Origin of the sequence: Caballeronia sp. LZ003 (genome assembly GCF_031451465.1) — a bacterium.
GTDB lineage: Bacteria > Pseudomonadota > Gammaproteobacteria > Burkholderiales > Burkholderiaceae > Caballeronia.
This window is the reverse complement of the sequence record NZ_JARUXJ010000003.1, coordinates 112,531-317,622: the sequence shown is the minus strand read 5'-3', so window position 1 is coordinate 317,622 and position 205,092 is coordinate 112,531. Positions and strand designations below refer to the sequence as shown.

The 205,092-nt window shown below is 62.3% G+C and carries 175 protein-coding genes and 1 riboswitch (1 of these 176 only partly in view); of the genes, 84 read left to right on the top strand and 91 right to left on the bottom strand.

Annotated elements, in window-relative coordinates; genetic code table 11:
- Positions 1-250 precede the first annotated feature (250 nt).
- From QCE79_RS19460 to QCE79_RS19440, 5 genes are all read right to left on the bottom strand, one after another.
- Complete coding sequence (locus QCE79_RS19460) at positions 251-799, bottom strand: hypothetical protein (protein WP_309847038.1); 549 nt, start codon at positions 797-799, stop codon at positions 251-253.
- Complete coding sequence (locus QCE79_RS19455; protein WP_309847035.1) at positions 778-1,683, bottom strand: AAA family ATPase; 906 nt, start codon at positions 1,681-1,683, stop codon at positions 778-780. Before QCE79_RS19455 ends, QCE79_RS19460 begins: the two co-directional genes overlap by 22 nt.
- Before the next feature lie 69 nt (positions 1,684-1,752).
- Positions 1,753-3,867: an EAL domain-containing protein gene (locus tag QCE79_RS19450; RefSeq protein WP_309847032.1), complete on the bottom strand. Its 2,115-nt coding sequence runs from the start codon at positions 3,865-3,867 to the stop codon at positions 1,753-1,755.
- A 118-nt stretch (positions 3,868-3,985) separates the two neighbouring features.
- Complete coding sequence (gene cls / locus QCE79_RS19445) at positions 3,986-5,266, bottom strand: cardiolipin synthase (RefSeq protein WP_244830842.1); 1,281 nt, start codon at positions 5,264-5,266, stop codon at positions 3,986-3,988.
- Positions 5,267-5,323: 57 nt separating this feature from the next.
- Positions 5,324-6,076 carry a DUF4410 domain-containing protein gene (locus QCE79_RS19440; RefSeq protein WP_309847029.1) on the bottom strand — a complete coding sequence of 251 codons (753 nt, stop codon included), beginning with the start codon at positions 6,074-6,076 and terminating at the stop codon, positions 5,324-5,326.
- A gap of 324 nt (positions 6,077-6,400) precedes the next feature.
- On the opposite strand from QCE79_RS19440, the gene QCE79_RS19435 reads away from it, so the two are divergent.
- Positions 6,401-7,189: an SDR family NAD(P)-dependent oxidoreductase gene (locus tag QCE79_RS19435; RefSeq protein WP_250469309.1), complete on the top strand. Its 789-nt coding sequence runs from the start codon at positions 6,401-6,403 to the stop codon at positions 7,187-7,189.
- Here QCE79_RS19435 and QCE79_RS19430 read toward each other — a convergent pair.
- The 3 genes from QCE79_RS19430 to QCE79_RS19420 all read right to left on the bottom strand — a co-directional run bounded on the left by QCE79_RS19430 (position 7,186) and on the right by QCE79_RS19420 (position 10,275).
- Positions 7,186-8,619, bottom strand: a complete 1,434-nt coding sequence (locus tag QCE79_RS19430) for a UdgX family uracil-DNA binding protein (RefSeq protein ID WP_309847025.1) — start codon at positions 8,617-8,619, stop codon at positions 7,186-7,188. The two genes, QCE79_RS19435 and QCE79_RS19430, sit on opposite strands and share 4 nt — an antisense overlap.
- A 7-nt stretch (positions 8,620-8,626) precedes the next feature.
- Complete coding sequence (locus QCE79_RS19425; RefSeq protein ID WP_244830846.1) at positions 8,627-9,838, bottom strand: putative DNA modification/repair radical SAM protein; 1,212 nt, start codon at positions 9,836-9,838, stop codon at positions 8,627-8,629.
- A gap of 77 nt (positions 9,839-9,915) precedes the next feature.
- Positions 9,916-10,275, bottom strand: a complete 360-nt coding sequence (locus QCE79_RS19420; RefSeq protein WP_250469307.1) for a DUF3140 domain-containing protein — start codon at positions 10,273-10,275, stop codon at positions 9,916-9,918.
- Between QCE79_RS19420 and QCE79_RS19415 the strand changes: the two genes are divergently transcribed.
- The gene (locus QCE79_RS19415; RefSeq protein ID WP_404989388.1) at positions 10,274-10,600 is read left to right on the top strand and encodes a hypothetical protein; all 327 of its coding nucleotides are present in this window, start codon (positions 10,274-10,276) and stop codon (positions 10,598-10,600) included. The genes QCE79_RS19420 and QCE79_RS19415 overlap by 2 nt on opposite strands.
- A 144-nt stretch (positions 10,601-10,744) precedes the next feature.
- A complete protein-coding gene (locus tag QCE79_RS19410) occupies positions 10,745-11,047 on the top strand; it encodes a hypothetical protein (protein WP_309847023.1) in 303 nt (100 codons plus the stop codon).
- Between the two features lie 70 nt (positions 11,048-11,117).
- Here the strand turns inward: QCE79_RS19410 and QCE79_RS19405 are convergent, their stop codons facing one another.
- The gene (locus QCE79_RS19405) at positions 11,118-12,068 is read right to left on the bottom strand and encodes an aldose 1-epimerase (protein ID WP_309847021.1); all 951 of its coding nucleotides are present in this window, start codon (positions 12,066-12,068) and stop codon (positions 11,118-11,120) included.
- Positions 12,065-12,850, bottom strand: coding sequence for a phytanoyl-CoA dioxygenase family protein (locus QCE79_RS19400; RefSeq protein WP_309847018.1), 786 nt, complete (start codon positions 12,848-12,850; stop codon positions 12,065-12,067). The genes QCE79_RS19405 and QCE79_RS19400 overlap by 4 nt, the downstream gene beginning before the upstream one ends.
- Positions 12,851-13,040: 190 nt before the next feature.
- Here QCE79_RS19400 and QCE79_RS19395 point away from each other — a divergent pair, with 190 nt between their 5' ends.
- The 5 genes from QCE79_RS19395 (at position 13,041) to QCE79_RS19375 (ending at position 18,825) form a co-directional block, all read left to right on the top strand.
- Complete coding sequence (locus QCE79_RS19395; RefSeq protein ID WP_244830852.1) at positions 13,041-14,141, top strand: LacI family DNA-binding transcriptional regulator; 1,101 nt, start codon at positions 13,041-13,043, stop codon at positions 14,139-14,141.
- Positions 14,142-14,246: 105 nt separating this feature from the next.
- Positions 14,247-15,254 carry an ABC transporter substrate-binding protein gene (locus QCE79_RS19390; protein ID WP_244830853.1) on the top strand — a complete coding sequence of 336 codons (1,008 nt, stop codon included), beginning with the start codon at positions 14,247-14,249 and terminating at the stop codon, positions 15,252-15,254.
- A 70-nt stretch (positions 15,255-15,324) separates the two neighbouring features.
- Positions 15,325-16,881 (top strand): sugar ABC transporter ATP-binding protein, encoded by a 1,557-nt coding sequence (locus QCE79_RS19385; RefSeq protein ID WP_309847014.1) that lies wholly within the window; start codon positions 15,325-15,327, stop codon positions 16,879-16,881.
- A gap of 62 nt (positions 16,882-16,943) precedes the next feature.
- Entirely contained in the window at positions 16,944-17,861 is a 918-nt protein-coding gene (locus tag QCE79_RS19380; RefSeq protein ID WP_244831005.1) for an ABC transporter permease, read from the top strand.
- A 7-nt stretch (positions 17,862-17,868) separates the two neighbouring features.
- On the top strand, positions 17,869-18,825 hold the full coding sequence (locus QCE79_RS19375; protein ID WP_250469299.1) for an ABC transporter permease: 957 nt from the start codon (positions 17,869-17,871) through the stop codon (positions 18,823-18,825).
- 252 nt (positions 18,826-19,077) lie between these two features.
- Here the strand turns inward: QCE79_RS19375 and QCE79_RS19370 are convergent, their stop codons facing one another.
- Entirely contained in the window at positions 19,078-20,022 is a 945-nt protein-coding gene (locus tag QCE79_RS19370) for a tetratricopeptide repeat protein (RefSeq protein ID WP_309847013.1), read from the bottom strand.
- A gap of 224 nt (positions 20,023-20,246) precedes the next feature.
- Here QCE79_RS19370 and QCE79_RS19365 point away from each other — a divergent pair, with 224 nt between their 5' ends.
- On the top strand, positions 20,247-21,035 hold the full coding sequence (locus QCE79_RS19365; RefSeq protein WP_309847011.1) for a substrate-binding domain-containing protein: 789 nt from the start codon (positions 20,247-20,249) through the stop codon (positions 21,033-21,035).
- A gap of 224 nt (positions 21,036-21,259) precedes the next feature.
- The gene (locus QCE79_RS19360) at positions 21,260-26,137 is read left to right on the top strand and encodes a response regulator (protein ID WP_309847010.1); all 4,878 of its coding nucleotides are present in this window, start codon (positions 21,260-21,262) and stop codon (positions 26,135-26,137) included.
- Between the two features lie 44 nt (positions 26,138-26,181).
- Here QCE79_RS19360 and QCE79_RS19355 read toward each other — a convergent pair whose 3' ends face one another.
- Positions 26,182-27,300 (bottom strand): 3-deoxy-7-phosphoheptulonate synthase, encoded by a 1,119-nt coding sequence (locus QCE79_RS19355; protein WP_305038186.1) that lies wholly within the window; start codon positions 27,298-27,300, stop codon positions 26,182-26,184.
- 203 nt (positions 27,301-27,503) lie between these two features.
- Between QCE79_RS19355 and QCE79_RS19350 the strand changes: the two genes are divergently transcribed.
- A complete protein-coding gene (locus tag QCE79_RS19350) occupies positions 27,504-28,178 on the top strand; it encodes an HAD family hydrolase (protein ID WP_250511007.1) in 675 nt (224 codons plus the stop codon).
- 6 nt (positions 28,179-28,184) lie between these two features.
- On the opposite strand, the gene QCE79_RS19345 is transcribed toward QCE79_RS19350, so the two are convergent.
- Positions 28,185-29,354: a porin gene (locus QCE79_RS19345; protein WP_250469292.1), complete on the bottom strand. Its 1,170-nt coding sequence runs from the start codon at positions 29,352-29,354 to the stop codon at positions 28,185-28,187.
- 195 nt (positions 29,355-29,549) lie between these two features.
- Here QCE79_RS19345 and QCE79_RS19340 point away from each other — a divergent pair, with 195 nt between their 5' ends.
- Together QCE79_RS19340 and QCE79_RS19335 are read left to right on the top strand one after the other, a co-directional pair.
- A complete protein-coding gene (locus tag QCE79_RS19340; protein WP_309847007.1) occupies positions 29,550-30,359 on the top strand; it encodes a class II aldolase/adducin family protein in 810 nt (269 codons plus the stop codon).
- 71 nt (positions 30,360-30,430) lie between these two features.
- Positions 30,431-31,732, top strand: coding sequence for an MFS transporter (locus QCE79_RS19335; protein ID WP_250469289.1), 1,302 nt, complete (start codon positions 30,431-30,433; stop codon positions 31,730-31,732).
- Between the two features lie 9 nt (positions 31,733-31,741).
- Here QCE79_RS19335 and QCE79_RS19330 read toward each other — a convergent pair whose 3' ends face one another.
- The 7 genes from QCE79_RS19330 to QCE79_RS19300 form a co-directional block, all read right to left on the bottom strand.
- Entirely contained in the window at positions 31,742-32,653 is a 912-nt protein-coding gene (locus tag QCE79_RS19330; RefSeq protein WP_309847004.1) for a LysR family transcriptional regulator, read from the bottom strand.
- 98 nt (positions 32,654-32,751) lie between these two features.
- The gene (locus QCE79_RS19325) at positions 32,752-34,056 is read right to left on the bottom strand and encodes an MFS transporter (protein ID WP_244830861.1); all 1,305 of its coding nucleotides are present in this window, start codon (positions 34,054-34,056) and stop codon (positions 32,752-32,754) included.
- Positions 34,057-34,088: 32 nt separating this feature from the next.
- Positions 34,089-35,009, bottom strand: a complete 921-nt coding sequence (locus QCE79_RS19320; protein WP_309847000.1) for an amidohydrolase family protein — start codon at positions 35,007-35,009, stop codon at positions 34,089-34,091.
- Positions 35,006-35,944: an amidohydrolase family protein gene (locus QCE79_RS19315; RefSeq protein WP_309846998.1), complete on the bottom strand. Its 939-nt coding sequence runs from the start codon at positions 35,942-35,944 to the stop codon at positions 35,006-35,008. Before QCE79_RS19315 ends, QCE79_RS19320 begins: the two co-directional genes overlap by 4 nt.
- The gene (locus QCE79_RS19310; RefSeq protein ID WP_309846996.1) at positions 35,941-37,242 is read right to left on the bottom strand and encodes an MFS transporter; all 1,302 of its coding nucleotides are present in this window, start codon (positions 37,240-37,242) and stop codon (positions 35,941-35,943) included. Before QCE79_RS19310 ends, QCE79_RS19315 begins: the two co-directional genes overlap by 4 nt.
- A 46-nt stretch (positions 37,243-37,288) precedes the next feature.
- Positions 37,289-38,656: an NAD(P)H-dependent oxidoreductase gene (locus QCE79_RS19305; protein ID WP_250469280.1), complete on the bottom strand. Its 1,368-nt coding sequence runs from the start codon at positions 38,654-38,656 to the stop codon at positions 37,289-37,291.
- A 52-nt stretch (positions 38,657-38,708) separates the two neighbouring features.
- Positions 38,709-40,061, bottom strand: a complete 1,353-nt coding sequence (locus QCE79_RS19300; RefSeq protein WP_250494526.1) for a gluconate:H+ symporter — start codon at positions 40,059-40,061, stop codon at positions 38,709-38,711.
- 401 nt (positions 40,062-40,462) lie between these two features.
- Between QCE79_RS19300 and QCE79_RS19295 the strand changes: the two genes are divergently transcribed.
- Together QCE79_RS19295 and QCE79_RS19290 are read left to right on the top strand one after the other, a co-directional pair.
- A complete protein-coding gene (locus QCE79_RS19295; protein WP_244830867.1) occupies positions 40,463-41,179 on the top strand; it encodes a GntR family transcriptional regulator in 717 nt (238 codons plus the stop codon).
- Between the two features lie 30 nt (positions 41,180-41,209).
- Positions 41,210-42,817 (top strand): acyl-CoA synthetase, encoded by a 1,608-nt coding sequence (locus QCE79_RS19290; protein ID WP_309846992.1) that lies wholly within the window; start codon positions 41,210-41,212, stop codon positions 42,815-42,817.
- A gap of 10 nt (positions 42,818-42,827) precedes the next feature.
- Here the strand turns inward: QCE79_RS19290 and QCE79_RS19285 are convergent, their stop codons facing one another.
- The gene (locus QCE79_RS19285; RefSeq protein ID WP_309846989.1) at positions 42,828-43,724 is read right to left on the bottom strand and encodes a LysR family transcriptional regulator; all 897 of its coding nucleotides are present in this window, start codon (positions 43,722-43,724) and stop codon (positions 42,828-42,830) included.
- An 88-nt stretch (positions 43,725-43,812) separates the two neighbouring features.
- Between QCE79_RS19285 and QCE79_RS19280 the strand changes: the two genes are divergently transcribed.
- The gene (locus QCE79_RS19280; RefSeq protein ID WP_309846986.1) at positions 43,813-44,589 is read left to right on the top strand and encodes an NAD(P)H-dependent oxidoreductase; all 777 of its coding nucleotides are present in this window, start codon (positions 43,813-43,815) and stop codon (positions 44,587-44,589) included.
- Between the two features lie 51 nt (positions 44,590-44,640).
- On the opposite strand, the gene QCE79_RS19275 is transcribed toward QCE79_RS19280, so the two are convergent.
- Positions 44,641-46,794: a hypothetical protein gene (locus tag QCE79_RS19275; protein WP_309846983.1), complete on the bottom strand. Its 2,154-nt coding sequence runs from the start codon at positions 46,792-46,794 to the stop codon at positions 44,641-44,643.
- 541 nt (positions 46,795-47,335) lie between these two features.
- Positions 47,336-47,866 carry a hypothetical protein gene (locus tag QCE79_RS19270; protein WP_309846979.1) on the bottom strand — a complete coding sequence of 177 codons (531 nt, stop codon included), beginning with the start codon at positions 47,864-47,866 and terminating at the stop codon, positions 47,336-47,338.
- Positions 47,867-48,321: 455 nt separating this feature from the next.
- Here QCE79_RS19270 and QCE79_RS19265 point away from each other — a divergent pair, with 455 nt between their 5' ends.
- Positions 48,322-50,178, top strand: a complete 1,857-nt coding sequence (locus tag QCE79_RS19265) for a tannase/feruloyl esterase family alpha/beta hydrolase (protein WP_404989387.1) — start codon at positions 48,322-48,324, stop codon at positions 50,176-50,178.
- Between the two features lie 45 nt (positions 50,179-50,223).
- Here QCE79_RS19265 and QCE79_RS19260 read toward each other — a convergent pair whose 3' ends face one another.
- The 4 genes from QCE79_RS19260 to QCE79_RS19245 are packed head-to-tail and all read right to left on the bottom strand — an operon-like array spanning position 50,224 to position 54,507.
- Positions 50,224-51,129 carry an ABC transporter permease gene (locus QCE79_RS19260; protein ID WP_284503468.1) on the bottom strand — a complete coding sequence of 302 codons (906 nt, stop codon included), beginning with the start codon at positions 51,127-51,129 and terminating at the stop codon, positions 50,224-50,226.
- Between the two features lies 1 nt (position 51,130).
- Positions 51,131-52,045, bottom strand: a complete 915-nt coding sequence (locus tag QCE79_RS19255) for an ABC transporter permease (protein WP_244830873.1) — start codon at positions 52,043-52,045, stop codon at positions 51,131-51,133.
- A 44-nt stretch (positions 52,046-52,089) separates the two neighbouring features.
- Entirely contained in the window at positions 52,090-53,403 is a 1,314-nt protein-coding gene (locus QCE79_RS19250) for a PotD/PotF family extracellular solute-binding protein (RefSeq protein WP_244830874.1), read from the bottom strand.
- A 48-nt stretch (positions 53,404-53,451) separates the two neighbouring features.
- Positions 53,452-54,507, bottom strand: a complete 1,056-nt coding sequence (locus tag QCE79_RS19245; RefSeq protein ID WP_244830875.1) for an ABC transporter ATP-binding protein — start codon at positions 54,505-54,507, stop codon at positions 53,452-53,454.
- A gap of 251 nt (positions 54,508-54,758) precedes the next feature.
- On the opposite strand from QCE79_RS19245, the gene QCE79_RS19240 reads away from it, so the two are divergent.
- From QCE79_RS19240 to QCE79_RS19215, 6 genes are all read left to right on the top strand, one after another.
- On the top strand, positions 54,759-55,697 hold the full coding sequence (locus tag QCE79_RS19240) for a polysaccharide deacetylase family protein (RefSeq protein ID WP_250469268.1): 939 nt from the start codon (positions 54,759-54,761) through the stop codon (positions 55,695-55,697).
- Positions 55,698-55,708: 11 nt separating this feature from the next.
- Positions 55,709-56,398: a GntR family transcriptional regulator gene (locus QCE79_RS19235; protein WP_309846968.1), complete on the top strand. Its 690-nt coding sequence runs from the start codon at positions 55,709-55,711 to the stop codon at positions 56,396-56,398.
- A 1-nt stretch (position 56,399) separates the two neighbouring features.
- A complete protein-coding gene (locus tag QCE79_RS19230; RefSeq protein WP_244830878.1) occupies positions 56,400-56,987 on the top strand; it encodes a flavin reductase family protein in 588 nt (195 codons plus the stop codon).
- Positions 56,988-57,019: 32 nt separating this feature from the next.
- Positions 57,020-57,412: a hypothetical protein gene (locus tag QCE79_RS19225; RefSeq protein ID WP_309846963.1), complete on the top strand. Its 393-nt coding sequence runs from the start codon at positions 57,020-57,022 to the stop codon at positions 57,410-57,412.
- Between the two features lie 105 nt (positions 57,413-57,517).
- Positions 57,518-59,227 (top strand): ATP-binding protein, encoded by a 1,710-nt coding sequence (locus QCE79_RS19220; RefSeq protein ID WP_309846961.1) that lies wholly within the window; start codon positions 57,518-57,520, stop codon positions 59,225-59,227.
- A gap of 384 nt (positions 59,228-59,611) precedes the next feature.
- A complete protein-coding gene (locus QCE79_RS19215; protein WP_250469264.1) occupies positions 59,612-59,779 on the top strand; it encodes a hypothetical protein in 168 nt (55 codons plus the stop codon).
- A 60-nt stretch (positions 59,780-59,839) separates the two neighbouring features.
- Here QCE79_RS19215 and QCE79_RS19210 read toward each other — a convergent pair whose 3' ends face one another.
- Positions 59,840-60,457: a hypothetical protein gene (locus QCE79_RS19210; protein ID WP_309846959.1), complete on the bottom strand. Its 618-nt coding sequence runs from the start codon at positions 60,455-60,457 to the stop codon at positions 59,840-59,842.
- 137 nt (positions 60,458-60,594) lie between these two features.
- Positions 60,595-61,731, bottom strand: a complete 1,137-nt coding sequence (locus QCE79_RS19205) for a porin (RefSeq protein ID WP_244830882.1) — start codon at positions 61,729-61,731, stop codon at positions 60,595-60,597.
- A 371-nt stretch (positions 61,732-62,102) separates the two neighbouring features.
- On the opposite strand from QCE79_RS19205, the gene QCE79_RS19200 reads away from it, so the two are divergent.
- Positions 62,103-64,121, top strand: coding sequence for a TonB-dependent receptor domain-containing protein (locus QCE79_RS19200; RefSeq protein ID WP_309848248.1), 2,019 nt, complete (start codon positions 62,103-62,105; stop codon positions 64,119-64,121).
- Between the two features lie 28 nt (positions 64,122-64,149).
- Here the strand turns inward: QCE79_RS19200 and QCE79_RS19195 are convergent, their stop codons facing one another.
- Genes QCE79_RS19195 through QCE79_RS19185 form a run of 3 tightly spaced genes read right to left on the bottom strand, consistent with a single transcriptional unit; the run spans position 64,150 to position 66,325 of the window.
- Positions 64,150-64,434 carry a DUF3325 domain-containing protein gene (locus tag QCE79_RS19195; protein WP_309846956.1) on the bottom strand — a complete coding sequence of 95 codons (285 nt, stop codon included), beginning with the start codon at positions 64,432-64,434 and terminating at the stop codon, positions 64,150-64,152.
- Complete coding sequence (locus QCE79_RS19190; RefSeq protein WP_309846954.1) at positions 64,431-66,047, bottom strand: PepSY-associated TM helix domain-containing protein; 1,617 nt, start codon at positions 66,045-66,047, stop codon at positions 64,431-64,433. Before QCE79_RS19190 ends, QCE79_RS19195 begins: the two co-directional genes overlap by 4 nt.
- The gene (locus QCE79_RS19185) at positions 66,044-66,325 is read right to left on the bottom strand and encodes a DUF3649 domain-containing protein (protein WP_250510991.1); all 282 of its coding nucleotides are present in this window, start codon (positions 66,323-66,325) and stop codon (positions 66,044-66,046) included. The genes QCE79_RS19190 and QCE79_RS19185 overlap by 4 nt, the downstream gene beginning before the upstream one ends.
- Before the next feature lie 307 nt (positions 66,326-66,632).
- On the opposite strand from QCE79_RS19185, the gene QCE79_RS19180 reads away from it, so the two are divergent.
- The gene (locus QCE79_RS19180; protein WP_309846951.1) at positions 66,633-68,117 is read left to right on the top strand and encodes an MmgE/PrpD family protein; all 1,485 of its coding nucleotides are present in this window, start codon (positions 66,633-66,635) and stop codon (positions 68,115-68,117) included.
- Positions 68,118-68,477: 360 nt separating this feature from the next.
- On the opposite strand, the gene QCE79_RS19175 is transcribed toward QCE79_RS19180, so the two are convergent.
- The gene (locus QCE79_RS19175; protein ID WP_309846949.1) at positions 68,478-69,674 is read right to left on the bottom strand and encodes an L-dopachrome tautomerase-related protein; all 1,197 of its coding nucleotides are present in this window, start codon (positions 69,672-69,674) and stop codon (positions 68,478-68,480) included.
- Between the two features lie 213 nt (positions 69,675-69,887).
- Here QCE79_RS19175 and QCE79_RS19170 point away from each other — a divergent pair, with 213 nt between their 5' ends.
- Complete coding sequence (locus QCE79_RS19170) at positions 69,888-70,361, top strand: hypothetical protein (RefSeq protein ID WP_244830887.1); 474 nt, start codon at positions 69,888-69,890, stop codon at positions 70,359-70,361.
- Between the two features lie 17 nt (positions 70,362-70,378).
- On the opposite strand, the gene QCE79_RS19165 is transcribed toward QCE79_RS19170, so the two are convergent.
- Positions 70,379-71,023, bottom strand: a complete 645-nt coding sequence (locus QCE79_RS19165) for a DsbA family oxidoreductase (protein ID WP_309846945.1) — start codon at positions 71,021-71,023, stop codon at positions 70,379-70,381.
- A gap of 85 nt (positions 71,024-71,108) precedes the next feature.
- Positions 71,109-71,771: a TetR/AcrR family transcriptional regulator gene (locus QCE79_RS19160; protein ID WP_250469255.1), complete on the bottom strand. Its 663-nt coding sequence runs from the start codon at positions 71,769-71,771 to the stop codon at positions 71,109-71,111.
- A 90-nt stretch (positions 71,772-71,861) separates the two neighbouring features.
- On the opposite strand from QCE79_RS19160, the gene QCE79_RS19155 reads away from it, so the two are divergent.
- From QCE79_RS19155 to QCE79_RS19145, 3 genes are all read left to right on the top strand, one after another.
- Positions 71,862-72,737, top strand: a complete 876-nt coding sequence (locus tag QCE79_RS19155) for an aldo/keto reductase family oxidoreductase (RefSeq protein ID WP_309846941.1) — start codon at positions 71,862-71,864, stop codon at positions 72,735-72,737.
- 173 nt (positions 72,738-72,910) lie between these two features.
- Positions 72,911-74,593 (top strand): alkaline phosphatase family protein, encoded by a 1,683-nt coding sequence (locus QCE79_RS19150; RefSeq protein ID WP_309846940.1) that lies wholly within the window; start codon positions 72,911-72,913, stop codon positions 74,591-74,593.
- Between the two features lie 97 nt (positions 74,594-74,690).
- Positions 74,691-76,103, top strand: coding sequence for a cytochrome-c peroxidase (locus QCE79_RS19145; RefSeq protein WP_404989405.1), 1,413 nt, complete (start codon positions 74,691-74,693; stop codon positions 76,101-76,103).
- A 153-nt stretch (positions 76,104-76,256) separates the two neighbouring features.
- On the opposite strand, the gene QCE79_RS19140 is transcribed toward QCE79_RS19145, so the two are convergent.
- Genes QCE79_RS19140 through QCE79_RS19120 form a run of 5 tightly spaced genes read right to left on the bottom strand, consistent with a single transcriptional unit; the run spans position 76,257 to position 82,785 of the window.
- Complete coding sequence (locus QCE79_RS19140; RefSeq protein ID WP_250469250.1) at positions 76,257-77,456, bottom strand: acyl-CoA dehydrogenase family protein; 1,200 nt, start codon at positions 77,454-77,456, stop codon at positions 76,257-76,259.
- A 29-nt stretch (positions 77,457-77,485) separates the two neighbouring features.
- Positions 77,486-79,174 (bottom strand): ABC transporter ATP-binding protein, encoded by a 1,689-nt coding sequence (locus QCE79_RS19135; protein WP_309846936.1) that lies wholly within the window; start codon positions 79,172-79,174, stop codon positions 77,486-77,488.
- 11 nt (positions 79,175-79,185) lie between these two features.
- A complete protein-coding gene (locus QCE79_RS19130; protein ID WP_309846934.1) occupies positions 79,186-80,136 on the bottom strand; it encodes an ABC transporter permease in 951 nt (316 codons plus the stop codon).
- A 53-nt stretch (positions 80,137-80,189) separates the two neighbouring features.
- Positions 80,190-81,170 (bottom strand): ABC transporter permease, encoded by a 981-nt coding sequence (locus tag QCE79_RS19125; RefSeq protein WP_244830895.1) that lies wholly within the window; start codon positions 81,168-81,170, stop codon positions 80,190-80,192.
- 10 nt (positions 81,171-81,180) lie between these two features.
- Positions 81,181-82,785, bottom strand: a complete 1,605-nt coding sequence (locus tag QCE79_RS19120) for an ABC transporter substrate-binding protein (RefSeq protein ID WP_244830896.1) — start codon at positions 82,783-82,785, stop codon at positions 81,181-81,183.
- 470 nt (positions 82,786-83,255) lie between these two features.
- On the opposite strand from QCE79_RS19120, the gene QCE79_RS19115 reads away from it, so the two are divergent.
- From QCE79_RS19115 to QCE79_RS19100, 4 genes are all read left to right on the top strand, one after another.
- Positions 83,256-85,517, top strand: coding sequence for a multicopper oxidase domain-containing protein (locus tag QCE79_RS19115; protein ID WP_309846930.1), 2,262 nt, complete (start codon positions 83,256-83,258; stop codon positions 85,515-85,517).
- A 36-nt stretch (positions 85,518-85,553) separates the two neighbouring features.
- Positions 85,554-86,756 (top strand): 2-methylaconitate cis-trans isomerase PrpF, encoded by a 1,203-nt coding sequence (prpF, locus tag QCE79_RS19110; RefSeq protein WP_404989386.1) that lies wholly within the window; start codon positions 85,554-85,556, stop codon positions 86,754-86,756.
- 62 nt (positions 86,757-86,818) lie between these two features.
- Positions 86,819-88,009 (top strand): AAA family ATPase, encoded by a 1,191-nt coding sequence (locus QCE79_RS19105; protein WP_309846925.1) that lies wholly within the window; start codon positions 86,819-86,821, stop codon positions 88,007-88,009.
- Positions 88,006-89,679 (top strand): cobaltochelatase CobT-related protein, encoded by a 1,674-nt coding sequence (locus QCE79_RS19100; protein ID WP_309846923.1) that lies wholly within the window; start codon positions 88,006-88,008, stop codon positions 89,677-89,679. Before QCE79_RS19105 ends, QCE79_RS19100 begins: the two co-directional genes overlap by 4 nt.
- Here QCE79_RS19100 and QCE79_RS19095 read toward each other — a convergent pair.
- Entirely contained in the window at positions 89,676-90,458 is a 783-nt protein-coding gene (locus QCE79_RS19095) for a helix-turn-helix domain-containing protein (RefSeq protein ID WP_250510978.1), read from the bottom strand. The genes QCE79_RS19100 and QCE79_RS19095 overlap by 4 nt on opposite strands.
- An 87-nt stretch (positions 90,459-90,545) precedes the next feature.
- Here QCE79_RS19095 and QCE79_RS19090 point away from each other — a divergent pair, with 87 nt between their 5' ends.
- A complete protein-coding gene (locus QCE79_RS19090) occupies positions 90,546-91,502 on the top strand; it encodes a zinc-binding alcohol dehydrogenase family protein (protein WP_250527608.1) in 957 nt (318 codons plus the stop codon).
- A gap of 25 nt (positions 91,503-91,527) precedes the next feature.
- Here the strand turns inward: QCE79_RS19090 and QCE79_RS19085 are convergent, their stop codons facing one another.
- On the bottom strand, positions 91,528-92,493 hold the full coding sequence (locus QCE79_RS19085; RefSeq protein WP_309846919.1) for a helix-turn-helix domain-containing protein: 966 nt from the start codon (positions 92,491-92,493) through the stop codon (positions 91,528-91,530).
- 109 nt (positions 92,494-92,602) lie between these two features.
- Here QCE79_RS19085 and QCE79_RS19080 point away from each other — a divergent pair, with 109 nt between their 5' ends.
- Positions 92,603-92,896: a hypothetical protein gene (locus QCE79_RS19080; RefSeq protein WP_250469237.1), complete on the top strand. Its 294-nt coding sequence runs from the start codon at positions 92,603-92,605 to the stop codon at positions 92,894-92,896.
- Between the two features lie 70 nt (positions 92,897-92,966).
- Here QCE79_RS19080 and QCE79_RS19075 read toward each other — a convergent pair whose 3' ends face one another.
- From QCE79_RS19075 to QCE79_RS19035, 9 genes are all read right to left on the bottom strand, one after another.
- The gene (locus tag QCE79_RS19075) at positions 92,967-93,989 is read right to left on the bottom strand and encodes an ABC transporter substrate-binding protein (RefSeq protein ID WP_250469236.1); all 1,023 of its coding nucleotides are present in this window, start codon (positions 93,987-93,989) and stop codon (positions 92,967-92,969) included.
- A gap of 26 nt (positions 93,990-94,015) precedes the next feature.
- Positions 94,016-94,924 carry an SMP-30/gluconolactonase/LRE family protein gene (locus tag QCE79_RS19070; RefSeq protein WP_309846916.1) on the bottom strand — a complete coding sequence of 303 codons (909 nt, stop codon included), beginning with the start codon at positions 94,922-94,924 and terminating at the stop codon, positions 94,016-94,018.
- 26 nt (positions 94,925-94,950) lie between these two features.
- A complete protein-coding gene (locus QCE79_RS19065; protein ID WP_250469234.1) occupies positions 94,951-95,922 on the bottom strand; it encodes an ABC transporter permease in 972 nt (323 codons plus the stop codon).
- Positions 95,919-96,881: an ABC transporter permease gene (locus QCE79_RS19060; protein WP_250469233.1), complete on the bottom strand. Its 963-nt coding sequence runs from the start codon at positions 96,879-96,881 to the stop codon at positions 95,919-95,921. Before QCE79_RS19060 ends, QCE79_RS19065 begins: the two co-directional genes overlap by 4 nt.
- Positions 96,878-98,374, bottom strand: a complete 1,497-nt coding sequence (locus QCE79_RS19055) for a sugar ABC transporter ATP-binding protein (protein WP_309846912.1) — start codon at positions 98,372-98,374, stop codon at positions 96,878-96,880. Before QCE79_RS19055 ends, QCE79_RS19060 begins: the two co-directional genes overlap by 4 nt.
- A 61-nt stretch (positions 98,375-98,435) precedes the next feature.
- On the bottom strand, positions 98,436-99,464 hold the full coding sequence (locus QCE79_RS19050; RefSeq protein ID WP_244830909.1) for an ABC transporter substrate-binding protein: 1,029 nt from the start codon (positions 99,462-99,464) through the stop codon (positions 98,436-98,438).
- A gap of 416 nt (positions 99,465-99,880) precedes the next feature.
- Positions 99,881-100,648, bottom strand: a complete 768-nt coding sequence (locus tag QCE79_RS19045) for an amino acid ABC transporter permease (RefSeq protein WP_309846909.1) — start codon at positions 100,646-100,648, stop codon at positions 99,881-99,883.
- Complete coding sequence (locus tag QCE79_RS19040; protein ID WP_404989385.1) at positions 100,635-101,408, bottom strand: ABC transporter permease subunit; 774 nt, start codon at positions 101,406-101,408, stop codon at positions 100,635-100,637. The genes QCE79_RS19045 and QCE79_RS19040 overlap by 14 nt, the downstream gene beginning before the upstream one ends.
- Positions 101,378-102,238 (bottom strand): transporter substrate-binding domain-containing protein, encoded by an 861-nt coding sequence (locus tag QCE79_RS19035; protein ID WP_309846906.1) that lies wholly within the window; start codon positions 102,236-102,238, stop codon positions 101,378-101,380. Before QCE79_RS19035 ends, QCE79_RS19040 begins: the two co-directional genes overlap by 31 nt.
- A gap of 234 nt (positions 102,239-102,472) precedes the next feature.
- On the opposite strand from QCE79_RS19035, the gene QCE79_RS19030 reads away from it, so the two are divergent.
- Genes QCE79_RS19030 through QCE79_RS19015 form a run of 4 tightly spaced genes read left to right on the top strand, consistent with a single transcriptional unit; the run spans position 102,473 to position 106,751 of the window.
- Complete coding sequence (locus tag QCE79_RS19030; protein ID WP_284509448.1) at positions 102,473-103,318, top strand: amino acid ABC transporter ATP-binding protein; 846 nt, start codon at positions 102,473-102,475, stop codon at positions 103,316-103,318.
- Positions 103,312-103,923, top strand: coding sequence for a cysteine dioxygenase (locus QCE79_RS19025; RefSeq protein ID WP_404989404.1), 612 nt, complete (start codon positions 103,312-103,314; stop codon positions 103,921-103,923). The genes QCE79_RS19030 and QCE79_RS19025 overlap by 7 nt, the downstream gene beginning before the upstream one ends.
- Entirely contained in the window at positions 103,923-105,113 is a 1,191-nt protein-coding gene (gene metC / locus QCE79_RS19020) for a cystathionine beta-lyase (RefSeq protein WP_309846902.1), read from the top strand. The genes QCE79_RS19025 and metC overlap by 1 nt, the downstream gene beginning before the upstream one ends.
- Positions 105,114-105,119: 6 nt before the next feature.
- On the top strand, positions 105,120-106,751 hold the full coding sequence (locus tag QCE79_RS19015; protein WP_309846899.1) for a rhodanese-like domain-containing protein: 1,632 nt from the start codon (positions 105,120-105,122) through the stop codon (positions 106,749-106,751).
- A gap of 38 nt (positions 106,752-106,789) precedes the next feature.
- Here the strand turns inward: QCE79_RS19015 and QCE79_RS19010 are convergent, their stop codons facing one another.
- Positions 106,790-108,235 (bottom strand): NAD(P)/FAD-dependent oxidoreductase, encoded by a 1,446-nt coding sequence (locus QCE79_RS19010; protein WP_309846897.1) that lies wholly within the window; start codon positions 108,233-108,235, stop codon positions 106,790-106,792.
- Between the two features lie 194 nt (positions 108,236-108,429).
- Between QCE79_RS19010 and QCE79_RS19005 the strand changes: the two genes are divergently transcribed.
- Positions 108,430-110,037, top strand: a complete 1,608-nt coding sequence (locus QCE79_RS19005; protein ID WP_309846896.1) for a rhodanese-like domain-containing protein — start codon at positions 108,430-108,432, stop codon at positions 110,035-110,037.
- Between the two features lie 217 nt (positions 110,038-110,254).
- On the opposite strand, the gene QCE79_RS19000 is transcribed toward QCE79_RS19005, so the two are convergent.
- The 6 genes from QCE79_RS19000 to QCE79_RS18975 all read right to left on the bottom strand — a co-directional run bounded on the left by QCE79_RS19000 (position 110,255) and on the right by QCE79_RS18975 (position 116,059).
- Positions 110,255-111,052, bottom strand: coding sequence for an ATP-binding cassette domain-containing protein (locus QCE79_RS19000; protein WP_309846894.1), 798 nt, complete (start codon positions 111,050-111,052; stop codon positions 110,255-110,257).
- Positions 111,049-111,852 carry an aliphatic sulfonate ABC transporter permease SsuC gene (gene ssuC / locus QCE79_RS18995; protein WP_250469224.1) on the bottom strand — a complete coding sequence of 268 codons (804 nt, stop codon included), beginning with the start codon at positions 111,850-111,852 and terminating at the stop codon, positions 111,049-111,051. Before ssuC ends, QCE79_RS19000 begins: the two co-directional genes overlap by 4 nt.
- Before the next feature lie 8 nt (positions 111,853-111,860).
- Positions 111,861-113,009: an FMNH2-dependent alkanesulfonate monooxygenase gene (gene ssuD, locus QCE79_RS18990; RefSeq protein WP_309846891.1), complete on the bottom strand. Its 1,149-nt coding sequence runs from the start codon at positions 113,007-113,009 to the stop codon at positions 111,861-111,863.
- Positions 113,010-113,170: 161 nt separating this feature from the next.
- Entirely contained in the window at positions 113,171-114,139 is a 969-nt protein-coding gene (locus tag QCE79_RS18985; protein ID WP_250494491.1) for a sulfonate ABC transporter substrate-binding protein, read from the bottom strand.
- Positions 114,140-114,345: 206 nt separating this feature from the next.
- Positions 114,346-115,683, bottom strand: coding sequence for an LLM class flavin-dependent oxidoreductase (locus tag QCE79_RS18980; protein WP_250510966.1), 1,338 nt, complete (start codon positions 115,681-115,683; stop codon positions 114,346-114,348).
- Positions 115,684-115,798: 115 nt separating this feature from the next.
- Complete coding sequence (locus QCE79_RS18975; RefSeq protein ID WP_244830921.1) at positions 115,799-116,059, bottom strand: hypothetical protein; 261 nt, start codon at positions 116,057-116,059, stop codon at positions 115,799-115,801.
- Positions 116,060-116,286: 227 nt separating this feature from the next.
- Between QCE79_RS18975 and QCE79_RS18970 the strand changes: the two genes are divergently transcribed.
- Entirely contained in the window at positions 116,287-117,114 is an 828-nt protein-coding gene (locus tag QCE79_RS18970; protein ID WP_250494489.1) for a MetQ/NlpA family lipoprotein, read from the top strand.
- Between the two features lie 70 nt (positions 117,115-117,184).
- Here the strand turns inward: QCE79_RS18970 and QCE79_RS18965 are convergent, their stop codons facing one another.
- The gene (locus tag QCE79_RS18965; RefSeq protein WP_309846886.1) at positions 117,185-118,525 is read right to left on the bottom strand and encodes an LLM class flavin-dependent oxidoreductase; all 1,341 of its coding nucleotides are present in this window, start codon (positions 118,523-118,525) and stop codon (positions 117,185-117,187) included.
- Positions 118,526-118,638: 113 nt separating this feature from the next.
- The gene (locus QCE79_RS18960; RefSeq protein ID WP_309846884.1) at positions 118,639-119,997 is read right to left on the bottom strand and encodes an LLM class flavin-dependent oxidoreductase; all 1,359 of its coding nucleotides are present in this window, start codon (positions 119,995-119,997) and stop codon (positions 118,639-118,641) included.
- Between the two features lie 429 nt (positions 119,998-120,426).
- On the opposite strand from QCE79_RS18960, the gene QCE79_RS18955 reads away from it, so the two are divergent.
- The 6 genes from QCE79_RS18955 (at position 120,427) to QCE79_RS18930 (ending at position 125,530) form a co-directional block, all read left to right on the top strand.
- Positions 120,427-121,818: a cytochrome ubiquinol oxidase subunit I gene (locus tag QCE79_RS18955; RefSeq protein ID WP_309846881.1), complete on the top strand. Its 1,392-nt coding sequence runs from the start codon at positions 120,427-120,429 to the stop codon at positions 121,816-121,818.
- A gap of 34 nt (positions 121,819-121,852) precedes the next feature.
- Positions 121,853-122,851: a cytochrome d ubiquinol oxidase subunit II gene (cydB, locus tag QCE79_RS18950; RefSeq protein WP_309846879.1), complete on the top strand. Its 999-nt coding sequence runs from the start codon at positions 121,853-121,855 to the stop codon at positions 122,849-122,851.
- A 22-nt stretch (positions 122,852-122,873) separates the two neighbouring features.
- Positions 122,874-122,999 carry a hypothetical protein gene (locus QCE79_RS18945; RefSeq protein WP_255784860.1) on the top strand — a complete coding sequence of 42 codons (126 nt, stop codon included), beginning with the start codon at positions 122,874-122,876 and terminating at the stop codon, positions 122,997-122,999.
- A gap of 152 nt (positions 123,000-123,151) precedes the next feature.
- Complete coding sequence (locus QCE79_RS18940; protein WP_309846875.1) at positions 123,152-124,687, top strand: cryptochrome/photolyase family protein; 1,536 nt, start codon at positions 123,152-123,154, stop codon at positions 124,685-124,687.
- 67 nt (positions 124,688-124,754) lie between these two features.
- On the top strand, positions 124,755-125,060 hold the full coding sequence (locus tag QCE79_RS18935) for a DUF4148 domain-containing protein (protein ID WP_244830928.1): 306 nt from the start codon (positions 124,755-124,757) through the stop codon (positions 125,058-125,060).
- A 71-nt stretch (positions 125,061-125,131) separates the two neighbouring features.
- Positions 125,132-125,530, top strand: a complete 399-nt coding sequence (locus QCE79_RS18930; RefSeq protein WP_309846871.1) for an FKBP-type peptidyl-prolyl cis-trans isomerase — start codon at positions 125,132-125,134, stop codon at positions 125,528-125,530.
- Between the two features lie 89 nt (positions 125,531-125,619).
- Here QCE79_RS18930 and QCE79_RS18925 read toward each other — a convergent pair whose 3' ends face one another.
- Positions 125,620-126,162: a carbonic anhydrase gene (locus QCE79_RS18925; RefSeq protein WP_309846868.1), complete on the bottom strand. Its 543-nt coding sequence runs from the start codon at positions 126,160-126,162 to the stop codon at positions 125,620-125,622.
- Positions 126,163-126,430: 268 nt separating this feature from the next.
- On the opposite strand from QCE79_RS18925, the gene QCE79_RS18920 reads away from it, so the two are divergent.
- The 6 genes from QCE79_RS18920 (at position 126,431) to QCE79_RS18895 (ending at position 133,945) form a co-directional block, all read left to right on the top strand.
- The gene (locus QCE79_RS18920) at positions 126,431-127,378 is read left to right on the top strand and encodes a GlxA family transcriptional regulator (protein WP_250527587.1); all 948 of its coding nucleotides are present in this window, start codon (positions 126,431-126,433) and stop codon (positions 127,376-127,378) included.
- Positions 127,379-127,612: 234 nt separating this feature from the next.
- Complete coding sequence (locus QCE79_RS18915) at positions 127,613-128,104, top strand: polyhydroxyalkanoate granule-associated phasin (protein ID WP_250469213.1); 492 nt, start codon at positions 127,613-127,615, stop codon at positions 128,102-128,104.
- The gene (locus QCE79_RS18910; protein WP_309846862.1) at positions 128,101-128,982 is read left to right on the top strand and encodes a class I SAM-dependent methyltransferase; all 882 of its coding nucleotides are present in this window, start codon (positions 128,101-128,103) and stop codon (positions 128,980-128,982) included. Before QCE79_RS18915 ends, QCE79_RS18910 begins: the two co-directional genes overlap by 4 nt.
- Before the next feature lie 482 nt (positions 128,983-129,464).
- Positions 129,465-129,656: a hypothetical protein gene (locus tag QCE79_RS18905; protein ID WP_244830934.1), complete on the top strand. Its 192-nt coding sequence runs from the start codon at positions 129,465-129,467 to the stop codon at positions 129,654-129,656.
- A gap of 282 nt (positions 129,657-129,938) precedes the next feature.
- Positions 129,939-131,540 carry a histidine kinase famiy protein gene (locus tag QCE79_RS18900; RefSeq protein ID WP_250494479.1) on the top strand — a complete coding sequence of 534 codons (1,602 nt, stop codon included), beginning with the start codon at positions 129,939-129,941 and terminating at the stop codon, positions 131,538-131,540.
- 107 nt (positions 131,541-131,647) lie between these two features.
- Positions 131,648-133,945 (top strand): FdhF/YdeP family oxidoreductase, encoded by a 2,298-nt coding sequence (locus tag QCE79_RS18895; protein ID WP_309846859.1) that lies wholly within the window; start codon positions 131,648-131,650, stop codon positions 133,943-133,945.
- Here the strand turns inward: QCE79_RS18895 and recD are convergent.
- From recD to recC, 3 genes are read right to left on the bottom strand one after another with little or no spacing between them, the layout of a single operon-like run.
- On the bottom strand, positions 133,942-136,059 hold the full coding sequence (recD, locus tag QCE79_RS18890; protein WP_309846857.1) for an exodeoxyribonuclease V subunit alpha: 2,118 nt from the start codon (positions 136,057-136,059) through the stop codon (positions 133,942-133,944). The genes QCE79_RS18895 and recD overlap by 4 nt on opposite strands.
- Positions 136,056-139,778 (bottom strand): exodeoxyribonuclease V subunit beta, encoded by a 3,723-nt coding sequence (gene recB, locus QCE79_RS18885; RefSeq protein ID WP_309846854.1) that lies wholly within the window; start codon positions 139,776-139,778, stop codon positions 136,056-136,058. Before recB ends, recD begins: the two co-directional genes overlap by 4 nt.
- Positions 139,775-143,335: an exodeoxyribonuclease V subunit gamma gene (gene recC / locus QCE79_RS18880; RefSeq protein WP_309846852.1), complete on the bottom strand. Its 3,561-nt coding sequence runs from the start codon at positions 143,333-143,335 to the stop codon at positions 139,775-139,777. The genes recB and recC overlap by 4 nt, the downstream gene beginning before the upstream one ends.
- Positions 143,336-143,518: 183 nt before the next feature.
- Between recC and QCE79_RS18875 the strand changes: the two genes are divergently transcribed.
- The 4 genes from QCE79_RS18875 (at position 143,519) to QCE79_RS18860 (ending at position 147,315) form a co-directional block, all read left to right on the top strand.
- On the top strand, positions 143,519-144,145 hold the full coding sequence (locus QCE79_RS18875) for a glutathione S-transferase family protein (protein ID WP_309846850.1): 627 nt from the start codon (positions 143,519-143,521) through the stop codon (positions 144,143-144,145).
- 27 nt (positions 144,146-144,172) lie between these two features.
- Positions 144,173-144,805, top strand: coding sequence for a glutathione S-transferase family protein (locus QCE79_RS18870; RefSeq protein WP_250469204.1), 633 nt, complete (start codon positions 144,173-144,175; stop codon positions 144,803-144,805).
- A 64-nt stretch (positions 144,806-144,869) separates the two neighbouring features.
- Complete coding sequence (locus tag QCE79_RS18865) at positions 144,870-146,513, top strand: acyl-CoA synthetase (RefSeq protein WP_309846846.1); 1,644 nt, start codon at positions 144,870-144,872, stop codon at positions 146,511-146,513.
- 13 nt (positions 146,514-146,526) lie between these two features.
- Positions 146,527-147,315 carry an enoyl-CoA hydratase gene (locus QCE79_RS18860; RefSeq protein ID WP_309846843.1) on the top strand — a complete coding sequence of 263 codons (789 nt, stop codon included), beginning with the start codon at positions 146,527-146,529 and terminating at the stop codon, positions 147,313-147,315.
- A gap of 3 nt (positions 147,316-147,318) precedes the next feature.
- Here QCE79_RS18860 and QCE79_RS18855 read toward each other — a convergent pair whose 3' ends face one another.
- Positions 147,319-147,708: a DUF779 domain-containing protein gene (locus tag QCE79_RS18855; RefSeq protein WP_244830944.1), complete on the bottom strand. Its 390-nt coding sequence runs from the start codon at positions 147,706-147,708 to the stop codon at positions 147,319-147,321.
- 68 nt (positions 147,709-147,776) lie between these two features.
- Positions 147,777-149,297, bottom strand: coding sequence for an aldehyde dehydrogenase (gene adh / locus QCE79_RS18850; RefSeq protein WP_244830945.1), 1,521 nt, complete (start codon positions 149,295-149,297; stop codon positions 147,777-147,779).
- A gap of 383 nt (positions 149,298-149,680) precedes the next feature.
- On the opposite strand from adh, the gene QCE79_RS18845 reads away from it, so the two are divergent.
- From QCE79_RS18845 to QCE79_RS18835, 3 genes are all read left to right on the top strand, one after another.
- Positions 149,681-151,069 (top strand): OFA family MFS transporter, encoded by a 1,389-nt coding sequence (locus tag QCE79_RS18845; RefSeq protein WP_309846837.1) that lies wholly within the window; start codon positions 149,681-149,683, stop codon positions 151,067-151,069.
- Positions 151,070-151,082: 13 nt separating this feature from the next.
- Entirely contained in the window at positions 151,083-151,211 is a 129-nt protein-coding gene (locus tag QCE79_RS18840; protein WP_244830947.1) for an oxalate:formate antiporter, read from the top strand.
- Positions 151,212-151,673: 462 nt separating this feature from the next.
- Positions 151,674-151,979 (top strand): high-potential iron-sulfur protein, encoded by a 306-nt coding sequence (locus QCE79_RS18835; protein WP_250510949.1) that lies wholly within the window; start codon positions 151,674-151,676, stop codon positions 151,977-151,979.
- A 13-nt stretch (positions 151,980-151,992) separates the two neighbouring features.
- Here QCE79_RS18835 and QCE79_RS18830 read toward each other — a convergent pair whose 3' ends face one another.
- The gene (locus tag QCE79_RS18830) at positions 151,993-152,493 is read right to left on the bottom strand and encodes a DUF4019 domain-containing protein (protein ID WP_309846833.1); all 501 of its coding nucleotides are present in this window, start codon (positions 152,491-152,493) and stop codon (positions 151,993-151,995) included.
- A 154-nt stretch (positions 152,494-152,647) separates the two neighbouring features.
- Complete coding sequence (locus QCE79_RS18825) at positions 152,648-153,271, bottom strand: hypothetical protein (RefSeq protein ID WP_309846831.1); 624 nt, start codon at positions 153,269-153,271, stop codon at positions 152,648-152,650.
- A gap of 400 nt (positions 153,272-153,671) precedes the next feature.
- Here QCE79_RS18825 and QCE79_RS18820 point away from each other — a divergent pair, with 400 nt between their 5' ends.
- The 7 genes from QCE79_RS18820 (at position 153,672) to QCE79_RS18790 (ending at position 163,296) form a co-directional block, all read left to right on the top strand.
- Positions 153,672-154,988 carry an MFS transporter gene (locus tag QCE79_RS18820; protein WP_244830951.1) on the top strand — a complete coding sequence of 439 codons (1,317 nt, stop codon included), beginning with the start codon at positions 153,672-153,674 and terminating at the stop codon, positions 154,986-154,988.
- A 785-nt stretch (positions 154,989-155,773) separates the two neighbouring features.
- Positions 155,774-156,403 (top strand): (2Fe-2S)-binding protein, encoded by a 630-nt coding sequence (locus QCE79_RS18815; protein WP_404989384.1) that lies wholly within the window; start codon positions 155,774-155,776, stop codon positions 156,401-156,403.
- Positions 156,404-156,413: 10 nt separating this feature from the next.
- A complete protein-coding gene (locus QCE79_RS18810) occupies positions 156,414-157,418 on the top strand; it encodes a xanthine dehydrogenase family protein subunit M (RefSeq protein WP_284507852.1) in 1,005 nt (334 codons plus the stop codon).
- A gap of 21 nt (positions 157,419-157,439) precedes the next feature.
- Positions 157,440-159,674 carry a xanthine dehydrogenase family protein molybdopterin-binding subunit gene (locus tag QCE79_RS18805; protein ID WP_309846826.1) on the top strand — a complete coding sequence of 745 codons (2,235 nt, stop codon included), beginning with the start codon at positions 157,440-157,442 and terminating at the stop codon, positions 159,672-159,674.
- Between the two features lie 132 nt (positions 159,675-159,806).
- Complete coding sequence (locus tag QCE79_RS18800) at positions 159,807-160,517, top strand: UPF0149 family protein (RefSeq protein WP_309846822.1); 711 nt, start codon at positions 159,807-159,809, stop codon at positions 160,515-160,517.
- 171 nt (positions 160,518-160,688) lie between these two features.
- Entirely contained in the window at positions 160,689-162,863 is a 2,175-nt protein-coding gene (locus tag QCE79_RS18795) for a malate synthase G (protein WP_309846819.1), read from the top strand.
- 184 nt (positions 162,864-163,047) lie between these two features.
- Positions 163,048-163,296, top strand: a complete 249-nt coding sequence (locus tag QCE79_RS18790; RefSeq protein ID WP_309846816.1) for a hypothetical protein — start codon at positions 163,048-163,050, stop codon at positions 163,294-163,296.
- Positions 163,297-163,392: 96 nt separating this feature from the next.
- Here the strand turns inward: QCE79_RS18790 and QCE79_RS18785 are convergent, their stop codons facing one another.
- From QCE79_RS18785 to QCE79_RS18765, 5 genes are all read right to left on the bottom strand, one after another.
- Complete coding sequence (locus tag QCE79_RS18785) at positions 163,393-163,578, bottom strand: 4-oxalocrotonate tautomerase (protein WP_016347879.1); 186 nt, start codon at positions 163,576-163,578, stop codon at positions 163,393-163,395.
- A gap of 27 nt (positions 163,579-163,605) precedes the next feature.
- Positions 163,606-164,382 (bottom strand): class II aldolase/adducin family protein, encoded by a 777-nt coding sequence (locus QCE79_RS18780; protein ID WP_250469192.1) that lies wholly within the window; start codon positions 164,380-164,382, stop codon positions 163,606-163,608.
- Positions 164,360-165,310: an urea transporter gene (locus QCE79_RS18775; protein WP_309846813.1), complete on the bottom strand. Its 951-nt coding sequence runs from the start codon at positions 165,308-165,310 to the stop codon at positions 164,360-164,362. Before QCE79_RS18775 ends, QCE79_RS18780 begins: the two co-directional genes overlap by 23 nt.
- Positions 165,311-165,437: 127 nt before the next feature.
- Positions 165,438-165,641: a hypothetical protein gene (locus QCE79_RS18770; RefSeq protein ID WP_244830959.1), complete on the bottom strand. Its 204-nt coding sequence runs from the start codon at positions 165,639-165,641 to the stop codon at positions 165,438-165,440.
- A gap of 115 nt (positions 165,642-165,756) precedes the next feature.
- Positions 165,757-166,896, bottom strand: a complete 1,140-nt coding sequence (locus QCE79_RS18765) for an iron-containing alcohol dehydrogenase (protein ID WP_309846810.1) — start codon at positions 166,894-166,896, stop codon at positions 165,757-165,759.
- 126 nt (positions 166,897-167,022) lie between these two features.
- On the opposite strand from QCE79_RS18765, the gene QCE79_RS18760 reads away from it, so the two are divergent.
- Positions 167,023-167,952: a LysR family transcriptional regulator gene (locus QCE79_RS18760; protein WP_244830961.1), complete on the top strand. Its 930-nt coding sequence runs from the start codon at positions 167,023-167,025 to the stop codon at positions 167,950-167,952.
- Positions 167,953-167,959: 7 nt separating this feature from the next.
- Here the strand turns inward: QCE79_RS18760 and QCE79_RS18755 are convergent, their stop codons facing one another.
- Genes QCE79_RS18755 through QCE79_RS18730 form a run of 6 tightly spaced genes read right to left on the bottom strand, consistent with a single transcriptional unit; the run spans position 167,960 to position 174,489 of the window.
- Complete coding sequence (locus QCE79_RS18755) at positions 167,960-168,979, bottom strand: GntR family transcriptional regulator (protein ID WP_244830962.1); 1,020 nt, start codon at positions 168,977-168,979, stop codon at positions 167,960-167,962.
- A gap of 56 nt (positions 168,980-169,035) precedes the next feature.
- Entirely contained in the window at positions 169,036-170,031 is a 996-nt protein-coding gene (locus QCE79_RS18750) for an alpha/beta fold hydrolase (protein WP_309846808.1), read from the bottom strand.
- 9 nt (positions 170,032-170,040) lie between these two features.
- Complete coding sequence (locus QCE79_RS18745; RefSeq protein WP_309846805.1) at positions 170,041-171,150, bottom strand: Zn-dependent alcohol dehydrogenase; 1,110 nt, start codon at positions 171,148-171,150, stop codon at positions 170,041-170,043.
- Between the two features lie 4 nt (positions 171,151-171,154).
- Positions 171,155-171,991, bottom strand: a complete 837-nt coding sequence (locus tag QCE79_RS18740; RefSeq protein WP_244830965.1) for a phytanoyl-CoA dioxygenase family protein — start codon at positions 171,989-171,991, stop codon at positions 171,155-171,157.
- 26 nt (positions 171,992-172,017) lie between these two features.
- Positions 172,018-173,211: an alpha-hydroxy acid oxidase gene (locus tag QCE79_RS18735; protein ID WP_250494459.1), complete on the bottom strand. Its 1,194-nt coding sequence runs from the start codon at positions 173,209-173,211 to the stop codon at positions 172,018-172,020.
- Between the two features lie 12 nt (positions 173,212-173,223).
- Entirely contained in the window at positions 173,224-174,489 is a 1,266-nt protein-coding gene (locus QCE79_RS18730) for an MFS transporter (RefSeq protein WP_250494458.1), read from the bottom strand.
- A gap of 263 nt (positions 174,490-174,752) precedes the next feature.
- Between QCE79_RS18730 and QCE79_RS18725 the strand changes: the two genes are divergently transcribed.
- From QCE79_RS18725 to QCE79_RS18715, 3 genes are all read left to right on the top strand, one after another.
- Positions 174,753-175,943: a GGDEF domain-containing protein gene (locus QCE79_RS18725; RefSeq protein ID WP_244830968.1), complete on the top strand. Its 1,191-nt coding sequence runs from the start codon at positions 174,753-174,755 to the stop codon at positions 175,941-175,943.
- Between the two features lie 414 nt (positions 175,944-176,357).
- A complete protein-coding gene (locus QCE79_RS18720; RefSeq protein WP_309846800.1) occupies positions 176,358-178,817 on the top strand; it encodes a PAS domain S-box protein in 2,460 nt (819 codons plus the stop codon).
- 197 nt (positions 178,818-179,014) lie between these two features.
- Positions 179,015-180,391: a CoA transferase gene (locus tag QCE79_RS18715; protein ID WP_309846797.1), complete on the top strand. Its 1,377-nt coding sequence runs from the start codon at positions 179,015-179,017 to the stop codon at positions 180,389-180,391.
- A gap of 48 nt (positions 180,392-180,439) precedes the next feature.
- Here QCE79_RS18715 and mntP read toward each other — a convergent pair whose 3' ends face one another.
- On the bottom strand, positions 180,440-181,009 hold the full coding sequence (gene mntP, locus QCE79_RS18710; protein WP_250528103.1) for a manganese efflux pump MntP: 570 nt from the start codon (positions 181,007-181,009) through the stop codon (positions 180,440-180,442).
- 15 nt (positions 181,010-181,024) lie between these two features.
- A riboswitch (yybP-ykoY riboswitch) is annotated at positions 181,025-181,191 on the bottom strand.
- A gap of 85 nt (positions 181,192-181,276) precedes the next feature.
- Here mntP and QCE79_RS18705 point away from each other — a divergent pair.
- The gene (locus QCE79_RS18705) at positions 181,277-181,723 is read left to right on the top strand and encodes an ester cyclase (RefSeq protein ID WP_250469180.1); all 447 of its coding nucleotides are present in this window, start codon (positions 181,277-181,279) and stop codon (positions 181,721-181,723) included.
- A gap of 355 nt (positions 181,724-182,078) precedes the next feature.
- The gene (locus tag QCE79_RS18700) at positions 182,079-183,287 is read left to right on the top strand and encodes a lipopolysaccharide biosynthesis protein (protein WP_309846796.1); all 1,209 of its coding nucleotides are present in this window, start codon (positions 182,079-182,081) and stop codon (positions 183,285-183,287) included.
- 6 nt (positions 183,288-183,293) lie between these two features.
- On the opposite strand, the gene QCE79_RS18695 is transcribed toward QCE79_RS18700, so the two are convergent.
- The gene (locus QCE79_RS18695) at positions 183,294-185,039 is read right to left on the bottom strand and encodes a PQQ-binding-like beta-propeller repeat protein (RefSeq protein WP_309846794.1); all 1,746 of its coding nucleotides are present in this window, start codon (positions 185,037-185,039) and stop codon (positions 183,294-183,296) included.
- A gap of 284 nt (positions 185,040-185,323) precedes the next feature.
- Between QCE79_RS18695 and QCE79_RS18690 the strand changes: the two genes are divergently transcribed.
- A complete protein-coding gene (locus QCE79_RS18690; protein ID WP_244830975.1) occupies positions 185,324-185,461 on the top strand; it encodes a hypothetical protein in 138 nt (45 codons plus the stop codon).
- Positions 185,462-185,558: 97 nt separating this feature from the next.
- On the opposite strand, the gene QCE79_RS18685 is transcribed toward QCE79_RS18690, so the two are convergent.
- From QCE79_RS18685 to QCE79_RS18675, 3 genes are all read right to left on the bottom strand, one after another.
- Entirely contained in the window at positions 185,559-188,141 is a 2,583-nt protein-coding gene (locus tag QCE79_RS18685) for a glucose/quinate/shikimate family membrane-bound PQQ-dependent dehydrogenase (protein WP_309846792.1), read from the bottom strand.
- A 117-nt stretch (positions 188,142-188,258) separates the two neighbouring features.
- Positions 188,259-188,585, bottom strand: a complete 327-nt coding sequence (locus QCE79_RS18680) for a hypothetical protein (protein WP_244830977.1) — start codon at positions 188,583-188,585, stop codon at positions 188,259-188,261.
- 50 nt (positions 188,586-188,635) lie between these two features.
- Entirely contained in the window at positions 188,636-188,884 is a 249-nt protein-coding gene (locus QCE79_RS18675; RefSeq protein ID WP_244830978.1) for a hypothetical protein, read from the bottom strand.
- A 156-nt stretch (positions 188,885-189,040) separates the two neighbouring features.
- On the opposite strand from QCE79_RS18675, the gene QCE79_RS18670 reads away from it, so the two are divergent.
- The gene (locus QCE79_RS18670) at positions 189,041-189,370 is read left to right on the top strand and encodes a hypothetical protein (RefSeq protein WP_309846790.1); all 330 of its coding nucleotides are present in this window, start codon (positions 189,041-189,043) and stop codon (positions 189,368-189,370) included.
- Here the strand turns inward: QCE79_RS18670 and QCE79_RS18665 are convergent, their stop codons facing one another.
- Both QCE79_RS18665 and QCE79_RS18660 read right to left on the bottom strand, forming a co-directional pair.
- The gene (locus tag QCE79_RS18665) at positions 189,371-190,567 is read right to left on the bottom strand and encodes an amino acid aminotransferase (RefSeq protein ID WP_309846789.1); all 1,197 of its coding nucleotides are present in this window, start codon (positions 190,565-190,567) and stop codon (positions 189,371-189,373) included.
- A gap of 31 nt (positions 190,568-190,598) precedes the next feature.
- Complete coding sequence (locus tag QCE79_RS18660; RefSeq protein ID WP_250469169.1) at positions 190,599-192,011, bottom strand: amino acid permease; 1,413 nt, start codon at positions 192,009-192,011, stop codon at positions 190,599-190,601.
- 308 nt (positions 192,012-192,319) lie between these two features.
- Here QCE79_RS18660 and QCE79_RS18655 point away from each other — a divergent pair, with 308 nt between their 5' ends.
- Positions 192,320-192,559 (top strand): hypothetical protein, encoded by a 240-nt coding sequence (locus tag QCE79_RS18655; RefSeq protein ID WP_309846787.1) that lies wholly within the window; start codon positions 192,320-192,322, stop codon positions 192,557-192,559.
- A 28-nt stretch (positions 192,560-192,587) separates the two neighbouring features.
- Positions 192,588-192,809, top strand: coding sequence for a hypothetical protein (locus tag QCE79_RS18650; protein ID WP_250494446.1), 222 nt, complete (start codon positions 192,588-192,590; stop codon positions 192,807-192,809).
- A gap of 75 nt (positions 192,810-192,884) precedes the next feature.
- Here QCE79_RS18650 and aroQ read toward each other — a convergent pair whose 3' ends face one another.
- Positions 192,885-193,322 carry a type II 3-dehydroquinate dehydratase gene (gene aroQ, locus QCE79_RS18645; protein WP_244830984.1) on the bottom strand — a complete coding sequence of 146 codons (438 nt, stop codon included), beginning with the start codon at positions 193,320-193,322 and terminating at the stop codon, positions 192,885-192,887.
- Positions 193,323-193,538: 216 nt separating this feature from the next.
- Here aroQ and QCE79_RS18640 point away from each other — a divergent pair, with 216 nt between their 5' ends.
- Both QCE79_RS18640 and QCE79_RS18635 read left to right on the top strand, forming a co-directional pair.
- Complete coding sequence (locus QCE79_RS18640) at positions 193,539-195,098, top strand: diguanylate cyclase domain-containing protein (protein ID WP_309846786.1); 1,560 nt, start codon at positions 193,539-193,541, stop codon at positions 195,096-195,098.
- Between the two features lie 93 nt (positions 195,099-195,191).
- Complete coding sequence (locus tag QCE79_RS18635) at positions 195,192-196,406, top strand: MFS transporter (protein ID WP_244830986.1); 1,215 nt, start codon at positions 195,192-195,194, stop codon at positions 196,404-196,406.
- A 14-nt stretch (positions 196,407-196,420) separates the two neighbouring features.
- Here QCE79_RS18635 and pssA read toward each other — a convergent pair whose 3' ends face one another.
- The gene (pssA, locus tag QCE79_RS18630) at positions 196,421-197,050 is read right to left on the bottom strand and encodes a CDP-diacylglycerol--serine O-phosphatidyltransferase (RefSeq protein ID WP_244830987.1); all 630 of its coding nucleotides are present in this window, start codon (positions 197,048-197,050) and stop codon (positions 196,421-196,423) included.
- A gap of 278 nt (positions 197,051-197,328) precedes the next feature.
- Between pssA and QCE79_RS18625 the strand changes: the two genes are divergently transcribed.
- Both QCE79_RS18625 and QCE79_RS18620 read left to right on the top strand, forming a co-directional pair.
- Positions 197,329-197,844: a MerR family transcriptional regulator gene (locus tag QCE79_RS18625; protein ID WP_250469153.1), complete on the top strand. Its 516-nt coding sequence runs from the start codon at positions 197,329-197,331 to the stop codon at positions 197,842-197,844.
- Positions 197,841-199,406 carry an MFS transporter gene (locus tag QCE79_RS18620; protein ID WP_404989383.1) on the top strand — a complete coding sequence of 522 codons (1,566 nt, stop codon included), beginning with the start codon at positions 197,841-197,843 and terminating at the stop codon, positions 199,404-199,406. Before QCE79_RS18625 ends, QCE79_RS18620 begins: the two co-directional genes overlap by 4 nt.
- A gap of 40 nt (positions 199,407-199,446) precedes the next feature.
- Here QCE79_RS18620 and QCE79_RS18615 read toward each other — a convergent pair whose 3' ends face one another.
- The 3 genes from QCE79_RS18615 to QCE79_RS18605 all read right to left on the bottom strand — a co-directional run bounded on the left by QCE79_RS18615 (position 199,447) and on the right by QCE79_RS18605 (position 202,431).
- Positions 199,447-200,544 carry a catalase family protein gene (locus QCE79_RS18615; protein ID WP_309846778.1) on the bottom strand — a complete coding sequence of 366 codons (1,098 nt, stop codon included), beginning with the start codon at positions 200,542-200,544 and terminating at the stop codon, positions 199,447-199,449.
- 63 nt (positions 200,545-200,607) lie between these two features.
- Positions 200,608-201,051, bottom strand: a complete 444-nt coding sequence (locus tag QCE79_RS18610) for a type II 3-dehydroquinate dehydratase (RefSeq protein ID WP_309846775.1) — start codon at positions 201,049-201,051, stop codon at positions 200,608-200,610.
- 12 nt (positions 201,052-201,063) lie between these two features.
- A complete protein-coding gene (locus QCE79_RS18605; protein WP_309846773.1) occupies positions 201,064-202,431 on the bottom strand; it encodes an MFS transporter in 1,368 nt (455 codons plus the stop codon).
- A 184-nt stretch (positions 202,432-202,615) separates the two neighbouring features.
- Between QCE79_RS18605 and QCE79_RS18600 the strand changes: the two genes are divergently transcribed.
- The 3 genes from QCE79_RS18600 to QCE79_RS18590 all read left to right on the top strand — a co-directional run.
- On the top strand, positions 202,616-203,398 hold the full coding sequence (locus QCE79_RS18600; RefSeq protein ID WP_250510930.1) for an IclR family transcriptional regulator: 783 nt from the start codon (positions 202,616-202,618) through the stop codon (positions 203,396-203,398).
- Positions 203,399-203,501: 103 nt separating this feature from the next.
- Positions 203,502-204,206, top strand: coding sequence for a GntR family transcriptional regulator (locus QCE79_RS18595; RefSeq protein WP_309846769.1), 705 nt, complete (start codon positions 203,502-203,504; stop codon positions 204,204-204,206).
- A gap of 63 nt (positions 204,207-204,269) precedes the next feature.
- Positions 204,270-205,092: the 5' portion of an MFS transporter gene (locus tag QCE79_RS18590; RefSeq protein ID WP_250494440.1), read on the top strand. It continues 569 nt past the right edge of the window; the window shows 823 of its 1,392 coding nt (coding positions 1-823); it begins with the start codon at positions 204,270-204,272; its stop codon lies beyond the right edge, outside the window.

Below are 205,092 nucleotides of genomic sequence, written 5' to 3'. Positions count from 1 at the left end.
ATCCAGCAGACCTTCCGGAAGGGCAGGCAGCGGCCCTCGGGCCGCTGCCTGAGAAGCGACGGTGCGTTTCTTCTTCATCGGCATATCCATGACTTTTACCTCTCATAATATGCCTCGCCCACAGAATTACGGATAGGTCCATTGCCACCGCTGCCCTAATTGTGCGAGCGATAGGCGGGCCGCTACAAATGGCCCCTCATCGTTCTGAAGGACTACCGCTTTCTATTTTCCCAGAACCCACGCGTCGGCGTCAGACATCCATACCATCTAACGATCCGCTAACGCCCCGCGGCTCACGCCCGATAAACGCCGCGCCTCGATTCCTCCTGACCTCCAGCGCATCGGCGATAAACTCTGCCAGCCTTCCGACATCTTTCCATCTCGAAGCCCTTCGCGCCGCATCCATATCTTCGCGCCGAATGATCGCCCTAAGCGTATCCACCGCGAGTGAACGCAGCCATATGCGCAAGCCTTCATCGCCGAGCTTGGCAAACTCCTTATGCACATCGGGCAAGGGGGTTTTCGGCGAGCGCGCACGCAAAGTCGGAACCGCATCCGCATCCGCAGCCGCAGCATAGGCAGGAACCGCAGACGCAACCTCGGCTGCAACCTGAATCGGACTTGGAACCGCCGCAGGAACCTGCACTGCAGTCGGAGCCGCAGCCGCCTCCACCTCCTGCCCTACCGAAACCAACACCGCCCCTAGTCTCACCGCAAACCCAGGATAAACCGCCTCCTCCTCCACCACCACCCGGGCAAGCCGCATCAACAACTTCCTCAATGGCATCGTGCTTCGCATAGCGCCCATATCTCCAAGGTAAGCTCGTGCAAAGCCTCATAGGCTTCGATGCCATACTTGCTTTTCAGCGTGCGCAGCCCCGCGTCCGCATCACCGCCTCGCGCGACGTCTACCGCCAGCGGAATTCTGCTCTTGAAAAAGCGCGGCTGCGGCACGCCCTCTTCCGAGAACTTGCCCAGTCGTCCATGGAACAAGTCCTCCATCACGCGCGCGTGCAGGTTGTTCCTCTGCACCTTGGTCGCGACGATCCCAAGCGGCTCGAGCACGCGCCCAAAGCGCGCACCAAAGCTCCGTACGTTTTGCACGATCTGGTAAATGCCCCAAGTCGAAACGATGTCCGGTATCGTCGGAATCAAATAGCCCGTGGAAATGCGCAAGCCGTTCTTCGTGACGGAACCAAGACTCGGCGGACAATCGATAATCACATACTCGTAACGCTCAAGCACCGGCTCCAGCGCCTGACGCAAGACATCGAGCGGACTAATCAGAAAACCGGGGTTGTGCGAGATCATCGCAATGCGCTCTTCGAAGTCGATCAACCGGATGCTCGAAGGCAAGAGATCGAGCCGCGCAATGCCGCCATCGACCGTGGAAACGCCGCGCACGATCGCCTTCTCTATATCGAACTTCGGCTTCCGATGCAGGTTGATCTTGTCCTCGAACAACTGCGCGATGGTTTGCCCTTCGCGATCGAGTTCGTCCCAACGCTTTTCGGAGATGAGATTGATGGTTGCGTTCGTCTGCGGATCGAGGTCGATCAGCAACACGCGCTTGCGCAACTCGTGCGCAAGCATTTCGGCGACGGCCACCGCCGTCGTGGTCTTTCCCACGCCGCCCTTGAGATTGATAAAGTTCAATACATGCGGCAAGTTACTTCTGTACATCGACATCTCGCTCCAGCACTAGCTTCGTCGGAGAGAGATGTATGGATCGCTATGAAACGCCCGGCGCGCTTATCCCGTAATTAAGCCAGACGCCGATGCGCCATTTACCGCATCATCGGTCCTCGCGTTCGAGGGAGCCAGCAACTCGCCAAACGCATCCGCCGAAAGCGGTCGCGCCAGCAAGAAGCCTTGCATTTCATCGCACATCAAGTCTTGCAGGCGATTCAATTGCGATCCCGTCTCGACGCCTTCCGCGACCACATCCATGTCCAGCGAATGCGCGAGCGCAATGATCGCCGATACGATCGCGCGCCCTTCGTGGCCATTCTCGTCCAGCCCGTTGGTAAAGAACCGGTCGATCTTCAATTGCTTCGCACGAAACCGCTGCAGATACGCGAGACTCGAATAACCCGTGCCGAAATCGTCGATGGCGATTTCGAAACCATTGTCCTGAAACGCGCGAATCATCTCGATGGTGCGCGGCGCGTCCTGCATGGCGACGGTCTCGGTGATCTCGAACATGATCTGGTCGCTCGGCACGCTCTCTTCACGCACGATTCGCATCACGTTCGCCACGAGGTCCACTTCGTTCATCTGACGCGGCGACAAGTTGATGGCCACCTTCACCGCCGGCCGCCCCTCGGCACGCCAGCGCGCGATATGTCGGCAAGTCTCGCGCACGACCCAGTAGCCGATCTGCACGATCTGCCCCGAGCGCTCCGCAATCGGAATGAATTCGAGCGGCGTCAGTACGCCGATCACGGGATGATCCAGCCGGATGAGCGCTTCCGCGCCCGCCAGCGTACCGTTGGCGCCGCGAAACTTCGGCTGGAACAGCAAATAAAAGTGTCCCGCGTTCAATGCCTCGTGCAACGCCTGCTGAATCTGCAAGGTCCGGACGGCGGCTTCGTTCATGCTCGCCTCGAAGAAGCGATAGGTGCTGCGCCCGCCGCGTTTCGCTTCGTACATGGCGATATCCGCGTGCTTGAGCAAGGCATCGACCGTGTCGCCGTCCTGCGGATAAAGCGCAATGCCGATGCTCGGCATTACCTGCAAGGTATGTTTCGCGACCATCAGCCCCTGACGCATGGATTCGAGCACGCGCTCGGCCATCTTTTCGGCATCGGCGGGCTCGGGAAGGTTTTCCAGCATCACGACGAATTCGTCGCCGCCGATGCGCGCCACCGTATCGCCACCACGCACGCATTGTTGCAGACGCCGGCCGAAAGCCTTCAGCACTTCATCGCCGATGGAGTGGCCGAGCGAATCGTTGATCGTCTTGAAGCCGTCGAGGTCCATGAAGAGAATGGCGAAGCCGTTGCCGCCCGACTGCGCGCTCTTGATTGCGCGCTCGATGCGCTCGGTGATCGTGCTGCGATTCGGCAAATCGGTCAGCGTGTCGAAGGTCGCCATGCGCACGATCTGTCCGTTCAGCCGCGAGACGGAGCCGGCGAGGAACGCGGTGCGCGCATCGAGGCGCGACAACACCAGCGTGATGATCAGAATGGTGAGCGTAAAGAGCACGACGGTAGTCGCGAGCCAGTGTGTATCGACATCGTTGGCCGCGCCGCAGATCGAACCCGGCGCGAACTCGGCCGCCGCATTGCCGGTGTAATGCATGCCCGTGATGGCGATACCCATCACCAGCGCCGCCGCCGCGCGCTTGGTCAGCACGTGCGACTTGTTCGCGTCAGACAAGGTCCGCGCAATCCACAACGCCGCGCCCGAAGCCACGATGGCGATCACGATCGACGCCGCGAACAGCGTCGGGTCGTAGACGATCGCGGGCAGCATGCGCATGGCGGCATCGCCCGTATAGTGCATGGCCGCGATGCCCGCGCCCATCATCACGCTGCTGACCACGAGCCGTCGCGCCGTGAGCTTTGCGCCGGTGATCACGTAGAGCGCGAAGAAAGATGTCAGGACGGCGATGACCAGCGATCCCGTGGTGATCCAGAAGTCGTAGCCGAGCGGAATCGGCAACTGGAACGCCAGCACGCCGATGAAATGCATCGACCAGATGCCGAGGCCCATGGACGCCGCGCCGCCTGCGAGCCAGACGTGGCGCAGGCGCGACTGCCCAAGCATGGCGAGGCGGCCCGAAATGTCGAGCGCGGTGAAGGAGGCAAGCGTCGCGACGATCAAGGATGCCGCGACCAGCCATAAGTTATAGGTGCCGTGCATGTCCGGGCCGATGTCGAAGACTCAATAGTGTGAGCGTCTTATCGGCGCGGTATCGCGCTTCTTTAGTGTGCGGCTGCAATTAGTTCCGCACGCAACTTTTGTCCAGGTAAGAAGCGCTTCAAAGTTGCGAATCGAGAAGCGCGGCCACGCGTTCGAGCACGCGTTCACGCAAGGACCGATGTTGCCAGTCTTCCAGCGTGATGCGTTTGGCTCGGGTCACGTCGTCGTCGAAGATAGCGGTCTGCTGGGCCGCGAAGTCGCGGTCGTAGATGTTGAGATTGGCTTCGTCGTTGAGCTTGAAAGACCGGCTGTCGAAGTTGGTCGACCCGACCGACACGAGATATTCGTCGACCACGATCAGCTTGCAGTGGAACATGGTCGGCTGATATTCGTACATCTCCACGCCCGCCGCGAGCAGGTCGCCCCAGCAGGCGCGCGAGGCTTCGCGCACCGTGTGTGTATCGATCCGCTTGCCCGGCGTGATGATACGCACGCGCACGCCGCGCTTCGCCGCTTCCACGATGGCGTTGATCGTCAGCTTGTCCGGCACGAAATACGCACTCGACAGATGGATCGACGTCGTGGCGGCGGTGATCGCCATGAGATACATGAGTTGCATGTCGTCGCTGCCGCCCGAGGGCGATGAGCTGAACATGTGCGCGAGGCCGTCGCCCGCGGGCGCGATCTCGGGAAAGTAGTCGCCGCCGTGCAGCACGTTGCCCGTGGCCTTGACCCAATTGTCCATGAAGACCGCCTGCATCTGTCCCACCGCCGGGCCGGTTATCCTGAAGTGCGTGTCGCGCCAATGCTTCTCGTCCTGAGCGTGTCCGGTCCATTCCTCGGCAATGCCGACGCCGCCCGTGTAGCCCGTATGACCGTCGATCACGAGCAACTTGCGGTGCGTACGGTCGTTCATGCGGCCAAGACCGGTCCAGTGCGGCTTGTGATACTGAATGACCTCCGCGCCCGCGTCCTTGAGCATCTGCAAGTAGCGCTTGTCCATCTTCGAGGAGCCGACCCAGTCGAGCAGCACGTGTACCGCGACGCCGGAGCGCGCTTTCTCCGCGAGCGCGGCGGCCACCTCTTCGCCTATCTTGCCCGACCAGTAGATGAACGTTTCGAAGGTAATGGTTTTCTTCGCCCCGCGAATGCCCGCGAGCATAGACGGGAAAATCTGATCGCCGTTGACGAGCATCTCGAAGCAGTTGCCATCCACGACGGGCGGGCCGAGCAACAGTCCCATCGAGCGGAGGAATTGCGGGTCGTCGCTCGCGTAGAGCCGCTCGATCTTGTGTTCGATCTTCTTTTCGCCGCTCGTCAGATTCGCGATCAGCAGCACGATGACCACGGTCACGACGACGGTCAGGACAATCACAGCAATCAGGGCAAGCGCCGGCATGCGGGGGTCTCGGTGAAGGAACTGGCGTCCGGGACCCACAGTGTATTGGGTTTTTGTTCAACCGCTAAATGCCGTCCAGCCTGCTTCCCGGCTCACCTTGGCGATTTCCTTGGCGATGGCGTCGCCCAGGCGCTTTTCATCGGACGATACATCCGCGTGCTTCGTCTCCGATACCGCGTGCATGCCGCCCGATACCGCGAGCGAACTCGCCACATGGCCCGCCGCCGCGCCGACGCCCGCCATTTCCGCGACGCCCGGTGCGTGGCCGCTGTCGCCCTTGGCATCGAACTGTTCGATGACTTGCGGCGCGCCGTGCGCCGGCTTGAAGACGAGTTGCACGTTCGCGCCCACCTGGCTTTCGCCCGCGCCGAGTCCGATCAGGACGCGCCGGCGGCGATTGCCCGCATCGATCGTGCTGAAGTCGCCGACCACGGCGAGCACGTTTTGATCGTCCGGCGGCGCGACGTCGGCGCGAATGGCGCGCAGACCCTGCGCTTGCAGCTTCGCGACGATTTCGTTGGCCACTTCCTCACGCGCGGCCGTGGCGTCCTGCGCTTGCTGTGCGGCGGAAGTGTCGCCCGAGAACGCGCTAGAGAGCTTCGACGCGAGACCATGTTGATCGAGCTTGACTTGGGACGCGTCGCTATGGAAAGCGTAGACGTAGATCACGTCGGGGCGTGCGACGGTCTGCGCGTTTGCGTTCGCACAACCGGCCATTAGCGCCGCTCCGGCAAACAGGCTTGCCACCGTCACGCGGCGAGCCAGCTTCAGCAGCGAGTGGAGCGAAGGGGTCTTGATCGAGTCGAACATGATGTGCACCTTTTATGCCGGCCGCGCCGGAAAGCAAAAATTCGGGGATATCGGACCGTATAACCGCGATCCTGGCTGTGCGTGATACGGCGCTTGGGTTCACTCGTTACCGCGATGTCTGCGTCACGCTGGTCGCCACTATGGACGATGCCCGCCGCGTGCGCCATCGAGCATTTATGTCGCGAGGTTTCACGTCTTTCGCGGCCTTCGCGGCCCGCGCCGGCGCACCGCTTGTGCAGAGGTGCACCACTTCTGGTTACCATGACCGCCAGGCGTCGCGCGAGGTGGCGCGCCGCATCCACGAATCGTTTTCAAGGAGCGCATATGGACCTCAAGATCGCCGGCAAGCTGGCATTCGTATCCGGATCGACCAAGGGCATCGGGCACGCCATCGCGGTGGGACTCGCGCGCGAAGGCGTGCAGGTGATCCTCAATGGCCGCTCGCAGGCTTCCGTCGATGCCGCCCTCGCCAAGCTCAAGGAGCAGGCGCCGGGCGCACAGGCCGAGGGTTTCGCGGGCGACGTATCGGATGCCGCTCAGGTCGCGGAACTCGTGAAGCGCTTCCCGAGTGTCGATATTCTCGTGAACAACATGGGCATCTTCGATCCCAAACCCTTCGAAGAAATTTCCGATGAAGAATGGCTGCGCTTCTTCAACGCCAACGTGATGTCGGGCGTGCGGCTTTCGCGCGCCTATCTGCCGAAGATGAAGGAGAAAAACTGGGGCCGCGTGGTGTTCATCAGCAGCGAGAGCGGTATTCAGATTCCCGTCGAGATGATTCACTACGGGTTGACCAAGACCGCGCAGTTGGCGCTGTCACGCGGTCTCGCCGAGACGTGTTCGGGCACGAACGTGACGGTCAATTCGGTCTTGCCCGGTCCGACGAGTTCGGAAGGCGTCACGGAATTCGCGGAGAAGCTCTCGGGCGGAAAGAGCCTGAAGGACTTCGAAAAGCAGTTCTTCGAAGAAGCCCGGCCGACCTCGATTCTCAAGCGCTTCATCACGCCCGAGGAGATTGCGAACACGGTCGTGTATGTGTGCTCGGAACTGTCTTCGGCGACCAACGGAGCGGCGGTTCGCGCGGATGGCGGCGTCGTGAAGTCGGCGTTTTAGCGCGACGCGTTCACTTCGGCGGCCTTTTCGAGCGCACTGACGATAGCCGCAACGGTTTTCTCGCGCGCGGCTTCGTCGTTCTGCCGCAGCGCATACGAAGGGTGATACGTGGCGACGATGAACTTGTCGCCATACGGCACCACGCGGCCGATATGCGCCTGCAAGGTCGCCCGCTTGCCGAGCAAGGCAGTCAGCGCCGTGGCCCCGAGCGTGACGATCACGCGCGCGCCGGTCTCCTGAAGCTCCTTGTCGAGCCAGTACGAACACGCTTCGATTTCCTGCTGCCCGGGCGTCTTGTGCAAGCGCCGCTTGCCGCGCGGCTCCCATTTGAAATGCTTGACCGCATTCGTGAGATAGACCTGCTCGCGCGGAAGCTGCGCGCGGCGCATGGCGTCGTCGAGTAACTGCCCTGCCGGGCCGACGAACGGTTCGCCCTTCAAATCTTCCTGATCGCCCGGTTGCTCGCCGAGCAGCATGATGCGCGCGTCGGCCGGGCCGCTGCCGGGTACGGCTTGGGTCGCGTGCTTCCACAGCGAACAGCGGCGGCATTCATCGAGCGATGTAGGCGCGTCGCGTTCGGGTTGCGCGGCGTCGGCTTCGACCTGCACCGCCTTGCCGCCGAGTGCGCCGACGCTGCGCGCCTGGCCGACACGCCGCGCGCCGCCGCGCGCATCGCTCACGAGCTTGGGAATGAGCGCGCCTTCGGGCAAACCTTTCCAGAACCGCACCGGCATATGCTGTTCGAGCGCGTTCTCGTTCAGCCGCGCCGGGTTGAAGATGCTGCGGTAGTAGGTCATCCAGAGCGCCTCGGCGGCGTCGGCTGCGTCGTTCGCGTGATCGGCGGCGAGCGCGCGGCGGCGCTCCAGTTGCAGGCGCTCGCCGTTGAAGAGCGCGGCGCCATCGGGCGTGGTGATGAGCCACGACGAGCGTCCCATGCGCGCCGCGAAGTGTTCGGCGGCCCAAGCGAGCACGTCGTGATCCGGCTCGTACCATGCGACGTACTCGGGCGCGCCGAGCGCCTCGTCGCGCTGCCGGAAACGCACGTAGGCGATCATGTCGTGCTGCGCGCGCCGCACGGCCTTGGCCATCTTGTAAAGCCGCGCGCCGTCTTCATCCGCGGGCGATGCCACCGAACGGTCGCCATGCGTCCAGCGCCATAGCACGAGATAGAGGAAGCTCCAGCGGCGTTCGTCGCGAAAGCAGGCTGCGTCTTTGAGCAACGCCGCCAGTTCCTTCGAAACGCGGATCTGTGCGGGCTTCACCTCGAAAGCGGCGGCGTCTTCAACGACGTCGCCGAACAGCGCAGGCGCTTGCGCCGCGCCTTCGGCCGTGCGCCATTCGATCGATTCGGGCGCGCGCTCTTTTGCCAGCGCGATGAGCGCCGCGCTCCGCCAGGAGTCGAAGTCGTCGTCTATCTCGATGACGTGCATGATCCGCTCAGATGAGCGACAACTGCACGGGCTCGGTCGCGAGCGAACGCCGCAACTGCTCCGTCGACGCTTCGCGCAACGGCGGCCGATAATCGTCCGTCACGATGAACGGTTTCACCTTGTCCATTGCGCAACGCAGCCGCGCGACATCGTGATACCGCACGCGCCGCGAACGGCGCAACTCGACGATACGCTTGGCATTACGCATGCCGATGCCCGGCACTCGCGAGATCATGCGCACGGGCGCGGCGTTCAGATCCACCGGAAAGCGTTCGCGATGCGACAGCGCCCAGGCGAGCTTAGGATCGATATCGAGCGAGAGGTTACCGGCCGTTCCGAGCAATTCCTGCGCTTCGAAGCCGTAGCCGCGCATCAGAAAATCCGCCTGATACAGCCGATGCTCGCGCAACAATGGCGGCGCCTGCGACGGCACACCCGACGGGCTGTCGGGGATAGGGCTAAAGGCCGAGTAATAGACGCGCTTGAGTTGATAAGAACCGTACAGCGTTTCCGCCGTGCCGAGGATGGTGCGGTCATCGGTCTCGTCCGCGCCAACGATCATCTGCGTGCTCTGCCCGGCGGGCGCGAAACGCGGCGCGCGCGGCTCCGCTTCCGACTCTTCGCGCGCCACGCGAATGTTGCCCATCGCGAGTTTGATGGTGCGGCCGCTCTTCTCCGGCGCAAGACGTTCGAGGCTGATTTCGGTCGGCAGCTCGATGTTGACGCTCAAGCGGTCCGCATAACGCCCCGCCAGTTCGATGAGTTCCGGGTCGGCATCCGGTATGGTCTTTAGATGGATATAACCGCGAAAGCGATGCTTTTCACGCAGCGATCGCGCTACTTGCACGAGCTGATCCATCGTGTAGTTCGACGAACGGATCACACCCGAACTGAGAAACAAGCCGTCGATGTAATTGCGGCGATAAAAGTCCAGCGTGAGCTTGACGACTTCGTCCGGCGTGAAGCGGGCGCGCGGCACGTTACTCGACCGGCGGTTGATGCAGTAGCGGCAATCGTAGAGACAAAAGTTGGTCAGCAAAATCTTGAGCAGCGACACACAGCGGCCGTCCGGCGTGAAGCTATGGCAAATGCCCGAGCCCGTGCTCGCGCCGAGCCCGTCGATGCCGCGCGATTCCCGTTTCGGCGCGCCGCCGCTGGCGCACGACGCGTCGTACTTAGCGGCGTCAGCAAGAATTTCGAGCTTTTCGGACAGATCCATCTTGGCTTTTATACTGTATATACGTACAGTATTCTATGTGTGTAGGTAGCGGAAAGCAATCGACCGTTTCGGCAGGCTTATTTGAGAGGATCATGGCCCCAGTTCATCAGCGAATAGCGCCAGTGCGAGTGCTCGACATCATTCGGTCGTTGCGCGAGGTGTCGCTTGATATAGCCGACCACTTTGCGCATATGCGCGTAGTCGTCATCGCTCAGGTCGGCTTTCTTCTTGCCAAGTATGTCGATAATGTGCCGCCCCGACTTGTGTCCCACGGACTCGCTGTTGCCATCTTTCTGGCCAACTTCGCGGGATTGATCCGTCGCGAGCCACTTTTCTATCTGGTGCGGCGTCATGTTCACGAGGTCCTTGAAAGCCCCGTAGATTTGGGCTTCATCTTCGTCCGCAGGGTGTCCATGCTGCGCGTGTCGAGTGGTCATGAGCGTTCATCCGTTAAGTTCCTCGTCACGAAAGAGCAAGCCATGCACCCGGCAAGACGCCGCAAGCGTGCTAGCCTTTGTCTACTCACCTACGGAGAAATCAATGCGCTTTGATTACCGGTCCTTTCACATCGACTGCACCGCGCCACACGACGAAGACGGGAATTACCAGGCTCACGCGCGAATTACGCGCGCCTCTGAAGACGACACCGCGCATGTGGAAGTTTTCGATTCAGGCGATCTCGACTCCTTCCAGAGCCAGGCGGATGCGCTGCATTGCGCGCGCTCGTGGGCTATCGAGTGGTGTGACGAAGTGCTTGCCTAACCGCTAACCCGGTGTTCTTTCTTTCAGATGTCGACGGCTGAAAGCTGCTCGCTCGCAACGCGGCACGCCGATTGCGGTATGTAAGCAGCGACGTCGCTCCGGACACGAGGCGGCGCGCATCGAAATTCCACTCGGGAGGACATCATGAAGATTGCACAAAAAAGCTTGCTGGTATCGGCGCTGGTTCTGAGCTTGTCGGGCGCGGCATTCGCGCAGGGCGCGGGCGGCGGAGCAGGCGGCGGTGGCGGCACGGCAGGCGGTAACGGCGCGGGTCAAGGTGGCACGGGCATGAGCACACCGAACGCAAACGGCACGACGGGTTCGACCTCGGGCGCCACCGGTGGCGACACTTCCGGTTCGAACAGCAGCGGCTCGCACAAGATGGGCAAGATGAAGAAGGGCAGCTCGGGCATGTCGAACAACAGCACTGGCGGCCAGTCCAATTAAGTCGTCAACAGTTGAAAGCGCCCGGGCCTTGGTCCGGGCGCTTTCGTTTGTTCTTCATCGAATCGATGAATCAGCGCACGTCGGTCGTGAGCGAAAACGATGCCGTGATCGACTCGCCCGCTTGCAGCACGCCTCCTCCCTTCAGCGCCGGCTCGACATTCAAATTGACCCAGTCCGCGACATTGCTCACCGGCTCCACGCAAAGCAGTGAAGGAAACACGGCCGGCGCGTAGATCACCATGAAGTCCAGCGGTGCATCGGCGTGCAGCGTGACCGAGCGGCCTTCGTTCGGCCAGTCGATTGTCGCCGTGTGCTTCCAACCCGTGAAGTGGTTATCCAGATCGAAGCCGTTTGCAGACATACCTTGCGTCGAAGTCAGTGCATCGACGCTAGCATGCGGACCGGCGTGCAGCGGCAGCGGATCGGGACTTGCATGCCACATCGAGTCGACATTTGCGTGAACGAAAGTCGCTTCGGTGCGCGGAAAGTACGGGTGATGTCCCATGCCGAAGGGCATCGCTCTTGGCGAGAGATTGCGCATCTTGATCGTCACATTGAGCGCATGTGCGTCGAGCGTGATGCGCTGTTCGGCTTCGTAAGCGAACGGCCAGTGATGCGCGGCTTCTTGCGAAGGCTCGTGCCGCAAACTCAACGTCGCCTGCGCCTCCGATAACGCGCTCACTTGCCAGGGCAGCCGCCACGCATTGCCATGCAGCGCGTGCGCAAAACCGTTGCCGTCGCCGGACAGATCGATCTCCACGCCATCGAAGGCAAAGCGCGCATCGCGAATGCGGTTGCAATACGGCAGCAACGGAAAACTGCCCATGCCGAGCGGATTCCTTGAAGCGAGCGCATCCGGCGTAGCGGGCCGCAGCCAGTGAACGACGCCGTCATCGCGCGTTTCGAAGAACGCAGCTATCGCGCCGCCGATATGCGGAGCGAGTACAACACGCCGCGCGCCATGACGCAGTTCGACGAGCGCTTCACTTCCGCGGGCGTTGGAGTCTAGAGCGGCGTTCAATATGCAAACTGCCGGTAGCTTTCGTCGAAGGTGCGCGCCGTGCTTTCGACTTGCGGGTTGTAACGCAGCAAACGCTTTGCGCGAGCGGGCAAGCTGGCGAAGACATCGCGCGGCACATCGATCCGCACTTCAGGCCGGAAATACCACGCCCGGCTGTAGCCGACCACGACCATAGGCCGGGGCGCACCGGAAAGATTCGGTGTGCCGCGATGCAAGCCGCGTACATCGCGAATCATCACGTCGCCAATTCGCATTGGCACGCGTTCGGCGGGGAAGCGGCCATCGGCGAGACCGGCGAGCGCTTCTTCGCGCGACATGCGATGCGTGCCGCGCGTGGTTTCGAGCGGACCGTTGCTGTCGTCGACATCGACGAGCGGGAAGTTCACCGCTAGCTGGAACGAAGGCGTTTCCGGCGCGTCGTCGAAGAGCGCGGGCGTATCGCGATGCCAGTCCTGAAAGTCCGAACCGCGCACGGGCGTATCAGTTGCGAGCTGGCACATGACCGGATCGGCGCCGGCTACGCGCTCGACGATGGCCACGATGTCCTCATCGCAAAAAATCGATGGATCGGCAAATGCGCCTTCGAAAGGCAAGGTCACGTAATAGCGGCCTGGCCCGCGATTGCCGTCCGCTGCTTCTCTATGCGGCGCGAGCAAAGGCATGAACGCATCGCGCCAGGCTTCGATGGTTGCGCGTGGAAAGTGTTCCCGCAACAAAACGAAGCCATCGCGCTCGAAGTCCTGCGCGAGCGCATCTCTTGCGCTCTCGTCGTATCGGCCCATGCGTGTCGTCTCCTTGTTTTATGTTTGCCGAAGTAAAACCAAGAATGGCATGGGCGTAATCCGTCCGTCAATATTATTAGTAATTTTCCACGCAAAACCAGTGAAAACCCCGAGCGGCATTTCGCGGAATCATCATTAATATTAGCGGCACGCTCACGGATGAATCGCCGCCGTTACGACGGCGCGCCAGATGAAGAAAACCACCCAACGCCGCCCGACGATGACCGACATCGCGAAACTCACCGGAGTCTCGCAATCGACGGTATCGCTCGTGCTGAACAACGCGTCCGGCGCGAAGTTTTCCGACGCCACGCGCGACAAGGTGCTGCGCGCCGCGCACGAACTCGGCTATCGCATGACACAGCGCGAGCCGCTTTCGTTCGCGCCGCTGGATACGGCGGAGCGCAATTTGATCGTCTATCTGGCCGATGAAATCTCGACCAGTCCGCATCCGGTGGTGAGCATCGACGGCGCGCGCGATGCCGCCTTCGCCCACGGCCGCATGCTCGCGGTTTATTCGACGCACGGCAACGCGGAAATCGAGGCGCGCGTGCTCGACGCGACGCTCGGCAATCCGGACGTGCTCGGCGTGATCTACGCGACGGTCTACACGCGCCGCGTCACCGTGCCCGCCGCGCTCGAACAGGTGCCGACCGTGCTGCTCAACTGCTATGCGAGCGAAGCGAACGTGTCTTCGGTCGTGCCGGCGGAGGTCGCGGGCGGTCACACGGCGACGGATCATTTGCTGGCGGCGGGGCATCGGCGAATTGGTTATATCAACGGCGAACCGTGGCAAGACGCGGCGCGCGACCGGCTCAAGGGTTATCGCACGGCATTGGCGACGGCGGACCTGCCGTTTGCGCCGGAACTGGTCCGCGAAGGCGACTGGGGACCGGCCACTGGATTCGAGCAGACGCTTTCATTGATGCGCGAGGCGAATCCGCCGACGGCCATCTTCTGCGCCAACGACCTGATGGCGCTCGGTGCAATCGAAGCGCTCAAGCAACTCGGACTGCGCGTGCCCGACGATGTCTCCGTGCTCGGCTACGACGATCAGGAGATCGCGCGCCATACGCATCCGCCGCTGTCGAGCGTGGTCTTGCCCAACTACGACCTGGGTCGCTGGGCCGTGGAAACGCTACTGCAGGAAGAACACAATCGCGCGGCCGGCGCACCGGTGCGACGCCGCACCGTGAAGCTGGACGGCCCGCTCATCGAACGCGGTTCCGTCAGGGAAATTACCGAAGCAAAGCAACTAGCAATTAATAATATTAGCGATGACGAGTCATAAACCGACTACGCTCTCGCCGGAAATCAACTCTCGCAGCAGCAGACCGGGCAACACATAAGCATCGGCATCAATAGAAGAAGGCACCCATCCCTATCGGAGGAAGACATGCTGTCGCTAGAAAAGAACACTCGCCTGGGCTTGCGCCCGCTCGCCGCCACGCTTGCCGCCCTGACGCTCGCCATGGGTTTCAGCGCGGCCCATGCCGCCGACGACGGCTTGCCGAAGATCGCCAACAAGAAGCCGCTCAAGGTCGGCTTTGCGCAGACCGAGAGCAACAATCCGTGGCGGCTCGCGGAAACCAAGAGCTTCAAGGATGTCGCCGCGAAATGCGGCTGGCAGGTAGTCATGACCGACGCGAACAGTTCGGCCGCGAAGCAGGTATCGGACATTCAAAGCATGATCGCGCAGCACGTCGATCTGCTCGTGTTCCCGCCGCGCGAAGAGAAGCCGCTCGTGCCGGTCATCCTGCAGGCCAAGAAAGCCGGCATTCCGGTGATACTCGTCGATCGTAACGTCGATCAATCGACGGTGAAGGCCGGCCGCGACTACATCACGTTCATCGGTTCGGACTTCATCGATCAGGGTCAGCGCGCCGCCGACTGGCTCGTTAAGGCGACCAACGGCAAGGCGACGATCATCGAACTGGAAGGCTCGACCGGCGCCTCCGCGGCAAACGACCGCAAGAAAGGTTTCGACGATGTCATCGCGAAGAACTCAGGCATGAAGATCGTCGCGTCGCAAAGCGGCGATTTCGCGCGCGACAAGGGTCGTCAGGTCATGGAAACGCTGTTGCAGGCGCATCCGGACGTGACCGCCGTCTACGCGCATAACGACGAAATGGCGCTCGGCGCAATCGCGGCGATCAAGGCGGCCGGCAAGCAGCCGGGCAAGGACATCGTGCTCGTGACCATCGACGGCACCAAGGGCGGACTCGAAGCCATTCAGGCGGGCGAACTGGGCGCAAGCGTGCAGTCGAGTCCGTTCTTCGGCCCGCTCGCGTGCGACGTCGCGCAGAAGTTCGCGAAGGGCGAAACCATCCCGCCGTGGGTCAAGGTCTCGGACCGCTTCTACGACAAGAGCAACGTCAAGGAAAGCATGCAGTACGGGTATTGAGCGCAGTTGGCTGGTTCGCGGGCGTCTATTCACGGACGCCCGCTCTTTTCTCCGGACGAACACCGACGCCATGCCCAACGCTCCCCTCCTCGACATGCAGGACATCGACATCGCTTTCGGCGGTGTGCCCGCATTGAAGCGCGCCCGCCTCACCGTGGCGGCGGGCGAAGTGCACGCGCTCATCGGCCAGAATGGCGCAGGCAAGTCCACGCTCATCAAGATTCTCACGGGCGCGTATAGAAAGACCGCGGGCACGATTCGCTTCGATGGCCGCGAAACCGATTTCCGCACGCCCAAGGAAGCGCGTGAAGCGGGCATCAGTACGATCTATCAGGAGATCAACCTGGTGCCGTTCCGGTCCGTGGCCGAGAACATCTTTCTCGGACGCGAACCGCGCCGCTTCGGACTCATCGACTGGAAAACCGTGCAGCGGCGCGCGCATGAATTGCTCGAATCGTTCGGCCTTCACATCGACGTCAAAAAGCCCGTGCGCGAATATTCCACCGCCATTCAGCAGATGGTCGCGCTGGCGCGCGCGGTATCGTCGGATGCGAAGATGGTGATCATGGACGAATCGACTTCCTCGCTCGACGAGCGTGAAGTCGAATTGCTGTTCACGGTCGTGCGCCGCTTGCGTGACGACGGCCGCGCGGTCATCTTCGTGTCGCACCGGCTGGATGAACTCTATGCACTGTGCGACCGCGTCACGGTGATGCGCGACGGCCAGACCGTCGCCGAAAGCAGCATGCAGGAGATGGACAAGCTCAAGCTCGTCACGACCATGCTCGGCCGCACGCTTGCCGCCGTCGTGCACGAAGACGATGCCGTGAAGGAAGCGAATCTCGCCAAGCGCGGCGCGGTGGCGTTGCGCGCGCAGGGTCTCTCGGCGGGCGCGAAAGTCACCGACGTCACGCTCGATGTCCACGCGGGCGAAGCCGTCGGACTCGCCGGATTGCTCGGCTCGGGCCGCACGGAAACCATGCGCCTGTTGTTTGGCGCGGACCGTCCGTCCAACGGCACGCTCGCGGTCGACGGCGCGGAGATCGCATTCAAGTCGCCGAAAGACGCCATCGCGCGCGGCATCGCTTATCTCACCGAGGATCGCAAAGCCGAAGGCATCGTGCCGGAGCTTTCCGTGCGCGACAACCTCACGCTCGTGTGCCTGCCGGCGCTGACCAGACGCGGCGTGATCGACGTGGCCAAACAGCGCGAAATCGTCGATGGCTTCATCACCTCGCTCGGCATCAAGCTGCGCTCGCCGGATCAGCCGATCCGCGAGCTATCGGGCGGCAATCAGCAGAAGGTGCTGCTCGCGCGCTGGCTCGCGACCAACCCGCGTCTCTTGCTGCTCGACGAACCCACGCGCGGTATCGACGTCGGCGCGAAAGCCGATGTCGCGAAAATCGTGCGCGAGTTACGCGATGCGGGGCTTGCGGTGCTGCTGTCGGCATCGGAACTGGAAGAGTTGACGGCGGTGGCCGATCGCGCGGTCGTGATCCGCGACGGCGAAACGGTCGCGCAACTGGACGGCGCGCAGATGACCGGGACCTCGATCATGGATGCGATCGCTTACGGCACGGGCGAGGAATCGACATTGGCTTCGGCCGCTCAAGGAACCGAGTCGTGATAGAGAAAACCGGCGCACCTATCGTCGCGGATACCGCGCCCGCGCGGAAGAAAAAACGCGGCATGGCGATTCAACGCGAGATCGTCGTGCTCGTCGCGATGATCCTCTTCAACCTGCTCTTTACCGATCACTTCTGGTCGCTGCAGACCTTCAACGTGAACCTTACGCAGGTGGTGACGATCGTGATCGTCGGCATCGGCATGACGCTCGTGGTGGCGACAGGCGGCATCGACCTGTCCGTGGGCGCTTCGATGGCCATCTCCGGTGCGCTCGCGCCGATGCTCTTCATGAACATCGACGGGCCGGGCGGCTTGCTGCTCGCATTCACCTTGCCGATCGTGGCGGCGGCACTATGCGGCGTCTTCAACGGCTTTCTCGTGACTCGGCTGAATGTGCAGCCTATCGTCGCGACGCTCGTGCTGTTCATCGCGGGACGCGGCATTGCGCAGGTCGTCACCGATGGCAGCCTGCAGGCCTTCAACAATCCCGCGTTTCAGTGGATTGCGCTGGGCCGCGTGGCGGGCGTGCCGTTTCAGATCCTGCTCATGCTCGCGCTCGTCGCCATCTTTACGTGGATCGTGCGTAAGACGCTCTTCGGCAAATATCTGCTCGTGACGGGCGGCAACGAGGAAGCGGCGTATCTTTCCGGCATTCCTACCGCGCGCGTGAAGATGATCGCGTACACGGCGTGCGCGGCGCTCGCGGGTCTGGCCGGACTGATTTCGATCTCGGTGAATTCGTCGTCGGATGCGAACGTGGTCGGCCTCGGCGTGGAACTCGATGCCATCGCGGCCGTGGCCGTCGGCGGCACCGCGCTCACGGGCGGCAAGGCGTATATCACGGGCACGCTGATCGGCGCGCTCATCATCCAGTTGCTGCGTTATACGCTGCTTGCACACGGCATTCCGGATGCCGCCGCGCTGGTGCTGAAAGCTGCGATCATCATCGCCGCTGTGTACGTGCAGAGAAAGCGAGGCTGACGACGACATGAAGAAGAACCTCCCGATTCTCATCGCGCTCGCGGCGCTGCTCGTGCTTGGCGTCGTGCGGTACGAGCACTTTGCATCCGAATACAACGTGACGTCGTTCTGGCGCTACAACTCCATGTTCGCGCTGATTTCCATCGGCATGGCGTTCGTCATCATCACGGGCGGCATCGATCTGTCGGTGGGCGCGGTGGCCGCGCTCGCAAGCGTGGTCGCGGCGCTCGCGAGTCCGCATGGCGGCGTGGCGGCGGTGCTCGCGGGCTCGGCTGCCGGTCTCGCGGTGGGCCTGCTCAACGGGCTCGTGATCACGCATCTGCGGATACTGCCTTTCATCGTTACGCTGGCGACGAGTCTCGGCGCGCATGGCCTCGCGCTTCTGCTCGGCCATAACGATGCCGTCGCCATCTCGTCGGACACCAGCTTCGCCAACTTCGGCCAAGGCGATCTCTTCGGCTTGCCGATTCCGGGGCTCGTCGCGGCCGCGGCGGCGATTGTCGGCTGGATCGCGCTGCGCAGCTCGCGCTTCGGGCGGCATGCGCTGGCTATCGGCGGGAGCGAGGAAGCATCGCGTCTGATGGGACTGAATGTGGATCGCACACTCGTCGCCGTGTATGCCGTGAGCGGCCTGCTCGCGGGCATCGCCGGCGCGATTCTCGCGGCGCAATTCGGCGCGGGACAGCCGAACGAAGGCATCGGCTGGGAACTGTTCGCGATCTCGGCGGTGGTGCTCGGCGGCACGCGTCTGACAGGCGGCGACGGCTCTATCGCGATGACCATTGCGGGCGTCGCGCTGCTCGGCCTCGTCTTCAATCTGCTCAACTTCGAGAACGGCCTGGGCTATATCTCGTTATCGGCTTACTGGCAGTCGGTGATTCGCGGGTTGTTCCTGCTGCTCGTGATCGTGCTGCAGGCGCGGGTGCTGAACAGGAAAGCGATGGTGGCCAAGGTGGCGCGGTAGAGTTTGGATGTTGCACGAGCGTTGAAGCTTGATGAAGTCTATCGCGACGAAACGCCGCTTTAGCAAGCAGCGCCGCGCTTTGCGATCGATGCAAACGGCAAAGTGCGGACCCTTCCCCGCGAACGCGTGAAGGGTCCGGTCATGCCTGGGGCACTCTGCTCGCTGCATCGCCATGGAAAGTGGCACGGAGCAGCGAGAGGTGTTGTGGTCGGCATGCTCCTCGCAGGAACAATCGCCCGGCTTACCCAAGCGTTAGGGCGACGTCTTTTGGTTCGGCGGAGTTGCAAACACCGTTCCCGGCACAAGCGGGGCCGGTTTGAGTTGACGCGTAAGAACGAAGTCGAGCGCATCCTTCGCGCGCATGTCGTCGGGGCGAATGGCCAGCGCCTGACGCAGCGCACCTTCCGCCTCGGCGAATCGGCCGAGATTGAGCATGGCCATGCCTAAACCGATGCTCGCCTCGAAAAACGGCTGACGCCGTGCCAAAGCTTCCTTGAAGTGCGCCTCGGCCTCGGCCGGATTGAAGCGTCGTTCCGACACATTGCCCAGACCGCAACAGGCTTCCGCGGATTTGGGATCGATGTCCAGCGCACGATGAAATGCAGTGTCGGCTTCGGTTAGACGAACGGCGGCGCAAAGGACATCACCGAGCGCAAGATAGCCGGAGACCGACTGCGGCTGCGCTTCGATGGCAGCATGCGCTGCAACCTCGGCTTCCGGCAGACGCTGCCGACGGCGCAGCAGATCAGACAGCGCACAATGCGCCTGAACCATGTCCGGCTGATGATGGATAGCCTGACGAAAAGCGTCCTCGGCTTCCGACTCGCGCTTTTCGTCGCTGAGGATGCAGCCGAGCATCCAGTGCGCGAGTGAGGAATCCGGCCTGATAGCCAGCGCTTCACGGCAAAAGGATGCGGCGTCGGCGAAACGCTTTTGATCTGCCATGACAAGCGCCAGATTGACGACAATCTCGGCGGACGTGGGCTGCAAAGTCCGCGCCTCGTTCAACAACGTCTCTGCTTCGGCGAAGCGGCCAAGCTGGCGCAACACCAGCGCAAGATTGTTTTTTGCTGCAACCGAGGAAGGATTGGCCTCGATGTCTTGACGAAACTTCGCTTCGGCTTCAGCAAATGTCATCGTTACGTTTCGATCATTGTCTTCAAGCATGGTGATTATTTCTCTTGCGTAGGAAACCAAACTAATTCGATCTCAGGTAGATCTCTGTTATTTCGTCTTGCGGACGGGAGATGAGGCGTTCGCTTGATCCCTCTTCGCGAATCAAGTCGCGGCGTTGTTTCCACATTCGTACCGGTGCCCGCAAAAACGAAGGCCGAACGATAACGCATCGATTTCAGTATAGTGCAAAAAGTTATGACCAAATCCAACCTGGCCCAGCCATTGAACCACCAAACAAGCCGCCTATGAAACCACTCTCCTCAAGACTCGCCGCATTCGTTTTTATCGCTTTCGGCGCCATTGCCGCGCCTGTTTCCTCGCAAGCCGAGGAGCTTCATGTCATGAGTTCAGGAGGCTTCACCGCCGCCTATAACATCCTCGGCCCGAAGTTCACGGCCGCAACCAGCAATACGCTCGATACCCAACTCGGCCCGTCGATGGGCAAGGCGCCCGAAGCCATCCCCAATCGACTCGCGCGCGGCGAACCCGCCGATGTCGTCATCATGGTGGGCTACGCGCTCGACGATCTCATCAAGGAAGGCAAGGTCATGCCGGACTCGCGTGTCGAACTCGCCGATTCGCGCATCGGCGTATCGGTGAAAGCGGGTGCGCCGAAACCCGACATCGGCAATGTCGATGCGTTGAAGGAAACGCTGCTGCACGCAACATCGATCGCTTATTCGGACAGCGCGAGCGGCGTCTATATCCAGAACGAGATGTTCAAGAAACTCGGCATCGAAGATCAGGTGAAACCCAAGGCGAAGATGATCCCGAAGATTCCCGTGGCCTCGGTCGTCGCGGACGGTCAGTACGAACTCGGCTTCCAGCAAGTGAGCGAGCTGTTACCGGTACAAGGCGCGGATTTCGTCGGCAGGATTCCGGAGTCCGTGCAGTCCGTCACGCGTTTCGCAGCGGGCATTCCGGTTGGCTCGAAGCACCCGGAGGAGGCGCGCGCCTTGCTTCGCTACCTCGCTTCGCCGCAGGCACAAGACACCGTGCGCGCCACCGGACTCGACCCGATCGCCGCGCATTGAAGCGCAGGCAGGTGCCACGCGCCGGTTCACCTTGCGTTTGATGCGTATTTGCGAAGCAAAAACGGCGTTCCGTGCGAAAATCGAGATGCTCGCGCGAGCGCCTCCACAGGCAGGATTGGTCCGCTCAATAGTTGAAAAGCCGTTCGCTGGGCCAAGCCGGGTTGAGCCAATCCACACGCGAAACGACATGCAAAAAAGACATGCAGCGAGGAGAACCTGCGTCAATGGAAGCTGACAAGCTGATACCGGACACGCGCACCAACGCGCCCGAGCCGAGCTTTCTGCTCGGCGGCGGCGAAATGGGCGCGCTCATCCGCGCTTTCGACTGGACGCAAACCTCGCTCGGCTCGCCCGAACAATGGCCGCAGAGTCTCAAGACGGCCGTGCGCATCATGCTCACCTCGCGGCAGCCGATCTGGGTCGGCTGGGGTCCCGACCTCCTGTTCTTCTACAACGATCCTTACAAGTCGATCATCGGCGGCAAGCATCCGCAAGCGCTCGGTCAGCCGACGTCGGTGGTGTGGCGCGAAATCTGGAACGAGATCGGCCCGCTGCTCGACACCGCGCTTGCCGGCATCGAAGGAACCTTCGTCGAGCAGAAGCTGCTCATCATGGAACGCAACGGCTTCCCGGAGGAAACGTACTACACGTTCTCCTATAGCCCGATTCCGGACGATCGCGGCGGCGCGGGCGGCATCATCTGCGCCAATAGCGACGATACCCAACGCGTGCTTGGCGAACGCCAGTTGCTCGTACTGCGCGAACTGGCTGCGTCGGCCGCGAACGCGCGTTCGTGGCGCGAGGCCTGCGAACGTTCGATGAACGTGCTCGCGAACGCCGCGCGCGACATGCCTTTCGCGTTGCTCTATACAGCCGAGCCCGGCGACGAAAGCGCCACGCTCACCGGCGCATGCGGCATCGCGCCGGGCAGTGCGGCCGCGCTGGAAGTGCTGCACGCGGCGCATGCGGGCGCGTGGCCCGTTCACGAAGTGCTGCGCGACAACCAAGCGCGGCTCGTGACCAATCTGAAGGGTTTCATCGACGGACCGCTGCCCACCGGCTCGTGGAACGCCGCGCCGACGCACGCGGTGCTGCTGCCTATCGCGCCGTCGGGCGAGACCGGGCGCGCGGGCGTGCTGATCGCCGCGCTCAATCCATACCGTCTCTTCGACGAAGGCTATCGCGCGTTCCTGAACCTCGTGGGCGGCCAGATTGGCGCGGCCATCGGCGCCGCGCATGCCTATGAAGAAGAACGCCGCCGCGCCGAGGCGCTCGCCGAAATCGACCGCGCCAAGACCACCTTCTTCTCGAATATCAGCCACGAGTTCAGAACCCCGCTCACGCTGATGCTCGGCCCGCTCGAAGACCTGCTGACGAAGCCGGAGCGCGCGGGCGACGAAGTGCGTCTGCTCGAAATCACGCATCGCAATGGCTTGCGCCTGCTCAAGCTCGTCAACGCGCTGCTCGACTTTTCGCGCATCGAGGCCGGGCGTATCGAGATTCATCGGCAGACCACCGACATCGGCGCGTTCACGGCGGAGCTGGCTTCGTTGTTTCGCTCGGCCATCGAATCGGCGGGGCTGCGCTTTTACATCGACATTCCCTCGACGCCGGTGCTCGCCGACATCGATCGCGACATGTGGGAAAAAGTCGTGATGAACCTGCTGTCGAACGCGTTCAAGTTCACGTTTCGCGGCACGATCGAAGTGACGCTGCGCACGACCGCCGCGCAGCGCGTGGAGATGAGCGTGCGCGATACCGGCATCGGCATCGCGGAGGCGGAACTGGCGCGCGTGTTCGAGCGCTTTCATCGCGTGGCGGGCGCGACCGGGCGCTCGGTGGAAGGCAGCGGTATCGGCCTTGCAATGGTTCAGGAGCTCGTCAAGCTGCATGACGGCGCCATCAGCGTGCAAAGCAGTCCCGGCGAGGGCACGTGCTTTACCGTGACGCTGCCCGCCGCGCATGAACGAGTCGACGCGCAACATGCCGATACGCCGCGCGCGCAAGCCAGCAGCGGCGCGCGCAGTTATGTCGATGCCGCCTTGCGCTGGATTCCCGACGCAGGCGAACCGGCGCTCGCCCTCGACGACGAAACGCCGCTCGGCGCGGGCGCGAACGCCAGCGCATCCGCCGATGAAATCCGCGGCCGCGTGCTGGTGGTCGACGACAATGCCGACCTGCGCGAATACATGCGTCGCATGCTGGTCGCGGCGGGCCACGAAGTGAGCGTCGCGGCCGACGGCGAGAGCGCGCTCGAAGCGGCGCGCACCGGGCATCCCGAAGTGATCGTGTCGGACGTGATGATGCCGCGCCTCGACGGCTTCGGCCTCTTGAACGCGGTGCGCGCCGACGAAGCGCTGCGCGAGACACCGGTCGTGCTGCTGTCCGCGCGCGCGGGCGAGGAAGCGCGCCTGGGCGGTCTCGAGGCTGGCGCGCACGACTATCTGACTAAGCCCTTCGCCGCGCGAGAATTGCTTGCGCGAGTCGCGAGCAATCTGCGCATCGCGCGGCTGCGGCGCGCGTCCGAGGAGAACCTGCGCGAAGAGTCGCGCATGCTGGAGATTCTGAACGACGTCGGCACCACGGTCGCGGGCGAGCTCGATCTGTCGCGCGCCGTGCAGGTCGTCGTGGATGCCGCCACCGAGCTCACCGGCGCGGCCTTCGGCTCGTTCTTCTACAACCTGCTCGACGACAAGGGCGAGAGCTACACGCTCTATTCCATTTCCGGCGTGCCGAAAGACGCGTTTTCGCGCTTCCCCATGCCGCGCAACACCGCGCTCTTCGGCCCGACTTTCGCGGGCGAAGGCGTGGTGCGTTCCGACGACATCACCAAAGACCCGCGCTACGGCCAGAGCGCGCCGCATTACGGCATGCCGGAAGGTCATCTCAGCGTATGCAGCTATCTCGCCGCGCCCGTCATCTCGCGCACGGGCGAAGTGCTGGGCGGGCTGTTCTTCGGTCATCCCGAACCGGCGATGTTCAACCTGCGCGCGGAGCGGATCGTCGTGGGTATCGCCGCGCAGGCGGCTATCGCCATCGACAACGCGCGGCTCTTCCAGGCGGCGCAGGACGAGATCGCCGAGCGCACCAAGGCGCAGGCCGCGCTGCACGATCTCAACGATACGCTCGAACGCCGCGTCGCCGACGCCATCGCGGACCGCGACCGGCTGTGGGAACTGACCGAAGACCTGTTCGTCGTGACGAGCTTCGAAGGCGCGCTGTTGCGCGTGAGCCCGTCGTGGTCGACCGTGCTCGGCGTCGATCTGCAGCGCGTGCATGCGCGAACCATGCTCGACCTCGTCCATCCCGACGACGTCGAAGCGGTCGCGAGCGCGATGGAAAGTCTGCGCCAAAGCGGCGCGTCCGTGCGTTACGAGTGCCGGCACGGCTTCGTGGAAGGCGGCTGGCGCTGGATCGCGTGGACCTTGTCGATCGACCCGGCCACGCGCCGCATCCACGGCGTGGGGCGCGACGTCACCGCGGACCGCGAAACCGCCGACGCGCTGCGGCACGCCGAGGAAGCGCTGCGCATGGCGCAGAAGATGGAAGCCATCGGCAAGTTGACGGGCGGCGTCGCGCACGACTTCAACAATCTGCTGCAGGTGATCGGCGGGAATCTGCAATTGCTGGCAAAGGACGTCGCGGGCCAGGAACGCCCCGAGCAGCGCGTGAAGAGCGCGCTCGCGGGCGTGGCGCGCGGCGCGAACCTCGCCTCGCAGCTGCTTGCATTCGGCAGACGCCAGCCGCTCGCGCCGAAGGTCGTCAATCTGGGCCGCTTCGTGCGCGGTCTCGACGACATGTTCCGCCGCGCGCTAGGCGACGGCATCGAGATCGAGACGATCGTATCGGGCGGCTTGTGGAACACGCTCGTCGATCCGTTCCAGGTCGAAAACGCGCTGCTCAATCTGGCGATCAACGCGCGCGACGCGATGAACGCGCACGGCAAGCTGACCATCGAAGCGGGCAATGCATCGCTCGATGAAAACTACGCCAAGCGCCACGCCGACCTGTTGCCCGGCCAATACGTCATGGTCGCTGTTACCGATACCGGCTCGGGCATGTCGCCCGAAGTGCAGGAACGCGCGTTCGAACCGTTCTTCACCACCAAGCGCGAGGGCCAGGGCACGGGTCTCGGACTCTCGATGGTGTACGGGTTCGTGAAGCAGTCCGGCGGCCACGTGAAGGTGTACAGCGAGGAAGGACACGGCACGACGATACGCATTTATCTTCCGCGCGCGCGCCAGGAAGAAGACCTCGAAACCACGATCGACGCCGGCCCCGCGCACGGCGGCGACGAAACCATTCTCGTGGTCGAGGACGACGAAGAAGTGCGCGCAACCGTCGTCGCCATGCTTGGCGACCTCGGTTATCGCGTGCTTCGTGCAAAGGATGCGCAAAGCGCGCTGGCTATCGTCGAGAGCGGCGTGCCCGTGGACCTGCTCTTCACCGATGTCGTGATGCCCGGTCCGCTACGCAGCCCCGAACTGGCGCGAAAGGCGCGCGAACGCGTGCCGGGTATCGCGGTGCTGTTCACGTCGGGCTACACGGACAACGCCATCGTGCATGCGGGACGGCTCGATGAAGGAATCGATCTGCTGAGCAAGCCCTATATGCATGAGGCGCTCGCCCGCAAGGTGCGTCAGGTGCTCGCGGCTAGCGGCAAGGGCGCGAGTTCCAGCGCACCGCCCGCGACGGTCACCGGCAACACGGTTTCCGATGCCGCGCCCGCCGACGCCCTTTCGCACATGCGCGTGCTGTTCGTCGAAGACAACGAACTCGTGCGCGTAAGCAGCGCCGAGTTGCTACGCACGTTCGGGCTCGATCTCGTGGAAGCCGGCAGCGTCGCCGAGGCGCTCGCCCTGCTGCGCGAAGAGCGCTTCGAACTCTTGCTGACCGATGTGGATCTGGCGGGCGAATCGGGCATCGAGCTGGCCCTTGCGGCTAGCCGTGAGGCGCCCGGAATCGGCGTGGTGTTCGTCACCGGATACGACCTCGTCCTGAGCGCCGACGAACGCAAGGCCTTGCCGCGCGCGACGCAGTTGCGCAAGCCTTACGACCCGCTGGCGTTGATCGAAGCGCTGAACGCAGCGGTGATGCGTTGATCCGCTAGCCGTCTCCGAACGCGGAGACGGCTAGGTACGCACGCCTAGCCGCGACGGCGCTGTCTCACCGCATCGGCAAGCAGGTCGAGCACCGGCTCGGTCTGGCTCCAGCCGAGACACGCATCCGTGATCGAGACGCCGTGCTTGAGCGGCACGCCCGGCTTGAGGTCCTGCCGCCCTTCGTCCAAATGACTTTCGATCATCACGCCGGTGATGCGGCTTTCGCCCGCGATCAGTTGCCGCGCGATGTCTTCGGCCACATCCACCTGCCGCAGATGCGACTTGTTCGAGTTGGCATGCGAGCAATCGATCATCACCTGCTCGCGCTGTCCGAGCGCCGCCAACGCCGCGCAACTCGCCGCGACGCTGGCCGCATCGTAATTCGGTGCTTTTTTGCCGCCGCGCAGGATAACGTGGCAGTCGTCGTTGCCGCGCGTTTCGAAGATGGCGGCAAGGCCCATCTTCGTCATGCCCATGAAGGCATGGCTCGCGCGCGCCGCGACGATCGCGTCCGCCGCGACTTGCACGCCGCCGTCCGTGCCGTTCTTGAAGCCGATCGGACAACTCAGCCCCGATGCCAGTTGCCGATGGCTCTGACTCTCCGTCGTGCGTGCGCCGATTGCGCCCCACGCGATCAGGTCCGCGATGTACTGCGGACTCAGCAGGTCGAGAAACTCGGTGCCCGTTGGCAGACCAAGCTCGCTGATTTCCAGCAGAAGCTCACGCGCGCGGCGCAGACCTTCGTTGATACGGAAACTGCCGTCCAGACGCGGGTCGTTGATATAGCCCTTCCAGCCGACCGTCGTGCGCGGCTTTTCGAAGTACACGCGCATGACGATCAGCAAATCGTCGCCGAGACGATCCGCGACGGTCTTCAGATGGTGCGCGTATTCGATCGCTTGGTCGTGATCGTGAATGGAACACGGTCCGACCACGACCACGAGGCGGTCATCGCGGCCATGCAGAACGTCCGCGATGCGCGCGCGGCTCGTTTCCACGAGCGCCTGCACGCCGGGCGTGACCGGCAGTTCGTCGAGCAAAAGCGCTGGCGAGATCAGCGGGCGCACCGCGCCGATGCGCGTATCGTCGATACGGGTCGTGTCTTGCGTGGAGTCGGCCACGCCGGCCTCCTGATCGCGGGAGGGGTTGTCGATGCGGCTCAAGGTCAGCTCCGTCGGGCGTAATGAATGCGTAACGAATGCATGTTGCGGTCATTCGATGCGAGAAAACCGCGCACTTCCGGCCGCGCGGTGCAAACATCGATTATCGCATTTGAAGCGCATGCGTCGCGCATTTCCGAAAGCGGACGAGGATCGTGCGTATCATGAAAGGAACCGGAACACGCCATTCATCAAGGGAGCAGACCATGCGAATCGAAACATCCTTTCTTTTCGATCTCGACGGAACGCTGGTCGACAGCGTCTATCAGCACGTGCTCGCGTGGAAAGAAGCGCTGGACAGCGAGGGCATCGAACTGTCGGTGTGGCGCATTCATCGCAAAATCGGCATGAGCGGCGGCCTCTTCACCGATCAATTGCTGCGCGAAACGCATGGGGAGATCAACGCGGATCGCGTGGAACGTCTGCGGCGCCTTCATGCCGACGCTTATCAAAGTCTGCGCGCACAGGTCTGCCCATTGCCGGGCGCGCGCGAATTGCTCGACGCGCTGACCCAGGCGGGCACGCGCTGGGCGATCGCCACGAGCGGCCGCATGGAAACGGCGGCGTTCAATCTCGAAGCATTGGGCGTGGACCCAGGCAAGCAAGTGGTCGTCACGCGCGATCAGGTGAAATACGCCAAGCCCGATCCCGACTTGTTCCTTGCGGCGGCCGCGCGTCTGAACGTGCCGATCGAGCATACCGTGGTGGTTGGCGACAGCATCTGGGACATGCTCGCGGCGCGTCGCTGTCGATCGCTCGGCGTCGGCCTGCTGTCGGGCGGTTATGGCAGCGACGAACTGGAACGCTCGGGCGCGCTGCGCGTCTACGAAGACCCCGCCGACCTGCTGTTCCATCTCGACGAAGTGGCCGCGCGCCCTTGAATCATGCTAGAACGCGTGCCGCAAGCCGACAGTGACGCCGACTTGCGTACCTGTCGATGACGGCGACAACGTATTGAGCATCGCCTGCCCGAGCACGGAATCGGGCGGCGCCCCCTTTACGTGCTGATAGACGCCTTCGAGATAGACATCCGTGCGTTTCGAGAGCGAATAGTCGGTCTGCAACATGACCGTATGCCACGACGGATAAGCGATGGATGCAGCGTTGCCATAAGCGCCGTCCGTGAACGTGTAAGCCGCCGATACGCTCAACACGGGCGTGAGCGCGTAATGCACGTTCGCTTCGTAATTGTCGAGACGCAGGGTGCCATCGAGCGGAATATAGTTGCCGAGCCCGATGGAAAGCACGCTGTTCATGTTGTCGAGTTGCGTGTGCGACCAGACGAGACCGACCGTCGCCGGCCCGAAGGTGGCGTTGGCGCCCGCGCCCCAGATGCGCTGCCGTTGCGCGACGAAGTTCGCGCTGCCATCCCCTTGCGACACCGCGCCATTCAAATTCGTCCCCGCAATGCCGCCGCCCGCGTTGTTCAATTGCAGATAGCCGCCCGCGACCGTGAACGGCCCTTGCGCGTACGATGCCGAAAAGCCATACGCGCGGTTATCCGCGAAGTTTCCGGCGCTATTGCCGAAGGAATACATGCTCTCGACCGTCACGCCGCGATAAGTGGGGCTGACGTATTTGACGGTGTTGTTGATGACGACCGAGTTTGCCGCCAGATTATCGTTTTCGAACGGATGCGCCGAGATGCTGCCGCCCCACGTATTGAATTCGGCGGTGAGCGGACCGAGCAGATCGTTGAGCACATCGTATTGACGCCCGGCCGTGAGCGTGCCGTAGTCGTCGTGTTGCAGGCCGACCCATGCTTGCGAGCCGAAGCCATCGCCCGCGAATGCATTGGTGCCGTTATTCAGATTGAAGCCTTGCTCCAGCTTGAAGATGGCCTTAAGGCCGCCGCCGAGATCCTCACTGCCTTTCAGGCCGAAGACCGTGTTCTGCGTGACGCTGCTGAGCATCTGCCAGTTGCTGTGGCCGGTCTGATTGTTGGTATAGACGATACCCGTGTCGATCAGGCCATATAGCGTGACACTGCTTTGCGCATGCACCGAAGCTGCGCATAAAGCGGCGGGCAGCGCGACCATCAACATTGACCTTTTCATTGCTGAAAGCTCCATGAACGATTGAAAGCGACGGCCTGCCCGGAGAGCGGCGACTGGCAATTGATCGTACGACGCCAAAATTGTGCGGGCGCAATATCGGCATGGCGTTGCATAAATGCTATTCCGGCGCGGTACTGAATTCTTGCGGAAGGCTTTCCTATACTGGGGTCTCACATTTCGAACAAGGGGACACCGATGTTGATGGAAGCAAAGGAATCGATCTACAGCCCGACGCAGGACGGGCTGATTTTCCCCGAAGAGCCCACGTTTTCCTCCTCGGCGGAAGCACGGCGCTATCGCAAAGAGCATCTCGCCGCCGCATGCCGGATCTTCGCGCGGCACGGATTCAGCTTCGGCTTCGGCGGCCATCTGACCGTGCGCGACCCGGAACATCCCGAACTCTTCTGGACCAATCCGATGTGCGTGCCATGGTCACGCGTGAAGACCTCGCAACTCGTGCTCGTCGATCATTCGGGCACAGTGGTCGAAGGAAAGTACGCGGTGAACCGCGCAGGCTACGTGCTGCATTCCGCGATCCACGCTGACAATCCCGACATCATCGGGTCGTGTCACGCGCATACCGTTCATGGCGATGCGTGGGCCGCAATGGGCAAGCCGCTCGACTATGTGACGCAGGACGCCTGCATGTTTTATGGCTCGCATATGGTCGTGCGCGACGGCGCGGGCAAGGTGCCGGTCGCGGATGCATCGGGTAATCCGATTGCACGCGCCTTCAACGAACACAAGGCCGTAATCCATCAGAACCATGGGCTTCTTACGGCGAGCCGCCATAGCATCGATGATGCAGTATGGACGTTCATCGCCCTCGATCACTGTTGCAAGATGCAGCTGCTCATGGACGCGACCGAATCGCGCCCGTTGCAGATCGACCCGGAGCATGCCGAGTATTCGCATCGTCATCTGGGCAACTCGTTCATCAGCTGGCTGCATTTCCAGACCATGCTGTATGAGATCGCCGAAGAGGAGCCGGAATATCTCGACTGAGCAATGACCCAGCGGCATGCGTGCCATACGAGCATGCCGTGATAAAGCGCTAAAAAATACAGGAGACAAGCATGGAAGCGCTATACGGAGATCAGGCCGTCAAGGAAACGGATGCTGGCCGCATCTATGGCAGGGCTTACTGGCGGCTCTTGCCGTTGCTCTTGATCTGCTATCTCGTGGCATATCTGGACCGTGTGAACGTTGGCTTCGCGAAGTTGCAGATGCTCGATGCACTCGGCTTCGACGACGCCATCTATGGCCTCGGCTCGGGCATCTTCTTCGCCGGCTACTTCTTCTTCGAGGTTCCGAGCAATCTCGTGATGCGCAAGGTCGGCGCGCGCCGCTGGATTGCGCGCATCATGCTCACGTGGGGTGTCATTTCTGCGGCGATGGTCCTCGTCAAGACGCCGACCATGTTCTACATTGCGCGCTTCATGCTTGGTGCCGCCGAAGCAGGCTTCGCACCGGCGATCATGTATCTGCTCACGCTGTGGTTTCCCGCGCGCTACCGCGGTCGCGCAATGTCCATCTATGTGATGGGCGCGCCGCTCGCGTTCGTCGTCGGCGGGCCGATTTCCGGCTATATCCTGCACGCGTTTTCAGGTAACGACCAGCTAGCCCCGTGGCAATGGCTTTTTCTGATCGAAGCGCTGCCCGCCATCGTGCTCGCCTTCGTCGTGTTGCGCTTTCTTGACGACGATCCCGCCAAGGCGCGCTGGCTTTCGGACGACGAACGCAATCTCGTGCTCGCCGACATTCGCGCGGAAAACGCCAGCAAGATCGACTATACGAGCGTGCGCGGCTTTCTCGGCAACAAGAAATTGTGGGCGTTCTGCGCGATCTACTTCTGCCTCATCATGGGTCTTTATGCGCTCGGTTTCTGGATGCCCTCGCTCGTCAAGCGCAGCGGTGTCGCCGACCCGTTCGCCATCGGACTCTATACGGCCGTGCCGAACATCTTTGCGGCGATAGCGCTTTATTTGTCGAACCGCAGCGCCGATCGCACCGGCGGCAGGCGCATCCACTTCGCGGCGTTTATGGTGATCGGCGCGGTTGGACTTGCCGTAAGCATGTGGTTGTCGGCGGGGCCGCTCGTGACGGTAGCTTGCCTGTCGGTCGCCGCAGCGGGTGTCTATTCGTGCATCGCGCTGTTCTGGGCCTTGCCGACAAGTCTCTTCGTGGGAGCATCGGTGGCGGCAGCGTTGGCGTTCATCAATTCAGTGGGCAATATCGCGGGCTTCATGTCGCCGTATCTCGTAGGCTTGCTCAACGTGTGGCTTGGACACGCGGAAGTCGGCATGTATGTGATCTCCGCATTCCTCGTGCTCGGCGCCTGCATGACAATGCGCTTGCCTCGAACGTTGGACAAATGACGCGTTGCTTCAGGCGGCCCACGGCGGCCGCCGGAGCTTATCCGCCACGTAATCAATAAACGCACGCACGCGCGGATGCAAAGTCGAATCGCGCGGATACAGCACATAGATCGCGGTTTCGTCGCTCGATTGAAAGTCGGTGAGCAAAGGCACGAGCATGTTGCTGCGAATGGAAGGCAACACCATGTGTTCAGCCATCCGCGTAATGCCCACGCCTGCAAGACACATATAAACGGAACTCACGCCGCTGCTCGTCTGAAAGTTGCCGTTGATGAGCATGGACGTGCGCTCGCCGCCGACCATGAAAGGCCAATGGTTGAGATGGTCCATCGGCGGTTCCCACATCAGGCAGTTGTGTCGGGTGAGTTCCGCGGGTGTCGAGGGTACCCCATGTCTGGCGATATACGCAGGCGACGCCGTGACCACTCGCTGCAGATGACATAGCTTGCGGCTCACGAGATTCGAGTCCTGCAAATTGCCCATGCGGATGGCGACATCGAACCCTTCTCCGATGATATCGGCGAGCGTATCCGAAAGAGAAAGCCGCACGCGCAGGCCCGGATAACGTTCGAGAAATGCCGGAATGAGCGGCACGATCTGATCCATGCCGAACGACGTAGCCACGGTCACGCGAATATCGCCGGACATGTGCTGGCCCGCGCGCGAGAGTTGTGCTTCGCCGCTTTCGAGTTCTTCGAGAATGCGCTTGCAGAGCGCGAGATACTGCGTGCCCTCCTGCGTCATCTGAAGGCGACGCGTGGAGCGCCTCAAAAGCGATACGCCGAGCCGCTTCTCCAGCGCGGATACAGTGCGGCTGACGTAAGGCTGCTGCAAATCGAGCGCGAGCGCCGCAGCCGTGAAACCGCCCGTCTCGGCGACGGCCCTGAAGATCCTCATCTCGGTGAGGCGTTCGTCCTTCATGCTGTCACGATGCCTGGGGAAACAGGCATCGTAGCGTGCCTCGCTGGCAGGGCCTATCGGGGAAGGCACGGACATCCGGTCTGTGCCTTCCGGCTGCCTCAACTCCTTACCCCCACCCCCGCCGCCCCAACTCCACTACGCCCACGCAACACACACCCCACCGCCACCGCGCCGACCAACAAACCCGCCGCCACGACGATCAACGCCACATCCGTGCGTCCCGTCACGTCCTTGAGATAGCCGATCATATAGGGCGACACGAAGCCCGCGAGATTGCCGATGGAGTTGATCATCGCAATGCCCGCTGCCGCCGTCACGCCGGTGAGAAACGCCGTCGGCAAGCTCCAGAACAACGCGGGAATCGACAGCACGCCCATGTTGGCGATGCACAGCGCGATCACGCCCAATACCGGCTGGTTCTGCCACACGACGCACAACGCAAAGCCAAGCGCGGCCATCGAGAACGCGGCAATCAGATGCCACTTGCGTTCCTTGCGACGATCCGCCGAGAATCCGAACGCCAGCATGCTGATGATCGCGCACACGCCCGGCAACGCCGTGAGAAGCCCGATGGTGAACGGATCGGCCACGCCCATTTTCTGCACGAGCGTCGGCATCCAGAAGCTGATCGCGTACAGCCCCATGTTGTAGACGAAATAGATCAGCACCAGCGCCCAGATGCGTCCATGACCCAGCAGGCTCATGAAGCCATGCGCGATCTTGTCGCGATTCTCCGCCGCAAGCACCGTGCTCAGATGCGTCTTCTCGCCATCGGTCAGCCACGTGACGCGGCGAATATCCTCGCTCATGCGGAAGTAGATATAGATGCCGAGGAGTATCGTCGGAATGCCTTCGCACAAGATCAGCCACTGCCAGCCGCGCATGCCGCCGACGCCCGACAGAAAGCCGAGAATCGAGCCAGACACGAGTCCGCCGATTACGCCCGACGATGCCAGCGCGATATAAAACACGCCCCATGCGCGTCCGCGTCGCGCCGCCGGATACCACTGGCTCATGTAATAGATCGCGCCCGGAATGAAGCCCGCTTCGGCAAGACCCAGCAGAAAGCGCATGACATAAAACTGCGTCGGCGTGCGGATGAAAATGGTCGCGCACGAAAGCAGGCCCCACGTCACCATGATTCGCGCAATCCAGCGTCGCGCACCCACGCGATGCAAGATTACGTTGCTCGGCACTTCGAGCAGAAAGTAACCGAGAAAAAAGATGCCCGCGCCGAAGCCATACACGGCATCGCTGAAATGGAGGTCGCTCGACATCTGCAGCTTGGCGAACCCCACGTTCACGCGGTTCAAATAGGAAAAGAAAAATCCGAGCATCAGCACGGGCAGAATGCGCAGGGATATCTTTCTGAAAAGCCTGTTTTCGTCGATGGCGGGCGTCATGTCAGTCTCCTTGATTTCGTGCGGTCATGTTTTTATTCGACGCGATAGAAACGTCGCGCGGTCCCTTCGAACAACGCGCGTAAATCGGTTTCGGTGGCTTGCGGCAAGGCGCCGAGCACATCGGCGACGATCTCCGTGAAGCTCGCCGACAAGTTACCCACCGGCAGATTGCTCGCGAACATCGAACGCTCGTAGCCGAATAGATCGACGGCTTCGCGAATCACGCGGCGATTGCTCGCGCTGTCCCACGTGCCGTTCGGCAAGCCGAGTTCCGATACCTTCAGATAGACGTTCGGACACGCCGCGAGCTTCTCCATGCCACGGTGCCAGATCGCGACGCCTTCGTCCGATCGATCGAGCGGCAAGCCGAGATGGTTCGTGACGATAGGCGTCTTCGGGAATGCACGCGCCACTTCCGCCGCTTCTTCCAAGTGCCAATACGGCACGCGCAAGTCCCACGAGAAGCCGTACTTATCGAGTAAAGCAAGACCCGCAAGCCATGCTTCGTCTTGCATCGTGCCCGGTTGGCCCGCAACGGATTCATGCGGACCGCTGGAGATTTCAGGCTTCGAGCGCACGCCGCGCGCGAGCGGGCTGTTTGCATGGCCTGCGAGAATCGCATCGCAGTCGGGCTGCACGAAGAACACATGGCCGACGATCGCGCTGGGTAATCCCGTTTTCGCGTTGAGCGCGGTGAGCCAGTCGGTTTCGCGCACTTGTTGCTTGCGCGAACGCTCCGCTTCCACATGCACGGTGCCGATCACGTTGAAGCCGGCCGTCGCCTGGCGATACTGCGGCGGCAAAAAGTCCTGACACATTCGGCGATAGTCGCCGAGGAAGAAGGCGTCGTCATACTCGTTCGTGAGCCAGGGAAAGTCGCCGTCCGACAAGTCCCAGAAGTGATGATGCGCATCCAGTATCGGCAAGTCGAAGCCGAGCGTGTTGGTGGTCATCGCGATGTCCTTGCGTGAGTGCCGCGTGCGTTGTCGTCGAGCCCTTCCGGGCGATAGATGCGCACGGCCGTATCGTGAAAGAAAGCCTCTTGATCCGCGCGCGGCCAGGCGCGCGCCAGTTCGGCAAAGCCGCCTAGCAGACCGTCGAGCGAGATGAACATGCCATCCACGGGGAAGTTGCTGCCGAACATGAGACGCCCGGCGCCGAAGACTTGATGAAGCGTATCGAGCACTGGCTGGTTTGCGGCCACGCTCCACGGCTTGCCCGCCTCGCACAGCCCCGACACCTTCACGGCCACGTTCGGCAGACGCGCGAGTTCTTCCAGCGCCAGGCGCCAACCCGTAAGCGTCGCGTTCGATCTATCGCCGGGCACGCCCGCATGATTGACGATGAGCGTGGTGTGTGGAAAATCGCGGGCGAGCTGTGCCGCTTCGGACAGTTGCCGCCACGACGCCTGCAAGTCGAAGTGCAGGCCGTATCGTTCGAGCAAGGCATAGCCGCGCCGCCAGCGTTCGTCGGACATGAGCGTGCGGCCATCCTTGTCCGGTGCGCCCGGCTTGTGACGCACGCTGCGAACGCGAGCCACGCGGGCTTGCGCGGACAACACGTCGTCCACGTCGGCGCGGTCGAGCCACGCTTGCGCCACGATCGCGTTGGGGCGACCCGTCTCTTCGGCAAGCTCGCGGACATAGCGCGTTTCGCCAAGCGGATCATCCGGGTTCCACTCGGCCTCGACATACACGCTGCCGATCACGCGATGCCCCGCCGCATCGCGCAGATAGTCCGATGGCAGGTACGTCTCTTTGATCGGCGTGTAGTCGCCGTAACGATGTTCGATCAGCACGCCCGGCATGAGCCACGGATAGCGATTCGCTTCGAGGTCCCAGAAGTGCTGATGCGCGTCGATGATCGGCCCTTCGTACAACTCGTTCATGCGCGCGCTCCCGGATCGTTACGGCCGAAATCGATAAAGAGCGAGCCGACGAGATAAGCGAACGCCGCCGCCGCGAAGAACAGGATGACCGCCGTGAAGCCGCCTGTCATATCGACGATCACGCCCACGACGATAGGCACGATGATCGCGCCGCCCGTGCCCGCGAAGTTCATCACGCCGCCGACGAGGCCGACTTGCTCGCGCGGTGCGAGCATCGCGGGAATGAGCCAGTACAGGCCGCCCCACAAGTGAAAGAACACGCCGAGCGACAACACGGCGACCGCGAACCGGATATCCGCCACGAACGGCAAAGCCAGCAGACAAAGAAGCGACATGCCGCCCGACACGCCGAAGAGGATCTTGAACGCCGTCTTGCGTGCGAAATGCCGTTGCAACCAGTCGGCTGTCACGCCCGACAGAATCTCGCCGACCGCGCCCGCGAGAAAAATGATGAAGGTCGCGAAGCCCATGCCGCGGATATCGAGCCCGCGTCCCACCGACAAATAGTTCGGTCCCCAGGTCACGAGGCCGAAGAACACCATCGCCCAACCGACACGGCCCACCACCATCGCCGAAATGATGCCGCGTGACAGCGGCGCCATCTTCGCGCTAGGGGTTTCGCCAGCAACGAGCTTCTGCTCGCGGATATACGCGACTTCCGCCTGGTCGATACCCGCGTGCCGCTCGGGCGTCTCGCGCAGCATGCGATAGACGACGAGACCGAAGACGATCGTCACCGCTCCCACGATCAGGAACGCCGAACGCCACGATCCCGAGAAGCCGATCAGCGCGCTGATGAGCAGGCCACCGAGCGCCGAGCCGAGCGGCGCGCCGCTATCGATGAGTGTCACGCCGCGCGCCCGTTCCGCGGGCGGCAGCCACGCCGCCGTGAGCTTCGTCGCGGCGGGCATGTAAGGCGCTTCGAACACGCCGAGACCGATACGCGTAAGCAACAGCGTCACGCCGTTCATGGCGAACGCGGCAAGACACTGGAAGCCGCCCCACAGCACCGCCGACATGCCGATCATGCGGCGTGCGCCGAAGCGGTCGGCGGCCCAGCCAGCGGGAATCTGGAACGTGCTGTACGTCCAGAAGAACGCAGAGAGGATCAACCCCTGCATCGTCGCGGCGAGATGAAACTCGCGCACGATGGTTGGCATTGCAATGGACAGCGACATGCGGTCGATGCAGTTGATCGTATAAAGCACGAAGAGCAGCAGCACCATGCGCCAGCGGGTGGTGCAAAGAAGCGTGCGCAGCGAACTGCCCGAGGCGCTCGCGGATAAATTGGTTTGCATGTCTCCTCCTGTATGGGTCGAAAGCCCTCGTCGTATCGCAGGCCGTTTATAGCGACGGATTGCGCTTCCACGCTTCGTAAAGCGCCGAGCCTTGCAAGTCGAGCGCATCGAGCGGAACGAGGTCGCCCTGCTTTACATCGGCGAGAAGACGCTTGTTGGCCGCGAGATAGAACGGCGCCGCGACACCCGCCTTCGCGCGTTCGATGAGCAACGGCGTCGCGCCCTGAATGGTGTGATGATGGCCGCCCATGGCAAGCGTCTCGCCCGCCTTGAAGTCGCGTTCGGCACGCGCCACCATTTGCGCGTGCGGCAACTGCTCCGCGCTGCCAGTCGGCTGATTGAGCAGCACCGCCGAAAAAATGCTCATCGGCGTTTCGAGACCCATCAGGTGATACGGCAAGTAGATGCATGCATAGCGGCCGTTCTTGCCGACCACATGGCCCTTTTGCTTGAGCAACTCCCAGGTTTCCTCGTCCTTGCAGCGCACGATGACGAACACGCCGCCACCGAAGCTCAGATCGTCCGGACGACGCAGGCAGTTGAAGACATCGACCACGCCGGTACGCTCCAGAATGCCGCCGTCTTCCTTCGGCACGAAGATATCGGCGAGTTCATTCAAGCGCGCGAGCGGATAGTTGAGCGCATCGGCAGCCGGCACGAAGCCGGTCGAATTGGCGACGACGTTCATCTCGCAGTAATCGGGCGTCGCGCTTTGCGGCAGCATCGAGAGCGCCTTGCTACGGGCGGCGAGCGTCGCGGCGATATCGTCGCCTGGCGTCCAGCACGCATCGAGCGAGACTTCGTGGCGTTGATCGAGATAGTCGATGGTATGCGCGTCCGGATCGTAGATGAAGTCGTACTCGCTCGACTTGCCAGCCACGATCACTTCGAAACCGAGCACGCGCGCCCACGTCACGAGGCCGATCAGATTGCTCGGCTGATCGCCGTCGGGCGTGGTGTACGTCACGCCGTTTTCGAGCGCGAGCCGGTTCAGATACGGGCCCACGACCGAATCGGTTTCCTTGGTCGCCATCGCCACGTGCACGCCGCGCTTCAATGCGTTCTCGGCGATCTGCACGCTCACTTCAGGATGCCCCGTCGCTTCCACGACGATATCGAGCTCCACGTTCTTCAACAGCAGATGGTCGCCCACCAGCGCGATACGGCCATCGGCGCGAGCGGCGCGCACGTCGTCGGCGTTGTTGCAGACGCGCGCTGTATCGTTCGCGAAGCCGAGCGATGCCAGGGCGGCGAGCGTGCCTTCGATATCGATATCGCACAGCGCGGCGATCTCGAGGCCCGGCAACGCGCGGCATTGCACGAGCAGCGAGCGGCCGAAGCCGCCTTTCGGACCGACGAGCGCCATGCGGATCGTGCGGCTGCCGAGCGACTTGAAGAGATGTTCGTAGTTCATGGCGATGTCTGTCCTTTAAGGCCTGATCTTGTGGGGAACGTGAACGGCACGTTTAGCCGATCACCGAGTTGATGAGGAGAATCACGCCGAGCGCGACGAGCGATTGAAACGAGACGAGCAGCGTCCAGGTCTTGAGCGTATCGGCGACCGAGAGGCGGAAATATTCCTTGAAAAGCCAGAAGCCCGAGTCGTTCAGATGCGAGAGCATCAGTCCGCCCGAGCTCACGGCGAGCACCAGCAGTTCGAGATTGACGCCGGGCGTGGCCGCCGCGATCGGCGCGACGATGCCCGCCGCCGTCACGGTTGCGACTGTCGCCGAGCCGATCGCGATACGGATCAGCGCCGCGACCGCCCAGCCGAGCACGAGCGGCGAGATCGACCAATGCGTGGCCCAATGCGCGATGGCGTCGCCGATATGCGTGGCGAGCAGCATCTCTTTCAGGCCGCCACCCGCGCCGAGGATCAGGATCACGGCGGCAGCGGGCGCCACGCTCTTGCCGAGGAGCTTTTGAATCTGCGGCAACGTGAGGCCGCTCTTGACGCCGAGCGACCAGATTGCGAACAGCACGGCAATCAGCAACGAGACGATAGGGTCGCCCACGGTTTCGAGCAGTTCGCGCATCGGCGTGCCGGTCGGCGCGTAGTTGCGGCCGAACGTGCGGATCATCATCAGGACCGGTGGCAACAGGACCGTGATGAGCACGAGCGCGAGCGGCGGCGTGGCGCGGCCGGCTTTCTTCTCGTCGGCGGCAGCGGGCGAATAAAGACCCTCGCCTGGCGTAACCGGCAGAAAGCGCATGACGAAGGCCGTGAAGAGCGGGCCGGAGAGAATGGCCATCGGAACGGCGACGATCAGGCCGAAAAAGATCGTGCGGCCCGCGTCCGCATGTAACGCGGCAAGCGCGAGCGTCGGCGACGGATGCGGCGGCAAGAGACCGTGCGAGACGTAGAGGCCGGCGGCCATCGGAATGCCGACGGCCATCAGCGGACTTTTCGTGCGATGCGCGATAGCGTAGACGAGCGGGACGAGCATCACGAAGCTCACATCGAACAGATGCGGCAAGCCGATGAGCAGCGACGCCGCGCAAATGGCCGCCGGAATCCAGCGCTTAGAACCGAGTCCGATGAATGCGTTGGCGATGCGATCCGCGCCGCCCGATTCGAGCAGCAAGCCGCCGAGCATGGTGCCGAGTCCGACCACGAGCCCCACGGAACTGAGAATGCCGCCAAAGCCTTTTTCAAAGCTCTTGATGACGGCGGTAGGCGCGAGTCCGGCCGCGCAGCCGAGAAAGCCGGCCGTGAGAATGAGCGCGAGAAACGGGTGAAGCTTGACCTTCGTGATCAGCAGTACCAGCAGAAGGATCGCGATAACGGGCGCGATCAACGTATAGAGCGAAGGCGACATGAAGTAGTGCGGCTCGAAAAGCGTGGCGCCCCGTCGGTGTCGACGAGGTTTTCATTGCGGTATACCGGACGGATGCGGCGCCCGGACGATGGAGTTATTGCCGAAAACACGGACGAACTACGCGGGCATCGGCAAGAAACCCGTATTCAACGGTGTTTTCGGTCGATTGGCATGCAGGTCTCCAAGTCGCGTTCTTATGAATTTCGCAGGCGCCGGGCGACGTTCTGCGCTCTGTTTAATTCTGGTATACCGAAATTTAGTTCTATCGTCGTGTACCGTCAAGTGCGGGATCGCACCTAGGCGGGGCGATTGTCGGCCGCAAATCGCAGGTGACGCGTTCGCTGGTAAAGTGGCATACCAGAGCGGCCGAGGATTTCACACCGCGACGAGGGAACAAGCAAATGAAGGATTTAGACGACGAGCAGGAAGGCTTCGACGGTGCCGACGAGCCGGATTCGCTGCTCTCCATGCAGATTGCGCAACGCTTGCGCACGATGATCGCGACCGACGAACTCAAGCCCGGCGAGCGCCTGCGCGAGCGCACGCTCGCCGAACGGCTGACGGTCTCGCGCACGCCATTGCGCGAGGCGCTCAAGGAACTGGCGGGCGACGGCCTCGTCGTCGTGCTGCCTAAGCGCGGCGCGGTCGTGGCGGACCTGAGCGCGGCGGAAATCCGCGAGAAGCTCGACGTGTTGGGCGCAATCGAGGCGTTTGGCGGCGAACAGGCGTGTCGTTTAGCGACGGATGCGGAGATTGCCGAGATTCGCGCGCTCCATCACGAGATGCACGCGGCTTACGAGCGGCGCGACCGCATGAATTATTTCCGGCTCAATCAGGCGATCCACGCGAACATCATCGTGGCGGCCAAGAACGCCACGCTCACGCAAGTGCACGAGCGGCTCAACCGGCAGCTTTATCGCTATCGCTTTCAGGGCAGCGTGACGTCAGAGACGTGGCATACCGCTATAGATGAACACGAGATCATCGTGCAATTGCTCAACGCGCGCGATGGCGCGCGGCTGGGGGAATTCCTGAGGCGGCATGTGCATAGCACCTGGGAGCAGATTACGCCCGAGCGCGACCACGAAGTGAAGGAGCAGACGCTGCAACGCGTATGATCGAGGAACCCTCACCCACCACAAAAAACCATGCTGCCGTCAGGAGACACCTACGAAGCAGTCGATGCCGCCTTCACCTGGCGCATCCCCGCGCGCTATAACATTGCGCAAGACGTGTGCGACAAATGGGCGGACGGCTCGAACCGGCTCGCGCTGATCGTCGAATCGAACGATCTCTCGCAGCAACGCTATACCTTCGACGACCTGCAACGCCTCTCCAACCGCTTCGCCAATGCGCTTGCCGAACGCGGCGTGCAGCGCGGCGAGCGCGTGGCCATCTTCGTGCGGCAATCGGTCGAAGCGGCGATCGCGCATCTCGCGGCCTATCGCATGGGATGCATTGCCGTGCCGCTCTTCGCGCTCTTCGGTATCGATGCAATCGAGTTCCGGCTCGCGCATTCCGGGGCCGCCGCCGTCGTGACGGACGCCGAAGGCGCGGCGAAGATCGCGTCGATTCGCGCATCGCTGCCGGAGTTGCGCCACGTCTTCGCGACCGATGGCAGCGACGCTACGTTCTGGCCCGCGCTCGAAGCGGCATCGGAAGAAGACGCCCTCGTCGATACTTCCGCGGACGATCCCGCCGTCATCATCTATACGTCTGGCACCACGGGCAAACCGAAAGGCGCATTGCACGGACATCGCGTGCTGCTCGGGCATCTGCCGGGCGTGGAGATGTCGCAGCAGTGCTTCCCGCTCGACGCGACGCTCATGTGGACACCCGCGGACTGGGCGTGGATCGGTGGCCTCTTCGATGTGCTCTTGCCTTCGTGGCATCACGGCGTGCCGGTACTCGCGCGGCGCTTCGACAAGTTCGATGGCCACGCCGCGTTCGATCTGCTCGAACGGCATGGCGTGAGCCACACGTTCCTGCCGCCGACCGCGCTCAAGATGATGCGCGCGACGCCGCAAGCGAAAGCGCCGGCGCTCGCGTTGCGTTCGGTGGCGAGCGGCGGTGAATCGCTCGGCGAGGAGTTGCTGTCGTGGGGCCGCGCAACGCTTGGCGTCACCATCAACGAGTTCTACGGGCAGACCGAATGCAACGTGGTGCTCTCCTCGTGCGCCATATGGTTCGAACCGCGCAACGGCGTGATCGGGCGCGCGGTGCCGGGGCACCGCGTGGCTGTCGTCGACGATTCGGGTAGGCCGCAGCCTTTGGGCACGCCCGGCAATATCGCCATTGCCGCGCCCGATCCCGTGATGTTTCTCGGCTACTGGCGCGACGAGGCCGCGACCGCGCAGAAGTTTCGCGGCGACTATCTGTTGACGGGCGACCTCGGCATGCTCGACGCGGAGGGCTTCTTTCGCTTCATCGGTCGCGACGACGATGTCATCACGAGCGCGGGTTATCGCATCGGGCCGGGACCGATCGAGGACTGTCTTTTGAGGCATCCCGCCGTGCGCTTCGCGGCGGTCATCGGCGTGGCGGATGAACGGCGCACGGAGATCGTCTGCGCGGTCGTCGTGCTCAACGACGGCTTCAAACCGGGCGATGCCCTCGTGCTCGAACTGCAGCAGCACGTCCGCACGCGGCTTGCGGCACATGAATATCCGCGCGAGGTGCGCTTCGTCTCCGAATTGCCGATGACGGCGACTGGCAAGATCATCCGCAAGTCGCTGCGCTCGCAGTTCACGTCTTAGCAATCGCGCGTCATACCGATCCGGCGATGAAGTCTCGCAACCACCGATGCGCCGGATCGCGATGCACGCGCTCGTGCCAGAACATCGACATTTCATAGCCGGACACTTCGATTGGCGCGTCCACCACGTGCAGCGCCGCATCGTGCTCGACTAGCCGCAATGGCAGCATGCCCACGAGATCGGTCGATGCAATCAGCGAGCGCACGAAGAGAAAATGCGGCGCGGACAGCACGACGCAACGCGCGACGCCGAGTGCCGCGAGCGCTTCGTCGGTCGGACCGAAGAAGCCTCCGCCGTCCGGCGACACGATCACATGTTCGAGCGCACAAAACTGCTTGAGGCTGGGTTTGCGCTTGAGACGCGGATGCCCCTTCTTCGCCACAAGCACATAGCGTTCGGTAAAAAGCGCCTGCCGATGCAGACCCGGTGGCGCGCCTTCGGTGATATGAAACGCAAGATCGATCTCGCCGCGTTCGGCTTGTCGCGCGAGACGCGGCGGCGTGGCTTCGAGCACGGCAATGCGCGTCCGCGGTGCGGCCAGCCGCAAGCCGTTTATCGCCGGCATGAGCACGGTGGACTCGCTGTAATCGGTTGCGGCTATACGCCACGTAAGCTCCGCGCTCGCCGGCTCGAACGCCTGCTCCGGCGACACCGCGCGCGCAAGTGCTGCAAGCGCTTCGCGCAATGGCTCGCGCAAACCCTCGGCGCGCGCAGTCGGACGCATGCCGCGCGGGCCGGGCAGCAATAGCGGATCGTCGAAGATATCGCGCAGTTTCGCCAGATGCACGCTCACCGAAGGCTGCGAGAAGTTCAGCCGTTCGGCCGCGCGCGTGACGTTGTGTTCGGCGAGCAGCGCGTCGAGTGTCACGAGCAGATTGAGATCGAGCCTGCGGAGGATATTATTCATCGTAATGCCTGGCATATTGACTATTCATTTCCAATATACCTTCATCCGCACTAGTCTGGCGTTCATACGAACCAGGAGAGTTGCAGCCATGAATGTGCTGATCGTCTATGCCCACCCCGAACGCCGCTCGCTGAACGGCGCGCTCAACGACTTTGCCGTGCAGCGCCTGCGCGATAACGGCCACACGGTGCAGGTGTCGAACCTGTATGAGATGAACTGGAAAACGACGCTCGACGCGAACGACGTGCGCGAGCGCAACACCGACGCGCCGTTTCATCCCAGTCTCGATTCGAAACACGCGTTCGCAAACGGCCTGCAAAGCCGCGACATCGAAATCGAACAGGACAAGCTGCGCCGGGCCGACGCATTGATCCTGCAATTCCCGATGTGGTGGTTCTCCATGCCCGCCATCATGAAAGGCTGGTTCGAGCGCGTCTATGCCTATGGCTTCGCTTACGGCGTGGGCGAACACTCGGACACGCACTGGGGCGATCGTTATGGCGAAGGCATGATGTCGGGCAAACGCGCGATGATCATCGTGACGACCGGCGGTTGGGAATCGCATTACGACGCGCGCGGCATCAACGGCCCGATGGACGATATCCTCTTCCCGATCCAGCACGGCATGCTGTTCTATCCGGGCTTCGACGTCGTGCCACCGTTCGTGGTGTATCGCACGAGCAAGATGGATGAAACGCGTTTCGAGGCCACGCGCGATGCGCTCGGAGAACGGCTAGACACCCTCTGGGACAACGCGCCGATTGCTTATAGACGGCAGAATCATGGCGACTACCGCATTCCGCAGTTGACCTTGCGAGACGAGCATGCTGCGGGACAGACCGGATTTGCCGCGCACGTCGAATAAAAAGAAGCGGGCTCCTTTTGCAAGAGGAGCCCGCTTTGCCTTGCACGAGGATCAGTTCGGGTCCGCGTACTTCAAGGTCCAGCTAAAGTTGCGTTGCGCGCCACCCGCAAGAGAGAACGCATTCGTCTTGCATGCGAAGTTCGAGTGCAACTGGCCGACAGGCGTAGTCGACAGCGGATTGGTGACACCGTTCGCGACATCGAAATTCGACAGCGCGCAAGCATCGAAGCCGCTCGTGGCATAGCTCGTCGCGGCGCTATTGGCGTAGGTGACCGAGTTACCGTTCGCGCCCGCCGCCGTGCTTTGAAAGTCCGCGAACGAGGTAAAGTCCGTTTCCACCGCGAGCGGCGCCGCAAGGGTGGCCGAACTCAATGTGTCCGTACGCGTGATCGTGCCATGCGCGAAAGTCAGCACCGTATGCGCTTGCAGGTCGATATCGGTCGTGTACGCCGCGTTCTTGGTCGCTTGACGGAATTTCGTCGTATCGAAGGAAACGGTCACCTGACCGTTGCTCTCCTGCACGCTCAGATTCTTGTAGTACGTCACCGGAATGTATGTCTTGCCGTTGTACGTCACTTGCGGAATCAGCAAGGCGTAACCCAGGTCGGTCGTGCCGTAGATGAGCTTGTCGGAGAACGGCACCGGATAGTACGGTGAATACGAGTTGTAGTCCGGCGCCTGACTCAGATTCAGGTTGATCACACGCTCGCCATCACGCACCGTCAGCAACGCCGCGTTATACGGATGCGCGCTGTCGCTCGGCAAGTTGTAATAGGTCAGCGTGTAATGAGGCAATGCATCGCGCCATGATTTGAAATCGCTGTCGCTCATGGGGGCTTGGCCGCCGAAGCCGAGCTTGCTCCACCACGCGTTGACGTACATGTACTGATGCAGCAGGCTGAAGTTTTCGCCCATCACGCGAGGCTTGCCGCGATATGTGTCCGTGCCGCGCCCCTTCACCCACATGTTCACGGACGGCGTCGGCAGGTTCGGGTCGTACCAAAAGGTGTCGAAGCGCAGCGCTGCCTTGTAGATGAACGTGTAGGCGACCTGCATCTCCTTGGCACTCAGCACGCCCGCGTTGGCTGCGGCCGTGAGAATCTCCATGAAAGCGGAATCGCCGTAAGGTCCGATCGAGCGGCCGTAGTTGAAGCCCTGCCCGTCCGGATTGATCTGCGGCAGAATCAGATCGATCGACTTGCGCAAATAGCCCTTCAATTCCGGCGTCAAATTCGCTTCGTTGCCCATCTCGAGACTACGCTCGACCGTCTCCGCGATAAGCAGCGTGCTGTAGCGGTCGAAGCGCGCTTGATCGTAGTAGGTCGTATGCGTGTTCGATGCCTCATCCGAGAAGCCGCCCGACGAATCATTGCGGATATGCTTGGTTAACGTGTAGAGCAGCGCATCGCGCGCGCCCATGGTCGCAACCGCCGGGTCCGAAGTGGAGACGAAGCCCGGATTACTCCAGCCGAGCTTCTGTCTCAGCCCGGCAATGCCATATGACACCGCGTAGTAATTCTGCGCCGTGTTGAGCGAAGCCACGTCGATAGACGCGCCGCCAGCCGGGCACGTATTGTCCTTGCCGCTTGCATCGGGGCCGAACATGTCGCAGAACGTGAGGCGGCCTTGCAACGTGTTGAGCATGGCATCGCTAAAGACTTCGTTCAGCATGCCGTTCGCCTTCAAATTGTTGAGGGCGACGAGATAGTAATACTCGCCCCAGGACGTGTTCGCGTAGACGTAGTCGCCGCTCGCGGACTGCGCCATCATCGCCGTGGTTATTTTCTGATAGGTTGCGAGATAGTCGGCGTACTTGGGGTCGCCCTTCTTCTTCATGTCGATGAGGATGTAAGACAGACCAAGCGCCAGCTTGCCCGGCAAGAACTTGTCGCCCGTGTTGGTATCGAGTACGTGCACGGGGCTGCCATCGCCCACATCCATCACGACCTGAGTGAAATCCGGCGACTTGCGGATGAGGTCGAAGAGCGCGCGCATCTGGCCCATCATCGTGATGGGGACGCCGGCGCCGGCGGGCACGCTCGTGTCGTTCGCGCCGTAGACCACGGCTTGAAGCGAATTAGCCGCCACAGCGGCGGGCGGCGGCGTGGAACCATCCGATGAGTCATGGCCACCGCATGCAGCGAGGACGAGCGCCGAGAGCGTGCCGAGCGCGAACGCACGCGTGATTTGCCTGTTTCGATTCATGTTGTCTCCGTCTTTAGTTATGAATGTGGGTAGTGCGGGGGGTTTCTTTTGCGCGTCCTTTGAGCGCTTGATCGACACCGGACGTTATTTGGCCTTCCGAAATTTTTCATCGGAATCGGTGAAGATTAAAAATAATTTGAATGAAGCCCCGAGCTTGAGTCAGCGAACTTCATCGGAAAACGTTTTCCAAATTTAGGCTTTGTAAGCCGATGCTGTCAAACGTTTTATCCAACGACCTGATAGGGGATTACCCGGCACGATCAGGGCATGGTTTTGCATGGAATCGGAGTTTCCGAAACAAAAAGGAAACCGTTTACTCATTTCTCGGCTGCGAACCAAATGTGAGCTTTCGCCGCGAAGTGACGAGAAAGTCGACTTCTGCGCGAGATTGAAGAAACGCGGCATGCGTCTTCTGCCATGCCGTCTGCTTTCGCGCTGCAATAAGGGAATTTGAAACAGGTAACAGCGAGACTCAATCCGCGAACGGCTCATGCGCCTCGAACGAGGCAAGCCGCTGCGGACCGATCGATAGGCTAAACGCCTAACGCACTTCCATCTTGCGCTTTACGATTAGCGCGAGCGGCACCGTGAAGAAGATATGCGACATGAATCCGCCGATGACGACAGCCGGATCATAGTAATTCGGATGATTGTCCGAAGCGATCATGATGGCGACATGCATCACTATCCACGCGAGCACGGCATAGAACAATGCGATGAACGTCGCCTCGTAGCCGCGTCGGCGAAAGTACGGCCAGACGAGTGCGAAGAGAATGCCCCAAGCAATGGCGAACACGAAGTGAATACCCGTGCCAATCACATACGCCCAAATGCCGCTCGCTTCCTGAAACGCTTTTCCGAAGACCAGCCCGGTCGCGTTACGCGGAATGCCCGCGAGGGGCATCAGATGCTGTACGCCTACCCAGATCAATGCTTCGTAGATCCAGATGACGACGGCGCCCGCGAGACCACCGACTACACCGGCGCGTATGGCCGACGACACGCTCGTGGGCCTGGGCGTTGCAATGCCGTTCGGAAACTGACTGCCGCTCGGATGCAGGTTGCTACTCATGGACGCTTCTCCGGAATGGTTATCAGGTGATGACGCAAGCTAGTCCCTGTGTTTGATAACGCAAAGGATGGGTTAACCATGCCCATGGGCCGGAAAATGCACGTCAGCGTGATTTGGCGCGGCGTCGCGCAGCAAGACCATGCGGTGCCCGATAAACAGATTCGATGCCTTCGAAGCGTTTTCGCATGAGTGAGGCGAAGCGTCTCGGTGAAGCCGCGTACGGCATGAAGGACGCTTTCCTTGCGTATCATTTGCCTGGCTATCTGTTTTGTTTATCGGCCACCGGAAGCGCGGTGTGTCCGCTTCGCCTTGGTGCAGCATGCGGGCGCCGCAAACGTTGACGCTTTGGAGCGCCGACGAAGCAGGATTGCCGGGTATACGCCCTCTCCCTATCGCGAAACTCTTTCGTCATCCTCCGTACTCGCTGGAAAGTGACCCGACGACCTCAGGAGACGATGATGCGATTACTCTGCAGCAACCCCGCCCTACTCAGACGATGCATCCGCACGCTATATGCGTGGCTTGCTCTTTTGACGACATGCGTAATCATGGCGCCTCAAGCAATGGCGGCCAATTCAAGCGGTCTAGCCGACCTTCCCTCGATCCTTCCCGCGATGAACTGCGCGGCAGTCGCCACGCTCGATCTAAGCGGCGTCACCGATGGCACCGTCACCATCACCTCGGCAACGGTCCTTGCAAAAGGAACGGTCATCAGCAACCCCGGCATGCCTCCAGGCGCGACGGCTGGACCCGGACTGCCTTCCGAAGTGTGCGATATCAAGGGAACCATAGGCCCTGGCGCATCGCTCTTTGAATTGCGCTTGCCGACGCAAGGCTGGACGCAGCGCTATCTGCAAACGGGATGCGGCGGTCTGTGCGGCAATCTCTCGATCAGCGCGCCGATGGCATCGACCTGCGTGCCGGTCACGAACGGCCAGATCGCCATCTCCGCCACCGACATGGGCCACGAAGGCGGCAACGATGGCGCATGGGCGCTGGATCCGAAAGCCAAGATCGATTTTGCTTATCGCGCGGAGCACGCCATGGCACAGGTATCCAAGGCGATTATCAACAAGTTTTATGCGCGCGCTCCGAAGTACTCGTATTTCGACGGCTGCTCAGACGGCGGACGCGAAGCGCTGATGGAAGCGCAACGCTATCCCGACGACTTCGACGGCATCGTCGCGGGCGCGCCGGCCAACGATCTGATCGTGCAGAACACGTTTCACCACGGCTGGGCGGCGGCGGTCAACATCGACCAGAAGACGGGCAAGTACATTCTGCTCGCCGACAAGTTGCCGATGATCCACGCCGCCGTGCTGAAGTCGTGCGACGGTCAGGACGGCGTGACGGACGGCATCATCGACAATCCGCAGGCTTGTCATTTCGATCCCGCGAGTCTCGTGTGTGCGAAGGGGCAGCCCGACGCCACGTGTCTCACGCCCGCGCAAGCCGCGGTGGTGCGCAAGATCCACGATGGCGCGACGGATCAGTATGGCCGTCATCTCGAACAGCCGATCGCGCGTGAATGGGGTTCGGAATTGCAATGGTCGCTCTTCGTGCCCGCGACGGACGCCGGACCTAGCGGCAGCATCAACTTCGTGATGCCGTTCCTGGCATACCTCGACTACTTCAACGACTCGCGCCCGAACGCCGCGTTCAGCGATCTGAAGTTCACTGTCGAATCGTTCTGGAAGACCGTGCAGACGTCGAACTATCTCGCTGCAACCGATCCCGATCTGAGTGACTTTCATCGACGCGGCGGCAAGCTGATTCTCTGGCACGGCCTGGAAGACCAGCACATCTCGCCGCAATCGACGCTGCAGTACTACGCGAAGATGAAGGAATACATGGGCGACGAGCGCGTCGAGAAGTTCGCGAAGCTGTATCTGTTCCCGGGCGTTGCGCACTGCGGCGGCGGCGACGGTCCCAGCACCTTCGACATGCTGACGCCCGCCATGGCGTGGGTTGAAACGGGCGCGAAGCCGGGCAAGATCGTGGCATCGCTCGTCGATACGACCGGGCAGACCACGCGCACGCGTCCGGTGTTTCCGTATCCGCTGGCAGCGCGCTACACGGGCTCGGGCAGCACGGACGACGCAGCGAACTTCGTCGCGTACAACCCCGGCAACACCAACGTGAATCCGCATTGGGTCGGCGAGTTTCTCTATTCGCCGGGCTATGAAGCGTCATGCAGCGCGAACGGATCGCAACTCGTGTGCAAGGGCGGCAACCACTGGCGCGCCGCTCATACCGGTCATGACGACGACAACGGCTGGAACGACGGCCGCTGGGGGCACGATCATAGGTGATCGCACTTGATTGCATTTGATCGCACGTGAGGAAAGCGCTGGCGCCTACTTCGAAGTCCGGCGCCTGGTCACCGCCCTCACGATCAACAAGCCGCCGACCATGACCGCCAGCGACATCAGCGTGGTCATGGTCCCGAGCGCATAGATGACCGGCGTGGTCACCGATGTCGTCAGTCCCTGCAATTCGAGCGGCAACGTATTCTGCTCGCCGATAGCCTGGGACGTCCGCGCGATTTCATCCCATGACAGCGTGAAGCCGAACATTCCCACGCCAATGACAGATGGCCCGATGATCGGCAACACCACATTCCTGAAGCTCTGCCACGGCGATGCACCCAGATCGCGCGCCGCTTCCTCGTAAGCCGGATTGAAGCGGTTGAAGACAGCGAACATCACGAGCAAACCAAACGGCAGCGTCCACGTCAGATGGGCGCCGAGCGCGGAGGTGAAGAGGCCCATCGACGTGGTCCACGAATCCGCGAAGGAAGTAAAGCCCCACTCGTTCGCCAGATACTTGATCACGTTGTCGAGCAGACGAAACGTGAGACCGATACCGAGCGACACGATGATCGACGGCATGATGAGACTCGCCACCGACACATAGAACACGGCCGTATCGCCACGAAAACGCCTTCTGAAGGCGAGACCCGCCGTGACCGAGAACAGCACGGTCAGCACCGTGACCGCGAGCGCGAGCTTCACGGAGCGGCCGAACGAAGCCCAGATATCGATATCGCCCACACCCTGACGCAACTGCTCGAACCAGTGCAGCGAGACGCCGCGCATGGGAAAGGTCAGACCGCCTTCGGGACCTTGAAACGAGAGAATGAAAATGGTGATGACCGGTCCATACAGGAATAGCACGAACAAGCCGAACAGCAACGCGAGCCAGTAAAAGCTGGCGGGCCGGTGCTCCCGATGTTTCTTCAATCCCGCAATGCCGCTGGCCATGTCAAAGCTCCTTCCTGATATCGACCACACGCGTGAGCGCCCACACGATCATCAGCACGACGGCCAGCAAAATGATCGCGTTGGCCGCCGCGGCGGGAAATTGCAGATAGCCCGTCTGCACCTGAATGATCTTGCCCACCGACGCAATCTGCTGTCCACCCATTACGCCCACTGTGAGAAAGTCGCCCATCACGATGGTGATGACGAAGATCGAGCCAATGACGATTCCGGTCTTCGAGAGCGGCAACACGACATCGCGGATCACCTGCCAGCCGCTCGCCCCGCCATCGCGCGCGGCTTCCAAGAGCGACTTGTCGATACGCATCATCGCGTTGAAGATCGGCACGATCATGAAGAACGTGAACAGATGCACGAACGCGAGCACCACCGAAAAGTTCGAATACAGCAGCCATTCCAGCGGTTGATCGATGAGATGCGCGTTGATCAGCGCCTGATTCACGAGCCCGTTACGGCCGAGCAGCGGAATCCACGAGATCATGCGGATGACGTTGGACGTCCAGAACGGAATCGTGCAGAGCAAAAAGAGAATGGTCTGCATGGCCGTGGTGCGCACGTGAAACGCGAGGAAGTACGCAATGGAGAAACCGAGCACGAGCGTCACGGCCCATACCATTGCGCAGAACTTGAGCGTCGACCAATATGTCTTGAAGGTCACGCAGACATCGGTGAAGGAACTGCAACCGTCGAAGATCGCCACATAGTTCTTGAGCGTGAACGCCGGGATGATCTGATATTCGTTGAAATCCCAGAAGCTCACGATCAACGTGATCACGAGCGGCACGATGAAGAACAGCACGAAGGTGAGCGTCAGCGGCGTGGCCTGCAACCATGCGCTCACGCGCCGATGACGCTTCGGCGCTTCCTTCGCTTGCGACAGATACTCGACGGATGCCATCAGCAAATGCTCCTTGTGTGCATCATGTGAACCTCACGTGAACATCAGGCGGCGATGAACTCGTTCCACTTCTGCACCATGTAGATGTTCTCGTCCATCACCGCGTTCCAGCATGCAATGGCGCCCATGCGCTGCGTGTACGAGCCACCGTCGCGCACCGCGCCGGTCTTTTCGAGCAACTGGCCATCGGGTGCCTTGATGTCCTGCGTCGCGGGCTTGCCTTCCATCCAGTAGTCCCACTCGTAAGCCTGCATGTGCGTCTTGGCCGTCTCCGTCACGCCGGGGTAATAACCCTGGCGCATTAGATAGGCGCCCGCCCAGCCGTCCTGGAACCAGTTGACGAACTCATAGGCCGCATCGAGTTTCTTGCCTTGCAGCGAACGCGGAAAGCCGAAGCCCGACGCCCACGAGCGATAACCTTCCTTCAGCGGCTGAAACGTGCAGGCGATACCCATGGTGCGCACCTTCGTGACCGCGGGCGACCACATCGACTGAATGACCACTTCGCCCGATGCCATGAGGTTCACGCTTTCGTTGAAGTCGCGCCAGAAGGCGCGGAACTGACCTGCGCGCTTCGCTTCAATCAGCACCTTGATGGTCTGATCGATCTCGGCCTTGGTCATGTTGCCTTTGTCGCCGTACTTGACCTGACCCATTGCTTCGATGGCCATTGCCGCATCCATGATGCCGATAGCCGGAATGTTGAGCAGCGCCGCCTTGCCCTTGAATTGCGGATTCAACAAGTCGGCCCACGTGTTGACGGGACGCTTGATGAGGTCCGGGCGAATGCCGAGCGTATCCGCGTTATACGTCGTGGGAATGAGCGTCATCCATTCGGTAGGCGTCGCGGAGAACTCCGTCGAGCGCGCGCCCTTCAAGAACATCACTTTCTTCGGGGCCGTGCCCTGATCGCCAATCTTCTTGCCGTTCACTTCGCCCTTCGTGAGCACCGGCGTGATCTTGTCCGCGAGCTTGATGCGCTTCGCATCCATGCCGGCCAGCGTGCCCGCCGGAATCAGCTTCTTGAGGGAAAAGTATTCGGTATCGACGATATCGAACGAGTTGGGCTGCGTAATGATGCGCTTGGTGACGTCATCGGTCGTCACCGGAATGTATTGAATCTCGATGCCCGTGTCTTCCTTGAACTTCTTCGCAATGTCCGCGCTCTGGTTGACCGCCGTGCCGAGATAGCGCAAGGTGATCTTCTCTTGTGCATGCACGTAAGGGAACCCGGCAATGCCCGCCGCCGCCACGGCGCCCTTGATGAAAGTGCGGCGCGTGCGGCCGCGGCTTTCCAGTTCCTCTTTGGTCTCTTTGATTTCCTGAGTCGCTTGCGGACGTGCGTTGTCATTGCTCATAGCCTTCCTCCTCGTTTCGGGTTTTGATGTGTTTGGCTCAAGCGCGCATCACGCCGCGAGCGGATGCGCGTTGCGTTGATCCCACCAGACAGTCACGCGCGCATCGGGGCCGAGGCGCTCGGCGTCGTAGTCGGCATCGCTGACGATAGAAACGAGTTCCGGGGAACCGTCGAGCGGCACGAGCGTCATGCGCACATGCGTGCCTTGATACTCGGCCTCGCGCACCGTGCATGCGAGTCCGCCGATGCGGCTCAGTCCTCCCTCGCCCGCGCTCGTGCCGGGCGTCGTGCCCTGCGGCGCGATCCGCAGATGATCCGCACGCACCGTGAACAGCCCGCCCTTCGAACCGAGCACGTTATGGCCGCCGAGAAAGCGCGCGACGAATTCGGTGCGCGGCCGGTTGAAGACTTCAAACGGCGTGCCGCTTTGTTCGATATGACCGTGACTCATCACGACGACGAGATCGGCGAGCGCCATTGCTTCTTCCTGCGAGTGCGTGACGTGCACGAAAGTGATGCCCAGTTCTTTCTGCCAGCGCTTGAGTTCGGCGCGCATCTGCACGCGCAGGAAAGGATCGAGCGCGGAGAGCGGTTCGTCGAGCAAAAGACAGCGTGGTTCATTGAGCAAGGCGCGCGCGAGTGCCACACGCTGCTGCTGCCCGCCGGAAAGCTGCGCCGGCTTGCGGTTCGCGTAGGGCGACATGGCGACGAGTTCGAGCAGTTCGCCCGCGCGCTTTCTGCGTGCTTCCTTCGCGACGCCGCGCATCTTGAGGCTGAAGGCGACGTTATCGAGCGCGGACAGATGCGGAAAGAGCGCGTAGCTTTGAAAGACCATCGCGGTGCCGCGTGCGGCCGGCTGTTCGCGCGTGACGTTGCGCCCGCCGATCAGCACATCGCCTTCGGAAATCCACTCGTGCCCCGCGATCATGCGCAAAGTCGATGTCTTGCCGCAGCCCGAAGGACCGAGCAGGCAACAGTACGCGCCGCCGGGAATGCGCAGGTCGATCGCATCGACGGCGACGGAATCCGCATAGCGCTTCGTCACGTGAACGAGTTCGATATCGGCGGCTGTCGCGTGAACCACGGTTGATGCCGGCTGAACCATGAAGGCTTGTCCTTATGAACGCGCTGACGGGAAATGGCTTGCAGCGCGAAGCCATTGCAAGACATATGCCATTTGCTGTCGTGGTTCGGCTTCATCGCATGCAACGCGTAGCGCAGCATGCGTGTCGACACGTTGGCTCGCATATTGCACACGATCGCAAGCCTCGATCGTCGGCACGTCGCGACGCGAGGCGTGTACGTTCGCGGTGCGCAACAGGTCCGCCTTGGGGCACGACGTAACCAAACCGGTTCATGCATTCATCGACAATGAGCGACTTCAATCCCGATGTACTCCGATCGCACGGCCGTTTCGACTATCAAGCGATTCATCATGGCGAGCCGTATTGCTGGCCGAACGGCGCGCGTCTCGCGGTTTATCTCGGCTTCAACCTCGAACACTTTGCGTTCGGCGAAGGACTGGGGGCCGCGCTCGGACCACTATCGCCGCAACCGGATGTTCTCAACCATAGTTGGCGCGAGTACGGGAATCGCGTGGGCGCGTGGCGTTGCATTGAATTGTTCGATGCGCTCGACATGCCCGCGGGCACGCTCATCAACACGTCGCTTTACGATCATTGCCCCGAGCTGATCGAAGCATGTGTGGCGCGGGGCGATGAACTCATCGCGCACGGTCACACGAACGCCGAGCGTCAGAGCGATTTCGACGAAGCCGGCGAGCGCGCACTGCTCGCGCACTGTCGCGAACGCATCCTTGCGGAGTCGGGCGTGATGCCGCAAGGATGGCTATCGCCGTGGATCTCGGAGACGCATCACACGCCGGACCTCCTTGCCGAAACGGGTTACGGCTACACGCTCAACTGGTGTCACGACGACCGGCCCGTGCGCATGAAAACACGTCACGGCGCGCTGTGGTCCGTGCCTTATCCGCAAGAGCTGAACGATCTGCCGATGATCATGGCGCGGCATCTCGACATGTGCGCGTTCACCGACATGATCGTCGACCAGTTCGATGAAATGGTCGAACAGACGCAACGCGCGAGCACGCCGCAGGGCCTCGTCATGGGAATTGCGCTGCATCCGTATATCGTCGGGCAACCGTATCGCTTGCGTCATTTACGGCGCGCGCTCGCGCATATCGCGGCGGCGCGCAACGACATCTGGCTCACCACGCCCGGCGCAATCGCGCGGCACATGGAACAGGCGGCGAGCACGGCCGCGCGCGCCGCATGAGCTCGCCGCGCATGCGTGATCAAGCCGATGCCGCCGATATGCGCATCTATCGAAGCATCTTCGACGGTGTGCTGAGCCGGCGTCTCGCGCCCGGCACCAAGCTGCCCGAGCCGGAACTGTGCGAGCTCTTCGGCGTGGGCCGCGCAGTGGTCCGGCGCGCGCTCGAAAAGCTCGCGTACGACGGCATCGTGGTGTTGCGGCCCAACAAGGGCGCGGTGATCGCACAACCGACGCGCGAGGAAACGCGCGAGGTGTTCGAAGCACGCCGCTCGGTGGAACGCGCGCTCGTCGAACTCGCGGCGGAGCGCGCGAGCAGCGCGGATATTGCCGCCTTGCGCGAGCAACTCAACCAGGAACACGAAGCGATGCACCGCTTCGATCAACCGTCATGGGCGCGCCTCGCGAGCGAGTTTCATCTGCGCATCGCGGCGCTCGCGGGCAATGCCATCCTGCTGCAGTATCTGAACGAACTCGTCTCGCGCTGCTCGCTTATCGTTGGCGTCTATGAACCGGCGGGCAACGCGCCATGCGAGCACGACGAGCACACCGCCATTCTCGATTGCCTCGAACGACGCGACTCAAAAGGCGCGGCGGCGCATATGAGCGCGCATCTGCAGGGACTCGAAGCGCGTATAGAAACCACACGGATGCCGGGCACCAAGAGCCTTGCGCATCTGCTCGGCATTGAAAAGGTGCAATGACATGGAAATCGACTTCGAGGCCATCACCGAATACCAGCGCTACAAGCTGATGGCAAGCCTCATCGTGCCACGGCCCATTGCGCTCGTGACCACGCTCGGTGCGGATGGCACCGTGAATGCCGCGCCTTTCTCGATGTTCAACATGCTCGGCGAAGAACCGCCCATCGTGATGATCAGCATCAACCGGCTCGCGGATGGCACGTTGAAAGACACAGCCGCGAACGTGCCGCGCGAGAAGGAATTCGTCGTCCATCTCGCCGATGAAGCAATCGCCGAGCAGATGCATCGCTGCGGCGAACGCTTCGCCGCCGATGTCAGCGAACTCGACGCGGTTGGTTTCACCGCGCTGCCGTCGCTGCGCGTGAAGCCGCCGCGCATCGCCGAGGCGCCCGTCGCGTTCGAATGCGTGTTGTGGGAAACGCTGGAAACCGCGAGCCGGCACATCTTCATCGGCAAGGTATTGATGCTGCACGCACGCGACGAACTCATCGACCTCGACACCTGGCGCGTGCGCTTACAGCATTACTTTCCGGTCGGGCGCTTCGGCGCAAGCGATTACGTGACGACCCGCGACCGCTTCGAGTTGTAACATGGAGACCGTCAAGGCTCGCGACCGCCATCATGCCCTCCACCGTCCGCAATTCGCTGCTATGGGTTTTCGAGCCGCTCGAGAGCGATGACACGTTCATTCAAAAGCGCATGTTCGGTTCCGACGCCGCGTATATCGATGGACTGATGTGTCTCGTGGCCGCCGACCGCGACAAGCCCTGGAATGGCGTGCTCGTATGCACCTCGCAAGAGCATCATGCAGCGCTCATCGAAGACATTCCGGCTTTGCAGCCACATCCCGTGCTCGGAAAATGGCTTTACGTGCCGCAGGAAGATCCGGCGTTCGAAGACACGGCGCGTCGGCTCGCGGAACTCGTACTCGCTCGCGATCCGCGCATCGGCGTCGTGCCGGGTGCGCGCAAACGGCGCAAACCAGCGAAGCGCAGCGCGCTTGCACGGACTTGAGCCTGTCCGATAACGCACGGCGAACCAGCGTACACTGAGCGACTGCGCACGATCAGGTTCCATGATCGGTCAGCGCCTTTCGCTACCCGTTCTGCCCTCGTACTCATGCCCAAATCAACGCACAGTGGCGCGGCCGTGCCCGCCACCGAAGCGGAACGTCTCTATACGCTGCGAAGCTTCGACGTACTCGATTCGTTGCCCGAACCCGCTTTCGACGACATCGCCACGCTGGCCGCGACGATCTGCCAGTCGCCTATCGCGCTCGTTTCGCTGATCGACCGCGACCGGCAATGGTTCAAGGCGTGTATCGGTCTCGGCGCACGCGAGACGCCACGCGATCAGGCATTCTGCGCGCATGCCATTCTGGAACCGACCTCGCTGCTGGTGATCGAGGACGCGACGCTCGATCCGCGTTTCAGGGACAACCCGCTCGTGCTCGGCGAGCCGCATATCCGCTTTTATGCGGGCGCGCCTATCGTCACGGACGACGGTCACGCGCTCGGCACCGTCTGCGTGATCGACCGCGAGCCGCGTGCCTTGAGCCAGGAACAATGCACGGCGCTCGAATCGCTCGCGCGTCAGGCTGCCATCATGCTGAAGCTGCGGCGCATGGGCATTCAGCGCGGCGAGGAGAAACGCGAGCTGCAGCGCAAGATCACCGACGCACTCGCCGATGATGACGCCGCGCACGAAACGTTCAAGCAGAATCAGCGCGTGGGTTCGGTCGGGCAGTTGACGGGCGGCATCGCGCACGACTTCAACAATCTCCTGCAGACCATCAGCACGTGTCTGCAACTCGTCGAGCATCGCGCGCACGATGCGGATCAGGTGCGCCGTTGGAGCGCCAACGGTCTGCAGGCGGTCACGCATGGCGCGGCGCTCATTAGGCAATTGCTGACGTTTTCCCGGCAGGAATCGGTCGAACAGGAGTCGCTGTGCGTCACGCGTTCGGTGCACGGCATGAAGGAACTGCTGGCGCGCGTGCTCGGGCCCGAAACCCAGCTCGCGTTTCAGCTTCGCTCCGAAGGCGTTCGCGTGCTGACCAACGCGACGCAACTCGAAGCGGCGCTGCTCAATCTCGTCATCAACGCACGGGACGCAATGCAAGGACGCGGGAGAATAGAAGTCGCCACACGTGTTTTCGAAGCCGAGGGCGACCCCGATCTCGCGAATGGCAATTACGTGGAGCTGCGCGTGTCGGATACCGGCCCCGGCATGCCGCCCGAAGTCGCCCGGCGCGCGTTCGAGCCTTTCTTCTCGACCAAGCCCGAAGGCAAGGGCACGGGGCTCGGGCTTTCGCAGGTGTATGGCGTGGCGCTCAAGGCGGGCGGGATCGCGCGGATTGGCACGGAACCGGGCGCGGGCACGACCGTTTCGCTGTATCTGCGAACGGCCGTTCAGGAAGCGGGCGATGCTGACGGCGAATGCGAATCGGCGAGCCCGGTCGCGCTGCGAAAGCGCGTGCGCATCATTCTGGTCGATGACGAAGCCAACGTGCGCGAAGCGTTATCTGAACTGCTGCGCGACGCGAACTACGATGTCGAAGCGGTGAGCGGCGGCATTGCGGCGCTGCAGGCGATCGATCGTTCGCCGCCCGATGTCGTTGTGACCGATCAGGCCATGCAGGGCTTGAACGGCGGCTTGCTCGCGCGCATTCTCGCGGAAACGCATCCGCGTCTGCCGGTGATGTTCATGACCGGCTACGACGATATCGATGCCGTCAAGGCGACGCTGCCCGAGGACGCCATCGTATTGCGCAAGCCCGTCTTACTCGATGAATTCGCGCAGGGCGTGCAGACGTTGCTGGGCGACTAGCGCTGTGGCTCGTTGCGCGGCCAGCTGCAAGAAAACGACTGAGCGTTTCCGCAGTGCAGGGAAACAAGGTAAGGACTGATGGAGGGATAGTTCGCCGGTTTCCCAGTTGCTCGTCTATGGATTTTCCTGACGGTATCGATTGCAATCCACAGGTGGCCGCGCGCGCGAGCTTTCGTCGAGTTTAACGAAATACCGCTAAACGTGCGCCGGGAGCGTGCAAATTCCGTGGCAGTCCCGCAAAAAACAACGCCATTGTTGTTTTAACGAGCGCTGATGTTTTCCCCAAGTTACACTCCGCTTCGCAGTCTCTACAGTGCTCACCGCGCATGCGGCGAAGGCCTCGCCGCCGCGCATTTCCAAGCCTTTCTTCTCTGCGAGTTCCTGATGAAAATGTCTCTCAAGAAAGCTGTTGCCCTGTTGGCGGTCGCCGCTATCTTCGCACCGAGCGTGTCGTTCGCCGAAGCGCAATATCCGAACAACAAGCCGCGGCCTGCTTACAAGAAGCACAGCCACAAGCATCACGCAAAGAAGGCCGCCGCGGCATCGCAGTAAGCAGGATCATGAATGCCGGGCGCGGCATTCAGCGGGCTTCATGCTCGCCGATTGCCGCGCTCAACCTGCATCGCCTGAGCTGATCACCGTCTGCATGCTCTTCAGAAGCGTGCGCAGATATCGCAGTAACCCCACCGTATCGCCAAATTCCATGAAGCCGGGCTTTTCTCCGTCGCTGAAAAGCCGTGCGCCGTCGAGCGCTTCGTCGATGATGATTCCGCCATACGCCGCGTGCGGACGATAAACGCCCGTCTCGACATGCAAGGTATTGGCATTGACGGCGGCATCGCGGATACGCATCAGAAACTGCACTTCGGGCGTGCGCGAACCGGACAGGCGATGCGCATCGAAGAAATCGGCGACGGCGAGAATCGCGTTCGTCGACGGCACGCGAAGCGCGAAAGCCATGCGATCGGCGGGTTCGTCGAGTGACGGAAGCGACGGCGGCGGATCGTCCGGCGCGCGCTTGGCAGGCATGCCGTCTTCGCTATGCGTGTGCGCTTCGGGATGCGCGTGGCGCATCGTCAGGAGCCGCTCCACGCCGCTGAAATCGGGTGGAGGACCGCCATTCTCGATCCATCCGCTCAATAGCGCCGCGTGGATATAGAGCGATTGCAACTGGGCGTCGATAAACGCGACACCCATGCGGCAGACATCGGGGGACTGATTCTCGGGCATGTCGTCTCCTGTGAGGCGGAGTCAGCGCAAGCGCGCTGACTCCGGTCCTTCTTCGAATAGCACGAAAGATCGCAATATTCGCACCAGCAAGAGGCGACATCGACGGCGCGGTGCGAACGCGCCGTCATCGATAGCACTTAGAAAATGTTGCGCAGCCCGATGGAAACGCCCGTTTGATTCGAGCGTCCCGGCAGTTCCACGAAGCCCGCGCCCGTTACCTTGTTGAAGTCCACCGTGCCGTAGACTTCGGTGCGCTTGGACAACGCATATTCCGCGACCGCCACGCCCGTATAGCGATTGCCGCTGCCGACTTCTCCACCGCCGATCGCCGCATTCTTCATGTGGTCGTAGTAGAACGCGCCGGTGAGCAAGAGCGCGGGCGTCACTTGATAGGTGATGCCGGCGAAGGGCCCATCGTCGCGACGACCCGAGCCTTTGAGGATATCCACGCCCGACACGAGATCGCGTTGCGACAGCGTGCTATCGACGAAACCGGTGTCATCCGTCGAATGCAGATAGCCGACGTAGAGCTTTGCCTGACCGATGGTATAGACCGCGTTGGCGTTCCAGATCTTCTGCTTGTTGCTGGCGTTGTCGCTGTTTTGCTGGTAGCCGCCGCCGATGGCAAGCGGCCCCACGGCATACGAAGCCGTGAAGCCGTACATGTTGCCCGCGCCCATGTGACCCGGCACCTGGCCCGAGAAGCCGCCCGCGCCCGTCGACGTGTAGTTGGTGCCGAACGAGTACATCGCCGCGACCGTCAGGCCCGCGAACGTGCCGTTGTACTTCACCGCGTTATCCGCATAGAGACCGGCGCCGAGCGCGACCGGCAACCACGCATTCTCGAAGTAGTTACCGACCGTGAGCGGGTCGTAGGTATCGCCCAGCATGTCGAAAAGCGGCGTCTTCTGGCGGCCGAGCGTGAGCGTGCCGTACTGGTTCGACAGACCGACATACGCCGCGCGATTGAACTCGCGCTGGCTATCCGAGTACTGGCCGTTCTGCAATTCCACGCCGCTTTCCAAACGGAAAATCGCCTTGAGACCGCCGCCGAGATCTTCAGTGCCTTTCAAGCCGATCCGGCTATTGGTGATTGCGCCGTTGGTCATGAACACCTTGCCGTCGTTGTTGGCATTGGCGTTGGTGAGATAGCGCACGCCGACGTCGGCGACGCCGTACAGCGTGACCGAGCTTTGCGCGAATGCGGTGTGACAGGCGAGTGCAATGGCCGTGATGCCAAGGGCGGATACGGCACGCGATGTGATCGTCTTCATGGATGTCGTGAGCTGGATGCTTTGATCGATGTTGTATGTCGCGCTTTGCCGATGGCTCTCGTGAAGCCGATCGAAAAAAGCACGCGGACTTTTATCACATCGAATATCGCAGCGGACACGATGGGGCAAGTCATCGCAAAAAGGTGTGGTGTTTTGCGCAACTGACGCGCGTTGTTTAGTCAATCACGTGACACTGGCGTTTTTGTAAAGATACGTTATATCATCTCACCGCCTGCGGTGGATGCCGTTCCTTACGCCTCCGTACGCTCATCGGATGCAACGTTATATCATTTCGACAGGAGTAGTGAATCTTGCACCACACGCCTTTCGCTCATCCAGCGCCGCGCAGAAAGCGCCTCTTGCCACTCGGCATGCTGCTGGTCACCGCCGTGGCACGCGGCCAGACGGCCGCCGGCAACGTAACGGACACCGCGCTCACGCCGGTATTCGTCACGGCGAATCCGCTTGGATCGAACCAGTTGATGTCGCCATCCAGCGCGCTCGACGGCGACGCCCTCGCTCTGCGACGCGGCGATTCGCTCGGCGAGACGCTCAACGGTCTGCCGGGCGTCTCCACGACGACTTACGGTCCGATGGTCGGCCGGCCGATCATCCGTGGCATGGACGGCGACCGCATCCGCATATTGCAAAACGGCGTCGCGGCCTTCGATGCATCGTCGCTCTCGTACGATCACGCCGTCCCGCAAGATCCGCTTTCAGTGGAGCGCGTCGAGATCGTGCGCGGACCGGCGGCGCTGCTATACGGCGGCAACGCGATAGGCGGCGTGGTGAACACCATCGACAACCGCATTCCGCGCGAGCCGATCAAAGGCGTCTCCGGTCAGGCCGATGCCAGCTATGGCGGCGCCAACGATGCGCGCGCGGGCGCGGCGCTCGTGGAAGGCGGCAACGGGCAGTTCGCGTTTCACGTCGATGCCTTCGACCGCGAAACCAGCAAGGAGCGCGTCCCCGGCTTTACGCACTCGGATCGCCAGCGCGCGCTCGACGGACCGGACGCGCAAGAGGCCTACGGCAGCATCCCGAATAGCGACGGGCGCTGGAACGGCGGCGCGATCGGCACGTCCTACACCTGGGCCGACGGATATGCGGGTGTGAGCTACAACGGCTACGAAGCGAACTACGGATCGGTCGCCGAAGACGATGTGCGTCTGCGCATGCATCAGGATCACGTGACGGCGGCATCGGAGATACGCAATCTGCAAGGACCGTTCAGCCAGCTCAAGTTCAACTTCGGCTATACCGATTACGAACACAAGGAGATCGACGACGGCGAAACTGGCACGACCTTTCGTAACCACGGCTACGAGGCGCGCATCGAGGCGCGTCACAAGAAGATCGGTCCGTTCGATGGCGCCATCGGCGTGCAGTTGAGTCAAAACACATTTTCCGCGCTCGGCGACGAAGCGCTCGTGCCGACATCGCAGACGACGAGCGCCGCGCTCTTCGGACTCGAGGAATGGGCCGTCAACGACGCGCTCATGCTCAGCGTCGGGGCACGCTACGAGCATGTGAAGATCGACCCGACGGCGGGCGGCAACGAGAAATTCGCATCGGCGATGTCGCGTGATTTCAACGCGGGAAGCGTGTCCGCGGGCGCGTTGTTCAAGCTGAATCCGATCTGGTCCGTGGTCGGCAATCTCGCCTACACCGAGCGCGCGCCGACTTACTACGAACTCTTTGCCAACGGTCCGCACGATGCCACCGGTCAGTACCTGATCGGCAATCAGGACGCGCAGAAGGAAAAGGCCGTGTCCACCGACTTGTCCTTGCGCTTCGCGAGCGGCCCCAACAAAGGCAGCGCGGGCGTGTTCTACAGCCGCTTTCGCAACTATCTGACCGAGTTCAACACGGGCCGTCTCGTCAACGACGACGACACGCCCGTGGCGCCAGGCACCGACGACGCGCTCGACGAAGCGGTTTATCGCGGCGTGCGCGCGGAGTTTTACGGCATCGAAGTGGATGGCAAATGGCGCGTGCTCGATCAAGGCGCGCATCGGCTCGATGTGGAAGTCGTCGCCGATTACACGCATGCCCGTAATTTCGATACCGGCGAAGCCTTGCCGCGCATCTCGCCGTTGCGCACGACGCTCGCGCTCGACTACGGCTACGGTCCTTACGGCGCGCGCGCGGAAATGGTTCACGCGTGGGCGCAGCATCGCGTGCCGGAGAACGATCTGCCGACGGGAAGCTACACGACGCTCGGGCTCACGCTCACGTACAAGTTCCGCGTCGGACCAACGGACTGGCTCGCTTACGTGCGCGGACAGAACCTGACGAATCAGGAAGTGCGTTACGCGAGTTCGGTCGTAAGGGACATCGCGCCTGAAGGCGGTCGTAGCGTGATGATCGGATTACGCACGGCGTTTTGATGGATGCGAGGCGTGGGCGATGCTTCATTCATCCACGAACCTCGCGTCGCTCAAGCAAGATGAGCGCGCCATATACGATGCCTGCGGCAAGGCTCGTGCATCCGCTAAAGCTCACGAGTCCGAGCGCCCAGCCTTCGCCGCCGACGAGGTATCGAAGCGCGAGCACGAGGCCGCACCATCCGGCGGTGCGAAACGCGCGCGACTGACCGCGTGACAGCTCGCGTCCGAAGAGGGTCTCTTGATGCCGCTCCATTGCCGGCGCAAGAAACGCGAATGACACGACGCAGACCAGCAAGGCGATTCCCTGCGTCACGTGCTTTCCTCCTCGGTTTCCTTCATCGTCACCTTGCGCTCGTCGACGGTTCTCGCGGGCTTCACGCGCGGCGTGTGACGTGCTGTGCGTATCGCCAATGCGGCATGCAACGCGGCGAACGCCCACATCATCAGATCGAATCCGGCGAACACCCAATCGCCTTCCGGGACACTTCGCCAGAACGGCCTTTGCGTCGTGAAGGCATTGAGCACCGGCAAGAGCGCGAGCACGGCAGCCGCAAGCCAAAGCAGTTCTATCCACGCGCGCTTCGCGGGCCGCGCGAACACCCACGGCAACGTTGCCGCCCAGATGGCGAAGAACAGGTTGATCTCCGCTTCGGCGCGGTCGTGCATCGACACGGGCAATAGTCGATTCGCCCACAGATATCCGGTCATGGCGATGGAAAGTCCCGCAATGCTCGCGATATTCAGCCGCTCGACGAGCCAGAAGCCGAAGTATGGCCGCGTCGGATCGAGCAGCTTTTGACGGCGTTTGACCGTCCACATGACGAGGCCGGTGCCGACCATCGCCGTGCCCGCGAGACTGACGATGAAATACAGCCAGCGCAGTTGCAGACCGCTGAAGCGCCCGAGATGCAACGCATAGAGCACACCGCGCGTTTCGGCGGCTGCGCCCACGCTGTCTTTCACGTCGATGAGTTTGCCCGTCACGCCATCGAAGAGAAGATACTGCGGACTCATCGATACACGCACCGCATCGCCACGCGATACGGCCACGCGTGCCGCGCCGTCGCCCGGATTCGTGATCGTCACTCGTCCCGCATTTTCCCGGCCCCAGCGCGCTTCGGCTTCGCGCACCATCGGAGCGATGGGCGCGAGCGGAACCTTCGTTCCATCGGGCTTGCCCGGTTGAATGAATGCGCTCAGTTGCGCCGTCATCTGCTGGCGTTCCGCGGGCGTCTTGAATGCGGCCGATGCGCCGAACGGCATGTACATCGCCATCAACGTAACGAGACCGGTGTAGGTGATCATCAAGTGGAACGGCAGGCCGAACACCGACAGCGCATTGTGCGCGTCGAGCCATGAGCGTTGTCCCTTGCCCCATCGAAACGTAAAGAAGTCGATGAAAATCTTTTTGTGCGTGATGACGCCGCTTACGATTGCGACCAGCATGAACATCGCGCAGAAGCCTGCAATCGAGCGTCCCCACAGCGCGGGCATGTAGTAAAACTGGAAATGAAAGCGGTAGAAGAAGTCACCGCCGAGCGTCTCGCGCGTAGTCACTTTCTGGCCGGTTGCAGGATCGAAGCTCGCTTCCGAAAACGTGCGCCGGCCCTGCGCCGCGCCCGGCGTGCGCCAGAACGATCCCATCACGCTGCTGCGATCGTTCGGCAAGTCGAAGCTCCACTGCGAGCTTCCCGCAGCGATGGTGCCGAGCGTCGCGGCGACGCGTTCGGCAGCGGATGCCGCGTCGGGCAAGACCTTTTGATGCGCGACTTCCGGGCGCATCCACTGCGAGATCTCGTCCTTGAAGTAGCTGACCGTGCCGGTGAGAAACATGGCATAGAGAATCCACCCGACGAGCAGACCGGCCCATGTATGCAGGTCCGACATGCTCTGGCGGATGCCGCGCGGTTTGACGTCTGCCTTCATACCGACCACGCCGCGATCAGGAGCGGTATCGATAAGATAAGGCATCCGAACCATGCGCGCGTTGCGCTCCGCACCGCGAAGACCCAGATCACCGCGCATACGTAGACGACGAAACTTGCCAGCATGCCGGTGAGCACCGCTTGTGGCTTGCTCATCGGCAGCGCGAGCGCGGCGACGCTCGTCAGGGCGGCAAGCGTGTAACCGCCGAGCATCGCGCAGACGATGCGCGATACGAGCGGCCCCACGCGGGCAATTCGGTTCGTAATCAAACCAGTCATTGGCTGGCGAATCCTTTAGTTCATGAGTGCGCTGTGTCCCGTCGCGGACACGCGCCGTGTGACCGACGCCGATGGCATCGAAACAGATGGCCGACAGAAGTTGCAAGCGCGATGGTCACGCAAGCCAGCGGCATGATCGATTCAGGCTAAATGATAACCATTATTAATAACAGTTGCTGAGCGAGGCTGTCAAGGAAAGGTCCTATCACGCTGGAGGACCGTGAGTCTGATCTCTTCGGGAGCGAAACCTGCTCGCCGCGATACCATGTCATCTATCACGGCATGAGTACTCAAGGAGACAAAGAAAATGTCCGCATTCGACCGTCGTAATTTTCTCAAGACCAGCGCAGCGAGTGCCTTGGCATCGGCTACCGTCAGTCCGGCCGCGTTCGCTCAATCTAACGCGGCTAAGGCTTCTTCACCTGCACCCGCAAGCGCACCCAACGCCCGCCCGCCGAAAGTCACACGCATACTTGCGGAGTTCATCTGCAAGACGAGCTATCAAGATTTGCCCGCGCCAGCACGCAAGGAAGGCGTGCGCACGCTCATGAACTGGGTCGGCGTCGCGGTGGGCGGCTCGCACGATGAAACCGTCAGTCGCGCCGTCGCCGCGCTCACGCCATTCTCGGGTCCACCACAGGCCAATCTGCTGGGCCGCGCCGAGCGCTTCGACATCATGAACGCGGCGTTTATCAATGGCGTCAGCAGTCATATCTTCGACTACGACGACACGCATCTCAAGACGATCATTCACCCAGCGGGTCCCGTGGCATCCGCGATCCTCGCGTTCTCGCAATACCAGCCTGTGTCGGGCAAGGACTTCCTCAACGCACTCGTGCTGGGTGTCGAAACCGAATTGCGCATTGGCAATGCCGTGTATCCCAATCACTACGATGTCGGCTGGCACATCACCGGAACATGCGGCGTATTCGGTTCGGCCGTCGCGACCGGCAAGCTCATGGGACTGAGCGTTCAGCAAATGGTATGGGCGCTGGGACTTGCAGCGTCGCAACCGGTAGGACTGCGCGAGTCATTCGGCTCGATGAACAAGAGCTTCAATCCGGGGCGCGCCGCCGCGAACGGCATCTTCGCGGCCTTGCTGGCGGCAAGGGATTACACGAGTTCTGACGGCATGATCGAAGCCAAGCGCGGATGGGCGAGCACCATCAGCACGAAGCAGGATTACCGCGAGATTACCGAAGGTCTGGGATCGCATTACGAATCGACCTTGAATACGTACAAGCCGTTTGCATGCGGCATCGTCATTCATCCGGCAATAGACGCTGCAATTCAGCTTCGCAACGAAAACAAGCTGCAAGCGGATCAAATAGAACGTATCGATCTTCGCGTGCATCCTCTCGTCATTGAGTTGACGGGGAAGAAGACGCCGCAGATCGGGCTCGAAGGCAAATTCAGCATCTATCATGCGGTAGCGATTGCGATAATCGACGGCGCGGCCGGTGAGAAGCAGTTCAGCGATGCGAAGGTGCGCGACCCGAACACCATCGCGTTGCGCGACAAGGTGAATGCGATCATCGATCCCGCGATAAAACCGGAACAGGTCGACATGACGATCGTGCTGAAGGACGGCCGCAAGCTGCACAAGTATATTCAGCACGCTATCGGCAGTACCGAAGTGCCGATGACCGATCAGCAATTGGAGAAGAAGTTCTCCGATCTCGCCGATGGGATTCTCTCGCCCGAGCAAACTCGCGCGTTGATGGATAACTGCTGGCAGGTCGAGCAATTAGGGAACGCCGGAGATATTGCGTTGGCGGCGCTTCCACGTTGAATCGTGCATACCGACTCAGCCAAGCAAATTCTCCATACCGATACCTCATTAACCGACCCGACGGACTGCCCTTCAGTGCACGCAGTTTCGAACTCTGTGCGTCGCATTGTCCCCGGATGGTTGCTGGCAATAGCGGCACCGCTTAACGAAGGCAAGGTGGTGCCAGCACGGAGTCGTCATGTAGCGACGGGCTGTCACTGTGTGCTCGAACATCGCTCGTCGAATCCTCCGGAGCCTGCGCGGCAGATCGCGCAATGGCTCATCGACGAAATGCGAAGCGAACTGGCAAGTGCGTGGCCCTTGCTTGACTCGCTAGAGGCAATCCGTCGATGAGCCGCAGCATCAACCGCCAGGCTAAACTCAACCCGCCAACCCATGCGCCGGCTGCTTCGGCAAGCGCACGCGAAAGATCGCGAACTTGCCTTCGCGCGGGTAAGGATTGGAGAAGTTGTTCAACTCATGCAAATGCGAATCCGCGATATACAAGTAGCCGTTTTGAATAGCAAAGCCATCTGCCCATGAAAGCTGCGGATGCTTGCCTACCAGCGTCTTCTGCACGAGCCCGGGCTTGCCATGCTTCTCGACGACATCGAAGCCCACCACGGTCCTGTTCTCCAGATCGCCACCGTATAGCACGCCAGCTGGACTCATGATGAGACCGCCGGTCAACGCGCCGTCGCCGAGAAACTGCACCTTCTTCGATAGGGCGTCAGCAGAAAGCGACGTATCGATAAGCGCCTTGGTCGGTACTCGCCAATAGTGGTGATCCGTGAGCGGCCGGTAATAAAGCCATTCGCGATCGGGCGAAAGCGCAATGCCATCGGTCTGTAAGACGAGGACGCTGCCATCGCCCTTGCGCGCAATCTGATCGCGGAACATGAGATGCTGCTGCGGGTCCGACACGCTCGACTTGTCGCCCGCGAGCACGAGACGCGACTCGCCAGTTGCAAGGTTCGTCACTGCCACGCCGCCCTGATTTGCAGCATTGCTCAAATACACGTAGCCGTGTTTCAGATCGACGCGAATGTCGTTGAGCGAGTCCTTCGGCGTCACCACACTGCCATAGTCGAACCGACGCACGATCTTCTTCGTAGCCAGATCGAACTCGATCAGCTTCGGTGGCTGACGTGTCTGATCGACCGATGTCAGCGACGAGTCGAGCGCCCACAGATGGTCCTGTTCATCGACCCATAGCGCCTGCACCGAGATCCACTGATGCGAACCATCTTCATCCGGTTTGAAAACATTCCAGCGTTCGTCGGGAAACGGCGTGAGCGCGCCGGTCTTCGTATCGACTTCGACCATGCTGTAACGCGATCGCTTCGCCGAAGCCGGCGCCGTGGCGAACACACGCCCCTCCTTCGATACGCCGATTCCCACGAGACGAAAATCATCGTCGAAAGTTGCCACGGTTTCCAGACGAGGCGCGTTTTTTGCACCTGCAGCAAATGCCGTCTGCGTCGCTGCACCCACACTCATCGTGCCGAGCAAACCCGCGCCGATGGAAGCAAGCACGCGTCGCCGCATGTTCGATTGTCGTGATTCATCGTTGTGCATCAAGTCTCCTTCGCATGGCTTGGACTGTTTCCGTGGCGCGTTGAAAGCGAGTAACCCGTGTTCAACACATACACCGATGCCGCAAGTTTGGAACCAGCCCGCAGCAACGGTGTCGCACCAGTATTCAAGCGGTTCGCGTCGTTCGGCAATCCTGCACCATTCGAGGGACGCGCGCCGTTTCATCAATCGATACGCTCATCGAAAGGAGCCCGCATGTCACGTTTGACGATCGCTTTCGCTTTTCTTTTCACGTTGCTGACAGGATGTAGCGCCATTCGAACGCATGAAGCCCGCAACACTGACGGCGCGCTCATCGGCTCCAATGTGCTCGATCTGGTGCAGTCCGTCGGCATTCCCGACAAGACCATGAAGCTCGTGGATCGCAATAGCCCAAGCGACCGTATGGAAGTGCAGTGGAATTTTTCCAACTCCGATGCGGCGCTCGACTTGAACGCGCTCGTGCTGGATTTGAAGGTGGGTGGCGCTGGCAAGTGCAGCATGACCGCGACCGTCAATCGTTGGGGCGGTCAGGTCACGGGCGTGAACTTCCCGCAAGCGCATAGCGACAGTGTCGGTTCGGATTACGGCGCATGCGAACCGCTCGTGGCTGAAGCGCTCACGCACAATCCGCACACGCCTATCGATCCGACCTGGGACGCTTTCTCGCTCGTCGGCGCAGCCAAGTAAGCGCGCCCTTCGTTTCCTTACTGCGCCTCGGCGACGATCTTGCGGATGGCCTCCTCGAACGCTTCCACGGGCTGGCCACCGCTCACGAGATATTGTCGATCGAAGATGATCGCGGGCACTGAACTGATGCCGAGTTGCTGGAACTCGCGTTCCTCGTCTCGGACTTCGTTCGCATACGCACCGCTCGTCAACACTTCACGCGCGGCGTCGCCGTCGAGTCCAACGGCCTTGGCGGCTTCGATCAATACATCTCGATTGCTCGGGTCTTTACCATCGGAATGATACGCACGCAGGAGTTCGAGCTTGAGCGGCACTTGCTTGCCTTCGATACGCGCCCAATGCAGCAACCGATGCGCATCGAATGTGTTGTACACCCAATCGCGCTGACCAAAGGTAAAGCCGGCGCTCGCGCCACGCTCGCGGATCATCGCTTGCGCTTCCTTTATTTGCTCGGGCGTGCGGCCGTACTTTCTGCCCAGGTAATCGACAATACGCTCGCCTTCCGGACCCATGTCCGGGTTCAGTTCGAACGGATGCAGCGTGATGGTTGCATCGACGGTATCGCCTAGGCGTTCTAGCGCGCGTTGCAATGATGAAAGACCAACGGCGCACCACGGGCACGCGATGTCGGAAACGAAGTCGATTTGCAGGGGACGAGACATGATTTTGCAGCCATGAGTTGAGTCGAGACATCAAGCCTAGCTCAAAACTCGAAGGCTGGCTAACTCCGCCCCATGCACGCCGTACTCACGAAGCGCCGGTGCGCTTCAACCGCGCGCGCGGCCTTGCCTCTCGCTCCAGATAACCCAGACATAGCGACTCGAGTTGACGCGGCAGGGCCCGCAACATGGCGCGCGGTGCTCCGCCTTCGACCATCAAGCGCGTGGGTCCAACCATCGCCGCCGCGAGCATGAAGGCAGTGGTATTGAGATCGTCGAAGATGGCGTCCGACGCTGTCGCAAGCATGGCAACGAGCGTAGCGCGGCTTCGGCGTTCCGCGCCTTGCGCAAGCTCCCGCACATCGAGTTCGGCCGCGACCGCATACAGCGCGCGCGCTTCATCTATACGTGCGGTCTTTGCTCGTACGAATGCCTCCACGACTGTAGACACCATGGTCGCCAGCGACTCGCCATGCACCGACTCCGCCGCCTGCTGGAGCACGTCGCCTACTCTGCCGAGATGCCGCTCCAGCACCGCGAACAACAACGCCTGCTTGTGCGGAAAGTATTGATACAAGGTGCCGATGGACACACCGGCCCTCTCGGCCACGCGAATGGTGGTGAGCCGCTGCAAACCATCGGCCAGCAAAACCTGAATAGTGGCGTCGAAGATTGCATCGACGGTGGCCTGCGAACGCGCCTGGCGCGGCAGCTTGCGGGGCTTCAACGCGGTCTTGTTGTCGCTCGACATATGCGAATGCACAATCTGAAGGATTATTCGTATTATAGACGAGCAGTTTCAAGAATCCATTTCGCATCGACGGATGCAAGGAGCATTGCAATGACCGACGCAAACCGCGCTGGCCTCTATCAACTCGGCGAATCGTCCGTGACGCGCATGGGTTACGGCGCCATGCAACTCGCAGGGCCGCATGTGTTCGGCCCGCCCAAGGACCACGACGAAGCCATCGCCGTGCTGCGTGAAGCGATCGACAGCGGCATCACGCATCTCGACACGAGCGACTTTTACGGCCCGCACGTGACCAATCGACTGATTCGTGAAGCGCTCTTTCCGTATCGCGACGATCTCGTGATCGTCACCAAGGTTGGGGCCAAACGCGGCGACGACGCATCGTGGAATCTCGCGCGGTCTCCCGCCGAACTCGAATCTGCCGTGCACGACAATCTGCGCAATCTCGGCCTCGACGTGCTGGACGTCGTGAACATGCGTGTCATGTTCGACATAGCCGGTCCCGCTGAAGGCGATATCGAGGAACAGGTTACGACGCTTGCGGAATTGCAGCGCAAGGGCCTCATCCGGCATATCGGCCTGAGCAACGTCACGGCGAAGCAACTCGCGCAAGGACAGAGCATCACGCCCATTGTCTGCGTGCAGAATCAGTACAACCTCGCGCATCGCGGCGACGACGCCATGATCGATCATCTTGCGCAGCAAGGCATAGCGTATGTGCCGTTTTTTCCGCTCGGCGGCTTCTCGCCCTTGCAATCCGACATTTTGAATCGCGTCGCGCAACAAGTGAACGCCACCACCATGCAAGTAGCGCTTGCATGGCTTCTGCAACGCTCGCAAAACATCCTGCTCATTCCGGGTACGTCATCACGCGCGCATTTGCGGCAGAACATCGAAAGTGCGGGCCTCGAATTGTCGCCGGAAGTGATCGAGGAACTGAACGGCATCGGGGCTGCCGCGAAATAAGCCTTACGGAGTCGGATCAGGAACACGCCGGAATACGCCGAATCGTCAATGTGAAGTAAGAGGTGCGAAAGCGCTTCGACTTCGACGCGCAACACGCGAGTGTTGTAATCCGCGTCGAGGAGAAGCCTTTGCGCCTCATCAAACAAAATCACATCGACCCCCGGAGTTCCTTCATGTTTCGTCGAGCCATCATGGTCGCAACATCGGCCGCGATCGCCGCCTTCGGCCTCTACGCCTGCGGCAGCGACCACGACAACAACGCTCAACAGAGCGCGCAAAACAAGCTCGTCACCGCCACGCCCATCAAGCACGTAGTCGTGATCTTCAACGAGAACGTCTCGTTCGATCACTACTTCGCAACCTACCCGAACGCCGCCAACCCCGCAGGCGAGCCCGCCTTCACGGCGGCCGCCGGCACGCCGACGGTCAATGGCCTCACTGGCACGCTGCTCACGGCCAACCCGAACTTCGTCAACACGCTGAACGGCGCGGCTGCCGCCAACCCGTTCCGCCTCGATCGCACGCAAGCCGCGACCGCCGACCAGAACCACGCTTACACCGCGGAACAACAAGCCTATAACAACGGTGCAGCCGATCTCTTCCCGAAATACACGGGTAAGGGTTCGAGCGGCGGCGCGGGTGCATTCGGCACGGCAGGCCAGGTCATGGGCTATTACGACGGCAACACGGTCGCCGCGTTGTGGAACTACGCGCAAAACTTCGCGATGAGCGACAACGCGTACACCGACACCTACGGCCCGTCCACGCCCGGCGCGCTCGAAGTCGTCTCCGGCCAGAACAACGGCATGCAGATCGTGAAGACGAGCAAGCCCGTGTTCAACCTGACGACGGCATCGGGCTCGTACTATGTCGCCGACGGTCAAGGCGGCTTCTCGATGATCAACGACGTCGATCCCGCCAACGACGTCTGTTCGAGCACGACGGATCAGGCGTTGATGACCTCGAAGAACATCGGCGACTTGCTCAATGCGAAGAGCATCACGTGGGGCGGCTTCATGGGCGGTTTCAATCTCGCCACCGTGAACAGCGACGGCTCGACCGGTTGCAAGCGCGCGACCTTCTCGAACGTGGTCAATGCATCCACGGCCGACTACGTTGCACATCACAACTGGTTCCAGTACTACGCGTCGACGGCGAATCCGCAGCATTTGCGTCCGAGTTCGACGGCGGCCATCGGTTCGTCGCTGGAGGCGGATGGCAAGACCGCCGAGCCCGCGAATCACGAATACGATAGCGACGACTTCTTCGCTGCGGTGAAGGCCGGCAACTACCCTTCGGTGAGCTTCATCAAGGCGCCCGCGTTACAGGACGGCCATGCGGGCTATTCCGATCCGCTCGACGAGCAGGCTTTCACGTCGAAGATCGTGAACTTCCTGCAGCAACAGCCGGACTGGAACACGACGGCCGTGATCGTTGCATGGGATGACTCGGATGGCTGGTACGACCACGCTTATGCGGTACCGACTTCATCGTCGTTCGATCCGCAAGCCGACCAGTTGAACGGTGCGGGCAAATGCGGCTCGGGCGCGGCGCCTGTCGGCGTGAACGGCGGCGCGGTGAATGGCCGCTGCGGTCCGGGCACGCGCATTCCGTTTCTCGTAATCTCGCCTTGGGCGAAGGTGAATTACGTCGATCACACGGCGATCTCGCAGGCTTCGGTGGTGCGCTTCATCGAAGACAACTGGCTTGGTTCGACGCGTCTCGGCAGCGGTTCGTTCGACGCCACGGCCGGCAGCATCATGGGCATGTTCGACTTCTCGGGCAAGGGCAACAACCCGAAGGTCTTCGTCGATCAGTCGCTCGGTTCGCCGGTCGCATCGGTGCCCGCAATCTGAAGGTGGCGCATGGCGTGCGCGTTCAATGCGCGCCATCGCCACTCGTATCGTGTCGCCGCTCGCCGGCGACATCGCGTTTTTCCGAACTCATCCGCACATGTCCGCTACTGTCGAACCCCCCTTCGGTCGTTCCCTTCACAAGCCGCCGCTCAGGCGTCATGCGTTACGCGGCGTTGCTGCCCTCGTGATCGCCGCAGGCGCGTTCGGTGCGTTTGCGTTGATGTATCCATCACATGTGCCTGCGGCCGTCGGCGAGATCGTGGAAAACCTGACCGGCGCGAATCCCGCGCCGGTTGTCTTGCAGCGTCCGCCGGCCGTGCAACTGAGTGCGGTCGCGCAACTCGGCAAGAACATCTTCTTCGACAAGACGCTTTCCGCATCCGGCAAGCAGTCGTGCGCGTCATGCCATGACCCGGCCCATTCGTTCGGGCCATCCAATGATCTGTCCGTGCAGGAAGGCGGACCGCATTTGAGCTTGCAGGGTTATCGGCCGCCGCCTTCGCTCATGTATCTGTATCGGCAACCGAACTTCAGCATTGGTCCCGATGCAGGCGATGCCGACGCCCCGCCCGATCTCGCGCAACTCGCCGATCAGGCCAAAAGCACGCAACGCGCCACGAAGAACGCAGGCGTGGCGCCCGCCGCACCCGCGCTGGTTCCACAAGGCGGCCTCTTCTGGGACGGCCGCGCGGATACCTTGCAGGCACAGGCATCCGGTCCCATGCTGAACCCGGTCGAGATGGCGAACACGAGTCTCGACGAAGTGTCCGGCAAGCTCGCGCATACGGCCTACAAGGGCGAATTCGAAAAGCTCTTCGGCCCGCGCATCTTCGATACGCGCGGCCTGGCCGTGTCGGAAGCCATGTTCGCGGTGGCGCGTTATCAGGTTGAGGAACAGGCGTTTCATCCTTATACGAGCAAGTACGACTACTGGCTCGAAGGCAAGACGCGCCTCACGCAAGCGGAGTTGCACGGCCTGCACCTCTTCAACGATCCCGCCAAGGCCAATTGCGCGGGATGCCATTTGTCGAAGCCTGGCGGCGATGGCCTGCCGCCCATGTTCACGGATTATCAGTACGAGTCGCTTGGCGTGCCGCGCAACGACAAGCTCGCGACCAATCACGATCCGAAGTTCTTCGACATGGGCGTATGCGGACCTTTCCGTGACGATCTGCGCGACCAGACGCAGTATTGCGGCATGTTCCTCACGCCAACGCTGCGCAACGTCGCTACGCGCCACGCGTTCTTTCACAACGGCATCTATCATTCGCTCGACGACGTGATGGCCTTCTACAACGAGCGCAATACCGCGCCGCAAAAGTTCTATTCGAAAGACGCGAAGGGCGCGGTGCGTAAGTACGACGATCTGCCGCCGCGGTATCACGCGAATATCGATGACAAGGACGCGCCGTTCGACCGCAAGTTCGGCGACAAGCCCGCGATGACGGACGCGGATATTCGCGACATCGTCGCGTTCCTGCAGACGTTGAACGACGGCTACAAGCCCTGAGCTTTGCGATGGCTTCATCGCCTCGTGATGAAGGCGATGAAGCGCGACTCGGGCTGCCGCGCCCAGAAGTTCGCGGATCACCTTTGCGCTGAAAACCCACGCGAGCGCAGGACACTTCGCCGTGCCTCGTCCGGTGAACGGCTTCAATGCAGCTTAGAAAACCTTCCCTTCGGTCAAATGGGTGGTCACGCCGTTCAATTCGTAGTCACCGATCACGCGTGCCTTGTGCAGCAGCGGATTGTGGCTGAAGATGGTCCGCAGATTGCGCCAGTGCCGGTCGAAGTTATGCGCCCGGGAAGTCGCCGATGCACCGCCCGCCTCGAACATCCGCTCGCCTGCAAACAGCGCGAGCTTGCTGACCACGATCTGCGTGCGTGCCGTCGCAAGCGCGCCTTCCAGCACGAGCGCCTCGGCATTCGCAACGCCATTGCGAATGGCTTGCGCGGAACGCTCCAGCTCGCGCGCGTTTTCGCGCACCAGTGCATCGATGCTGTGACTATGCGCACTCAGTTCGCCGATCACCTGCTGAATGAACGCATCCTCGCGCGCGGTGGGCGCGGTGCTGTGCATCACCGGCCGGCCATGCTTCAGCACATAACGCTTTGCATCCGCGACGATATTGCGCACGATGCCCGCCGCCACCGTCACGAGATGCAACTGACGCAACGCGCCGCCATGACGTCCCGTGAGCGTCGATTGCACGCGCGGCGTGACTTCATCGGCATGCACGAGCAGATTGTCGAACTCGAGACTGCCGCTTGCCGTCATGCGCTGGCCCATGCCGTCCCAGTCGTCGATCACGCGAAAACCCTCACGTTGCACGGGTACGATGGCAACGGCCGCATCGCCGTTTTCGTCCTGCACGTTGAGGCGCGCGTAGTCCGAGAACGCCGTGCCCGTCGAGTAATATTTGCGGCCGCTCAGGCGAAAGTGTTCCCCGTCGCGCTGCAAACGGGTCGTGATCTCGCCGGGACGCGACGTGCCCGCTTCGGTCGAAGCTCCGCCGAAGATCGCGCCATCCACCACGCGCCTGATCTGCAATTCGTTGAACGGCGTGCGGGGCGAGAGCAACAGCGCTTCGGTCTGATCGAAGTGAATACGCAGCGCATGCGCGACATTGCTTTCATGCGCGGCAAGCGTGGCGATCACATGAAACACGTCTTCGAGCGACCCGCCGAGACCGCCCCATTCCACGGGCAAGCGCAGCTTGCCAAGACCCGACTGACGAAACAATGCGAAGCCCTCGAAGGGCAACTCGCGGCGCACCTCGCGTGCGGCCGCATCTTCGCCGATCGCCTCGGCGAGCGCGGGCAGCGCATCGAGCGCGGCCTGGCGCGGGTCCTGTTGTGACATACCTTCTTCCTTGTTTGAATGGTTCTGTGTCATGCGGCTTCCGCATCGAATTGCTTCACCGGAATGGCTTCGAGCAGCGTGCGCGTATAAGCATGCCGCGGCGCTCGCCATATCTCGCGATGATGTCCACTCTCCACGATGCGTCCGCCCTGCATCACATGCACGCGGTCCGCGATATAGCGCACCACCGAAAGATCGTGCGAGATGAAGAGATACGCAAGCCCGAGATCGCGCTTGAGTTCGACCAGCAGATTGAGAATCTGCGCCTGTATGGATACGTCGAGCGCGGACACGGGTTCATCGCAGATGAGAAGCGCGGGTTCGAGAATCAGCGCACGCGCAATGCCTATGCGCTGACGCTGACCGCCCGAAAATTCATGCGGATAGCGCCCGAGCGCGGCACTGGGCAAACCGACGCGATCGAGAATGGCCGCAGCGCGTGCACGCCGTGTCTTCCCATCGCCGATGCCATTTACTTCGAGCACCGCTTCGAGTATTTCACCCACGCTACGGCGCGGATTGAGCGACGCATACGGGTCCTGGAACACCATCTGCACCTGACGGCGCAGCGGGCGCAAGGCACGTTCGGAAAGCGGTGCGAGGTCGGTGCCGCGCAGTTGGATCGCGCCGGCAGCGGACGGCACGAGCCGCATGATCGCCTTCGATAGCGTGGACTTTCCGCAACCCGATTCGCCAACGAGACCGACCGTCTCACCGCGTGCGATGTCGAACGACACGCCATCGACCGCACGCAGCAAGTCCTTGCCATGACGATGCGCGTAATGCACCGATAAATCCCGCACTGAAAGCAAGGGCACATCGTCCGCCTGTGCGGTCGGCACGATCCGATGCGGCGCAAGCGGCGTAACGTCGAAGACGGGCTTACCGTCTTCGGTGACGGTGTGCCTTATCTCCGGCAGCTTCCACTCGCGATAATGCAACTCGCCGGACAGATTCAACGACGCCCCGAGCAATCCCCGAGTATAGGCATGGCTGGGCGCGGTAAAAAGCTGCTCCACGCTTGCTTCCTCGACCTTCTCGCCCGCAAGCATCACCGCCACACGGTCCGCATGGTTCGCGACGACGCCGAGGTCGTGCGTGATGAGCAACAACGACATCGAGAGTTCGCGCCGCAGCTCCGCGAGCAATTCGAGGATGCGCGCCTGAATGGTCACATCGAGCGCGGTGGTGGGTTCATCGGCGATGAGAAGACGCGGCCTGCACGCCACCGCCATGGCGATCATCACGCGCTGACGTTGCCCGCCCGAAAGCTCATGCGGATAGTCGGACACGCGCCGCTGCGGCTCGGGAATATGCACGAGGTCGAGCAATTCGATGGCACGTTTATGCGCGGCTTCCTTCGAGAGCGCCTCATGCTGCCGCAAGGTCTCGACGATCTGCGCGCCGATCGACAGCACCGGATTAAGCGATGTCATCGGCTCCTGGAAGATCATCGATATCTGTCGGCCGCGCATCGCACGCATTTCACGTGGCGCCAGCGCAAGCAGATCGCGTCCGTCGAAACGCACGCTGCCCGTCACGCGGCCGGGCTCCGGCACGAGACGCATGAGCGAAAGCGCGGTCGCGGACTTGCCGCAGCCCGATTCGCCGACGAGCGCCAGCGTCTCGCCTTCCGCGATATTGAGGTCGATGCCGCGCACCGCGTGTTGCGCGCCGAAGCTCACGCGCAGGTCGCGCACTTCAAGTAGATTGGCCACGTCGCGCCTCGTCATGGTCGTTCGCGCATGCGCGGGTTGAGTGCGTCGTTGAGACCGTCGCCGAGCAGGTTCAATGCGAACACGGCGAGCACGATGGCCGCGCCCGGTATCGCCGTCAGATACCACGCGGTACGCAGCGAATCGCGTCCCGCGCCGATCATGCCGCCCCACGTGACGACGTTCGGGTCGCCCATGCCGAGAAACGAAAGCGACGATTCGATCAGGATGGCGCTCGCCACCATCACGGATGCAGTGACGATCACCGGCGGCAACGCGTTCGGCAGAATCTCGCCGAAGATGATGCGCGCGTTGCTGAAGCCCTGGCTGCGCGCCGCAAGCACGAAGTCCGACTGACGCAAGGTGCGGAACTCGGCACGCACGATTCGCGCGACCGTGGGCCACGAAGCAATGCCGATGGCAAGCGCAATGATCGTCACGCTGGGCCGTCCTATAGCGACGACCACGATCACGAGCAGGAACGACGGCACTGTCTGAAAGAGTTCGGTGATACGCACGAGCAGATCATCGACGAGACCGCCGAAGAAGCCGCCGATAGCGCCCACGAGCGTGCCGATCAACAAGCCGATCGCAGCCGCCGATGCGCCGATCAGTAGCGACACGCGCGTGCCGTGGGCTACGCCCGCGGCGACATCTCGGCCAAGCGAATCGGTGCCGAGGCGATACATCGGATCGGCGCCAGGCCATTCGAATGGAAGCGCAACCATGTCGAGCGGATCGCCCGGAAAGAAGTGCGGCGCGCTCAACGCAAGCACGATGAACGCCGCGAGCAAAACGAGTCCCGCAAGCGCCGAAGGGTTGCGCAATAACGCGTGCCATGCGCCACGCCGCGCGCGGGCCGTGGGTGCGCCTTCACCACGGCGGGTGCCGAACAACGCGCCCGCGAGCTGACGCCGCCAGGGCGAGGCATGGGATGAAAGGAGTTCGGGGGAATCGGAAGCCATGCGTCCTCGAATGAATGTCAGGCGTGTCGGGCGTGTCGGGCGTGCCGGGCGTATCAGGCTATACGCGGATCGAGCCATGCCTGCAACAGATCGACCACCACGTTCGCCACGATCACGAGCAGCGACGAAAGCAGCAGCACGCCGAGCAGAACGCTAAAGTCGCGCGCCATGACGGCATCGAGCGCGAGGCGGCCAAGCCCTGGCCAACTGAACACCGTCTCGGTCACGGCCGCGCCGCCGAGCAAGGTACCGAAGTGAATGCCGACCATCGTCGTGAGCGGCATCAGCGCATTGCGCAGCACATGCCGCACGGTGACGCGCAACGGATGCAATCCTTTTGCATGCGCCGTGCGCACGAAGTCCTGCCGCTGCACTTCGAGCATGGCGGCGCGCGTGAGACGCGCGTAGATCGCGACGAAGAACGTGGCGAGCGTGACCGCGGGCAACAGCACGTGCTTGCCGATATCGGCCAGATAAGCGAAGCCATGCAGGTTCGCGCCAACCGTCACGTCGCCGCCGCTCGGCAGCCAGCCGAGATGCACCGAGAACAGCACGATGGCGAGAAGCCCGATCCAGAAGCCCGGCGTCGAATAGAGCAACAACGCAAGCACGGACAGCACACGGTCCGGCCACTTGCCGGCCCAATGCGCCATGACCGCGCCGAGTACGATGCCCGCCACGATTGCAATGCCAAGTGCCGCGCCCATCAGAATGAGTGTATTGGGCAACCGCGAAAGGATCAGCTGCATGACGGGCGCGTCGTAACGCGGCGAGAAACCAAGACTGCCGTGCGCGAGATGCGAGAGATACGACCACAACTGATGGAGCACCGTCTGATCGAGACCGAACTTCGCGCGCAATGCTTGCAAGCTCTCCGTCGTGGCCGAGCCGGACTCTCCCGCGATGACATCGGCGGCATCGCCCGGCATGAGCTTCAGCAGGAAGAAGTTGAGGATCACGATGGCAAGCATCGTCGGCACGGCTTGCCAGGCCGTGCGGCGAACGATGGCGGCGAGGCGCGTGCGTCGGCTCATGTGGATGCCTTCACGCGCTCAGCCAGACATCGGCGAGATTGCCTTCCAGACCTTGCGCCGACACCGTGTGGTTATGCACGCGCTTGTTGGCGACCGTGATCATGCGCGGCGCGATGAGGTTCAGAACAGGCAAGTCGCGATTCACGATCTGCTGGAACTGCTGATAAAGCGCGACCCGTTTGCCTTCATCCGTTTCCACGGATGCCGATTCGAGCAGCGTATCGACTTCCGCATTGCTGTAGTGCGGCGCATTGGAAAACGGCACGCCCGGACGAATATTCTTCGACCAATAAAGACGCTGCACGCCCACGCTCGGATCGAACAGCGTATTCACGCCTATGCTGGTGAAGTCGAACTGGCGGTCCGCATACACGCGCTTCAGGAACGAAGGCAAGTCCTGCGAGCGCACTGTCACGTCGATCCCCACGCGCGAGAGCGCCGACTTCACATAGTCCGCCTGACGCCGATGCATATCGCCATAAGGCAGGAAGTCATGCGTGAGACTGAAACGCGGCCCGCCGTTCTTGCGCGGATAACCCGCCGCATCGAGCAGCTTCTCGGCGCTCGCCGTATCGAACGCATAGGGCGTGATCTTGGCGTCGTGATAGGGCGATGCAGGCGTGATCGGTGTCGGCGAAATATCGGCGTAACCGTATGCAATCGTGCGCTGCACGATCTGCGGATTGATGGCGTGCGCAATGGCCTGACGCACGCGCAGATCCTTCAGGATCGGATGATCGAGATTGAAGTCGATCTCCGATTGCGGCTGAAGAAAACGATACCCGCGCGTTTCCGTGGCAAGCTGCGGCAGTTGCCCAAGACGCGGCAAGTCCGTGAGCGGCACCGGATTCTCGCCGCCGAGATCGAGCGCGCCGGTTTCGAACGCAGCGGAACGCGCCGCCGCATCGGGAATGACCTTGAACACGAGCGAATCGATATACGGCTTGCCCGCATCCCAGTAGTCCGGGTTGCGCTCATAGACGATATTCGCGCCGCGTGTCCACGACTTGAAGCGGAACGGTCCCGTGCCGACGGGTGCGTTGTTGTGCGGATTCGAGAGCGGGTCGCCCGTGGCGTAGAGATGCTTCGGGACCATCGGCGATTCGCCCGCCGACAACGCCTTCAACAGATACGGCGCGGGCTTCGACAATTCGATCACGGCGGTGCGCGCATCGGGAGTCGAGACCTTCACCACGTTGGCAAACGTGCTACGTCCGCGAGGATGGATCGACTTGAGCAAATCGATGGAAAACGCGACGTCGGCCGAGCTGAACGGCTGGCCGTCGTGCCATTTGACGTTCTCGCGCAGCGTGAACGTGTACTTGAGACCGTCCGGGCTTACGTTCCATGCGGTCGCCAATTGCGCTTTCGGTTTCAGATCGAAGTCGTAGGCGAGCAAGCCTTCCAGCACTTTCGAGCTGGCGACGAGCGCGGGCCCCGTCGTCTGAAAGATGGATACGAGCACGGGCGGCTCGGGATTGATCAGCATGTTGAGCGTGCCGCCGCGCTTCGGACTTCCGGCGTCGCCCTGAGCGAACGCCAGTGAGGACAGGCTTGCGGACGCGAGCGCCGCGCCCGATGAAATGAGAAATCCCCGTCGATCGATGCCTGCCATGTAATGCCGTTCCTTTGTTTCGTCTGTCGTCGATGATCTTGGCGGCGTTGCTGGGCTGCTGCCGCAGCGCACACGTTAAAACGCCGTCACGCGGACGCGAACGAATCGATTTGCATATGCAAAAGCACGAACGGGTGGAAAGCTTATGACGGGATTGGGAGTGCAAGGACGACTTCGCCTAATCGTCAGACCTGACCATGGTATTGATGCGATGAATTTCGTCGCATCTGAAGATTGTTTCGGGTTCCGATCTAATTCCATGCAAGCGATGACGCCGAGGCATTGCCCTTCGGTTTCCTTTCATATTCCCCTCTCACGGATTTCAACGCCAACCGGCTTTTACCGTCTCGCTCGGGTCATCGTGTGGTGAAGCGAACAGATCGAAAAAGATTAGGGATACGACATTCTTCCAATCACCTAATGTCCTCTTGCAGCGAGCCAACCGTGTTCGTCCATGCAAGGAGCGGATCATGAAATCCCTCGTTCGTCGTTTCAAAAGCGCTCTGCCGATCGTGCTTCTTGCTTGTGCATTCGCGCCCGCTATGAGCTTCGCGCAGAGCACGTCGAGCACGCTGACCACACGTTCGTTCGACGATCTCAGCGACGACTCCGACACCACGGCGGACAACACAGCGGTCGCAACGCCGGGCGGGCTTGCTTCGATACTCGCGCGGCTTCAGTGCTTGCAAGGGCTGAATCCATCGGGTAATTCGGCCTCGGTCACGCTGTCGGTGCAAAAGGGCAGCTACCGCATCTACAACCCCTCCACCAACGCCTTTGATACCGTGTCGATGCGTTCGTACAATGGCTGCCCATCCGGGCCGACCATCAGCATCAAGCCGGGCGCCACGCTCAGGCTGAAGCTCAACAACAGGTTGCAGGTGAACGATCCCGTGGACGACTGCCCGGACAATCCGGATCACTCCACGCCGCATTGCTTCAATCACACGAACATCCATACGCACGGTCTGCATGTCTCGCCTTCCGGCAAGTCGGACAACGTGCTGCTGACGGTGCTGCCTCAGCAGTCGCAGCAATACGTCTATAACATTCCGTCGACGCATCCCTCCGGCACGTTCTGGTATCACGCGCATCTGCACGGCTCGACTGCCATCGATGTCGCGAGCGGCATGGCCGGCGTGCTGATCGTGCGCGGTTCACGTCAGGCGCGCCGTGGCGTCGTCGATGGCAGCGCCGATATCGACACCATCCTGCATCGCCGCTTCCTGCTGTTGCCCTTGCCGATGCGCGAACACGTCATGCTGTTTCAGCAGATCGAATACGGCTGCTTCAGCGACGCGCAATCCACCGTGCCATTGGCCGACCCGACCACCTTCGAATGGATCTGCCCATCTGGAAAGATCGGCGAGATCCGCGGCTATACGAACCAGCTTTCCTTCGTTCAGGACCCGCGGCCCGGTCACACGGGGCAGTTCAATTCGACGTGGCAAATATCCGGCCGTTATACGCAGATCAACGGCGTGGTTCAGCCAGTCTTTCCGAGCGCCACGACCTTCGTACCCGCAGGCGAAGTGCGCCGTCTTCGCATGGTGCATGGCGGCAATCGCGACACCATCAATGTGAAGATCGTGCGTGCAAATCTCTCGGCCGTTGGCGTGGCGGATTCGCAGTCCTTGAGCGCGGCGCAGGTCAACACGGCGACGAGCGCGGCAGCCTCGGCGCTCGCGAAGGACAACACCAAGACGTCGCAGTCCCTGACGCTCGATCAACTCTGCAGCGGTGAAACCGTCAAGCAACTCGAGTTCGCCGAAGACGGCATCACCATGAACGCGATGGTCGAAAAGGACGTCAATTCGATGAACCCCGGCTACCGCAGCGACGTGCTCGTGGCCTTTCCATCGCCGGGTGTGTATTGCATACTCGACGAAGCCGCCTCGGCTTCCGCGACCATCAACTTCAGAACCAATTCATCGAAGGCGAAGGACCGGCGTCTGTTGTCGCTCGCGCGTGTCGGTCCCGGCGTCAACATTCCGAACACCACGGTCGGCAATCACTCGCGCTACTGGCAATACATTCGCAATCAACTGGTCGCGGCCAATCCCACGCTCGCGGAACCCGCGAAGACGGATCTCGCATCGCTTACGTTGCGAGCGTTCGCGCCCAGTGTGCCGGTGGATGGCAAGGTGGTCAACGTCGTGCCTGCCGTGTTCGACATCAAGCCGCCCGCATTCACCATCAACGGCAAGAGCTACGATCCGAGCGTCACTGCTTATACCGGCGTGCTCGGCAACATCGATCAATGGAACGTCTCCGCCACGGCCTTCGCCACACACGTGTTTCACATTCACACGAATCCGTTCAGGATCATCGACATCAAGAACGCAGCCGGCAACTCCATTTTCAATGGCTCGGGGGGTTGCACCGACGAAGAGCTTCAAACCGGCGACACGGAGTACTGCAACCTGCAAGGCGTGGAGCGCGATACGCTTTTCATCAAGGCCGGGTATCAGCTTTCCATGCGCACGATCTATCAGGACTTCACGGGCGAATTCGTCATGCATTGCCATATCCTCGATCACGAAGATCGCGGCATGATGGAGAACGTCAGTATCGTCTCGCCGATGACAGCCTATCTGCAACGCGTGACCGCGCCGTTCGCTACTGCATCGGCAAACGCGGGCAAGTGGCTCGCGCGTCTGCGCGGCGAGGATGAAACGCAAGTCGCGCTGGCAGCCTCGCTGTGTTCGGCGAAAGACTATGCCAGGCGTTGAGATGGTTTTGTAAGTTATCCGGGTCGGGACGTTTTGATGTTTAATGAAGACATCGAATGCGTGCACACCCGGAGAATCATCTTGGCTCAGTCGAAGTTTCAGGCCGTCTACATGCGCGGCGGCACAAGCAAGGGCGTATTTTTCCGCGACGACTGGCTACCCGCCGACGCTGCCGTGCGCGACGCCGTCCTGCTGCGCGTGATCGGCAGCCCCGACCCTTATGGCCAGCATATCGACGGCTTGGGCGGCGCGACCTCCAGCACGAGCAAGGTCGTGATCATCGGTCCTTCCTCGCGTGAAGATTGCGACGTGGACTATCGCTTCGGTCAGGTCGCCATCGACCGGCCGGTGGTCGACTGGTCAGGCAATTGCGGCAACCTGACTGCGGCGGTCGGTCCGTTCGCCATCGCGCAGGGTCTCGTCGATGCCCCGCGTAACGGCACGGCCACCGTGCGCATCTGGCAGGCGAATATCGGCGCGAAGATCACCGCGCATGTGCCGATGAAAGACGGCGAAGTGGTCGAAGAAGGCGACTTCGAACTCGACGGCGTGACCTTCCCCGCAGCCGAGATCAAGATCGAATTCCTCGATCCGGCCGGCGATGCAAACGAGAGCATGTTTCCGACCGGCAACGCTATCGACGTGCTCGACGTGCCCGGCGTCGGCCCGGTCGAAATGACCATGATCAACGCGGGAAACCCGGCCATTTTCGTGGATGCGGCATCGCTCGACTTGAAAGGCAGCGAGTTGCAGCGCGACGTGAACGGCGACAGCGCCTTGCTGCAACGAGCCGAAGCCATTCGCGCTCACGCCGCGGTGCGCATGGGTCTCGCCGCGTCAGCCGACGAAGCCACGCAATCGCGCCCGCATACCCCGAAGCTCGCCTTCGTCGCGAAGCCCGCGAGCTATGTCGCATCGAGCGGCAAGCATGTCGATGCGAGCGCGCTCGACATCAACGCGCGTATCTTTTCCATGGGCAAGCTGCATCACGCGATGACGGGCACGGGCGCCGTGGCTATCGCCGTCGCGGCGGCCATTCCGGGGACGGTCGTCAACCGGCTCGTCGCGAATGCGCACGCACCGGTGCGCTTCGGGCATCCTTCCGGCAGTCTCGAAGTGGGCGCGAAAGCCGAGCAACGCGACGGAAGCTGGACCGTGACGAAAGCCATCATGAGCCGCAGCGCGCGGCGTCTGATGGAAGGTTTCGTCTTCGTGCCGTCGTCGGTCACGACGAAGTAAGCTGGACGTGGCGTGACTTTTGATGCACCCTCGCACAGGTCATCGCCCGTGCCTCGCCTTTCATGAACGCCTCTTTCGAATCTTCCACGCGCGACGCGTCTCACGTCGGCGTCTATGTTCATCCCGCCGATGCAAACGCCGGCCAATGGACCGTCAGTCACGCGGACCGGCCGCATCTGTATCGCATCCTGCATCGTCTGAATGCGGGCGAAGTCCGTGTCGATACAGTGGTCGACCTCGACAATCTCGAAGCCAAGCTGCAAAAGTGGCGGCGTGAAGGCTTCGTGAAGCATCGGGAAAATCAGGCGTCGTCTCCAAACCGTCATGCGTTCATGCAGGACTTGAAGCGTGCGGCCGTTGCAAGCGTGGGCGTCGTGAGCATGGTGGGCAGCACGGTCATCGACTCCGTGCCCATGCCGACGGGTGCGGGCGGACCCTTCGTTCCCGCACGGAACCCGGCCTATCTCTTCGCGGCACGCTCACGCGACATCCTCTTGGACATCGTCGAGAACCGGCGCCTCTTGCTGATCGGGCATACGGGAACGGGCAAGACGAGCCTCATCGAACAAGTCGCCGCGCATACGAATCAGGGCGTGCTGCGCTCGAACATGAACGGCCAGACGACAGTCGGCGACTTCGTCGGCTTCTGGACCGTCAAGGGCGGCGAGACCATCTGGATCGACGGCGTGTTGCCCACCGCCATGCGCGAAGGTCTCTGGCTGATCGTCGACGAAGTGGACTTCGCCGAACCCGCGATACTCGCCGTCCTCACCGCCGTACTGGAACCCGGCGGACGTCTCCTGCTCAAGGAGAGGGGCAACGAGATCGTGACGCCGCATCCCTCGTTTAGATTGTTTGCGACAGCCAATGCAGTCGGCGCGATGAGTCAATATCGGCACTTGTATCAGGGCGCCAACGTGATGAACGAAGCGTTCCTCGACCGCTGGCGCGTGTATCAATTCGACTACCTTTCTCCCGCCGATGAAGCCGAGGTGCTCGTGCGTACCTTCGGCGAAGGCGTGAGCGCATCCATGGCGACGACGCTTGCCTCCATCGCGGCGGACTGTCGCGCTGCCTTCGCGCGCGAAGATCTGTCGAGCGCGTTCTCCACGCGCAGGCTGCTCGACTGGACCGCGCTCATGCTGAGAAGCGGCGACCCGGAAGCCGCCGCGGGTCCGACGATCTACGCCAAGGTCAGCGCCGAGGACGCCGCGTTGATCCGCGATATCGTGCAGCATTACATCGCGAGATGAACGCATCGACGCCGATGGATGACGACAATCTCGCGAAGCTCGCGCGCACGCTGGCTCGTCGTGACGATCTGGAAATCGGCTTCTCACCGGACGGGCCTGTCGTGCGCGGCAAGCTGCTTTTGCTGCCGGATACGCTCGACCCGACGACGCAAAACGACACGGTTAATGGCTATCTCGACTTGCTCGTCGCGCGGCATTGTCATTGCGATTCAGACGCACTCGACAAGACGGCAGCAGGTGCACGCGGTATCGCTCGCGCACTCGACGACAGACGCGCGTGCGCCCTTCTGCTCGATGCTTACCCCGGTGCCGAAGCGTTATTGCGTTCGTACCGCGAGCATCGGCAGGAACTCGTTCTTGGCGGCTGGCAGAAGCTCAGTTGGCGCGAGCAATTTGCTTGGCGCGTCGAACGCGCGCTCTGGAACGAGCAAGCGACGGCCGTGGAGGACACGCCATCGTTGGGCACGGCGCTTCATGTGATGGAAGATATCCTGCGCGAAGGGCGTGCGAGCGTATCGACGGAACAAAGCGTGCGTCTTGCAATGCGCGCGCTCGAACGCATTGCAGCGCTATCGGCGGGCGACATCAACAACATGATGTTCACCGTGGACCACGAGTCGGCATCCGAGCCCGAATACGACGCAAGCAGCGAAGAGTCGACGCCCGCGCATTCCAGCGCGGCGCCACTCGACGATTCCTCGCCCGATTCTCAAGGCGATGCCATCGCGCCCGAAAGCAATGCATCGCCGATCGAACGACCGACACGCTCCGTTCCCCTCACCACGGAATTCGATCGCGTGACCGATCTCACCGGCATGGGCGACCCCACCGCATGGCGCAAGCTGCGCACGCTGGCGCGCGCACAAACAGGGCCGTTGAAGGCACGTCTTGAACGCGCATTGAAGGCCGACGAACAAACGCACTGGCAGCGCGAACAGGAACGCGGCGAACTCGACCGGCCGTCGCTCGTGCGTCTTGCAACATCGCCTGGCTATCGCACGCCGTTTCGTGCGGCACGCGCGCGTCCCGGCCGCGATGCCGCCGTCACGCTGCTGATCGATCGAAGCGGCTCCATGGCTGGACGCAAGATCGAACTTGCACGGCTATGCGCGACCGCGCTGTGCGACGCGCTCGAACAACTCGGCTTCGCATGCGAAGTGCTGGGCTATAGCTCGATAGAAGACGCGGACATGCGCGCTTATTACGAGCGCTGGCTCTCTAGTGGACACACGCCGCCCGAAGGCTTCAATCGCTTTGTCGAAAGACTCGATTTGCAAGTCTATAAGCGCTTCGATTCGGCCAATCTCAGCGGGCTTGCGCGCATAGCATGCGGCCACGAAAATCCCGATGGCGAAGCGCTGACCTGGGCCGCCGAACGATTGCTCGCGAGACGTGCGCGCCGTCGCATACTGATGGTTTTGTCGGACGGTTATCCGGCGACGGGAGAAGGTCATCCCGCGCTTTTGCGTAGCGATCTGCGCGAGCGTGTGCGCGACGTGCTCGCGCGTAAGGTGGAACTCATCGGTATCGGCATACTCGATGACGCGGTCGAAGAGTTCTATCCCGTATGCAGCGTCGTGGAAGAGCTTCAGCAGTTGCCCGCGGCGGCGTTCGAAGTGCTGGGGCAGACACTGCTCGGGCATCGGGAATGGATGCTGGAACACATCTAAACGCGCTTCCTCGCCATATAGCGGCCGGGCGTCGTGCCGAAGGTGCGGCGAAACACATCGATGAATGCGCTGATGTTTTCATAGCCGAGTTCCAGCGCGATGGTCGTCACCGGCGCGCCATCCGCCACGCGTTCCAGCGAACGCAACATGCGTGCTTGCTGACGCCACTGCGCGAAGGTCAACCCCGTATCCGCGATGAAGCGACGGCTCAACGTCCGAGCCGACACGCCTGCCCACGCGGCCCATTCTTCCAGACGGCGATTGTCCGCGAGATCGCGGCCGAGCGCATCCGTTATCTTGACGAGCGCGGCATCGGCGGGACGCGGCAGATGAAGCGGCTCTTCGTGCGCAGCCGCGAGTTCGTCGATGATGACATCCGCGATACGCGCCTGCGATGCATCGAGCGGTTCGCCCGGCCATGTCGCCGCGCGATGCACGGCCTCGCGCATGAGCGCGCTTGCGCGGATGGCTCGCGGTTCCTTCGGCAAGGCCTCGCAGCGCGCTTCGGCAATGAACACGCTCCATCCCGCGAACGGCCCGAAAGACCGCACCGAATGCGCGCGATGCGGCGGAATCCAGATCGCATGAATGGCGGGCACGACCCAGCGGTGAGATTCGAGACCTATCGACATGAGGCCGCTCAACGCGCCCATCAACTGTCCGCGCGCGTGACTGTGCAGGGACATTTCGCGCGGCGCGGCTTGCGTGAGTTCGGCGGCAGCGAGGAAAGGCCCGTCTGGCGAAGTGACGAGGTCGGGGCGAATGAGCGGGGTAGTCATGGCCGGTTTGCCGTATCGATTGGCTTTTATACCGGAGATTGGCCGCGCTCGCATGGCTAGACTGGATGCATTCGTCACGGAGGCACTATGAAAGCCGCAATCGTCAACGCAGCAGGACAACAACCGTTCTACGGCGACTTCGCCGAACCCGTCGCAACGCCGGAACACCACATCGTTCAGGTCAGTGCCGCCGCGCTCAGTCAGCTCGCCCGCGCCAAGGCGTTGGGACAGCATTACTCGTCGGGCAAGCTGTATCCGTTCGTCGCGGGCGTGGACGGCGTCGGGCGTCTGGATGACGGCACGCGCGTCTATTTCTTCAATCCGTCTGCGCCCTTCGGCGCGATGGCCGAACGCACGCTCGTGCCGCAACCACGCTGCGCGCCGCTGCCCAATGCAATCGATGATGTGACCGCCGCTGCCATCGCCATTCCCGGCATGTCGTCGTGGGCCGCGCTTACCGAGCGTGCACGCTTCGTCGCGGGCGAGACCGTGTGGATCAACGGTGCGACGGGCACGTCCGGACAACTCGCGGTGCAGATAGCGAAGCATCTCGGTGCGGGCAAGATCATCGCGACAGGACGCAACGCGGCGGTGCTCGACGCGCTGCGCGAAGCCGGCGCCGATGTCACGATCGCCCTTGATGAAAACGAGGATGCGATGTCGCGTGCTTTCGAAGCGCAGTTCGCGGAAGGCGTCGATATCGTGCTCGACTATCTCTGGGGTCCTGGTGCGCGTGCCTTGTTGATCGCCGCCGCGAAAGCATTGGACGATGGCCGTGTCTTGCGCTTCATACAGATCGGCTCGATTGGCGGCGCCGAGATCGGCTTGCCGGGCGCCGTGCTGCGTTCCACTGCAATCACGTTGATGGGCAGCGGGATCGGCAGCGTTGCACTGCCGCGCTTGCTCGAATGCGTGAAGGCGGTACTGAACGCGGCTGCATCGGGAGCATTACGTGTCGATGCAAAAGCGGTGCCGCTCTCGCAGTTGAGCGAGCACTGGGACGGCAACGACAACAAACAGCGCACGGTGTTCGCCATGCGTTGAAGTTTAAAGTCCCGGCGCACCGCTCTCAGCGCAAGTCCGCGCGAAGGTCTCGCACACCGCGTCCCAGGCGTTGACGCAAGAGCGTGCGCAGGGTTGCGCCATCGACATAACCGACTTCGGCCGCGATAGCTTCGAGGTCGAGACCGCTGCCATGCAAAAGCGCCTGCGCGCGTTCCACCCGCAGATCCTGAAAGTACGCGAGCGGAGACTTGCCGAGCACGTCCTGACACCGGCGTTGCAGCGAACGCGTGCTCGTCGCGAGCGCGCTGGCGGCCTCCTGAAGCGAGAAGCCTGACTTGAGGTGCTCTCGCGACCATCGCTCGAAACGCAGAATGAGCGGATCGGCTTGCGCCAGATGATTGGGGATCATGTAAGGCGCTTGGGAGGAGCGAAGGTCCGCAAGCAGATAACGCGACACCAGATTCGAGAGTTCCGGGCTTGCCTTGCGGATCAGCCACAACGCCAGATCGAGATGTCCCAGTGCCGCGCCGGCCGTCACGCCCACATCGGTCGGCACGAGCATGCGCGATTCGTCGAGCAGCACATGCGGATAGCGCTGCCGGAAAAACGGACCGAGCCACCAGGTCGTCGTCGCTTCGCGATGATCGAGCAGCCCGGTTTCCGCCAGCAGAAACGTGCCGATGCACGACGCTGCGATAAGCGCGCCCTCGTCGTGCCATTGCAGCAGTTGCGCTTTGGCCTTTCTCACATCCGGCCGTTCGAGCGCGGGAACGAGCAACTCGGGCGTGCCGGTGCTCAATGCCGGCACGATCACCCAATCGGGCTTCAGGTCGGCTGCAACCGGCCGAACCGGAATGCCGAATCCCTGCGCCGAGCGGAACTTCTTGCGCACGCCGACCAGCGAAACATCGAACCGAGGCGCACCGCCCGTGGCCTGAGCGGAGAACTTGTTGGCGAGCGTGAACGCATCGAGCAGGACCGTGAGCCCGGTATCGAACAGGCCTTCCAAAGCGACGATTGAAATTCGCATGGCGTAAACGCCCTCAAAGTTGGCATTTGCGACGATACCGGTTTTTGCGCCCTAAGACTACAGTGAGCTCCGTTGTACATCGCAACGCAGTCAAGGAAGGAGTTCACCCATGAAGGTATTCGCAGTTGGATCCATCACCAATCCGCCCACACCGGAGCAGCAGCAACGGATCATGCCGAAGGAGGTTCCGCATACGCTGCAACTTTATCTCGATGGCAAGATCGAGCAATTCTGGTTCCGTCAGGACCGTCCGGGCGTGATGTTTCTGATGGACGTCGAATCGGTCGACGCGGCCCGAGCGGAAGTCGGCGCGCTGCCGCTGACCGAAGGCGGTTTCATGACTTTCGACCTGATTCCCGTGGGTCCGCTCGCGCCGCTTGGGCGGTTGATTCAGAAGGGCTGATCAGGCGCGTCATGAAAGTCGAAGGGCGGCCATTCATCGGCCGCCCTTCGACACGCTACTTCGCAAACGTCTACTTCTTTCCGTCGATCACCGCGACAACCTCATCCCGCGTGTATTCCTTGTTAGCCAGCGCGCCCGTTGGCGTCTTGGCCAACACCGCGTCCAGTTCTTCAGGCTTCACTTCGAGCACCGGCATGCGGATATCGTGCGGAATCTTCTTCCCGGCCAGCACCTGCTGCGTGACCCAGAACGCAAACGACGAAGCCCCCGGCGGAATGGTCACCGACATGGTCTCGTAGCCGGTCTTCTTCTGCTCCGCCCACCACGCCAGTTCTTCCTGCCGGTTGCCGAGGATGATGATAGGCGTCGGCCGGCCCGCTGCCTTGATGGCCTGCGCCGTACCGAAGCCATCGCCGCCTTGCGTGACCACGCCATCGATCTGCGGCAGGGTCGGCAAGATACCCGCAACCTGCTTCTGCGCCACGGTTTGCGTCCAGTCGCCATGCACCGAACCGACGATCTTCAGGCCCGGATACTTCTTGAGCTGATCGACGATACCCTGATGAATCTCGTCATCCACGGAAACGCCCGCGAGCCCGCGAATTTCCAGCAAGTTGCCCTTGCCGTTCAGACGCTTCGCCAGATAATCCACCTGCATGCGCCCCATGCCCTGAAAATCCACGGCGATGCGATACGCGCACGGTTCGGTCGCGATGCCGTCGAACGACACGACCGTCACGCCCGCGCCGCACGCCTGCTTGATGACGCCATTGAGCGCGGAGGGCGAGACGGCATCGACGGCAATGGCCTTGAAGCCCTGCAATATGAGATTCTGAATCTGCTGGACCTGTTCGGTCGCCTGACTCTCGGCGGTCGTAAAGGTGGGTGCGGCCGCGACGACCTTTTGCTTTACAGCCGGGTCCGCCACGTTCGACCAGCTCTTCAACATCTGCTGACGCCAGCTATTGCCCGCGTAGTTGTTCGAAAGCGCGATCTTGAGCGACGAAGTATCGCCCGTCGCAACTTGCGCCGATGCGCTTGCCGACAACGCCACGAAGCAGGCGCCGGCAAGAAACGACAATACTGTTTTCACGTTGTTGTCTCCTTGTAGATGTGTCTTTATCGTCCGACGCCACGCACGCTCACGGCCACGGAATAGAGTGAAGAAGTCGCCGCGATGAACAAGCGATCGCGATTCAACCCGCCGAAGGTCAGGTTCGCCACCACTTCGGGAATGAGTATCTTGCCGAGCAACGTGCCGTCCGGCGCATAACAGTGCACGCCGTCTTCCGCGCTCGTCCAGACATTGCCATGTTCGTCCAGACGCAAGCCATCCGGCACGCCGCTTGGCATGTCCACGAACACGCGGCTATTGCGCAGCGCGCCGTCCTTCGCGACATCGAACACGCGGATTTGACGCGGCGCGGTGTCGTCGTGCGATGCCGCCGAATCGGCGATGTACAGCAATGACTCGTCCGGCGAGAACGCAAGACCGTTCGGCTTGACGAAGTCATCGCAAACCAGGCGCACGTGCGTGTCGTCGGGGGAGACGCAATACACGTTGCATCGGCCGATCTCGCTTGGCGCACGATGCCCTTCGTAATCGCTCATGATCCCGTAATCGGGGTCCGTGAACCAGATCGCGCCGTGTGAATCGACCACGACGTCGTTCGGTGAATTGAGCCGCTTGCCTTCGTATTCCGATGCAATCACGACGATGCTGCCATCGTGCTCCGTGCGCGTCACGCGGCGCGCGCCATGCTCGCAACTCACGAGCCGCCCTTCGCGGTCGCGCGTATTGCCGTTGCTGTAATTCGACGGCGCGCGATACACGCCCACGCCCATGCCCGGCGCCCAGCGCAACATGCGGTTGTTGGGAATGTCGCTCCAGATGAGCATGTCCGCCGCCGGAAAATACACCGGACCCTCGGCCCACAGACAATCGCCCGTGATCTTCTGCAGTGGCGCATTGCCCTGCATCAGCCACTTGAAACGCGCGTCGTGAATCTCGAACTCTCCTGACTTCATGTGTCTCCTCCTTTTTTGAATCCGTTTCAGCGCACCACCTTGCCGCCCGCGGCCACCGTCACCGCGATGATGAGCACGCCATACACGATGGAGCGCACGCCCGCATCCGCACCTACCGCGTTGAGCACGGCATTCGTGAGAAAGAGGAACATGGATGCGCCCCACACGCCCGTGATGGTCGGCTTGCCGCCTGTCACGAGCGTGCCGCCGATCACGACCACCGCAATCGATATGAGCATGTACTCCACGCCCATGTCGAGCGATGCGCCGCCCGATACCGAAGCGAGCAGCAAGGCCGTGAGCGCGGCGATCATCGAAGAAAGCACGTACGCGATGCAGCGCGTGCGATGCACGTTCACGCCCGCAAGCCATGCCGCGCGCGAGTTCTGACCGATAGCGGAAAGCTGGCGCCCATACACCGCGCGATGCAAGAGCACGCCCAGCACGAGGGATAGAACCAGCGCCACGAGCGCGATATACGGCACGTTGAGGAAGCGTCCTGTCGCAAAGGCTCCGAGCGCGGGAGGCGGCGGCGGCAGTTGCCGTCCTTGCGTGATGGCGACCGACTGAATGATGAAGCTCGACGACAGCGTGGCGATGATCGGCGGAATGCGCAGCAAGCGAATCAATGCGTAATTCACGAGGCCGATCACGATCCCCACGCCCAGCACCGCCGCGATGCCGAGTGCAATGCCGCCGTTCGTGCCACCCATCACGTGCATGCCGACGACGCCCGCAAGCGCTATCGTCGATGGCACCGACAAGTCGATATTGCCCACGCCCGACGTGATGACGAGCATCTGCCCGAGCCCGACGAGCACCATGAAGACGCCGTAAGTGAGCGCGGTCTGCGCGACATTGCTCGCAATGCCGAAGCCGAAGATCACGACGATGGCGAACCACACCAGCACCGCGCCGACGAACGACCAGGCCCAGGGCGCCTGAATGCTCTTGAGGCGCGTCCAGGTGCTTCCATTCTTGTCCGCGAGTGTGTTCATCGGCGCTCTCCACGTTGCAGCAGCACGCGCAACGAAAGCACGACGATGAGAATCGCGCCTTGCATGCCGACCTGCCAGTCCGACGAAATGTTGAGGAACGCGAGGAACGATGCCGCGAGCGTCAGCGTGATCGCACCCAGCACCGCGCCGATCACCGACACGCGTCCACCGACGAATTCGCCGCCGCCGAGGATCACGGCCGCGATGGAAAGTAGCGTGTAACGCAGTGCAAGGTTGGCATCGGCGGAAGTGGTGAGACCGAGCAGCGACAGACCCGACAGCACGCCGAACACGCCCGCTATGCCATACAGTGTCGCCTTGCTGCGCACGAGCGACCAGCCGAAGCGGCGCATTGCGCGCGGATTGCCGCCCGCACCGCGAATGCGCACGCCCGCCGACGAGCGCATGAGCAGCAAGTGACCGATGATCGCGATCAGCACCGACCACACGATAGGCGCGGCGATGAAGGGCGTCTGATAATTCATTGCGTTGCCGAGCCACGTGGGACTCGTCCCGCCAGGCGACGGCAAGAGCACGATTGCAAGGCCGCTCCACACGAACGAAAGCCCGAGCGTGACGACGATAGACGGTATCTGGCGCAACTCGATGAGCGCGCCGACAGCCGCATATGCAAGCACGCAACCGACGAGCGTCAACGCGCCGAGCCACGGCGTCTTCACGAGCAGCGTCGCGCCGATGCACGCGACGAGACTCACGAATGGTCCGATGGAAAGGTCGAGGTCGTTCACGGTGATGATCGCAAGCTGCGCGAGCGTGGCGAGCACGATCGGCACGGCGAGATTCAGCAGCAGGCTGGAACCGAAGTAACTCATCACCGTGGGCTGCATGACGAGAATCGGCACCAACACGGCGACGAGCGAGATGGCGGGAAGCAAGGCGCGCAAACGTGCTTGCGTATTGGATGCGTTGGCGCGGGTGTTACTACTGGCGGGCGTCATGCTGCTTGCTCCTCGAAACTCGCCGCGAGCAGCGCTTCTTCCGTGCATTCGTCCGCATGCAGCACACGCGTGACGTGACTCGAACGGAACACGTAAGTGCGGTCGCAGTGCGACAGTTCCTCGTTTTCGGTCGTGTACCAGATGAACGTGCGGCCTTTCGCGGCTTCCGCATGCACGAGCTGATAGATGTCGCGTTTCGTGCCGACATCGACGCCGCGTGTGGGATCGTCCATCAGGATGAGTTCTGCATTCGATGCAAGCGCGCGGGCAAACAGCACCTTCTGCTGATTGCCGCCCGAGAGCGACAGAATGCCCGCGTTCATCGACGCACCGCGTATGCCGATCTTCGCGCGCCATGCTTCGACCACTTCACGGGCCGCCGCGAGATCGACCAGACCGCGCGCGCGTTTCATGCCGCCCGCAAGCCAGCGCAAGTCCAAATTCTGCGCAATCGACCACACCGGGAACACGCCGTCGCGAGCGCGATCGCCCGCCACGAAAGCGACTCTCGCATTATTCGTCGCGGCTTCGTAGATGGCGAGCAACGCTTCGGTCTGCCCTTGTCCCGCAAGTCCCGCAAAGCCGACGACTTCGCCACGCGCGGCATCGACGGATGTCTCGCGTTTGGCACCCAGCGTCCAGCGAAAATGCCGCTCGTCATTGCGCGCGTTCTGTTCGCGTACCGCGCCCGGCGTCTTGTCGGCTTCGAGGTGCTGCCCCATCGCCTGGATGATCGATTCGCGCTTTGCATCGTCACGGCCCAGCACGCTGACGATACCGCCATCGCGCATGACCATCACGCGGTCCGCCACGCGCTCTATTTCGCCCAACATATGCGTAATGAGTAGACACGTAATGCCGCTTTGCGCCGCCTTGCGCACGAAGGCAAGCAACTGGTCGGCGGTGTGAGCATCGAGCGAAGACGTCGGTTCGTCGAGAATCACAAGACGCACGGGCGCATCCGTCACCGTGAAGCCGCGCGCGATTTCCACCATCTGTTGCTGAGTGAGGGTGAGATCGGAAACGAGCTCATTGCCCTTCAATCCATTGCCGGGAAAAATCTCTTCGAGCTTCTCGCGCATCAACGCCGTGGCGCGACGCCGCCAGCCGCGTCCATGCAATTGCGGGTGCACGACGCACATGTTCTCGGCAACCGTCAGGTTCGCGCATAGCGACAGTTCCTGGAACACGCAGCGCACGCCTGCATCGCGTGCGGAGTTGGCGTCGTAGCCTTCGGCATGCTTGCCGTCCACTTCGATAGTGCCCTGCGTCGGTTCGTACACGCCCGCGAGCACGGCCATCAGTGTGGACTTGCCTGCGCCGTTATGCCCGGCGATACCCACGCACTCGCCTTGCAGGAAGGTGAAATCGACATCGGCCAGCGCGCGCACGCGGCCGAACGTCTTGCCGATGCCTTCGAAGCGAATCAGCGCGGCGCGCTTGCCGGCATGACCGGTGCCGCCGCTGTTACCGGTATCAAAAGTTGCACTCATTCACGTGCTCCATGTGTGGAGAAAGCGGCGCGGCCCTTGCAGGCATGCGCCGCCATGGAGATCACTTCTTGTCGAGCAGCGCGACGGTTTGCGGCAACGTGTAGGTGACATCGCTGATGCCGCCCGGTGGCGTCGCCGCGAGCTTCGCGGGCAATTCCTGTTGCGAGATTTCAAGCAGCGGCACGTTGATGGTCACTTCCTTCGGGATCTTCTTGCCTGCCAGCACTTGCTGCGCGACCCAAAAAGCAAAGCTCACCGCGCCCGGCGGATTCGACAGCGAACGCGACTGATAGCCGGTTTTCGTCTGCTCATTCCACCAGTTGAGTTCGGGATACGTGCTGCCGATAATCATCGGCGGCGTCGGGCGATTGGCTGCCTTGAACGCCTGCGCGATACCGAAGGACATTTCGCCTTCGGTCGCGACGCCATCCACTTGCGGCAGCGTCGGCAAGATACCCGCCACGGCCTTTTGCGCGACCGATTGCGTCCAGTCGCCATACACGGAGCCGACGAGCTTCATGCCCGGATGCTTCTTCATGCCTTCGAGCACGCCTTCATGCATGAGGTTGTCGACCGAGATGCCGGCCACGCCACGCACTTCGAGGATATTGCCCTTGCCGTTGAGACGCTGCGCCAGAAAATCGACGCCCTGTTCCGCCCAGCCCTTGAAATCGAAGTTGACGCGATACGCGCAGGGTTCATCGACGATGCCGTCGAACGACACCACGACCACGCCGGCTGCGCATGCCTTCTTGATGGTGCCGTTGAGCGCGGTGGGCGAGACGGCATCGATCACGATGGCGTTATAGCCTTGCAGGATGAGGTTCTGCACCTGTTGCGCCTGCTCCGTGACCTGATTCTCCGCCGTGGTGAACGCGGGCGCGGCGGCGACCTTCTTGTCCTTGACCGCCTGCTCCGACACGGCGTTCCAGCTCTTCAGCATCGACTGCCGCCAGGCGTTGCCGCCGAAGCTGTTGGACAACGCGATCTTCTTCTGCGAGGTATCGCCGGTTGCGACTTGCGCGTGCGCACCGGTTGCGATGAGGCATGAGGCCAGCGCGAGCGCGGCCGTCTTTCCATTGCGGAACATCCTTGTGTCTCCTTTCATGTCGCCTGCTATCGTTGATTGAATTAGCGTTTTGTCAGGCCGAATGCGTATGGACGATCAGGGCGCGTTCGGCCCTCCCCCTGTGTCGAGAGATAAAGAATGGTACGACTGTTCGAGAAAATTGCGGGCGTTACTTGGGGCGAGGCCGAGGCTTTGAGACGACATCATGATCACACGCCTTTCGTAAGCGCACGGGCGCGAATGCCGGTGCGATGCTTGCCAGGAGTTGCCATTACCTTTGTCTGTCGCGGTCAGGCCAATTGCAGTGGTCAGGCCACTATACCGCCGAGGCAGTATAACGACTGCCTTTGGCTCGCGCAATTCGATTAACGGAACGGGTAAGGAGATGTCTCCGCGAGCGCGGAGCGCGGGCAACGCCGCGCCTGACGAAGATAAGCCTAGCGCGAACGCAAGCGCCGCTCGACCGCGCGGGTCGCGAGCGTCACCGGATAGCAATAAACGAAGAACAACGCGAGCGCGCTCATGTACATGAGCACGGTGAAGCTCGAATGCGCGACCGTCGTGCTGGCGATCTGCGCGGTATCGAGCACGTCGTGAATGCCGACGAGCGATGACAGCGCCGTGCCCATCGTGATGATCGCGTAGACGTTCATCCACGGCGGCAGCATGCGGCGCATGCATTGCGGCAGCACGATCAGCAAGAGAATCTGCCGGCGTGACATGGCGAGCGAACCGGCGGCATCCCATTGCGTGGAGGGAATGGACTGCACCGCGCCGCGAAATACCTCGGCAATATTCGCGCTCGCCGGCAGCGCGAGCGCCGCAACCACCTTGAGCCAGTCGGGAAACGGCACGACATGTCCGCCTAGATCGAACTCGAACGGAAACACATAGGTCGTGAAAAAAATCAGCACGAGCCACGGCGCATTGCGAAACGCCTGCACCCAAAGCCGCGCCGCCCGGCCGACGATACCGCGAGCCAGCGAGAGCGAACCGACGAACACACCCAGCACCGTGCCGAATGTCAACGCGCCGATGCTCACCGCGACATTGATTGCGAAGCCATGCAGCAACGCGGGCAGCCATCGAACGAAATCGGCAAGCAGTTGCGCGCCGGGAATATCGCGCGGCGCCATGAGCCATAGCACGAGCGCGGCCACGGCGATGGTCGCGCCCGCATAGGCGCCGGGTCTATCGCTGACCATAACCGGGCACCGCAAGCCGCCGCTCTATCCAGCGGCCCGACACGTTGACGAGCGCCGTGAGCGCGTAGAAGAACGCGAGTATCAGCAGCATCAACGCGAGTACGTTGTCGCGCTGCGTCCAGATCATGATCGATTGATACGTGATGTCTCCGACCGCGATAGCCGATGCAATCGCCGATGCCTTGACCAGTTCCACCGCATTGTTGACGAGCGCGGGCAGCGCCGCGCGTAACGCCAGCGGCAACTCCACGCGCAAGAAGCGCGTCTTGCGCGAGAAGCCGAGCGAGTCCGCGCCTTCGAGCGTTTCGCGCGGCAAGGCATCGAAACCGGCGCGCAGCGCTTCGGCATGAAACGCGCCCTTGTTGATCGAAAGCACGATCACGACCCACAGAAACGGTTTGAGCGGATTGTCCGCGCCATGCGCCTGCAGATGCTGCGTGATGAGCGTATTGAGCACGAGAAACGCGCAGTACAGTTGCACGATGGTCGGCGTATTGCGCGTGAGTTCGATCACACCGCGCGCAATGCCTTCGAGCAACGCGCTGCTCGAACGCAACGCCACGAGCAAGACCACGCCGACGATTGCGCTGCCGAGCAGCGTCGCCGCAACGATGCCGATCGATAAGCCGATGCCGCTCACGAACGACGCGCGATCGTAGCTATCGAGCAGAAAGCGGTAGTCGAGTCCCGCGTGCTGCGCGCGTGCAATCAACTCGTGCGCGAACGATGTCATTTCGACGACACCTGCGTCGTGTGCCATTGCGCGAGCGCGGGCGATGGCGGGGTGAGACCGTTCTTCGCTTCGACATCGATCAGCCAGCCTGTGCGATGCCAGTCGCGCACGAAGCTATCGATACGTGCGGCCGTGTCCTTTTCGCCCTGCCGCACCCAGATCACCGAAGGCGCGGGCGCGAGTTCGGGCTGCAAGGTTCGATACGCGCGCCACTCGGGATCGCGCTGTTGCAGCGGATAGAGCAGCGGCGCGGCATCGTGAACCGCGGCCACGCAGTTGCCGCCCTTCAGTGCGAGCAAGGACTCGGCCGCGCCGGGAAACGCGCGCGGAATCGCGCCATACTTTTCGACCACGGGTTTGATGTAGCTGCTGCCCTGCGAGATGCAAACCGGTTTGCCGCGCAGATCTTCCCACCGCATGATGCCGCTCGTATTCGCCGTGATCGCCGTGCCGCCCACTTGATAGTAAGGCGTCGCGACATGATCGAGAATCTCGCCGCGCTGCTCGGTGAATTCCATATTGGCGACGAGTATGTCCACCTTGCCCTGCTGCAAGAACTGCACGCGCGTGGAAGGCTGCACTGAAACGAGTTGCGCGTTCACGTTCAGACGCTTCGCAATGTCCTGCGCCAGATCGACATTGAAGCCGCGCAGCTTTTGCGTGGCTGGATCGATGGAACCGAATGGACCGCCTGTGATCATCACGCCCACGACGATCTCATGACGCGAGTCGATGCGATCGAGCGTGGCATCCGCGTGCGCCGTTCCTGCGCTGACGCCTGCGAGAGTCAGCGCGGCGAGGGTCGCGCGCTTGAGCGTGAAAAGAAGAGAAGATTGAAGCGATACGGCAGAAGACATCGGAGCCTCGGCTTGCATGTTCGAATTGCGGGACACGCTAGCGTAGGCACAGCGCCGCGCGCTGCAAACGAATCTGATCTGCTAAGGAAAGCACGCGCCGAGAAAAGCGCCGTTACGCCGCATATAAGGTTGTGAAGATTGCTTCGTTCGGAAAGCATCGCGCCATTCCTACAATGGGCCTCTCACCCAAGAGGTAGCGCCGGAGCGCCGAATGATTCCCCTTCCTAGCCACGCATGATGTCTCTCGTCTACGGGCGCGCCGTCGCCAGACTCGATATGGAACCGCCAGCGGGCCTCGTCACAATGCGCGACGTCCATCTGTCGTATGGGACCACGCCCGTGCTGCGCGGTATCGATCTGAGCGTGAAGCGCAATCAGGCCGTATCGATCATCGGGCCTTCGGGCTCGGGCAAGTCGACGATACTGCGTTGCATCAACGGCCTCATCACGCCCGAGCGTGGCGAAGTGCGCGTAAACGGTGTGGATGTCGCGGCCTTGACGCGCGACGAGCAGAAGATCGAATTGCGCAAGCGCATTGGCTTCGTGTTTCAGCAATACAACCTCTTTCCGCATCTCACCGCGCTCGAGAACCTCACCATCGCGCCCGTCCGCGTACTCGGCACGAGCCGCGCGGAAGCCGAACACACGGCGCGCGCATTGCTTGCCAAGGTGCGTCTCGCCGATAAAGCCCACGCGTATCCCGGCGAACTCTCGGGCGGACAGCAGCAACGCGTGGCCATTGCACGCGCGCTTGCCATGCGGCCCGAACTCATTCTCTTCGACGAAGTGACCTCCGCGCTCGATCCGCAAACGGTCGGCGAAGTGCTGAACGTAATCGGCGAACTCGTGGACGAAGGCCTTACGTGTGTGCTCGTCACGCACGAGATGCGCTTTGCCGAGGACATCAGCGACCGCGTGGTCTTCACCGAAGGCGGCGTGATCGTCGAGGAAGGCACACCCGCACAACTTTTTCATGCGCCGCGCGACGAACGCACGCAGCGCTTTCTCGACAGCGCGGGCACACGCGTGCGGCGCACGCGTTCGCGCTCATCCCTCACGCTAGCATCGAATCAATCGTGACGACACCCTCCATCGCCCCTCACATCACGCAGCGCGTCGATACGCTCGTCGCTCAAACGCATGCCATTCTCGAACGCGATGGGCTCACGCGTAACGCGCTCGCCAACATCGCGGCCGCATTGCAGACACTTGCAGACCAGCCCGAGCTTTTCACGCGCGAAGCCTTTCCTCCGCCCGATCCGGCCAGTGGCGATACGTCGACGCGCTACCGTCTCAATCCGGGCAGCGATGGCATCGCGCTCTATTTGAACTCGCTGTTGCCCGGCAAGGCGACGATCCCGCATAACCACGACACGTGGGCCGTGATCGTCGCGGTGGAAGGCAGCGAGTTGAACCGCGTGTATCGCCGCACGGACGACCGCAACGACGAGGACCGCGCGAGCGTCGAGGTGGACCGCGAAGTGCTGGTCGAACCGGGCACGCCCATCGCTTTCCTGCCCGACGATATCCACAGCATCCACGTGACCGGCGAGCAGCCGACGCTGCACTTCCATCTCTACGGCAGGCCACTCGAAACGCTCACGGGACGTCTCGGTTTCGAAAACGGCAAGATCGTTCGATACAACCAGACGCATCTGCACCATCAGACCCAGGCGGTCGGCTGATGACGGACGAGCGTACCGCGCTCGCCACGCGGCTCATGCACGCGGGTCTCGCTGGCTTCGAGAATGGCGCGGCGCCGGTGAACATGCCTGTGGTACGCACGAGCACCGTGCGCTTTGCCAGCAGCGCCGACTACGAGCGGTTGCACAAACAACGCCACGATGGCGAGGATGTCGCGACTTACGGCCGTCATGGCACGGCGACGCATCGAGCGCTCGAAGCGGTGATCGGCGAACTCGAAGGCGCGGCGCACGCGTTGCTCGCGCCATCGGGTGCATCCGCGATTACGCTGGTGTTCCTGGCGTTGTTGTCGCCGGGCGATCACGTCTTGATTCAGGACAGTGTGTATGGCCCGGTGCGCGAGCGCATCGAGCCTCTGCTTGCGCGGTTCGGCATCGCAGCCACTTACTTTGCCGCGCAAGACGGGCCGCCGCGCCATGCGTTGCGCGCGACGACGCGGCTCGTCTATGTCGAGTCGCCGAGTTCGTTTCTGTATGAGGTCGTCGATCTTCCCGCGTTCGGTGCGTTCGCCCGCGAGCACGGCCTCTTGCTCGCCGCGGACAACACGTATAGCGCCGGCGTTCTGCATCGACCGCTCGAACACGGCGCGCATATCTCCATTCAGGCGACGACGAAGTACATAGGCGGACACTCGGACATCATGCAGGGTGCGGTTGCAACGAACGACCGCGCGCTTGCACTGCGTCTGCGCGATACCCACGATGCTCTCGGCCTGGCTGTCGGCGCGGACGATGCCTATCTGGCGCTGCGTGGCGCGCGCACGCTCGGTGTGCGGCTTGCGCAACATGCGCGGCATGCGCTGGCCATCGCCGAATATTTGCAGACGGAGAGCGCGGTCGCGCGTGTCTATCATCCCGCGTTGCCGGACGATCCGTCACACGCGCTTTGGCGTCGTGATTTTCAAGGCGCGAACGGTCTCGTGTCGTTCGCATTCGCACGCGGCAAGACGCCCGATGCAACCCGCGCCTTCGTCGATGCCCTGCGTCTCTTTTCTCAAGGCGCGTCGTGGGGCGGCTTCGAAAGCCTTGCGCTCATCGCACCTGCATCGCGGCTTCGCGTGCATGGCTATTTCACTGAAGATGCGCCGGTCGTGCGGCTGCACGCGGGTCTCGAAGACCCCGCCGATCTGATCGACGATCTTCGCCGTGCCTTCCGGCTCACCTGTACCTGATCTCCCATGCCTTCATCATTTGACGCCGTGCGCTTTATCGACGCCGAAACGCTACGCCAGTGGCTCAACGACGGCCGCGAACTCGCGCTGCTCGATGTGCGCGAAGCGGGTCAGTTCGGCGAAGGCCATCCATTTTTCGCCGTACCGTTTCCCTTCAGCCGGCTCGAACTCGATGCGCCGCGCCTCCTGCCGCGCGCCGATGTGCGCATCGCGCTATGCGACGATGGCGCCAACGAAGACGCCGTGGCGCGTCGCGCGGCAGCCCGTCTGCAAGGGCTCGGCTACGGCGATATCGCGATCCTGCAAGGCGGCACGGCCGCATGGCGGCAAGCGGGCTATACGCTCTTTCGCGGCGTGAACGTGCCGTCGAAGACCTTCGGCGAACTCGTCGAACACGAATACGGCACGCCGCATGTCGGCGCCGCGCAACTGCAACGCTGGCGCGCCGAACGCGGCGGCTGTCCGATCTCGCTCATCGACTCACGCACGCGCGACGAACATCGCAAGATGGCGATTCCGGGCGCGGTGTGCGTGCCGAACGGCGAACTGGCGGCGCATATCGACGCCTTCGCGGGCTCGCCCGATACGACCATCGTCGTGCATTGCGCGGGGCGCACGCGCAGCATCATCGGCGCGCAGACCTTGCGCAATCTCGGCATCCGTCGCGATGTCTTCGCGCTGGAAAACGGTACGCAAGGATGGGCGCTCGCCGGTCTTGCGCTGGAACACGGCAGCACGCGCAGTTACGCGGACATCATCCCGAGCGCGGCAAGCGCGCACGACGAAGCCAAGGCACGCGAGCGTGCGCAAGCGCTTGCGCGACGCTTCGGCGTGATTGCGCTCGATGAGGCGAACGCGAACCAGTGGCGTCGCGATACCGCACGCACGACCTATCTGCTCGATGTCCGCACGCCGGAGGAATACGCGCGCGATGGTCTGCCCTTCGCCGCCCATGCGCCGGGCGGTCAGCTCGTGCAGGCGACGGATCAGAGCGTGGCAGTGCGTCATGCGCGTCTCTTGTTGATCGACTACGACGGCATCCGCGCGCCGGTCATCGCTCACTGGCTCGTGCAATTGGGCTACGAAGCGGCGACCGTCGACGTGGCCATCGTGTCGAAGTGGAATACGCATGCGCCCGCTGCCGCTGCGCTGGATCGAACCGATCTCCTCGAAGAAGCGCCATCCGCGAACGCAATCGTGCTCGACCTGCGGTCGAGCGCGGCGCATGAGAACGGCCGGCCGGTTGGCGCGCGCTGGACCGTTCGCCCGCGCGTCTTCGATACGTTGACCGCCTTGCATGCGCGTCTCGACACGCCGCTGGTTTTGTTTGCCGATGCAGCGTCGGAAGCATCGGCGCGTCTCGTCGCAGCCGATCTGCGCGAAGCAGGTTTCGCCAATATCGAACTCGCCGCGTTTGGGCTCGATGCGTGGGAGCAACGTGGCTTGCCCGTGGATCGCGATGCCGTGAAGTTGCCGCAAGAGACGCGCATCGACTATCTCTTCTTCGTGCATGACCGTCATGATGGCAACCTCGATTCCGCGCGCGCGTATCTCGCATGGGAGACGGGGCTGATTGCGCAATGCGAGCCGGACGAGCTCGCCGCGTTCAAGGTCGGCCGGGCGGCGGAACTCGTCTGACGCCGCTTCTCCTTACATGACGAAGCGGGTCGCGCGCTTCAGCTAGCCGGCTGTGCATCCGTTTTCTCATGGAGCCGATGCGCGTAGCGCGAGGCGTCGAAATCGGCGGGCACGTCGCCATGCATGCGCGCTTCGTGCACATCGAGGTCTTCGAGAAACAGATCTTCGCTGATGCGCCGGATCACGGCCGGTATGTCGCGCTTCATGCTCGGCACGTCGCCGACGGGCACGCCACGGCTCACGAATGCCGCCGGATTGAACACATGAATGTTCTTCAGAAACGGCGCGCTGCCCGGCGTTTTCTCGAGATATTCCAGTGCATCTCCAAGATACGGATGCGCGCCGAGGGCGTCGTCGCGTTCGTCGGCGGCAGCGTCGTATCGATCGCGCCAGAGCAGAACGTGATCGGCTATCCGCGCAAGCTCGGGCCGTGCATGCAGGTCCACCGCGTAACCCGTGCCGGCGATGACGAAATCGAACGAGAACGTTTCGTCGCCGACTTGCGCCTTCACTTGCTTGCCCGCGGCTTCGGCATGCTGCCAGGGCGCGCCGAGATGCAAATGAAAATTGTCGAAGCGCGCGACGCGATCGATCGCATCGGCGGGCGCGGTCGAACCGGCGCGTCTGAAGCGCAGGGCGAGCTTCCAGCGCGTGGCATCGGGCAGAGCGGGGAAGTTGTCGTAGGCGCCGGGATATGCCTTCGCGCGGCTCACGGGCACCGAAGGCAGCGACGCACGCCGCACGAACAGATGCACGGTGGCCGCGCCCGATTCGAGCGCGGTCGCGGCGGCATCGAAGGCCGAAGCCGCCGAGCCGATCACCGCCACCGACTTGCCGCGCAACGCGTTGAAATCGATCGCGTCGGTGGTGTGAGCAACGTGCGTGGCGGGCAGACCGGCGAGCGGCGGCACGATATTCGGCCGGCCGTTGCCCGCGACGCCATTGCCTAAAATTACCTTGCGCGCGGTTTCCACGCGCGTCTGAGTGCCTTCGTCGGTCCGCACTGAAAGATGCAGCCGGAAATGCGTGCCCAACGGTTCGATCAGCGTCAGGGTCGTGCCGTATCGAATGGGAATGGCGAGAAAGTGCCGGTACCACGCGAGGTATTCGGCCCATTGCTCGCGTCCGATGCGCTCGATATCCGCATACAACGCTTCGCCATGCCGCGCCTCGTGCCACGCCTGAAAGCTCAAACCCGGCAAACCGGCCTCGGGTCCGGCGAGATTTTTCGGCGTGCGCAGGCGATTCATCCGCGCATAGGTTTGCCAGACGCCCGCGCGCGTATCGTCGGGCGCGGCATCGATCACGCTCACCCGGCCGATGCCCGCGCGCCGCAGCCCGAACGCGAATGCCGCGCCCGTCTGGCCGCCGCCGACGATCACGACGTTATGGTCGATGCCCTCGCGGCTCGCGACCCAGTCGTCCGGATCGGGACCGATGAGGCGCAGCGTTTCGCGTGCTTGCTGATCGAAGGCTTGGGTCATGGAACGGGGCATCCTGGGATTGTCGGGATACCGAGTATCGAGCCGCGGATTGGCGGTGCAAACGAAGGAATCATGCTTTTCTAATGAGCACGCCGCGAACCGCGCCCATATCCTTATGCCAATCCGCTATTTCGCTTGCGCCTCGCGCGGTGATAGCCTCGAACGCCTGGAAAACCGAAGGAAGACCGCACGACATGAAGACCTATCCCGTTCGCACCTTCGAGGACGTGCGCGAGCGCTTGCTTGCCCGCCAGGAGATCGCGCTGCTCGACGTGCGTGAAGAAGATCCGCATGCGCAGAGCCATCCGCTGTTCGCAGCCAATTTTTCGTTGACGCGTCTCGAACTCGACGTGCATGCGCGTCTGCCGCGCCGCGATGTGCCGATCGTTCTCTTCGATGCCGGCGAAGGTCTCGCCGTGCGCGCCGCCGACAAGCTCGACGCGCTCGGCTACACGAACATCGCGCTGCTCGCAGGTGGTCTCGATGGCTGGATTCGCGCGGGCGGCGAAGTCTTTCGCGATGTCAACGTGCCGAGCAAGGCCTTCGGCGAGTTCGTCGAAGCGAAGCGTCACACGCCTTCGCTTTCCGCTGAAACGCTCGACGCGCTGCAGAAGAACGGCGACGATCTCGTCGTGCTCGACGCACGCCGCTTCGACGAATATCAGACCATGAACATTCCGGGCAGCGTGAGCGTGCCCGGCGCGGAACTCGTGCTGCGCGCACGCGCGCTCGCGCCCGATCCGGCTACGCGTATCGTCGTGAATTGCGCGGGGCGCACGCGCAGCATCATAGGCGCGCAATCGCTCGTGAATGCAGGGCTGCCGAACAAGGTGGCGGCGCTGCGCAATGGGACCATCGGCTGGACGCTCGCGGGGCAGACGCTGGAACACGGCAGCAAGCGCCGTTTCGAGGATGACACGGGACGCGCGCCTCGCGATCTGCAAGCGTCACGGCAGGCCGCGTTTGCCCTTGCGCAACGTGCAGGCGTTCGACGTTCCTCGCTCGATGAAGCCGCGCGCTGGGCGCGCGATACGTCGCGCACGACGTATCGTTTCGATGTACGCACGCCAACCGAATACGAAGCCGCGCACGCGCCCGGTTTTCAGAGCGCGCCGGGCGGTCAGCTCGTGCAGGAAACGGAGATGTTCGCGCCGGTGCGCGGCGCACGCGTCGTGCTCTTCGACGATGACGGCGTGCGCGCCAACATGACCGCCTCATGGCTCGCGCAGATGAACGTCGAAGCGTATGTCGTCGATGAAGCCGGCCCCGATGCGTTGACCGAGAGCGGCCCGTGGCGTCCCGAACGGCCCGCGCCCGCTCCCGTGCCGACCATCGCGCCGAAGGAATTGTCGGCTTTACTCGACGATCCCGCGAGCGGCGTCGTGTTGCTCGACGTTGCACCGAGCGCAAACTACGTGAAGGCGCATATCGTCGGCGCGCACTGGATTCTGCGTTCGCGCATCACGCCCGCTCACGACGATCTGCGCGACCTTCCCGATGCGAAGCGCTACGTCGTCACATGCGGCACGAGCGCGCTTGCGCCCTACGCCGCAGCTGAAATCGCGGCGCTCACGAGCAAACCCGTGCATGTGCTCGAAGGCGGCAACGCCGCGTGGGTGCGCGCCGGTTTGCAGACCGAAGGCGGGGAAGCACGGCTTGCGTCGCCACGCATCGACCGGTATCGCCGTCCGTATGAAGGCGTGGGCAATGCGCGCGAAGCCATGCAGGCTTATCTCGACTGGGAATACGGCCTCGTTGCGCAACTGGAGCGCGATGGCACGCATGGGTTCTTCGTGGTGTGATGTCGGGAGAAAGGCGCGTGTTCGGTTCTCATGACGACGCGCCTTTGCGCAATGGCCGCGAACGGTGTTCTATATCAATGTTGGGGTTCCAAGCTGCGTTGGGTTTTGGATCGCGGGGCATGCTCGTGTTCGCTCGATGAACCCGAGCCGAGGTTGGCATGACATCGTCCCGTACGTTCTAATGCGGAAATACGCGAAAAACGTCCAATCCTAGCGCTCACGACCGCCGCAGAACCCGCGACAAAACCGCCTCCTCCAACTCCGCAAACCCTTCTGCCGCACGCGAGCGCGGACGCGGCAGCGCCACTTTCGTATCCAGCGTGATACGCCCTTCCTCGATCAGCACCACGCGGTCGCCAAGCGACACCGCTTCCTGCACGTCGTGCGTGACAAGCAGTGCGGTGAATCGATGCTCTCGCCACAGCCGTTCGATCAACCCGTGCATTTCGATGCGCGTCAACGCATCGAGCGCACCGAGCGGTTCATCGAGCAGCAGCAAGTCCGGCCGATGCACCAGCGCCCGCGCCAGCGCCACGCGTTGCCGCTGACCGCCCGACAACTGCGAAGGCCAGTCGCGTTCTCGCTCGGAAAGGCCCACTTCGGCAAGCGTCGCGCGGGCTTCGTCACGCGCCGAACGCGGCAGACCGAGCATCACGTTGTCGAGCACGCTCTTCCACGGCAAAAGACGCGCGTCCTGAAACATGATGCGAACCTGCAACTCGGCATCCGGCATAGCGGCCCGGCGTTGCAGCACGCCAGCCGTGGTCGCTTCGAGGCCGGCGATCAGCCGCAGCAGCGTGGACTTGCCGCAGCCGCTGCGTCCGACGATCGACACGAAACTGCCGCGCTCGATCGAAAAATCGAGCTTCGACAACACCGTGCGCTCGCCGAAACGCTTCTCCACGCCTTGCAGCGATACCGCGAGATCGCCCTCCGCCGCACGCACGACCGAGCCTGGACGAGGAGCATGACGCGCGATAACGGCTCGTTCGAGAGAGGGATTCACCGTGCTCATGTGCGCGCCTTGGTCTGATAAGCCGGATGCCAGCGTAGCGTGACGCGCTCGATGGCCCTTGCCGCCATGTCGGCGAGCTTGCCGAGCAGCGCGTAGAGCAGAATGCCGACGAGCACCACATCGGTCTGCAAAAACTCGCGGGCGTTCATCGTCATATAGCCAATGCCCGATTGCGCCGAAATGGTCTCGGCGACGATCAGCATTACCCACATCAGCCCGAATGCGAAGCGCACGCCGACGAGTATGGAAGGCAACGCGCCCGGCAAGATCACATGCCGATACAACGCCATGCCCGACAGCCCGTAGCTGCGCGCCATCTCGATGAGATCGCGATCCACCGAACGAATGCCGTGATACGTGTTCACGTAGATGGGAAAGAACACGCCGAGCGCAACCAGCACGAGTTTCGCTTCCTCGCCAATGCCGAACCACAGGATCAGCAACGGAATCATCGCGAGTGCAGGGATGTTGCGGATCATCTGCACAGTCGAATCGAGCGCGACTTCCGCAGGCTTGAAAAGCCCCGTGGCCAGGCCGAGCACGAAGCCGGTGGCGCCGCCCATCGCAAAGCCCGCGAGTGCACGCCACGCACTGACCTTCACGTTGGCCCACATGTCGCCGGACAAGATGAGCGCCCACGCCGCCTTCACCACGGCGAGCGGTTCGGGCAGCACGCGTGAAGAAAGACCGCCCGTGCGCGCCGCCGCTTCCCATGCGACGAGAATCAGCAGCGGCACGATCCAGGGCAGCGCCTTTGCACCGATGCCGCCCAAAGCCGTTCGAGCAGATTGATTTGCCATGACGATACTCAGCTTTGCGCGACCTTCGGCAGTTCGGACGTGCCGATCACTTCGCCGAACGGCCCCGAGAGCGGCCCGTTCGCCGCTTCCTTTTGCTGGCGCGGCAAGAGCGGGAACACGAGTTCGGCGAACCGATACGACTCTTCCAGATGCGGATAGCCCGAGAGAATGAAGGTATCGATACCGAGTTCCGCGTACTGCTTCATGAGACCGGCGACCTGTTCCGGATTGCCGACGAGCGCCGTGCCCGCGCCGCCGCGCACGAGGCCGACGCCGGCCCACAAATGCGGATACACCTCGAGCTTATCGCGATTGCCGCCATGCAACGCGGCCATGCGGCGCTGTCCTTCCGAATCCATTTTCGCGAACGATGCTTGCGCGCGCTGAATGGTTTCATCGTCGAGCCTGCTGATGAGGCGGTCCGCGTCGGCCCAGGCTTCCTTTTCGGTTTCACGCACGATCACATGAAGGCGAATGCCGAACTTGATGCTGCGGCCTTCGGCGGCAGCGCGCTTGCGGATGTCCGCGAGCTTTTTCTCGACTTCGGCGGGCGGCTCGCCCCACGTGAGATAAGTGTCGATATGCTTGGCTGCGATCTCGTGCGCAGCCGGCGACGACCCGCCGAACCATAGCGGCGGATGCGCCTTCTGCACCGGCGGATACAGCACCTTGCCGCCTTGCGAACGCAGATGCTTGCCGTCGAAATCGATACTGCCGCTGTCGTGAGACTTTTCGAGCAGACCGCGCCAGATGCTCAGGAACTCGTCGGTGATTTCGTAGCGCGTGTCGTGGCTTTCGAAGACGCCATCGCCCGCGAGTTCGGTCGGGTCGCCGCCCGTCACCACGTTGATGAGCAAGCGCCCGTTGGAAAGCCGGTCGAACGTCGATGCCATGCGCGCCGAGAGCCCCGGCGTACTCAAGCCCGGCCGGATCGCGACGAGAAACTTGAGGCGCTTGGTGGCGGGAATCAGGCTCGAAGCCACGACCCAGGCGTCCTCGCAAGAACGGCCCGTCGGCAAGAGCACGCCTTCGTAGCCGAGCGTGTCGGCGGCGACCGCGATCTGGCGGAAGTAGTCGTAATTAGCGGCACGCGCGCCTTGCGACGTGCCGAGATAACGACTGTCGCCATGAGTTGGAATGAACCAGAAAACATTCATCGGGAGGTCTGCCTTTCGAATTCGTTGTGTCGTGAAGACGGGCATGCGGCTTTGAGAAACAGCCCGGCGCTCGGGTCAGTCTAGCGACGCGGCGACGCTTGCCCAACCATCGATTCGCGCTAAGAATGTGCGCGAAACTGCTAACCCGAATCTACTGAGAATTACGCGACGTTCCAGCGCGCTTCGGTGACGTCGAGCTTCTTCGGAATGAGCTTGAGGTTGCTAAACACGTCGGCGATCTGCTGCTGATATTCGAGCGTTGCAGGCGCGACGCTCTGCACGCCGTAAGCCGTCCGTTTCAGCGCGACTTCGAGAATGCCCGCATCGAGACCGACGAGGGGCGCGAGTTGCGTGGCGACGGCAGGGATGTTGTCGCGCGCCCAGCGATCGACCAGATCCAGTTCTTCGAGCACGGCACGCACGAGTTGCGGTTGCGCGGTGGCGAACTTGCGCGTGGCGAGGTAGTACTGGATGTTGCGCACGAGGTTCGTGCCATCGGTGATTTGACGTGCGTTCGCCTGCTTCTCGGCGGCGGCGAGATACGGGTCCCAGATCGCCCATGCATCGACGCTGCCTTGCACGAAGGCGGCGCGCGCATCGGCGGGGGCGAGATAGATGGGCTGGATATCCGTGTAGGCCAAACCCGCTTTCTTGAGCGCTTCCACGAGCAGATAGTGAACGTTGGAGCCTTTGTTCAGCACGACTTTCTTGCCGCGCAGCTCGGCCACCGTTCGAATGGGCGAATCCTTCGGCACGACGATGGCTTCGGCGCGCGGCGCGGATGGCTCGTTGCCGACATAGACGAAATCGACACCCGCGGCTTGCGCGAAGATCGGCGGCGTTTCACCGACGGTGCCGATATCCACCGCGCCCGCGTTGAGCCCTTCGAGCAATTGCGGACCAGCGGGAAATTCGAGCCATTGCACGGTGACGCCTTGCGCCGCAAGCCGCTTGTCGAGCGTGCCGCGTGCCTTCAACACCACGAAGTTGCCGTACTTCTGATAGCCGATGCGCAAGGTCTTGCCTGCATCGGCGGCAAAGAGGCGGCTCGACGCGAAGGCGCCTGCGCTGACGGCGGCCAGTTGCGCGAGCGCACGCCGGCGCGACAGCGAGAGAGAACGATCGGACATGCGGAGTTCCTTGGGATAGGGTCGTAAAGCAGAGGCAGGCAGGCGCCAGAACGTCTTCAGAAAAGACGTCTATAGCCATCAATCCCTACTATGCGAGACGCGCGCCAAAAGCGGAACCAAGCAAATGTCATTTGCAAATGAATACGCCGTGACGCGGCTAGGCGCACGGCGCATATAAGGCGGTGGATGCGTGTGTGCGAATAAGCTTATGCGTTATTCGCGGGGAAAAAGCGGTTGCCGGGTCTTGGCAAACCGAAGTGCTCGCGCAACGTGTTGCCTTCATACGCGCGCCGGAAAATGCCACGCCGCTGCAATTCCGGCACCACCTTGTCGACGAAATCGTCGAGACCCGCGGGCAGATACGGGAACATCACATTGAAGCCGTCGCTGCCTTCCTCGGCGAGCCACTGCTCCATTTCATCGGCGATATCGGTTGCCGTGCCGATCATCTGCAAGCCCGAAAAGCCGCCCGCGCGTTGCGCCAGTTGCCGGATGGCCAGCCCTTCCGTGCGCGCCATTTCGACCACGCGTTCGCGCGCGCTCTTGCTCGCATTGGTCTCGGGAATCTCGGGCAAGGGACCATCGGGATCGAACGAGGAGACATCGTGACCGAGCGCGATGGAAAGCGAAGCGATACCGCTTTCGTAATGCACGAAGGTATCGAGCAATGCGCGCTTCTCGCGTGCTTCCTCGCGCGAGTCGCCCACCACGACGAACGCGCCGGGAAGAATCTTCAGGTGCTCGCGCGGGCGGCCGAGTGCATCGAGCCGGCTCTTTACATCCGCAAAAAAGCGCTTGCCCGCGGCCAGATTCGGTTGCGAGGTGAAGACCGCGTCGGCGGTTTCGGCCGCAAGCTGCTTGCCCGCTTCCGATGATCCGGCCTGCACGACGATCGGCCAGCCTTGCACCGGCCGCGCGATATTCAACGGGCCGCGCACCGACAGATATTCGCCCTTGTGACCGAGCACGTGAAGTTTGGCGGGATCGAAGAAGAGGCCGCTTTCGGTGTCGCGCACGAACGCGTCGTCGGCCCAGCTGTCCCACAGGCCCGTGACGACATCATAGAACTCGCGCGCGCGGCGATAGCGCTCGTCGTGCTCCATGTGATCCTCGCGGCCGAAGTTCAATGCGGCATCCGGGTTCGACGTGGTCACGAGGTTCCATCCGGCGCGTCCGTCGCTCAAGTGATCGAGCGAGGCAAAGCGCCGCGCGATGTGATACGGCTCGTCGAATGTCGTCGATGCCGTCGCGACCAGCCCGATCTTCTCCGTCACCGAAGCCAGCGCGGAAAGCAGCGTGAACGGCTCGAAGGATGTCGCGGTGTGGCTGCGTTTGAGCGCGTCCACGGGCATGTTGAGCACGGCGAGGTGATCGGCCATGAAGAATGCGTCGAAACAGGCGCTCTCAAGCTTTTGCACGAACTGCTTGAGATGGCGGAAATTGAAGTTGGCATCCGCATACGCGCCGGGAAAACGCCACGCGCCGGTATGCAGGCTCACCGGCCGCATGAATGCGCCGAGATGCAGTTGTCGGGAAAGGGTCATGTGAAATCGGTTCGAGTCCAGGTCAGCGCTTACGTTACTTCAGGCATGCAAACGTTGCTTGGATCGACGATGAACCGACGCGCGGGAATCGTGGCGCGTCGATGCGGATGCGGATTCAGTGCGGCGGAAGATCGGCGGGCGACTGAAATAGATCGACCGTATAGCCCATGTTGAAGTAGCCTGCGCGCGCATAGAGCGCGATGTGTTCGAGCCGGTCGGCGCGCGTGCTTTCGTCGTCGGGCAGCTCGATTACGCTCGTGGCATTGCAGCCGCATGCGGCGCGCGCACGTTCCAACGACCGCAATTGCCAGCGCTCACGCATGCGTCCGGCGGGCGCGTAGATGGCTTGGAGATAGTGCGACAGGAACTGCGGCATGGCTCATCCCCTTCAGATGGTGAATGAATCAAATCTAGGCCGCCCGCAACGCTTTCACAAACAAGGTTTTCTGCAAAGCAATACACCGCCTGCATGCCTTATATAGCGCTCAAACCGCCCGTCACGGCAAACGAAAAGGCGCTATATCGATAGCGCTCGATATTATTTGTCGCGAAGCGCTGCCGCCTCTAGCATCACGTCTCTCCCAACTTATCAGCTTTTGCCCCATGAAAATAAAGTCGCCGATAAAAACCGCGCTGTTTTCCCTGCTGCTTGCATGCGGCGTGATGAGCGCCGCACCGTCGTTCGCGGCAAATCAGACGGTGCGCGTGGGCATCATGTCGGGCGAGGACGAGGATGTCTGGCGCACGGTGGCGGCCAACGCAGCCAAACAGGGCCTGACGGTGAAGGTCACCACTTTCGCGGATTACACCCAGCCGAACGAAGCGCTCGCGCAACACGATCTCGACGCCAACTCGTTCCAGCACAAGCCTTATCTCGATGCGCAGATTCAGGCGCGCCATTACGACATCGTGCCGGTCGGCTTCACTTACGTGCAGCCTATCGGGCTTTATTCGCGCAAGGTGAAGTCGGTCGCCGCGCTGCCGCAGAACGCAACCATCGCCGTGCCGAATGATCCGAGCAATGAAGGCCGTGCGCTCTTGCTGCTGCAGGCGAATGGCGTCATCAAGCTGCGCGACAACGTCGGGTTGCTGCCGACGGCGCGTGACATTGCCGACAATCCGAAGCATGTCCAGATCAAGGAACTCGATGCGGGTATCGTCGGCCGCGCGATCGGCGACGTGGACGCTGCCGTGGTGAACACCGACTGGGCCATCAAAGCGGGCATCCAGATTCCGCAGGAACGCATTGCGCAGGAGAAAGTGCCGGGCAATCCGTATCGCAACTTTCTGGCGGTGAACGCGAAAGATGCGCAGGCGCCGTGGGTCAAGACGCTGCAGACGAGTTATCAGCAGGCCAACGTCGCCGCGACGATCCTGAAGGTGTATCACGGTGCGACCTTGCCGGCATGGGACGGCGCGCCGCAGAAGTAATGCGCGTGTGATGTAAGCGACGACGCCCGGCATGACCGGGCGTTGATCGTTTGAGCGCTGTTTAACTCGCCTAAACCGCCTCTTTCACTCGATACCCCGCCGGCACATCGAGCCCGAAATGCCCGCGCAAGGTAGTCCCTTCGTAAGCGCGTCGGAAGATTCCGCGCTTTTGCAGAATTGGCACGACGCCATCGACGAAGGCTTCGAGCCCGCCCGGCAACGCGTCGGGCATGAGGTTGAAGCCATCGGCGGCGCCGTCGTCGAACCAGTGCGCGATGTCCTCGGCAACCTGTTCGGGCGTGCCGACGATCACGCGATGCCCGCCGCCGCCCGCCAGCGCGCGGATGAGTTCGCGCACCGTATAGCCATGCGCGCGCGCCTGCGCGATGGTCGCGTGAAAGAACGTGTGATTACCGTTGCCGTTGTTGGGCAGCGTGAGATTCTCGGGAAGATGCTCGTCGAGCGAGAGAGAATCGGCGGGAATGCCGAGCGTGCCGGCAATCCGGTTCAGGCTGTAGCGCCATGGAATGAGATCGACGAGTTCATCGCGACGGCGGATGGCTTCGGCCTGCGTCGCGCCGATGATCGTCGTGAGACCTGCGAGCACTTTCACCGCATGCGGCCCGCGTCCGTAACACGCCGCACGCGCGTTCAGATCCTCGCGATACGCCTTCGATTCGTCGAATGATTGCGACGCCGAGAACACCGCTTCCGCATGACGCGCCGCGAGATCACGCCCGTCGCCGGATGCGCCCGCCTGCACGAGCACCGGATGCCCTTGCTTCGAGCGCGGCAGATTGAGCGCGCCTTGCACCGCGAAGAAGCGTCCGCGATGCGCGGCGGGATGCAGCTTGCCGAGATCGACGAACAGGCCGGTGGCTTTGTCGGCAACGAGCGCGTCGTCCTCCCAGCTATTCCACAACGTCTTCACGAGCATGGCGAACTCTTCCGCGCGCGCATAGCGTTCGGCGTGATCCGGGACGGCTTCCAGCCCGAAGTTGCGTGCCGAAGGCAGATCGGCCGTCGTGACCATGTTCCAGCCCGCGCGGCCGCCGCTGATCAGATCGAGCGTGGCGAAGCGCCGCGCAAGGTTGAACGGCTCGTTGTAACTCGTGGATGCCGTCGCGATCAGCCCGATATGCTTCGTCGCGGCCGCGACGCTCGCGAGCAGCAGCGTGGGTTCGAGCGCCGTGATCGGGCGCATGTCGAGTTGGTCGGTGATCGCGGCGCTATCGGCGAGGAAGATTGCGTCGAGACAGCCACGCTCCGCGATCTGCGCGAGACGCACGTAATGATCGATATCGATGAAGGCGTGCGGATCGGCGTCGGCCAGACGCCATGCGGAAGGCACGAAGCCGGAATGAAGCGCGTTGATGTTCAGATGCAACTGGCGCGGGGCTTCGCCGCTCATGTGTGACACTCCGGGAAAAGTCGGACCTTCGATTGTCCGATGCGAACCGGGTGCCGCGCCACGAACGATTTCGTGGATTCATATTCGCTGGGGCGCTAAGGGACTAGCAGCATTTATCGATAGCTCGCGCCGACGTGCGGCGCTTGCAGATAGGCGCCGTTGCCAAACAGCTTCTCGCGCAGGGTGCCTTCTGCATATTCGGTCTTGTACGCACCGCGCCTTTGCAATTCGGGCACGAGATATTGGACGATATCGCGGAACGTGCGCGGCGACTCTACCCACGCGAGATTGAAGCCGTCGATATCCGTTTCTTCCACGAGCGCCTGCAATTCGTCGGCAACCTGAGCCGCATCGCCGACCACGACCGCGCCGCGTCCGCCGATCGTCACGAATTCCACCGCATCGCGCACGGTCCACACGCGTTCCGGGTCCAGCTTGCTGAACGATGCAAGTGCGGACTGGCCGGCATCGGTATCGACGTAAGCGAGGGTATCGTCGGGCTTATAGCGCGAAAGATCGATGCCCGTCCAGCCGGATAACAACGCCAGGGCACCTTCGTAACTCGCGCGCGCCTGATACGCGGCATAGCGTGCCTGCGCGCGTTCGGCGGTTTCATCGACGATCACGGTCAGCATGGCGAACAGCAATGCGCTGTCCGGTGCGCGGCCCGCTTCCGTGAGCGCGGTGCGGATGGACTGCGCCGACTTGCGCAAGCCATTGCGCGTGGGCGCGCCGAGAAAGATGCATTCCGCATGCTTGGCCGCGAATGCCGTGCCGCGCGTCGATCCGCCCGCCTGGAACAGAAGCGGCGTGCGCTGCGGCGAAGGCTCGCACTGGAAAATACCCTCGCTTTCGAAGTAGCGGCCCTTGTGTGTGATCTTGCGCACGCGCGCGGGGTCGGCGTAGATGCCGCGTTCGGCATCGCGCAACAATGCGCCTTCTTGCCAGCTTCCTTCCCAAAGTTTGTAGCAGACTTCGAGAAACTCATCGGCGCGATCGTAGCGTTCGTCATGGGCGCGCAGTTCCGTCTGCCCGAGACTCAACGCGCCGCTTTGCAGATATGACGTCACCACATTCCATGCGACGCGTCCCCGGCTCAACTGATCGAGCGTGGTGAAGCGCCGCGCCAGCAGATACGGCGCTTCATAAGCCACCGATACCGTCACGCCGAAGCCCAGGTGCTTGGTCGCGTGCGCCATCAAGGGAATCAGCGGCACGGGGTCGTTCATCGGCACCTGGGCGGCGGTGCGCAACGCGGCGGCGGGACTGTCGCCGTAGACATCGTAGATGCCGGTGACATCGCCGAGAAAGAGGCCGTCGAAACAGCCCTCTTCCAGCACCTTTGCAAGCTCGACCCAATAGCGGGTGTCGAGATAGCCGACTGAATCGTCTGCGGGCGCTGTCCACTGACCGGGCGCGAGATGCCCCACGCAATTCATCATGAAGGCATTGAACCGGATCTGGCGAGGCATAATCGACTTGGCTGGACGCGTGAAAACCTTCGAGTCTAGTCATTTGATCGCGCTTGGAGAAAGGCCGTATCGTCATGCGCTTATTACCGTCGGAAGAATATGCAAAGCGTGGATGCATCTATAAGCGGCATCCATGAGGCTGGCGCGCCGTCTTGCTCCGACGAACCCGCGCATTTCAGATTCGCACGCTATTTGTCTTCCCGCCCGCGCGCCAGCGGCATGTCGCCCTTTCGCTATACATACGTATAAATGCCGAAGGTGTTTGCAGAAGCCATGATGTCGTCAGATTGACACCGGCCCGTCAGGCGTTTCCAAGAAGCGAACGCCCCGGCCCGATGACGTGGCCCGTGATTCGCCATGCGCAGATCACGGTTCGATGAACCGCGCCAAGGTCCGCCGGGCTAGCGCGCAGCCTTGGTGGATGCTCCGATGAATCTCGACGCTCTCGACCTTTCGCGCCTTCAGTTCGCCTTCACGGTCTCGTTTCACATCATTTTTCCGGCATTGAGCATCGGGCTTGCGAGTTTCATCGCCGTGCTCGAAGGCTGCTACCTCAAGACCGGCAAGCCGCATTACAAGGTGCTTTGTCTCTACTGGTCGCGCATCTTCGCCGTGGGCTTCGGCATGGGCGTGGTGTCGGGCGTGGTCATGGCCTATGAGTTCGGCACCAACTGGTCGGGCTTCGCACGCTTTGCCGGACCCATCACCGGTCCCTTGCTCACCTATGAAGTCATGACCGCCTTCTTTCTCGAAGCGGGCTTTCTCGGCATCATGCTGTTCGGCTGGGAGAAGGTCGGCCCGAAGGCGCATTTCGGCGCGACGATCATGGTGGCGATCGGCACGCTGATCTCCACGTTCTGGATTCTCTCGTCCAATAGCTGGATGCAGACGCCGCAAGGCTTCAGGATCGAGAACGGACACGTGGTTCCGGTCGACTGGTTCGCCATCGTGTTCAACCCGTCGTTCCCGTATCGGCTCGCGCATATGGCGCTTGCGGCGTTCATCGTCGCCGCGCTCGTGGTTCTGGCAACGGGCGCATGGCATCTGCTGCGCGGCAGGCGCGACGCGGAAACGCGAACCATGGTGTCGATGGCGCTCTGGCTGCTGCTCGTGCTCGCGCCGGTTCAGGCGCTCGTGGGCGACCAGCACGGTCTCAACACGCGGCGCTATCAGCCCGCGAAGATCGCGGCGATAGAAGGCCTTTGGCAAACCGAGAAAGGCGGCACGGCGCTCAATCTCATCGGCTTTCCCGATATGAACGCGGAAGTCACGCGTCATGCGATCCAGATCCCGCATCTCGGCAGCTTGATTCTCACGCATAGCTGGGATGGCGAAATTCGCGGGCTCAAGGACTTTCCCAAAGCGGACCGGCCGAATTCGTCGCTGATCTTCTGGACCTTCCGCGTGATGGCCGGTCTCGGCATGCTGATGATTCTCGTCGCCGTGACGGGTAATCTGCTCAGACGCGGCGGACGCTTATTCGAAGCGCGCTGGTTCCAGTGGACCGCCGTCCTGATGGGCCCGACTGGTTTCATCTCGCTGCTCGCCGGATGGATCACGACGGAAGCGGGCCGCCAGCCCTGGGTGGTCTATGGCGTGTTGCGCACCTCCGATGCAGTCTCGCCCATCACACAGGCTTCCGCCGGGCTTTCCCTGCTGCTGTTCGTGCTGGTGTATTGCCTCGTCTTCGGCATCGGGCTCTACTACATCTTCCGCATGATCGGCCAGGGACCGCAAGGAACGCCGCCGCTGCCTGCCGACGCCACGCGCGATCCCACCGAAGCCACGGGCCGCCGCCCCTTCTCCGCCGTCTCGCGCTAACCGTGCGGCACGCCAAATCACGTGAGGTGACGACATGGATCTGACAATCGTTTGGGCTGCGATCATCGCCGCAGGCATCTTCATCTACGTGGCGCTCGATGGCTTCGACCTCGGCGTCGGCATGATCTTCCCGTTCTTTCCCGACGATGCCGAACGCGACCTGATGATGCACAGCATCGCGCCGATATGGGACGGCAACGAAACCTGGCTCGTGCTCGGCGGCGCCGCGTTGTTCGCGGCCTTTCCGCTTGCGTATTCGATCGCGCTGTCGGGGCTTTACCTGCCGATCATCTTCATGCTGGTGTGTCTGATCTTTCGGGGCGTGAGCTTCGAAGTGCGCGCCAAGGCAACGCGCACGAAAAATATCTGGAACCTGTTCTTCATCTGCGGCTCGGCTGGCGCGAGCTTTTTTCAGGGCGTGATATTGGGTGCCTATCTGCACGGCATACCCGTGAGCCAGAACGCATTCTCGGGCGACCCGTTCTTCTGGATCGCACCTTTTCCGTTTCTCACAGGGCTTGGTCTCACATGCACCTATGCGCTGCTGGGCGCGGGTTATCTCGTCCTCAAGACGGATGGCGATCTGCAACGACGCATGCGCGCGCTCATCCTTCCGCTCACGGCCGTGCTGCTTGCGTTCATCGCGGTCATATCCGTGTGGACGCCGCTCACCGATGCGCGCATCGCCGAACGCTGGTTTCATTCGTCGTTTCATCTCTGGCTGTATCCGGTGCCGGTCGCGGTGGTGCTGACGGCGGTCGCCATGTACTTCGCGATCAAGCGCGAGTCAGAGGCCGGTCCGCTCGCTATCGCGCTGCTGCTCGTGTTCCTGGGCTATATCGGGCTGCTCTTGAGCGTGTGGCCTTATGCGTTGCCGGGCAGCGTGACCTTATGGGAGGCGGCATCGCCGGAAACGAGTCAGGCGTTCACGCTCGTGGGTGCGGTCATCATCATCCCGATCATTCTGGCTTATACGACGGTGGGCTACTGGGTGTTCCGGGGCAAAGTGAAACCCGGCTCGGCTTATCACTAATCTCGCGCGGAGGATGACGCTTATGAAACCAAGCCCGGCACTCCGCCGCTTTCTCTGGTTCGTGCTGCTCTGGTGCGTGGGTGTGGCGGGTACCGCGCTCATTACTTACCCGTTCCACTATCTGGCCGTCAAGGCGATGGGGCATTGACCGAGGCGACGTTCTCGCGCAAAGAGCATCGACAAAACGTCCACACGCAGGCGTATTCGCGTTGCCAAAGCGGCGATCCGGGTTGCGATGCATGCCGGGCGTCTGGATTGCTGGCATCAGGAGATTGCCGCCAAAATCTCCACGCCATCGCCATGACTACCTTGCGCCTGATTCTCGGCGACCAGTTGAACCCCGCGCATAGCTGGTTCGTCGAGCCCGACGCCACCGTGCATTACGTCATGATGGAGGTGCGGCAGGAGACGGATTACGTGCTGCATCACGCGCAGAAGATCATCGCCATCTTCGCGGCGATGCGCCGTTTCGCGGACGGTTTGCGTGAGGCTGGACATCGCGTTCACTATCTGAAGATCGACGATACGGCCAACGAGCACTCCGTTCCCGCGAATCTGGACGCGTTGATTGCGTCGCAGGGAATCGATCGCTTCGAGTATCAGGCACCCGACGAATGGCGGCTCGATCATCAGCTCGACGCGTATGCGAAGGCGCTGCCGATCGCCACGCAAATGGTCGACAGCGAACACTTCTTCACCGGACGCCACGAAACGAAGCAGTTCTTCGACATCCACGGCAAAGGACAATGGCTGATGGAGCGGTTCTATCGGCATATGCGTACCCAGCATGGCGTGCTGATGGAAACGGAGCATCGGCCAGCAGGCGGCCAGTGGAATTACGATCACGACAATCGCCGCGCATGGCATGGCGAACCGCCGCCGCCCGAAGACCCTCGGCCGGTGCATGACCATTCGAAGCTATGGCGCGATATCGTCGCCGCAGGCGTGAACAGCTTCGGCAATCCGCAGGCCGCGCGTATTCGCTGGCCGCTCGATCGTGCAGAAGCGCTCCAGCATCTCGCGCGCTTCATTGAGGAAGCCTTGCCGAACTTCGGCGCATGGCAGGACGCAATGAGCACGCACGAGCCGCGTCTCTTCCACTCGCAGCTTTCGTTCGCGCTCAACACGAAGATGCTCAACCCGCGCGAAGTGGTCGAAGCGGCTGAAGAGGCGTATCGCGCGCACCGTGCCGAATTGCCTTCGGTGGAAGGCTTCATTCGGCAGATCATCGGCTGGCGCGAATACATTCGCGGCGTGTACTGGGCGCAGATGCCGCGCTACGCAAGCAAGAACGTGTTCCGTCACAAGCGCGCGCTGCCGCAGTGGTTCTGGTCCGGCGACACTCGCATGCGTTGCCTGAAGCATGCGGTCGGCCAGTCGCTCGAAGAGGCGCACGCGCATCATATTCAACGGCTGATGATCATCGGCAATTTTGCGTTGCTCGCAGGTCTCTCCGTCCCCGAAGTCTGTGCGTGGTATCTCGGCGTTTATATCGATGCCTTCGAATGGGTCGAATTACCCAACACGCTAGGCATGAGCCAGTTTGCCGACGGCGGCTTGATGGCGAGCAAACCTTATGTTTCGAGCGCCGCGTACATCGACCGCATGAGCGACTACTGTAAAGGCTGCGCATACGACAGAAAAGGCCGCAACGGAGAAGACGCTTGTCCCTTCAACGCGCTCTACTGGGACTTTCTCGCGCGCAACGAGGCGACGCTCGGGCGTAATCATCGGCTTACGATGATCTATAAGCAGTTGAGCCGGATGCCCGATGAAGAACGCGCGGCCATAGCCACGAAAGCGCGTGCGCTGAAGGCGAATCTGGATTCGCTATGATGGCCCGCACGGTGTAACGTTGGCTGGCACGCAGCGCTTGAGAACTGGACTTCACTGGAGACATGACATGAAGCACTTGCCGAGATTCCGGCCTCTGATTTGCGCGACGGCCATCCTGCTCACCGGTTGCGCCACCAGCATGCAGAACGGCACGACGCATCTTAGCCCTGCACAGTGCCGCGATCTGACCGCGCTCAAGAACAATGCGCCGATCACATCCGAGCGTAATCGCAGCGAATTGGCGGCGCTGGAAACGGCGGGCTATCACCCGTCCATGTTTTTCGATCCGTATTACCCCGACGATCTGCAAGCGGCGCAACGTCAGGTGGATCGTTGGTATCAAGTGGAATGTCAGCCGATGCCGCCAAGCTGAAACGCCGCGTGCCGACTCGGGACGAGGGAACGCGCCCGATATAATCAGGTTTTGACAAACGAGGATCTCGCATGAAATTCGTCATTGCTTTGCTTGCTGCTTCGACTCTTGCATCGACTGCATTCGCTGCAAACCCGGTCGACAAGTTGCCGTCGGGTGTCGTCGTCGAACACATCGAGCAAGGAACGGGACCGCAACCTACCGCCGACGACGTCGTGCGCGTGAACTATCGCGGCACGCTCGCGAACGGTACCGAATTCGACGCGTCGGACAAGCACGGCGGCCCGGCCAGCTTCCCGCTCGGTCGCGTGATTCCCTGCTGGACGCAAGGCGTGCAGAAGATGAAAGTCGGCGGCAAGGCCAAGCTGACGTGCCCGGCAGCGACCGCTTACGGCGAACGCGGTATAGGCTCGATTCCGCCGAACAGCGATCTCACGTTCGAGATCGATTTGCTTGGAATCGGAAAGTAAGCCGTTACCAAAATCGCTTAAAGACATGCTGCCTTGCCCGGAAGTTGTCCGGCAAGGCAGCATGCCAGGGCGCTCGCGGCACCGGTCAATCAGGCAGCCGCTTCACGCAACGGCGCCGGCGGAACAACCGTTTCGACACGACCGGTCTTTACGTCATAGACCAAACCCGACACCACTAGATCATCCGGCAACGTCGTATTGGCCTTGAGCGCCGCGACGTCCAGCGCGACTGCCTGGTAGGGCTCGGTAATGGCAAGGGCATCGAGCGCGGAAGGCTCGACGTCGAGATACTGCGCAAGCAGCGCAGGCGCATGCCGATGGCATCCGATGATTCCGCAATCCGTATGCTGAAGCAGCACGAGGTTGCGCCCGCCATTCGGGCGTCCGGCCGCACGCGCCACGACGCTCAGCACGGCCAGCGTTTCGAGCAATGAGCGATTGAGACGCCCGCCCACGTTGCGAATCACCGCCGCTTCGCCTTGTTCCAGCCCAAGCACGGCGGCAGGATCGACACGCGGATCCACACAGCCAACGACAATCGTCCCCAGCGACGGCAGCATCTTCAGTTCAGGCTCGAACCGCGTTTGAACGAAGTGCGCGTTACGTTCCGCGATGAGTTGGTTGAAGTCCATGTCCTTTCTCCTGGCGATCAGGGCAAATAGCCCGATGGTTGTATTCGGTGCGCGGCGCCCGCTCGAGACATACTTTTAGACCATGCCTTCGCGGCTTTAAAGGATCGCCACTATCTGCTCGGCTGCGGCCCGGGCGATTTGCGACGCAATGTTCGTCGTCTCACTCGATGCGAGCGGATGCGGAAATCGCTTGTACCTTAACGTTCCGCGCCGTTACGATCCATGTCGTAGTTGCCACCATTCAGGACATCACACGGCGGGACTAACCATGCATCGGATCGGCTTCATCGTGCCGCAAAGGTTTCAGATGATGAGTCTTGCGGCCTTGACGGCGTTCGAACTGGCGAACCTTCCGCCGACCGGCCCGTACTACGACATTCGTCTGTTGTCCGAACACGGTGGCTTGATCGAGTCGTCGGGTGGCATGACGCTTTCGACGGAGGCTTTCGACGACCCGGCTTTCGACACTGTCATCGTCGGGTCGATCACCGAACTCAAAATGCCTTCATTCGATGCGAATCTGATCGCGTTCGTGCAAGCGGCGGCCAAGGCGTCGAGACGGATTGCTTCCATTTGCAGCGGCGCTTTCGTGCTCGCCGAAGCGGGACTGTTGGACGGACGGCGCGCGACCATGCACTGGGCGCATGCACCCGAATTCAGGGCGCGTTTTCCGGACGTGACGACGGACGAGGACCGGATCTTCATCAACGATGGCCCGGTCTGGACCTCGGCCGGCATGACCGCCGGCATCGATCTCATTCTGGCGCTGATCGACAATGACCTCGGCCCGGATGCCGCGAAGCTCGTCGCCCGGCTTCTCGTGATGCATCAGCGTCGGCTCGGCGGGCAGAAGCAGCATTCCGCGTTGCTCGAGATGACGCCTAGGTCCGATCGTATCGAGTTGGTCGTCGCGCACATTCGCCGCAATCTGCGCAATCCACTCACGGTCGAGGAACTCGCGGCGGTGGCGAACCTTAGCCCGAGGCAATTCAGCCGAGCGTTCATGGCCGAAACGGGTCAGTCGCCGGCCAAGGCCGTTGAACAGATTCGGCTGGAAGCCGCGAGATTCATGATCGAGCAAGGGCGTCACACGATCAACGTGGTCGCCGATGAAACCGGCTTCGCCGACCGCGAACGCATGCGTCGCGCGTTCTTGCGGACCTTTGGCGTACCCGCCGATGTGCTGCGCAGGAACGCACGCAGCGAACTGCGTTGAAAACTAGCTGATCGTCGCTTATGAATGACCGTTCTTTTCATGCAGGCATCGCATTGCTTGACTAATAGCAGCGACATGTCCTTTTATGTTGCGTCGCAACATTTATCGGCCTATCATGGGCCTGTGCATTGCTCGCGGTTCCACTAGCCGCGCTCGCATCGTCAAGTTGCAGTCGACAATCGACAATCGTCAGTAGGCCATCCGCCTAGTTTCCACTATCAAAGGAGCGCCTACATGGCCGCATCTACGTCCGCTTCCCCCCTTCGCGACCTCTCGACCAGCTGGCTCGAAACGCTCTCCGACGCAAGCGAGATGTTCCGCGCGACCTCGCAGGTGGTGGGACATCGCACGGTCCGCATGGCAATGGCGGGACCGTTGCCGAGCGAGCGCGATCAAACCGAATTCAGCCTGATGAGCACCGAAAAGAAAGAAGCCGCGACGGAAGCGTTGCAAGCGCTCGGCTCCGGCTGTCTCAGCCTCGCCATCACGCTCGCCGCCGACACGACGCGGCTCATCTGGGAAGCCTCCTCCGCGACTATCGCGCTGGCATCCAGCCAGACTGCGTCACAATGGCTGGAGCGGCAGGCCGTTTTGCTTGGCGTCGTCAATAATGCGCCGATCAATCCGCTGCGTCTGGCCAATTCGGCCACGCACGTGATCCAGGAAACGCTTGCTCCCATTCACGACCGCGCGACAGCCAATGCCAAACGGCTAGGTGCCTTGTGAGCACCGCGACTGTCCCGTTACGGCGCCGACGTGCCGCCGCGCGCCAGTCGAAAAACGGCGAAGCGAAGGCAGATATCGTGGTGAACCTTCAGGGCGTATCGGAAACGATGCTGTGGACGCTGTATGACCGCGCGTGCGAGGCCAGACGGCCGAACCCCGTGTTGTCCGATCCCGAGAGTTCCAGAATCTGCGCTGCGATCGATTATGACTTCGCGGGACGCTTCGGTGTCCCGGACGGCTCGTTCGCGGCACGCGCCGCCGAAATCGATCATCTGGTCTTGCGCTGGCTCGAAGATCATCCGAATGGCGTAGTCGCTTCGCTGGGCGAAGGCCTTGAAACTCAGGCACACCGTGTCGATAACGGCCGCATGAAGTGGCTCACCGTCGACCTTCCCGCTGCCATCGCGTTTCGGGAGAATTTTTTGCAGCCATCTAAGCGCTTTCGTCACATTGCGGCGAGCGCGCTCGATCCGCTGTGGGCAAAAGAGATCGATTCGGACGGCGATGTGCTGGTCGTCGCTCAAGGCTTGCTGATGTACCTCGACCCGGCGGCGGTGAAGCGCCTGTTCAACGATATCGCCGCGCGCTTTCCCAAAGCCCAGATGATCTTCGATGTCATACCGCAATGGTTTTCGTCGCTGACCATGTGGGGTGTGATGAAAACGCCGTACTATCGCTTACCGCCAATGCCGTGGGGCATCGATACCAACGACATCGAAGCTTGTCTGCGCGCGTGGTCACCGGGCATCGAATCGGTGAGCTTGCTCGAATACCGCGCGCCGCGTGGCTGGCCGAGGCTCGCGGACAACTTGATCCGCATGCATCCGGGCAGCGAAAAGTATCTGCCGTGTCTGGTGCATGTGACGCTGGGCCGGTAGGATTATTTCACTTTCGCTTCGCTTCGGCGTGCAAGTCGCGGGGCGCATGACTCGACACCTGAGTCGTTTTGCCAGTTCCAAACGCCTTCCCAGGCAAACCATCCTCCGTCTACCGATACTTCCTGTGCGCGTCTCCACGGGTGCTGTCGCGGTCCGCGCTGGCAATCGAACGAACTTCCCTCGCTCGTCTACCGCTTGGCCTGCAAGCCACGCAAGCCCTACCGCAAGTCCAACGCGTTCCCCTTCTAGACCGCCTTTTTTGACATTCGGAACGATTCATGCTGATTGTTAAGGATCACCGAGGGTCGTGGTCAGGGGATGTCTCCTGACGCGGTGATTTCGCCGGGCAGAGAGTCGACAGACCCGCCATTGCGCGCCGCCCGTGGCAGGCCCGTCGCGGGTGCTTTTTGGTTTTTTGCGAATACCTCGGGCGCCTTGCCATTGCGCTTGCAACAGACCTTCAACTGGAATCAAGGGACGACATGAACTACAAACCCATGCCTTCGGGTAATGCAGAGCAGCACCCCGCCGATAAAACCGATTCGCTGACAGACGACGAAGTCCAGGAAAAACTGGATAACGGCGACAGTGAGAAGATCGACTCGGTGCTCGACGATCTGGATGTCACGGACAGCCCGGAGCACAAGGATCAGGCAGACAAGCCGGCTACCTAAAATACGACGTCGTAGAGCACGAGAGGCGCTCATTGAAACGCGGGCGCTCGATGTCGCGAATTGCGCGGCGCTTGAGCGTTGCCAAGCGTAAAGCACGGACCAAGCCGAAAACCGAGCGCAAACCGCTTGGCGGCAGCTTTGTCTTCGTGGCGGTGAGGCTTCGATGGCGTATCGAACCATCATTCGCCCCCGGTGCTCAGCCAGCTCGTGCAAATAATCCCTCGCAGCCGGCGCAGAGCGCGCAAACTGCGTGTCTGCGGAAACGTTCTGCGAGCAGCGATCATGCACTCACCCATACATGGCCCACGACCTTTCGTCGAACAAAACCGAGGACTCGACCCGCGCCGGGACGATCTGTTCTTCGCGGCCGCCACCACCACGCGCACGCCGATGCTGGTGGCGGACGCGCGCCTTCCCGACTACCCGATCATTTTTGCCAACGATGCCTTTCGCAAGCTCACGGGTTACACCGACGCCGAGATCTACGGCCGCAATTGCAGGTTTCTACAAGGTCCGGACACCGACCTGACGGCGCTTGCCGATCTCCGCGTCGCGCTGAAAGAAGGCAGAGAGTTTGCCGCCGAAATCCTGAATTATCGAAAGGACAAGACGACATTTTGGAACGAGCTTTTCATTGCGCCCATCTTCACCGAAGAGAACGAACTCGTGTACTTCTTCGCGTCCCAGGTCGATGTGAGCCGCAGGCACGAAGCCGAAGAAGGTCTGCATCAGGCGCGGAAAATGGAAGCGCTCGGTCAACTGGCCGGCGGCGTGGCGCACGATTTCAATAACCTGCTGCAAGTCATGGTCGGTTATGTCGATCTGCTCGACCTCAGCGTCAAGACCGATGCACGCGACGAAACCATCCTGAAGAACATCGCCAAGATTCGCGGCGCGGTCAAAACGGCGTCGTCGCTCACGCAGCAAATGCTGTTGTTCGCGCGCAAGCAGGTGCTGGTCGGGCGCACGGTGAACCTGAACGGCATCTGCGACGACTTGCTGGAACTCGCGCGTCACACGCTCGGCGACACCATTTCAATCCGCACGGAATTTGCCAGTGACTTGCGCAATTGCCAACTGGACGTCGGGCAACTCGAAATGGCCATGCTCAATATCATCCTGAATGCGCGCGACGCATTGAGCGGCCAAACCGACGCGCAAGTGCTCCTGCGCACGGATAACTTCGAACTGACGAAGGCCAATTCAACAGGCCTCGTCGATCTACCCGAAGGACGCTACGTCACGCTATCCATCACCGACAACGGCACGGGCATGACGCCGGAAGTCGCCGGCAAGGTGCTGACGCCGTTCTTTACCACCAAGGGCCGTGGCAAGGGCACGGGGCTTGGCTTGAGCATGGTGGCTTCGTTCGCGCGTCAGACAGGCGGCGCGCTCACCATATCGTCCGACTACGGCGTCGGCTCGACGCTCACGTTCTATTTCCCCTCGGTGGATGTGGCCGAGGAGGCGTCGCAAGACACCTCGCACGTGATCAGCCAAAGAGGAACCGAGAAAGTACTGATCGTGGATGACCGGCGCGACGTGGGCGAAGTCGCGCAAGCCATGCTCGACGAAATGGGCTATTCGACGAAGCTCGCGCTCAACGCAGCGGACGCGCTGGCCATTCTCGCATCCGACGAAGCATTCGATTTGCTCTTCACGGACTTCGTGATGCCGGGTGCCTTGACCGGCGCGGGACTCGCGCGCGAAGCCAAGCGTCTGAAGCCCGAACTGCGTGTACTGGTGGCGACGGGCTACGCCGAAACCATCGAGGATATCGCCGATGCAAATGGCGTGCGCTTCAAGGTCATCCACAAGCCTTATCGTCAGGCCGATCTTGCACGCGAAGTACGCCTGGTGCTGGACGACCCGCGCTGGCGATAACGTCGCCGTGCCTATCCGCTAAAACCGTTCGATCCTGCACGACCTCCCCCGCTTCAGATGCGACGCTCACGTCATGGCAGCAACGCTATCAACGTCCGGGAGTCGTCATGGCAGATCATCGGAAAGTGCAAGGCATCGAGCTCTACGACAGCCCGGCAGGCGGCTGGGGCGCGCTCAACGCCACCGCGCGCGCCGTGCGGCAGCAAATGGACGCCTTCAAGGCGCCGCTCACGCTCTTGCGCACCAATCAGCCCGACGGCTTCGACTGCCCCGGCTGCGCGTGGCCGGATAAGGAGCATCGCTCGACATTCCAGTTCTGCGAGAACGGCGCCAAGGCCGTGACTTGGGAAGCCACCAAGAAGCGCGTCCCGCCTGAATTCTTCGCCAGACACACCGTCACGTCTTTGCTCGAATCGTCCGACTACGACCTCGAAAACGAAGGCCGCCTGACGCATCCGATGGCCTACAACAAGACCACGGACAAATACGAGGCCATCGAATGGGACGCCGCGTTCAAGCGCATCGGCGAAGTCATGCGTTCGCTCGCCTCGCCGGATGAAGCCGAGTTCTACACGTCGGGGCGCGCATCGAACGAAGCCGCCTTCCTGTACCAGCTTTTCGCACGCGAATACGGCAGCAACAACTTCCCCGACTGCTCGAACATGTGCCACGAAGCGACGAGCGTCGGCTTGCCGCAATCGATCGGCATCGGCAAGGGAACGGTCTCGCTCGAAGACTTCGATCATTGCGAACTGCTCATCGCGATGGGACACAATCCCGGCACGAACCATCCTCGCATGATGGGCACGCTGTGGGAAATGGCGCGGCGCGGCGTGCCCATCATCGTGTTCAATCCGTTGCGCGAGCGCGCGCTGGAACGTTTCGCCGATCCCCAAGACGCCGTCGAAATGGCCACCATGCGTTCGACGGACATCGCCTCTTCGTACTATCAGGTGAAAGTGGGCGGAGATGCGGCGGCGCTCAAGGGCATTCAGAAGGCAATCATCGCGCTCGACGACGCCGTCGATGCCGATGGCACCGTCATCGACCATGAGTTCATCCGAGGCCACACGAACGGCTACGAAGCCTTCGTCGCCGATCTGCACGCCACCGAATGGGCCGATATCGAGAAAGCCAGCGGCCTCACGCGCGACGAACTCGAACTCGTCGCGCGCGCCTACGTGAAGTCGAACGCGACCATCGTCACGTATGGCATGGGGATTACGCAGCACAGCAAGGGCACGGCCAACGTGCATCAGATCGCCAATCTGCTGTTCATGCGCGGCAACTTCGGCAAGCCGGGCGCGGGCATCTGTCCGTTGCGCGGACATTCGAACGTGCAGGGCAATCGCACGGTCGGCATCACCGAAAAGCCGCCCGCCGACATGCTCACGCGCATGGAAGCGACTTACGGCTTCGTGCCGCCTAAGGCGCATGGGCACGACGCCGTGCGCGCGATTCAGGCCATTCTCGATGGCAAATCTAAGGCGCTGTTTTGTCTGGGCGGCAATTTCTCGGTCGCCCTGCCCGACTCGACCAAATGCTTCGCCGCCATGCGCAAGCTCGATCTTGCCGTGCACATCAACACCAAGCTCAATCGCAATCACCTTCTCACGGGCAAGGAATCGTTCATCTTCCCTTGTCTCGGGCGCACGGAGATGGACGAGCAGGCGAGCGGCGCGCAAGCCGTGACCGTCGAGGATTCGATGTCGATGGTGCATGCCTCGCGCGGCAAGCTGCCGCCCGCGTCGCCTTCGTTGCGCTCGGAGCCTGCGATCATCGCGGGCATTGCGCAGGCGACGCTCTTGCATAGCAAAGTGCGCTGGCTCGACATGATTGCCGACTACGACCTCATCCGCGATGGCATCGAAGCCGTATTCCCAGGCTTCGAGCGCTTCAACGAGCGGATTCGCATACCGGGCGGTTTCCGCCTGCCCTTGCCGCCGACCGAACGCGTGTGGACGACGCCATCGGGCAAAGCGGAGTTCATCACGTTTGGCGGACTGAACGAAGAGAACGCGCTCGAAGCCGACGACGTGCTCAAGCTCACGACCTTGCGCAGCCACGACCAATACAACACGACGATCTACGGACTCGACGACCGCTATCGCGGCGTGTTCGGCCGTCGCGATGTGATCTTCATGAACGAAGCGGACATGGCCGTGCAGCAGCTCGAACATGGAGATGTCGTCGATGTCGAAACGGCCCTGCCTGGCCATGCCAACGATGGCACGCAGAAGCTCGCGGGCTTCACGGTCATCGCGTACAAGATCGCTCGCGGCTCCATCGGGGCTTATTATCCCGAGGCGAACGTGCTGGTGCCGCTCGACTACATCGACAAGGAAAGCGGCACACCATCGTACAAGTCGGTGCCTGTGCGCATAGCGAAAGCAGCGGCCGCCTAATCCGATGCCTGCGTCCCGAAGCCCGCCGACAAGCCGCTCGCCCGCAGCACGCGCGCCTGCACCGCGCGCTCGACGACACTCTTGCCGCCCGCGCTCGCGATCGTGAGAAAACGCCGCGCCCGAGTAATGCCGGTATAGACCAGCTCGCGCGTCAGCACGGGGCTCAAGCGCTCGGGCAGCACGAGCGCCGCATGCGTGAACTCGGAGCCTTGCGACTTGTGCACCGTGAGCGCGAAGACGGTCTCCACGGCTTGCAGACGGCTTGGCAGCACCCAGCGAATGCGTTCGCTGCCATCGCCCGCGGCGAAGGCTACGCGCAGGCTCCAGGTGCCATCGTGCACCGGCAAGGCAAGCGTGATGCCGATATCGCCGTTCATGAGCCCAAGCTCGTAATCGTTGCGCGTCACGAGCACCGGGCGGCCGAGATACCACTCCGCGTTCGCGGCAATCAAGCCTTCCTCGTGCAGCATGCGTGCAATGCGCTTGTTCAGCCCTTCCACGCCCCACGCGCCGCGACGCAGCGCGCACAGCAACTGAAACGCGTCGTGAGCGTGAAGCACCGCGCGCGCCCATGCGTCGAAGGCGGCGGCGGCGGCGTCGTGGGCGGGCTGCCGCTCGCGCATCGTTTGCAGATAATGCCGATAACCCTGACGCTCCGATACTTCGCTGGCGTGCCCCGCCGTGCCTTCCACGGCGAGCGCCTTCAGCACCGCGTCGCTATCCGGCGGACATTCGACGAAGGCGAGATCGTCGTGGCCATGCGACCAGACTTTCTGGACTTCGAGCGCATCGCCCTTGTTGACCGCATCGGCGAGTTGCCCGATACCGCTCGCCGCCGAGAAGCGATGACTCACCCGCAGCATCGCGATGGATTGGTCGAGCGCGCTGCCGTTCGCATCGATGTATTCGCCGTCTAAATGCTCGCCCGTCGCCGCTTCGATCCACGCTTGCGTTGCGGGCGTGTAATGCGCCTTCGATGCGCGTCTGCACAATTCGCCGAGTACCGCGCCCGCTTCGACGGACGCAAGCTGGTCCTTGTCGCCGAGCAGGATCAGGCGCGCGTCCGGCGGCAGCGCGGCGAGCACGGCGTTCATCATCTCCAGATCGACCATGGAGGCTTCGTCGATTACGAGGACATCGAGCGACAGCAAATTCTCCGCATGATGCCGAAAGCGCCGCGAATCCGGCACCGTTCCGAGCAAGCGATGCAACGTGGTCACGGCGACGGGGATCGCCGCGCGGATGTCGGCGCCGTTCGCGAAGGCATCGAGCGGCAGTCGCGCGACCGCGCCCGCGATCGATTCGTTCAGACGCGCGGCGGCCTTCCCCGTTGGTGCGGCGAGGCGAATGCGCAACGCGCGCGCGTCGCCGCCCGTGGCAAGCGCCTGTGCCTGCAATAACGCCAGTAGCTTGACGACGGTCGTGGTCTTGCCCGTGCCCGGCCCGCCCGTCACGATGCTGAAGGCGCTTTTGGCGGCGAGCGCGCAGGCGATCTTCTGCCAGTCGGTCGCCGCCGATGCGGAGGAAAACAGCGTGTCGAGCGCGGCACGCAACGCGGCTGCATCGGGCGCGTTCGCGGAGGCATCGAGCCGTTCGCGAATGGCGCGGCACACGTCCTGTTCGTAGCGCCAGTAGCGCCGCAGATAAAGCCGCGTGCCGGTGAACACGAGCGGCGTCGCACCCGCGCCATGGCCGACGAGCGCGGCATGCGTCAGCGCTTCCTGCCAGCGCGCGAGTGTCACGCCTTCGAGCACTTTGGATGGCAGCAGGTCTTTTTCCTCGTCGTCGCTCGCGTCCGGGTCGAGATGGCCATCGGGCGGCAACGAGAGCACGAAGCCGGGATCGGCCAGCGTCGCGACGAGATCGAGGCAGGCGTGTCCGCGTCCGAGTTGATGGCTCGCCAAAGCCGCCGCGAGGATCAGCAGACCGTGCGCGTCGGCGGCTTCGCGGGCGAGGAAACGAGCGAATGCGGCATCGACTTCACGCAGCCAACCACGCTTTACCCAGGCATCGAGCAGATGCGCGGTGTCTTCGGTCGTATCGAAGACGGATTGCGTGGGTTCGCTCTCTTCGAAGGAAAATTCGGCTTGCGTGCCGGACGGCAAAAGGCTCATTCCCACTCCGTTTCTGCGATGACAGCGCGGGCCTCGCCCATGAACAACGCGTCGAGTTGCTCGATCAGCGCGCGTGGCGGACGTTCGGCGTAGAGACCTTGAGTCGGGGCGTCGAGGCCGCGCACGAAGAGATAAACCGCGCCGCCGATATGCTCGTCGTAGTCGTAATCCGGCTGACGCGCCTTGAGCAGCCGATGCAACGCAAGCGTGTAAAGCACGAACTGCAGGTCGTACCGCGAGCGCAGCATCTGCGCGCGAATGCGCTCGGTCGTGTAGGCCGAATCGTCCGAACCGAGCCAGTTCGACTTATAGTCCGCCACGTAATAGCGCCCTTCGTGCTCGAACACGAGGTCCATGAAGCCCTTCAGCATGCCGTTGAGTTGCGCGTGTTCGAGCGTGGGCCGCGCGGCACCGCCGGCCGTATGCGCGCACACGAGCCGGTCGACGGCGGTCGTGTCGACGTGCCGCGCCTCGAACCAGAACTCCATTTCGGCGAGCGACGTGTCGAGGTCCGCCAGCGCAATGGCAGTCGCGCGCATGCCGTGCGCGGCCTTCACGACGAAACGCGTCGATACGATCTTCAAGATCCACGCGGTGAGCGGCGCGATCCAGCGCTCCCAGCCACGCACGGCGCAGCGCCGCGCGACGAGTTCGCGTAACGCGGCGGGGTCGTCGGCGGTGTGTTGGAAGCCTTGTTGCGCGGCCCATTCCAGCAAGTCGTGCAAGAAGCTGCCTTGCTCCGAGCCACGCGGAAAGTCATGCAGCGTGCGTCCGGACGATGACACCGCGCGCGGTGCATCGGCGTCTTCTTCCTGCGACGCTTCGCTTTGCGCATCGCGCGTTTCGATGAAGACGTCTTCGACCGGCGTATCCGGCGCGGCATGCGTGCCGCTCGACGTCTTGAGACTCGAATAGCTCGCAATCCACCAGGCTTCGCGCACCACGCGCACCGACTTGCGGGCGTCGCTGGCGAGCGCGGTTTCGGCACGCGCGGCAAGGCGCTCGGCGCGAGCCTCGGGCGCGGGCAAAACCGCGATATTCGCCGATGCCCCGAACACATCGCTCAGCCGGTCGAATAATTCGGCCGGGACGACAGGCTCCCGCCCGCCCGTCAAATAACCGATGGCGCTGCGTTCGAGCGCTTCGAGCGGCGCCATGCCGATCCACGTCGCATAGCGCGCGCGCGTCAGCGCCACGTATAACTTGCGCAGGTCTTCCCCGAGGCGTTCGTCGTCGGCCTTGACGAGGATGTCTTCGTCGCCGTCGAGCGTAACGTTGAGCTCGCCGGTTTCATCGTGCCATTTCAAGGGCAGATCCTTCGGCGTCACCGCACGATGCGCGCACGCAAAAGGCAGAAACACGAGCGGATACTCCAGCCCCTTCGACTTGTGGATGGTCACCACCTTGACGAGATCGCCGTCGCTTTCCAGACGCATCTGGCGCGCATCGCCGCCGCTGCCTTCGAGCGCCGCCTCGTGTTCTTCTACCAAATGCCGGATCAACCCGTGCTCGCCTTCGATCAGCACGCTTGCCTGTTGCAGCAGTTCGGCCAGATGCAGCAGGTCGGTCAGCACGCGCTCGCCGTTGCCGGCTTGCAGTTCGAAAAGACGCGCGGGCACGTCGAAGTCGTTGAGAAGGCGCCGCAGCATCGGCAAGACGCCCTGACGCCGCCAGCTTTCGCGATAGCCGCGAAATTGCAGCACGCACGCTTCCCATTGCGTTTCGTTGCTGAAGAGCGCGTCGAGTTCGCCGAAGTCGAGTCCGAGCGTCGGCGTGGAAAGCGCGGCGCGCACGAGCCGTCCGTCTTCCGGTTCGGCGCAGGCGGCAAGCCAATGCACGAGTTCGCCCGCCTGGTCACTCGCGAATACCGAGTCCTTGTCCGACAGATACACCGAACGCACGCCGCGCGCGCGCAACTCCCGCCGGATGGCTTCGGCTTCGGTGCGGTTGTTGACGAGCACGGCGAGATCGGCGGGAGAGAGCGAACGGCGGCCACGCGATCCCTCGAAGCCCGCTTCGCCGCGCTGCCCAAGGTTGAGCAAACGCACAATTTCGCTTGCGCAGCCCGGCGCCATCCGCTGAATGTAGGCGGTCTTGCTCGTCGGCTTGCCGTCGTCGCTGGGCGGCAGGCACCAGACGGTGAGCGCGCGTGGCGTTTCGCCATCGATGACGAACGCATCGTCGCGGCCTTGCGCGCTCACGTTGATGAACGGCACCGGGTTGTCGTCGCCGCTGCGAAACAGGAACGCGCCTTCGCCATCCGCGCGCGCTTCGGCCATGTCGAAGCAATGGTTGGCGGCATCGACCATGGCGGCCGTCGAGCGGAAGTTCTTCGCGAGCGTGAAGAGTTGCGTGCCCGGCGCACGGCGCGCGGCGAGGTACGTGTAGATGTCCGCGCCGCGGAAAGCGTAGATGGCCTGCTTCGGGTCGCCGATCATGATGAGCGCCTGTCCCGCGTCTTGCGCGTGATAGACGGCATCGAAGATACGGTACTGGACGGGATCGGTATCCTGGAACTCGTCGATCAGCGCGACCGGAAACTGATGACGAATGACTTCGGCAAGACGCGCGCCGTTCGCGCCATGCAACGCGGCATCGAGCCGCGCGAGCAGATCGTCGAAGCCCATTTGCGCGCGCCGTGCCTGTTCGCCCGCAAAGCGCTCTGCGACCCAACGCGCCGCGTGCGTGAGAATCTCGGTGCGGCTCGCTTCGAGTGCGATGAGATCGGCCTGCAAGGTCAGCATGGCTTCGAAGGCTTCATGCGACGGCGGCTCGCCTTCGCAATGCTCCGCGAGCGCGGTGGGCGTAAGCCGCGACCACGCGGTGCTCGTCAGATCGGGCATGAGCGCGTGCGGGTCGTGCGCCCATTCGACGAGCGTCCTGAGCCAGCGGTCGCAATCGCTTTTGCCGTAACTGCGCGGCTTGAACCGCTTGGCAAGCCGCGCCTGATCGATCAACTCGCCCATGATCTCGGGCCACGTCTTCCACGGCTCCTTGATCTGCGCGAGACGCAAGGCGCGCGCATCGAGCACATCGGCGGGAGCTTGCGCATCGGGCAAACGCTCGGCTAGGTCGATGAGATTGCGCAGCGTCTTTTGCAACTCGCGCGGACCGGATACCCACGTGGCCACCGTTTCCGCGCGGCGTTCGTCGAGCGGCGCTAAAAACGTGCGCCAGTAATCTCGCACGACTTGCGCCAGCAGATCGCTTTGATCGGTTTCGAGCGTCTGATCGAAGAGGCTGTCGCTATCGAACGCATGCTCGCGCAGCATGCGGTTGCACCACGCGTGAATGGTCGACACCGCCGCCTCGTCCATCCATTCGGCCGCGAGTTGGAGCCGGCGCGCGCAGGCAGGCCACGCTTCAGGCTCGTATTCTTCGCGCAAGGCGTGCAGCAGGTCTTCGTCGCCAGGGTCGAACGCTTCGATTTCGCTTGCGTCTTGCTGGAAGTAGCGCGCCGCTTCGGTCAGACGCGCGCGGATACGGTCGCGCAGTTCCTTGGTCGCGGCATCGGTGAAGGTGACGACGAGGATCTCGGGCGGCGTGAGCGGGCGCGCCGCGTCGTTGCCGGGATCGTGGCCGAGCACGAGCCGCACATACAGCATGGCGATGGTGAAAGTCTTGCCCGTGCCCGCGCTCGCCTCGATCAGACTGCGCCCCGCAAGCGGAAAACGCAGTGGATCGAGCGGCTGGACGGTCTGCGAATCGAATGCGTTCATGCCTTGGCAGCCTTCTCTTTCTTGACCACGGTGGAGACGAGCGGGTCGAGCAGATGCTCCGCCAGTTCCACGAATTCGCCGCTTGCCGCGAGCGCGGCGAAGTGGGGATACGCACGCAGCAGCGAGGCATTTTTCTGCACTTCGCCCTTGTTGTAGTCGTCGCCTTCGTACTTGCGGCGCGCGGCGCCGTGCGCTTCGGCGGGCTCGATGCGATGTTTGAAAAGCCACTCGAGCGCGGATTCCAGCGCGAACGGCAGCGGCCGCGTCATGCCGCGCTCCCAGACCTGCAGAAGCGTGGTCATATGCCGCCGCGCCACGCTCACTTCGAGCGGCGCGAATTCGACGACGCCCTTCTTGCTGACGATCACGGTCGTTACCTCGTGTCCGTCGAGATTCGCCGCGAGGTGTTCCACCCATGCGCCCGTGAGCCTTGCATACCGATACGCCTTGCCCGAAACGAGTTCGCGCGTTTCCATGATGAGGCGTGCCTCGCGGCCATCGGCGTCGGCGCGCCAGTTGCCGAGCCAATCCGCGAGCGCGAGCGTCTGCGTCGCGCCTTCGATCGTGAAGCGCACTTCGCGATCGCGCTCCATAGCCACCGGCCAGCGCTCGACCTCCTTGCGCCACGCTTCGAAGAGCTTGTCCATCGGTTCGAGCAGCTTGCCGCTCGCGATGTCGCCGAAGCCGCCCGTCGCCAGATCGCCACGGCGGCGGATCATCGCCATGCGGGTTTCGCGGGCTTCTTCCAGCGCGCCTTCTTGCAACGCGCCCGTTTCGTTCAATATCGATGCCTGCGCGCGGATCAGTTCGTCCTGAAGCTTCCAGATGGCGAGCGCATCGAGCTCGAAAGGCTCGTCGTCCTCGCTCGCCATCTGCTCCACTTCGAACGACACGCGCAGACGTTGCCGGAAGAACTGGCGCACCGGATTCTTCAGAAAGTCGGCGAGTTCGCGCAGCGTGAGCGGCTCTTCGCGCACGAGCGGCGCGAGCGTTGCAAGCGGCGTGTCATCGGATTGGGCGTGCCCCGGTCGGCTTGACGCCCGCCATTCGGCCGCATAGGTAAAGAGCGGCGATGCCTCGTCGTCCGCGTTGAAGTAGTCCGCGCTGAACGGTTGCAGGCGATGCTCCACGGTCAGCGCATTCACGAGCGATGCGTCTTCGTCGAAGAGACGCCAGCCTTGCGCCAGATGATCGCGCAGTTGCCCGATCAGCACCGAGGGCGGCCGCTCGCTGTTGTCGTTGATGCTGCGCCCGACCCACGAAACATACAGATGGTCGCGCGCCGACAACACCGCTTCGAGCAGCAGATAACGGTCGTCCTCGCGACGCGAGCGGTCGCCCGGCCGGTAGTAGCCGCGCATCAGGTCGAAGTCCATCGGCACGCGCGCGCGCGGATAGTCGCCGTCGTTCATGCCGAGCAGGCAGACGTGACGGAACGGAATGGCGCGCATCGGCATGAGGGTCGCGAAGGTCACCGCACCCGCGAAGAAGCGCTGCGACAGCGCGCCCTGGTCGAGTTGCGAAAGCCAGTAGTCGCCGACGACGGAAAGCGGCAATTCATCGTCGAGGCCCGCTTCGTTGCAGGTGTCGAGCCAGTCCTGCAGCACGTTGTCGAGACGCGCGAACGTGTAGGCGTCTTCGGCGTCGTCGCTCTCGAAGAACGCGACGCGCAGCGCGCGCAGGCGTTCACACCAGACAGGCACGGTGGCCGGCTCGCGCAGACTGCGCCAGGTGTGATCGAGCGCATCCAGAAGGCGCACGAGCGGCCCGAGCAACGCGGCATCAAGGCCGCCGACTTCGCCGAACGGTTCGATGTTGTTCCACGCTTGCGCATCGCTGCCGACGGCGTAGCCGAGCAGCATGCGGCGCAACCCGAACGCCCACGTATGCGGCGCGGCGCTTGCCTGATCGCGCGGCAAGCCGAGACTCGCGCGCTGTTCGGCATGCAGACCCCAGCGCACGTTGGCGCCGCGAATCCACGAACGCAGACGCGGCAAATCGCTTTCCTCCATGCCGAACCGGCGGCGCAACGCGGGCACGTCGAGCAGATCGAGCAGATCGCTCACCGCGAAGCGCGATTGCGGCAGGCCGAGCAACGCCTCGAGCGCGCCGAGCAGCGGATCGGCGGCGCGCTGTCCGCGATCGGCCACGCTGAATGGAATGTAGCGCGGATCGCTGCGCTCGAAGAGACCGAACACCGCCTGAATATGCGGCGCGTAGGTTTCGATATCCGGCACCATCACGATGATGTCGCGCGGCCTCAATTGCGGGTCCGCATTGAACGCGGCGAGCAACTGATCGTGCAGGATCTCGACCTCGCGCTGCGGGCTATGCGCGATATGAAAGCGTATCGACGTATCGAACTCCGGGTCTACTTCGGGCCAGTGGTCGCGGCTTTCCCGCACCGGCCGAAGGTCGCGGATATCGTCCTGCAACTGCTGCAGCATGGTGTCGGCTTCGCGCTCTTCGAAGAGATCGATACGCTGCCCGATACTCGCGAATTGCGGGCTATAGCTCTCGCGCGCCTCGGCGCTGTCGAATTCGTCAAGCAAGCCGATGAAGTCGCGTCCCTGCTTGCCCCACGACGCAAGCAGCGGATGCGCATGCAGATGCAACTGTTCCGGCTGCAATTCGGCGGGCGCGCCTTCGCGACGCGTCTGCCGCGCGTGCGAGGCGCGCAGCAATTCCTTGTCGGGCACGATGTCGGCCCAGTAATGCGCGCACGGATTCGGCACGCACATGAGCACCTGCGACCAGCGCGACAACGCCGCCAGCGCTTCCAAGGACTGACGCGGCAGACTCGATATGCCGAACACCACGATGCGGCGCGGCAGGCCCGCCGGCCGCTTGCCTTCCGGCCAGCTCGATGCGCGCTGCATGAAGGCCTCGTGGACCGCCGCGCGGCCGCCGAGCGACGAGATTTCGTTGGGATTGTCCTGCGGGCTTTGTTCGACATCGGCCAGCAGCGCGCGCCAGAGCGCCGCCTGCCAGCGCTGTTCGGCGGGTAGCGCATGCGCCTGCCCGCGCGCGTCGATCACGACATCCTTGCCCGAGGCCCACTTCGCGAGCCAGTCCGCGCGATACATCTGATACTGATCGAACAGATCGGCAATGCGCTCGGCCAGTTGAAAGCGCTTGCGGCGATCGTCGTCATGACGGATGAAGCGCCGCAGCGGTTCGAATTCCTCGCGCCCGACGAGCGCGGGCACCACGCGCATGAGCCGCCAGACGACGCGCGCCTTGTCGAACGGCGAGACTTCCGCGACCGCGTCCGCGCCCAGCACCGCGCGATACGCTTGCCAGATGAAGCGCGAAGGCAGGCTGATATCGAGCGCGGCGGCGATACCGCAACCGCCCTCGCCGCTCGCGGCATCGACATGCGCGGCGAGCGCCAGCTTGAGCCACTGCGCGATACCGTTGCTTTGCACGAGGATGATCTCGTTTTCCAACGGGGCGAGCGGATAGCGCTTCATCCACTCGACGAGCAGATCGCGCAGCCGCTCGGAGCGGTTGCCGTGGATGAGCATGAGCCCCGGCGACAGCGAATTCGGCTTCAAAAAAGGCTCCGTGAAGAGTTCGACGGCGACAAGACATCGATTCTAAGCGACGCGGCCAGCGGCCCGCGCGCATGGGTAACCTCCAAACCGTCGTCACGCGGCTTGCGCCCGCACAGCGCGGGCGCGTCGCTTAACCGTTATGCTTGCAAAAAAGAACGCTGTGACAACGGAGGACGACATCTCATGCTGACAATCTGGGGCCGGGCCAACTCGGTCAACGTACACAAAGTGCTATGGTGCTGCGACGAACTCGGGCTCGCTTACGAGCGCATCGACGCGGGGCTGCAATTCGGGCGCAACAACGAACCCGACTATCTCGCGATGAATCCGACCGGCCGCGTCCCCACGCTCGTCGACGACGATTTCGTGTTGTGGGAATCGAATTCCATCATTCGCTATCTCGCGATGCAGTACGGGCAGAATCAGGCGCTCTATCCGGCGGACCCGAAGGTGCGAGCGAGCGTGGACCGCTGGCTGGACTGGGCGCTTTCCACGCTGCAACCCGCCGAGCGGCCCGTGTTCTGGGGCTATGTGCGCACGCCCGCAGCCGAGCGCGACCCCGCCCAACTCGATACCGCCGCGCGCGAAGTCGAGAAACTCTGGCGCATGGTCGACGCGCATCTCGAAGGGCGCGAGTATTTCGAAGGCAGTACCTTCACACTCGCGGATATCGTCATCGCGGCGTATGCGCGGCGCTGGTTCGGAATCGCGGAACTTGCGCGTCCGACGCTGCCGGAGCTCGAACGCTGGTATGGACAACAGGCTTCGCGCGACGGCTTCCGGCGCCATGTCTCGGCGCCGCTGACCTGAACTTCCACCCGGCATTGAAGCATCGACATGACTATCGAACTGCATACCTGGAATACGCCCAACGGACGCAAGATCAGCGTCGCGCTGGAAGAAATGCAACTGCCCTACTCCGTGAAAACGGTGAACATCTCGAAGGGCGAGCAACACGCGCCGGCTTTTTTGCGCATCAGCCCGAACAACCGGATTCCGGCGATTATCGATCCCGACGGCCCGGACGGACAGCCGATCAGCGTGTTCGAATCCGGCGCGATTCTGCTTTACCTCGGCGAGAAGACGGGCCGGTTCTTGCCCGCGAGTCTGCGCGATCGCGTACCGGTGCTCGAATGGCTCATGTGGCAAATGGGCGGCTTCGGACCCATGCCGGGACAAGTGCATCATTTTCGCGCCGTGGAAGCGGAAGCCGACCGGCGCTATGGCCTCAAACGCTATTCGGACGAAACGCGCCGGCTCTACGGCGTGCTCGACAGACGGCTCGCGCAAGTGGAATTCGTCGCGGGCGCGTTGTCGGTGGCGGATTTCGCCATTCTTGGCTGGGCGTGGCGGCACGAGCGTCATCAGGTTTCACTCGACGACTATCCGAACGTCAAGCGCTGGTACGACACGCTATTCGCGCGCGAAGGCGTGAAGCGCGGCTTCGAGATCAAGCTCGACGACAATTAAGGCACATGTAATATTGGGAGCCTCGAGCAGAATAAAACAGCACGCCGCCACGGAGGAGACGACCATGACAGCCGGCCAATACGACGAAGGGCTTCCCAAGACCGCCGCCAACTACGCGGTGCTCACGCCGCTGATGTTCATCGAGCGCGCCGCGACGGTGTATCCGACGCGGCCGGCCGTCGTGCATGGCGACGTGCGCCGCAACTGGAGCGAGACTTACGCGCGCACGCGGCGGCTTGCATCGGCGCTGATTTCGCGTGGCATCGGCTTGGGCGATACGGTCGCCGCCATGCTGCCGAACACGCCCGAAATGGTCGAAGCGCACTTTGGCGTGCCAATGACGGGCGCAGTGCTCAACACGCTGAACACGCGGCTCGATGCAGCGACGCTTGCCTTCATGCTCACGCATGGCGAGGCAAAAGCAGTGATCGTCGATCGTGAGTTTTCCGGCGTGATGCGCGAGGCGCTGAAGAGCGTGCCGCAACCCGTGCTCGTCATCGACGTGAACGATCCGCAGTACACCGGCGCGGGGGAAAGCATCGGCGAGATCGATTACGAAAGCCTGCTGGCAAGCGGTGACCCCGCCTGCGAATGGTCGCCGCCATCGGACGAATGGAACGCCATCTGCCTGAATTACACCTCGGGCACGACGGGCAATCCGAAGGGCGTGGTCTATCACCATCGCGGCGCCTACACCAACGCGCTCAGCAATATCCTCGAATGGGACATGCCGAAGCACGCGGTGTACTTGTGGACGCTGCCCATGTTCCATTGCAACGGCTGGTGTTTTCCGTGGACGGTCGCGGCGCGCGCGGGCGTGAACGTGTGTCTGCGCCGTATCGATGCAAAGACAGTCTTCGATCTCATTCGCCGCGAAGGCGTCACGCATTATTGCGGCGCGCCGATCGTGCAGAACTTGCTCGTGAATGCGCCCGACGAACTGAAGACGGGCATCGCGCACAGGGTCCACGCCATGGTCGCGGGGGCCGCGCCGCCCGCCGCGATGATCGAAGGCATGGAGCGCCTGGGCTTCGAACTCACGCATGTCTACGGGCTCACCGAAGTCTACGGTCCCGCGACCGTCTGCGCGCGGCAGGCCGAGTGGAGCGAACTCGACATCGGCGAGCGTGCGCGGCTAAATGCACGGCAAGGCGTGCGCTATCACTTGCAGGATGCGGTGAGCGTGCGCGATTCCCTCACCATGGAGCCCGTTCCCGCGGATGGCGAGACCATCGGCGAGATCATGTTTCGCGGCAACATCGCGATGAAGGGTTATCTCAAGAACGTGCCCGCCACCGAGGAAGCGTTTCGCGGCGGCTGGTTCCATACGGGCGATCTGGCGGTCGCTTATCCGGATGGCTACGTGCGTATCAAGGACCGCAGCAAGGACATCATCATCTCCGGCGGCGAGAACATATCGAGCATCGAAGTGGAAGACGTGTTGTACCGGCATCCGGCGGTGCTGGCGGTCGCCGTCGTTGCGAAGCCCGATGCGCGCTGGGGTGAAACGCCTTGCGCGTTCGTCGAATTGAAGGCGGGCGCCGAGGTCGGCGCGGAAGAACTGATCGCGCATTGCAGGAAGCATCTGGCGGGCTTCAAGGTGCCGCGCGCCATCGAATTCTGCGAGTTGCCGAAGACATCGACCGGCAAGATACAGAAGTTCGAGTTGCGCAAGCGCGCGGGCTCGGTTGCGGCAATCGACGTTTGATGGAGACAACGCGATGAACGAAGCGCTCGTGATGTCCGAACCCGATGCCTACGGCGTCGAAGGCGCGGTCAGGCTCACGCTGAACCGGCCCGAAGCGTTCAACGCGCTTTCCGAAGCCATGCTCGATGCACTCGAACGCGAGTTGCAGGACATCGCGCAATCGCAGGCGCGCGTGGTCGTGCTTGGCGGCGCGGGCCGTGCGTTCTGCGCCGGGCACGACTTGAAGGAGATGCGCGCGGCGCCGTCGCTCGATTACTACCGAGCGCTTTTCGAGCGCTGCTCGCGCATGATGCTGACCATTCAGCAAATGCCGCAGCCGGTAATCGCGCGCGTGCACGGCATTGCAACGGCGGCGGGTTGTCAGCTCGTTGCAATGTGCGATCTCGCGGTGGCATCGAGCGAGGCGCGCTTCGCGGTATCGGGCGTGAATCTGGGGCTATTCTGCGCGACGCCGAGCGTGGCGTTGTCGCGCAACGTGTCGCGCAAGGAAGCGTTCGAAATGCTCGTGACGGGCGATTTCATCGACGCGCACACGGCTCTGGAACGCGGGCTCGTGAATCGGGTTGCCTCACCGGATGCGCTCGATGAAGCGGTAGGCGCGCTTGCAAAGAGCATCGCGAAGAAGCCACGCGCGGCGGTTGCGGCGGGAAAGCGGCTGTTTTACCGGCAGATCGAGACGGGTATCGAAGACGCGTACGCGCTTGCATCCGAGACGATGGCCTGCAACATGATGGACGGCGACGCGCTCGAAGGCACGCAGGCGTTTATCGAAAAACGTCCGGCGCGCTGGAGCAACGAGTAATGCTCAGCCCGCGTGCTCCACGGGATGCTGTTCGAGCCACGCGTTTTCCGCATCGTCGTAAAGCCGGGAGCGCGTGAGAAAGCGCAGACCCGAAGGCCGTTCCAGCGAAAACATGCCGCCGTTGCCCGGCACGCAATCGATGATCAACTGGGTGTGCTGCCAGTACTCGAACTGCGATTCGCTCATGTAGAACGGCACGCCGCCAATCTCGCCGAGCTTTACGTCCGAGCCGCCGACCATGAACTCGTTGGTGGGAAAGCACATCGGTGCGCTGCCGTCGCAGCATCCGCCGGACTGATGAAACAGAATCTCGCCGTGTTCCGCCTTGAGCTTGCCGATCAGTTCGATGGCCGCGGGCGTCGCGATCACGCGCTCTATTACCTGTTCGCTCATGATGTCCCCGTTATTCGTTCGAAGCGGAACCGCCGCGTGAGCGGCGGCCCCGTTTTACAGCCGATGGATCAGAAGAAGCCGAGCGGCTTGTCGCTATAGCTGACGAGCAGGTTCTTCGTCTGCTGATAGTGATCGAGCATCATCTTGTGATTCTCGCGTCCGATACCCGATTGCTTGTAGCCGCCGAACGCCGCGTGCGCCGGATACGCGTGATAGCAATTGGTCCACACGCGTCCCGCCTGAATGCCACGGCCAAAGCGATACGCACGCGTGCCATCGCGCGTCCACACGCCCGCGCCGAGACCGTACAGCGTGTCGTTGGCGATTTCGAGCGCTTCCTCTTCGTTCTTGAAGGTCGTCACCGAGACCACCGGCCCGAAGATTTCCTCCTGGAAGATGCGCATCTTGTTGTGACCACGGAACACGGTCGGCTTGATGTAGTAGCCTTTTTCGAGCTCGCCGCCCAGCGCGTTACGCTCGCCGCCAGTCAGGCATTCGGCGCCTTCCTGCTTGCCCAGATCAATGTACGAGAGAATCTTTTCGAGCTGTTCCTGCGATGCCTGCGCGCCGATCATCGTCTTGCTGTCGAGCGGATGGCCTTGCGTGATCGCTTCCACGCGCTTGAGGGCACGTTCGATGAAGCGGTCGTAGATCGATTCCTCGATCAACACGCGCGACGGGCACGTACACACTTCGCCCTGATTCAGCGCGAACATGGCGAAGCCTTCGAGCGCCTTGTCGAAGAAACTGTCGTCGGCGTTGAGGACATCGGCGAAGAAAATGTTCGGGCTCTTGCCGCCCAGTTCCAGCGTCACCGGAATCAGATTCTGACTCGCGTATTGCATGATGAGCCGGCCCGTGGTCGTCTCGCCCGTGAACGCAATCTTCGAGATGCGCTTGTTCGATGCGAGCGGCTTGCCCGCTTCCAGCCCGAAGCCGTTCACCACGTTGACGATGCCCGGCGGCAGCAGGTCTTCGATCAGTTCGAGCAGAACGAGGATCGATGCCGGCGTCTGCTCGGCGGGCTTGAGCACGACGCAATTGCCCGCTGCGAGCGCGGGCGCGAGCTTCCACACGGCCATCAGAATGGGGAAGTTCCACGGAATGATCTGCCCGACCACGCCTAGCGGCTCGTGGAAGTGATAGGCGACTGTGTCGTCGTCGATCTGCGAGATCGAGCCTTCCTGCGCGCGCACGGCGCTCGCGAAATAGCGGAAGTGATCGATGGCGAGCGGGATGTCGGCCGCCATGGTCTCACGCAACGGCTTGCCGTTATCGATGCTTTCCGCCACCGCGATACGCTGCAGATTCGCTTCCATGCGATCCGCGATCTTCAGGAGCAGGTTCGCGCGCTCGGTCGCCGAAGTCTTGCCCCATGCGGTCTTGGCGGCATGGGCGGCGTCGAGAGCTGCTTCGATATCGGCTTCGCGCGATCGGGGAATCGAGGTGAAGGCCTCACCCGTGATCGGCGAAATATTGTCGAAATACTCTCCCCCCGCGGGCGGCGTCCACTTGCCGCCGATGAAGTTTCCATACTGCTTCTTGTACGGGTAATCGGTACTCAGGAACTGCATCTCCGCATGGTTCATCTGTGTGCTCCTCGCATGTCGACATGGTTGGCCGGCGCAATGTCGATAGCTGTCGCCGGCGGCTTACATCTGCGAGTTCCGTGCCATTCGGGGTATACGCGGAACGACGCTTATGGCGCTTGATGAAGCGCGTGGCGGACCGCGAGGCGCGTTGTCCATTTTCGGAACACTTGTCGTGCCCTGTAGCGATGCGGCACAACCCGAGTCAGGACAAACGCTTATGGCACGGGGATTCATATTGCCAAGCGCATCGCGCTTGTCTAACGTCACGTCCATCCTTACTGAATGTTTCCATAAGGCTTGGAGCACATTTTGCGTGGGGTGAATTTAAGTAAAAGCAGAAGCGCGTACATGGCTTATCGATACGTGCAAAGGAGACCACAATGAACAGTACGATCAATCCAGGGCCTGCGCCGCACGGCCCACATGGTTTTTTTTCGAAGGAAGCGACCATCGCGCGGCCCGGCTTCTCACGCTGGATGGTGCCGCCCGCCGCGCTCGCGGTCCACTTGTGTATTGGCCAGGCTTACGCGTTCTCGGTGTTCAACGCGCCGCTCACGCGTGTGATCGGCATTACGCAGACCGCGCCCGATGACTGGTCGCTCACGACACTCGGCTGGATATTTTCACTGGCCATCGTGTTCCTGGGACTGTCGGCGGCATTCGCGGGCAAGTGGCTCGAAAAGGTCGGCCCGCGCCGCACCATGTTCACGGCCGCTTGCTGCTTCGGCGGCGGCTTTCTCGTGTCGGCGCTCGGCGTGTCGCTGCATCAGATCTGGCTGCTGTATCTCGGCTATGGCGTGATCGGCGGAATCGGGCTGGGGCTGGGTTATGTATCGCCGGTATCGACGTTGATCCGCTGGTTTCCGGACCGGCGCGGCATGGCAACGGGCATGGCGATCATGGGCTTCGGCGGCGGCGCGATGATCGCTGCGCCCGGCTCGGTCGCCTTGATGAACCACTTCAAGAGCGCGACGAGTGTCGGCGTGACCGAGACCTTCGTCGTGCTCGGCGTGCTGTATTTCATCTCGATGACCATTGGCGCGCTCGCGATTCGCGTCCCGCCCGCCGATTGGAAACCGGCAGGCTGGACCCCGCCCGCGACGTCGAACAAGATGATCACGAAGAGCCACGTGCATATCGATCAAGCGCTCAAGACGCCGCAGTTTTATCTGCTGTGGCTCGTGCTGTTCCTGAACGTGACGGCGGGCATCGGCGTGCTCGGGCAGGCTTCGGTGATGATTCAGGAAAGCTTCAAGACATCGATCACGGCGGGCGCTGCGGCGGGCTTCGTCGGCTTGCTGTCGCTCTTCAACATGGGCGGGCGTTTCGTGTGGGCGTCGGCGTCGGACTGGCTCGGGCGCAAGAACACGTACTTCGTGTTCTTCGCGCTCGGCGCCGTGCTGTACTTTCTCGTGCCGCAGTTCGCGCAGTCAGGGAACATCGCGCTTTTCGTCGCGGCTTACGGCGTGATCCTGTCGATGTACGGCGGCGGATTCGCGACCATTCCGGCGTATCTCGCGGACATGTTCGGCACGGCCTTTGTCGGCGGCATTCACGGACGGCTCTTGACCGCGTGGGCGGCGGCGGGCATTGCGGGACCGGTGCTTGTCAACTACATCCGCGCGTACGAAGTGGCGCATGGTGTCGCGAAAGCAGATGCCTACACGATGACGCTGCACATCATGGCAGTGCTGCTCGTGATCGGCTTTATCTGCAACCTGCTCGTGAAGCGGGTGGATGAAAGCCATCACATGAGAACTGCTGGCTAAGAGGAGAGAGACGATGGATGATCGACAAGCAGGTGCGCCCGCGAACAAGGGCTTGATGCTGGTGTTTTGGCTGTATGTGCTGATTCCGCTCGCGTGGGGGGTGACGAACACGTTGACGCAGGCGGGGAAGTTGTTTCATTGATTGGATTGATTGAGGCGGCGCCGGACGCTTGGTTACGTCGGGCGCGTCGCCTCTCGTCGTGGCTTCGTTCCCTCAATGCCCCCGCGCCTCAAGCCGTTTCAAACCGCGCCGCGCCAGCGTGCTCATGAACAAGCTTCCGCAAACGAGTGCGGCAACGTAAAAACCGGCCATCATCCATTCAGCTTCACTCACAGTCGTTCTCCTTGCAAAAAAATCGCGGCGTTTGCAACCGCGCATTGATACGTTTGCGAACCCTTCTGGCCTGATTTACGGCACGAACGCGCAAAGGTTTAGCGTCGAGTGAAATACCTGGCGTTGCGCTCGCGTTAAGAGAAAATGCAAAGAAAATGAGCCCGTGATCCGACCGGTCGTTCGAATTGCAGTCGCGTTGAAAGCTGCCTGCAACGCATTGGGCGTATCGTGCTGAAAATTCTTACGTGTGCCGCGTCCACCTCAAACAAAATGAAACTGACCCGCCGAAAATTCGTCTTGATGAGCGCCGGAGCAAGCGCCTCTCTCTGGCTCATTCGCGCCGATGCCGCAGCCGCGCATCTAAACGAGACCGATCCCGCGGCCGCGGCAGTCGGCTACAGGGAAGACGCCGCGAAAGTGGATAGGACGAAGTACCCCAACTTCGCAGCCGAGCAGTCGTGCGGCAACTGCTCGCTCTTTCAAGGCAAATCCACCGATGCATGGGGCGGCTGCACGCTCTTCGGCGACAAACTCGTGGCAGGCAAAGGCTGGTGCGCCTCCTACACGAATATGTGAGCCAGCCGCCCGGTCAACGTACCGAATACCCCGCGAAGCGCCAGCTATTGTCCGGATCGAGAATGAAAGTGACGATCTCGCGTGACGACTTCTGCGCCTGACTGAATTGCGTATCGAACGTGACGGTGATGTACGAGCCCGCAGGCATGTTGCCCGTGCCATCGAAACGAAGGTGCCTGACACCCATCGGCATACGCATGCCGGCCGCACCGAGCGCGGCGCGATCATTCGTGACCTTCTTCACGAAGTCGTCGCGCGTAATGACTTTCCGGGCCAGCGGCGAGGAAAGATCCCAGATATCGCCCGCCTTGTTTTCATCGACCATCTTCACGATAGTCGACGCCACTTGCGCGATATCCTGATCTTGCTTGTCGAGTTGCGCCTGCTGCTCGCGGGTAAGCGCGTGCGGCGCTTGAGCGGTCTGCGGTGCTTGTTGTGCCTGCTGCGCCTGGCACGCCCCGGCAAACGATATCAGCGAAACAACGAAGAGAACTAGTTTGAAGCTTGCTTTCATCGGGCGGGCCGTGGTGCGTGTTTCATGGAAGAGATTGTATCGCGCGGTTTCGTCACGATAATAAGAGATACTGAGTTTCTAAATTTCAAACCCGCACGCAAATAAAAGGAGGGTGACTGAAACTCGAGTCACCCTGGATCTGCGACGACGCTGGTTACTTCACAATCTCTCCGTTGCGCGTCACGTCCAACGCAGTTGCGGCCATGTACGTGGCAAGCACGCTGTCGCCAACCTTGAGCTTGTCGAGCGAGACATCCGGCGATACCTTCATGGTCACCACCCGCTTCGGACCCGCAAGCGTGACTTCACGCGTCTGCGGATCGATCTTCTGCACCACGGCCACCACCTGCACGCCCGACGTCGATACCACCACGCCCTCCGATGCCGGCGATGTCTGGCTCGCGCTCACCCGCGAACGCACGCCTTTCGGGTCGACCTTGTCCGCGGACATCAACACCGCGCCGTGGTACTGGATGTGCAGCTCATCGCCTACCTTCAGCTTCTTCACATCCGCAATCGACGGATCGACAGCGATGACCTCTTTGTCACCTCGCGCGCCCTGAATCTCCACGCTGTTGGTATCGGCGAAAACATGTGTGATCTTGGCCGTTGCCTCGACGACAGCCGCATCGGCAATAGCCGGGCTTGCGTTCACTGCCGTAGCCGCGCCTGACTGAGCCTTGTCGTTGGCATGAGCGAAAGGCGCGCCAAGAAGAAGCGCGCTCATCGCGATGGATGTGGAAACGAGTCGAACGAAACAAGAACTGCGTTGTTGCATGCTTTGCTCCAGACAAAAATCCAGGCCACCATGACCCGAACAAAACCGTATCGTCGTTTCCGACAAAAGGCGCACGCGCTTCAATTGATCGCGCGACGTAATCGCATGCTTTGAATTTAAAGTCCTGAGGGTTGCTAAGCAAGCCGGAAACGCCTCATCTTTAAGCAGGTTTGAAACATTTGGTAGAAGTGCGTATGAAAAGAGATGGTCGATGGCTGCCGGACCGCAAACACATCACGCAAAATGAATTCGACGCGCCCCCTTCCTTTCTCAAAGCTTACGAAAACCCGTCGTAAATTATTTATTTTCTTAGTCCGTCAAGGCGTAATGTTCTGTTGTTGCAGAGGCGCGCAGGCGTTCTCCCGTGCGCACCCGAAGACCCACCATCGGAGCACACTCGATGAGTACCGCCTTTCCCGCTTCACATGCGGCCGAACAAAGCGCCACGTCCAATATGTCGGGCCGACGCGCCATCGTCGTCTCGACCATCGGCAATGCGCTCGAATGGTTCGACTTCATGGTCTACGGCTTTTTCGCCGTCATCATCGCGAAGTTGTATTTTCCGGCAACCAATCCGACCATCTCGCTGCTTGCCACTTGGGCGACGTTCGGCGTGGGTTTTCTTACGCGGCCGCTCGGCGGCATCGTGCTTGGCGCCGTCGCCGATCGCGTCGGGCGCAAGTCCGCGCTCACGCTGACCATTTCGTTGATGGCGGTCGGTATCGCGATCATCGCCTTCGCGCCGACTTATGCGGCAATCGGCGTGGCCGCGCCCCTGCTCATGCTGCTCGGCCGCCTGATACAAGGCTTTTCCGCCGGCGGCGAAGTCGGCTGCGCGACGGCGTTTCTCGTCGAATACGCGCCCTCGAACCGGCGCGGTTATTTCGGCAGTTTCCAGATGGTCGCGCAAGCGGCTGCGAGTCTGTGCGGTTCGCTCTTTGGCGCGGTGCTTACACGCACGCTTTCGCCGGAACATCTCACTAGCTGGGGTTGGCGCGTGCCGTTCGTGCTCGGACTGATGATCGTGCCCGTGGGGCTCTATTTACGCTCGAAGCTCGATGAATCGCCGGTGTTCGTCGAAAAAGCGCAAAAGAACGAGCTCTCGGCGCGGCCTATCCGCGATACCGCCACCAAGCACTGGATGCCCGTGCTCGCGGGCTTCGGGCTGACGGTTTTCGGCACCATCGGCACATACATCTTTCTGCTGTATCTGCCGACGCATGCAACGCGCGTACTGCATCTCGCGCTCACCGACGGTCTCATCAGTTCGAGCATCGGCGCGCTGGTGTATCTCGTCTGCTGCCCAATTTCCGGCAAGCTGTCCGACCGCGTGGGCCGCAAGAAGCTGATGACGGGCGCGCTCGTGCTGTCGCTCGTCACGGCGTATCCGATCTTCGCTGTGCTGACCGCGCATCCGAGCCTGCCGATGCTGATCGCCTGCCAGGCGGTGCTCATGATGTATCTCGGCATCTACCAGGGCTGCTATCCGGCGTTCATCTCGGAGTTGCTGCCATCGAGCGTGCGTTCGACGGGCATTTCGGTGAGCTACAACGTCGCGGTAATGATCTTCGGCGGCTTTGCACCCGCCATCGTGCAATGGCTGACGATGACCACCGGCGACGCGCTCTCCATCTGCTATTACGTGATGTTCGGCAGCGCGGTCGCGCTGGCGACCATCCTGCCGCTGCGCGACCGCTACAGCGACGCGCTGCGCTAAGTGCCGGTGCTTAGTGCCAAGCGCGGCCACGAACCCGACCAACGGCCGCTCATTTCGGGTATCTTCATGGCACGCCACGCGGACGCACTTGCCGGAGACGTCCACGCATGCGGATCGCAGCCAGACCGGCGCGCGCCTCAAGCCGCTCAAGGCCGCGCGAGGCTAGTAAAGCCGCTTAAGTCAGGCTTAAGAATGCGCCCCTAAGCTCTAATCTGACCGATCCACCCCTCCTTCTGGCCGCGTAAGCGGCCAATTTTTTTGGACCGACGCAATGCAATTGATCGTGCGCCTGCTCGTGATCGTCGTACTGCTGGTTGTGTTTTGCACGGCCGGCGCATTCGGCCTCTCCGTGATCGCGCGTATCTTCATGCCTCATTGAAGCCGGCGCGCATCGAATCGGGCAATTCGATTCGAGCCAGTTCATCGCGTTTCGCTGTCGCCAACGCCAGCCAGCGCCGGGCCTCTCGCAGAATCGTTCAACCGAATAGCACGCGTGTGCCTTCGGGCACGCTTCGTGCGGCCAACGCTTTCGAAACTCAAGCGCGGCCGGCCTTCACGTGCTCCTTCTGTAATGACCGGACCGCTGCCTATACTGGCTGAGTGTCGTCCTGGCGTCATCGTTCCTGCTTCGCCGCTCGCGTACGCGCTGTTCGAACGTCCTGCCGCATCGCGCAGACCCTCGCCGCGTCGCCATCCTGCGCCGCTTTCACGAGCGCGCATCGACACACTCTCGCCGCATCCCGTTGCACTTCCAGGCACTGCTGTCATACCCAGGAGAACGCTCGATGCAACATCCAGTCCCCCAATCCACGAACGAACGAGACAGGGCCAAGCGCGCCGCGACGCGCGTCCCTGGCGCCGACGTCGCCTCGCAGCCGCAAATGCAAATGCAGGCCGCGCAAGCCACCGCCGACGTGCTCGCGCCGCCGCCAGCAAAAACCGGCGACGCTAGCGTCAGCTTCAATCTCACCGTCAACGGCCAGAGCCACACTCTTTCGCTCGATCCGCGCACGACGCTGCTCGATGCGTTGCGCGAACATCTGCATCTCACCGGCACGAAGAAGGGCTGCGATCACGGTCAGTGCGGCGCATGCACGGTGCATGTGAACGGCCGCCGCGTGAACGCGTGCCTGTGTCTTGCCGCCGCGCACGACGGCGACGCCGTGACGACCATCGAAGGCATCGGCGAAGTCGAGGACATGCATCCGTTGCAGGCCGCGTTCGTCGAATGCGACGGCTATCAGTGCGGCTACTGTACGGCCGGTCAACTCATGTCGGCGGTGGCGCTGCTCGACGAACCCGTCGGCACGAGCGACGACGACGTGCGCGAAGCGATGAGCGGCAACCTGTGCCGCTGCGGCGCGTATCAGAACATCGTCATGGCGATCCAGTCCGTGCGCGGCAACAAGGCTTAAGGAGAGCGCCATGGAAATGTTCACGCTTTCCCGCGCGCGCGACTTGCGCGACGCGATTGCGGCGGGCGCGTCGGCGCATACCGCGCAGCAAGGCGCCGAAGTGCGCTTTCTCGCGGGCGGCACGACGCTGCTCGACCTGATGAAGCTCAATGTCGAAAAGCCCTTGCGGATTATCGATATCAGCCGTCTGCCGCTCGATCATATCGATGCCACCGATGACGGCGGCATGCGCATCGGCGCGACCGCGCGTAATTCGGACCTCGCGCACCATCCGCTCATCAAGGAGCGCTATCCGGTGTTGTCGCAGGCGGTGCTCGCGGGCGCGTCCGTCCAGTTGCGCAACATGGCGACGACGGCCGGCAATCTGCTGCAACGCACGCGCTGTGTCTATTTCCGCGATACGGCTTCGCCCTGCAACAAGCGCGAGCCTGGCAGCGGCTGTTCGGCGATTCATGGCTTCAATCGCACGCAGGCGATTCTCGGCACGAGCGACACGTGCATTGCGAGCAATCCGTCGGACATGAACGTGGCGCTCGCCGCGCTCGAAGCGACCATCCACGTCGAAGGCGCGAAGGGCCAGCGCGCGATTCCCATCGACGCGTTCTACGTCCTGCCCGGCGACACGCCCGAGCGCGAGAACGTGCTCGAAGCCGGCGATCTCGTCACGCACGTCAGCCTGCCCGCGCCGGTGGCAGGCGCGCGTTCGGTGTACCTGAAGTTGCGCGACCGGGCGTCGTATGAATTCGCGCTGGCGTCGGCGGCGATTGTCGTCGGTGTGAAGGACGGGCGTATCGCGCATGTGCGCGTGGGACTCGGCGGCGTGGCGACGAAACCGTGGCGCTCGCGCGAAGCCGAACAGGTTCTGCAAGACGCCACGCCCGACGAAGCGAGTTTTCGCCGCGCCGCCGATGCCGCCCTCGCCGATGCGAAACCGCAAAGCGAAAACGGCTTCAAGGTGGAACTGGCGAAGCGCTGCATCGTGCAGGCGTTGAAACTTGCCACCCAGGCATCCTGACACCGACCGAGGAACCCGCCCATGTCCACCGCACCCGACACCACGTCGTCCTTCATTGGACGACCCCAGTCGCGTATAGACGGACCGCTGAAGGTTTGCGGCCGCGCGACTTACACCTCAGACGTCGATCTGCCCGGCATGCTGGTTGCCGTGCCGGTTGGCAGCACCATCGCGAGCGGCAGGATCACATCGCTCGAATTCGCCGCCGCGCAGGCCATGCCCGGCGTGAAGCTGATTCTGCATCGCGGCAATATCGGCAAGTTGTATCGCATTCCCGGCAATTCGTTCGAAGACGGTTATACCGATGAACAACGTCCGCCCTTCGAAGACGACGTGATCCGCTATTACGGCCAATACGTCGCGTGCGTGATTGCCGAAACCTTCGAAACAGCGAGCGCGGCGGCGGCCGCGATCAAGGTGAGCTACGACGTCACGCCGCACGACGTCAGCTCGGCCTTGACCGCCGCCGAAGAGCCGAAGGTCGCGAGCGAGCGCGGCGATGCCGCGAGTGCTTTCGACGAAGCGCCCGTGAAAATCGACGAGACCTACGTGACGCCCGTCGAGACGCACAATCCGATCGAACTGCATTCGACCATCGCGCACTGGAACGGCGACAGCTACACGTTCTACGAGACGAGCCAGGCGGTGTCGAACCATCGCGGCACGCTCGTGCAGATGCTCGGCGTGCCGAAAGAGAAAGTGCGCGTGATCTCGCGCTACCTCGGCTCGGGTTTCGGCGGCAAGCTGTGGATGTGGCCGCATTCCCTGCTCGCGGCGGTCGCGACGAAGCAGACCGGGCATCCGGTCAAGCTCGTGCTGAGCCGCAAGATGATGTTCCAGAACGTGGGACATCGGCCGACGACGCAACAGCGCGTGCGGCTCGCGGCCACGCAAGACGGCAAGCTCGTGTCGCTGCGGCATGATTTTCTAAACCACGCCGCGCTCGCCGACGAATACGCCGAAGACTGCGGCGAAGCCACGCCGCAGATGTACAGCACGGCCAATTTGCGCGTGACGGGCGGCGTCGCGAAGCGCAACGTCGGTTCGCCCACGTCGATGCGCGGTCCAGGCGCGGTGCCCGGTCTCTACGCACTCGAATCGGCGATGGATGAACTCGCGGTCGCCTTGAAGATCGATCCGGTGGAATTGCGGCTGCGTAACGAACCCACCGTCGATGAAAGCAGCGGCTTGCCGTTCTCGTCACGGCATCTCGTCGAATGTCTCAAGACTGGCGCGGAGAAATTCGGCTGGGCGAAGCGCACGCCCGAGGTCGGGTCCATGAAGCGCGATGGCTTGACGCTCGGTTGGGGCGTCGGCGCATGCAGTTGGCCTGGCTTGCGCTTCTCGGCGGAAGCGGCGGTCGATCTGCGCGCGGACGGCACGGCGCGGGTTGCGTGCGGCACGCAGGATATCGGCACCGGCACGTACACGATCCTTGCGCAGCTGGTGGCCGAGCACACGGGCATTGCGCTACGCAAGATCGAAGTCGGTCTCGGCGATACGGCCTTGCCCATCGGTCCCATTTCCGGCGGCTCGGCGGCGACGGCATCCGTGATTCCGGCGGTGTCGGATGCCGTGCGCGCGGCGGTGAAGATCGTGCTCACACGTGCATCGCAGGCGGAAGGATCGCCGTTCGCGGGCGCGAAGCCGGACGATCTCGCGTTGAGTGGCGCACGCGTGCATCGCAAGAACGAATCGGCGGAAAGCGGCGTGCCTTATACGCGGATTCTCGAGTTGTCGAACATGCATGCGGCATCGGGGAGCGGCAGCGCAAAAGGCGGCTTCGACGATCCACTCAAGAAGAAGTGGTCGATTCACTCGTACGGCGCGCATTTCGCCGAAGTGACCTGGGACGCGGCGACGGCGCGCTTGCGCGTGAGCCGCGTGGTGACGGTGATCGACGGCGGCAAGATTCTCAATCCGCGCGCGGGACGCAATCAGGTGGAAGGCGCGGTGGTGATGGGCGTCGGCATGGCGCTCTTCGAGCATACGATTTACGACGAGCGCAGCGGCGCGCCGATCAACAGCAATTTCGCGGATTACGTCGTCGCCACCAACGCGGATACGCCGAAGCTCGACGTTACCTTCCTCGATCATCCGGACACCATCTTCAACGAACTCGGCGCACGCGGGATCGCGGAGATCGGGCTTGCCGGGATCGCGGCGGCGATCACGGGCGCGGTCTATCACGCAACCGGCGTGCGGGTGAGAAAGCTGCCGGTGATGATCGAGGACTTGCTGGAAGCGGCTATGTGAGTCGATGCACGGTGAGGCCCGGTCTTTCGAGACCGGGCCTTTTCCTTGGCCTTCGATCGGAGGAAAACAAGCAGGCCGTACAATCGATGAAGTGACTCCTGCCCGAAAACTCTAAACGTCCAATCTTCAAACGTGCCCTCGATCCGCCCCGACAATCTTTCCGACGACGAACTCAACCATCTCGACGACTTCCTCGCATCCGTTGGTCCGAACGCGATGAACGTCGAGATGGTCGATGGCTTCTTCGCTGCCCTGGCGTGTTGCCCGGACCTCATCAAGTCCAGCGAATGGTTTCCTGAAATCTGGAACACCGATTTCGAGTTCGATAGCGAACGGCAGGCAACCGAAATCACCGGATTGCTGATACGCCACTGGAATGTCGTCGTGGGCGAACTGGCGCGCACGCTCGATAGTTCGCATCATTACGAGCCTGTGCTCGAAGAAGACGAGAGCGGCGTGGCGAACGCGAACGACTGGGCGCATGGCTTCATCCGTGGCGTCGGCATGCGTGCCGAAAGCTGGAGCAGCCTGCTCAGGGACGACACGCGCGCGCGTTTGCTGGCTCCCGTGCTGGCCTTGCATCACGAACACGACGACAACCGCACCTTGCAGTCGCTTTCCATCGAAAACGAAACGCGCGATGGACTGATCGGCCAGATGTGCGAGAACCTGAGCACGATCTACCGGTTCTTCGAGCCGCAGCGAAAGGCGCGGGCAGCCGGTCTCTCTCCCATGCCATTGAAGCGGCTGGAGCCGAAAGTCGGACGCAACGACCCGTGCCCGTGCGGCAGCGGCCGCAAGTACAAGCAGTGCTGCGGCGGCAATCTTCCAACGCTGCACTGATGCGCGGGCCAATCGTCTTCCGGCGCCGTTGCGTACGCACCGGAAGGCGTTCCGTATGAAGCCCGCAGCGCCCACGCTTGCCGTTTCGAACAGCGACCCGCCGTCAATCCGCGCTACCATATTGCCCAGCCCGCCCAAAAACCCCTGAAGCATCGTTCAGCCGGAGTGCCCATGACCGACATGACCCAACAACACGGCCTCAAGGTCGCCACGAGTCTCGCCAAGTTCGTCGAAGAAGAAGCCATTCCCGGCACGGACGTCGATACTGCTTCCTTCTGGAAAGGCTTCGACGCCCTGGTGCACGATCTCGCACCGAAGAACCGCGCGTTGCTCGCCGAGCGCGACCGCCTGCAGACCGAACTCGACAACTGGCATCGCGGCAATCCTGGCCCGGTGCGCGACCTGCGCGCGTATCGCAAGTTTCTGGAAGAGATCGGCTATATCGTGCCCGCGCCTGCCAGCGTGCGCGCAACGACCGCCAATGTCGATCGCGAAATCGCCGAACAGGCCGGTCCGCAACTCGTCGTGCCGCTGTCGAATCTGCGCTATGCGCTCAACGCCGCGAACGCACGCTGGGGCAGTCTGTATGACGCGCTGTATGGCACCGATGCCATCGACGAAAGCGACGGCGCCGAGCGCACGGCCGAGTTCAATCCTAAGCGCGGCGCGAAAGTAATCGCCTATGCACGCGCCTTTCTCGACGACAATGCGCCCCTCGCGCACGGCTCCCATGTCGACGCCACGAAGTACAGCATCGAACAGGGCAAGCTCGTCGTCACGCTGAAGGACGACAAGAGCCGCCTCGCGAACCCGGAACAGTTCGCGGGCTTTCAGGGCGATGCCAGCGCGCCCCACGCCATCCTCCTCAAGCATAACGACCTGCATGTCGAGATTCAGATCGACGCCGATCATCCCATCGGCAAGACGGATGGCGCGCATGTCAAGGACCTGCTGATGGAAGCGGCGGTGAGCACGATCATCGATTGCGAAGATTCGGTGGCCGCCGTCGATGCCGCCGACAAGACCGCGCTCTATCGCAACTGGCTCGGTCTCATGCAGGGCAATCTCGCCGAGCAGGTGACGAAGAACGGCAAGAGCTTCACGCGCAGCCTGAACCCCGACCGCGAATACACCGCGCCCGACGGCTCGACGCTCAAGCTGCATGGCCGCTCGCTCCTCTTCATCCGCAACGTCGGGCACCTGATGACCAACCCCGCCGTGCTCGATCGCGACGGTAACGAGATTCCCGAAGGCATTCTCGACGCGGTGATGACCACGCTCGGCGCGCTGCACGACCTCAAGAACAAGATCAACTCGCGCACTGGCTCCATCTATATCGTCAAGCCGAAGATGCACGGTCCCGCCGAAGTGGCGTTTTCGGACGAGCTTTTCACGCGCGTCGAGGACCTGCTCGGCTTGCCGCGTCATACCATCAAGATGGGGATCATGGACGAGGAACGCCGCACCAGCGTGAACCTCAAGGCATGTATCGCGGCGGCGGGCGCGCGCGTCGCGTTCATCAACACGGGCTTTCTGGATCGCACCGGCGACGAAATGCATTCGTCGATGGAAGCCGGCCCGATGATGCGCAAGGGCGACATGAAGTCGTCCGCATGGATTGGCGCATACGAGCGCAACAACGTGCTCGTCGGGTTGAACACCGGCTTGCGCGGCCGCGCGCAGATCGGCAAGGGCATGTGGGCGATGCCCGATCTCATGCACGCCATGCTGCAGCAGAAAATCGCGCACCCGAAGGCGGGCGCGAACACGGCGTGGGTGCCTTCGCCCACGGCGGCCACGCTGCATGCGCTGCATTACCATCAGGTCGATGTGCAGCACGTTCAGCAGGACATGGAGAGCATCGACTACGACGGCGTGAAGAACGAACTGCTGGATGGCCTGCTGACCATTCCGGTGGTCGACAAGCCGAGCTGGTCGGAAGACGACATCAAGAGCGAGATCGAGAACAACGCACAGGGCATTCTCGGTTATGTGGTGCGCTGGGTCGATCAGGGCGTGGGCTGTTCGAAGGTGCCGGACATTCACGATGTCGGCCTGATGGAAGACCGCGCCACCCTGCGCATTTCGAGCCAGCACATTGCGAATTGGCTGCGGCATGGCATCGTCACGGAAGAGCAGGTGAGACAAACGCTGGAACGCATGGCCGCCGTGGTGGACCAGCAGAACGAAGCAGACCCGCATTATCGTCCGATGGCGCCGGCATTCGACAGTTCGTATGCGTTCAAGGCGGCGTGCGCGCTGGTGTTCGAGGGTCGTACGCAGCCTAGCGGGTATACGGAACCGTTGTTGCATAAGTTCCGGCTGGCAGCCAAGCAGACGGCTTGAGTTGCTTTGGATGAAGGGCCGCTTGGCGGTCCTTCGTCGATTAGTCACTTACGCAACGAGAGTTCGGCTGAAGGTACTTAGGTTGCATTCATCGGCGTCAGACCTTGTTCAAAAGCGGTCGATGTTATCGACGCATGGCGCCCCGAAGCGCTCGCCCGCGATTTCCCCTTAAGCCCATCCGATCATGATGAACTTGATGCATTGGCGTTTGCTGGTGGCCGTGGCGGATGCGCGATCTGTCTCGAAGGCCGCCGCACAGGTCGGCGACTTCGGTGTGGCGGACGCCTACCTATACACGATACTGTCGTGGCTGCCGCACTTCTCAATAGACATCGAGCGCTGGAAGTCGCTCGCACGCTTTGTGGACCGGATCGGCGCACGCCCTGCGGTGAAGGCCGCGCTTGCCGCTGAAGAGGCGTCGCCCGTCGTATGATGCGCGCATCGCGCTCGGATCCGGTGAAAGAATTGAGATCCGGCGATCCATCCAAAAGCGGCAGACAGCCGAAACGTCAGCCACATAAACCCACAACTACTGCTCCGACCAGAGCTTCCCCGCCGTCGCCCAGTTCTCGCGCTTCACATCCGTCAGAATGATATCCACGGAGCCCGGCTCGCAGCCGAGCGTCTCGCAAGTCGTACGCGTGATCGCCTCGACGAACTTGCGCTTCTCTTCCGCCGTGCGGCCTTCGAACAGTTGAATATTGAATGTCGGCATGCCGTCGATCTCCTTTGAGTTGAACCTTCATTCCCGATACGACGGGTCGATGCGCTCGAGCTTGCGCAGCAGCGCAGGCCATTCGAGCGCGCCTTCGATCGCATCGTCGTCGTGCAATTGTGCGGCCGTGCGCGCGACGACATCCGGATTCGGCACGATCATCTTGCCCACGCCCGCCAGCGCGCGCAGCTGAATGTCGCACGCCTTCACGAGCATATCCATCAGCACGTAAGCCTCGGCGATGGTGCGCCCAAGCGTAAGCGGCCCGTGATTGCGCAAGAGCATAGCGCGATGCGCGCCGAGACTCGCAACCAGCCGCTCGCCTTCCGCCGGCGAAAACGCGAGGCCTTCGTAATCGTGGTACGCCAGGTGCCCGTGAAAGCGCATGGCATGTTGCGAGCCGGGCAGCAAGCCGTGCGGTTGCGCGGACACGGCGATCGCTTCGCGCACGTGAAGATGCATCACGCAAACGGCATCGGCACGGGCGGCGTGCACCGCGCCATGCAGCGCGAAGCCGGTCGCGTTCACGGGATGCGCGCTCGCGCCGATCACGTTGCCATCGATATCGATCTTGACGAGATTCGACGCCGTGACTTCGTCGAAGGAAAGCCCGAACGGGTTGATCAGAAAGCGGCCGGGCTCGCCGGGAACGCTTGCCGAGATGTGCGTATAGACGACATCGTCCCAGCCGTTGAGCGCAACGAGCCGATACGCCGCCGCCAGATCGGCGCGCGTCGCCGCTTCGGCCGCCGAACGCGGTCCGCTTTCCGCGATGCGGCGCTCAGGCGTGTGGGTGAACGACATGTGAGTCTCCTTTATCGACGAGAGCGGGCGCTGCCTGCATGCAATGCGACTTGTCCGTATGCGCCTCGAGACGGCGCGCCATGCAAAGCACCGTCCACGACGCCAGCACGAAAGGCGCGGTCAACGCGGCGACGCCCAGGCAATCGATCACGCGCTCGAACAACACCGATGCGACGATCGCCAGCAGCGCATAGCGGCCGCCGAGCGGCGCGGCGGCCAGCGCCGCGAGCGCCGCATTGAAACCGCATGCACCGGAGAGCGCGACGGCATCGCTTGCGCCGCCGAGTGCGTGCAGAAACGCGCCGAGTCCGCTGCCCGCGAGCGCCCACGCCGCACGCGACGGCCCGGCGGCAAACAGCCCGATTGCGATGAGCGCACCGGCCAGCGCGCCGGTCGCGAAGACAATCGGCGCGAGGCCCGCGAAAGCCGCTTGCAGCATGGAAACGAAGCCCGTCGCGACGGGCGGAATCGCGCCTGTATCGCCGCGCCCGGCCAGAAACGGCAGCCAGCACCAGGTCACGATGATCGCCGGGCTGGAGAAGATCGGCAAGCCAAAGCGCATGAGTTTGCCGGCGAGCGTGGGGGCGATGAGCGTCGCGGCCATCGCCGCGACAATGGCCACAGCCGCCGCCTGCGATGCATCGCCGATAAACGTGAACGCCGCGAGCGCGGCCAATGCGCCGTTGAAACCGTAGAGATCGTCGCGCATGGCGGGTGAATCCGCGTCTTGCGTGATGACGGTAATGACGTTGCCCGTCAACGCGCCGATAAGCAGACCGCACGCGAGCCGGGGATTCGCGCACAGCAGCGCGACGAAGATGCAGACGCCCGTCGCGGCATTACGCTGCAGGACGATTTGCCCGATGCTGCGGGCAAAGCTCGTGATTTGATCGCCGAAACTGGCGTTGGTGTGGATGGCGGCGGACATGCGTGGCGGCGGAAACGGCTTGAGGAGCCGCCAGCATAAGACAAGGTGCGCGCGCCGTGCGACGGCGGGCCGTATAGCAGGTATGCGACTGCCGCGCTCGAAGAAGGCGAGCGCGGCGACGTGAAACTTAATTGAACGCCATGGGAACGAGCGGCGTGGCGTCGCCGCCGGGGTTCGCCAACGAGAGGTCTGAACTCATCTTGACGATTTCCGTAACGTTCTCACGGAAATTAGGATGGCTTTCCCACGTGATATAGCTCGCGTCCAGCACGGCGGACATGGTGAGTAAGGTAAAAGCGATCTTTTCTACGACAACGAAGCGGCGGCCCATGGCAAGTTCCCCAAAATTTGCCAATCATTGTAACAGAACCTAGGGTTTTCCCGTAAGGGTCGTGTTGCAATGCCGCAAATAGGCCGCCGTCGCTTGTCTTGCCTTCCGGCCCGAATTACAGGGATGCCTCGAGAATCGCCGTGTAATCTTCCGTCGATGCCTCGCGCGGATTCGTCTTATGACTGTGGTCCTTCAGCGCGCCAGCGATGATGCGCGGGAACAATTCGCGCGTCACGCCGAGATCGGACAAACCGCGCGGCAGTCCGAGCGTCGCGGTCATCGCGCGGATGGCCTCGCCGACTTCATCGCCGGATGCGAGGCCCATTGCCTGCGCAATGCGCGAAAGCTTGCTCTCTTCCTGCATGGTCGGCGCGCTGCTGTTGAACGCGATGACCGCCGGCAAGAAAATGGCGTTTAGCGTGCCGTGATGCAGCTTCGGGTTGATGCCGCCGAGCGAGTGCGACAAGCTGTGCACACAGCCGAGACCCTTCTGGAACGCAAGCGCGCCCTGCATCGACGCGCTCATCATGTTCCAGCGCGCCACGCGGTCGGCGGGATTGCGCGTCGCGCGTTCGATATGCCGCCACGCGCGCCACAAGCCGTCGAGCGCGATACCGTCGGCGGGTGCGTTGAACACCGGCGCCATGAAGGTTTCGAGACAGTGCGCCACGGCGTCCATGCCGGTGGCGGCGGTCATCAGCGGCGGCAGGCCGAGCGTGAGTTCGGGGTCACAGATGGCGACTTTTGGCACGACATAAGGCGAGATCACGCCGACCTTGCGGCCATCGTCGAGAATCAGGATCGCGCCGCGACCCACTTCGCTGCCGGTGCCCGCCGTCGTCGGAATGGCGATGACCGGCGCGGTCGCCGCCGTGATGCGCGCAAGGCCGCCTTCGATCACCGCGAAACTTTGCAGCGGACCTTCGTGGGTTGCGCAAACGGCCACGCCCTTCGCCAGATCGATGGACGAACCGCCGCCTGCCGCGATCACGCCGTCGCAATCGTTCTCGCGATACATCGCCACCGCCGCGCGCACGGCCGCTTCGTTCGGATTCGGCGGCGTCGCGTCGAATACCGGCGCGGGCGTTTGCGCGCCCAGCGCATCGACGACTTTATCGAGCAGACCGGCTGCGCGAATGCCTGCATCGGACACGATCAGCGGGCGTTTGATGCCGAAGCGTTCGCACTCTCCCGCAAGCAGGCGCAACGCGCCGAAGTCGAACTGAATCTGCGTGATGTAGTTGATGAGGGACATGGTGACTGAGGAAAGGTTATATGGAGCGAAGCGCGCCGCGGTGGTGGTCGAGTATACGTCGGAGAACTTCGCGGCGATACTGACGACAATTGATACCGCTATAACTTTTACTCAACCCTCGCGGCCATGACGCCCAGCATCGACTCGATCATCTCCCGCCTGCATGTCAAACAGTTGCGGCTTCTCATCGCGCTCGAAGAACGCGGCTCGCTGCTCGGCGCGGCAAGGCAACTCGCGCTCACGCAACCGGGCGCGAGCAAGGCGCTCCATGAAATCGAAACCACCTTCGGCGCGCCGCTATTCGTGCGGACCAATCGCGGGCTCGAACCCAACGCGATCGGCCATTGCGTGATCCGCTACGCGCGGCTCATTCATACGGACCTGGCGCATTTGCGTGAAGAGATCGTCGGCATCATGCGTGGATACGGCGGGCGCGTGGCGGTCGGCGTCATCATGGGCGCGGTGCCGCTTGTGACCGATGCGATCACCGAAGTCGCCACGCGTCAGCCGGAGATGTCGGTGGAAATCGTGGAAGATACGAGCGCGACGTTGCTGAGTCTGATCGATGCCGGCCGGCTCGATCTCGCCGTGTGCCGCACGAGCGTGAGTCAGACGCCGTATCTCTACGACAGCGCGATCGTGCAGGACGAGACGCTCGCGGTAATCGCCAATACGGAGCATCCCTTGGCGAAGAGAAAGCGCGTGGCCTTGAAGGATCTGGCGAAGCACCGGTGGGTCGTGTATCGCGCGAACATGCCCATGCGCCTCTTGCTCGAACGCGAGTTTCACGATGCAGGCCTGCGTTTTCCCGCGCATCTGCTCGAAACCACGTCGGCGTTCGCGACGCTTTCTCTGCTACAGAAAAACCCGTCGCTAGTGGCGCTGGTGTCCGTGGATGTCGCGCGCTTTTGCACGGCGCATGGCATCGTCTGCACCTTGCCGCTTGCATTGTCGTCGCGTAGCGAGCCTTACGAACTGGTCACGCGGCGCGACGCGCCTCTGTCTCCCGGCGTGCGTCTTTTGATGCAGGCGATCGAAGAAGCCGGCCGCGCGTGAACTGGAATCAGACGCTGCCGAGCGACGAAAGATACGGCGGAAGATCGGGCTGCCTCAAGCGCCGGATGATCTCGAAGCGCAGCATCCACCGTGTATCCGCTTCGCCGATGTGCTCCTGTAAGGTCTGCGCCGCGCGTTCGGGCTTGCCGGCGAGAATGTCGTCGATGATGCGCAGATGCTCCGTGAAGGCATCGCTGATGAGCTGATCGGGAATCTGCAGATACGGGTCGCTCAAATAGCGCGTCGGCACGAACAGCACATGCGTACGCTGCAGCGCAAAGACGATCTCCTTGTTCGGGCAATGCGCGAGCAGGTCGATATGCAGGTCTGTTTCCGCCATGTCCATTTCGGCGCCGCCGCGATGCGTGGCCTCGATCGCGCCGATGAGCCGCTCGCGCACGCCTTCGAGAAATTCGCGCGAAACAAGCGGCGCGGCATGCACCAGCGCGGTCGGTTCGAGCAAACGGCGCATTTCGAAGAGATGCCCAATACGCGCCTCGGTCACCTGTTCGGCAATCCAGTGTCCATTGCGGTCCTGCGACAGCGCGCCCACGCTATGCATGCGCGCCATGACGCCGCGCGCCACAGTGCGGCTCACGTCGAAGTACTGCGCCAGCGCTTCCTCGGTAATACGCACCGAGCCGAACAGCACGCGCGTACAAAGTTCGCGCTCCAGATCGGCATACATGCGCTGCCATTGCGGCTCGTTAGTGAGTTCGACCTTGTCGAGCACGGCCGCCTTGCCCGCGCGTTCCGCCGATGCCGTTCCCGCCACGCGATACCCGCGCCCCTCGCTCTCGACGATGATCTTGTCAGCGCACAACGCCGCAAGCGCAATACGCGCAGGCGAGCGGCTGATACAAAAAGACTTCGCGACCTGCGCTTCGAGCAGCTTTTCTCCAGGCGCGATACGTCCGTCCTCGATCATCTCGCGCAACAGCCGGTAAGTGCGATGCTGGATGGAGCCGCCTGCATCAAGCGGCGGGGTATCGGCGGCATTCGTCGCGTAGGTGTTCAACTGGCTCATGTGTTCTTCGTGCAGATTCGATCAATGCTCAACCATACCCCAGCACGTATGCGCCGTCACCGCATGAATTCGGCGATGGCGTCGTTCAGCTGCGCCGCCGCCTGAGGGTCCGCTTCCGAGGCCATCATGTGCCCGCTCGTGCAGGGCAGCCGCAGCAAGGTCGCTTGCGGAATGTGCTCCGCGGCCCAGACGCCCGCTTCAACGGGATTGTAGAGATCGAGCGCGGGCACGCAGACGAGCGTGGGTGCCGCAATCGCGGCCAGCGCCTTTGCGGTGTCGCCATCGAAGCCGGGGGTGGTGCCGACATCGTGGGTATCGTAGGCATGCGACTGCGCAATCCAGTCGAGCGGATCGGCGCGCTGCGTCGCCCACCATGCGGCGCGCGCATCGAGCCAGGCGTATGTGCTGCCCGCTTTCGCGGCGTCATCGGCGAAGCGTTCGGGCGTACGCATGGCGATGATCTGCATCACCGCGAGCCACGCGCTCCAGTCTCCGTTCGACTTAGAAAGCGCGCTGCGTCCCGCATGATTGATCGCCTGCGACCAGGGCGTGGTCTTCGCCATCGGCGTTAGCGCGACGAGCTTGCGCATGGAGCGCGGAAACGTCACGCCCCACTGCAACGCCTGCATGCCGCCCATCGACGCGCCGACCACGGCGGCCACTTCATCGATGCCGAGATGATCGAGCAGCGCCTTCTGGCTCTTCACCATGTCGCGGATGGTGAAGCGCGGAAAGCGCTCGCCGCCCTGGCTCAACGCATTGGAAGGCGAACTCGACAAGCCATTGCCGAGCGCATCCACGACGATGATGTTCACGCTTTGCGGGTCGAAGGCACGCGCCTCGCCGATCAGAAAGTCCAGCCGATGATGCGTGCTGCCGATCGCGCACAAGCCCAATACCACGGGCCGTGCGCGGTCGCCGATATCGCCGTGCACGACGTAGGACACGAGCAGATCGTCTATATGTTCGCCCGATTCCAGCGCGAAGCGCCCGAGCGTCGCGCTGCGATGCGGCGCGTCGATCCAGCCGGGTTGCATGTCGGGATGACGCATGACGTTCGCTCAGAATTCGATGACCGCGCGCAGCTCCGCGCCGGTGGCGAGCCTTTGCAAGCCGTCGTTGATATCGGCAAGCGCGATATGCGACGTCACGTACTCGTCGAGTTTCAGCGAGCCGTCGAGATACGCTTTGGCGAGCATCGGAAAGTCGCTGGCCGGGTTCGCGCCGCCGTAGCTCGAACGTACGATCTGTTTCTCGCCCATGAGGCTCGCCCAACGAAACGATGCCTCTTCTTCCGCCGGCAGCTTGCCGAGCCACACGACATGCGCGCCGGGCCTTGCAAGCTCCACGCTTGTCCGCAGCGATGCGCGATTGCCCGCAGCCTCGAATACGTAATCCGCGCCGCGTCCCTGGGTCAGATCGGCATGCGCGGCAGCGAGGTTGTCGTCGGCTGAAAGCGCGTGAGTGGCGCCGACCGCGCGCGCGAGATCGAGCTTGTCCGACGAGCGATCCACCGCGATGATGCGCGCCGCGCCCGCGAGCCGCGCGCCCTGCACCGCCGACAAGCCGACCGCGCCGCAGCCGATTACCGTCACGGTACTGCCCGGCTCGACCTTCGCGACATTCAGCGCCGCGCCCACGCCCGTCATCACGCCACAGCCGATGAGACACGCGCGGTCGAACGGCATCTCGTGGGGCACCTTCACCGCACACTCTTCCGACACCACGCACAACTCCGCGAAGCTGCCCGAATACATCAACTGATGCACGGGCGCGCCATCGTCGAGAAAGAGGCGAGGCGCGCCATCGAAATGGAACGACTGCGCCGCGTGATCGCGATACGGCTGGCAGAGAATCGAAAGCTTGCGTGCACAGTAAAAGCACGCGCCGCAATGCGGATTCCACGACGTGACGACATGGTCGCCCACCTTCACGCCGCGCACTGCGTTGCCCGCCCATTCGACGATACCCGCCGCTTCGTGTCCCGGCACGAACGGAAGCGGCGTGCGTAAGTCGCCGCGCACCGCTTCGAGATCGGTATGGCACAGGCTCGTCGCCTTCACGCGCACGATCACATCCGTGTCGGCCAGATTGCCGAGCGTGACGCGCCTGAGCTGCAAGGGCTCGCCTTTACGCTCCAAGACCGCTGCTTCGAATTTCGTGTTCGTCATGCGTCTAGCGTCGTCCGGTTGCGGTTTGTCCCGCGCCCTTGTAGAGAATGTTCAGGTTGCGCTCGCCGATCTGCTGATGCAGCGCGACGAACGCCGGGTCCAGTTCCTCGGTCGGACGCGGCTCGTGCTCGAAGGTGTTGTACGTATCGATGCCGCGCACGAGCGTGGCGCTGTCCTCGCCTTCGAGCTGGCGCACGTAAGTCGGGATATAGCGGATGGCATAGCCGATGCGCCGCTTGTCCGAATGGTTGGGCGGCGAGCCATGCACGATTCGCACATGATGAAGCGACATCTCGCCCGGCGCGAGTTCGATCGATACCGCCTGCGCTTCATCCACTTCCACCGCGACTTCCTGCCCGCGTGTGAGCAGATTGTGCTCGTTGAAGGTATCGCGATGCGGCATCTGGTCGAGCAGATGCGTGCCCGGCACGACCTGCATCGCACCGTTCGAACGGTTGCTCTCCGAAAGCGCGACCCACGCGGTCACGACATCGGGCTTGGACAATCCCCAATACGTCGAGTCCTGATGCCACGACACGTAAGCCGGGTCGCGCGCGTTCTTGATGAAGAAGCTGCTTGCCCAGACCAGCAGATTCTCGCCGTAGAGATCGTCGATTGCATCGACTACCTTGTCGTTGCGCACGAGATCGTTGAGCCACGGAAACAGCAGATGGCTCTTTACGTTGAGCGCCTTCTTCGCGAACGAACTTTTCTCGTGCTCGAAGTCCTCCAGGCGCTTGCGCAGTTCGAGTGCGGTCTCTTCGGACATCACGCGAATGGGCGCGACATAGCCGTGTTGCTGGAAATGTTCAACCTGTTGCGGGGTCAATGCCTTCAGCATGATGCGAGTCTCCTTTTTTCCGTGATTCAAGCAACCTGCATGCGCACCGGTGTTTCCAGCGCGCCGCGCCCGGAGGTAAAGCCGCCTGAGCGCAATACGCGGCCGTCTATCGCGCGTGTATCGGTGACGCCTGCGAGGGCCATCGTCATATCGAGTTCATCGCGGATGATTTCGAGCGCACGTGTCACGCCCGCTTCACCTTCCGCGCCGAGTCCATACAGAAATGCGCGGCCTATGTACACGCCGCGCGCGCCGCAAGCGAGCGCTTTCAACACGTCTTGTCCCGAGCGGATGCCACCGTCCATGTGCAGTTCGATATCGCCATGCACGGCTTCTGCGATTCGCGGCAGCATGGAAATGCTCGAAGGCGCGCCGTCCAGTTGACGCCCGCCATGATTCGAAACGATGAGCGCGTCCGCGCCGATATCGCGGGCAATGCGCGCGTCTTCCTCGTCGAGGATGCCCTTCAGGATGATCTTGCCGCCCCACTGCTTGCGCACCCAGTCGATGTCCTGCCACGTGAGCGTCGGGTCGAACTGCCGCGCGGCCCAGTCGGCCATCGACGCGATGCCCGTCACGCCCGGCGCATGTCCGACGATATTGCCGAAGGTGCGGCGCGGCGTGCCCAGCATGCCCGCACACCAGCGCGGATAGCGCGACAGATGCGCGAGGTTGCGCAGCGTGAGCTTTGGCGGCGCGGACAGACCGTTCCGTTTGTCCTTGTGGCGCTGGCCTTGAATCTGCAAGTCGAGCGTGAGGACGAGCGCGGAACACCCGGCAATTTTCGCGCGATAAATCAGGTCCGCAATGAAACCGCGGTCCTTCATCATGTAGAGCTGAAACCAAAAAGGCTTCTGCGTATGCGCGGCGACGTCCTCGATCGAGCAGATGCTGACCGTCGATAACGTGAACGGCACACCGAAGCGCGCGGCCGCGCGCGCCGCGAGAATCTCGCCATCCGCGCGTTGCATGCCGGCGATGCCGGTCGGTGCAATGGCGACCGGCATCGAAACGGGGATACCAGCCATCGTCGTCGTGAGATTGCGCTCGCTGAAATCCACGGCGACACGCTGCCGGAACTGCAGTTGCGCGAAGTCGTCACTGTTCGCGCGATACGTCGATTCGGTCCACGAACCGGCATCGACATAGTCGTAGAACATGCGCGGCACGCGCTTCCTGGCGGCGATGCGCAGTTCCTCGATAGTCGCGTAATGTCGCATGATTTTTCGCCGTTACGCGAGTTCGGGTTGAAGCTGCAATTGAGGCTTGGGCGGTCTTACGAACACCGCGACGAAGATCGCGCCGAGCGCGGCGATCGCGCCGGTCAGCAAGAACGCGCTCTTGAAGTTGCCGGACCATTGCACGAGAAAACCCGTCAAGGCCGGCGCGACGATCCCCGCCAGATTGGCGATGAAGTGCACGAAACCGCCGACCGCGCCGACGCGCCGCTTTTCCACGGTATCGAGCACGATCGCGAAGTAGGTGTTGTACGACGCGTACATGAAGAAGACGGCGATGGCCATCAACGTGACCGCGCTCGTCAGGTCCGTCACCGTGCCTGTCACGCCGATGCACACCGCGCCCGCGCCCAGGCTCGTGATCAGCACGATCTTGCGCGCGAAGATGGCGCGGCCGGTCTTCTTGTAGATCCAGTCGCAGACCAGGCCGCCGACCACGAGGCCCGTCGCGCCGACCGCCCACGGAATCACGCTCACCACGGCCATCTTCTGAATGCTGAGGTGATGCGCCATCGTCAGATAGCTCGGGAACCACGACAGGAAGAAGTACAGGATGTAGGCGTAGCCGAAGAAGGCGAACGCGGTCGAAAGGATCGCTGGGCGCAGCAGGTAAGTGGACAGCGGCGCGGGGGAGCCATCGGCGGCGAGGGCCGCGTCGTCTTGCGCGAGGGCTTCGGCGGATTCCTCGATGGGCGTCGACGGCTTGTCCTTCGCCAGCAGCAACCACGCGAGCACCCAGAGCGTGCCGACCGCGCCGATGATCACGAACGACGTACGCCAGCTCGTCGCCAGCGCGAGAAAGCCGACCACGGGCCCCGCGATCGCCGCGCCGACCGACTGTCCGGAATTCGCGATACCGATCATGCTCGCCTGCTGCCTGCGCGGAAACCAGTTCGACACGAGCTTGTTGATGTTGGCGCAGAGCGGCCCTTCACCCATGCCAAAGACAATGCGCACGAGCAACAGACTGACGATGCCGACCGCCGTTGCCGTCAATCCGCAAAAGAGCGACCAGACGAGCATGGAGACGGCGAGCACGGATTTCGGTCCCCATCGATCCGCCGAATAGCCGCCGACGAAACAGAAGATCGCGTAGCCCACGAAAAAGCTGGAAAACACGATGCCGAGTTGCGCGGGATCGAGGTTGAGCTCGCGGGAAATGAGCGGCGCGGTGATCGATAACGCCGCCCGGTCGAGATAGCTGATCGCTCCACCTACGAACAACAGACTTACGAGAGTCCAGCGCGCACGCGTCTCCATCGATGTCTCCTGGTGAGGGCCTCGGTTTGCGCTGAAAACGTTCAGTGCATCCAATGTACATTCAGCGTAGTTGAGACAAGCGGGGCGTGTCAATGAAGGAGTTGCAGGGGTAAACCTTTACGGCTTCGATCGGTGGAGGCGGAACGCTTTGCGTCGAACGGCCGTCATCGGCGCCCTAAAGCTCCCCGCGCCCTCGCCGTTAACCGTTGTGATGGATGGCTTTTCGCCACTCCGGCCTTTGCCGATCCGCGCATCGCACCGACATGGACCAACTGACTGAGGTGTACACGCTGCCCCGCTTGCGGGCAGCCAAGTGGTTACTGCACGCGGGGCCGGACATCCCCCGCGCAATTCGCGTCGCCCTGGTCGGCAGTCTGTTCGGCACGCTGCCCATTTTCGCGGGCGGCGTGCTCAACACGATTCTCGTCGCCTGGGTGCTCACGCGCCGTCATCCGACCATCGCGTTTCATGTGTGGCTCGCGCTCGAAATCGCCGTGTGTTTCGTGCGGCTCGTCGTGCTCGTCCTTGCACGCCGCCGCGCGCGCGAACGGCGCGCCACGTTCACCGATCTCTACGTGCTGCTCGCGCCCATGTGGGGCGCGACGGTCGGCTACGGCGCCCTCGTCAGCGTGCTCTCCGGCGACTGGGTCGCGGCCACGCTCTCGTTTTTGTCGGCGGCCGCGATGGTCGGCGGCATCTGTTTTCGCAACTTCGGCGCGCCGCGTCTGGTCGCCGTGATGATCTTCCTGTCGCTCGGGCCGTGCTGCGTAGGCGCACTCCTGTCGGGCGAGCCGACGCTCTGGGTCACGTGCCTGCAGATTCCGTTTTATCTCTTCGCGATGAGCGCCGCCGCGTACCGCCTGAACGGCATGCTCGTCACGACGATGAAGGCCGAGCAGGAAAACGACCGCCGCGCGCGATACGACGAGCTCACCGGCCTGCTCAATCGCGCCGGTCTGTTCCGGGCGTTGCGCTCGCGCGTGCCAGGCAAGCGTTATCAGAACGATGAAAGCGCGCTGCTCTATCTCGATCTCGACGGCTTCAAGGCGATCAACGACGATCACGGCCACGAAATTGGCGACACGCTGCTCGCGCTCGTCGCGAAACGCTTGCGCCTGGTATCGGGCGAAGGCGCGCTGGTCGCGCGCCTGGGCGGCGACGAATTCGTGATCGTAACGCCGCCCGAAGCCGACCCGCCGGCACTCGCCGATACGCTCGTGCGCGAACTGTCGAAGCCATTCATGGCGAACGACGGGATGGCGCTTGGGATCGGCGTGAGTATCGGCATTGCGAAGTTCAGCGACGACGACCGCGAACTCGACGGCGTGTTGCGCGACGCCGACAACGCGCTCTACGAAGCCAAGCGCGCGGGCAAGAATCGTTGGGTGGCGGCAGAACGCTGGTTCAAGGCGGCGCGGCCATCCGGCATTCGTCCGGCGGCGCGGACTGCATGAGCCCGAAGCCCGAAGCCCGAAGCCCGAAGCCCGAAGCCCGAAGCCCGAAGCCCGAAGCCCGAAGCCAAAATTTACCGGCTTCTGACGAAGGCAAGTAAATCGGTATTCGAAGTTCGCTGTTTTTACCGCTGAAGCTACAAAGAATATTGTTTTTCAATCGGTCCGGCGTTTAAAAGGCATGCATGACTTGCATCCGAAAGGCGGGTTTCGCCGTATCGACTCCTAAGCGATTCAGCTTCGCCTTACAAGCGGAGTCAAAATTTCCTCTCCTCGCAAACGTTTGCGCAGGATTTTGTGTTTCAATACCAAAATAAAATATCGGCTGCGCTTTTCGATATTTCCGCGATTACAATTCGCGATCCGTCGATTGGAACAAGAGCTATGCACTCGCAATTCGAGGCTTCGACTCCGAACATGAAATCAAAGGCGGAACATAACCGTCAGGCGCACTTTCAGCGCTGGTTCGCTATTTTTGCAAGTCTCGCCCATTCCCGGCTGCCGCTTCCCGCTTATCTGCAAAGAGTCACGGATACCTTGAGGGAAGTTGCCGGCGTGGCGTCCGCGGTTGTCGAGTGGATCGAAGGCGATCAGCTCGTCTATTGCGCGGCGAGCGGAGTCGCCGCGAAAAGCGTCGGCACGCGTCTGCCGACCGCGGGCAGTCTTTCGGGCTTGTGCATCACGCGGCAACAAGCGCTCATCAGCCGCAATACGGCGAATGATCATCGCGTGGATCGTGCTGCATGCGAAGCCGTCGGCGCTGTATCCATGGTGGTCGCGCCGGTCATTTACGAAGGCCGGTCGGTCGCGGTGCTGAAACTCATTTCAAGCGAAGCCGATTACTTCAGCCAAAGCGATATCTCCATTCTCAACGCGTTTTGCGCGTGCATTGCGGAAACCTTTGCACGCGAGGAAATCGCGCAGGAGAACCGCAAACTCCTGCAAGAGAATCAAAGCGTAAATGCAGACCTGACGGTCGAATTGTCGTTACGTATCGAATACGAAAAAAAGCTCGCCGATGCCATGCGTCGTCGCCGCACCGTGCTCGACAACGCGCATATTGCGTTCGTCGCCATGGACGAAGCCGGCATGGTCGTGGACTGGAACGAGGCTGCGACCAGCCTCTTCGGCTGGCGCGCGCAAGAGGCGCTCGACCGCGAACTCGCGCAGCTCATCGTGCCAGAGCGTTATCGCGATGCGCATCGCGCCGGTCTCACGCGCTATCTCGCCACCGGCGAGGCGCGCATGATGAATACGCGCGTGGAACTGCATGCGCTGCGCCGCGACGGCAGCGAATTCGCCGCCGAGCTGACCATCAGCGAAGTGTGGTTCGACGGGCAGCGGCAGTTCGCGTGCTTCATTCACGACATCACGGATCGCCGCCGCGCGACGGAAGCGGACGAACGCCTGCGGCTCCTCATCCATTCGGTGAGCGACTACGCGATCTGCATGCTCGACCACGACGGCATCATCCGTTCGTGGAACGACGGCGCGCGCGCGCTCTACGGCTTCACCGCGCAAGAAGCGATCGGCCGGCATTTCGCGCTCTTCTATCTGTCGGACGAACAGGGCCGCGACCGTCCTGGCGACGACTTGCGTCTCGCGGCGGAACGCGGCCGCACGGAACACGAGGACTGGCGCACGCGCAAGGACGGCTCGGAATTCTGGGCGCACGTCATTCTGAGCGCGCTGCCCGCCGCCGATGGCCGCGAAAAAGGCTTCGTCGCGATCACGCGCGACATGACCGCGCGCAGGCGTTTGGAAGAACTCGAGGCGTCGAGCCGCCGCATGAACGAGTTTCTCGCGTTGCTCGGCCATGAACTGCGCAATCCGCTCGCGCCCATTCGCAACGCGGTGAGCATTCTCAAACTGAAGGCTTCCGACGATGCCGATGTCATTCGCAGCCGCCATATCGTCGACCGGCAGCTCGCGCATCTGACCAAGCTGGTGGACGATCTGCTCGAAGCGGGCCGCGTGAGTTCCGGCAAGATCCGGCTCGCGACCGAGACCGTGGATATCGCCGATGTCGTGCACCTGAGCGTCGAAGCGAGCCAGCCGCTTTTCGAGGCGCGCGGGCAGCGGCTCGACGTGGACGACAGTGGCCAGCGCCTCTTCGTCAATGGCGACCCGACGCGGCTCGTGCAAGCGCTCAATAACCTGCTCAACAACGCGGCGAAATTCAGTCCGCCCGAGTCGACCATCCGGCTGGAAATCGGTCCACGCGGCGGCGCGGCGCTTCTGCGCGTGACGGATCAGGGTCGCGGCATTTCCGCCGATGCGCTCGCCTCCGTGTTCGATCTTTTCGTGCAGGAGCATGCGCCGGGCGCGCATCCGGATGAAGGCGGGCTTGGCATCGGCCTCACGCTGGTTCGAGCGATCGCCGAATTGCATGGCGGCCACGTCGAGGCGAAGAGCGGCGGCACTGGCAAAGGCAGCGCGTTCAGTTTGTGGCTGCCGCTCGCGCAACCGCCCACGCAGGGCATCATGCCGCCTTCCGCGCCGAATGCGGTGGCGAGCCGTCAGCTCGACGTGCTCGTTGTCGACGACAATCGCGACTCGGCCGACAGCATGACCTTGCTCGTCGATATGCTCGGTCACGCGGCGCGCGCGGCGTATGACGGCCCGGAAGCGCTGGCATCGTTCGGGACGACGCGTCCGCAAGTCGTGCTGCTCGATCTATCGATGCCGGGCATGACGGGCTTCGACGTCATTCGTCAGATGCGCGATGAAGGCAAGCGCGTGATCGTCGCCGCAATGACGGGTCTTGGTTCCGACGAAGACATGGCGCGCACGCGGGCGGCCGGGTTCGACGCGCATTTGGTCAAACCGGTGGATTTGCCTGAGCTGGAGCGCGTGTTGGCGATGGCGGGGAAGTGAGGGTGTGCGGGCGGTTGGCGGTTGGCATCCTGCGGGCCTATGCCAAGCGTTGAGCCGTCGGCGTCAAGTCGCGACCGCCTGCGCCGCCTCGCGGACCACTTTTTCCGCTAATCCACGCGCTTTAGACAAGCGCAACGTGCGCGCTCAACCAATCGGCGCGACAATGCGTCATCGCTGACCCGCGCGCACTCATCGCCATGACTTCTTTCGCAACGCTTACGAATCTCTGGCAACTCGCCGGCCTCCCCGACGATGCCCTCCACCTCGTCGATCTACCCGGACACGACCCGGTGTTCCCGTCATCGTTCGCCGTGGGCGAAGCGGCGCAATCGACCATCGCGGCGGCAGCGCTCGCGGCCTCCGAGCTGGCTCATGCGCGCGGCGTCGACCGCCAGCGCGTGAGCGTCGACATGACGCACGCGGCCGTCGAATGCACCGACTGGTTCACGGTCGATGGTGCCGAACCCGAGACCTGGGGTGAGTTCTCGGGCCTCTACCGCACGGCCGATGGCTACGTGCGCATACACGCGAACTTCGAGCATCATCAGGATGGCGCGTTGCGCGTGCTGGGTCTCGACCCGCACAGCGCCACGCGCGCCGATGCCGAACGCGCGCTGCTCGAATGGCGCGCGAACGATTACGAAACCGCGTGCGCCGAACGCGGCCTCGTCGTGACGATGCTGCGCAGCTTCGAAGAATGGGATGCGACGCCGCAAGCCAAAGCCATCGCCGCGCAGCCGTTGCTGAAGATCACGCGTATCGGCGACGCCGCGCCACTCGCGCTGCCCGCGCTCGACAATGACGCGCGCCCGCTGACCGATATCCGCGTGCTGGACGTCACGCGCATCCTTGCCGGTCCCACGGGCGGTCGAGCGCTCGCCTCGTTCGGCGCGGACGTGATGCTCGTGAATTCGCCGCATCTGCCGAACATTCCCGCTATCGCCGAGACGAGTCGCGGCAAGCGCTCCGCGCATCTCGACCTGCGCACGGAAGACGGTCGCGCGACGCTGTGGCGGCTGATCGATGAGGCGCATGTCTTCTCGCAAGGCTATCGGCCGGGCGGGATCGCCGAGCTTGGCTTCGGGCCCGAGGCGCTGGTGGCGCGGCGGCCGGGCATCGTGTACGTGTCCTTGTCGGCTTATGGCACGGAAGGTCCGTGGGCGGATCGGCGTGGCTTCGATTCGCTCGTGCAGACCGCGATAGGCTTCAACGCCGCCGAAGGCGAAGCGCAGGGCGATGGCAAACCGCGAGCGCTGCCCATGCAGATGCTCGACATGGCGAGCGGCTTTCTGATGGCATTCGGCGCGGCCGCCGCGCTATGGAAGCAACAAACGGAAGGCGGTAGCTGGCACGTGGAGGTTTCGCTCGCACAGACGGGACACTGGCTGCGCGGGCTTGGACGTATCGACGGAGGGTTGAAGACGGCGCGGCCGGACATCGCCGCATACACCGAGGAAAGCAAATCGGGTTTCGGCATGCTGCGCGCGGTCACGCCGAGCGCGCGCTTCGAGCGCACGCCGGCGGGTTACGCGAGGCCATCGGTGCCGCCGGGAACGGATGAGGCGAAGTGGTGAGTTCGTGGCTTGGGCGGCGCTTTCTAACGCGACACGCAGAACTTCGCATCAACTCAAGTAACCAAGATGCTCCGCAAGGATCACACTGCCCACGCCGATTAGAATCAGCCCGCCCAAGATCTCCGCGCGCTTGCCGATAGTCGCGCCGACCAGCCGTCCGACCATCACGCCGATGGTCACCATGAGCATGGTTGCGAAGCCGATGGTCGCGGCGGTCGAGAAGATATCGACATCGATGAACGCGAGGCCCGCGCCGACCGCCATCGCGTCGATGCTGGTGGCAAAGCCCGTGACGGCGAGGACCCAGAAGGAATGTGAATTGGGCTTCTCTTCTTCGTGAGCCGATTTGCTTAAGCCTTCGCGGATCATGCGCGCGCCGAGCACGAAAAGCAGGCCGAAAGCGATCCAGTGGTCCCACGCGGTGACGTACTGCGCGGCGGCGCGGCCGAGCGCCCAGCCGGCGAGCGGTGTGAGCGCCTCGATTACGCCGAAGATGACTCCCGCCTTGAGCGCCTCGCCGATGCGCGGTTTATGCAGGCTCGCGCCTTTGCCCACGGCGGCGGCGAAGGCGTCGGTGGACATGGCGAAAGCAAGGAATACGGTGGAAGCGAGGTTCATCGAGTAGCGCTCTGGTCTGGTCGGGCAAGCACAAGGACAGAAGGCGCGCCCGACCGGAAGCGCATTCTGTCGATGGTCTTGCCAACCTGTGACGGCTGCCCATGCCACGGTCGAAAGACCGAGCGTGTTGACATGGACGCTTTCCCGGGCGGGAAAGCCGGCTACTCCCCAACGAAGAAATGCGAGCTTAACACGACAGATCACCCGATCCGGACCATTGGGTTAAAGTGGGTTGCAACGCCGCATCCCTAACGCTCAGGAGGCACCATGGAGGCAGGACACATCACCCAGTCAGAAGCCCGCGCGGCCGTCGAGCGTCTTTACGCCGCCTTCGCGCAAAAGGACGTGAACTTGCTGCGCCAAGCCGTGACGTCGGACTGGGAATATCTGCCTGAGCCGGCCGGCTTCGAGGCCGGTCCCGACCAGATGATTCCCATCTTCGCGGAGATGGCGGCTGCGCTGCCTGACATGCGCATCGAGATTCTAGACATGCTCACTCAGGACAATCGCGTCGGCGTGCGCGCGGAAGTGAGCGGTACGCAGTCCGGTCCGTTGATGGGCATCGCGGCGACATCGAAGCCGGTTCGATTTGCCATTCACTCGTTCCATGAGATACGCGATGACCGTGTGTCGAAGACGTGGCATCTGGAAGACTGGTTGAGCGTGTTTCGGCAAATTGGCGAAGTGCCGCGCGGTATTGGATCGGGTGCGTAATTCGAGAACGCGCGAAGTCGATTGAAACGACAAAGGTCAGAAGCATACGTCGTTTATCATTCTCTCCAACACGTCGTGGGCGGCGCGTCGCGAATTTTCTATTTTCAAATGCGCCGCGCATTGCCGCTGACTATTCAGCTTTAATTTTTCCGACCAAATAAATCTCGCAACGCGTTTCCTTCTGAAGCCTGAATCGCTGTCGCCATTAAGATTACATCCTCCGCTCTTCGATTATCTCGCAAAGATAAGCGCGGCTCGTGAAAGTGACGCGATTAAGTCTTGATTATCCCGTCTGTCACCGTCTATATTTCTCGACGCACCGCGCCATTGCCATCGGCAAAAGGCGCGGCCCCGCTTGCGCTTCGCGTTATCAGCATCGCGCTATTCACCTGTCTTCGCGTCCGCGAATGAATTTAATTTTCCGCGACAACAGCGAGCACACGTCATCGGCTTATTTTGGATTATGCAAATCGCTCATCGCTTAATTAGTTTTTGCAGAAACACAAAACCTGTTTTGCCTGCGATCTTTTCAGCAAGTCTGTTATTAACCGCTTGCGGTGGTTCGGACAGCGCTAACGTGCCATCGAGCGTCGATAATTCACGCTATCGTCATCACGCCGCGTCCGCCGCCATAAATCCCGTCGCCAGCGATTTATTCTACGGAATGAACGGTCACAACAGTTATGGCGATGTCTATTATCTCGCTGGCGCCGCCAGACAATTAGCGCAGCTTCAGGATCTCGGCATCAAACTGTATCGCAACGAGGTGTATAGCAAATCAACCGCCATGCGTCTCGCCAATGTAGCCAACGCGCTGGCCGCCGGTGGGGTGACGGTGTACCCGGTGATCTTGATGGGCATCGATTTCGCCGATGAAGACTCCGCGTATCAATCGGCCTATGCGCTCGCGCGCGACGTCGTGAGTGTGCAGCGTTACGCCTACTACGAAGTCACCAACGAACTCGGCTCGGCAACGGTCGCCGGATGGGTGGACGGCGTGCGGCCAACGGACTTCGACAACCAAAAGTTCCAGATTGCGCGTGGCGTCATCCGAGGCATGATCGCCGGCATCAAGTCGATGGACCCGTCGGGAAAGATCGTCATGGGCGGCAATGCGTGGATGCAGTACGGCTTCGTGACGATGCTCGCGAACGGCACACAGCCGGACGGTTCGGGCGGGCATCCCATCGTGACGTGGGATATCACGGCATGGCACTGGTACTCCGACCAGGGCAACATCGAGCACGCGTGCGGCGGCACGGGTTGCTACAACGTCATCGGCGCGCTTGCCCGGTTCGGCAAGCCGGTATGGATCAATGAAATGGGCGTGCGGCCCGACTTCGGCACCGATCAGCAAGCGGCCGCCTTCCTTGCCAACGACATGCTCGGCGGCCTGAGAGCGATCGCGGTGCGCTACGACATCGAATCCTTGCAGATCTACCAGCTCTACGACGATCCGCCTGGCGGCGAAGGGCCTTACGGCGTGATCCTCGACGACGGCCAGACGCCCAAGCCCGCCTACGCCGCCGTGAAGCAATTCATCGCCACCAATCCGCGTCCATGACAGGCATCACCGCAAACCGAACACGCCCACGCCGTTGCGCGTCCCCACATAGACCTTGCCGTTTGCGATCATCGGCGTAATGAACTTGTTGCCCTGCCCGAACTGATCGCGCGCGCCCGCCGCCTGATTGCTGTTGTAAAGCTCGCGCGCGAGATTGCTGGCGTCGTAGGCGTGCAGCACGGCGATGGTGCCATTCTCCACCGCCCACACGATGCCGTTCGCCGCGCCGTTCGCAGACACGCTCGGCGTGGCGCCCGGCGAGCCGAAACTGTTCGCGGTCTGGCTCGTCGGCGTCGTGGACAAGGCGGCGTTCGCGATGCCGAACGCCTTGATGCTGTCGCCAATCGAGCCGAAATAAACGGTGTTGTTGAAGTACGCGGGCATGGCGAACATCGGGCCGCGAATCTGCCCGACGATCTCCTGATAGATGTGATCCGCATTCGAATCGAACTTACCCATCGCGTCGCGATTGACCACGTAGATCGTCGATGTCTTGCCCGCGCCGAGCGCGAGATGATGCGTCGTGCCGCCCGTATCGACGAGATCGGGCAATACGAGCGCGCCGCCCGAACCCAGATCTTCATCGGCTGCCGATTCGTTCACCGTGTTCGACGGCTGGAAATAATCAGTGACGGCGAGGGCGGGCGAAGTCCCGAGTTTCAGAAAGCCGTTGCCGAAATTGCCATGAATCGGCATGCCGTTGCCGTCGAGCGTGGCGTCGAAAGTGCCGTTGGCATCGAGGAAATAGATCGACGTGCCGTCCGACGCGAGGCCCGCGCCGCTCATCCAGATCGCGCCCATCTGGCCGTTCGGCGTGAGATTGAGCACGTTTGCCTGCTGCAGCGTGCTGGCGTTATAGCCGATCACCCAACCGGTGTACGGCATGATGTCGCAATGCGATGTCCACGCGGTATAGACCACGCCGTTTTGCAGCAACAGCGAAGCGCGCTCTGCGTACTGGCCGGGATCGAAGCTCACGCGGCCATTCGCGCTGCCCGCGCCCGTGCCGGGATACGACGCGGCAATTTCGGTCGGACCGTTGAAAAGTTCCGCGCCTGTCGTGATGTCGAGCGCGTGAATGCGCTGGTGATACTTGCCCGACGTGTCTTTCGACATGCCGACCACGTAGATCGCGCCATTCGGGCCGCGCGTGCGGTCGATGACCGGCGTCGCCGTAATGCCGATGGTCGGCGTGATCTGGCCGCAGCCATGGTCGTCGCTCGGTGTTTCGCCTGCGCCTAACGTCGACGATTTCCACAGGATCGCGCCGGTGTCGGCGTCGAACGCGTAGACACTGGCGTTTTCGGTGGCGACGTAGAGCACATTGTGCGTGCCGCCCGCGATTGCCACGCTCGTCAGGAAGAGCGGTTCCGCGTCCACGGGTCCGTCCGCCGCAAGCACGTTGAGCTTGCCGAAGGTGGTCGAATTGACGTTCGCGGGCGTGAGCTTCGTTTCCGCGAGTTGCTGGCCGGTGCGGCCGATGTCGTTGTGATAGGTCGCAACGTCCATCGGATGGGCGACAGGGGTAACGACGGTGCCCCCGCCCGCTCCGCCCGAAGACCCCGAAGCGCCGGGTGCGCCCGATGCGCCTGAAGGGCTCGAAGCGCCCGCGGGACTCGACGCGCCTGACGGAGTCGACGCCGCCGACGGACTAGAAGCCGCCGAAGGATTCGACGCCGGCGCGCTGCTCCCCACCGCCGGAGTCGAACTGGAACCGCCTCCCCCGCTGCATCCGCCAATGATGGCTGACATGATTACTGCACTACACAGCCACGGCAACGCGCCGGCACGGCTCGAGCGATCCCCTTTCATACATCCTCCCTTTTGGAAGAACGGCGTAATCAGTCGGTTTTGCCCTGCATTGGAGCAATTTGGATTCCACTTCCATCACATGCGGCCTATGCCCTTCAGCTTGCACGCAAACCACACTTTTGGAAATATTGGAAGCAACTTGTTGCACTGCGTCACAACATGCTAATATAGGGTTATTACCTAGTTAGTTACCCTAGGTCGTTCATTTTTAAGGGAGTTTAGTCATGGCCGTCATCGCCGTTACCTCAAGTTCGTTTGTTTTCGCCATTGCCAAGACCGTGCGCGCCGCTTTTCTGGACGCGCTCAAGACACGCGCAAAAGTCAGCAAGCTGATGGCCGATGCCTATCGGCGCGCGGCTTGAGTCGCTCCACACGCGGCGGCGATCATGCTGTCGCGCAGGTTGAAAAAGGAACGGCGGGCAATTGCCCGCCGTTCTTTTTTTTCGCTTACCGTTTGCGCTACTGCAGCGTGTAGGCAATCACGTAGTCGCCGGCTTTCGTGCCGAGCGAACCGTGGCCGCCAGCCGTGACCAGCACGAATTGCTTGCCGCTGGCATCGGCGTAACTCATCGGCGTCGCCTGGCCGCCCGCGGGCAGACGCGCTTCCCACAGTTTGTGGCCATCGCGCACGTCGTAGGCGCGCACGTACTGGTCGAGCGTACCGGTGAGGAACGCCACGCCGCCTGCCGTGACCATCGTTCCGCCGAGGCTTGGCACGCCGAGCGGCATCGGAATGGGCAGCGGCGCGCTATCGCGGATCGTGCCGTTCTTGTGCTGCCACGCAATCCCGCCCGTGCGCAGATCCACGCCCGCCACGTAACCCCACGGCGGCGCCTGACACGGAATGCCGAGCGGCGAAAGAAACGCGCTGATTTCATAGGCGAACGGCGTGCCGCGCGCCTGCTTGATACCGCTCGTCTCGCTGCCCTTCTTTTCCCCTTGCTGCGCGTCGAGCTTCTCGCGCGGAATCAGTTTCGACACAAACGCCATGTAGTCCGGATTCGCGATGAGGATCTGCCGCACCGGATCGACCGACACGCCGCCCCAGTCGAACACGCCGAAGTTACCCGGAAACACAAGCGTGCCCTGCTCGGACGGTGGCGTGAACGGGCCTTCGTAACGCAGGCTCTTGAACTTGATACGGCACCAGAGCTGATCGAACGGCGTCGTGCCCCACATGTCGGCCTCGCGCACGCGCGGCGGATTGAAGTTGAGCGCGGAAACCGCCTGCGTCGGCGCGGTGTGGTCGCCACGCGCAGCGCCTTGCGGCACCGGCGTCTCGGTAATGGGCACGATCGGCTTGCCGGTCTCGCGGTTCAGCACGTAAATGCTGCCCTGTTTCGTCGATGCGATCACCGCCGGTTGCGTGCCCTCCGCCGTCTGCAAATCGACGAGCGTCGGTTGACCGCCCACATCCATGTCCCACAGATCGTGGTGCGTGAACTGGTAGTTCCAGCGCAGCTTGCCCGTGAACGCATCCAGCGCAACCAGGCCTGCCGCGAAGCGCTCGGCTTGCGGCGTGCGCTGTCCGCCCCACTGATCGGGCGTTTGGTTGCCCATTGGCAGATAAATGAGACCGCGCTTTTCGTCGACGCTGAACATCGACCACATGTTGGGCGAGTTGCGCACGTAGGTGCCGCCCGGCGCGATGGGTTCGGTGGCGTCCGGATTACCCGAGTCCCAGTTCCAGACCAGATGGCCGTCGTTCACGTCGAACGCGCGGATCACGCCAGAAGGTTCGTTGTTCGATTCGTTGTCCGTCACGTGACCGCCGACGATTACCAGATTGCGCACCACAGCGGGTGGCGAGGTGGAGTAATAGCCGCCGGGCGTGAACGGTCCGATGTTCAAACGCAGATCGATCGCGCCGTTCTTGCCGAAGTTCGTGCAGGGCTTGCCGGTATCGGCGTCGAGCGCAAAGAGCCGGGCGTCGGCGGTCGGCAGAAAGAGACGGCGCGAGCACTCGCCGGTGGCGGCGGTTTGGGCAACGGCTACGGGTGCGGCCGGTGCGGCCGGTGCGCCAGGCGCGGATGCTTCGGCGGGCGCGGAGGCGCTGGCCGAAGCGGTGGCGTCGGAAGCCGTCGTATCCGTCGAAGCCGCGGGCGCGGATGCGCTCGCGTCGAGCGCTGGCGCGGAAGCGGAAGCGGAAGCAGCCGCATCGGCGGCGGAGGGCGGACCCACGTGCATTGCCGCATCGTAATAAGCGACGCCCCGGCAAGTCATGTGCTCCCAGTGTTTGAAGCCGATGGGACTTTGAATTTGCGGATCGAAGCGCCAGCGTTCCGCACCCGTCGCGGCATCGAGCGCGATCACCTTGCTATGCGGCGTGCACAGAAAAATGGTGTTGCCGACCTTGATCGGCGTATTCTCGTCCGTCGTCTCCGTGGGATCGTCGGGGCCGGGCATGTCACCGGTGCGAAACGTCCACGCCACTTTCAGCTGATGCGCGTTCTCGGGCGTGATCTGCGCGATCGGCGCATACCGTTGCGCCAGCGGCGAGCCGCCGTAATCGGTCCAGTCGCTTGCCGCGCGTCCGGTGCCGGCGTTCAGATCGGCCCGATTCGGATCGGCGGCTACGTTGACATCGATACGTTCCGGACGGTCATGGAAGTCCTGAAAGTACGTGCCTGCACCGAGCAACAGCGTGAGGATGACGGCAGCGGCTAGCGGCACGCGCGCGGCGCGTGCAGTCGAAGGCGGCCCGAACAGCGCGCCGCGATGCACGAACGGAATCAGCAGCCACAGTGCGAGCAGCAGCCAAATCCAGAGACGCGGCATGAGTTGCCAGAAATCGAACTTGACTTCGAAGACGGCCCAGATCGTCGAGGCAAACAGGAAAATTGCAAACAGCAAGAGCGCGGAGCGCCGCCGTATCAACAGCAAAAGGCCGGTCAGTACGATGGCCGCGCCCGCGATTACGTAGTACCACGATCCTTGCAAGGTCACGAGGTAAGCACCACCGGCCGCAAGCACCGCGCCGATGATGATGAACCCGACGGCCGTGACGAACGTGAGCGGATGAAGTCTTCCGGTGCCAGCCATACTGCTACCCTCCGTGATGATGAATGGCGGAACACAGCCGTCCTGCGGCCGTGGTTCGGACATGGTGAACCGGGGGAGGGTAGCAATTCGCGTGCCGTGACGACACGTCGCAATGGCTCAAGCCAGAGCGCGCGGCCAGCGTCCGAGATGAACGTCGGCCATGGGGAGATCGGCGAGTAATGCAGCTTTCAGATCGCTTCGTTCGGAGAAGCGCGGCGCGTCGAGCCACGCGAGGAACTCGTCGCACCACACGCCCCACGCGTTCTCGTCGAAATCGAAGTCTTCGTCGATACGCCCGTTATCGCGCAGGTACGCGCCCATCACTTGCTTGCCGTTCCAGTAAGCCACGGCCACGTCGTTGAAATCAGCGGTCATGCCGCGCGGCAGGTCGCGCAACAACATGGCGACATGCGCTTTGAACGAGGCAAAATCGGTCGGTCTCATCGCGTGCTCCGCTTCAAGGATGTCATCGTGCCCGATATCGCGTGCCCGCCTCAGCCGAACACGCGCTTGTTCAGATCCTTCTCGAAGGCAACGGTCCAGTGGGAGCCATGCCCGATGCGATATTCGCGTTCCTTCGAAGTGGATCGCCGCACGATCGTCACATAGCCCTGCAATGGATAGACGTCGTCGACGACATCCGACGCGCCTGCTTCGGTCACGAGGAAATCGCCCTCGGTGAAACGGTGGCGCGCGAGAATCGCAAGAAACTCCGCTTTCTCGTCCGGTGCGATCACTGACATGGCGGCCCTCCGGGACTGAACGCTGCTTCATTCAAGGTAGCACACGCGCGCGGGAACCTCGGGCAAAACGCGCGCGGAGTGTGGGGCGCAGCCCTTTATCGAACGAGGCCGATACTCATGAACATTCGTGTGATTTCGCTATGAGCGATGGCGTTGATGCTTCGCGCTGTCGCGGCAAGCAGCGCCGAAGCCGCGCCATGCGGCACACTCGAAGGCGCGGCGGGCAACTCATTCGCGTTGCGCGAAGGCGAAAGCGTGAATCTGCAACGCGGCGACGAGACGGTACACGGCGCGCTGCACGTCTATCGAGACGATGCGGTGTATCGCGTGTACTGGCAGCCCGATGGACGTCCCGAGCAATACGTGCTCGCGAATGCGGGAGAGAACAGCGTGCGGCTCGTTGCGACGCCGCCGCGCGGTTCGAAGGTGGATGCGGGACCGGGCACGCTGCCTTCGCAGAGCGTGCTCTCGTGTCCCGCTTCATGACTAGCGCGCCAGCACCTTGCCGATGGAGTCCGCCACCACCTGCACGTTGCTGTCGTTCAGGCCCGCGACGCACATGCGGCCGGAGCGCAAGATATATACGCCGAACTCCTCGCGCAGACGGTCCACTTGCTCCGCCTGCAAGCCGGTGTACGTGAACATGCCGCGTTGCTTGATATAACGCGCAAGCGCCTCGCCGCGTACATGCTCGCGCAGGCCGTCGTGAATCGCGTGCCGCATACGCGCGATGCGCTGACACATCGCCGCCAGTTCCTCGCGCCACGATTGCGCGAGTTCCGGCGTGTTCAGCACCTTGGTCACGATCTTCGCGCCGTGCGTCGGCGGATTACTGTAGTTCGCGCGCACCGCGCTCGTCAATTGACCGAGCACACGATCGGCTTCGGCGGCATCGTCGCATACGACATGCAGGCCGCCACAGCGCTCGCCGTACAGCGAGAAATTCTTCGAGAACGAGTTGGCGACGAACGCCGGCACGCCGCGGCGCGCAATCTCGCGCACCGCGAAGGCATCGGCGTCGAGCCCTGCGCCGAAGCCTTGATACGCCATGTCGACGAAGGGCAGCAAGTCGCGCTTTTGCAGTACGTCGATGACCTTCACCCACTGCGCTTCGTCCAGATCGACGCCTGTCGGGTTATGACAGCACGCATGCAGCAACACGACGCTCTTCGCAGGCAGCTTGTCGATGGCGTCCAGCATGGCATCGAACAACAGCCCGCCGGTTGCTTCGTCGTAATAGGGATACGTGTCCACTTCGAAGCCCGCGCGCTCGAAGATGAAACGGTGGTTCTCCCACGTCGGATCGCTTACCCACACCTTCGCGTCCGGGAAGTAACGCCGGATGAAATCCGCGCCCACTTTCAACGCGCCCGAACCACCGAGCGTCTGCACGCTCGCAATGCGTCCGTCGGCACGCGGTGCGCTCTCGGCGCCAAAAACGAGCGTCTGCACGGCATCGCGATAATGCGCGAAACCGGCCATCGGCAGATACGGCTTCGGGCCGAGTTCCTGCAAGAGCGAAAGCTCGGCTTCGCGCACGGCTTGCATCACGGGAAGGCGGCCGGCATCGTCGAAATAGATGCCGATACTCAGATTGACCTTGTCGGTGCGCGGGTCCTTCTGAAAGTTTTCGTTCAGCGTGAGAATCGGGTCGCCGGGGTAGGCATCGATATGTTCGAACATGGTGGTGGTTTCAGGACTTCGGGACGGGAGTTCAGCGAGTCGGCGCGCGGCGCGATTGGCCCGCGCTGCCGTTCCTTTTTCCGAGATAGTAGCCGATTCCGAGAACGGCCAGCCAGATCGGGATCAGCCAGACGGAGAGCCGCAAGCCCGGCGTCTCGAACATCACCCAGACTATGCCCGCGACGAATGCAAGACACAGATAGTTCGTGAGCGGATAGCCGAGGCTCGGGAACGCCGTCACCGAGCCGCTCGCGCGCTTCCTAGCGCGGAACTTCAGATGGATGATGCTGATCATCGCCCAGTTGATGACGAGCGCGGATACCGCGAGACCCATCAGCAATTCGAAGGCGCGTCCCGGAATGAAGTAATTGATGAGCACGCAAGCCGCCGTGACGAGCGCCGACACGCCGAGCGCGACGAGCGGAATGCCGCGCGCGCTCACCCGCAACAGGGCGCGCGGCGCATTGCCTTGCTGCGCCAGACCGTAAAGCATGCGGCTGTTGGCATAGACGCCGCTGTTATAGACCGAAAGCGCGGCCGTCAGCACGATCACATTGAGCACGTTCGCGACGAGGCCGCTGTTCATCTCGCGGAAGATCAACACGAACGGACTGCCGCCCGTCACGACCTTGTCCCACGGATACAGCGAAAGCAGCACGCCAAGCGCGCCGATATAGAAGATGAGAATGCGATAGATGACCTGATTGGTCGCGCGCGGAATGCTGCGCGACGGGTCTTCCGCTTCCGCTGCCGTGATGCCGACGAGTTCGAGCCCGCCGAACGAAAACATGATGACGGCCATGGACATGACGAGCCCGCTCACGCCATAGGGAAAAAAGCCGCCGAGCTTCCACAGGTTGGTGACGCTCGCTTGCGGCCCCGCGTGACCCGAGATCAGCAGATACGCGCCAAACAGGATCATGCCGACGATGGCCGCGACCTTCACGATGGCGAACCAAAACTCCATCTCGCCGTATGACTTCACGCTCGTCAGATTGATGGCGTTGACGAGCGCGAAGCACACGAGCGCCGACACCCACGCGGGCAGCATCGGCCACCAATACTGCATGTAGATGCCGATGGCCGACAGCTCCGCCATGCTCACGAGAATGTAGACCGCCCAATAGTTCCAGCCGGAGATGAAGCCCGCCGCGTTGCCCCAATAACGTGCAGCGAAATGGCTGAACGAGCCGGCCACCGGTTCATCGACGACCATCTCGCCCAACTGCCGCATGATGAAAAACGCCGCCAGCCCGGCGATGGCATAGCCGAGCAGCACGGACGGCCCCGCGAGCCGGATGGTCTGCGCGACACCCAAAAAGAGTCCGGTGCCAATTGCGCCGCCAAGCGCGATCAACTGGATATGCCGGCTCTTGAGTCCTCGACGGAGTGTCGTCTGCGATGCCTGTACTGCCTGTTCTGTCTGTGAAGTGCCTGAAGCCATGTCGATGCCTGCCTGAACTGCGCGAAAACCCCTAGGGTTCTTTTGAGCCGCAAAGCGGCCCACTGTTGTTTTTTTGTCCGAATGACACGCAAACGTTGCTTTTATCGTTTTGACCAGCGAAGCGGACGAAACGCGATTCTACCGCCTGGCCGCCGCGGAGCCTTATCGGGCGGACCTTGCTCGCCGTTCCCGGCAACTTTAGGCCTACCGCGCAAACGATTTGAGGCCGGAATCAGGGCTTGTTCGGAGGATTGATTCGGCATCCGCGACCGCAAAATTCATCTCATGCACTCAACGGGGAAGTCGACATGTTTCAGACGATGGAAGGCAACGCGGCACCGCATCGCGTAATCGGTTCGAAAGCGGATTCGGAAGCGGAACTCTTGAGCACGCTGCAGGCGGCGTCGGAAAACATCATGCGCCTCGCGGGCAAGCTGCTCGCCGGACGCGACGCCTCGGCGCAAGACGCGGTCTCCATCACCGAACAGAAAGAACTGGCGCAACTGACCATCGGCCGATTGCTCGCGCTACCGGCATCGACAATTTAAGCACCAAAGAGAAGCGCGGCGGCTCCATGTGGAAGCCGTCCGCGATCAGGGAATTAGACGCGCAAGCCCAAAGAATCTGGAAGAGAACATGAACTACCTGACGATCATCGCAACTGTGTGGGCGATTTGCGCGATCTGCGCGGTGCTGTTCATCCGCGGCTCGGCGGCGCAGCAAATGAAGCCGGCGCGCGTGCGTCGTGACCAACGCACGCTTGCCGAGCGCATCAAGGATTTCAGCCACACGGCCTGAAGTAGCGCGGTCCCGAAGTACCGCGTCCGAATACGGCAGGCCGTTGTCGCCCGACAAACGGCCGCTGCCGATAAATTATTTGATTGCCGCCACCGCCGCGCGCAAGCCGAGCAGATAGCTGTCCACGCCGAAGCCGGAAATCTGACCCTTCGCGACTTCCGCGAATACCGACTTGTGACGGAACTCCTCGCGTGCATGCACATGCGACATGTGCACTTCGACGATAGGCACGGTGAGAATGGCGAGTGCATCCCGAATACCGTAGCTGTAATGCGTCCACGCGCCCGCGTTGATGATGATTGCATCCACCTTGTCTTCGAACGCCTTATGGATGCGCGCGCACATCTCCCCTTCGATATTGGTCTGGTAACTTTCCACCTCGACGCCCAGTTCCTTGCCGAGCGCTTGCAACTGTTCGTCGATCTGCGCGAGCGTGGCCGTGCCGTACTGCTTTGGGTCGCGCTTGCCGAACATGTTGAGATTGACGCCATGCAGCGTGAGGATCTTTGCCATAACGAATTCCTTTCGGTGGATGAATGAAGCGTGGAAAGCTCGAACCTCGCTTTCGACGATGCGCAGATTCTGCAACCCGCGGCGCGCACTGACAATAGCCATGCGTCGCGCGTTGCGCGCTAAAGCTCGTCACCGGGCAGCCGATAACGCGTATACCGGCGCTAACGGCGATTCATCCGCTCTCCCGCGCAACTACAACGTTTAGCCGGTCTCAGTATGTCAGCCACTTCGTCCTTGCGCGATTCCATTCTGGCCACGCCTTCGACCACGGACGGACCGATCACGGCGGCCATTCGCGCGTCGCTGCTATCCACCCTCGTCGAGGACATTCGGCCGCTTCTGCTCTCCGGTCTTTCCAGCGCTTTCGTCGCGACGATCGCGCTCTTGCGTCTGCATGCGCTCTGGACCGTGCTCTGGCTCGGCGCCGATGTGCTGTTGCTCGCGGCGCGCATCGGTATCGTGTGCCGGTATCGCGCGTTGAGCCGCCCGGACGCGCCGCATCCCGAGCCCTGGGCCGCGCGCTATGCGCCCTTCGCGCTCCTTGCGTGTCTCGCGCTGGGACTCGGCGCGATGGCCTGCGTCATCTCCGGCGATACCGTGCTGGCCGCGCTCGCGATCATGGTGACGGCGGGATTGCTCGGCGGCATCGCATCGCGCAATGCGGGCACGCCGTATCTCGTCAGCGCGCAGATTTGCCTCGGCGCGGCGCCGATCGGTTTTGGGGCGCTGCTCGCGGGCGGAAGTTTCTGGATGCTCGTGCCGCCGCTTTTCCTGTATATCGGCGCGATGGGCTCGGTCGTGCGCCGCCACTATCGCACGCTCGTCGCGCTGATGATCGCGGAGCAGCGTCACGCCGAACTCGCCGCGCGCTTCGACGCCGCCCTCGCCCACATGCCGCACGGCCTTTGCACCGTCGATGCGGAAGGCAAGGTGATCATCGCCAATCGACGGGCGGCGGAACTGTTCGGCTCGACCGTCGAGATGCTGCGGCTGAACATATCGTTGCCGGATTTCATCGGCCATGCGGGACTCGCGAAGTTCGGCGAGACCTTGCGCGCGCAACTGGTCGAACGTTGCGCGGTGTGGCTGAAAGACGGGCAAGGCGCGCTCGAACTGAATCTCGCCGATGGCCGGCAACTCGAACTTTGCCGTAACGCGGTGCCGGACGGCAGCGCGGTGATCATCATCGAGGACGTGACGGAGCGGCGCCGCTCGGAAGCGCGGCTTCTGCATTGGGCGCATCACGATTCGCTCACGGGACTGCCCAACCGCCGCTATCTCGGCGATCACGCCGAACGGCTGATGGCGAACGGCGCGGGCCGCGAGAAGGTCATGGTGATGTATGTCGATCTCGACGGCTTCAAGCGCGTCAACGACACGCACGGCCACAATGCGGGCGACGAGCTGCTGACCCAGGCCGCCGACCGCCTGCGTAACGCGATGCGGCGCGGCGAGCTGGGCGCGCGGCTCGGCGGCGACGAGTTCGCCATCGTGGCGACTTACATTGCGCGAACGTCGGGTGCGGCATTCGCGCGGCGCATCATCGGCGATCTGTCGGCGCCTTACGAACTCGACGATGGCGGTATTGCGCGCGTGGGCGTGAGCGTCGGTATCGCGCTGGCGCGACGCGGCGAGTTGTTCGAGAGCGCCCTGAAACGCGCGGATGCGGCGCTCTACGAGGCGAAGCGCGAGCAACGCGGCACATACCGGTTCGCGGCAGGCGACGAGGATCTGTTTCAGGTCGATGCGCACGCGGAAGCGCATCGCGAAGGTTGATCGAACGCGCATCGGCATGCGCCTTTCAAAACGCCGCGCCCTGCAAGCCGCTTCGCGAACACGTATCCTTGCGGCTTCACACAGGGATCATCCATGTCGACACCAGCATCGTCCGGGCTCGATGGCGCGCGGCGCATCGAGCTCACGCGCGGCCTGATCGCGCTTTTTGCGTTTTGCTGCGGCGCCATCGTCGCGAATCTGTATTACGCGCAGCCGATCACCGAACTCATCGCGCCCGATCTGCACATGAAAGGCGGCACCGCGAGTCTGATCGTCTCGTTGACGCAGATAGGCTATGCGCTCGGCCTCTTCTTCATCGTGCCGCTCGGCGATCTGCTCGAAAACCGAAGGCTCATGATCGTGACCGCGCTCGTTTCCATCGCAAGCTTGACGGCCGCCGCGTTCTCGCACGATCCCGTCTGGTTCCTCTGCATCTCGCTTCTCGTGGGGTTTTCATCCGTCGCGGTGCAGATCCTGATTCCGCTTGCCGCGCATCTCGCGCCCGACGAGTCGCGCGGCAAGGTCGTCGGCACGATCATGAGCGGTTTGCTACTCGGCATCCTGCTTTCGCGGCCGATTTCCAGTGTGGTCGCGGGCCACTTCGGCTGGCGCGCCATGTTCGGCGCGGCCGCCGTGCTGATGGTCATCGTGACCAGCGTGCTTGCCTTCACCATTCCGCGCCGTCAGCCGAGCCATCAGGCGACTTACTTCGAACTGATCGCCTCGCTCGGCCATCTCGTGCGCACGATGCCCGTGCTGCGTCATCGCTCGCTGTATCAAGGGCTGATGTTCGCTTCGTTCAGTCTCTTCTGGACCGCCATACCCGTCGAGCTCACGCGCGGCTTCGGGTTGACGCAGACGCAGATCGGCTTGTTCGCATTGATCGGCGCGATGGGCGCCACTTCCGCGCCGATCGCCGGCCGCCTCGCCGATGCCGGTCACACCGTGCGCGCCACCTTCATCGCGCTGGCGCTTGCGGCGCTCGCGTATCTTCCGGCGTTGATTCATCCGGCATGGGGCGTGGGCGCGCTCGTCGTCACGGGCGTGGTGCTCGACTTCGCGGTGCAAATGAACATGGTGCTCGGCCAGCGCGAAATCTACGCGCTGCATGCGACGAGCCGGAACCGGCTGAACGCCGTGTATATGACGAGTATCTTCGTGGGCGGCGCGTGCGGCTCGGCACTGGCGGGCCCGCTATACGAGCACGGCGGCTGGACGCTGGTGGGATGGGTCGCCACGGCATTCCCGCTCGTGGCATTGGTGCATTACCTCGCGCTCGGCCGACACACCGCCGCGCGCGGTCACTGATCTGGGCTCGCCACTCAGGGCTTCGGAATGCGGATACGGCTGATCATCAACGAGCCGGAGACGGCATAAACGAGCGTCAAGGGATGCAGCGTGAAGCCCGCGAATTCCCACGCGCCGAACCAGAGATTCGCGCCGACCGCGTTGTACCAGCCCGCGATGCCGAGCATCAACACGATGGCAAACGACGTCGGAATGGGCGTGCCTTCGAAGTGCGTGACCTTGCCGCTGCCGGCCGACATTTCCTCGGTGGTCACGTTATAACGCGCGAGCCGCGAGACGCCGCACGCGACGAAATACGCGAGCATCACGCGGTCATAGAGGCCGCGCATGCCGCACGCATAACCGATGACCGCCGGCGCCACGCCGAACGAGATCACATCGGCGAGCGAGTCGAGCTCTTTCCCCAAGAGCGACGCCTTCTGGCGCCAGCGCGCGATACGGCCATCGAGTACGTCGAAGACGAGCGCGGCGAATACCAACGCGCACGCAAGATAGATATGGAGGACGTCGTTGTCGTCGAGATAGGACATTGACGAGAACAGCGCGCCCGTGCCGCAGACCGCGTTGCCCAGCGTGAACCAGTCGGCCAGATGAAACTCGCGGATCATCGAGAAACGTTTCTTGCCGGTGTTGTTGGTATTCATGGCGAACTCGTGAGGGCGCGACGTCCCTGATGGTTTGAAAAACTGCTCAAGTCTATCATTCAAAGAGACCACGGCTTGCGCATAAAGCGTCGGAAATCGAAAGATCTTCGCCGATTATTTCCACTTTGGCCGTTTCACGAAATTTTTTACAGAAACGATTGAACTTCGCCCGAGGCTGGCTATGCTCGATAGCAAGACGCGCGGCAGCTTCAACCTGAACGTGAACGTACACGTTGCTTTATAATCCGGCTCGTTCACGTATCCGCGAGTGCATTCACATGACAACGAAGCCCGCGCTTCTGACTATTCGCGACGCCGCCGAGCGTCTTCAGGTCACGCCGCGCACGCTGAAGTATTACGAGGAGCGCGGTCTCGTCACGCCGGACCGCAGCGAGGGACGTTACCGGCTGTACAGCGAACAGGATCTGGAGAAGTTCGCGCGCGTTCTGCGGCTGCGTTCGCTTGGCTTTTCCTTGCAAGGCATTACCGAGATCCTCAAGCGCCCGCTGGAAACGCTCGGCGCGGGACGCACGGGTTTTTCGCCGGATTCGCTGCGCGAGATCGAACAGGCGTTGTCGCAACAAATCGATTCGCTCGATGCGCGGATTGCCAGCGTGCGTCGTGAACTCAAGGAAGCGCAAGCCGTGCGCGGCGAGCTCAACGCGGACCTTGATTACTTGCGGCGGAGAATCGCCGGAGAAAGCAAGGAAGACTTGTTTCAGGAGCGTATGGCCGCGCAGAAAAAGACGAAGCGCGGCAACCAGCCAGGCAGTCAAGAGGTCGATGGCGAATGACCGCAGCACGCTTACCACGCTTACCTGCACCAAAGCTTGGCGCCACCACGCTTCGCGACGTCATGTTTCCGTGGGCCATCGCGCTTGCCACCGGACTCGATTACTTCGACAACTCGATCTTCTCGTTCTTCACGAGCTATATCGCGGGCGGCATCAACTCATCGACCGACGAACTCGTGTGGGCGTCGAGTGCCTACGCGGTTGCGTCCGTGCTTGGCATCCTTCAACAGCAATGGTGGATCGAGCGGCTTGGCAACCGGCGGTATATCGGCGGAAGTCTCTTTCTGTTTGCCGCCGGCGCGATAGCCGCGACACTGTGCGAATCGTCGTTCGAACTGGCGCTCGCGCGCGGCTTTCAAGGCTACTTCATCGGCCCGATGATGAGCGCATGCCGCATCCTCATTCAGATGCGCTTCACGCCGCAGCAACGTCCGCGAGCGACGCGCGCGTTTCTCAACATGATCTTGCTCGGCAGCGCCCTTGCGCCGCTCATCGGCGGATATCTGGTCGCGTCGTTTGGCTGGCGTGCGCTATTCACGAGCACGGCGATAGCGGGAGCCGCGTGCGGCCTCTTCGTGCTGCTCGCCGTGCCGTCGAGCGGGCGCGTGCAACCCGAAGCGCGCGGCGAGGCGCATTTCTGGCCGTACATCATGTTCGCGTTTGCGCAAGGCGCGTTGCAGATCGTCATGCAGCAAGTGCGCTTTCAACTCTTCAGCAGCTCGCCGCTGCTCATCATGCTCACGGCGGCGGGACTTTTTGCGCTCGGCTGGTTCGTGTGGCATCAGTGGCATCATCCGAGGCCGCTCATCCGCTTGCATGCGTTGCGCGAGAAGCCGTTTCGCGTGGGCATCATGTTGTATATCGCGTTCTATTACGTGAACACCACGCTCAGTTTTCTTGTCTCGCGTTTTCTCGAAGGCGGGCTGCACTATCCGGTGGAGAATGCGGGCAGGCTCACAGGCTGCACGTCGCTCGTCGCGCTTGCCGCGGCTTATTTGTACTTTCGCTACTCGGCGCGCGTCGCGCACAAGAAGTGGCTGATCGGCACGGGCTTTCTAATCTCCGCGTTCGTCAGCGTGTGGATGGTGAACATGCCGCCCGATGTCAGCATGCCATGGCTCATCGCGCCGCTCACGCTGCGCGGCATGGTGCTGCTGTTCATCGCGCTGCCGGTGGCGAATATCACGTTCCGCATCTTCGCGATCGAGGAATTCAACCACGGTTATCGCTTCAAGAACATCGTCAAGCAACTGACGGTGTCGTTTTCCACGGCGACGGTGATCATTCTCGAACAGCATCGCGCGGCCGTGCATCAGACGCGGCTCGTGGAGCGGGTCAACCCATTCGATCCGGTGTTTCAGGAGACGTATGCACGGCTGATAGGCGGCTTCGAGGCCCTGGGACGAAACGCCGCCGATGCAAAAGGACTTGCGCTCGCGGAAATAGGCCGCGCGGTGACGCAGCAAGCGAGCTTTCTGAGTTCGCTGGACGGCTTCTGGTTCGTGATGGGTGTGGCGCTTTGCGGCGCCGCGCTGGCGTTCTGGCAAAAGCAGATCAATTGACGAAGCGCGCGACACTCGCCGCGCGCGTCAATCTCAGCCTTCATGCTTCAACCGATCCCTTCGGCTCATGCATCGGGCAGCCGTTGCGCTCACCACGAAAGCGCGACGACATCTCGTAAGCCGGCTTGCGCGAGCGCATCACGCCGCCCAACGGTCGATGCGCCTCCACCCCATGCCAAGGACTGAACGCCATGCCATCGTCGATAGCGGCCGCGCGGCTATCGCTCCACGAAGTCTGCGGCGCCACGCGAATCCGCGCCACAGTTACGTATGGACTTTCATCTTCCGGCCAGCGCTTCGATGCATCTTCGATCGGCATCTTCTCGATATCCGTTGCAAGCTGCACGCGCACTTCCCATTCGCCGCTATTGGCCGCGAAGAAATCGCTGACGGCTTCGCGCAGGCCGTTGGGTTTATCGTCGAGATCGACGGGCGCATCCGTCAAGGCGGTCAGTTCCGGCGATACCGGCGCCACGCTGATCTTCCCGAAGTACTGACCGTAGAGGTGCGGCACGGCCGTATAGAACGTTTCGCCAAGAATATGCGTTTCGGGATGTCCGCCAAGACTCTTGATCGTGCCGCTCTCGCCGCCGAGTTTTTCGATCACCGCTTCCGTGCCGCGCAACACAGCCGAAAGCGCCTGCTTCGTGCCGGGCATTTTGTCGGTGGTCTTGGCGAGCAACTTCAGGTTACCGAGGAAGGCTTTAGGCGTCGCCGCCGTGAACGCGGGCGCATTGATCATCACCAAGTCTTGCGTGACATCGCCTTCGCTCCCGGGCAAGCGCGCGCCTTCCACGCCAATCACCTTCAGCGCGAGGCCGCGCGGTGTCGAGACTTTGTCATCGAGAATATCGCCGGGATTCGTCGACAAACGCAGCACCACCTGATACGTGCCGCCGTGCGCGAAGATGCCTTGTGCGAGCTCAGGCGCCAAGCCATCGACCACTTGCAGCTCTCCGGTTAGAAGCCCGTGACTCTTCGCGTGCACGCTGCGGATTGCGTGACCGCTATCGGCGTAAGTCTTCTCCGTGATGCTACGCATGGCTTCGGCGAGTTGCTGCGTGGTCTCGGCTTCGTCGTCGGGGATTTGTTCGAACGAGGGATCGAAAGGCAACGGTTGATAGGCGCGCGTATCCATTTGAACTCCGGGGACGTTGGTATGTTTGGCTACTCAGCAACGCCCGTACCAACGCGCTTTAGCTCACCCCTCGCGCAACATCTCGTCCACGGCGCGGATCGCCAGCACGTATCCTTGCACGCCCAGACCGCAGATCACGCCACGCGCCGCAAGCGAGATCAGCGAGTGCCGATACTGCTCGTCACGCTGATGAATATTCGTCACGTGAACCTCGACGAGCGGCTTCGAAATGAGCTTCACGGCGTCGAGCACGGGTATCGACGAGAATGAGAAACCGGCCGGGTTGATGACCACCGATGCGTCCTTCTCAAACGCTTCCTGCAGCCAGTCGACCATCACGCCTTCATGGTTGGTCTGACGAAAATCGCATTGCAGACCGAGTTCGTCGGCGAGCGCTTCGCAACGCGATTGCACTTGCGCGAGCGTCGTCGTGCCATACAAATGCGGCTCGCGCTTGCCAAGCAAGTTCAGATTGGAGCCGTTCAAAACATAGACGAGAGGTTTCATGTTGTCGATAAGTCAATGAGTGTTCGATTGCATCGGCGCCTGCGTCGTCGCGCCGATCACTTCAGCGGTGGAATCGGTACGGTTCAGGTCGATGCCGAGCGTTTCGGGCGCGGTGAGGATCATCGCGAGCGAGATGACGTTGAAGATCACGCACACCGCCACGACGCCCCACGGCGAACCGTTGCACAGCGCGAAGAGCCAGACCGCGACGACCGGCATCGGGCCGCCCGCGATCAGGTTCGCGCCGGTATAGGCGAGCGCCGAGCCAGAGTAGCGCACGTTGGTCGGAAACGCTTCGGCGAACGCGACCGGTTGTATGCCGCTCTGGAACTGCGTGAAGCCGAGGAAGAAGCCCATCGCGAGGAGCATCGGCAGGAAGCTTTTCGTGTCGAGAATCTGGAAGTAGACGAAAAGCATCAGCAAGGTCGCCGTCGAACCGATTGCCAGCGCCTTCCTTCTTCCGATGCGGTCACTCAGCATGCCGCCCGCCAGCGCGCCCACGATGGCGCAGACATTCGCGCCCATCAGCAGCAAAAAGCCGGTTTGCTTCGGCACGCCGAGCGTCTTCGTCACATAGCTCAGCGAGAACACGACGATCAGATAGAAAATCGCCGCCGGTCCGCAGAAGAAGAGCATCCAGCGCAGCACGGTGCGCCAGTGAAGACGCAGGGCGTCGCGCAAGGGACTGCCGACGTCCGCGACTTCGGTTTTCGACAAGGCGACGAACGCGGGCGTCTCCGCCACGCGCAAGCGGATATACACGCCGACCATCACGAGCACGAAGCTCAGGACGAAGGGAATGCGCCAGCCGTAGGCATCGAAGGATTCGGCCGACATGGCCGATGAAAGCGTCAGCAGCACGCCGTTCGCCATGATCTGCGAGAGCGGCGAGCACAGACCGAGCAGGCCCGAATATTTGCCACGCGCGCCGGCGCTCGCGTGCTCGATCGCCATCAATTGCGCGCCGGTCGATTCGCCGCCGAGCGCAAAGCCTTGCAGGATACGCAGGATCACGAGCAGCGTGGGCGCCCATACGCCGATGCTCGCGTAAGTCGGCAAGAAGCCCATCAGCATGGACGCGAGGCCCATCACGGTGACGGTGCCGAGCATGAGATTGCGGCGGCCGAGCTTGTCGCCGAGATGCCCGCAGATGATCGCGCCGAGCGGCCGCGCCGCGAGCCCGACGCCGAAGGTGGCAAGCGAGGCGAGCAGCGCGGAGGTCGAATCCATCGCGGGGAAAAAGAGCTTGGGCAGCACGGTCGCGGCAAGCGCGCCATACAGGGTGAAGTCGAACCATTCCAGCGCCGTGCCAATGGCGGCGGCGGTGACGGCTCGGGTGCGCATCGACTGGTGCGCGGTTTCTTCTAAGTGCGATTGCATCTTGTCTCCTCTTCGGGCGTGTCTCTGTGTACGTTCATTCGCTTACCCGGGAATCGTCGTATCCCGATAAAACGACGTGGCGCACAGATTAACAGCGCCGGGTGGGATACCGTTCCAGTGTGGAATCTCTTCCCGCAATATGCAATCATGCGCGAATCATCGACTCGAACGATAGGTAAAACCCATGCCCGGCGTCACCGAACGAACGCTTGCCGTCCTCGAATTCCTCGCGACGCAAATGGAAGGCACGCCGCTCGCGATGATTTCCGATCAACTCGAAATTCCACGTAGCGCGTGCCATCGGCTGCTGGTCGATCTCAAGCAGTGCGGCTACGTGCGGCAATTGCGCGAACACGGCGACTACGTGCTCACGACCAAGCTCGTCGGGCTCGGCCTCAGCTATCTGGCAACGTCGGGCATCGTCGATATCGCGCAGAGCATGCTCGACCGGCTCGCGGAAAGCTCGGGCGAACTGGTGCGGCTCGCAATCGTCGATGGCGACCGGCTGACGTGGGTCGCGAAGTCGCAAGGCGCGCTCAAGGGCCTGCGCTACGACCCGGACATGGGCATGGACACGGTCTTGTCTTGCAGCGCCACCGGCCACGCCTGGATGATGACCATGAGCGACGAACGCGCGCTCGAACTCGTGACGCGGCAAGGCTTCGGCGCGCCGAAGCAATACGGCCCGCGCGCGCCGACCACGGTGACGGGTTTGCTCGAATTCGTGCACGCCGCCCGCATGCGCGGCTACGCGACCATCTACGAAGTCTTCGCGCCCGGCATGACGGCCATGGCGGCGCCCGTGCAGCGGCGTGGTTATCCGGCTATCGGCGTCATCAGCATCGCCGGGCCGGCCGTGCGGCTCACCGAGAAGCGCATGGCCGCGCTTGGCTCGACGCTGCTTGCTGCCGCCGGCGAACTGGCGGCTGCGAGTCTCGCGTCACCGCTTTTCGGGCGCATTCGATAACGTTCGGTCGCGTTCGGCCGCGTGATGCTGCGGGAAATCCCCACGTTTCATTTGCGGCACATTGCATACAATGAATCCCGTTAACTCCCATAACGGAGCCTCGATGGCTGTTATAAGCGCCGCTTTGCATACAATCACGCCCGAAACGTCTCGTCCTGGCGATGACGTCTATCTCGCCATCAAGCGCGCGCTTGCCGGCAACGAGTACGGCGCGGGCCAATATCTGCGCGAGGAACAACTCGCCAAGAGTTTGGGCGTGAGCCGCACGCCGGTGCGCGAAGCGTTGCGAAGACTCGACGCCGAAGGCTGGGTCGAAACGCGCCCGAACTACGGTGTGCGCGTCAAGGCGTGGACCCTGCAGGACGCGCGCGAAATTTTCGAGTCGCGTCTCTTGATCGAACCGTATCTCGCGGGGCGCGCCGCGCTCAAGATCGAGCCTGCCGATATCGAGCGCCTTCGCACGCTGGCGGACGCCATGCTCGCCATTACGCATCGTCCGTCCACGGCCGAATCGTGCGAGGCATGGTTCACCGCGAACGGCGAATTCCACGCCATCGTCACCGCCGCCGCGAACAACGCGCGGCTCGACCGGTCGCTCAAGTCGATGAAGGAAACGCCGCTCATCAAATGGACCTTCGACGCCTACAGCGACGAAGACCGCGAACGCAGCGCGCGTCAGCACTTCGAGATCGTGCTCGCGCTCGAACAGCGCAATGCGGCGTGGGCGGAAGCCATCACGCGCTGTCACATCATGGCCGCCGAAAAGGCCGTGCTGGACCGCCACGAGCGGGAGCATCTCAGTCCGTAGCGTTGTTGCCCCTTGCACCGTCGATAAAAAACCGTCGCACACGAAAGACATCGGAGACACGACATGCAGCCAAGTACGGTGAACGCCGGTCCGCGTCTGGACCGCCTGCCCATTTCCGGGTTCCACAAGCGCGTGCTCTGGCTGATCGGCGCGGGCATGTTCCTCGATTCCTTCGATATCTATCTCGCGGGCGGCGTGCTCGGCGCGCTCTCGAAGACCGGCTGGTCGTCCATGCATCTGAACGCGGCGTTTTTATCGTCGACGTTCATCGGCATGTTGCTCGGCGCGTTCACCGCGGGCGTGCTCGGCGACGCCAAGGGCCGCAAGTTCACGTATCAGTTCAATCTCGCGGTCTTCGGGCTCGCGTCGATCGCGGGCGCGTTCGCCCCGAACATGACCTGGCTCATCGTCTGCCGGTTCTTCATGGGCCTGGGACTTGGCGCGGAGATCGTCGTCGGTTATGGATCGGTCGGCGAGTTCATGCCGCCCGCCGTGCGCGGCAAATGGTCGGCGTATCTGTCGCTCATCACCAATTCGGCGCTGTTCTTTTCGACTTTCCTCGGCTATCTGATCATTCCGACCATCGGCTGGCGCGCCATGTTCGCTATCGTCGGCGTGGGCGCGATGATCGTCTGGGTCATCCGCAAGAAGATGCCCGAGTCGCCGCGCTGGCTCGAATCGAAAGGCCGTTACGACGAAGCCGAAGCGATCCTGCGCGCCGCCGAGGAAGAGTCGGCGCGCGTGCGTCCCTTGCCGCCGATTGCCGATCTACCGCGCGCCATCACCAAGAAAACCACGCTCATCGAGCTGTTTTCGGGCGCACTGATTCGCCGCACGTTCGTGTCGATCGTCGTGCAGGTCGCGGTGAACATGGTGATCTACGGCT

Excerpts from the sequence above, each read along its gene's own strand:
- QCE79_RS19210 (WP_309846959.1), bottom strand. The coding sequence starts at position 60,457 with ATGCCCGAGAATCAGTCCCCCGATGTCTGCCGCATGGGTGTCGCGTTT.
- QCE79_RS18915 (WP_250469213.1), top strand. The coding sequence starts at position 127,613 with ATGGCCGCATCTACGTCCGCTTCCCCCCTTCGCGACCTCTCGACCAGC.
- QCE79_RS19050 (WP_244830909.1), bottom strand. The coding sequence starts at position 99,464 with ATGTTCCGCAATGGAAAGACGGCCGCGCTCGCGCTGGCCTCATGCCTC.
- QCE79_RS19280 (WP_309846986.1), top strand. The coding sequence starts at position 43,813 with ATGAATGTGCTGATCGTCTATGCCCACCCCGAACGCCGCTCGCTGAAC.
- cls (WP_244830842.1), bottom strand. The coding sequence starts at position 5,266 with ATGCCGGCGCTTGCCCTGATTGCTGTGATTGTCCTGACCGTCGTCGTG.
- QCE79_RS19250 (WP_244830874.1), bottom strand. The coding sequence starts at position 53,403 with ATGAGCAATGACAACGCACGTCCGCAAGCGACTCAGGAAATCAAAGAG.
- QCE79_RS19245 (WP_244830875.1), bottom strand. The coding sequence starts at position 54,507 with ATGGTTCAGCCGGCATCAACCGTGGTTCACGCGACAGCCGCCGATATC.
- QCE79_RS19205 (WP_244830882.1), bottom strand. The coding sequence starts at position 61,731 with ATGAAGACGATCACATCGCGTGCCGTATCCGCCCTTGGCATCACGGCC.
- QCE79_RS19045 (WP_309846909.1), bottom strand. The coding sequence starts at position 100,648 with ATGGTCAGCGATAGACCCGGCGCCTATGCGGGCGCGACCATCGCCGTG.
- QCE79_RS18965 (WP_309846886.1), bottom strand. The coding sequence starts at position 118,525 with ATGAGCGGCGAAGCCCCGCGCCAGTTGCATCTGAACATCAACGCGCTT.
- QCE79_RS19090 (WP_250527608.1), top strand. The coding sequence starts at position 90,546 with ATGAAAGCCGCAATCGTCAACGCAGCAGGACAACAACCGTTCTACGGC.
- QCE79_RS18725 (WP_244830968.1), top strand. The coding sequence starts at position 174,753 with ATGGACCAACTGACTGAGGTGTACACGCTGCCCCGCTTGCGGGCAGCC.
- QCE79_RS18595 (WP_309846769.1), top strand. The coding sequence starts at position 203,502 with ATGGCTGTTATAAGCGCCGCTTTGCATACAATCACGCCCGAAACGTCT.
- ssuC (WP_250469224.1), bottom strand. The coding sequence starts at position 111,852 with ATGGCAAATCAATCTGCTCGAACGGCTTTGGGCGGCATCGGTGCAAAG.
- QCE79_RS19060 (WP_250469233.1), bottom strand. The coding sequence starts at position 96,881 with ATGACGCCCGCCAGTAGTAACACCCGCGCCAACGCATCCAATACGCAA.
- QCE79_RS19285 (WP_309846989.1), bottom strand. The coding sequence starts at position 43,724 with ATGAATAATATCCTCCGCAGGCTCGATCTCAATCTGCTCGTGACACTC.
- metC (WP_309846902.1), top strand. The coding sequence starts at position 103,923 with ATGACGGACGAGCGTACCGCGCTCGCCACGCGGCTCATGCACGCGGGT.
- QCE79_RS19165 (WP_309846945.1), bottom strand. The coding sequence starts at position 71,023 with ATGTCTCGTCCCCTGCAAATCGACTTCGTTTCCGACATCGCGTGCCCG.
- prpF (WP_404989386.1), top strand. The coding sequence starts at position 85,554 with ATGTTTAATGAAGACATCGAATGCGTGCACACCCGGAGAATCATCTTG.
- QCE79_RS19340 (WP_309847007.1), top strand. The coding sequence starts at position 29,550 with ATGTTGATGGAAGCAAAGGAATCGATCTACAGCCCGACGCAGGACGGG.
- QCE79_RS19230 (WP_244830878.1), top strand. The coding sequence starts at position 56,400 with ATGGAAATCGACTTCGAGGCCATCACCGAATACCAGCGCTACAAGCTG.
- QCE79_RS18855 (WP_244830944.1), bottom strand. The coding sequence starts at position 147,708 with ATGAGCGAACAGGTAATAGAGCGCGTGATCGCGACGCCCGCGGCCATC.
- QCE79_RS18960 (WP_309846884.1), bottom strand. The coding sequence starts at position 119,997 with ATGCCTCGCCAGATCCGGTTCAATGCCTTCATGATGAATTGCGTGGGG.
- QCE79_RS19345 (WP_250469292.1), bottom strand. The coding sequence starts at position 29,354 with ATGAAAAGGTCAATGTTGATGGTCGCGCTGCCCGCCGCTTTATGCGCA.
- QCE79_RS19335 (WP_250469289.1), top strand. The coding sequence starts at position 30,431 with ATGGAAGCGCTATACGGAGATCAGGCCGTCAAGGAAACGGATGCTGGC.
- QCE79_RS18635 (WP_244830986.1), top strand. The coding sequence starts at position 195,192 with ATGTCGACACCAGCATCGTCCGGGCTCGATGGCGCGCGGCGCATCGAG.
- QCE79_RS18755 (WP_244830962.1), bottom strand. The coding sequence starts at position 168,979 with ATGAGCCAGTTGAACACCTACGCGACGAATGCCGCCGATACCCCGCCG.
- QCE79_RS19040 (WP_404989385.1), bottom strand. The coding sequence starts at position 101,408 with ATGGCACACGACGCAGGTGTCGTCGAAATGACATCGTTCGCGCACGAG.
- QCE79_RS18945 (WP_255784860.1), top strand. The coding sequence starts at position 122,874 with ATGAAACCAAGCCCGGCACTCCGCCGCTTTCTCTGGTTCGTGCTGCTC.
- QCE79_RS18840 (WP_244830947.1), top strand. The coding sequence starts at position 151,083 with ATGGATGATCGACAAGCAGGTGCGCCCGCGAACAAGGGCTTGATGCTG.
- QCE79_RS19160 (WP_250469255.1), bottom strand. The coding sequence starts at position 71,771 with ATGTCGAGCGACAACAAGACCGCGTTGAAGCCCCGCAAGCTGCCGCGC.
- adh (WP_244830945.1), bottom strand. The coding sequence starts at position 149,297 with ATGAACCATGCGGAGATGCAGTTCCTGAGTACCGATTACCCGTACAAG.
- QCE79_RS19235 (WP_309846968.1), top strand. The coding sequence starts at position 55,709 with ATGCGTGATCAAGCCGATGCCGCCGATATGCGCATCTATCGAAGCATC.
- QCE79_RS18600 (WP_250510930.1), top strand. The coding sequence starts at position 202,616 with ATGCCCGGCGTCACCGAACGAACGCTTGCCGTCCTCGAATTCCTCGCG.
- QCE79_RS19260 (WP_284503468.1), bottom strand. The coding sequence starts at position 51,129 with ATGGCCAGCGGCATTGCGGGATTGAAGAAACATCGGGAGCACCGGCCC.
- QCE79_RS18925 (WP_309846868.1), bottom strand. The coding sequence starts at position 126,162 with ATGGACTTCAACCAACTCATCGCGGAACGTAACGCGCACTTCGTTCAA.
- QCE79_RS19000 (WP_309846894.1), bottom strand. The coding sequence starts at position 111,052 with ATGAGCACGGTGAATCCCTCTCTCGAACGAGCCGTTATCGCGCGTCAT.
- recB (WP_309846854.1), bottom strand. The coding sequence starts at position 139,778 with ATGAACGCATTCGATTCGCAGACCGTCCAGCCGCTCGATCCACTGCGT.
- QCE79_RS19270 (WP_309846979.1), bottom strand. The coding sequence starts at position 47,866 with ATGAGTAGCAACCTGCATCCGAGCGGCAGTCAGTTTCCGAACGGCATT.
- QCE79_RS19400 (WP_309847018.1), bottom strand. The coding sequence starts at position 12,850 with ATGGGCCGATACGACGAGAGCGCAAGAGATGCGCTCGCGCAGGACTTC.
- QCE79_RS19455 (WP_309847035.1), bottom strand. The coding sequence starts at position 1,683 with ATGTACAGAAGTAACTTGCCGCATGTATTGAACTTTATCAATCTCAAG.
- QCE79_RS19095 (WP_250510978.1), bottom strand. The coding sequence starts at position 90,458 with ATGACTACCCCGCTCATTCGCCCCGACCTCGTCACTTCGCCAGACGGG.
- QCE79_RS19440 (WP_309847029.1), bottom strand. The coding sequence starts at position 6,076 with ATGTTCGACTCGATCAAGACCCCTTCGCTCCACTCGCTGCTGAAGCTG.
- QCE79_RS19430 (WP_309847025.1), bottom strand. The coding sequence starts at position 8,619 with ATGCACGTCATCGAGATAGACGACGACTTCGACTCCTGGCGGAGCGCG.
- QCE79_RS19155 (WP_309846941.1), top strand. The coding sequence starts at position 71,862 with ATGACCGACGCAAACCGCGCTGGCCTCTATCAACTCGGCGAATCGTCC.
- QCE79_RS19015 (WP_309846899.1), top strand. The coding sequence starts at position 105,120 with ATGCCTTCATCATTTGACGCCGTGCGCTTTATCGACGCCGAAACGCTA.
- QCE79_RS19420 (WP_250469307.1), bottom strand. The coding sequence starts at position 10,275 with ATGACCACTCGACACGCGCAGCATGGACACCCTGCGGACGAAGATGAA.
- QCE79_RS18760 (WP_244830961.1), top strand. The coding sequence starts at position 167,023 with ATGACGCCCAGCATCGACTCGATCATCTCCCGCCTGCATGTCAAACAG.
- QCE79_RS19410 (WP_309847023.1), top strand. The coding sequence starts at position 10,745 with ATGAAGATTGCACAAAAAAGCTTGCTGGTATCGGCGCTGGTTCTGAGC.
- QCE79_RS18815 (WP_404989384.1), top strand. The coding sequence starts at position 155,774 with ATGCAACATCCAGTCCCCCAATCCACGAACGAACGAGACAGGGCCAAG.
- QCE79_RS19300 (WP_250494526.1), bottom strand. The coding sequence starts at position 40,061 with ATGTCGCCTTCGCTCTATACGTTGATCGCGCCCGTTATCGCGATCCTT.
- QCE79_RS18780 (WP_250469192.1), bottom strand. The coding sequence starts at position 164,382 with ATGTCGTTCACCCACACGCCTGAGCGCCGCATCGCGGAAAGCGGACCG.
- QCE79_RS18955 (WP_309846881.1), top strand. The coding sequence starts at position 120,427 with ATGAATCTCGACGCTCTCGACCTTTCGCGCCTTCAGTTCGCCTTCACG.
- QCE79_RS19460 (WP_309847038.1), bottom strand. The coding sequence starts at position 799 with ATGCGAAGCACGATGCCATTGAGGAAGTTGTTGATGCGGCTTGCCCGG.
- QCE79_RS19100 (WP_309846923.1), top strand. The coding sequence starts at position 88,006 with ATGAACGCATCGACGCCGATGGATGACGACAATCTCGCGAAGCTCGCG.
- QCE79_RS18765 (WP_309846810.1), bottom strand. The coding sequence starts at position 166,896 with ATGTCCCTCATCAACTACATCACGCAGATTCAGTTCGACTTCGGCGCG.
- QCE79_RS18980 (WP_250510966.1), bottom strand. The coding sequence starts at position 115,683 with ATGACCCTTTCCCGACAACTGCATCTCGGCGCATTCATGCGGCCGGTG.
- mntP (WP_250528103.1), bottom strand. The coding sequence starts at position 181,009 with ATGAACCTCGCTTCCACCGTATTCCTTGCTTTCGCCATGTCCACCGAC.
- QCE79_RS18805 (WP_309846826.1), top strand. The coding sequence starts at position 157,440 with ATGTCCACCGCACCCGACACCACGTCGTCCTTCATTGGACGACCCCAG.
- aroQ (WP_244830984.1), bottom strand. The coding sequence starts at position 193,322 with ATGGCAAAGATCCTCACGCTGCATGGCGTCAATCTCAACATGTTCGGC.
- QCE79_RS18795 (WP_309846819.1), top strand. The coding sequence starts at position 160,689 with ATGACCGACATGACCCAACAACACGGCCTCAAGGTCGCCACGAGTCTC.
- QCE79_RS19035 (WP_309846906.1), bottom strand. The coding sequence starts at position 102,238 with ATGTCTTCTGCCGTATCGCTTCAATCTTCTCTTCTTTTCACGCTCAAG.
- QCE79_RS19190 (WP_309846954.1), bottom strand. The coding sequence starts at position 66,047 with ATGAAGGCAGACGTCAAACCGCGCGGCATCCGCCAGAGCATGTCGGAC.
- QCE79_RS19085 (WP_309846919.1), bottom strand. The coding sequence starts at position 92,493 with ATGCGAATTTCAATCGTCGCTTTGGAAGGCCTGTTCGATACCGGGCTC.
- QCE79_RS18830 (WP_309846833.1), bottom strand. The coding sequence starts at position 152,493 with ATGAAAGCAAGCTTCAAACTAGTTCTCTTCGTTGTTTCGCTGATATCG.
- QCE79_RS18625 (WP_250469153.1), top strand. The coding sequence starts at position 197,329 with ATGACAACGAAGCCCGCGCTTCTGACTATTCGCGACGCCGCCGAGCGT.
- QCE79_RS18775 (WP_309846813.1), bottom strand. The coding sequence starts at position 165,310 with ATGTCCGCCGCCATCCACACCAACGCCAGTTTCGGCGATCAAATCACG.
- QCE79_RS18640 (WP_309846786.1), top strand. The coding sequence starts at position 193,539 with ATGTCAGCCACTTCGTCCTTGCGCGATTCCATTCTGGCCACGCCTTCG.
- QCE79_RS19360 (WP_309847010.1), top strand. The coding sequence starts at position 21,260 with ATGGAAGCTGACAAGCTGATACCGGACACGCGCACCAACGCGCCCGAG.
- ssuD (WP_309846891.1), bottom strand. The coding sequence starts at position 113,009 with ATGAATGTTTTCTGGTTCATTCCAACTCATGGCGACAGTCGTTATCTC.
- QCE79_RS18675 (WP_244830978.1), bottom strand. The coding sequence starts at position 188,884 with ATGTCAGTGATCGCACCGGACGAGAAAGCGGAGTTTCTTGCGATTCTC.
- QCE79_RS19180 (WP_309846951.1), top strand. The coding sequence starts at position 66,633 with ATGTCCGCATTCGACCGTCGTAATTTTCTCAAGACCAGCGCAGCGAGT.
- QCE79_RS19295 (WP_244830867.1), top strand. The coding sequence starts at position 40,463 with ATGAAGGATTTAGACGACGAGCAGGAAGGCTTCGACGGTGCCGACGAG.
- QCE79_RS19425 (WP_244830846.1), bottom strand. The coding sequence starts at position 9,838 with ATGGATCTGTCCGAAAAGCTCGAAATTCTTGCTGACGCCGCTAAGTAC.
- QCE79_RS19080 (WP_250469237.1), top strand. The coding sequence starts at position 92,603 with ATGAAGGTATTCGCAGTTGGATCCATCACCAATCCGCCCACACCGGAG.
- QCE79_RS19305 (WP_250469280.1), bottom strand. The coding sequence starts at position 38,656 with ATGAACTACGAACATCTCTTCAAGTCGCTCGGCAGCCGCACGATCCGC.
- QCE79_RS18655 (WP_309846787.1), top strand. The coding sequence starts at position 192,320 with ATGTTTCAGACGATGGAAGGCAACGCGGCACCGCATCGCGTAATCGGT.
- QCE79_RS19290 (WP_309846992.1), top strand. The coding sequence starts at position 41,210 with ATGCTGCCGTCAGGAGACACCTACGAAGCAGTCGATGCCGCCTTCACC.
- QCE79_RS18785 (WP_016347879.1), bottom strand. The coding sequence starts at position 163,578 with ATGCCGACATTCAATATTCAACTGTTCGAAGGCCGCACGGCGGAAGAG.
- QCE79_RS19145 (WP_404989405.1), top strand. The coding sequence starts at position 74,691 with ATGTCCGCTACTGTCGAACCCCCCTTCGGTCGTTCCCTTCACAAGCCG.
- QCE79_RS19185 (WP_250510991.1), bottom strand. The coding sequence starts at position 66,325 with ATGACTGGTTTGATTACGAACCGAATTGCCCGCGTGGGGCCGCTCGTA.
- QCE79_RS19030 (WP_284509448.1), top strand. The coding sequence starts at position 102,473 with ATGATGTCTCTCGTCTACGGGCGCGCCGTCGCCAGACTCGATATGGAA.
- QCE79_RS18895 (WP_309846859.1), top strand. The coding sequence starts at position 131,648 with ATGGCAGATCATCGGAAAGTGCAAGGCATCGAGCTCTACGACAGCCCG.
- QCE79_RS18720 (WP_309846800.1), top strand. The coding sequence starts at position 176,358 with ATGAAATCAAAGGCGGAACATAACCGTCAGGCGCACTTTCAGCGCTGG.
- QCE79_RS19390 (WP_244830853.1), top strand. The coding sequence starts at position 14,247 with ATGCTGTCGCTAGAAAAGAACACTCGCCTGGGCTTGCGCCCGCTCGCC.
- QCE79_RS19010 (WP_309846897.1), bottom strand. The coding sequence starts at position 108,235 with ATGACCCAAGCCTTCGATCAGCAAGCACGCGAAACGCTGCGCCTCATC.
- QCE79_RS19330 (WP_309847004.1), bottom strand. The coding sequence starts at position 32,653 with ATGAAGGACGAACGCCTCACCGAGATGAGGATCTTCAGGGCCGTCGCC.
- QCE79_RS19065 (WP_250469234.1), bottom strand. The coding sequence starts at position 95,922 with ATGAACACACTCGCGGACAAGAATGGAAGCACCTGGACGCGCCTCAAG.
- QCE79_RS18975 (WP_244830921.1), bottom strand. The coding sequence starts at position 116,059 with ATGCCGCAGTTCCTGTCGCACTATCTCCAAGCCATCTACGCGCCCGCC.
- QCE79_RS18970 (WP_250494489.1), top strand. The coding sequence starts at position 116,287 with ATGAAAATAAAGTCGCCGATAAAAACCGCGCTGTTTTCCCTGCTGCTT.
- QCE79_RS19105 (WP_309846925.1), top strand. The coding sequence starts at position 86,819 with ATGAACGCCTCTTTCGAATCTTCCACGCGCGACGCGTCTCACGTCGGC.
- QCE79_RS18865 (WP_309846846.1), top strand. The coding sequence starts at position 144,870 with ATGACAGCCGGCCAATACGACGAAGGGCTTCCCAAGACCGCCGCCAAC.
- QCE79_RS19130 (WP_309846934.1), bottom strand. The coding sequence starts at position 80,136 with ATGGCTTCCGATTCCCCCGAACTCCTTTCATCCCATGCCTCGCCCTGG.
- QCE79_RS18690 (WP_244830975.1), top strand. The coding sequence starts at position 185,324 with ATGGCCGTCATCGCCGTTACCTCAAGTTCGTTTGTTTTCGCCATTGCC.
- QCE79_RS18790 (WP_309846816.1), top strand. The coding sequence starts at position 163,048 with ATGATGAACTTGATGCATTGGCGTTTGCTGGTGGCCGTGGCGGATGCG.
- QCE79_RS19125 (WP_244830895.1), bottom strand. The coding sequence starts at position 81,170 with ATGAGCCGACGCACGCGCCTCGCCGCCATCGTTCGCCGCACGGCCTGG.
- QCE79_RS18875 (WP_309846850.1), top strand. The coding sequence starts at position 143,519 with ATGCTGACAATCTGGGGCCGGGCCAACTCGGTCAACGTACACAAAGTG.
- QCE79_RS18845 (WP_309846837.1), top strand. The coding sequence starts at position 149,681 with ATGAACAGTACGATCAATCCAGGGCCTGCGCCGCACGGCCCACATGGT.
- recD (WP_309846857.1), bottom strand. The coding sequence starts at position 136,059 with ATGAGCCTTTTGCCGTCCGGCACGCAAGCCGAATTTTCCTTCGAAGAG.
- QCE79_RS18905 (WP_244830934.1), top strand. The coding sequence starts at position 129,465 with ATGAACTACAAACCCATGCCTTCGGGTAATGCAGAGCAGCACCCCGCC.
- QCE79_RS19320 (WP_309847000.1), bottom strand. The coding sequence starts at position 35,009 with ATGACCACCAACACGCTCGGCTTCGACTTGCCGATACTGGATGCGCAT.
- QCE79_RS18605 (WP_309846773.1), bottom strand. The coding sequence starts at position 202,431 with ATGCAATCGCACTTAGAAGAAACCGCGCACCAGTCGATGCGCACCCGA.
- QCE79_RS18735 (WP_250494459.1), bottom strand. The coding sequence starts at position 173,211 with ATGCGACATTACGCGACTATCGAGGAACTGCGCATCGCCGCCAGGAAG.
- QCE79_RS19315 (WP_309846998.1), bottom strand. The coding sequence starts at position 35,944 with ATGAACGAGTTGTACGAAGGGCCGATCATCGACGCGCATCAGCACTTC.
- QCE79_RS18810 (WP_284507852.1), top strand. The coding sequence starts at position 156,414 with ATGGAAATGTTCACGCTTTCCCGCGCGCGCGACTTGCGCGACGCGATT.
- QCE79_RS19070 (WP_309846916.1), bottom strand. The coding sequence starts at position 94,924 with ATGAAGTCAGGAGAGTTCGAGATTCACGACGCGCGTTTCAAGTGGCTG.
- QCE79_RS19200 (WP_309848248.1), top strand. The coding sequence starts at position 62,103 with ATGCTGCTGGTCACCGCCGTGGCACGCGGCCAGACGGCCGCCGGCAAC.
- QCE79_RS19380 (WP_244831005.1), top strand. The coding sequence starts at position 16,944 with ATGGCGATTCAACGCGAGATCGTCGTGCTCGTCGCGATGATCCTCTTC.
- QCE79_RS19005 (WP_309846896.1), top strand. The coding sequence starts at position 108,430 with ATGAAGACCTATCCCGTTCGCACCTTCGAGGACGTGCGCGAGCGCTTG.
- QCE79_RS18620 (WP_404989383.1), top strand. The coding sequence starts at position 197,841 with ATGACCGCAGCACGCTTACCACGCTTACCTGCACCAAAGCTTGGCGCC.
- QCE79_RS19435 (WP_250469309.1), top strand. The coding sequence starts at position 6,401 with ATGGACCTCAAGATCGCCGGCAAGCTGGCATTCGTATCCGGATCGACC.
- QCE79_RS19140 (WP_250469250.1), bottom strand. The coding sequence starts at position 77,456 with ATGTCACAACAGGACCCGCGCCAGGCCGCGCTCGATGCGCTGCCCGCG.
- QCE79_RS19310 (WP_309846996.1), bottom strand. The coding sequence starts at position 37,242 with ATGCAAACCAATTTATCCGCGAGCGCCTCGGGCAGTTCGCTGCGCACG.
- QCE79_RS18660 (WP_250469169.1), bottom strand. The coding sequence starts at position 192,011 with ATGGCTTCAGGCACTTCACAGACAGAACAGGCAGTACAGGCATCGCAG.
- QCE79_RS18745 (WP_309846805.1), bottom strand. The coding sequence starts at position 171,150 with ATGACGAACACGAAATTCGAAGCAGCGGTCTTGGAGCGTAAAGGCGAG.
- QCE79_RS19240 (WP_250469268.1), top strand. The coding sequence starts at position 54,759 with ATGCATTCATCGACAATGAGCGACTTCAATCCCGATGTACTCCGATCG.
- QCE79_RS19365 (WP_309847011.1), top strand. The coding sequence starts at position 20,247 with ATGAAACCACTCTCCTCAAGACTCGCCGCATTCGTTTTTATCGCTTTC.
- cydB (WP_309846879.1), top strand. The coding sequence starts at position 121,853 with ATGGATCTGACAATCGTTTGGGCTGCGATCATCGCCGCAGGCATCTTC.
- QCE79_RS18705 (WP_250469180.1), top strand. The coding sequence starts at position 181,277 with ATGGAGGCAGGACACATCACCCAGTCAGAAGCCCGCGCGGCCGTCGAG.
- QCE79_RS19175 (WP_309846949.1), bottom strand. The coding sequence starts at position 69,674 with ATGCACAACGATGAATCACGACAATCGAACATGCGGCGACGCGTGCTT.
- QCE79_RS18730 (WP_250494458.1), bottom strand. The coding sequence starts at position 174,489 with ATGGAGACGCGTGCGCGCTGGACTCTCGTAAGTCTGTTGTTCGTAGGT.
- QCE79_RS18740 (WP_244830965.1), bottom strand. The coding sequence starts at position 171,991 with ATGCTGAAGGCATTGACCCCGCAACAGGTTGAACATTTCCAGCAACAC.
- QCE79_RS19265 (WP_404989387.1), top strand. The coding sequence starts at position 48,322 with ATGATGCGATTACTCTGCAGCAACCCCGCCCTACTCAGACGATGCATC.
- QCE79_RS18835 (WP_250510949.1), top strand. The coding sequence starts at position 151,674 with ATGAAACTGACCCGCCGAAAATTCGTCTTGATGAGCGCCGGAGCAAGC.
- QCE79_RS19450 (WP_309847032.1), bottom strand. The coding sequence starts at position 3,867 with ATGCACGGCACCTATAACTTATGGCTGGTCGCGGCATCCTTGATCGTC.
- pssA (WP_244830987.1), bottom strand. The coding sequence starts at position 197,050 with ATGAATACCAACAACACCGGCAAGAAACGTTTCTCGATGATCCGCGAG.
- QCE79_RS19055 (WP_309846912.1), bottom strand. The coding sequence starts at position 98,374 with ATGAGTGCAACTTTTGATACCGGTAACAGCGGCGGCACCGGTCATGCC.
- QCE79_RS19325 (WP_244830861.1), bottom strand. The coding sequence starts at position 34,056 with ATGACGCCCGCCATCGACGAAAACAGGCTTTTCAGAAAGATATCCCTG.
- QCE79_RS18860 (WP_309846843.1), top strand. The coding sequence starts at position 146,527 with ATGAACGAAGCGCTCGTGATGTCCGAACCCGATGCCTACGGCGTCGAA.
- QCE79_RS18715 (WP_309846797.1), top strand. The coding sequence starts at position 179,015 with ATGACTTCTTTCGCAACGCTTACGAATCTCTGGCAACTCGCCGGCCTC.
- QCE79_RS18900 (WP_250494479.1), top strand. The coding sequence starts at position 129,939 with ATGCACTCACCCATACATGGCCCACGACCTTTCGTCGAACAAAACCGA.
- QCE79_RS18695 (WP_309846794.1), bottom strand. The coding sequence starts at position 185,039 with ATGTCAGCCATCATTGGCGGATGCAGCGGGGGAGGCGGTTCCAGTTCG.
- QCE79_RS19170 (WP_244830887.1), top strand. The coding sequence starts at position 69,888 with ATGTCACGTTTGACGATCGCTTTCGCTTTTCTTTTCACGTTGCTGACA.
- QCE79_RS19350 (WP_250511007.1), top strand. The coding sequence starts at position 27,504 with ATGCGAATCGAAACATCCTTTCTTTTCGATCTCGACGGAACGCTGGTC.
- QCE79_RS18935 (WP_244830928.1), top strand. The coding sequence starts at position 124,755 with ATGAAGCACTTGCCGAGATTCCGGCCTCTGATTTGCGCGACGGCCATC.
- QCE79_RS18610 (WP_309846775.1), bottom strand. The coding sequence starts at position 201,051 with ATGAAACCTCTCGTCTATGTTTTGAACGGCTCCAATCTGAACTTGCTT.
- QCE79_RS18930 (WP_309846871.1), top strand. The coding sequence starts at position 125,132 with ATGAAATTCGTCATTGCTTTGCTTGCTGCTTCGACTCTTGCATCGACT.
- QCE79_RS19150 (WP_309846940.1), top strand. The coding sequence starts at position 72,911 with ATGTTTCGTCGAGCCATCATGGTCGCAACATCGGCCGCGATCGCCGCC.
- QCE79_RS19255 (WP_244830873.1), bottom strand. The coding sequence starts at position 52,045 with ATGGCATCCGTCGAGTATCTGTCGCAAGCGAAGGAAGCGCCGAAGCGT.
- QCE79_RS19395 (WP_244830852.1), top strand. The coding sequence starts at position 13,041 with ATGAAGAAAACCACCCAACGCCGCCCGACGATGACCGACATCGCGAAA.
- QCE79_RS19275 (WP_309846983.1), bottom strand. The coding sequence starts at position 46,794 with ATGAATCGAAACAGGCAAATCACGCGTGCGTTCGCGCTCGGCACGCTC.
- QCE79_RS18770 (WP_244830959.1), bottom strand. The coding sequence starts at position 165,641 with ATGGGCCGCCGCTTCGTTGTCGTAGAAAAGATCGCTTTTACCTTACTC.
- QCE79_RS19375 (WP_250469299.1), top strand. The coding sequence starts at position 17,869 with ATGAAGAAGAACCTCCCGATTCTCATCGCGCTCGCGGCGCTGCTCGTG.
- QCE79_RS18680 (WP_244830977.1), bottom strand. The coding sequence starts at position 188,585 with ATGAGACCGACCGATTTTGCCTCGTTCAAAGCGCATGTCGCCATGTTG.
- QCE79_RS18985 (WP_250494491.1), bottom strand. The coding sequence starts at position 114,139 with ATGTCCGATCGTTCTCTCTCGCTGTCGCGCCGGCGTGCGCTCGCGCAA.
- QCE79_RS18615 (WP_309846778.1), bottom strand. The coding sequence starts at position 200,544 with ATGGATACGCGCGCCTATCAACCGTTGCCTTTCGATCCCTCGTTCGAA.
- QCE79_RS18825 (WP_309846831.1), bottom strand. The coding sequence starts at position 153,271 with ATGCAACAACGCAGTTCTTGTTTCGTTCGACTCGTTTCCACATCCATC.
- QCE79_RS18820 (WP_244830951.1), top strand. The coding sequence starts at position 153,672 with ATGAGTACCGCCTTTCCCGCTTCACATGCGGCCGAACAAAGCGCCACG.
- QCE79_RS19385 (WP_309847014.1), top strand. The coding sequence starts at position 15,325 with ATGCCCAACGCTCCCCTCCTCGACATGCAGGACATCGACATCGCTTTC.
- QCE79_RS18920 (WP_250527587.1), top strand. The coding sequence starts at position 126,431 with ATGCATCGGATCGGCTTCATCGTGCCGCAAAGGTTTCAGATGATGAGT.
- QCE79_RS18750 (WP_309846808.1), bottom strand. The coding sequence starts at position 170,031 with ATGCGTCATCCCGACATGCAACCCGGCTGGATCGACGCGCCGCATCGC.
- QCE79_RS18870 (WP_250469204.1), top strand. The coding sequence starts at position 144,173 with ATGACTATCGAACTGCATACCTGGAATACGCCCAACGGACGCAAGATC.
- QCE79_RS19225 (WP_309846963.1), top strand. The coding sequence starts at position 57,020 with ATGCCCTCCACCGTCCGCAATTCGCTGCTATGGGTTTTCGAGCCGCTC.
- QCE79_RS18665 (WP_309846789.1), bottom strand. The coding sequence starts at position 190,567 with ATGTTCGAACATATCGATGCCTACCCCGGCGACCCGATTCTCACGCTG.
- QCE79_RS18940 (WP_309846875.1), top strand. The coding sequence starts at position 123,152 with ATGACTACCTTGCGCCTGATTCTCGGCGACCAGTTGAACCCCGCGCAT.
- QCE79_RS19415 (WP_404989388.1), top strand. The coding sequence starts at position 10,274 with ATGAGCGTTCATCCGTTAAGTTCCTCGTCACGAAAGAGCAAGCCATGC.
- QCE79_RS19220 (WP_309846961.1), top strand. The coding sequence starts at position 57,518 with ATGCCCAAATCAACGCACAGTGGCGCGGCCGTGCCCGCCACCGAAGCG.
- QCE79_RS19120 (WP_244830896.1), bottom strand. The coding sequence starts at position 82,785 with ATGGCAGGCATCGATCGACGGGGATTTCTCATTTCATCGGGCGCGGCG.
- QCE79_RS18670 (WP_309846790.1), top strand. The coding sequence starts at position 189,041 with ATGCTTCGCGCTGTCGCGGCAAGCAGCGCCGAAGCCGCGCCATGCGGC.
- QCE79_RS19115 (WP_309846930.1), top strand. The coding sequence starts at position 83,256 with ATGAAATCCCTCGTTCGTCGTTTCAAAAGCGCTCTGCCGATCGTGCTT.
- QCE79_RS19215 (WP_250469264.1), top strand. The coding sequence starts at position 59,612 with ATGAAAATGTCTCTCAAGAAAGCTGTTGCCCTGTTGGCGGTCGCCGCT.
- QCE79_RS18685 (WP_309846792.1), bottom strand. The coding sequence starts at position 188,141 with ATGGCTGGCACCGGAAGACTTCATCCGCTCACGTTCGTCACGGCCGTC.